Below are 173,568 nucleotides of genomic sequence, written 5' to 3'. Positions count from 1 at the left end.
CAATTGCAACAAAAATCGCAACACAGATCATTTGCTGTGACGTATCGCCAGGTAGATGCGGGTGGCTGCTCTAGTTTCCGTCGTACGCCAACGTACGCCCGGGTATGTCCCGGTCAAGGGTTACTTACCGCGAACCGCCCTCGCCACGATCGCCACCAGGCCCGCGAACGCCAGCCCCACCACCATCACGGGCAGCAGGACCAGCGAATCCGTGATCGAACCCGTCAGCACCAGGATGCCGAGCACCACGAACAGCGACCCGCTCAGCAGCGCCATCCAGTCGGTCCGGTGCAGCCTGCGCGGCCTGTCGAGATCACGCGCCACGGCGCACCTCCAGGTCTCCCACGCCGCCCTTCAGGTTCAGTACGATCGTCGGCGCCTTGCCCTCCGGCTCCACCTCGGGCTCCAGCACCTTGTCGAACTGGACGTCCACGCCGCCACGCAGCGACTGGTCCACCTTGATGTCACCGATCCGGTTGAACGCGTGCACCTCGACCCGCGCCGTCGGCGGCACGACCACCGCCAGCTCGCCCACCGCGATCGACGCGTCGAACGTCACCTTCGCCCCCGGCTCCAGCCGCAGCTCCGACAGGTCCAGCTTGCCGTCGCCCACTCCCGCGTCGTACACCCGGTTCGACTCCGCCGGGTTCGTCACATGCCATACGGACTCGCCGACCTTGGCCGGCAGGCCGCCGAACATCATGCCCACCCCGATCAGCAGCGTCACCAGGGTGCCCGCCGCCACCAGGCCCGCGCCCCGGCCCCACCAGGCCGCGATCAGCAGGCCGGCGCCGATGGTCACCAGCACCGCGCCCGCGACCAGCGTGGGCTGCACTCCCGAGGGTGATGCGGCCTGCACCGCCACGAGGATCCCTCCAATGATCGTTGCCAGCGCCATGGTGATGGCGCCGATGTACGACTTCGGCCGCCGCTCCCGCGGCACCGGCCGGCGGTACAGCGCCGGGTCGTAGGGCGAGTAGCCGCCGCCGCGCCGCGCCGGGTCGAGCGGCTGGTAGGAGCCGTAGCGCGACTCGTACGGGCCGTGCGGGGCGAACGGCTCCCCGTACGCGGGGTGCGCCGCCGTCCGCCGCCCCGGGTCGGTCGTGGGGTGCTCGGCTCTGGGGCGCGCCGCCGTCGGCACCGCGTACGCCGCCGTCTTGGCGAACGGCGCCTCGTCCTCCAGCAGCCGCCGCGCCTCCGGATCCCGCCGGGCCCGCCGCTCCTCGGTGTTCGCCGCGGGCTCCTCCCGAGCCTCCTCGGCGGGCGCGCTCTCCGGAGCGGGGGCGACCGGCGCGGCCGTCTCCTCGGGGAGGTCGGCCCGTACCGTCTCGGCGGCGGGCGACTCCTGCTCGGACGGGACGTCCTCCTCGGCCCGAGCCGCCTCGGCGGCGGGCGCGCTCTTCACGGAGGGAGCGTCCGCCGGGGGAGCGGCGGCGGCCGGGCGGGGGAAGTCGTCGGACGTGGCGAGGCCGTCCGGGCGGGGACGGCGGTTGAGGCGCTCGGGCATGGAGCGGGCCAGCGCCAGCAGGTCGACGCCGCTCGTGTGCGCGGCCAGCAGGGCGATGGCCAGGAACAGCCCGACGACGAGCGTCCCGGCGCCGAGCCAGACGGTGGAGAGGTTGAGCACGAGCCCGAGCGCGAGCACGGCCGTCAGCAGCGCCAGCACCGTGTCGGCGTCGAAGTCGCGGCGGGTCCACTGCTCGATGATCGCCGGCTTCCCGTTGGGCTCCTTCATCAGCATGAACGCCGCGATGTACAGGATGAACCCGATCCCGGATCCGAACATCAGCACCGCGAAGCCGACCCGGAACACGACCGGGTCGACGCCGGTGTGCCGGCCCAGGCCGGCGCACACTCCCATGAGGAATCGTCCCTCGTTGCTGCGGCGCAGCGTGGCAGGGGGAGCGGCCGGTTCCCTGGACGGTGCTTCTGTCATGCCACCATCGTCGCTCACCTGCGAAGGCGGTCGCATCGGGGAGACCCCTGACCCGACCCGGGGGTTGTTCCCTGATGCCCGCGATGCCCGCGACGTGTGACTATGGCGATGTTATGGCTGACCAGAAGACTCTCGCCGAGCCGGGCCCGGGCGCCGACGCGCCGTATCGCAGGATGACACGTCCCTTGGAGGGCCGTCTCGTCAGCGGTGTCGCCCACGGGCTCGCCACGCAGCTCAAGCTCGATCCCGTGGTGATCAGGCTGATGTTCGTGCTGCTCAGCGTCGTGGAGGGGGTCGGGGTGGTCGCGTACGCGGTGCTCTGGATGCTCACGCCGCAGCAGCCGAACGAGGGCCGCCCGGTGCCGGCCCGTGACTGGAGCCAGCTTGCCGCGTTCGCCGCGATCGGGGTGGCGTTGCTGGCGTTCGGCTGGCTGACGGGCGCGTCGCAGGGCGGCATCGGCATGCTGCCGTTCGCGGTGGGCGGCATCGGCACGATCATCCTGTGGCAGCAGGCCGATCCGGAGCGCCGTAAGCACTGGGTGAGCGGGGCGACCCAGAGCATCAGGAAGAACCGGGTGCGTACGCTGCTGGGCGTGCTGCTGGTGATCGTCGGCGCGATCGGGTTCCTGCTGGTGGAGGGGCAGTTCCAGCAGGCGCGGCCGGGGCTGATGTTCACGGCGGTGGTGGTCGGCGGGCTCGCGGTGATCGCGGCCCCGTGGCTGGCCGGGCTGTGGAAGGAGCTGCAGCTCGAACGGCGCGAGCGCATCCGGCAGGAGGAGCGCGCCGAGGTGGCGGCGATGGTGCACGACTCGGTGCTGCACACGCTCACGCTCATCCAGCGGGTCGCGCACGATCCGCGCGAGGTGGCCAGGCTGGCCCGTTCGCAGGAGCGCGAGCTGCGCAACTGGCTCTACCAGCCGGCCCAGGACGCGGACGCGACGCTGGCGGCGGCGGTGCGCCGGATCGCGGCCGAGGAGGAGGACGCGCACGGCGTGCCGATCGAGGTGGTGTGCGTGGGCGACATCGACCTCGACGCGCAGGGCAGGCTGGGCGCGATGCTCAAGGCGGCCAGGCAGGCGATGGTCAACGCGGCCAAATACTCTGAGAGTCCGTCCATTTCCGTCTATGCGGAGGTGGAGGGTGAAGAGACGACGATTTTCGTGAAGGATCGCGGTAAGGGGTTCGAGCTCGATGCGGTGCCGCTGGACCGGATGGGCATCAGGGAGTCCATCATCGGCAGAATGGAACGCCACGGCGGCACGGCGCGCGTTCGGACCGAGCCGGGTGAGGGCACGGAAGTGATGTTGACCATGAAGGTGGAAAAGCCATGACGCGCGTGCTGATCGTCGACGACCATCGGCTGTTCCGCTCGGGGGTGCGCGCCGAGCTGGGCGACTCGATCGAGGTCGTGGGCGAGGCCGAGGACGTCGACACGGCGGTCAAGGCGATCGCCGACCTGCAGCCGGACGTGGTGCTCCTGGACGTGCACATGCCCGGCGGGGGCGGCCAGGAGGTGCTGCGCCGGGTGCTGGGCGCGGGCTCCCAGGTACGTTTCCTCGCCCTCTCGGTCTCCGACGCGGCCGAGGACGTGATCGGCGTGATCCGGGGCGGCGCCCGCGGTTACGTCACCAAGAACATCAGCGGCAGGGAGCTCACCGACGCGATTCGGCGGGTGGCCGACGGCGACGCGGTGTTCTCGCCGAGGCTGGCGGGCTTCGTGCTGGACGCCTTCGCCTCGTCGGAGGCGCCGTCCATCGACCCGGAGCTCGACTCGCTCACCCAGCGGGAGCGGGAGGTGCTGCGGCTCATCGCGCGCGGCTACGCGTACAAGGAGATCGCCAAGGAGCTGTTCATCTCCGTGAAGACGGTCGAGACGCACGTGTCGTCGGTGCTGCGCAAGCTGCAGCTGTCCAACCGTCACGAGCTCTCCCGCTGGGCGACGGCGCGCCGCCTGGTGTGACAGCCCGCCGCGACGCTGGTGTCGCGGCCCGCCGCGTGCGACATTGCCAAGTATGGGCAGGGACGTGCCGGTGGTGGTGTTCAGCCGGGAGGACCGGCGGGCGTACCGGGAGAAGGTGCGCCGATGCCTCGACGTGTTCGCGCAGCTGCTGCGCGAGTCGCGCTTCGAGGACGACCGGCCGCTGGCCGGGCTGGAGATCGAGCTCAACATCGTGGACGCCGACGGCGAGGCGGCCATGCGCAACGCCGAGGTGCTGGCGGCGATCGAGCGGCCCGACTGGGCCACGGAGCTGGGCCAGTTCAACGTCGAGATCAACGTCGAGCCGCAGGACCTGGGCGGCGACGGGGCGCGGCGGCTGGAGGACGACGTGCGCGCCCGGCTCAACCACGCCGAGGAGCGCGCCAGGTCGCGGGGCGGGCACCTGGTGCTGATCGGCATCCTGCCGACGCTGCGCGAGCAGGACATCGGCGAGGGCACGCTGTCGGCCAACCCGCGCTACCGGCTGCTGAACGAGCAGATCTTCGCCGCCCGGGGTGAGGATCTGCACCTGTGCATCGAGGGCGTCGAGCGGCTCGACACCCACGCCGACAGCCTGGCGCCCGAGGCGGCCTGCACGAGCGTGCAACTGCACCTCCAGGTGAGCCCGGCGGAGTTCGCGGCGCACTGGAACGCGGCCCAGGCGATCGCGGGCCCGCAGGTGGCGGTGGCGGCGAACGCGCCCTACCTGTTCGGCAGGGAGCTGCACCGCGAGACCAGGATCGCGCTGTTCGAGCAGGCCACCGACACCCGGCCGGACGAGCTGAAGGCGCAGGGGGTGCGGCCGCGCGTGTGGTTCGGCGAACGCTGGATCACGAGCGTGTTCGACCTGTTCGAGGAGAACGTCCGCTACTACCCGGCGCTGCTGCCGCTGTGCGAGGAGGAGGACCCGCGCGCGGAGCTGGCGGCGGGCCGCGTCCCGGCGCTGCACGAGCTGACCCTGCACAACGGCACCGTCTACCGGTGGAACCGGCCGGTGTACGCGGTGGTGGACGGCACGCCGCACCTGCGGGTGGAGAACCGGGTGCTGCCCGCCGGGCCGACGGTGCTCGACATCGCGGCCAACGCCGCCTTCTACTACGGCCTGATGCGCGTCCTGCCGCACGCCGAGCGGCCGATCTGGAGCCGGATGTCGTTCGCCGCCGCCGAGGACAACCTGACCGCCGCCGCCCGCCACGGCCTGGACGCCCGCCTCTACTGGCCCGGCGTGGGGGAGGTCCCGGCGGCCGAGCTGATCCTGCGCAGGCTGCTGCCGATGGCCCGCGAGGGGCTGGCCCGGCGCGGCGTGGACGAGGCGGTGGCCGGCCGGCTGCTGGACGTCATCGAGGGCCGCTGCCTCACCGGCCGCACGGGCGCGACCTGGCAGGTGGACAAGGTGCGGGCGCTCGGCGGCGACCGGCACGAGGCGCTGCGCAGGATGACGCTGGAGTACATCGAGCGCATGCACACGAATGATCCGGTGCACACCTGGGCAGTCTGAGCGTCGTGACCTCCTCCCGCCGGCTGCTGCCCCTGGCGCTGATCGCCGTCCTGCTCACCGCCTGCGGCGTCCTCGACGTGCCCTCCCGTGACACGCGCGGCGCCGACTCCTTCGCCGACGACGTGCTCGGGGCCAGGACGCTGACCGAGGAGTTCTGGAAGCAGCAGTTCGCCGCCGCCGGGCGCACCTACAGGCCGGTGACCGGCTTCGTCCCCTATTCGGCGGGCGGCGGCCCGAGCTGCGGCGGCGAGCCCGCCGTGCCCGCCAACGCCTTCTACTGCCCGATCGGCCACTTCATCGCCTTCGACCAGGACTGGATGGCGGGCCTGTGGAGCGAGATGGGCGACGGCTCGGTCTACCTGATCATCCCGCACGAGTTCGGCCACGCCGTGCAGGCGCAGCTCCGCACCGAGTTCCAGCTCAACATCCAGGCCGAGCTGCAGGCCGACTGCTACGCGGGCGGCACGCTGAAGGCGCTGATCGACTCCGGCGCGCTGACGGCCGAGCCGGGCGACGAGGACGAACTGCTGCTCAACCTGGCCGCCGCCGGCGACCCCACCGACGACTGGCTCGACCCGGCCGCCCACGGCACCGCAGAACAGCGCCAGCGCTCCTTCGCCACGGGTTACACGCGCGGCGTGGGGGCCTGCTGAGGTTGTACGCGCGTGTCAACCCAGAGGATGATGCGACCGATCATGCGCGCGGCATAGCGTTGGCCCATGCCATTGGAGGAGATCGGCTGGCTGCGCAGGGGCGCCTGCAAGTCCAGCGACCCCGAGCTGTTCTTCCCGCTCGCGCCCTCACCCGTCCAGGAGGCGCGGGCCAAGGCCGTCTGCGCGTCCTGCAAGGTCCTGGCCGAGTGCCGCTCCTATGCGCTGAAGGCCGGCGAGGCCGACGGCATCTGGGGCGGCATGACCCCGGAGGAGCGCCGCCGCACCCGCTTCCCGGCGGGCTGGCGCAACTCCGCGGCCTCCTGACGCCACGTAGCCTCTAAGGGTGCTGCTTCGCTCGATCGCCGTGCTCGCTGCGGCCAACGTCCTCAACAACAAGGTCGCGCCACGGCTGGGGCCGCTCACCTCGGCCGCCGCGACGGCCGCGTTAGTCGCGATGGCCCGCAGCTCCGGCGTGTCGTGGCGGGAGCTCGGCTTCGAGCGCGGCCGTCGCGGCGCGCTCGTCGGCGGCGCGCTCGCGGCCTCCGTCGTGGCGGTCTACTCGGCCGGCATCAGCATGCGCCGCACCCGCCCGTTCTTCCACGATGAGCGGGCGCTCTCGCTCTCCCGCGCCCGCGTCCTGGAGGAGGCGCTGGTCCAGGTGCCGTTCGGCACGGTCCTGCTGGAGGAGGTCGGCTTCCGCGGCGCCCTCTACGGGATGCTGCGCCGCTCCCACGGCACCGCCACGGCCACCGCGGTGTCGTCGGCGCTGTTCGGGCTCTGGCACATCCTGCCCGCGATCGACATGGCCCGCGCCAACCCGGCGCTCGGCGCGCTCGCCGCAGGGGAGTCGCCCGCCCACCTCGACACCGCCCGGGTGGTGGCGGGCAGCGTGCTGTCGACGGCCGTGGCCGGGGTGCTGTTCAGCGAGCTGCGGCGGCACAACGGCCTGCTCGCCCCCGCCATGCTGCACCTGGCGACCAACTCGCTGGGCTACCTGTTCGCCCGCCTCGCGGCCCACCGCACAGGTTACGGAGATCAGGGCTCGCTACCCTTCGCTCATGGTGACGCATGAGCGGGAGATCACGGCTCCCATCGACCTGTGCCTGCCGGACGGTCGGCTCGACCCGGCGGCGGTCGGCTGGACCCGGCGGCCGCTCCACCGGGCCAACCTGCGCGGCTGGGGGCGCACCAAACGCTGGGAATACTGGGGGATCGTCACTCCCACTCACGTGATCGGCGTGGTCGCCTCCTCGCTCGACTACGCGGGCGTGCACGGCCTGTACGTGCTCGACCGGGCCACCGGCCAGGAGACGGCCAGGGACGTGGTGGTGCCGCTGGCCCGCAACACCGCCATGCCGGAGCGCAGCGGCGAGGGCGCCGCGTCGGCGCGGGCGGCGGCGCTGCGGATCGACATCCGCCAGCGGCCCGACGGCACCTCGCTGCGCGGCGTGGCCCCGGGCATCGAGGTCGACCTGGAGATCCCGCTGCCCGACGGGCACGAGGCGCTGGGCGTGGTGGTGCCGTGGAGCCCCACGCGGTTCCAGTACACGCTCAAGGACGTGGGCAGGCCGGTGCGGGGGCGGCTGCGGCTGGTCTCCGGCGAGTACGAGGTGCGCGAGCAGGACTCGTTCGCGGTGCTCGACCACGGCCGGGGGCGCTGGCCGTACTCGGTGGTGTGGAACTGGGCGGCGGGCAGCGCGCCCGGGCGGGCGATCCAGCTCGGCGGCAAGTGGACCGACGGCACCGGCATGACGGAGAACGCGCTGTTCGTCGACGGCCGGCTGCACAAGATCGGCGAAGAGCTGGCCTGGCGCTACGACCGCGACGACTGGATGCGGCCGTGGCGGATCACCGGGGCGCGGGTGGAGGCGGAGTTCACGCCGTTCCACGAGAAGGTCGCCCGCACCGAGCTGGGCGTCGTCGGGTCGGAGACGCACCAGTGCTTCGGCCACTTCAGCGGCCGGGCGCAGGCCGACGACGGCGCGTGGATCGAGCTCGACGGCCTGACCGGGTGGGCCGAGGAGGCCCGGCAGCGGTGGTGAGGCTCAGCGCGGCAGGCGCAGCGCCGCGTTGACCGCCCGCACCAGGTCCTCGGGCAGCACTCACAGTAAGCCCCGATTTCCGGGGCTGACCTGCGGCTACGGCGTCACGCCGTCGGCACCACCTGGAAGCCCTCCGCGTAGTGCCCCTCGGGGAACCCCGCCTCCTTCCCCCAGGCGGCGAAGCGGCTCTTCACGAAGTCGGCGAACCCCTCGACGTGCGCCACCTGGCTCACGTGCGACTGCAGCGCCGCCAGCTTGCGCTCGACGGTGGCCGTGATGTCCACGTAGTGGTTGGGCGTGGAGCCGCCCGTCAGCCACACCTCGCGCACCGTCCACGCCTCCAGGCCCTCCTCGGTGAACAGCTCGGGGAAGGCGTACGGGTTGCGGGCGTCGGGGTAGACGGCGTCCAGCGTGGCGCCGCCGACCGCGCGATGGTCGGGGTGGCTCGGCGCGACGAACTGGTAGTTGCGGTCGGGGTGATGCGTGATGACCAGGTCGGGCCGCACCTGCCTGATGACGCGGGCGATGTCGCGGCGCAGCTCCAGCGACGGCACCACGGTGCCGTCGGCATAACCGAGAAAGCGCAGGTCCGTGACGCCGACGCACTTGGCCGCCGCCGTCTGCTCCGTGCGGCGGAGCTCGGCCATGCCCGAGTTGTCCAGCGTGCGCTCGTTGCCGCCCGCGTCACCGTCGGTGACCAGCAGGTACGTGACCTCCACCCCGGCGTCGGCGAACAGCGCCACGGTCCCGGCGGCCCCGAAGTCGGCGTCGTCCGGATGCGCGGACACGACGAGGATCCGGTCGATCTCGTTCTCGGCCAGCATGCGGTCCCCTTTCTGATCGTCGTACGGGACAACCGAAGCCCGGCTACCCGCATTCCGTGCGCCGATTGTCGGTGGCGCGTCTTAACCTAGGTGGGTGCCGACCCACGTCTCTGTTGACCACCCCTTGCTCGATGGCCTCAACCCGCAGCAGCGCGAGGCCGTGATCCACCATGGCAGCCCCCTGCTGATCGTGGCGGGGGCGGGATCGGGAAAGACGCGGGTGCTCACCCACCGCATCGCCTACCTGCTGGCCGAGCGCGACGTCCATCCAGGCGAGATCCTGGCGATCACCTTCACCAACAAGGCCGCCAAGGAGATGAAGGAGCGCATCGACAAGCTCGTCGGGCCGCGCTCGCGGGCGATGTGGGTGATGACCTTCCACAGCGCGTGCATGCGCATCCTGCGGCGCGAGGCCAAGCGGCTCGGCTTCCCCTCCAGCTTCTCCATCTACGACCAGGCCGACTCCCAGCGCCTCATGGCCATGGTCTGCCGCGAGATGGAGCTCGACCCCAAGCGCTATCCGCCCCGCTCGTTCTCCGCCCAGGTCAGCAACTTCAAGAACGAGCTGATCGACTACGAGACCGCGATCGAGCGCGCCGGCTCCCACCTGGAGAAGACGCTCGCCCAGGCCTACAAGAGCTACCAGCTCAAGCTCACCGAGGCCGGCGCGATGGACTTCGACGACATCATCATGAACACGGTGACGCTCTTCCAGCTCTTCCCCGAGGTGGCCGAGCACTACCGGATGCGCTTCCGCCACGTGCTCGTCGACGAGTACCAGGACACCAACCACGCCCAGTACATCCTGATCAGGGAGCTGGTCGGCCACCCCGAGGTGCGCACGGCCGACGGCGACGTGGTGCGGGCCGGGGCCGACATGTCCGAGCTGTGCGTGGTCGGCGACGCCGACCAGTCGATCTACGCCTTCCGCGGCGCGACGATCCGCAACATCCTGGAGTTCGAGCGCGACTATCCGAACGCGCGCACCATCCTGCTGGAGCAGAACTACCGCTCCACCCAGAACATCCTGGCCGCCGCCAACGCGGTCATCTCGCGCAACGAGTCGCGCAAGCCCAAGAACCTCTGGTCCGACCAGGGCGACGGCCCCAAGATCGTCGGTTACGTGGCCGACAACGAGCACGACGAGGCCGTCTTCGTCGCCCAGGAGGTCGACCGGCTCAGCGACGAGGAGGGCGTCAAGGCCGGTGACGTCGCGGTCTTCTACCGCACCAACGCCGCCTCCCGCGTGTTCGAGGAGATCTTCATCCGCACCGGCCTGCCCTACAAGGTCGTCGGCGGCGTGCGCTTCTACGAGCGCAAGGAGGTCAAGGACCTGCTGGCCTACCTGCGGCTGCTGGCCAACCCGCTCGACGTGGTGTCGCTGCGGCGCATCCTCAACGTGCCCAAGCGCGGCATCGGCGATCGGGCCGAGGCCATGGTCGAGGCGTTCGCGGCCCGCGAGCGGATCCCGTTCTGGGACGCGCTGCGGCGGGCCGACGAGGCGCCGGGCATGGCGACCCGCTCACTCAACGCGATCAGGGAGTTCGTCGCGCTCGTCGAGGAGCTGATCGTCAAGGGCGAGGGCATGCCGCCGTCGGCGCTGGCCGAGGAGGTGCTGGTGGCCACCGGCTACCGCGCCGAGCTGGAGGCGTCCGAAGACCCGCAGGACGAGTCGCGGCTGGAGAACCTCAACGAGCTCATCTCCGTGGCCTCCGAGTTCGAGGAGGCCAACCCGGAGGGCACGCTGGTGGAGTTCCTGGAGCAGGTGTCGCTGGTGGCCGACGCCGACCAGATCCCCGACGCCGACGGCGGGCAGGGCGTCGTGACGCTCATGACCCTGCACACGGCCAAGGGCCTGGAGTTCCCCGTGGTGTTCCTGACGGCGATGGAGGACGGCGTCTTCCCGCACATCCGCTCACTCGGCGAGCCGAAGGAGCTGGAGGAGGAGCGCCGCCTGGCCTACGTCGGCATCACCCGGGCCCAGCAGCGCCTTTACATCACCCGCGCCGCCGTGCGCAGCTCGTGGGGGGCGCCGTCGTTCAACCCGGCCTCCCGCTTCGTCAGCGAGGTGCCGGGCACGCTCATCGAGTGGCGTACGGATCCGAGCAAGTCGGCGTGGAGCGCGGCCACGCGCCGTGAGCCCACGCCCGCCGCCGCGCCGAAGAAGAGCGGCGGGCGCGCGGTCCCGACGCTCAACCCCGGCGACCGGGTCACGCACGACGCCTTCGGGCTCGGCACGGTGGTGACGGTCGACGGGGTGGGCGACAAGACCAAGGTCAAGATCGACTTCGGCTCCGGCGGCGAGAAGACGCTGCTGCTGGCCTACGCGCCGCTGGAGAAGCTCTAGCCGAGACGGTCAGAGGGCGCTGCCCTGCTTCCACTGGGTCCAGTTGAGCTGCCAGTAGCTCCAGCCGTTGCGCCAGTCGAGCTTGCGCTTGGTGCCGGTGATCTTCACGACGTCACCGCGCTGGGCGATGTCGTAGAACCACTTGGCCCCGGCCGGGGTGGCGCGCACGCAGCCGTGGCTCTGGTTGGAGCGGCCGAGGAACTGGTAGTCGCCGTAGCTCTGGTGGACGTACTCGCCGCTGTCGGAGATGCGGACCGCCCACGGGATCTGCTCCTTGTAGTAGCGCGGGTCCTTGGGGTCGGTCACGCCCATCCACGACGAGGTCATGGTCTCCACGGCCTTCTTGCCCATGGTCAGGTGGACGCCGCTGGTGGTCAGGTAGATGTCGACGCCGTTCCTGATCAGCCCGCCCCGGCCGGCGCTGATCGGGATCTTCTTGGCCAGCCTGCCGTTGCGGTAGACCTTCATCACGTGCTTGCGGGTGTCGACGACGGAGATGTTCTGCGCGCCGACGGCGAAGCGGCGGCTGACGTTCCTGGCCGCCTGGTTGCCCGGGATCTCGCTGAGCAGGGCCTTGAAGAGCACCTTCTGGTTGGGCTTCCAGTAGGTCTTGGTGCGGTAGACGACCTTGTTGTCGGCGATCCACCGCCAGGCGCCCTCGACGGGCTTGTCGGCCTCGACCCGCAGCACCGACTCGGCCGCCGCGCGGTCGCGCACCTTGCGGTCGAAGGTCACGATGATGGGGAAGCCGACGCCCACCTTCTCCGACTTCTCGCCGAGCGGGGTGATGTCGGCGATGCCGAGCTTGACCTTCTTCGGCGCGGCGGCCTGGGCGGGCACCGTCGGCGCCACGCAGAGGGCCGCGGCGACCAGGGCGGTCACGGCCGGCATCCGGGGGAAGAGCTTCACAGGTCGTACTCCTGGACTATGTGCTTGACGCGTTCGCTACGTGTGACAGCTGAGGCTCGTGTTTCGCCGTCCAGGAAGGCGTCACGATGTCATAACGGTTCAATTTTGTACATTCCGGTGGCCGGCCGTGGCGGCGCCACGGCCGGCCTCAGGACCTACTTGGTGGCGATGCCGTTGAGCTTGCCGAACTCCTCGACGGTCTCCTCGCCGCCCTCCTCCAGGTCGGTGGTGACCTGGTCGGCCGTCGGCGCCTTGATCGTCAGCTTGCCGCCCCAGCCGGTGAAGCGGGTGTCGACGCTCAGGCTCCCGCTGTCCATGGCCAGCGCGACCGCCGAGAACGTCGTCACCAGGCGCGTGGGCAGGCCCTTGGCGTCCACGGTGAGCCGCCAGTTGATCGGCGTCTTCAGCGTCTTGGCCGTGTCCTTCGCCCCCATCCTGGAAGCGCGGAACCACGCCGACGCCTTGCGCAGCTCACCGACGGTGATCTTGCCGGTGTAGCCGCCCGAGGTCGCCTTGGCGTTCTTGAACAGCGCCTTGAGCGTGGCCGGCTCCGCGATGTTCACGGGCTGGCCCAGCACGCCCAGAATGCCCGCGGGCGGGCCGTTCGGGGCCTTGTACCAGGTCTCGCCCTCCGGCAGCACGGTCGACCAGATGCCGCCCGACAGGTAGGACGTGGTGCCGATCCTGATCGTGCGCTCCGACTTGGTCATCGCCGCGATCAGCGAGTCCTCCTCGGCGTCCAGGTCACTGGCGTTGATGGCCAGCTTGCCGGTGATGTCGGACGCGGCGATGCCCGACCGGCCGAACGCGAAGCTGCCGTGACGCCTGAGGAAGACGGCGCGCTGGCCGTCCTCGATCACGGTGGTGCGCTCGGTGAACTTCACGCCCTTGCCCGGGGCGACGTGCTTCTTGACCGCCGTCACCGGGTTCTTGGGCGCAGCGGCCTGGGCGGGCGTCGCCGTCACGAGGGCGGCGGCCGACGCCAATGCCAGGCCGGTGATGATGCGCTTCATGCAGATTCCTCTCGATTCCTGTAATCGTTCGTGCAGGGCCCGGCGGGTCTCAGTCCTTGGACTTGGGAGCGACCTTGCCGGCGGGCGGCGCCTTGATCGTCACCTTCGCGCCCCAGCCCCTGTAGGTGGTGTCGTTCTTGACCGTGACCCCCTGCCAGCCGATGAGCCCCTCGGCGTCGTAGGAGGAGACCAGCCGCTGCGGAACGCCGCTACGGCTGACCGTGAGCCGCCAGTCGACCTCGGTCTTGGGCTCCATGTAGAGCGGGACGCTCATGCGGAACCACGGCGACACCTTCTTCAGCTGGTCGAACGTGATCGTGCCCTGGTAGCCGTTCGACGTGCGCTCGGCCTTGGCCAGCAGCTTCTTCAGCGTGGCGGGCTCGACCGGGTTGATCGGCTGGGAGAACCAGCTGCTCGACCCGGTGTGGTCGGACTTGCGCCAGGTCTTGCCCTTCGGCAGGTTCTCGCGGTAGATCCCGCCCGACACGTACGCCGTCTTGCCGACGATGATCGTGCGGTCGTTCTTGAAGACGGACTCGCCTTCCTTGACCTGGTACGTCGCCGCCAGGTCGGCTGCCGCGATCTTGCCCTTGCCGAACATGAACCGGCCCTTGCGCTTCATGAACGGCTCGGAGCCGTCCTCGCGTACGAGCGTGGTGGTGTCGGTGAAGCTGACGCCCTTGCCCGCGACGAGCTGCTTCTTGACCGCCGCGAGGGGGTCCTTGGGCGCCGCCTGCGCGGGGGCGGCCACGGCGAGCGCGGCGGCCGAGGCCAGCACGACGCCGGTGATGAGGGTTCTCATGAGGGTGCCATTTCTGGTGAGGGGTACGGGCGGGCCCTCTCGGGAAGGGCCCGCCGGACGTCACTCCGCCGCGACCGTGCCGGCGGGCGGAGCCTTGATCGACACCTTGGCGCCCCAGCCTCGGTACGTGGTGTCCATCCTGAGCGTGCCGAGCATGCCCCTGACCATCCCGCCGGCCGGGTAGGACGTGACGAGCCGCTTCGGCAGGCCGTCAGGGCCGACGGTGAGCTTCCAGGTCACCTCGGTCGCGCCCGCGCGCCACAGCGGGACGCTCTGGTTGAACCAGGGCGAGACCTTGCCCAGCTCGTCGAACGTGATCGTGCCCTGGTAGCCGCCCGCCGTGCGCTTGGCCTTGGCCAGCAGCTTCTTCAGCGTGGCGGGCTCGGCCGGGTTGATCGGCTGGGCCCAGTTGTTGCTCAGCGCCGCGCTGTCGGTCTTGAGCCACTTCTTCCCCCTCCGGCAGCTGCTTGTCGTAGTAGCGGCCGGACAGGTAGGCGGACTTGCCGATCAGGATCGTCCGATCGTTCTGGAAGGAGTCCAGCCCTCGCTGGAGGGTCTCCTTCGGATACGTGGACGCCATGTCGGTCGCGGCCACCTTGCCCTTGCCGAACATGAAGCGGCCCGTGCGCTTCAGGTACGGCTCGGGGCCGTCGTCGCGCACGTACGTGGTGGCTTCGGTGAAGCTGACGCCCTTGCCCGCGACGAGCTGCTTCTTGACCGCCGCGAGGGGGTCCTTGGGCGCCGCCTGCGCGGGGGCGGCCACGGCGAGCGCGGCGGCCGAGGCCAGCGCGACGCCGGTGATGAGGCCCTTCACGCGGTTTACCGCTGGTCCAGCGAGTGGAGGCCCTTGCCGGGCAGCTCCGACGGCAGCTCGGTGTCCTTGCCCAGGTCGAGGAGGTCGACCCACTGCGACTCCGGCGGCGCGACGACCTTGACCTTGCCGCCCCAGCCCGTGTAGCGGCTCTCGGTGACGGCCCTGGTCTTGCCGAGCAGGCCGAAGTCCAGCGTGTAGTCGCTGACCACGCGCTTGATCAGGCCCTTGGCGTCGACGTCCAGCAGGTAGGAGATCTTGATCTTGCCGACGTTGCCGGTGATCTTGGCGCCGGTGAGCTTGCCCAGCTCCTTGGCCGTCAGCGAGCCGGCGTAGTCGCCCTTGACGACCTTGGCCTTGGCGACCAGGGCCTTGAGCAGCTTGGCGTCGAAGACGTCGATGACCTGCTCGGTGCCCATGGCCTGGACGCCCTCGTAGCGCACCCACTTCTTGCCCTCGGGCAGCTCCTCGCTGAAGAGCCCGCCCTGCATGTAGGTGTCGCCGCCGACGCTGATGGCGCGCGAGTTGGAGATGCCGCGCAGCATCTCGGCCATCTCCGCCGAGGCGCCCTTCGGGATCTTGACGCGGGTCGTGAGGTCGGAGGCGACCACTCCGGACTTGCCGAATTCGAGCACGCCGGTGGTCTTGCCGCTTCTGGTCTCTTTACCGTCGGTGAACGTCCGGTTCGTTTCTGAAACCCGAACGCCGTGGCCCGGCTTGAGCTGCTTCTGCAGCGCCTTGACCGGGTTGACGGGCGCGGCCTGCGCTGGTGCCGCCGTGACCAGCGTCGACATGGCGGCCACGGCCAGCCCGGCAATGATTCGCTTCATTGCGATCCTTTGACGTCGAGTTATTGAGGGGTATGGATCATGTCAATTGAAGATCACAGGTATATCTCGGCGAAACTGGTTATTAACGTCGAATCGGTGCACTTTCCGTGCAGCGTGCGCATCGGGGAAGTGAGATCACCGTCACATCGCGGGATATCTGCTACCCGATGACCTGGTCAGGTCAAGGTTGGGGCTAGGCTTCACTGGCGGAAAACGCCCGGCACGCACGGGGTGGACCGGGCCGTCGAACATCAGTCGGAAATGAGCAAGGACGGACCCTCGTGGACCTGTTCGAACATCAGGCGAAGGAGCTCTTCGCGGACTACGGCATCCCGGTGCCTCGCGGCATCGTCGCCCACACCGTGGAGGAAGTGCGGGCGGCAGCGGAGCAGCTGACCGGCCGTGTCGTCGTCAAGGCCCAGGTAAAGACCGGCGGGCGCGGTAAGGCCGGCGGCGTGAAGGTGGCCGACGACGCCGCCGACGCCGTCGAGAAGGCCGGCGCGATCCTCGGCATGGACATCAAGGGCCACACGGTCCACAAGGTGCTCGTGGAGGAGGCCAGCGCGATCGCGGAGGAGTACTACTTCTCGTTCCTGCTCGACCGCGCCAACCGCACCTTCCTCGCGATCTGCTCGGCCGCGGGTGGCATGGACATCGAGGAGGTCGCCCACAGCACGCCCGAGAAGGTCGCCAAGGTGCCCGTCTCGGCGCTGACCGGTGTCGACCGGGCCAAGGCCCGCGACATCGCGATCGCCGGCGGCCTGCCGGAGAAGGCCCTCGACGGCGCCGCCGAGCTCATCGAGAAGCTCTGGTGCGCGTTCGTCGACGAGGACGCCACGCTGGTCGAGGTCAACCCGATGATCCTCGCGGCCGACGGGCAGGTGAAGGCGCTCGACGGCAAGGTCACGCTCGACGACAACGCCACCTTCCGCCAGGCCGACCACGAGGCCTTCGCCGACAAGGCGGCCGAGGACCCCCTGGAGGCCAAGGCCAAGGAGAAGGACCTCAACTACGTCAAGCTCGACGGCGACGTCGGCATCATCGGCAACGGCGCCGGCCTGGTCATGTCCACGCTCGACGTGGTCGCCTACGCCGGTGAGGCGTTCCCGGGCAAGCCGTCCCCGGCCAACTTCCTCGACATCGGCGGCGGCGCGTCCGCCGAGGTCATGGCGGCCGGCCTGGAGATCATCATGTCCGACCCGTCGGTCAAGTCGATCTTCGTGAACGTCTTCGGCGGCATCACCGCCTGCGACGCCGTCGCCAACGGCATCGTGTCGGCGTTCAAGCTCCTCGAAAGCCGCGGCGAGGCCGTCACGCACCCGCTGGTGGTCCGACTCGACGGCAACAACGCCCAGCTCGGGCGGCAGATCCTGGCCGACGCCGCACTCCCGCGCGTCGAGCTGGTAGACACGATGGACGACGCGGCCAAGCGGGCCGCCGAGCTCGCTGCGGCAGGTGTGTGACACATGGCTATCTGGCTGACCGAGAACAGCAAGATCATCGTTCAGGGCATGACCGGCGGCGAGGGCACCAAGCACACCCGCCGCATGCTCGCCTCCGGCGCCCGCGTCGTGGGCGGCGTCAACGCCCGCAAGGCCGGCACCACGCACGAGGGCCTGCCAGTGTTCGGCACGGTCAAGGAGGCCATCGAGAAGACCCGCGCCGACGTGTCGGTCGTCTTCGTGCCCCCGGCGTTCACCAAGGACGCCGTCAAGGAGGCCATCGACGCCGAGATCCCGCTCTGCGTCGTCATCACCGAGGGCGTGCCGGTCCACGACTCCACCGAGTTCTGGGCGTACGCGGTCGCCAAGGGCAACAAGACCCGCATCATCGGCCCCAACTGCCCCGGCATCGCCTCGCCCGGCGCCTCCAACGCCGGCATCATCCCGGCCGACATCACCACCTCGGGCCGCATCGGACTGGTGTCCAAGTCCGGCACGCTGACCTACCAGCTCATGTACGAGCTGCGTGACTTCGGCTTCTCCACGGCCGTGGGCATCGGCGGCGACCCGGTCATCGGGACCACCCACATCGACGCCCTCCAGGCGTTCCAGGAGGACCCGGGCACCGACGCGATCGTCATGATCGGCGAGATCGGCGGCGACGCCGAGGAGCGCGCGGCGGCCTACATCGAGGAGCATGTCACCAAGCCGGTCGTCGCCTACGTCGCGGGCTTCACCGCCCCCGAGGGCAAGACCATGGGCCACGCGGGCGCCATCGTGTCCGGCTCCGCGGGCACCGCCCAGGCCAAGAAGGAGGCCCTGGAGAAGGTCGGCGTCCGCGTCGGCAAGACCCCCTCCGAGACCGCTCGGCTGATGCGGGAGATCATGCAGTCCCGCTGAACTGCTTTCACGGCCGAAGCCCCGCGCGGTTGAGCGCGGGGCTTCCGCTTTTCCTGGGCGCCGCCCGGGAGCGCTCACGGCCGGTCGGTGACACGCCGGCCGGTTGGGCCCGCGAGTGCGCCCCGGCCGCCCTGTCCGGGGCTTTGGGGTCTCTTGATCTTGCCCTCGACGACTATTGATCTTGAAACGGCGCACAAACTGGGCGGGGGCGGCGCGTCAACCAAGCGCTGGTCGGGAAAGATTGAGAAAATCGCTTGTTGTGACGGCGATACTCGACCAGCTGCGGACCGCCCCCCGGTCGGTTCTCGGCAAGCTCCCCGGGGTCTCGAGTGACGATGACGAGACGCGCCGGCCACTGCCTGTGTCCGGGATGCTGGCCGCCGCGTGCACGCTGGGCGTCGGGCTGGCCGTGCTCACGACGCTCACGCTGGTCGGCTGGATCGCCGCGCCACGCGGCACGCTGGGCGACGGGCTGCCCGGGGTGTTCCGCACGGCGGCGCAGATCTGGCTGGCGGCCCACCATGCCGGGTTCGCCATCCCGGGAGGCCGGGTGGGGCTGCTGCCGATCGGCCTGATGGTGCTGCCCGCCGTGCTGCTGTACAAGGCGGGCCGGTGGATGGCCCGCGACGCCGACCTGCGGCTGCGGCTGCCGGCGCGGCTGCCGAAGAACAGCCCGCGCGAGAAGGCCGCGGCCCGGCGCCGCGCCCAGCTGCTGCTGGTGGCGCAGGCCGGTGTGTCGCTGGCGGCCCCGTACGCGCTGCTGGCGGGTCTGATCGCGCTCGTCACCAGCAACGAGATCACCCAGCCGTTCATCGGCGAGGCGCTGCTGAGCCACTTCCTGCTGGCGTTCGTGGTGGGCGCGGTGGCGACGGCGCGGACGATCGGGCCGTGGCGGGCGATGCTGCGGTTGCTGCCGGAGCGGGTGCGGGCGCTGACGGTCGGCACGGCGGTGGCCACGGCGCTGCTCGTGCTGTTCGGGCTGGGCCTGGTGCTGGTCGCCGTGGCGCTCAACTTCGACCAGGTGCGCGAGCTGTCGAACGTGCTGTCGCCGGGGGTCGTGGGCGGGCTGCTGCTCCTGCTGGTGCAGGCGCTCTACCTGTTCAACGTGGTCATCTGGGCGTCGTCGTACATCGCCGGGCCGGGCTTCGCGATCGGCGCCGACACGCTGGTGGCGCCCACGGGCGTGCAGCTCGGCACGGTGCCGAGCCTGCCGCTGCTGGGCGCGCTGCCGGAGAGCGGGCCGGTGCCCGCGTGGATGATGGCGGTGATCGCGCTGCCGTTCGCGGCGGGCGCGGTGGCGGGCGTGGTCGTGGCCAGGATGTCGCCTTCTCCCGCGTACGAGGCCGCGCCGCTGTGGGGTTTCCTGACGGGCGTCACGTCCGGGCTGGTGGCGGGGCTGCTGGCGGCGCTGTCCGGGGGCCCGATCGGCGGCGGCCGGCTGACGGCCGTCGGGCCGTCGCCGTGGGAGGTGGCGCTGTCGGTCGCGCTGGAGGTCGGCGTGGCGGCGGGCATCTCCGCCGGGGTGACGAACCTGCTGCTGCTCAACCGCAAGGCCCGCGCGCCGCTGGACAAGGCGGCGGCGCCGGTGCGCAAGGCGGGGGCGGCGATCGCCCGGGCGGCGAGCAAGGTGGGGCTGGCCGAGGCCGACGTCCGCCCGCTGCCCGGTCACTGGATGGACGCCACGGAGGCCGACACCCAGCCGATCCCGGTCATCCGTGACGACTGGCAGGACGAGCACGCCTCGGCCGCGGCCGAGACGCTCTCGCAGGCGCGCCCGCGCCCGCCGATGGACCAGGCGGCGCCGGCGCGTCAGGACATCGTGGACGAGTCGGACGACCGGGGCGGCCACGTCATCTACGTCGACCCCTACGCCTGGGACCGCGACTAGGGCGTCGTGCCCAGGATCTCCAGCACGTCGGAGGGCAGCTTCTTCTCCGCCGCCTCCCTGAACTGCACGTAGCACTCTCCCTGGGAGGACACGGTGCCCGCGCCCTTCAGGCATTCCTGGTAGGCGGAGTGCTCGTCCATCAGATAGAGCTGCATGGCCGTGGCTCCGGCCGACAGCAGCAGTGCGACGGTCGAGACGGCGATGCCGCCCGCTGCCGCGCCTGTGGGCTTGCCCGCGTTTCGCAGCAGCGGGAGTGCGCGAATCCCCGCCACGAGCGCGAACACCGCCAGAACCAGGCCCGCCGCGGGCAGCATGATCGTCATCGCCAGCGCGGCGATGGACAACCAGATCGCCCGGCGTCCCGCGGACTCCGCGGGCTGCTGACCGGCTGGTGCTTGCACCGGTGTCGACACCTGACCTCCTCTGCGTCACCGTGACCGGGAACAGATACGCTGGCAGCCCCAACCCGGAATCCTCATGGGAGTGTGCGTGTCCAAGGCTGCGCGGCTCGTCGTCCTCGTCTCCGGCTCTGGAACAAACCTACAGGCCCTCCTGGACGCTTCCGCCGATCCGTCTTACGGAGCCCGGGTCGTGGCCGTCGGTGCGGACCGGGATGGCATCGAAGGACTGGCTAGAGCATCTCGCGCAGGTATACCCACTTTTGTCCGAAAGTTGGGCGATTACCCGTCCCGGGCCGCGTGGGATGCCGCGCTCGCGGCGGAGATCGCCGCCCACAAGCCGGACCTGGTCGTCTCGGCCGGCTTCATGAAGATCGTCGGAGCTCCGACCCTGGAGGAGTTCCCGCTGCTCAACACCCACCCCGCGCTGCTGCCGGCCTTCCCCGGCGCCCACGGGGTGCGTGACGCGCTGGCCCACGGGGTCAAGGTGACGGGGTGCACGGTGATGCTGGCCGACGCCGGCGTCGACACCGGGCCGATCGTCGCGCAGGAGGCCGTGCCCGTGCTGCCCGCCGACGACGAGGCGACCCTGCACGAGCGCATCAAGACCGTCGAGCGCCGCCTGCTCGTCGACGTCGTCGGCCGGATGGCCCGCGAGGGCTGGACGGTCAGCGGACGCAGCGTCCGCATCGGTAACCCATCAGGAGGGGAAAGCACGTGACTCGCATCGCCATCCGGCGCGCTCTCATCGCCGTCTACGACAAGTCGGGGCTGGAGGAGCTGGCCAGAGCCCTGGACGGGGCGGGGGTGGAGATCGTCTCGACGGGCGGCACGGCGGCGGCCATCGCCTCCTACGGGATTCCGGTCACCAAGGTCGAGCAGCTCACCGGCTTCCCCGAGTGCCTCGACGGGCGGGTCAAGACCCTGCACCCGCGCGTGCACGCCGGCATGCTGGCCGACCTCAACAAGCCGCACCACGTGGCGCAGCTCGACGAGCTGGAGATCGACCCGTTCCAGCTCGTGGTGGTCAACCTCTACCCGTTCCAGCAGACGGTCGCCTCGGGCGCGTCCGACGCGGAGTGCGTGGAGCAGATCGACATCGGCGGGCCCGCGATGATCCGCGGCGCGGCCAAGAACCACAGCACCTGCGCGGTCGTGGTCGACCCCGCCGCCTACGGCGACGTGCTGGCCGCGCTCGACCACGGCGGCTTCACGCTCACCGAGCGCCGCCGGCTGGCGGGCGCCGCCTACGCCCACACCGCCGCCTACGACGTGGCCGTGGCGTCCTGGTTCGCCAACGGCTACGCCGAGCAGGAGACGTGGCCGCAGTTCATGGGCGCCACCTGGGAGCGCAAGAGCGCGCTGCGCTACGGCGAGAACCCGCACCAGGCCGCGGCCCTCTACAGCGCGGGCGGCGACGGCCTGGCCAACGCCGAGCAGCTGCACGGCAAGGAGATGTCCTACAACAACTACCTGGACGCCGACGCCGCCTGGCGCGCGGCCTGGGACTTCACCGGCCCGTGCGTCGCCATCATCAAGCACCAGAACCCGTGCGGCATCGCCGTCGGCGCCGACGTGGCCGAGGCCCACCGCAAGGCGCACGCCTGCGACCCCGTCTCCGCCTACGGCGGCGTGATCGCGGTCAACGGCGCGGTCACCGCCGAGCTGGCCAGGCAGATCGCCGAGGTGTTCACCGAGGTCGTGGTGGCGCCCTCCTACGAGCCCGAGGCGCTGGCCGTGCTCACGCAGAAGAAGAACATCCGCCTGCTGGTCTGCCCGAGCGGCCCGGTCAACCCGGCCGAGTTCCGCCGCATCGACGGCGGGCTGCTGGTGCAGCAGGTCGACCGGATCGACGCGGCCGGCGACGACCCGGCGACCTGGCAGCTCAAGGCGGGCGAGCCGGTGTCGCCGGCGCTGATGGCCGACCTGGTGTTCGCCTGGCGGGCGGCGCGTTCGGTCAAGTCCAACGCGATCCTGCTGGCCGGCGACCTGGCCACGGTGGGCGTCGGCATGGGCCAGGTCAACCGGGTCGACTCGTGCCGGCTGGCGGTGTCGCGCGCGGGGGAGCGGGCGGCGGGTTCAGTGGCCGCGTCCGACGCGTTCTTCCCGTTCGCCGACGGGCCGCAGGTGCTCATCGAGGCGGGCGTCAGGGCCATCGTCGAGCCGGGCGGCTCGGTGCGTGACCAGGAGGTCATCGAGGCCGTGGAGAAAGCGGGCGTGGCGCTCTACTTCACCGGCACGCGGCACTTCTTCCACTGATGCCGAAAGGGTGGCCTGCCGGAGCGGGTCACCCAAAAACGGGTCAAGCATCCGCATGGTGCGGTTAATCTGAGGGCTTCCGCCGCGTGATTGCTCCCCGGAGTCCCTTATGACACTGCTCGACGCATCCCTGCAGGCCCTCATCGCCGTGAACGGGTTCGCGACCAGCCCCTTCGTGCTCATCCTGCTCGCGTTCATCGGCGCCTACCTGGGCGGGCGGGTCGTCGAGCTCATCCCGTTCACCCGCCGGATCATCGAGCGGCGTGAGGCTCAGTTCGCCGAGCGCGAGTAGTCCCAGGCCAGTTTGGCGGCGCCGGCCAGCCCGGCCCGTACTCCCAGGGTGGTCGGCCGGACCCGCACCGCCCTGACGAACGCCAGCCCGCCGACGTCGTCGAGGGCCCGCGCCAGCGGCTCGAACAGCACCGGCCCGGCGCCCGACACCCCGCCGCCGACGACCACGGTGCTCACCTCGGTGGCGGCAGCCGTGGAGGCGATCATCCCGGCCAGCGCCGCGGCCCCCCGCTCGAAGGCGGCCACGGCGACCGGATCGCCGTCCGCCGCGTCGCGGGCCAGCATCCGCGCGTCCGGGCGCGCTGTCTCGGGGTGCTCCGAGCCGGGGCGCCAGCCGTTCTCCAGGGCCCAGCGGGTCATGTTGGGGCCGCTGGCGTAGCGCTCGACGCAGCCGCGCCCGCCGCACTCGCAGCGCTCGCCGTACGGGTCGATCGTCATGTGGCCGACGTGCCCGGCGTTGCCGGTGGGGCCGAGCAGCGGCCGCCCGCCGATGACGAGGCCGCCGCCGATGCCGGTGGAGACGACCACGCCCAGCAGCGCCGAGCTGCCGCGCCCGGCGCCGAGCCAGTGCTCCCCGAGCGCCATGCACTGGGCGTCGCCGGCGAGCACGGTGGGCAGCCCGGTCAGCGCCCGCACCTCGTCGCGCAGCGGGAAGCGCCGCCAGCTCGGCATGTTCACCGGGCTGACGGTGCCGCGGTCGAGCGGCCCGGCGCAGCCGATCCCCACGGCGACCGGCGCGGGCCCGTCGCCGGTCACCTCGTCGACGAGCCCGCCGAGCGCGGCCATGACCTGCTCGCGGGGCGTGGGCCGGGTGGCGGAACGCAGCACGGCGCCCTCCTCGTCCACCAGCGCGGCGGCGAGCTTGGTGCCTCCGATGTCGATGGCGAGTACGTACGTCATCGGCGTGCGGGCGGGCGGGGGTGAGCGGACATGACCACCTCTCGAGGGAGCGCGCAATTCCGGCGAAGGTCACCATATGCCGTCCAAAGTCCGATGACAACGATGTCATTCGGGTCGTGGACGCCCGGCAGCCGGAGCGTGGAAGGATTGACCGCATGAGCGCAGTGAGACTCGACGGCAAGGCGACGGCAGCGAAGATCAAGGCGGACCTGGCGGCCCGGGTGACCGCGCTCAAGGAGCGTGGCATCACGCCCGGCCTCGGCACCGTGCTGGTCGGCGACGACCCGGGCAGCCAGATCTACGTGGCGGGCAAGCACCGCGACTGCGCCGAGGTCGGCATCTCCTCCATCCGCGTCGACCTGCCCGCGACCGCCACCCAGGCCGACGTCGAGGCCGCCATCGACGAGCTCAACGCCTCGCCCTCCTGCACCGGCTACATCGTCCAGCTCCCGCTGCCCAAGCACCTCGACACGATGGCGCTGCTGGAGCGGATGGACCCGGCCAAGGACGCCGACGGCCTCCACCCGGTCAACCTGGGCCGCCTGGTCCACATGGTCGACGCGCCGCTCCCGTGCACGCCCCACGGCATCGTCCTGCTCCTGCAGCAGTACGGGGTGCCGATCAAGGGCGCCGAGGTCGCCGTGGTCGGCCGCGGCATCACCGTGGGCCGCTCGCTCGGCCTGCTGCTGACCCGCCGCAGCGAGAACGCGACCGTGACCCTCTGCCACACCGGCACCCAGGACCTGGCCGCGCACGTGCGCCGCGCCGACATCGTGGTGGCCGCGGCCGGGGTGCCCGACCTTATCACCGCCGACATGGTCAAGCCGGGCGCCGCCGTGCTCGACGTCGGCGTCTCCCGCGTCAACGGCAAGATCGCCGGTGACGTGGCGGCCGACGTGGACGACGTCGCCGGCTTCCTCACGCCCAACCCGGGCGGCGTCGGCCCGATGACCCGCGCCCTCCTGCTGTCCAACGTGGTGGAGGCCGCCGAGCGCACATCCGTCATCTGACGGACGCCACGGGCCGCCCACCGGCCCAGGATGGTCCTCAAAGCCCCTACCAGGGCATACGCCGGTAGGGAGGGAGGACCATGGAGCTCGAAGGACTGGTCGCCGCCGTCACCGGCGGCGCCGCCGGTCTCGGCGCCGCCATCGTCGACGGCCTGCGCGCACGCGGCGCCCAGGTCGTCTACGGCGACCTTCGCGACGACCGCCCGCCGTCGGCCGGCGCCCTCTACCACCCCCTGGACGTACGCGACCGCGACTCCTGGGACGCCTTCGCCGAGACCGTCCGCGCCACCCACGGCCGGCTCGACATCCTCGTCAACAACGCCGGCGTCAGCGTCCGCAGCGGCCTGCTCGACACCGCCGACGACGACTGGGACCGGGTCCTGCGCACCAACCTGTGGGCGCCGTGGACCGGCATCCGCGCCTTCGCCGCCGAGCTGACCGCCAGCCCGCACGCCAGCGTCGTCAACATCGGCTCCGTCTACGGCCAGGTGCCGCCGCCCGGCCCGCCCTCGCCGCCCTCCTCCGTGGCCTACCAGGTCAGCAAGGCCGGGCTGCACATGCTCACCAGGACCGCGGCCGTCGAGCTGGCCGGCCGCGGCATCCGCGTCAACGCCGTGCTGCCCGGCGTGTTCGTCACGCCGCTGCTGCGGCAGCTCTCCGACGACCAGCTCAGGCCCCGGATCGAACGCGCCCCGATGGCCCGCCCGGGCGACCCCGCCGACGTGGCCGAGGCGGTCGCCTACCTGGCCTCGCCCCGCGCGTCGTTCGTCACCGGCGTCCTGCTGCCGGTCGACGGCGGCTACACCGCCTCATGACCCCCCCGAGAAGTGAGAGGTCGCGATGAGCGACAACAGCACCCTGAACCGGACCGGCGGCTCCATGCGCGCCGTCGTCGCCGGCTCCTTCGGCAACATCATGGAGAACTACGACAACCTGGTGTACGGCTACACCGCCGCCACACTGGGCAAGCTGTTCTTCCCCGAATCGGACGGCCTCGTCGGCACCCTCTACACGTTCGCGGTGTTCGCCGTCGGCTTCCTCATGCGCCCGCTCGGCGCGATCACGTTCGGGCACGTCGGCGACAAGTTCGGCCGCCGGATCGCGCTGGTGGTCAGCGTGCTCCTGATGGGCGCGGCCACCACGCTGATCGGCCTGCTGCCCACGTACGAGAGCATCGGCGTGCTCGCGCCGCTGCTGCTGGTGGTCCTACGGATGGTGCAGGGCTTCTCGGTGGCGGGCGAGTGGGCGGGCTCGGCGGCCTTCCTCGTCGAGTACGCCCCGGCGCGGCGGCGCGGCTTCTTCGGCAGCTTCAACCAGGTCTCCACGGCGGCCGGCTTCCTGCTCGCCTCCGGCGTGGTGGCGCTCAACTCCACGATCTTCACCGAGGAGCAGGTGCTCGCCTGGGCGTGGCGGATCCCGTTCCTGCTGTCGGCGCTGACGGCCGTGGCCGCGCTCTGGCTCCGGTACGGCCTGGACGAGACGCCGGCGTTCGCCGAGGAGCAGGAGAAGGGCGCGACGGCCAAGAGCCCGCTCAAGGAGGGGCTGCGCACCGAGTTCCCGAGCATCCTGCGCGGGTTCGGCTTCACCATGCTGTGGACGGTCGCGTACTTCTTCTTCCTCACCTACCTGCCGACCTGGCTGGCGGACGTGGCCGGGGTGGACCCGGGCGTGGCGCGGGCCTCCAACATCGTCGGGCTGGTCGTGCTGACCGTGTGCATCGCCTCGTTCGGCGCGCTGTCGGACCGGGTCGGGCGCAAGCCGCTGCTCATCGCGGCAGCCGCCGGGTTCCTGGTGCTGAGCTGGCCGGTCATGCTGCTGCTGCAGCACGGCGGCACGTTCGGCGTGTTCGCCGGGCAGATCGTCATCGCGGTCGTCCTGGCCATGTTCTCGGGACCCGGCCCGGCGGCGCTGTCGGAGATGTTCCCGACGAAGCTGCGGTATTCGACGATGTCCATCGGCTACAACTTCGCGGTCATGGCGTTCGGCGGCACGGCGCCTTTCGTGGCCACGGGCGCGATCCAGCTCACCGGGTCCGACATGTCGCCCGTGGTGCTGCCGATCGTCTCCGCGTTCGTCACGCTCCTCGTCGTGATCGGCATGCGGGAGACCGCCCACCGGCGCCTGCACTAGGAGGGAACCGACCATGAACCCACCCGTTGTCGCGGTCCAGGGCACCTACGAGGAGATGGGCGCCGAGCTCGGCCGCCGCACCGCCGGCCTGGTCGAGCAGAGCCTCGGCACCTACCTGCGCCGCTTCCGCGACCAGGCCGGGCTCGGCGACGCCGACGTGCGCCGCTGGGGCGCCACCTACCTGGAGGTCGCCAGGGACTACGACCCCCGCATCGCGCGGATGCTCGAAGGGCTCGCCGCCGGCGCGGGCCGGCCGGTCGAGCACATCACCGCGCTCAACGCGCGCACCGAGATGCTGTACGGGACCGGCTACCGGGACGAGGGATGCACCTCGGTCGCGGCCATCGGCAAGCACACCCGCGACGGCCACACGCTGCTCGCGCAGAACTGGGACTGGCACCCGGAGCAGGGCCCGGTCACGTTCCTGCTGGCGACCCGCGACACCGACGGGTTCGCGGTGCTGACGCTGGCCGAGGCCGGGATGCTGGCCAAGTCGGGACTCAACTCGGCGGGGCTCGGCGTGTGCGCGAACCTGCTGGTCTCCGACCGCGACACCGGGGGCGCCGGGGTGCCGTACCACTATCTGCTGCGCGGCGTGCTGCAGTCGCGCACGATGAGCGAGGCGCACCGCAAGGCGCTGGACGTGACGCGGATCTCCTCCGGCAACCTGCTCATCGCCGACGCCGGAGGCGAGGCGATCGACCTGGAGGTGGCGCCGGGAGTGTTCGGCGCGCTGCTGCCGGAGGGCGGGCTGATCACGCACTCCAACCACTTCCAGTGCCCGCTGCCGCTGACCGACAGGAAGGCAGCCACCTCGGCGCTCACGCTGCTGCGGCCGGCGAGGGCGCGACACCTGCTGGAGGACGCAGCCGCCGCGCGCACGCTGGAACCGCGCGACCTCGTCGCCGCGCTGCGCGACCACTACTCCCACCCCGACAGCATCTGCCGGCACGCCGACCCGGACGTCCCCGCCGCCGAGGTGGTGACGACCGTCTACTCGGTGCTGATGGACCTGAACCGGCGGGAGCTCAGCATCGCGCCGGAGCCGCCCTGTTCGCACCCGTACGAGCGGTGGCGGCTGGACGACGTGTTCGAGCCCGGCGCCGTACCCGAGGTCTGCTTCCCTGAGGAGGGCCATGCCTGAGAACACGATCTGCCTGACGTTCGACTTCGACGCCATCTCGCTCTGGCTGGCGCGCGGGATGACGTCGCCGGGGCCGGTCTCGCGCGGCGAGTTCGGCGCGCACGCGATGCCGCGCATCCTCAAGGCGCTGGCCAGGCGCGGGATCACCGCGACGTTCTTCGTCCCCGGCCACACTGTCGACACCTATCCGGCCGAGTGCGCCGCCATCGCCGAGGCCGGGCACGAGATCGCCCTGCACGGCTACGCGCACGAGCCGGTGTCGAAGCTCGACCGGGCCGGCGAGCTCGCGGCGGCCGTGCGGGCCCGCGACTCCATCAGGAGGGTCACCGGCTACGAGCCCACCGGCAACCGGACGCCGAGCTGGGACTTCACCGCCTCGACCGTGGACGTGCTGCTGGAGCTGGGCTGCGAGTACGACTCCAGCCTGATGGGCACCGACTACACGCCCTACTACGCCAGGCGCGGCGACGTGGCCGACGCCGACGGGCCGTACCGGTTCGGGGAGCCGACGCCGCTGGTCGAGCTGCCGGTCTCCTGGTCGCTGGACGACTACCCGCAGTTCGAGTATCTGCGGACGGACACGGCGATCATGCCGGGGCTGCGCGATCCGGGCACGGTGTTCGGCAACTTCCTGGACGACGTGGACTACATGGTCCGGGAGGAGCCGGGCGGCGTGTGCGTGCTGACGTTCCACCCGCAGGTGATCGGCCGGGGGCACCGGATGATCGGGCTGGAGCGCTTCCTCGACGCCTGCCTGGAACGGCCGCTGGCCTTCCGCACCTGCCAGGAGGTCGCCCGCGCCTTCCGCGCCGGGGACGGCTCGTGAGGTTCGCCGGCCGTACGGTGCTCGTGCTGGGCGCGGCGGGCGGGATCGGCGCGGCGGCCTGCGCGGCGCTGTCGCGCGAGGGGGCGCGGGTGGTCGCCGCCGACGCGCCCGGGGCCGGCGCCGAGCTGGCCGCCGACCTGGCCGAGCCGGGCGCCGCCGCGGCCGTCGTGCGGGAGGCGTGGCGGTCCCACGGCCCGCTGGACGCGCTGCTGCACGTGGCGGGGCTGTTCCCGGCGCGGCGGGCGCTGGAGTCGACCGAGGAGCTGTTCGACCGGGTCATGGCCGTCAACACCCGCTCGGCGCTGATGGCCGCCACCACGCTGGCCGGCCTGTGCGCGGGCCGCCCGGCCGCCGTCGTGTTCACCAGCTCGGGCGGGGCGGGCCGTCCGCGCCCCGGCACCACCGTCTACGCCGCCTCCAAGGCCGCGCTGGAGGCCGTGACCCGCGGCCTCGCGCTGGAGCTGGGCCCGCTGGGCGTCCGGGTCAACGCCGTCGCCCCGGGCTTCGTCGACGTGGGCTCCGCGCTGAACCCGGTCCCGGCCGCCTACGTCGAGGCCGTCGCCGCCGGCAGCCCGGCCGGCCGCGTCGCCGGGCCCGGCGACATCGTGCCCAGCCTGCTGTGGCTCTGCTCCGGCGAGTCGGCCTGGGTCAACGGGCACGTGCTGGCCGCCGACGGCGGCGCCGGGCTCGGCTCGCCCGCCGCGCCGTCATGGCTGAGCTGAGCCGGAGCCGTGAACCGGTGCTGTCACGGCCGGGCTGAGCCGGCGCTGTCATGGCCGGGCTGGGCCGGCGCGGAAGGCGTGCTGCGCCAGCTCCACCGGCGCGATCACCCGGCTGCGGCCGTCCTGCACCTGGTGGACGAGGTGCGCGTGGGCCAGCGAGGCGTCCCACGTGTCGTCCGGGTAGGCCAGCGCCCGCTGGCCGCGCCCGCCGAAGTAGTACGGGCCCGCCGCCCCCCGGTGCACGCCCTCGCGCAGCGAGCGCACCACCGCCCCGAAGTCCCACGGCCTGCCGACCTCCGACCAGGCCCCGGCCAGCATGTGGATCATGTCGTAGTGGATGGCCGCGCTGCCGCTGCCCGGCTCGTCCCCGTAGGCGTGCCGGTAGCGGCGCATGAACCTGGCGCTCACCGGGTCCCCGTACGTGCCGATGACCGTGGACCACAGCAGGCCCTCGGCCAGCCCCTCCATCCGCTCCTCGAATCGGGGGATCGTCGGCGTCCACACCGTGTAGACCAGCGACCGGCTGCCTGACCCGCGCAGCTCCTCCAGGAACCGGCGCAGCTCGTCCTCCACGTACGTGCACACCAGCACGGCCGCCGGCTCGATCGCCTGGATGCCGGCCACCACCTCGGGCCACGGCACCCGCGTGTCGGCGATCGGCACCATCGCGGCCAGGTCCCAGCCGCGCGCCCCGGCCAGCTCGTCCAGCTCGGCGGCCCGGTGCGGGTCGTGGTCGTCCTCGCGCACCAGCGCCACCAGCCGCCGGTTGTCCGGCCGCCACTGCCCGGAGGTGTCGAGCAGATCCAACGTCCGGACGAACCCGGACAGGTACGCCGTCTCGGTGGCACACACCTGGAACGTCTGCCCGAGCATGCCGGGATTGTCGTGCACGTGCTCGGTGATCGACGGCGACACCATCGCGTGCATCAGCGGCGCCCGGTACTCGGCCGCCAGGGTGATCGCGCCCAGGTGGTAGCGCGGGCTCACGTTGCCCAGCGTGATGGCGTCCACGTCGTGCGAGCGCAGGTACTCCACCGCGCGCAGCAGGTCGCCGTCCGTGTCGCCGGACACCTCGATCGCCAGGTGGTCGATCCGCCGCCCGCCCACGCCGCCGCGCGCGTTGACCTCCTCCACCGCGATCGCCGCGCCCCGCCGCATCGCCAGCGCGTCGAACCGCCTCGGCCCGTCGAGCGGGTAGATCGCGCCCAGCCGGATCGGCCGCCTGACGGACCCGCCGCCCGGCCCCGGCCTCGGCGCCGGCTCGGCCCGGGCGCAGCCGCCGGTCACCCGGCCCACCGCCGTGACCGCGAACCCCTCCGGCCCGGAGAACGGCGCAAGCAGCGCCTCCTCGTCCACGGCCAGCGCCGCCGCCGCCGTCCGCGTCGGCGCGCCCAGCTTGACCAGGATCCGCTCGACATGCGTGGCCACGGTACGGGCCCCGCACCCGACGCGCTCGGCCGCCTCCGGGTTCGTCATGCCGGCGGCCACGCAGGTCAGCACCTCGTGCTCGCGCTCCGTCAGCCCCCACGGCGCCTCGCACCGCCGCGCCTCCAGCCCGGTCACGGTGCCGCGCCCGGTGACGGACACCTCGACGCTCACCCGGTACAGCCGCCGGTCCGCGCCCCGCCAGTAGTAGCGCAGCAGCCCCGGCCCCTCGCCGGCGGCCCGCATCGCATGCTGGACCAGAGGACGATTACGCGCGAAGAACCCGGCGGCGCCGGTCACGACCCGCTTCCCGGGTTCGACCACGAGCCTGGCCCGGAACTCCGGCTCCGCCTCCAGACGTCTCTCCATTTCGTGACGATACCGGCCATATCCCACAAACCGCCACCGCCTGGGGCGCTACGGCGACGCTGTGACAGTGCCATGATGTCGAATCACACTTGCCCGACCACACTGTGTAAGGCACACTGGACAGTGCCGCATCCCCTGGGGTGCGGAAGTGAGGCCGGGCCTCCCGATGGAATCGGGCGTCCGGCCTTTGCGTTTCCCGCTCAGCCCACGCAGATCAGGCGAGCCTTCGAGGCCAGCGTTTCGTAGCAGGCCGGCTGCCCGTCCATGACCGAGGTCTGCCAGGTGACCGCAAGCCCCTTGGGAACGACCCGAGCAAGACGCAACCCCGTCAACAGACCTCGGTCGAGATGATCCTGTTCGGGCGAACGGGCCTCGATGACCACCGCAGCACAGCCGGCTCTGTCGATCTCGGTGAGAAGGCGTGAGTATCACGTAATCATAGAGTCACAGCTTGTGAAAGTTCGGTTTTCGCGCGACCGCCTCCTCAGGGTTGGAAGTCGGGGTCGACGCTCACCTGGATGTCCAGCAGCAGAGGGTCGGGGCGGGTGCGCAGGGCCGGGATCACCTCGTCCAGCGTCGCCGTCAGCGCGGCGTGGTCGTCGATCCGCCTGGCCTCGCAGCCGAGCGCCCTGGCCAGGCCGCTCACGCTCACCTCGTCGAAGGCCGGCCAGGGGGCCTTGCCGCCCTGCTTGTCGGCCAGCCGGTCCATGATCGCGTACCGGCCGTTGGCGAGCACCACGAACAGCGCGCCCACCCGGTAGTGGGCGGCGCTCCACAGGGCCTGCACGCCGTAGAGGGCCGACCCGTCTCCGGCGACCGCCACGACCGGCCGGTCCGGCAGCGCCATCCGCAGCCCGACGGCGGCGGGCAGCGCGAACCCGAGCCCGCCCATCGCCGCCGACACGAACCCGAGCGGGTTGCGCGCCGGCATCAGCCGGTGCAGGTCGGGCCGCGACGACGGGGTCTCCTCGACGAGCACCACGTCCCGGGGCAGCCGGGCGGCGAGCTCCGCCAGCACGTGGGCGGGCCGCAACGGCCGCCCGCCCGGGGGCGGCCCGGGTGCCTCGGCGCGCAAGCGGGGGACGGCCGTCACGGGCCGGGCGGGCACCAGGCCGAGCAGGGCGGCGCAGGCGGCGGCCGGTGCGGCCAGGCAGGCCAGGTCGGCCGGGCTGCGGTGCGCCTCCTCGGGGTCGTCGGTGACGAGCGCGACCAGAGTGCCCGGCTCCACCAGAGGCCCGGGCGCGTACGGGTACTGCCGGAACACCGGCGCACCCACGGCGAGCACCACGTCGTGCCCGGCGAGCGCGGCCCGCAGGCGCGGCCGGTCGGCCGGCAGCACGCCCGCGTACTGCGGATGGTCCTGCGGGAACCCGGCCCGCGCGCCGAACGACTCCTGCCACACCGGGCACCCGAGCCGCTCCGCCAGCGCGACCAGCGGCTCCCAGGCGCGCACCCCCGCCCCTGCCACGATCGCGGGGGAGCGCGCCCCGGCCAGCATCGCGGCCAGCGGCCCCACGTCACCGGCCGCCTCCGCCCGCACCAGCCGCGCGGGCGCCGCGGGGGTCTCGCCCTCGTACGGCGCCGCCCAGTCGTCCATCGGCACCACGACCAGCGCAGGCCCCCGGTACGTGACGGCCCGGTGGCAGGCGGCGGCCACGGCCCCGGGCACGTCCTGCGCCCGGACCGGCTGGTCGACGTGCACCGGGTAGTCGCCGGCCAGCCCCGCCAGCCGCCCGGCCAGGAACGGCTCCAGCGCCAGGTGCCGCCGGTCCTGCTGCCCGACGAGAATGACGAGCGGCACCCGGTTCACCCGGGCGGTGGCGATGGCGCCGACGGCGTTGCCCAGCCCGGCCGTGGTGTGCAGCACGGCCAGCGCGGGCGCGTCGTGCCCGATGGCCCAGCCGGTGGCCATCCCGACCACCGACCCCTCGTGCAGCGCGAGCGTGAAGGTGAGGTCGTCGGGCAGCCCGGTCAGCAGCGACACCTCGGTCGAGCCCGGATTGCAGAAGATCGTCGTCGGCCCGGTGCGGCGCAGCACCTCGAACGTGGCGTCCCTGACCGTCGTCATCCCCTGGCCGCCTGGATCCGCGCGTAGACGTGCCCGCGCAGCTCGCCGAACCTGGGCAGCGACCGGGTTTTGAGCTGGTCCCGGTCAGGCGGCAGGTCGATCTTCAGGTCCTCGGTGACGACCGTCGGCGACGACGACAGCACGATCACCCGCTGTCCCAGGTAGACGGCCTCGTCGATGTCGTGCGTGACGAACAGCGTGGTCACCTCCAGGTCCCGCCACAGGCGCAGGATCAGGTCCTCCAGGTCCGCCCGGGTCTGCGCGTCGACGGCCGCGAACGGCTCGTCCATCAGCATCACCTGAGGCTCGTACGCCACCGCGCGGGCGATCGCCACCCGCTGCTGCATGCCGCCGGACAGCTGCCACGGATGCGCCTGGGCGGCGTCGGCCAGCCCCACCGACTCCAGCGACTGCGTGACCAGCTCCCGGCGCCTCGGCGCGGGCACCTTCTTCTCCTTCAACGGCAACTCCACGTTCTGCCACACGGTCATCCACGGGAACAGGCTGCGGCCGTACTCCTGGAAGACCACCGCCATGCGCGGCGGCGGCCCGGTGACGGGCACCCCGTCCAGCCGCACCTCGCCGGTGCTCGCGGGGAGCAGCCCGGCGACCATGCGCAGCAGCGTCGTCTTGCCGCACCCGGACGGCCCCACGACGCACACCAGCTCCCCGGCCGCCACCTCGAACGTCAGCGACCGGATCGCCTCGACGCTGCGTCCCGGGCTCTCGTACGTCTTTCCCAGCCGGTCGATCTCAAGCACGCGCGGCTCCGCTGCCGTAGTACCAGGACAGGACCCGCCGCTCCAGGCGGCGGAAGAGCAGCGAGAGGCCCAGCCCGAGCAGCCCGAGCAGCAGGATGCCGCTCCACATCTCGGCGATCTGGAACTGCCGCTGGAACAGCACGATCGTGAACCCGAGCCCGCTGGAGCTGGCGAACATCTCGCTGATGACCATGAGGATGATGCCGATCGACAGGGCCTGCCGCAGCCCGGCCATGATCTGCGGGCCGGCCCCGGGCAGCACGAACCTGCGTAGCCTCGACCCGCCGCGCACCCCGTACATCCGGCAGGTGTCGGCGAGCACCCCGTCCAGCGCGCGCACGCCCTCGACGGTGTTGAGCAGGACGGGCCACACGCAGCCGGAGACGATGACGAGCACCTTCATCGGCGTGTCGATGCCCGCCAGCAGCATGATCAGCGGGACCAGCACCGGCGGCGGGATCGCCCGGAAGAACTCCAGTACCGGCTCCAGCGTGGCCCGCAGCCTCGGCGACAGCCCGATCGGCACGCCCAGCCCGATCCCCAGCAGCGCCGCCAGCGCGTAGCCCGCCAGCAGCCGTCCCACGCTGGGCAGCACGTCGCCGGTCAGCCGCTCGGAGAGCCACGTCTCGGCGAACGCCACCGCGACCCGGTCCGGGCTCGGCAGGTAGAACGACCCGCCGCTGACCGCCCACCAGACCAGCACCAGCAGCGCGGGCACCCCGAGCAGCCTGACGACCCTCACCCGGCCACCTCCCCGCGCACGGCCGGATGCCAGGCCAGCACCCGGCGTTCCAGCAGCCGTACGGCGGTGTTGACGCCGATGCCGATCAGCCCGGCGACGACGACGAGCGCGTACACGGTGGAGACCGCGCCGCTGCTCTGCGCCACCTGGATCTGCGCGCCCAGCCCGGGGCTGCCGATCACCAGCTCCGCGGTGACCGCCAGGATGAACGCCACCGCCGCCGCCAGCCTGAGCCCCGTCATCACGTACGGCAGCGCGGTCGGCCACACCAGGTGCCGCACCCGCGACCAGGCCGACAGCCCGTAGGCGCGAGCGGTGTCGTCGGCGACCGCATCGACCGCCGCGACCCCGTACAGCACCTGGATGAGCACCTGCCAGAACGACGCGTACACCACCAGCAGCAACGTCGACCCGAGCGACGGCCCGAACAGCAGCGTCGCCAGCGGCACCAGCGCCACCGACGGGATCGGCCGCAGGAACTCCACGGTCGAGCTCGTCGCCGCCCGCAGCCCCGGCACGACGCCGATCACCACCCCGGCCGCCACCGCCAGCGCGAACGCCAGCGCCAGCCCGGCCGCCCAGCCGCGCATCGTCTCGCCCAGCGCCACCCACAGCCCGGCCGTGGCCAGCTCGCCGGCGAGCGTGCGCAGAATCTCCGAAGCCGGAGGCAGGAACCGCTCATCGACCAGCCCGAGCCGGGGCGCCGCCTCCAGCACGGCCAGCAGCCCGGCCGGCCCGATCAGCCCGAGCAGCCCGTGGTGCGGCCGGCTCACGGCACCAGCTCCGAGACGTCGATCTCGGCGTTCAGCACGCCGTCGGCCAGCGCCAGGTCCGCGATCGTCTGCACCGACGCGCGGTTCACCTCGGCGGGCCACTTCGGCAGGTAGATCTTCTCGATCACCTCGGGCGCGATCTTCGTGTACGTCGACAGTACCTGGCGCACCTCGTCCGGATGCGTGTCGGCGTACTCCAGCGACTTGCGCATCGCCGCGGTGAACCGCTTGGTCAGGTCAGGGTCGGTCCGGCTCGTGGTGAAGTACATGGCCACGGTCAGCGCGTCGGCGGCGTCGGCGAAGTTCCACGCCACCGGGCGGGCGCCCTGGCTGATCGCCTGGCTCACGAACGGCTCCACCACCCAGATGGCGTCCACCCTGTCGTTCTCCAGCGCGGCCGGGGCGTCGGGGAAGGGCAGCTCGACGAACTCGATGCCGTCCGGGTCGCCGCCGTCCTTGCGCACCGAGGCGCGGATCGTGGTGTCGCCGATGTTCTTCAACTGGTTGACCGAGACCTTCTTGCCCGCCAGGTCCTTGGCCGACCTGATCGGGCTGCCCGGCTTGACCAGCACCGCGCTGAAGTCCTTGCCCGGCTCGCCGGTCGAGGAGACGCCGTTGGCCACCACCCTGATGTCGAGCCCCTGCTGCTTGGCCGTCAGCAGCGAGGTGGTGTTGGCGAAGGCGAACTGGAACTGCCCGCTCACCGCGCCCGTGATGCTCGCCGCCCCGCCCTGGACCGGGGTGATCGTCAGGTCGATGTCCTGCTCGTCGAAGAACCCCTTGGCCTTGCCCAGGTGGATCGGCGCGGTGTCGACGATCGCGATGACACCGGCGTTGACCTTGTCCTTGCCCGTGCCCTCGCCCGGCGGGGCCTGGGGTCCGCCGCACGCGGCGGCCAGTAACAGGACGAGGGGGACCGCGAGAGCGAGACGCACGATGTTCTCCCGATTGTCTGTTCGCTATGCGCACATTTATTCTCTGGTCGAACACCCCCCGCTACGCGGGAACATACGCGCTCACCGCCCCATGTCAAGGGATCTCCGATGGCTGATCACGTCCAGTCGCTGGCCCGTGGGCTCGCCGTCATCCGCGCCTTCAGCGCCGTCTCGCCCGCGCTGACCTTGAGCGACGTGGCGCGGGCCACCGGGCTCACGCGGGCGGCGGCCCGGCGCTTTTTGCTGACATTGACGGATTTGGGATATGTGCGGAACGACGGCCGGCTGTTCTCCCTCACTCCCCGCGTCCTGGAGCTCGGGTACGCGTACCTCTCCAGCCTGTCGCTCCCCGAAGTCGCCGCGCCCCATCTGGAACGCCTCGCCGCCGACGTCCACGAATCGGCGTCCGTGGCCGTGCTCGACGGCGAGGACGTCGTGTACGTGGCCCGCGTCGCCACCGCCCGCATCATGCGCGTCACCATCAGCATCGGGACCCGCTTCCCCGCCTACTGCACCTCCATGGGCCGCGTCCTCCTCGCCGCCCTGCCCCCGGCCGCCCTCGACGCCTACCTCACCCGCGCCCGCCTGCGCCCCCTCACCGCCCGCACCATCACCCAGCCACCGGCCCTCCACGCCGAACTCGACCTCGTACGCGCCCAGGGCTGGGCCATGGTCGACCAGGAACTGGAGGAAGGGCTCCGCTCCCTGGCCGTCCCCATCCGCGACCGATCGGGCACGACGGTGGCGGCGGTGAACGTGTCCACGCACGCCAGCCGGATGACCCTGGCCCAGGCCCGCCGCGACCTCCTGCCCCGCCTCCAGGCCACCGCCACCCACATCGAAGCCGACCTCACCCCGTCCTGACCCCCTGACCGCAAGGTCCTCGCCCGGGAGCGCGCTTCGCGCGGGGCGGCTCGGGCTGTGTCGCCGGGGGGAGCCGAGCTCCCCCGCGCCCCCCTTGCCGGTGACCTCCGGCCCCCGGACCCCCGAGCGCGGCGCGGGGAGCACGAGGGAGGCCGAAGGCCCACCTGACAGGTACATGCGCCGGCCTAGGCATCTCGCCGGGGATCGTGGTGGGCCGCCTCCAGCATGACGGCCTCTGGCCTGCGCGGCAGGGCAACGGGTTGGAGCGAAAAGTGAGCCTGGAGAGCGACTTCTGAACACGTGACCCTGCTGACGGCGGGGGTGTCAGCTCCAGGTGGCCGTGTCCGGGTCGATGCCGCAGGCTCGCGCGTTGGCGTCGATGATGTCGCGCAGCCAGCAGGCCAGGCCCGGCTCGAGGTCGTCGTAGTAGTCCGCGAACCCCGGCTCCTCGGCCTGCTTCCTGCCCAGGCAGACCTGCATCGCGTGCGTGCAGTCGAAGTACGCGCCGATGGACGCCCGGTGCCGTTCGGCCAGGGCGTTGGCCTCGGCGCTTCCCGGCGTGACGCCGGCGCGTTTGGCGGCGGCCAGGTCGTGCTCCAGTGCCGCCTTGGAGTCGGCGACCTGTTGCCAGTCCTCGGGGGTCCTGCCGGCGGCGCGTTCGGCGTACTGGACCCATTGGGGTGTGTCGCCCCAGCGGTCGCGGGCGCCGGCGATCCAGGACGGCTCCCAGCGCCGGCCGAAGATCGCGACCTGCTCCTCAGCGGAGAGCAGGATGCCGGCGCTGGCGGCTTCGATCATGCGGTCGACCGCGTCGACCATCGTCCGGAGGCGGGAGATGCGGTCGAGGAGCTGGGCGCGCTGCTGTTTCAGCGGCACGGTCATGTCGGCCGAGGGGGCGTCGAGGAGTTCGCCGATGTCTTCGAGGGGCAGGCCGAGCTCGCGGTAGATGAGCACGCGGTGGATGCGGGCGATGTCGGCCGCCGAGTAGAGCCGGTAGCCGCCGGAGGTGCGCCCGGACGGGCTGACGAGCCCGATCGCGTCCCAGTGGTGCAGGGTGCGGACGGTGACTCCCGCGTGGGAGGCCGTGGCCCCGACGGTCAGCCCGTCGGCTCCCGCGGCTTCGTCCGTCGCGCTGCTGGTCACGCCGTCGAGTCTGCCATGCGTGCCCGGCCGGCGTGCCTCCCGGGGGCGCGCTCAGCGTTGCCCGGCGTTGCGGGCGCGCCACTGGTCCATGGCCTGCCGGTGGGCGTCGGTGACGAGGTGGAGGAAGTCGGCGGAGGCCTCGAACCGGGCGCCCGCCGGGGTCGTGGTCCCGAGGATCGCGCCGCCGCGCCGTGACGCGGCGATCAGGATCTCGTTCATCTCCAGGGCCGCCTGGATGGACCGCAGCCACATGTCCTCGTCCATGACGTAGCGCTCGCGCCGCCCGCCGGGGTCGCGTTCGCGCCTGAGCATGCCCTGCTGTTCGAGGAAGGTAACGGCGTGCGAGATCGACGCGGGGCTGACGCGCAGCCGCTGGACCAGGTCGGCGGCGGTGAGGCTGCCCGAGTCGGTGACGTACAGGCTGGCCAGCACCCTGGCCGCCATCTTCGGCAGCCCCTGCTGGGCGAGCAGGTCGGTGAAGGAGCGGGTGAAGTCCTCGACCGCCTGCGGGTCGCGTCCGTGGCCGCTTTCGGGGACGGGCGGCGGGGGAGGCTGGGTCCGCTTGCGCCGGCGGGCGCGCACCTGGGTGGCCTCCTGCGCCCGGTCGGCCCCGTAGCCGTCGGGGCCGCCGTTGCGGGTGACCTCCCGCATGACCGTCGAGGCGGGCCTCCCCAGCCGCCGGCCGATCTCCGCGTATCCGAGCCCTTCGGCCAGCCATGCGGCGATGTTCTCCCGGTCCTGGCCGGTCAGTCTGCCTCCGGGCATCGGTGCTCGGCTCCCCTCGGTCGGCGTGCGCGTGACTCTGCTGCACAGTATGCGTTCACCCGTATCTCATTGCAATATCAGCGTACCTTTCTCCTTTGCGTTCAGCGACATGCTCATTGCAAAGAAGGCTCGCTAGCTCCAAACTACCAGCGAGAAAGGTGCGATTTTGCATGTTGACGAAACTTTGAACGCAATGTACTGTCGCAGTCGTTCAGAGATTCCCGAACACAAACTGAGAGCGAGAACCATCATGGAGAACGGCACCCGAGGCTTCACCAAGACGGGGCTGAGCAGGCTGCACGACGTGCTGGCGCGGCATGTCGAGTCCGGGCGGATCCCCGGCCTCGTCGCCCTCGTCAGCCGTGGTGACGAGACGCATGTCGAGACGATCGGGACGATGCGTCACGACGGCGGCGCGCCGATGCGCCGCGACACGATCTTCCGGATGGCGTCCACGTCCAAGCCGGTCTCGATGGCGGCGGCGATGATCCTGATCGACGAGTGCAGGCTGCGTTTCGACGACCCGGTGCAGGAGTGGCTGCCCGAGCTGGCCGACCGTCAGGTGCTGAGGCGCTACGACAGCCCGCTGGACGACACCGTGCCGGCGCGGCGGCCGATCACCGTACGGGACGTGCTGACGTCCACGTTCGGGCTCGGCATGGACATGACGTCGCTGGGCACGCCGATCATGAACGAGATCTTCAGCCGGGGCCTCACGCCCAACCTGCCGGAGCCGATGCCCGAGCCCGACGAGTTCATGCGCCGCCTGGGCGAGCTGCCGCTGATGCACCAGCCCGGCGAGCGCTGGCAGTACCACATCAGCAACGACCTGATCGGCGTGCTGGTGGCCAGGGTCACCGGTCAGCCGTTCGAGACGTTCCTGCGCGAGCGCCTCTTCGGGCCGCTGGGCATGACCGACACCGGGTTCCACGTCCCCGCTGACAAGATCGACCGCCTGCCCACCCTGTACGCGCCCGATCCCCAGTCGGGCGAGTTCCTGGTGTGGGACGAGGCCGAAGGCGGGCGCTGGAGCCAGTCGCCGGCGTTCCCGAGCGGCGGCGGCGGGCTCGTCTCGACCGTCGACGACTACCACGCCTACTTCCGCATGCTGCTCAACGGCGGCACCCACCGCGGCGAGCGGATCCTGTCGCGGCCCGCCGTGGAGCTGATGACCACCAACCGCCTCACGCCCGAGCAGCAGGCCGCCCGCCACGCCATGGCGACCGACAACGTCCACATCTCCCACGGCCAGGGCCAGCACGGCGGCTGGGGCCTCGGGATGGCGGTGCGCACCTTCCGCGGCGACTACGCGCCCGTCGGCCAGTTCGGCTGGGACGGCGGCAGCGGCACCTCCAGCTACGCCGACCCCGCCAACCAGCTCACCGGCCTGCTCCTCACCCAGGTCGGCGCGTCGGTCCCCGACCCGATGCGGCTCATGCACGACTTCTGGAGCACGCTCTACCAGGCCCTCGACAACTGACCAGCGGATCGGAGACGACCACCATGTCCATCACCCTCGCCGAACAGGACCAGCTCACCCTGCGCACCGCCGCCTACGGCGCCGTCTCGCTGATGGCCGCCGCCTCCGGCAAGCCGCACAAGGCCGCCACCCAGGGCTCCGTCGCCCTGTCCTCGGCCACCGGCCTGGTCGGCCACGTGCTCGCCGACACCTCCACGGCCGTCAACCTGTACGGCAAGTCCGTGGCCGCGCTCGCCGACCACGTGCTGCCCGCCCTGACGGAGGCCATGGCCCTGCTCAAGCGGCAGGCCCCGGCCGAGGCCGGCAACTTCCGCACCACCGTCCTCCTCGCCGTCGACACGGCCGCCCGCGCCCACAACGGCGACCCCAGCCCCATCAGCGCCGACATGGCCCGCAAGATCACCGAAGCCCTCGACGCCGCGTGACCTCGCGCCGGTCCGCGCGGCATCGGCGAAAGTACTGTGGAGATCGTGGTGTCCTTTACTACCTAACCGGATATGGGGGTAAGGATGAACGATCGTCACGATTGGCTGGGCAGCACCGCGCGCTACGTGGCACCGCGCACGCCGGGGGAGCCTGACGCCTGGAGCGAAGAGCTGGCCGAGCACGGCCGGCGCGGCTCCCAGAGGCTCCGCGAAGCGGGCGAGGCCGAGCCTCCCGGCTTCGTGGCCGCCGCACTCCGCCTCGCCGACGGTGAGCGGGCGGTGGTACGGCGGCGCGTCATGCTGGAGGAGGACCGGCCGGTCGAGCTCACCGACTCCTATTACCCCCGGTCCGTCGCGGCGGGCACGGGGCTCGCGGAGCCCCGGAAGATCCGGGGCGGCGCCCCGACGCTGCTGGCCGAGCTCGGTTACGTGGCCGACGAGGTGGTCGAGGACCTTTCCGTGAGGCGGGCGGAGCCGGACGAGGCGCACGAGCTGGCGCTCCCGGCTGGCGCCCTGGTCATCCAGCTCGTCCGGGTCAGCTCGACCGCGGACGGCGTGCCGTACGAGGTCTCCGTGATGACGATGCGGCCCGAGGGGCGTCACTTCCGCTACCGGCTGAAGGCGGGCTGAGCGGTGGCGACCAAGGAGGACGGGCGTCCGAGGCACCAGCAGATCGCGGCGGAGATCCGGGCGCGGGTCATGTCAGGGGACCTGGTGCCCGGCACCCGCCTGCCGACGACGCAACAGCTCATGTCCACCTACGACGTCACGAACCAGACGGTTCAGCGGGCGTTGAGCGTGCTCAAGGACGAGGGGTTCCTGATAGGTCGTGCCGGAGTCGGGGTGTACGTGCGGGACGATTCGGTCCTCGCCCTCGAACCCGCCGCCTACCACCGGCCGCCCGCCGACGGCATGCCGTACCCCTGGACGAGCGAGGCCGAGGCGCGAGGCCGGCGTGGCGCGGTCCGGATCCTGGAGGTGGCGACCGTGCGGCCGCCGGTCGAGGTGGCCCGGCTGTGGGGCGAGCGGGTGTCGATGCGGCGCCTGCTGTTGCTGCTCGATCAGCAGCCGACCGAGCTGGCCTGGATCTACCATCCGCTGAAGATCGCCGACGGGACTCCCCTCGTCGGGCGGCGCAAGATTCCCGGGGGCACCGCACGGGTCCTCGCCGACCTGGGGCTGCCGCCGGTCGAGTGGGCGGACCGGGTCTCGGCGCGGCTGCCCACGACCGAGGAGCTGGAACTGCTGCACCTGCCCGACGACGTGCCCGTGCTGCGGACGTTCCGGACGGTGTACGCGGAGGGCGGGCGGCCGGTCGAGGTGCAGGTGCTCGTCAAGGGCGGCCACCGGTACGAGCTGACTTACCGAAATGCTTACCCCCTTAGGGAGTAAAGAAGTATGGTGGGGCTCCCCTGCGGATGATCGGAGAAGCGCCATGCGCCGTTCGTACGTCCCCTGGGGAGTGAGCCGGATGGCTCCCTTCCCAGTGATCGAGGCCGCCAAGCACGGCTCCAACGTCGAGCGGCCGACGGCCACCGCGCCGCCCATGCCCGACGGCGACGGCAGCGGCAGCGGCAGCGGCCACGGCAAGCAGGACTCCACGACCGACTGGGTGTCCGACTGATGCCGGTGCTGGTGGTGTCCTGCGTGGACGACCCCACGGCCGACCTGGTGCTGGCCGAGCTGTGCGACCGGGAGGTCCCGGTGGTGCGGTTCGACCCCGGCGCCGACTTCCCCCACGAGCTGACCCTGTCGGCCTCGGTCGGCGACACCGGCCTGGCCGGCTCGATCGAGACCGCGGCGCGCAGGCTCGACCTGCTCGGCGTGCAGGCGGTCTACTGGCGTCACCCCACGCTCTACCGGCCGCCGCGACATCTGGACGAGCACACCGGCCGGTGGGTGGCCGACCAGTCACGCTTCGGGCTGGGCGGCGTCCTCGCCGCGCTGCCGGGGGCCCGCTACCTCAACCACCCCTGGCGCAACCGGGACGCCGAGCACAAGCCGGTCCAGCTCGCCACCGCCGTGACCGCCGGGCTCAGGGTGCCGCGGACGCTGGTGACCAACAGTCTCGACAGCGTCCGGTCGTTCGCGTCCGTCGTGGGCGACGTGGTCTACAAACCGCTGTGGTCGACCCCGTACCAGAACGCGGATGGTGAGGCGCGGACCATCTGGGCGGACGTGATCGACCCTGGGACGCTCGACGAGCGGGTGGGCGGCGCCGCGCACCTGTTCCAGGAGCGGGTGCGCAAGGTCGCCGACGTCCGGGTGACGATGGTGGGCGAGAGGGCCTTCGCCGTCCGCATCGACGGTGCGCCCCGGCTCGACTGGCGCCAGGACTACCCGTCCCTGACCTACACGCCGGTGGACGCGCCGTCCACGATCGTGCGGGGGATGCGCGCCTACCTCGACGCGTTCCGGCTGGACTTCGGCGCGTTCGACTTCTCCCTGACGCCTGACGGCGACTGGGTGTTCCTGGAGTGCAATCCGAACGGCCAATGGGGCTGGTTCGGCCCGGACATCTCGCAGCCGATAGCTCACGCGATAGCCGATCAGCTCACAACAGCCGAAGCGCGGCGATGAGCTCATCCGCGGCGCGGCACAGGCAGGAGATGGCCGGACTCCTGGCCTCGGAGAAGGGCGTCACGGATCGGCGCTGGATCGAGGCGGTCGCCGCCGTGCCGCGTGAGCTGTTCCTCGGCGACGCCGTCTTCCACCCGGACGACGGCGCGCAGGGCACGCTCTGGCGTCCGGTCCGGCGCGACCGGACGGATCCCGAGACCTGGTCGCGCATGGCCTACGCGGATCGGAGCTGGGTGACGCAGGTCGACGGCGTGCTGGCCGAGGACGCCACGCGGGCGCTGCCCGGGGCACCGACCTCCTCTTCGACGCTGCCCAGCCTGGTGGTGAAGATGCTGGAACGGGCCGAGATCGCCGAGGGGGACCGGGTGCTGGAGATAGGCACCGGCACGGGCTACTCCACCGGCCTGCTGTGTGAGCGCCTCGGCGCAGGTCAGGTGACGTCGGTCGAGTTCGACCCGGCGGTGGCGGCCCGTGCCAGGGCGGCCCTCGAATCCGCCGGGCACGCGCCGGTCCTGATCGTCGGTGACGGGCTGACGGCCTACGACAAGGACGCCGAGTACGACCGGCTGATCGCCACCTGCTCGGTGCGCTACATCCCCGCGCCCTGGATCTGGCAGGTACGGGACGGCGGCACCATCACGACCCCGTTGTCCGGATGGCTGGGAGGCACGGTCCTGGCGCATCTCACGGTGGAGCCCGGCGGGGCCGGCGGGCGGTTCCTGCCTGATGAGCTGTCGTTCATGTTCGCCAGGCCGCACGACCGGCCCTCACGCGCCCACTACCTGCTCCGCCTCGGCGAGCAGCGCGAGACGCGGATCGCCCCGGCCGTGCTGGACGACCCGGCCGCCCGGTTCGTGGCCCAGCTGGGAGTTCCGTCCGCGGAGCTGCTGGGCGCCGGGGACCACGTCGTGCTCCTGGACGTGGCCACCGGCTCCCAGGCCACGACCGAGCCCGCGCCCGGAGGCGGCTGGAGGGTACGCCAGCACGGCCCCCTTCGCCTGTGGGACGCCGCCGAGGACGCGATCGAGACCTGGCGGGAGGCGGGGAGCCCGCCCGTCTCGGCGTTCGGGCTCACCGTCACCCCGCAGGGCCAGCGGGTGTGGCTCGGCGATCCGGGCGGGCCGTCGTGGAGTCTGCCGGCGTGAGCCGCCGAAAATGCCGAAACCGCTGTCCTTTACTCAGGGAGTCAGGTGAATATCAGGCGTCCGAATGGTGGGAGAGAAAGGTGCGGGCCGCCTGGCGGATGGCGGCGATGACCGGGCGGTCGCGGTCGGTCTGCAACCAGGCCAGCGCGGACGTACTCGGAGAAAGATCCACCACGTCGAGATAACGCACCCCGGGCCGTGGATAGAAATCGCGTGCGGCGGCGGGCAGAAAGCCGGCGGCCTCGCCGCGGGCGACGGCGAGAAGCAGCGCCTCCATGTCGGGGACGACGGGCCCGAAGCGCACCGGGCGGCCGTCCGGGCGCGGGTTCACCGCCCAGAAGTCGCGCCAGACGCGCGGCACCTCGGCTGGCATGTCGACGAAGGTGTGCTCGCCGAGCTGGGCGAGGGTGAGCCGGGGCTCGGCGGCCAGCGGGTCGTCGGCGGGCAGGCAGACCACGCGGGGTTCGGTGGCCAGGACCTGGAGGCCGATGCCGGGCGGCGCGGGTGGCCGGGAGAAGACGACGTCGACGTCGCCGCGGATGAGCGCGCCGAGGTGGTCGGCGAAGTTGAGGGTGGAAAGCCGCACGTCGATGCCCGGGTAGTGGTCATGGAGGCGGTCGAGGATGGCGCGGGTGTAGGGCATCGCGGCCTCCGCGCCGACGGTGCCGATGGCCAGCCGCCCGGTGACGGTCGCGGCGTGCTCGCCGGCCTCCCGGCGCAGCGCGTCCAGGGCGGTGACGGCGGCCCGGATCGCCGGCAGCAGGCTCCTCCCGGTGGTGGTGAGCTCGACGCTGCGGCTGGTGCGCTCGATCAGCCGGACTCGCAGCCGGTGTTCGAGAGCCTTGATCTGCTTGCTGAACGCGGGCTGTGTCATGAACAGTCGTGCCGCCGCCCTGCCGAAGTGCAGTTCTTCGGCGAGGACGAGCAGTAATCGCAGTTGGTGCGGGCTCGGGTCGCCGCCACTCGTTCCGGTGGACGGCTCCTTGTGCGCCTCTCTGGAACGGCCAATCCCCCGGGGCTTCCCCCGGCACGGCGAAACCGCGCTCGGTGAAGAATCCATATACCGGATGCTATCAATGAAAATTCGATGGGAATCGAATTTTCCTTTGCCGCCAGGGCCCGCCGGACGAGCATGGAACCCGGCTCGTCCGGAGCCAGTTGTCAAACGATCGGCAAGGAGCGCAATGAGGATCTGGAACAGGCTCGCCGTCGTGATCACCCTGCTGGCGGCGGGGCTCGTCGGCGCGCAGGGCGCGGCCCTGGCCACGCCCACGCCGGCCGACACGGGGAAGGCGGGGAAGACGCAGTACTGCAACATCGTCGTGGGCAAGGCGCCCAAGGGGGAGCTGTCGCCGATCCTGTCGAGGTCGTGCGGCACCGACCCGGAGGCGGCCCGGACCGACGTCAGCATCCAGGCACGCACGCTGCTGATGGAGTGGAACGAGCACGCCTTCAACGACCCGCCCACGACCGTCGGCCGCATCTACGGCGACTACGGCCCGTGTGACTCCGACGGCTACCGGGTGCGGGCGGAGGGCTTCTGGGCCAACCGCATCTCCGGGTTCGCCACCTGGAACCGGTGCAGCGTCGCCACGGGCTACGACCTGGTGAACGTCTCAGGTGACCAGCAGACCTGGAACGGCACCGCCAACGCCTGCGAGTGCGTGGACGTCGGCTTCGTCGGCTACTACATGAACGACCGCATCGAGTCGTTCTGGATCCGCCGGGGCTGACCCGACGGGCCACGGGGCGTCCGCCTGCCAGGCGGGCGCCCCTAGGAGCGGTGGCGGTAGCGGTCCGTGGCTTCGCGGGTGGCGCGGATGGCCGCGTCGGCCCGGTCGTAGGTCCGCTGGGCCAGTCCCACGAAGATGCAGTCCACGATCAGGAGCTGGCTGATGCGGCTGGCCAGGGCGCCGGGCCGGAACGCCGTCTCGCGTCCGGCCGACACCAGCGTGTGGTCGGCCACCCCGGCCAGCGAGGAGCGCGGGTTGTTGGTGATCGCGACCACCAGCGCCCCCGCGTCGGCCGCCGTGCGGGCGGGCACGAGGACGTCGGGCGTCTCCCCGCTGCAACTGATGGCCACCACCACGTCCCCGCCGCGCAGCAGCGCGGCGCTGGTCAGCGCCAGGTGCGCGTCGCTGAACGGGTGGCTGGACAGCCCGATCCGCAGCAGCTTCTGCGACATGTCGGCGGCCACCAGCCCGGACGCGGCGACGCCGTACACGTCGACGCGGCGCGCGCCGGCGATGGCCGTGACGACCTCGCCGAGGCCGTCCGGGTCGAGCTGGGCGGCGGTGTCGGCGAGCGCCTCCGACTCGGCGCGGGCGACCTTGGCGATCACGTCGGTCAGCGGGTCGTCGGGGCCGAGGTCGCCGGGGACGAGCCGTTCTGGCTCCTTGGCGACGGCGGCGGCCAGGGCGAAGCGCATCTGGGAGTAGCCGCTGAAGCCCAGGGCGCGGGCGGTCCGGACGATGGTGGCCTCGCTCGTCCCCGACACCACGCTGAACTCGGTGATCGTGCTCCTGACGACCAGGCCGGGGTCGTCGAGGATGATGCGGGCGATCGACTGGGCGGCGGGGGTGAGTGAGGGCAGCACGGCCCGTACGGCCGCGACCGGGCTGGCCGGCTCGCCGTCGACGGTGCCGGTCACGAGGTGAGCCATTCGGCCGCCGCCTGGGCCGAGACGCGGGAGATGCCGTGGGTGGCCAGGTGGACGGCGCCGGCGGGGGCGTCGGGGATGCCGGTGTCGACGACGATCACGTCGGGGCGCTCCTGGACGGCCTGGGCGATGCGGTCGCGGACCCACGGGTGGCGGGCGGCGTCGTGCACGACGAGGACGACGGGGCGCCGGTCGGCGCTGGAGCCGAGGCCGACCTTGGCGGCGAGCCCGGCGCCGAGGCGGGGGAGCGGGCCGCCGGGCTCCATCTGGACCCGGGTGGTGCCGGGGAGCAGGGCGGTCAGGGCGGCGGTGATGCCGGTGGGGGTGGCCGGGTCGACGGCCTGGTTGAAGCGCGTGTTGACCTCGACGACCAGGGGCGGGCTGGTGAGGGTGACGGTTCCGGTCGGGGTCAGCGCCGCCCGGGCGGCCTCCAGTCCGGCGTCGGTGGCCGGTTCGGCGAGCGCGGCCTGGCGGGCGGGGGCCTGGGCGGCGTACCAGCCGGACAGGGCGGCGACCCGGCCGGCGGCCTCGGCGAGCCGTTCCTCGGTCAGTTGCCCGGTCTTGACGGCCTCGACGATGGCGTCGCGGAGCTCGTACAGGCTGTCCTCGGTGACGTGGCCGGCGCAGATGGCGTCGACGCCGGCGGCGAGGGAGCGGACGGCGATCTCGCCGGGGGTGAAACGCGCGGCCACGGCCTTCATCTCGATGGCGTCGGTGACGAGCAGGCCGTCGAAGCCGAGCTCGCCCCGCAGCAGGTCGGTGAGGACGGCGCGGCTGAGCGTGGCGGGCAGGTCGGGGTCGAGCGCGGGGATCAGCAGGTGGCCGCACATGATCGAGCGCACCCCGGCGGCCACGGCGGCGCGGAACGGCGGCAGGTCGCGTTCGGCGAGCTCGTCGCGCGTGGCGTGCACGGTGGGCAGCGCCAGGTGGGAGTCGGTGGTGGTGTCGCCGTGGCCGGGGAAGTGCTTGGCGCAGGCGGCGACGCCGGCGCCCTGGACGCCGTTGACGTAGGCGACGGTGTGGCGGGCGACCAGGTCGGGGTCGGGGCCGAAGGATCGGATACCGATGACAGGATTGGCCGGGTTGGCGTTCACGTCGGCGGCGGGGGCGTAGTCGAGCGTGACGTCGGACCGGGCCAGCAGGCGGCCGATCTCGCGGCCGACCCGCTCGGTGAGCGCCACGTCGTCGGCGACGCCGAGCGCGCGGTTGCCGGGGAAGGAGCTGCCGGTGGCGACCTCGAACCGGGTCACGGCGCCGCCTTCCTCGTCGACGGCGACGACGGCGGCCGGGTTCGCGGCGCGGATCTCGGCGACGACCTGCGGTCGCGGGTCGTTGCGCGCGAACAGCACGACGCCGCCGAGGCCCTGGCCCAGCGCTCGGCGCATCCAGTCGGGAACGGTGGTTCCCTCGTAGCCGGGCTGAAGCACTGCCATGGCCAGTCGGTACAGGTCAGCGGTCATGCGGCATTTTCCTTCACAGTTGTTGATCTGAAGGTAATTTTCTGTCATCGTCGCCCCAGACACAACCACTTCCGAGAGGCCACCCCCCATGCCCAGCAGACGGACTCTCCTGAAGGGCCTCGCCCTCGCCGCCGCCGCTTCCGCCGTGCCGCTGCCCGCGTTCGCGGCCACGGACTACGTGCCACCGCTGCGCCAGATGCGCGGCATGTGGATCGCCTCCGTGGTCAACATCAACTGGCCCTCCAAGCAGGGCCTGAGCGTCGAGGAGCAGAAGGCCGAATACCTCGCCTGGCTCGACCTGGCCGTCGAGCGCAAGCTCAACTCGGTGTTCGTGCAGATCAGGCCGACCGCCGACGCGTTCTGGCCGTCGCCGTTCGAGCCGTGGTCGCACTGGCTGACCGGCACCCAGGGACAGGACCCCGGCTACGACCCGCTCGGCTTCGCCGTCGAGGAGACCCACAAGCGCGGCCTGGCCTTCCACGCCTGGTTCAACCCGTACCGGGTGTCGATGCAGGCCGACCCGGCCAAGCTGCACCCCGACCACCCCGGCCGAAAGCACCCCGACTGGATCCTGCCGTTCGGCGGCAAGCTCTACTACAACCCGGGCATGCCCGAGGTGCGCAAGTTCTGCCAGGACGCGATGCTCGACGCGCTGGCCCGCTACGACATCGACGGCCTGCACTTCGACGACTACTTCTACCCGACCAACAGCACGGCCTTCGACGACAGCGCCGCGTTCGCCCAGTACGGCGGCGGCTTCCCCGACCTGGCGAGCTGGCGCCGGCACAACGTCGACCTCATGGTCTCGGAGATGCAGCAGCGGGTCCGCGAGGTCAAGCCGGAGGTCGCCTGGGGCATCAGCCCGTCGGGCATCTGGCGCAACAAGGGCACCGACCCGCTCGGCTCGGAGACCAACGGCGGCCAGTCGTACGACAACCTGCACGCCGACACCCGCGGCTGGGTGAAGAAGGGCTGGCTCGACTACATCGCGCCGCAGCTCTACTGGTACATCGGCCAGCCCCCGGCCGACTACTCCAAGCTGGTGCCGTGGTGGTCCGACGTGGCGAGCGGGACCGGCACGCTGCTGTGGATCGGCCAGGCCGCCTACAAGGCCGGCGACCCCGCGCAGGCGCCCGAGTGGCAGGACCCGAAGGAGCTGTCCGACCACCTCACGCTCAACCGGAACCACCCCGAGATCAGCGGCGACATCTGGTACAACGCCAACGACCTGCGCGCCGACCGGGTCACCTCGATCAGCACCGCCGTGACCGACCACTACACGCGCCCCGCGCTCGCCCCGGTCCTGCCGAGGCTGGCCGACGGCGCCGCGCCGCGCCGCCCGGTGGTGGCCTACGCGCTGCGCCGCCACGGCGGGGTCGAGGTGCGGGCGGTGGCGACGGGCCGGGACGAGCCGTTCCAGTTCGCCATCTTCCGGTTCCCGGAGCGGGCCTCCGCCTCGGCGTTCGGCGACGCCCGCCACCTGGTGGCCGTCGTGCCGGGCGACCGCCAGGTGCGCTGGGTCGACCCCGAGGGCAAGCGCGGCGACCACTACTACGCGGTGGCGGTCGACCGGGCCAACCGGACCAGCGAGCCCAGCCGCGGCTTCCGGGTGGTCTGACGCCATGCGGGTTCTCGGCCTCATCTCCGGCACGTCCCACGACGGCATCGACAGCGCCCTCGTGGACTGGTCGCTGGACGGCGGCGTGCTCACCGGCGCCCTCGTCGAGCTCGGGGAGAGGCCGTACCCGCCCGAACTGCGAGCGCGCATCACGGCCGCGCTGCCGCCCGGCCGCGTCGACTTCGGCGAGGTCTGCGCGCTCGACACGCTCATCGGCCAGGCGTTCGCCGAGGTGGCCGCCGGCGCGCCGGCGGCCGACCTGGTCTGCTCGCACGGCCAGACGCTCTTCCACTGGGTGGAGGACGGCCGCGTGCGCGGCACGCTCCAGCTCGGCCAGCCGGCCTGGATCGCCGAGCGCACCGGCGTGCCGGTGGTCTCGGACGTACGGGCGCGCGACGTGGCGGCAGGCGGCCAGGGCGCGCCCCTGGTGTCGTACCTGGACCTGCTGCTCATGGCCGGGCTGCCGGGCCGCACCGGGGCGCTGAACCTGGGCGGCATCGCCAACCTGACCGTGCGCGACCCGGCCATCGCCTACGACACCGGGCCCGCCTGCGCGCTCATCGACGCCGCCGCGCCCCCGTACGACAGGGACGGGAAGCTGGGTGCGGCGGGCACCGTGGACGAGGACCTGCTGCGCGAGCTGCTCGCCGAGCCGTTCTACCGGCTGGAACCGCCCAAGTCCACCGGCAAGGAGCTGTTCACCCCCGGCTACGTCAAGGCCGCGCTGCCACAGGCGGACCTGGTGGCGACGCTGACCGCGCTGACCGCCGAGACGGTGGCGGCCGAGGTGCGCCGGCACCGGCTCGACACCGTGATCGTCTCCGGCGGCGGGGCGCGCAACCCCACGCTGATGGGCATGCTCCGCGCCCGCGCGTCGCAGGCCGAGTTCGTCACCAGCGACGAGCTCGGCGTGCCGGCCGACGGCAAGGAGGCGATCGCCTTCTCGCTGTTCGGCTGGCTCACCGCGCACGGCCTGCCCGCCACCGTGCCCAGCTGCACCGGCGCCACGGGCGCGCGGGTGCTGGGCACGATCACGCCGGGTTCCGATCCGCTGACGCTGCCGGAACCCCTCGCCGAAGCCCCGGTCGCGATCCGGTTCTCAGGAAGCCCTGCGCCCCGCCGCTGACGGCTCGGTGGCGGCGCCCGACCGCTGTGGTGGCACCACAGGGGTCGGCCGCACCAGGCCCAGCGCCACGACCTCGTTGGCGAGGCGGGTGCGCCGGTTGGTGCCTTCGGGGATCCTGAACTTCTGATACAGCCGCAGCAGGTGCTGCTTGACCGCGGCTTCGGTCACGACCAGGTCGTCGGCGATCTCCCGTGCGGTGGCCGGGGCGACGAACGCCTCGTCCGACAGCGCCGGCCGGCAGAGCGAGGTCAGCACGTCGACCTCGCGCCTGGTCAGCTCGGGCGCCGCGGCCCTGCGCAGCTCGACCTCGGGGGCGAAGTCCTCACGGGGGACTCCGCCGATGCGCCCGCGCGCCGCGCCGAAGGAGACGACGTCGCCGTCGTCGAGCACCCTCCGGGCGATCGGCCTGCCGTTCACCCGCGTGCCGTTGCGGGACAGGCCCAGGTCAACGACATACAGGTAGGGTCCTCGCCTGACGAACTCGGCATGGAGCCGAGACACGCTGGGGTCGCTGAGCCGGATGTCCACACCCCGGCCCCTCCCCACGGTCGTGATCTCGGGGCGCAACGGGACCACCTCGCCGGTGTCCTCGATGCGTATGAACGGCCCCTCCACGGCAGTTCCTCCCCAGGTAGCCCGCCGTAACTATTACTACAGCTCCGGCTTACCCATACGTGGCGATGCGGAATCTCCTTTGCCGAAAGGAGAATCGCGCGTGAAATTGGTCTGGACCTCTGCGGACGGTTTTGCCTGCTCACGGGTAGACTTCGAGCGGAGATAAGCGGAGGAAACACTCATGGCGGACAAGCCCACCAAAGGTCTTGCCGATGTCGTCGCCGCGTCCACAGCGCTCAGCGACATCGACGGGAAGGCCGGTCGCCTCTTCTATCGCGGATACGACATCCACGACCTGGCCGGCCGCGCGACGTTCGAAGAGACCGCACATCTGCTGCAACGCGGCAAGCTGCCCACCCGGGCCGAGCTCGACGCGTACACGGCGGAGCTGGTGCGGGGCCGCGAGCTGGGCGGCCTGGTCTCGGCGAACATCTCCGAGATCGCCGAGAAGCAGAAACCGATGGAGGCGCTGCGCACCCTCGTCTCGCTCGCCGGGGCCGACGACCCCGACAAGGACTCCAGCAGCCCCGAGGCGAACCTGCGCAAGGCCGCCCGCCTCACCGCGCAGCAGGGCCTGCTCATCGCCCGCTACCACGCTGCGCGCACCGGCGCCCAGGCGATCGAGGCCGATCCTTCGCTCAGCATCGCCGCGAACTTCCTGCTCCAGGTCACCGGCCGCACCCCCGACCAGCGCGCGGTCGAGATCTTCGACGAGTGCCTGGTGCTGCATGCCGACCACACCATGAACGCCTCGACGTTCGCCGCCCGGGTGTGCGCCGCGACACTGTCGGACATGCACTCCGCCATCGTCGCCGCCATCGGCACGCTCAAGGGCCCGCTGCACGGCGGCGCCAACGAGCAGGTCATGAAGACGCTGGAGTCCATCGAGCCGTCCGGCGTCGCCCAGGCCGTCCGCGACAAGCTCGCCGCCGGCGAGAAGATCATGGGCTTCGGGCACCGCGTCTACAAGACGGAGGACCCGCGGGCGACCCACCTGCGGCGGATGTCGGAAGAACTGGCCGCCTCGACCGGCGACGACACTTACTATCGGATGTCCAAGGAGATGGAAGAGGTCGTCTTCGAGTCGAAGGGGCTCTACCCCAACGTCGACTTCTACGCCGCCTCGGTCTACCACTACCTTGGGATCCCGACCGACCTGTTCACCCCCGTCTTCTCGATCAGCCGCATGTCCGGCTGGACGGCGCACGTCATCGAGCAGCATGCCGACAACCGCCTGATCCGCCCGGACAGCGAATACATCGGCGAGACGGACCAGAAATGGAAGCCGATCGACGAGCGATGAGCGACGTCAGTTGAGCGACACGAGGCGCGAGAACTGGGGGCCGTACCCGCTGATCCTGGCGGGTGCGGCCGTCGGCGTGGGGCTGGTCTTCCTCGTGGACCCGCGGTGGGGCGGGTTCGCGCTGGGCGCCGTCGTCATGGTCGGCGCCGCACTGCGGTTCGCCGGCTACGGCGGGCCGCTGGCCGTGCGCAGCAAGAAGACCGACGTGATCACGCTGGGACTGTTCGGGTTCGTCCTCGTGCTGACCTCGCTGTTGCTCTACAACAACGAGCTCAAGGCGTTGATCCTGTCCCTTTTCGCACGTTGACGAGGCCGTCCGATAGCCTCAACGCATCCATTCATTGAAGGGGAACCATTCGCATGCCCAAGATCAAGGTGGAGGGCCCCGTCGTCGAGCTTGACGGCGACGAGATGACCCGGATCATCTGGCAGTTCATCAAGGACCAGCTGATCCTTCCCTATCTCGATGTCGACCTGAAGTACTACGACCTCGGCATCGAGCACCGCGACGCCACGGACGACCAGGTCACGATCGACGCGGCCAACGCCATCAACAAGTACGGCGTCGGCGTGAAGTGCGCCACCATCACCCCCGACGAGGCTCGGGTGGAGGAGTTCGGGCTCAAGAAGATGTGGAAGTCCCCGAACGGGACCATCCGCAACATCCTCGGCGGCGTCATCTTCCGCGAGCCGATCATCATGTCCAACGTGCCGCGGCTCGTCCCCGGCTGGACCAAGCCGATCGTCGTCGGCCGTCACGCCTTCGGCGACCAGTATCGCGCCACCGACCTCAAGATCCCCGGCGAGGGCACGCTGACCCTCACCTACACGCCGAAGGACGGCTCCGAGCCGATCGAGCTCGACGTGTACGACTTCCCGGGCGGCGGCGTCGCCATGGCCATGTACAACCTGGACGAGTCGATCCGCGACTTCGCCCGCGCCTCCATGCGCTACGGCCTGGCCCGCAACTACCCGGTCTACCTGTCGACCAAGAACACCATCCTCAAGGCGTACGACGGCCGCTTCAAGGACATCTTCGCCGAGGTCTACGAGAACGAGTTCAAGGCCGACTTCGAGAAGGCCGGGCTCACCTACGAGCACCGCCTCATCGACGACATGGTCGCCGCCTCGCTCAAGTGGGAGGGCGGCTACGTCTGGGCGTGCAAGAACTACGACGGCGACGTCCAGTCCGACACCGTCGCGCAGGGCTTCGGCTCGCTCGGCCTGATGACCTCGGTCCTGATGTCCCCCGACGGCCGCACCGTCGAGGCCGAGGCCGCGCACGGCACCGTCACCCGGCACTACCGCCAGCACCAGCAGGGCAAGCCCACCTCCACGAACCCGATCGCCTCGATCTTCGCGTGGACCCGTGGCCTGGCCCACCGCGGCAAGCTGGACAACACCCCGGCGGTGACGGAGTTCGCGAACAAGCTGGAGCAGGTCTGCATCGAGACCGTCGAGGGCGGCCAGATGACCAAGGACCTCGCGCTCCTCGTCGGCGGCGACGCCAAGTGGCTGACCACCCAGGACTTCCTGGCGGCGCTGGACGAGAACCTGAAGAAGAAGATGGCCTGACCATCGCACGTGAAGGGGCCGCCTCCGGGCGGCCCTTTTCGCATGTCGAGACCATCTCTTGGCGCAGTGCAGGGTACGAGCCTCCCGTAACAGTCGTGCACGCATCGGGGGGTTCGAATGCGACTGCGTTTCATCAGTGGCGTGGGTGTGGTCGCAGTCGCTGCGATCGTGGCCGGATGCGGCTCGGAGCCCGTCGCCCAGGTCAAGGACACCAAGGCGGAGGCCGCCGCCAAGCTGCAGAAGACCAAGGCGGCCAAGGTCGCCGCCGCCGCGAAGGCCAAGGCCAACGAGCTCGGCCAGATCCCGGTCCTCATGTGGCACCGCATCGTCGACAAGCCCGCCACCACCGACGACCGCACCCCGGCGCAGTTCCGCGCCGACCTCGAACGGCTGGTCAAGGACGGGTACGTGCCCATCACCGCGGCCGAGATGGTCACCGGGAAGATCGACATCCCGGCGGGCAAGCACCCGGTGGTGCTCACGTTCGACGACTCCTCGCCCTCCCAGCTCACGCTGGACGGCACCGGCGCGCCCAAGCCCGGCACCGCGGTCGCGATCCTCCAGGAGGTCGCCGCCAAGCACCCCGGCTTCCGCCCCGTCGCCACCTTCTACGTCACCCGCGACATGTTCGGCAAGACCGGCCGCGAGGAGCAGGCCCAGATGCTCCTGTGGCTGAAGAACAACGGCTTCGACATCGGCAACCACACCCGCGACCACCACAACCTGCGCGGGCGCACGCACAAGCAGGTCGAGGAGCAGATCGGCTCCATCGGCAAGGAGATCACCGCGCTGGCGCAGGTCAAGCCGGTCACGATCGCCCTGCCGTACGGCAACCAGCCGAACAAGAAGGAGTGGGCCGCGCGCGGCGACGGCTACAAGCACGCGGGCGTCTTCCTGGCCGGCTACACGCCTTCCGCCTCGCCGTTCAGCCGCTCGTTCGAGCCGCTGGGCATCCCGCGTATCAGGGCCATGGACAAGAAGGGCGACTGCGCCCAGTTCTGCTCGACGGCCTGGCTCGACTGGCTCAAGGCGAACCCGGACATGCGTTACACCTCGGACGGCGACGTGTCGACCGTGGCGTACCCCAAGTTCAAGGCGCCGTTCCTGCGCCAGCTGTTCAAGACGTACGCCCTGCCGTACTGACGTCGCCGATCTCGACGATCAGGTTCGCCGGGTTCAGAAGCTCGTCGGTGACGCCCGGCACGGTGATGGCGAGGCGGCGGGCGTCACCGGTGGCCAGGTCGAGCACGTGGTAGGCGTCCTCGTTCCAGGGGCCGGTCGCCCGGATGACGAGGGTGTCCTCGTCCTCCCAGCGCACGATCTCCTCGGCCCGCCATCCGGCGGGCAGGCGCGGCGTCACGGTCCGGGTGGCCGCGCGCGTCGCCGGGTCGATCAGCACCACGGCGCGGGCGGCCCTGCCGTGCCGCGTCACCTCGTCCGGGACCACCGCCAGCGCGCGCCCGGACGGGGACGGCGCGGCGCCGTCCAGGTTGCCGGGCAGCTCGGCCCGCCGCACCTCCTTGCCTTCCGGCGAGTGGACGGTGTACGTGACGGCCCTGAGATGACCGGGCGCGCGGCTGCTCCTCGACGTGGCCAGCACGACGCCCTCGGCGGTCCAGCCGGCCACCCGGCCTGAGCCCTTCAGCCGGCGCGTGCTGCCGCGCTCGACGTCGACGATCAGTGAGGCGTCCCGGACGAGCAGGTGGCGGCCGTCGCGGAAGAAGGCAGGGTAGCCCTCCTTCCTGACGCGGATCCGCTTGACGGTCCCGGCGGTCAGATCCCTGAGGGTCAGGTGACGGTCCCGCAGGTACGCCAGCCGCCTGCCGTCCCGGCTGAGCGTGATCCCGTCGTCGCCGGCGCCGGCGCCGGGCACCCACCAGCGCTCGCCGGTCGTGGTCACCAGGGTCCAGTGCCGGCAGGCCGCCGTGGGCTCGTCGCAGACGGGCCGGTACGCGTACCGCACGGGCGCGGGCAGCGGGCCGCGCAGCTCCTGCACCGGACGGGCGTCCTGCCCGGACTCCGGCCGGAGGAACGTGACGGGGCCTCGGGACCACAGCGGCGTGAGGAGCCAGGCCAGGGCCAGGACGGCGGCGGCGACCACCGCGGCGAGCCTCATGCGATCCTGCCCGGGACCGAGCCGGCGGGCAGGTCCTCGACGGGTTCGCTCCTGCCGGTGTCCAGGGCCACCAGGAAGTGGCCGGCGTCGGCGAGCTCGATCAGCAGGCGCCCGTCCTCGGCCCAGCCCAGCGGGACCGGCGACTCCTCGTGCTCGGGGAGGCGCAGCGGGGCCCGGTCGCGGACCAGGCCGGTGCGCGGGTTCATGGTCAGCACCTCGTCGTCGGTCACGAGCGCCAGCCTCCGCCCGTCGGGGGAGGCCAGCGGCCGCAGCGTGGGGTCGAAAGGCGTCCGGGTGCGCACCTCGCCCCGCGGGTCGAGCGTTAGCAGCTCGGTGTCGGGGGCGACGGTGAACGCGCGGCGGCCGGTGGTGGCGATCATCCCGTAGGGGCCGAGCCCCAGCACGCGGCGGACCTCCGGCAGGTGGACCCGCTCTCCGGTGGCCGAGTCGACGACCTCCGTCCCGCCGCCGTCGGTCGTCAGGCTCACGTGGCGACCGTCGCGGGACAGCATCGGCTCCGGGAGGTCCCTCGGCGACACCGGCTCCGTGAGCGGGTCCAGCAGGTCGCCCCGCAGCCCGGCGAGCATCATCCGGCCGGTGTCGCGGTCCAGGTAGACGGCGCGGCTCCCGTCACCGCTGAGCGCGAACGGCGCCCCCTCGTCGTCGCGCGCCTCGGGCAGCAGGATGCCGTCGCCGTTCGCGTCGTACAGGTGCCAGCCGGGGGCGTCCTGCGCGGGGGTCGCGAAGACGGCATGTGCGAGCACGTCCCGGGACCCTTTACCGGTGAACGGAACCGGCGGGCCCGGGTTCCCGTACGGCAGGAGGGCGAGGCCGCCGGCCAGCAGCAGCGCCGTCGCCGCCGGCCAGGGGCGGGAGCGCGGGCGCGGCGCCGCCGCCGAGGTGTCCACCGCGGCCAGGACCACCGTCAGGAGCGGCAGGCCGTACATGATCGCGACCCGCACCACCTCCGCCGAGCTGGACAGGTAGGGAAGGCCGCTGCCCGGCGCGGTCCACAGCGCCACGACGACGCCGGACGCGGCCAGGTGACGCGCGGCGCCGGCGCGCAGCGCCGCCCCGGCCCGGTCGCCCGGCCGCGCCCGCAGCCGCGCGAGGAGCACGAGGACGGCGAGCACGACGGCGAGCGTGACGACCGCCCAGAACCGCTGCTCGATCGGCACCTCGTGCTGGAACGAGCGCAGCACGGCCGCCAGGGCGACCGCCGAGGCGATCACGGCGGCGGCCCGCCACATGAGCGTGAGCGACTCCGGCAGGACCTCCAGCTCGCCGCCGCCGTCGCGGGCCAGGAACGCGGCGGCGGCGAGCATGCCGACGAACCAGCCGGCCGCCAGCGAAGGGAGAACGCTGAGAAAGGAGTTTTCGCCGGCGAAAGCGAAGATTATGCACGCGCCGATTCCCGCCACCGTGTAACGGTCGCGTACGGCGAGGTAATGGCCGATCCGACTGAGGTCGGTCGGATTCGCCTCGATCGCGGCGTGACGTGCGAAGAATTCGGCCCGCTCCCCGGAAACGCGGGGATTCCGCATGGCCAGCGCGCCCCCGACCGCCGTCGCCAGAAGAAATGTCGTCAGCAACTGCCGTTCACCACCCGGGAAAAGTAGCAGAATGCCCATTCGGCTGACAGGGGGATCAATAATGAGAAAACGGGTCAGGTGGGCAGGAATCTGGGTGCCGCTCGCGGCGGTGGCGGTCGGCGCGATCTGGTTCAGCGGGCTGGTGACGCCGCTCCTGGTCCAGAAGGCGAGCAGCGTGAGCGAAGTGGGCACCGCCTTGTGGTCCCTCGACGACCACGGCCGGCGGTTCCGCTCCTACATCACCGCGTCGCCGGTTTTCGTCAACGAGGGCTGGCTGCCCGTCACGATCACCGGCGTCGGGTTGCGGGGCCCCGGACTGGACCTCCTCGCGATCAAGGAAGGGGAGGGCCGCCCGTTCCCGTACACCGTCCCGGGGCACGGCAGCGTGCGGCTGGATCTCAAGCTGGAGGTGACCGACTGCGCGGCCGCCGTCGCCGCCGAGGAGCCGGCCGCGATCGTGTTCCGGGTCGAGCACTGGTGGGGAAGCGTGACCACCGACGTGGTGCCGCAGGGGAACTCGCTCGGCGAGCCCTGGCAACTCAGTGCTTTGCATCTGGCCTGCTGATAACCATATGTAGCGGTATGGATACTATAGGCGACATGGAGTTGTTTCCGGCTATGCCGCTTGAGGAGTGGGCCGACACCAAGGAGACCATCCACCGCTTCGTCCAGATCGTGGGCAAGGTGCGGCTGGTCTCGGCGACCCGGCGTAACCACTGGTGGTCGATCCCGTTCCACCTGACCGGGCGGGGGCTCACCACCCGGCCGATGGGCGGGATGGGGGAGCTGCCGCTGTTCTGCATCGACTTCGACTTCGTCAGGCACCGGCTCGTCGTGGACGTGCTCGACGGGCGCAGCGCCGAGTTCAGCCTGGTGGGGCAGTCCGTGGCGTCGTTCTACGAGGAGCTGTTCGCGACGCTGGACCGGTTCGGCATCCGGCCCGACATCCTGGCGGTGCCGTTCGACCTGGGCGACAGCACGCCGTTCGCCGAGGACACCGCGCACGCCGCCTACGACCCCGCGCTCGCCAACCGCTACTGGCGCGTCCTGTCACAGGTCGCCCAGGTGCTCGACCGCTTCGCCGCCGGGTTCTGCGGCAAGACCAGCCCGGTGCACCACTTCTGGCACACCTTCGACATCGCGGTCACCCGGTTCACCGGCAAGATCGTGGGCGCCTCGCCCGACGTCGACCCCGTCACCCGGGAGGCGTACAGCTGGGAGGTCATCAGCTCCGGCTTCTGGTTCGGCGACGACGAGCGGCCCTGGCCGGCGTTCTACTCCTACACCGCGCCCGAGCCCGACGGGCTGGAACGGGAGCCGCTGCGGCCGGAGCGGGCCGAATGGCTCCCGGCGCGGGGCAGCCACCTGGCGGTGCTGCGCTACGACGACGTCCGGGCCGCCGACGACCCGGTGTCGACCGTGCTGGACTTCTTCGAGAGCGCCTACCAGGCCGGGGCGAAGCTGACCCGCCTGCCCGAGGACGAGCTGGCCAGCCCCGGCGGCGTCACCGACCCGTGCCTCGACACGCCGTGAGGATCTCCCGGCCCCGCTCCGGCGTGATCAGCGGCGCGATGCGCGGATCGGCCAGCAGGCTCACCGGGGCGACGTGGTCGTCCGTCAGCGGCCGCCACAGCGCCAGCGCCTCCTTCAGCCGGGGCCAGGCGTCGGCCGCCGACCAGTCGACGGCCCGCACCGCCGCGTCGAACTCCGGCACCCCGTAGCGGAGCGGCGCCTGGCCCGCCTCCCCGGTGCCGCGCAGCCGCCAGACGAACGGGCCGGCGTGCGTCCAGCCGTCGGTGACCAGAAGGAACTCCCGGTACGACGGCGGCAGCGTGCGCCCCAGGCGTGACGGTCCAGGAGCGGCATCCCCGCAGGAGACACCGACATTCCTGACGTCACGAAGCCTTAACAGTTCTCTGGAAACTTCCTGGGCGTCGTAAAGTTTGCGTCGTCGGGCTTTGTGCACACGTGGGGAAGACGAATGCCGCAGATGTCGCCGCTGGTCGCCGGTGATCCCACCCAGCTGGGATCGTTCCGGCTGTCCGGGCGCATCGGCGAAGGCGGCCAGGGCATCGTCTACCTGGGCGTCAACGACGCGGGGGAGCAGGCGGCGGTCAAGCTGCTGCACGTGAAGTTCAGCGGCGACACGGTCGCCCGGTCGCGCTTCGCACGGGAGCTGAAGGCGGCGCAGCGGGTGGCGTCGTTCTGCACGGCGCGGGTGATGGAGGCCGACCTCGACGGCGACACCCCGTACATCGCCAGCGAGTACATCGACGGGCGGCCGCTGCGCGAGCTCGTCGAGAGCGACGGGCCGCTGCGCGGGACCGTGCTGGACCGGCTGGCCATCGGCACCGCGACCGCGCTGGTCGCGATCCACCACGCCTCGATCGTGCACCGCGACCTCAAGCCCGACAACGTGCTGATCGCCTCCGACGGGCCGCGCGTGGTCGACTTCGGCATCGCGCGGATCATCGACTCGACGGGGACCATCACCAGCCGGGCCATCGGGACCCCCGCCTACATGGCGCCCGAGCAGATCGCCGGCGACGACGTCGGGCCTTACACGGACGTGTTCGCCTGGGGGGCGACGATCGCGTTCGCGGCCACCGGGCAGTCGGTGTTCGACGGCAACTCCATCGCGACGGTGCTCAACAAGATCCTCAACCACGAGGTGGACGTGGGGATGCTGCCCGAGCCGCTGCGCGGGGTGGTGCGGTCGGCGCTGGCCAAGTCGCCGGGCGAGCGGCCGTCGGCGGACCAGATCCTGCTGCGGCTGCTCGGGCAGCCGGAGCACGTGGGGGCGTCCACGGACGTGCTCAACCGGGGCGTCCAGGTGGCCAGCGACGACACGACGCCGTTCATGCGCGTGTCACGCACCACGGGCGTCACGGCCGCGCCCGCGAGCGCCGTGCGGACATCCGGTACGAGCCACGCCGGCGCCTCCGCGACGCCGTCGGGGGAGGTCGCCTACCGCGGGGCCGAGAGTGCCGGGGTGGCCGAGAGCCCGCCGCGCCCGGAGGGCGGGGGGACGGGCAGTGGCGCGTTCCAGCTCCCCGTGGACGGCGGGGCGCCGGTGCGGGGCGGGCGCGGGGCCCGGTGGGCGGTGCTGGCCGGTGCGCTGGTGCTGGTGGCGGCGGCCGTCGCGGCGATGGTGTGGAAGGGCTGGCCGGTGGCGCTGGGCGAGCTGGGCCCCGACCCGGCCGAGGGCAGCGGCAGGCCGCCGGAGGCGTACGCGTCGGTGATGGACAAGGTCGGCAGAACCGGCAAGATCGTGATCGGGGTGAAGGCCGACCTGCCGGGGATCGGGCTGCTGCGTGACGGCGGGTTCGAGGGGTTCGACGTGGACCTGGCCAAGGAGATCGCGGCCAAGCTCGGCGCGAAGCAGACGGAGTTCGTGGCGGTCTCGCGGGGGAGCAGGGCGCGGGAGCTGGCCGAGGGCGGTGTGGACCTGGTGGTGGCGACCTATTCGATCTCCGATGCCGACGACGTGACGTTCGCCGGACCGTACTACCTGGCCTACCAGGACGTGCTGGTGCGCAAGGGGCGGATCGCCGCCCTGTCCGACCTGAAGGGGAAGCGGGTCTGCGGGATCAACAGCCCGACGGTCGGCATGGTGCAGGACAAGGTGGAGGTCGAGTCGGTGCCGGCGGGCAACTACGCCGAGTGCATGGACCTGCTGCGCAGCGGCGCGATCGACGCGGTGCCCGGCGAGGACCTGATCCTGGCCGGGTTCGCCGCGCGCGAGAGCCAGCGCTACAAGGTGCTGGGCGCGCGGCTCGACGACCCGGAGCGTTACGCGGTCGGCCTCAGGAAGGGCGACGTCAGGACGTGCAAGGCGATCAACGGGGTGATCGCCGACATGTACCGGACCAAGGCGATCCACAAGCTGCTGGGCCGCCATTTCGGCACCGTGGACTTCGCCACGCAGTCGAAGGTGCCCGCGATGAATGACTGCGGATGACGACCGGGTAGAGTCCGAAAGTCAACGAATCGACCCGGGAGTTAGGGGAAGGCCATGGCCACGCCCGTCAAGGTGACCGTAACCGGAGCAGCCGGTCAGATCGGCTACGCGCTGCTGTTCCGCATCGCGTCGGGCCAGCTGCTGGGCCCGGACGTCCCGGTGAAGCTGAGCCTGCTGGAGATCCCGCAGGCGGTCAAGGCGGCCGAGGGCACCGCCATGGAGCTCGACGACTGCGCCTTCCCGCTGCTGTCGGACATCGAGATCAGCGACGACCCCAACGTGGCGTTCGCCGGCGCCAACGTCGCGCTGCTGGTCGGCGCCATGCCGCGTAAGGCGGGCATGGAGCGCGGCGACCTGCTCGGCGCCAACGGCGGCATCTTCGGCCCGCAGGGCAAGGCGATCAACGACCACGCCGCCGACGACATCAGGGTGCTGGTGGTCGGCAACCCGGCCAACACCAACGCGCTCATCGCCCAGCAGAACGCTCCCGACGTGCCGGCCGAGCGCTTCACGGCGATGACCCGCCTCGACCACAACCGCGCGCTGTCGCAGCTCGCGGCCAAGCTGCAGGTGCCGGTCTCCGACATCCGCAACATGACGATCTGGGGCAACCACTCCGCGACGCAGTACCCCGACCTCTTCCACGCCGAGGTGGGCGGCAAGGTCGCGGCGGAGCAGGTCGACGGCGAGTGGCTGCGCGAGACGTTCATCCCGACGGTGGCCAAGCGCGGTGCGGCGATCATCGAGGCGCGCGGCGCCTCGTCGGCGGCGTCGGCCGCCAACGCCGCGATCGACCACGTGCACGACTGGGTCAACGGCACCGAGTGGACGTCGGCGGCCGTGGTGTCCGACGGCTCCTACGGGGTGCCGGAGGGGCTCATCTCGTCGTTCCCGGTGCGTTCGGCGGGCGGGCGTTACGAGATCATCCAGGGGCTGGAGATCGACGCGTTCTCGCGTGAGCGGATCGACGCCTCGGTGCGGGAGCTGGCCGAGGAGCGCGACGCGGTGCGCGAGCTGGGCCTGATCTGAGCAGCCCGGCCTGACCAGATCTGTCGCGAAGGCGCGCGCCCCGGATGGCGGGGTGCGCGCCTTTGTCGTGCTCGTGTCGGTCGTGCTCGTGTCGGTCGTGCTCGTGCCGGTCGTGCTCGTGCCGTCAGGGTGGCGCGTGACAGGGGGATGGCGAGCCGGCCTTGACGGGCTCGGGCGTGGCGAAGACCACGCCCGCGGCGGCGGCCAGGCTGCCCAGCATGACGAGGGCGACCGCGAGCGCCTTCGTCACCCTTGGTGAAATGCTCCTCACATTTCGGTATCACAGCACATATTGCGCCGCGACAGGAGTCATTTGCCGGAAAGCGCCGCCCAGGCGTCGGCGACCATCTCGCGCAGCGTCGTGTGCTCGGGCTTCCAGCCCAGCTCGCCCTGGATCTTGTCCGACGAGGCGACCAGCACCGCGGGGTCGCCGGCCCGCCGCGGCCCGACGACGGCCGGGATCTCGTGGCCGGTGACCTCGCGGCAGACCTCGATCACCTCGTTGACCGTGAACCCGCTGCCGCTGCCCAGGTTGTAGATCTTGTGCTCGCCCTCCGCGCAGGCGTCGAGCGCCAGCAGGTGGGCCCGCGCGAGGTCGCGGACGTGCACGTAGTCGCGCACGCCGGTGCCGTCGGCCGTCGGGTAGTCGTCGCCGAACACGGTGATCGACTCGCGCTCGCCCGTCGCCACCTTGAGCACGTTGGGGATGAGGTGCGTCTCGATCGCGTGGCGCTCGCGGAAGCGGCCGTAGGCGCCGGCGACGTTGAAGTAGCGCAGGCTCACCGCGCCCAGCCCGCGCAGCGCGGCGAACGCGGTCAGCGTCGTGTCGACGGCCAGCTTGGAGGCCCCGTACGGGTTGGTGGGCCGCGTCGGGTCGCTCTCCACGATCGGCGAGCGCTCCGGCTCCCCGTAGGTCGCCGCCGTCGAGGAGAACACGATCCTGCGCACGTCGCGCTCACGCATGGCCTCCAGCAGCGCCAGCGTGCCGCCCAGGTTGTGGGCCCAGTAGAGCCCCGGCTTCTCCACCGACTCGCCGACCAGCGACTTGGCGGCGAAGTGGAGCACCGCGTCCGCCCCGTCGAGCGCGTCGCCGGCCTCGGTGATCGACGCGCGGACGAACCGCGCCCCATCGGGCACCGCGTCCTCGTGCCCGGTGGACAGGTCGTCGAGCACGGTCACCTCGTGTCCCGCCTCGACGAGCTGGGCCGCGACGACGCTGCCGACGTATCCGGCGCCTCCGGTGACCAGCAGCCTCATGTTCACTCCCGTTGAAATATGTTTGATTTTGTACGGCTTGCCGTTCAGCATACGTGGGAAAGCCGCCGAGTACGCTGCCAAACACCATGTTTGACACCGTCGCGGCGAACATCGCCCTGGTCCTGCTCTTCATCCTGGTGGGCGGGTTCTTCGCCGCAGCCGAGATGGCCATGGTCTCCCTGCGCGAGAGCCAGGTCCGCAAGCTGTCGCACAAGGGCCGCCGCGGCGAGCGCGTCGCCAAGCTCGCCCGCGACCCCAACCGCTTCCTGTCCGCCGTGCAGATCGGCGTGACCGTCGCCACCATGCTGTCAGCAGCGTTCGGCGCCGACCGGCTCGGCATGCAGCTCACCCCCGTGCTCCAGGGCTGGGGCGTGCCCGCCGCCATCGCCCCCGTGCTCGCGCTGGTGCTGGTGACACTGGCCATCTCGTACGTGTCCCTAGTGCTCGGAGAGCTGGCCCCCAAACGCCTGGCCCTGCAACGCGCAGAGGGCCTGTCGCTCGTCGTCGCGCCGTTCCTGGACCGCATCGCGGCGCTGTCGAGGCCCGTCATCTGGATGCTGTCGAAGTCCACCGACGGCGTCGTCCGGCTGCTCGGCGGCAACCCGAAGGCCGACCGGGAGGAGGTCACCACCGAGGAGCTGCGCGACATGGTGGTCGGGCACGCCGAGCTGACCCCCGACGAGCGCAAGCTGATCGCCGAGGTGTTCGCCGCGGGCAAGAGGCAGTTGCGCGAGGTCATGCTGCCGCGTACCGAGGTGGAGTTCATGGAGGCCGACACCCCGCTGGCCGAGGCCGCGGTGCTGGCCGCCGGGCTGCCGCACTCCCGCTTCCCGGTCTACCGCGAGTCCTACGACGAGGTCATCGGGTTCGTGCACGTCAGGGACCTGCTGGACCCGGTGCTCACCGGCCGCACCGAGCCGCTGAGCGAGCTGGTGCCGATCCGGCCCGCCAAGTTCGTGCCCGCCTCCAAGCGGCTGCTCACCACGCTGGGCGAGATGCGCGACGAGGGGCAGCACATGGTCATCGTCATCGACGAGTACGGCGGCACGGCGGGCATCGTCACGATGGAGGACCTGGTCGAGGAGCTGATCGGCGACATCAGGGACGAGTACGACGTCGAGGACGACACGGTCGTGCTGCCCGCCGGGGAGATCGAGATCGACGGCCTGACCAACCTGAACGACTTCGGCACCGAGACGGGCATCAGGCTGCCCGACGGCCCGTACGAGACGCTGGGCGGGTTCGTCATGGCGATGCTGGGCCACGTGCCGGAGCTGGGCGAGCGGGTCGAGGTGCACGGTTTCGAACTGACGGTCACGGAACTCGACGGCAGGCGTATCGCGCGGGTAAGGGTGAAGCGCCGCTCGCTGGTCGAGTCGCCGCCCGAACCTGATTCCTGACACAATTGCCTGCTATGGCCAGACCTCGTGTACTCTCCGGCATCCAGCCCACCGCGGACTCCTTCCACCTGGGCAACTACCTGGGTGCGGTCCGGCAGTGGGTCACCTTGCAGGAGACCCACGACGCCTTCTACTGCGTGGTTGACCTCCACGCCATCACCGTGCAGACCGAGCCCGCCGCGCTGCGCCGCCGCACCCGCGTCGCGGCCGCCCAGCTCCTCGCCGCCGGGCTCGACCCCGAGCGCGCCACGGTCTTCGTGCAGTCGCACGTCCGCGAGCACAGCGAGCTCGCCTGGATCCTCAACTGCCAGACGGGCATGGGCGAGGCCGCCCGCATGACGCAGTTCAAGGACAAGTCGGCCAAGTACGGCGAGAGCGCGGCCAGCGTCGGGCTGTTCACCTACCCGATCCTCCAGGCGGCCGACATCCTGCTCTACCAGGCCAACAGCGTGCCGGTGGGCGCCGACCAGAAGCAGCACCTGGAGCTCACCCGCGACCTGGGCCAGCGCTTCAACCACCGCTTCGGCGACACGTTCACGATCCCGGAGCCGTACATCCTCAAGGAGGTCGAGAAGATCACCGACCTCCAGGACCCGTCGGCGAAGATGTCGAAGTCCTCCTCCAGCCCGGCCGGCATCCTGGACGTGCTGGAGCAGCCGGGGCCGCTGCGCAAGAAGGTCATGCGCGCGGTCACCGACACCGGGTCGGAGGTGCTGTTCGACGAGGAGAACAAGCCGGGCATCTCCAACCTGCTGCGGATCCAGTCGGCGCTGACCGGCGTGCCGATCCCCGACCTGGTGGCCCGCTACGAGGGGCAGGGCTACGGGACGTTCAAGAAGGACGTCGCCGAGGCCGTGGTCGAGGCGTTCACCCCGATCCGCGAGCGCACCGAGAAGCTGCTGGGCGACGAGGCCGAGCTGGACAAGCTGCTGGCGGCCGGTGCCGAGCGGGCCCGCGCGGTGGCCCGGCGGACGATGGCCGAGGTCCGCGACCGGGTGGGCTTCCTGCCGACGCTCTGAGCCGACGGCCGCGCCGAGGCCGACCGCTCGCCACGCGCACCGGCTGAGCCGGGTCGCCGCGTAAGCGGGGGCCGCCTGGGCAGGAGTGCAGGGTGATCGTGAGTGAGCGGGTGGCGGCCGCCAAGGCGCGCGGGCGGCGCACGGTGGAGAGCTGGCGGGTGCGGCGGCCGTCGGTCGACCACCTGATCAGGACCGTCCAGCGCTACCAGGCCACGTTCGGCGACCGGCTGGCCGGGGCGGTGACGTACTTCGCGTTCCTGTCGTTCTTCCCGCTGATCGCGCTGGCGTTCGCGCTGCTCGGGTACGTGATGTCCGTCGACGAGGCGGTCACCCAGGCGCTGGAGGCGGCGATCGCCGAGCGGCTGCCCGGCGTGTCGGAGGAGCTCGACCTGTCGGGCATCGGGGAGGCCAGGGCGACCGCCGGGATCATCGGCCTGCTGGGCCTGCTCTACGCCGGGCTGGGGGCGGTGGACGCGCTGCGGGGGGCGCTGCGCGAGGTGACGATGGCGACCTCGCCGCCGCTGAACTTCTTCCTCGGCAAGCTGCGTGACCTGGTCTCGCTGCTCATGCTCGGGGTGACGCTGATCGTGTCGGTGCTGGCGGGCGGGCTGGCCACGCAGGCGACGCGGATCGTGGCCAACTTCCTGTTCGGCGACAGCTCGCCGGTGGTCACGGCGGCGACCGGCGTGGTGGGCGTGCTGGGCAGCGTGGGCGCCGACTGGGTGCTGTTCGTGATCGTGCTCGGCTGGGTGGCGCGGCCCGTCCAGCCGTTCCGGGTGATCGCCCGGGGTGCGCTGCTCGGCGCGATCGGGTTCGGCCTGCTCAAGCAGCTCGCCTCGCTGCTGCTCGCGCAGACGCTGAGCAACCCGCTGTACGGCGCGTTCGCGGTCATGGTCGGGCTGCTGATCTGGATCAACTTCTCGGCCCGGCTCGTCCTGTACGTGGCCGCGTGGACGGCCACGGCGGGAGGCGCCCCGCCGCCCGAGCCGACGCCGATGCCGTTCAGGACGGGCCGGACGTCACAGGCGTGAGCGCCGCCTGCGCCGGATGCCGTAGCCGAGCCAGAGCAGCCCGAACAGCAGCCCGCCGCCGATCACCAGCGAGCCGACCGTGCGCGTGGTGCCGGTCTGCTTGGCGGCGGCGTTGTCCAGCAGCGGCGGCGGAGGCACGGCGCTGGGCGTGGCGCTCGGGGTGGTCACCGGGGCGGCCTGGGCCGGCGGCTGGTCGGGCAGCGGGTCGACGAGCTGCCCCACCGGGCTGACCTTGCCCCGGGCGGCGAACCCCCAGTCGAGCAGGTCGGCCACCTCGTCCCAGAAGTAGCCCTTGTGCCGCATGACGACCACGATGATCGTGTGGCCGTCGCGGGTGGCCGCGCCGACGAAGCTGCCGTGGGCCTTGGAGGTCCAGCCGTTCTTGACGCCGATCATGCCCTTGTAGCGCCAGAGCAGCTTGTTGTGGTTGCTGATCTGGTAGGGCTTCTTCGGCGCGGGGAACGTGGCGGTCTTTGTGCTGATATATCGCCGGAAGTCGGCGTTCGCCAGCCCGGCCCGCGCGATGAGCGCCAGATCGTACGCCGAGCTGCTCTGCCCCGGCTTGTCCAGCCCACTGGGCGTCATGGCGACCGTGTCGTTCGCCTGGAGGCGCTTGGCCTCGGCGTTCATGTCGGCCATGGTCTTGGCCAGGCCGCCGTTGGTCTCGGCCAGCGCCATCGCCGCGTCGTTGCCCGAGGACATCATCAGCGCCCTGAACAGGTCCTCGACCTCGTAGATCGGCTTGGGTTGCAGGCCGACCGCGCTGCCTTCCTGGTTGACGGCGTTGCGGCTGGGCTTGACCTTGAGGTCCTTGTCCAGTTTGGGGATGAGCGTGACCGCGGTGAGGATCTTGAGCGTGCTGGCCGGCAGGAAGCGGCCGTGGGCGTTCCTGGCCGCGAGCACCTGGCCGGTCTCCTGGTCGGCGATGAGGAACGAGGTCGCCTTGGTCTTGGGCGGCGCCCGGAAATCGCCCGGCCTGACCAGCCCCTTGGCGCCCAGCGCGTCACCGCCCACCGGTGAGGTGGTCGGGTCGGCCTGGGCGGGACCTGCGAGGATGACCCCGAGACCGACCGCTGCGATGAGTGCCGTGACAGGCATCCGTTTCGTCCACATGGCGGTCTCAGCGTAGCTTCGAGTTGTATCCCATGTGCCGACACATCCCCCGAAGATCGGCCCACGACGCTAGAGAGATGGTCATGTCACGAAAGATCGCCGGATTCCTCGTCGCGCTCGCCGCGTTCATGGTCTTCGAGTGGATCAACCTGGGATTCAACCTTCAGGACGGCCACGACACCGGCTTCTACGTGGTGCACGGCATCCTGATCGCGGTCAACATCATCCTGGCGGTCGTGCTGGGGATCATCGGCCTGCGGGGGCTCGGCAAAGTGCCGTCCTGGTGGCGGCGTGCAGCTCGTCGGCCTCACGACGGGAGCCGGCGATCGTCGTGAAGCCCATCTTGCCGTGCTCGGGGATGGCGCCGAGCAGGTGGAAGACGTTCCCGGTGCCGGTCGCGGCGTCGAAGCCGAGGCCGAGCCGTTCGGCGGTGCGCAGCACCTCGCCGGGGGAGCGGCCGCGCAGGCAGTCGGCCGAGCAGTTGTCGGTGGCCGTGTAGTACGTGGGCCGGTCGCCGGCCATCAGCAGGCCGGTGCCCGGGTCGTACCGGGCTCCGGTGACGAGCTGGGCTGCCCCGTACGGATGGGTGGTGCCGCCGATCCGCAGGTTGATCTCGCACAGCAGGGCCGCGTAGCCGGCGTCGGTCTTCATGGCGAAGAAGTCCATGCCGAACAGCCCGACCGCGCCCTTGCTCGCCAGGATGGCGGCGATCCGGTCGGCCGAGGCGCCCACCTCGGCGCGGTACTCCGGCGCGGCCGGGAACGTGCAGCCCTGGTAGACGTCGTTGTTGGCGCCGCCGAGCACCTGGTCGTGGGTGGCCAGCACCTCGTGGTGCCCGCCGGGCGAGATGCGGGCCAGCGCGCTGGGGAAGTACAGCGGCCGGTGCTCGATGAACTCCTCGACCACGGCGCCGCGCTCGGCGATCTTGGCGGTGAACGTCTCCCAGGTCTCGCCCGCGGCGGAGAAGCTGGTCGCGGCGCGGTCGCCTTTGGGCAGGATGGCGTTGCCGAGTCCCGAGTAGCCGTCGTTCAGCTTGAGGATGACGCGCTCGCCGGGCAGCGACTCGATGGCGTCCTCCAGCTCGGCGAGGGTGTGCAGGTCGCCGAAGCCGCGCGCCATGGGCACGCCCGCCATCGAGCCGAGCTCGCGCGAGCCGCTCTTGGAGCCGTAGTAGGCCAGCGCCGTGGCCGGGCCGTAGAGGGGCACGTTGAGTGACGAGGCGAGCTCCTCCTCCAGCTCGCTCAGCACGAACGGCACGATGAAGGCGTCGTCGTCGATCGCGGACCGCAGCCGGTCCATGACGTCGGGACGCGACAGTAACGTCCTGGTGAGCGGTTGCGCGTGCGGCTCGTCGAGGGTGATGAGCTCCAGCCGCTTGGCGGCCTCCTCCGGGTCGGGCAGGAAGCCGAGATAGTAGGCGACGATCTCTGGGTCGATCGGCGCGGACGAGAGGTAGACCACCTTGACCCCGGGCTCGCGCAGGGTCAGCAGCAGGAAGAGCAGGCGCTCCTCGTAGCACCGCGCTCCCGTGATGCGGCGGAGCTCGTCCTGCGGCAGGGAGAGCGAGGGTACGACCACCAGGGTCCCCTCGCCCGGCTCGAAGATGCTCAACCTGGCATACTTCTCCCCGAACGGGATATTAGTGATCATATTGCGAGTGAAACACGCATTCTTCTCAAATGCAGCAATCGCCGGAGTGTCATGACCATGACAGAAGGTGACAGCATTCGTCATGGCGGAGCACGTTTGGGATGCCCGGCTCGGGGTCAGGATTTAATGATCCCTTGTGACTATTTTCGGGCCACGCCGGATGGTCACAGTCCGTGACGACCCGTGGTTACGGGCATGCAGGCGGCTAACTTTTGGTGTAGTTGTCGGCGCGAACGCTCACGAGAGCGATAAAGTCGAAGCATCGCCGGGCCCGTGGCTGATCGCCATGTTCCCGGCTGAAGCCGCCCTCTTCGGGAGACGGCGGAGAGTCGCGCCCCCGTGTCGATGAGCTGCTCGGAACGGACAGCCGCCACTGAGGGACAAATGACGAAAGACGGCGCTATTAGGCCGTGCGGCGTTGGGCAGTGGTGATCGCACGGCATGGGACGGGATGGTGACTGATGCAGGGACGTGAGCTTCGAGGGGAACTCGACGCGTTCCTGGCGGGGATCGAGCAGGACCTGGTGGCCTTCCGCCGTGATCTGCACATGCACCCCGAGCTGGCCTTCGCCGAATACCGCACGACGCAGCGGATCGCCGAGCGGCTCAGCGCCGCCGGGCTGGTCCCCTCGGTGCTGCCGCGCGGCACCGGGCTGATCTGCGACGTGGGCCGGGGCGACGGCCCGACAGTGGCACTGCGCGCCGACATCGACGCGCTCCCGCTCCAGGACGAGAAGGAGCTGCCCTACCGCTCCACCGTGCCCGGCTCCTGCCACGCGTGCGGGCACGACGTGCACACCACGGTCCTGCTCGGCACCTCGCTCTTCCTGGCCCAGCAGGCCGCCGCCGGGCTGCTGCCCGGCCGGGTGCGCCTGATCTTCCAGCCCGCCGAGGAGCTGCCCGGCGGCGCCCTGGAGGTCATGGCGCAGGGCGGCATCAGCGGCGTCGACCGCATCTTCGGCCTGCACTGCGACCCGCGCGTGGACGTCGGACAGATCGGCCTCAAGTCGGGCCCGATCACCTCGGCCTGCGACAAGCTGACGATCCGGGTCTCCGGCCCCGGCGGCCACACCGCCAGGCCGCACCTCACCGCCGACCTGGTGTTCGCGCTCGCCAAGATCCTCACCGAGCTGCCCGCCGCACTGTCGCGCCGGGTCGACCCGCGCTCCTCGCTCAGCCTCGTGTGGGGCCGCGTGTCGGCGGGCTCTGCCGCCAACGCCATCCCCGACGACGGCGTGGCCGAGGGCACCGTGCGCTGCCTCGACGAGAACGCCTGGCACGCCGCCCCCGACCTGATCAAGTCGCTGCTGGAGTCGGTCGCCGGCGCCTACGGCGTCGAGGCGACGATGGACTACACGCGCGGCGTGCCGCCCGTGGTCAACGATGACGGCTGCGTGGAGATGCTGACCGAGGCGGCCCAGCGGGCGCTCGGCCCGGGCGCGGTGGTGCCCACCCAGCAGTCGCTCGGCGGCGAGGACTTCGCCTGGTACCTGGAGTCGATCCCCGGCGCGTTCGCCAGGCTCGGCACCCGCTCCCCGGAGTCCGGCATCACCTACGACATCCACCAGGGCACGTTCGACGTGGACGAGCGGGCCATCGCCATGGGCGTGCGCCTCATGGCGACGACCGCGCTCACCGCCCTGTTCGAGGGCACCCGCCTCCCGGCCGCGGACGAGATCACCTCCGCCCTGGCCTGAGGCGGGCCGTCACGGCAGCCGGCCGAAGACCACCGGCAGCTTCACCGACGAGCGGCCCGGCGACACCGTGACCTTGGTGCCCGCCGGGTAACGCAGCGTGTAGTCGTGGTCCGTCGAGATGATCACCACGCCGATCCGGTGCCCCTTCTTGAACAGGTGGTCCTGCGGCTGGAGATCCCACGTGAAGCCGTACTCGCGGCCCGGCCTCACGGGCTCGCTGCGGTCCTCCCGGTGCCGGTTGCGCACGTCCAGCCACCCCCGCGTGACGATCCTGTACGGGGTCACCGCCGTGCCCAGCGTGCGCAGGGCGGTGCAGCCGGTGTCACCCGGGACGCCCTGGCCGTAGCAGAGCGTCTCGCCGGTCGGCACCAGCCTGCCGTCGGGCCGCGTGTCCGTCCCGTAGTCGACCAGCAGGGCGGTCAGGTACGGCGTGGCGCCGTCGCGCATCGAGGCCCGCACCGAGATCGTCGGCGTGCCGGAGATCCGCACGTCGGCGGGCAGCGGGGCCGTCAGGTAGGCCAGCCGGTTCGGGTCCGCCGCGGGCGCGGTCCCGGCCAGGTCCTCGGCCGTGCGGGTCTTCTGGTCGGTGTACGACTCGCGCGCCGACCAGGGGCGGGGCAGCAGGCCGAGCTTGCCGCCCGAGCCCATCCACAGCCGCACCGGGTGGGCGCCCGGCAGCGGCCAGGAGGCGTGCCGCCCCCACTGCCCGGCGGCGATCTCCACGTCGGCCTGCGGCTCACGCGTGACGCCGCTGTCGAGCCCGTACAGCCAGTGGTCGAACCAGCCGTGGAGCTGGCGCAGCCACTCGGCGGTGCGCAGGCTGAACGGGTTCATGTGGGTGCCCTGGTGCAGCCAGATCTTGCGCGGCACGTTCCGCTCGGCCAGGGCCTGCCACCACTGGGCGGCCTGCTTGGTCTTGACGTTCCAGTCGTTGAGCCCGTGCACCAGGAAGACGCTGGCCCGGACCTTGTCCACGTCGTTGAGGTAGTTGCGGGCGTCCCAGAACGGGCTGTAGTCGCCGCTGACGCGGTCCTGGGCCGCCGCCAGGCCGTCGATCACCGGGCCGCACACCGCCTGGCCGTCCTGCCTGGTCAGCACGAACTTGGCGAGCACGTCGGCGTCCTCGCCCTGGAAGCCGCCGGGGGCGAGCACGCCGCCGTTGGCCCGGTAGTAGTCGTACCAGGAGGAGATCGCGGCGATGGGCACGATCGTCTCCAGGCCCTCGACGCCGGTCGCGGCGACGGCGTTGGGCAGGGTGCCGTTGTAGGAGACGCCGATCATGCCGACCTTGCCGGTGGACCAGGTGGCCTCGACCGGGGCGCCGTTCGCGTCGAAGCCCTTGGCGCGGCCGTTGAGCCAGTCGATGGCGGCCTTCGGCCCGGCGGTCTCGTTGCGGTCGCCGGTGGTCGGGCAGCCGGTGGCCCGGCCGCTGCCCACGTTCTCGACCAGGGCTATGGCGTAGCCGCGGGGCAGGAAGTAGTTGTCGTAGTAGCCGGCGAACGGCTCACTGGCGAGCTTGTCCGCGTGCGAGCGCAGCGTGGGCAGCGGGTTGCCGTCCTCGTCCACGTCGACGGGGTGGTTGGGGACGTCGTTGACGCCGGAGAAGTACGGGCTGGCCTCCATGATCACGGGGACCTTGAGCCCCTGGTCGGTCTCCTTGGGACGCAGGATGTCGACGGCGACCCGGTCGGGCCGGCCGTCGTGGTCACTGTCGGTGCCTTCGACCTCGACGAAGACGGTCTGTTTGACGGCGTCCGCGCGGGAGAAGACCGGTTGGGTGGCGTTCCCCTCCACGCTGATGGCGGGGGTGTCCGCCGCGACGGGCCCGCTGGTCAGTCCCAGGACGAGGACCGCGGCCAGCGGCACGGCGATGGCCTTCCAAGGGTGCATGGCAGAGCTCCAGACGACTTTTCCGCCGGTTGGCGGGAATCCCTGCCATGATCGATCGGCGGTCACCGGCTGGCGAGGCCCAAAATTCGGCAAAGCTTGCCGGCCGCCACCTGAGCGGACGGGCCCGGAAATCAGGTCACGGACGCGCTTGATGTCGATAACGGAGCGGTTGCGACCCTGTGTGCTGGTTTGGTATGCCCTGGTCAACCAACTATCTTCCGTGCAGGGTTGCCGTACGTTTCTTCGCGCCTGCGATGAAGTTCGACGGCGGGGAAATGGAAGGGAGTCGCCTTGCTCAGCAAGCGATTCGGCAGGTTGGCGACCGGCACGCTGGCCGGTGCCATGCTCATGGCGGCCGCGGCTTGTGGTGGTGGCAGCACGGGCGGGGAGACCACGGCGAGCACGTCGCCCGGCACGGAGACCAACGCTCCGGCGGCGAGCGGCCTGAAGGTCGGCCTCGCGTTCGACATCGGCGGTCGCGGTGACAAGTCGTTCAACGACGCCGCCTACGCCGGCCTGGAGAAGGCCAAGGCCGAGCTCGGCGCCGACATCAAGGAACTGAGCCCCGCCGCCGACGGCTCCAACCGCGCCGAGCTGCTGACCCAGCTCGTCGACGCGGGCTACAACCCGATCATCGGCGTGGGCTTCGCCTACGGCGAGGACATCAAGAAGGCCGCCGAGGAGAACCCGGACGTGCAGTTCGCGGTCGTCGACTCGGCCTCGAACGCGGCCAACGTCACCGGCCTGCTGTTCGCCGAGGAGCAGGGCTCCTACCTGGCGGGCGTCGCCGCGGCGACCAAGGCCAAGAGCGGCCACGTCGGCTTCGTCGGCGGCGTCGAGAACGACCTGATCAAGAAGTTCGAGGCGGGCTTCGTGGCCGGCGTCAAGTCGGTCAAGGCCGACGCCAAGATCGACGTCAAGTACCTGACGCCCGACGGCGACTTCACCGGCTTCCGCGCCCCCGACAAGGGCAAGGTCGCGGCCGAGAAGATGTTCCAGGACGGCGCCGAGGTCGTCTACCACGCCGCCGGTGACTCCGGCCTGGGCGTGTTCCAGGCGGCTGCCGCGGCCAAGAAGAAGGCCATCGGCGTCGACTCCGACCAGCGCCAGACCGTCACCGAGCCCGAGCTGCAGGAGGTCATCATGACCTCGATGCTCAAGCGCGTGGACGTCGGCGTCTTCGAGTACATCAAGGCGTTCCAGGGCGGCGCCAAGGGCGGCAGCGACATCGTCTACGACCTCAAGGTCGACGGCGTGGGCCTGTCCACCACCGGCGGCGAGATCGACGACATCCAGGACAAGATCGACGCTGCCAAGAAGGACATCGTCGACGGCAAGATCACGGTTCCGGCCAAGCCGTAACCTGGGTAGGAACCATCGACCGAGGGCCCGAGTCCCGAGACCCGGGCCCTCGGGCATATCTGCCAGGCTCTAGGAGAAACCGAATGAGCGGCCGATGAACGCCGAGACGCCCGCCGTACAACTGGAGGGCATCACCAAGCGCTTCCCCGGCGTGGTGGCCAACCACGACATCTGCATCACCGTCCAACCCGGCACGGTGCACGCGATCGTCGGGGAGAACGGCGCCGGCAAGTCGACCCTGATGAAGATCCTGTACGGGATGCAGAAGCCGGACGAGGGCACCATCAAGGTCAACGGCCGGGAGGTGGCCTTCCGCACCCCGAGCGACGCCATCGACGCCGGCATCGGCATGGTGCACCAGCACTTCATGCTGGCCGACAACTTCACCGTGCTGGAGAACATCGTCCTGGGCGCCGAGCCGCGCAAGGCCGGCGTCATGCTCGACGCGGGCCGGGCGCGGGCGCGGATCAACCAGCTCGCCGAGAGCCACGGGCTGCGCGTCGACCCCGACCGGCTGGTCGAGGACCTCGGCGTCGGCGACCGCCAGCGCGTGGAGATCCTCAAGGTCCTCTACCGGGGCGCGCGCATCCTCATCCTCGACGAGCCGACCGCGGTCCTCGTGCCGCAGGAGGTCGAGGAGCTCTTCGAGAACCTGCGCGAGCTCACGGCCGGCGGCCTCACCGTCATCTTCATCTCCCACAAGCTCGACGAGGTGCTCAGCATCGCCGACGCGATCACCGTGATCCGGCGCGGCACCACCGTCGCCAGCGTCGACCCGGCCGACGTGACCGCCCGGCAGCTCGCCGAGCTCATGGTCGGCAGCGAGCTGCCCACGCCCGAGACGCGCGAGTCCACGGTGACCGACACGGTCGCGCTGCGCGTGTCCCACCTGACCCTGGAGGCCGACGGGCGGGCGCTCCTGGACGACGTGTCGTTCGACATCCGCAAGGGCGAGATCCTCGGCATCGCCGGGGTCGAGGGCAACGGCCAGTCCGAGCTCATCGAGGCCATCATGGGCATGCGCCCGGTGAGCGGCGCCGTCGAGCTCGCCGAGCAGGACATCTCCGCCTGGTCCACGCTCAGGCGGCGCGAGGCCGGCATCGGCTACATCCCGGAGGACCGCCACCGGCAGGGCCTGCTGCTGGAGGCGTCGCTCTGGGAGAACCGGGTGCTCGGCCACCAGACCAGGCGGCCGTCCCGCTCCGGCATCTGGATCAACCGGCGGGCCGCCAGGTCCGACACCCAGCGCATCGTCGACACGTACGACGTCCGCACGCCCGGCGTCGACACGCTGGCGCTCGCGCTGTCGGGCGGCAACCAGCAGAAGCTCATCGTCGGCCGCGAGATGAGCGGCGAGCCGAAGTTCCTCATCGCCGCCCACCCGACCCGCGGCGTCGACGTGGGCGCGCAGGCCGCCATCTGGGACCACCTGCGCGAGGCCCGCGCGGCCGGGCTGGCCGTGCTGCTCATCTCGGCGGACCTCGACGAGCTGATCGGGCTGTCCGACACGCTGCAGGTCATCTACCGGGGACGGCTCGTGGCCCGCCTCGACCCGTCCGACGTGACCCCGGAACGGCTGGGCGGATACATGACCGGCGCCATCACCGGCACGAAGGAGACGTGATGCCCGCAGGGCTCTATCGGGCATTGCTCACCGTGGCGGGCGCGATCATCGCCATCCTGGTGGCCATCGGCATCAGCAGCGTGGCGATCGTCGCGGCCGGGGCGAACCCCGGCGACGCGCTCGCCGCGTTCTTCGACTTCGGCGCGCGGGAAAGCTCGGTGTCCAACAGCATCGCCCGGATGCTGAACCGGGCCGTGCCGCTGTTCCTGGCCGGTCTGGCGGTGGCCGTCGGCTTCCGCATGAACCTCTTCAACATCGGCGTCGAGGGCCAGTACCGGATCGCGGCCGTCTGCGCCGCCTACGTCGGCTCGACGTTCGTGGCTCCCGCCCCGATCCAGATCACGGTGATCATCGTGGTGGCGGCGGCCGTCGGCGGCTTCTACGCGCTGATCCCGGCCGTGATGAAGGTGACCCGGGGGGTGAACGAGGTCATCTCCACGATCATGCTGAACTACATCGCGATCAACCTGGCGGCCTTCCTCGTCCGCGGCCCCTTCGCCGGCGAGCGCGCCAAGGGGCAGCTCACCACGACCACCCCGGTCCTGCCCGAGTCGGCCTGGTTCCCGAACATGAACTGGCTGCTGGAGGCGGTCGGCCTGCCCGCGCCACGCGGCGGCGGCGTGTGGGGCTTCCTGCTCGTGGCCGTCGTCGTCGGCGTGGCCCTCTGGGTGGTGCTGGAGCGGACCAAGTTCGGCTTCGACGTCAAGGCCAGCGGCCTGAACCCGACGGCCGCGTTCGCCTCCGGCATCGGCCCGAAGCGCATGGTCATCTCCGCCATGGTGCTCTCCGGCGGCATCGCCGGACTGATCGGCCTGCCCGAGATCCTCGGCGACCAGCACGCCTTCGGCACCAACTTCACCCCCGGCCTCGGCTACCTCGGCATCGCGGTCGCGCTGCTGGGCCGTAACAGCCCCTGGGGCATCGCGGTGGCCGCGCTCCTGTTCGCCTTCCTGGACCGGGCCCAGGGGCCGCTGCAGTTCGCCGAGGTGCCGCCCTCCGTGATCACGATCATGCAGGGCACCATCGTGCTCCTCGTGGTCATCGCCAACGAGATCACCAGCAGGATCGCGCTGCGGCGCGAGGAACGGCGCGCGGCGCGAGAGCTCGGAAAGGTGAGCGCATGACCACCCTCGCCGGATCGAGCAGGATCCGCAAATACCACCTGGCGCTGATCGGCGTCGCGCTGCTGCTCATGCTGATGTCGCTGGTCCGGATCATCGCCGGGACCGACGACATCACCTCCTCCGGCGTGATCGGGGCGGCGCTGCTGTTCTCGGTGCCGATCGGGCTGGCCGGGCTCGGCGGCCTCTGGGCCGAGCGGGCGGGCGTGGTCAACATCGGCCTCGAAGGCATGATGGTGCTCGGCACCTGGTTCGCCGGCTGGGCCGGCTACCAGTGGGGTCCGGTGGCCGCGCTGCTGGCCGGGCTGATCGCGGGCGCGCTCGGCGGCCTGCTGCACGCCATCGCGACCGTCACGTTCGGCGTCGACCACATCATCAGCGGCGTCGCCATCAACCTGCTCGGGCCGGGCGTCACCCGCTTCCTGTCGGAGGTCCTCTACAAGGAGGGCTCCCCGGCCAACCAGGCGGGCGCCGGCATCACCACCTCGCCGCCGGTCTCGGGGGAGGCGTGGGAGTTCAGCCTGCCCCTGCTGTCCGACGGGCCCGACTGGCTGGGCTCGCTGGAGAAGACGCACTGGTTCCTGCTCTCCGACGTGGCCGGCATCCTGCGCGGGCTCACCCACGACGTCAACGTGCTGGTGATCCTGGCCGTGCTGATGCTGCCGCTGACGTTCTTCGTGCTCTGGCGCACCGCGTTCGGGCTGCGGCTGCGCTCGGCGGGCGAGAACCCGTGGGCGGCCGAGTCGCTGGGCGTGAACGTCCTGCGGATCAAGTATCTGGCCGTGGTCATCTCCGGCGCGTTCGCCGGGCTGGGCGGCGTGTTCCTGGTGTTCGTCAGCGACAAGTACGTCGAGGGGCAGTCGGCGGGCCGTGGCTTCATCGGCCTGGCCGCCATGATCTTCGGCAACTGGCGGCCGGGCGGGCTGGCCACGGGCGCGGCCCTGTTCGGCTACGCCGACGCCCTCCAGCTCCGCAGCCAGGGCGCGGTCACCTCGTTCCTGCTGTTCGGCGCGATCCTGCTGCTGATCTATCTGATCGTCAGGGCCCGCCGGATGCTGACGGCCGGGCAGTCCGCCCGCGAGTACACGACGATGGCGGCCGCCGCGGCCGGCATGGTCGTGCTGATCTGGCTGTGGCTGACCGTCGACAGGCTGCCGAACGAGTTCGTGTTCATCACGCCGCACGTGCTTACCCTGCTCGTGCTCCTGGTGGCGTCGCAGCGGCTGCGCATGCCCAAGGCCGACGGCGTGATCTATCGACGGGGGGAGCAGCATTGAGCATCGACTGGGAGGCGCTGCGCGCGGAGGCCGCGGAGGCCATGCGCCACGCCTACGCGCCCTACTCCAAGTTCCCCGTGGGCGCCGCCGCCCTGGTGGACGACGGGCGGATCGTCACGGGCTGCAACGTGGAGAACGCCTCCTACGGGGTGGGCCTGTGCGCGGAGTGCGGGCTGGTGTCGGCGCTCCAGGCGTCCGGCGGGGGCAGGCTGGTGGCCTTCACCTGCGTGGACGGCCACGGCGAGCTGCTCATGCCGTGCGGGCGCTGCCGGCAGCTCCTGTACGAGTTCGGCGGTGACGACCTGCTGGTCGAGACCGTCGACGGGCCGCTGCCGATGGCGCGGATCCTGCCGTACGCGTTCGGCCCCGTCGACCTGTCCAGGATGGCGTGATGGACGCGATCGAGGTCATCGTCGCCAAGCGCGACGGCGGCGAGCTGAGCGCGGCCCAGATCGACTGGGTGATCCACGCCTACGTGCGCGGTGAGGTCGCCGACGAGCAGATGTCGGCGCTGGCCATGGCGATCCTGCTCAACGGCATGAACCGGCGCGAGATCGCCGGCTGGACGCAGGCCATGATCCGCTCCGGCGAGCGCATGGACTGGTCGGAGCTGGACCGGCCGACGGCCGACAAGCACTCCACGGGCGGCGTCGGCGACAAGATCACGCTGCCGCTGGCGCCGCTGGTCGCCGCCTGCGGCGCGTACGTCCCGCAGCTGTCGGGCCGCGGCCTCGGCCACACCGGCGGCACGCTGGACAAGCTGGAGTCGATCCCGGGCTGGCGGGCGTCGCTGTCCAACGACGAGATGCTCGGCGTGCTGCGCGCGGCCGGCGCGGTGATCTGCGCCGCCGGCTCCGGGCTGGCCCCCGCCGACAAGAAGCTGTACGCGCTGCGCGACGTCACCGGCACGGTCGAGTCCATCCCGCTCATCGCCTCGTCGATCATGTCGAAGAAGATCGCCGAGGGCACCGGGTCGCTGGTGCTCGACGTCAAGGTGGGCTCGGGCGCGTTCATGAAGACGCCGGAGCGGGCCCGCGAGCTGGCCGAGACCATGGTGGCGCTGGGCACCGACGCGGGCGTGCGCACGGTCGCGCTGCTGACCGCGATGGACCGGCCGCTGGGCCGGGCCGTGGGCAACGCCCTGGAGGTCGAGGAGTCGGTCGAGGTCCTGGCGGGCGGCGGGCCGTCCGACGTCGTGGAGCTGACCGTACGGCTGGCCAGGGAGATGCTGGAGGCCGCCGGGGTGTCGGGCAAGGACCCTGCCGACGCGCTGCGTGACGGGTCGGCCATGGACGCCTGGCGGACGATGGTCGGCGCCCAGGGCGGCGACCCGGACGCGCTGCTGCCGCGCGCGGCCGAGACGATGACGGTGGACGCCCCGGAGTCGGGGGTGCTCACCCGGCTCGACGCCTACGCGGTCGGGCTGGCGGCCTGGCGGCTCGGCGCGGGCCGGGCGCGCAAGGAGGACCCGGTGTCGGCGGGCGCGGGCATCACGCTGCACGCCAAGCCGGGCGACCTGGTCAGGGCGGGGCAGCCGCTGCTGACGCTGCACGCCGACGAGACGAGCCGCTTCGAGCGGGCGCTGGAGGCGCTGCGCGGCGGCTACGAGGTCGGACCGGCCGCGGGGGAGACCCTGCCGCTGATCATCGACCGGATCACCGCCTAGACGGACACCGCGGGCGCGTCGTCGAAGATCGAGGAGAGGACGGCGCGCTGGGTGGGGAGGGCTGCCGCGTGCCGGGCGCGGCCCTCCTCGGTGATGCACACGAACACGCCGCGCCGGTCGGAGTCGCACGCGCCGCGGCTGACGAGCGCGGACTTCTCCAGCCTGGCCACCACGCGCGAGAGCGCGCTCTGGCTCAGGTGGACCTCGTCGCACAGCTCCTGGATGCGCAGCTTTCTGTCGTGGTGGACCATCCGGTCGAGCACCTCGAACTCGCTGGGCCCCAGGCCGTGCTTGTCGCCCAGCTCCCGCTCCAGCATGCACATCGCCTTGGCGTGCTTCGCCAGGACGTAATGCCAGGTGCCGACCACGTGCGCCTCGTCCATGACGCGGAGATTACCACTAGGCGAAAAATCATGCAATGGAATTAAATGCGCTTGCATTAGATGCGAGTGCATGTAATCTTTCCGTCCATGTCCTCTTCCTCCACCCGGTGGAGCGCGCTCGCCGTGCTCTGCGCAGTGATCTTCCTTGACGCCCTGGACGTGTCGATGGTCGGCGTGGCGCTGCCCTCCATCCAGCACGAGCTGGGGCTCTCCACCTCTTCTCTGCAGTGGGTTGTCAGCGGCTACGTGCTCGGATACGGCGGTCTTCTACTGCTCGGGGGCAGGACCGCCGATCTGCTGGGGCGGCGCAGGGTGTTCCTGGTCGCACTGGCGGTCTTCGCCGTGGCGTCGCTGCTGGGTGGCCTGGTGAACGACGGGGCGCTGCTCATCGCCGCCCGCTTCATCAAGGGCGTCGGCGCGGCCTTCACCGCCCCGGCCGCGTTGTCGATCATCACCACCACGTTCCCGGAAGGACCGCTGCGCAACAAGGCACTGAGCATCTTCACCGCCTGCGGCGCCAGCGGCTACTCGCTCGGCCTGGTGTTCTCCGGACTGCTCACCCAGCTCGACTGGCGCCTCACGATGCTGATGCCGGTGCCCGTCGCCGTCATCGCGCTGATCGCCGCGATCAAGGTGCTGCCGCGCAACGCCGAGGAGCGCGCCGATGGCGGCCACGACCTCATCGGCGCTGTGCTGATCACCGCCTCGATGCTGCTGCTCGTCTTCACCGTGGTCCAGGCGCCGGAAGCCGGCTGGTCCTCCGTCCGCACGATCGGCTCGCTGGTCGCCGTCGCCGCCCTGCTCGGCCTGTTCGTGCTCACCGAGCTCAGGCTCAAGCACCCGCTCGTCCGACTCGGCATCCTCCGCTCCGGGCCGCTCGTGCGGGCCAACCTCGGGCTCGTCGTCCTCATGGGCTCGTACGTGGCCTTCCAGTTCGTCGCCATGCAGTACTTCCAGAACCTGCTCGGCTGGTCCGCGCTCGGCACCGCGCTGGCGTTCCTGCCGGCGGGCCTGCTCGTGGCGGTCACCTCGACCAAGATGGGCGACTTCGCCGACCGGTTCGGCACCGGCAAGCTCATCGTCGTCGGCGCGGCCGCGCTGGCCGGCGGCTACGCGATGTTCCTCGGCATCTCCCGCACGCCCGGCCTCTTCACCCTGGTCATCCCCGGCATGCTGCTGCTCGGCATCGCGTTCGCGCTGTCGTTCCCGGCCCTCAACATCCAGGCCACCAACGGCGTCTCCGACGACGAGCAGGGCCTCGCCTCCGGGCTGCTCAACACCTCCGGCCAGGTCGGCGGCGCGATCGTGCTCGCCGTGGTGACCGCGGTGCTCACCTCCGGCGGCGGCGAGATCTCCATCGGCTCGCTGCGCGCGGCCATCCTCGTCTCCCTGGTGCTCGCCGTCGCCGGACTGGCCCTTTCGGCCGCCGGACTGCGCGACCGCAAGCGGGCCGCCGCCGTGCCCGAGGCGAAAGCGTACGAGGTGGTGTGACCCGGACATTCGCCTGACGTCGGCCCATGCCGATCCGTTATCGGTGCGAGCTTCGCGCGGCCGTCCCCGGGAATCTTGGTGGCATGAACGCGTCACCGGGATTGAGGGCGGCCGCGGCGTGCGTGTGCGGGCTGATGCTCGTGGCGTGCGGCGCGCGGGGCACGGGCACGGGCACAGGCACGGCCACCGTGGAGCCGCCGTCGAGCCAGGGGAGCTCGGCGACGGCCACGTCCGCCGCGGCCGACCTGCCGACCAGCACCTCCGAGGTGGCCGTCGACCGCGCCGGGGCCCAGCCCGCGCTCGTCACCGGGGTGCGCGCCGGGCGCCACGACGGGTTCGACCGGGTGGTCGTCGACTTCGCCGGCTCGCTGCCCGGCTACACCGCCCAGTGGGCCGACGAACTCGTCCAGGACGGCTCCGGCACCCCCATCGACCTGGGCGGCGGGCTGGCCCTGCACCTGCTGCTCACCCCCGCCGACGCGCACACCGAGGACGGCACGCCCACCTGGACCGACGGGCCCGACGCCGGGTCGCTGGAGGCCGTCACCCGCATCGTCAAGACCGGCGACTTCGAAGGCCGCGTCGGCATCGCGCTGATCATGCCGGGGCGCACGGCGTTCCGCGTGAAGGAATACTCCGGGCCCAGCCGCCTGGTCGTGGACGTGCGACACTGACCTCGTGGTGAGAAAGATCGAAGGACCCACCCGGATCCCGGTGCCCGGCGGCAAGACCATCGACGAGCACGTCGGCCGCGTCAACAGCGGCGACGAGGCCGTCTCCATCGCGCACATGGTCGCCCCGCCCGGCTGGGACGAGCCCGCCCAGACGCCCGCCTTCACCGAATACACCGTCGTCCTGCGCGGCACCGTCCGCGTCGAGCACGACGGCGGCGTCACCGAGGTGACGGCCGGGCAGACGCTCGTGACCGAGCCGGGCGAGAAGATCCGCTACAGCACCGGCGACGAGGGCGCCGAATACATCGCGGTCTGTCTGCCCGCCTTCAGCCCCGAGTCCGTCAACCGCGACTCCTAGCCCCATATCATGGGCGGATGAGCCCCACGTACGAGGAGATCCGGCGCGCGCCCAAGGTGCTGCTGCACGACCATCTCGACGGTGGTCTCCGGGCTGAGACCATCGTGGAGCTGGCGCGCGAGAGCGGTTACGACCGGCTGCCGGCCGACGACCCTGACGAGCTGCGGCGCTGGTTCGAGGAGGCGGCCGACTCCGGGTCGCTGGAGCGCTACCTGGAGACGTTCGCCCACACCGTCGGCGTCATGCAGACCCGCGAGTCGCTGGTGCGGGTGGCCGCCGAGTGCGCGGCCGACCTGGCCGACGACGGCGTCGTCTACGCCGAGGTGCGCTTCGCGCCCGAGCAGCACACCACCCGCGGGCTGAGCCTCGACCAGGTCGTCCAGGCCGTCCTGGACGGGTTCCGGCAGGGCTCCGAAGGGCGCGGCATCCGCATCGGCACGCTGCTGACCGCGATGCGCCACCAGGCCCGCTCCATGGAGATCGCCGAGCTGGCCGTGCGCTACCGCGACGTGGGCGTGGCCGGATTCGACATCGCCGGCGCCGAGGCGGGCTACCCGCCCACGCGCCACCTCGACGCGTTCGAATACCTCCAGCGGGAGAACGCGCACTTCACCATCCACGCCGGCGAGGCGTTCGGGCTGCCGTCGATCTGGCAGGCCATCCAGTGGTGCGGCGCCGACCGGCTCGGCCACGGCGTACGCATCATCGACGACATCACCGTGGCCGGCGACGGCTCCGCCAAGCTCGGCAGGCTGGCCGCCTACGTGCGCGACAAGCGCATCCCGCTGGAGATGTGCCCCACCTCCAACCTGCAGACCGGGGCCGCCGCCTCCATCGCCGAGCACCCGATCGGGCTGCTGCGCCGGCTCCACTTCCGCGTCACGGTCAACACCGACAACCGGCTGATGAGCTCCACGACCGTCTCGCGGGAGTTCGCCAAGCTGGTCGAGGCGTTCGACTACGGGTGGGACGACCTGCAGTGGTTCACGGTCAACGCGATGAAGTCCGCGTTCCTGCCGTTCGACGAGCGGCTGGCGCTGATCAACGGCGTGATCAAGCCCGGGTTCGCGCGGCTGAAGTGGCAGCCGTGAAAGAGGTCTTCCGGTCCAAGACCGCGTTCGTGCTCGGCTGGGTGTGGGTGGCGTTCGTCGCCTTCAACGTGTGGGACCTGACCGCCCGCTACAACGGCAAGGCGTCGATGGTGGCGCTGGCCGTGCTGGGCGTGCTCACCGCGCTCGTCTACGTCGTCGCCATCCGCCCCGCCACCGTGTTCACCGAGCAGGGGCTGGTCGGGCGCAACCCGCTGCGCACGACGGTGGTGCCGTGGGCGTCGGTGCGGGAGGTCACGGTCTCCCACTCGATCAACGTCGACCACGGCGAGGGCCGCGTGCTGCGGCTGTGGACCCCGATGAGCTCGGCCCGCGAGCGCGCCAGGGCCCAGCGCCGTGGCCAGGCGGTCAAGCAGCGCGGCCGGTTCAGGACCGAGCCGACGCTGACCAAGGGCGAGCAGGCCGCCGCCCAGGCGTTCTCCGGCAAGACGCACGCCGACTGGGTGGGCGAGCAGATCAGCGACCGCGCCGACAAGGCCAGGATCCGCAACGAGGAGCCCGGCCCCGCCCGCGCCACCTGGGCCTACGACTCGCTGGCGATCGGCGTCGTGGCCCTGGTGCTGGTGGTCGCCGCCCTGCTCGTGCCCTGACCGGCCGCGCTCACCGCCTGCGCCGGTTGACGAAGCGTTCCATGCCCGCCCGGGCGATCCCGGAGTCCTCGACCTGGCGGGCTGCCCGCGTCTCGGCGGCGAAGGCGCGCTCGACCTCCTCCAGCGACGGGCGCAGCAGCCTGAGGTGCACCTCGGTGGCCGTGCCGGGCAGCGTCCAGCGGTGCACCAGGCCGATCGCCGTGTCGACCAGCGTGTCCGCCTCGACGACCTCGTCCAGCAGGCCGAGCGAGTGAGCCTCGGTGGCGCTCAGCCGCGCCGAGCCGAGCACCAGCCCCAGCGCCCGGCCGCCGACCAGGCGGCGCAGCAGATGGCTGGCGCCGTTGGAGATCGACAGCCCGATGTGGTTCTCCGGCAGGAAGAACTCGGCCGACGGCGTGCCCAGCCGGGCGTCGAAGCAGAGCGTCCACTCCGCCGCGCCGCCCACGGCCAGCCCGTTGACGGCCGCCACCACCGGCACCCTGGCCTCCAGCACGGCCCTGGTCAGGTCGTGGAAGAGCTCGACCTCGTCGATCAGCGACAGCCCGACGGCCTGGTCGATGTCCTCGCCCGCCGAGAACGCCCGCCCGGCGCCGGTGACGACGACGCCCCGGGCCGCCTTGCCATCCCCGTGCTCGCGCACCGCCGCGGCGAGCTGCCGCCGCATGCCGGCGGTCAGCGCGTTGAGCTTCCCGGGCCGCTGGAGGGTGATCACCGCCACCTCGTCCCGTACGGTCACGTCGATCATGCTCGCTCCTTGTCCGACGGCAGGGTTACGCGGAACGCGCCCGTCCGCTGGTCGGGGCGCATCAGGTGGCGCTTCTCGATCCGCGCCGAAGGGGTCAGCCGGAAGCCGTCGACGAACTCGACGAACGCCGGCACCTTGAACGGGGCCAGCCGCCGCGCGGCGTGCTCGGCCACGCTCGCCGCGGTCGGCCCGCTCGCCTCATAGCCCGGCCTGAGCTGGACGAACGCCTTGGGCAGCTCGCCGAACAGCTCGTCGGGCACCGGCACCAGGGCGACGTTCAGCACCGCCGGGTGCTCGCCCAGCACCCGCTCGACCTCGGCGCAGGAGATGTTCTCGCCGCCCCGGCGCACCATGTCCTTCAGCCGCCCGGCGTGCCGGATCTGCCCGTCGGGATTGCGTACGCCCAGGTCGCCGGTGTGGTACCAGCCGCCGCGGAAGGCGTGCGCGGTGGCCTCCGGGTGGTTCCAGTAGCCGGTCATCATCGGCTCGCCGCGCACCAGGATCTCGCCCGTCTCCTCGTCGAGCGTGACCTCCTTGCCGGGCGGCGGCAGGCCCATCGAGCCGGTGCCGACCTGGTCGCGGGCGTCCGGGGCGGACAGCAGGTCCGGGCCGCTCTCGGTGGACCCGTACAGCTCCCGCCAGGGCGCGCCCCAGCGCTCCTCGAAGGCGGCGTGCAGGCGCGGGGCGATGCCCGAGCACAGCACGAGGCGCATCCTGTTGTGCCGGTCCAGCGGGTCGGGCGGCTGCTTGTACATGAGCAGGGGCATCGTGCCCAGCACGTACGTGAGCGTCGCGCCGTGCTCGCGGGCCGAGCGCCAGAAGCCGGAGGCGGAGAAGCGGGGGAGGACGACCTGCGGGATGCCGCCCATCAGGCACAGCAGGGTCGTCCACTGGGGGTCCATGTAGGAGTACGCCTGGGCGATCAGCATCACGTCGTCGTCGCGCAGGTCCACCAGGTCGGCGACGACCCGGGCGGTGCGTAACCAGTAGGCGTGGGTGAGCATGCAGGCTTTGGGGAAGCCGGTGGTCCCCGACGTGTACTGAAAATTCGCCACATCGTTCGGGCTGGGCGATATTTCGGGGGCAGGGTGGGAGCCGGCGAGCGCGTCCAGGGTGTGCGCCACATGGCCGGCGCGCGAGACGTGCCCGGCGTGCTCCGCGCTGGTCACGGTGGCGACGGCGCCCGAGTCGCGGAGCACGTGCTCCAGGTCGGCCGCCCGGTAGCGGACGTTGACCGGGACGGTGACGGCCCCGGCCTTGAGGACGGCCAGCCAGCTCAGCGGCCAGCCCGGGACGTTGTCCAGCATGACGGCGACCCGGTCGCCGGGCCGGACGCCGGTGGCGGCCAGGGCCCCGGCCAGGCGGTCGCTCTCCGCGTGCACCTGGGCGAAGCTCAGCGAGACGTCGGGGAAGCGGAGGAACTCGCGGTCACCGAAGCGGGCGGCGGCCCACCGGACCAGGGCGGGGACGGTGTCGGGAACATCGGAGCGACGGTCAGCCATGCGGCGGCTCCCAGGGGAAGTCGGGCAGCAGGGAGAAGTCGGGCAGCAGGGACAGTCCGGGTGCGCGGACGGCGGCCAGGCCGATCGCCACGAACTCGGCGCACACCTGCTCCAGCGTGGAGTCGCCGTCGGGGCGGTACCACTCGCCGGTGCCGGTGCACATCGACATCAGGGCCAGGCGGGTCAGCTTCTGGTCGGCGACCCGGAACACGCCCGCCGCGACGCCGTCGGCCAGCGCCTGCCGCCAGAAGTCCTCGTACGCGTCGCGGAGGGCGATGATCTCGTCGTGGGCAGCGCCGCCGGGGGTGAGCGAGCGCAGTTCGCCGTCCATGACCCGGGTCGTCATGGGGTTGAGCGCGTGGATGGCGGTCAGTGAGCCGATGAGCAGCGCCAGCCGTTCGGCCGGGCCGCCGACGCCGGCCAGGAGGCGGCGGGTGGCGTCGATGAGGCCCCGGTGCCCGGCCTCCATCAGGTCGGCGAGCAGGGCTTCCTTGCTGGAAACGTGGTGGTAGACGCCGGCGTTGGTGAGGTTGACGGCCCTGGCCAGGTCCCTGACGCTCGTGGCGGCGTAGCCCTGCTCGGCGAACAGCCGCACGGCCGCCGCCCTGATCCGCAGGCCGGCATCGACATCCCGGGCAGTCTTCATGGGACCTACCGAACGTTCGGTTACGGTGATATTTCGCAGCATAACCTGTAGAGGTGGACTCTGACACCGTGTGAGGCCGTACATCTGGAGAGGTCATGTTCAGCATCGGAGACTTCGCCAGGCTCGGGCTCGTGTCGGTGCGCATGCTGCGGCACTACGACGCGATCGGGCTGCTGCGGCCCGCGCACGTGGACCCGGCCACCGGATACCGCTCCTACCAGGCCGCCCAGCTCGCGCGGCTCAACCGGCTCGTCGCGCTCAAGGACCTCGGCTTCACGCTGGAGCAGGTCAAGACGATCCTCGACGACAAGGTGAGCACCGAGGAGCTGCACGGGATGGTCCGGCTGCGCCGCGCCGAGCTGGAGGCGCGCATCAGCGCCGACCTGGCCAGGCTGCGCGGCGTCGAGTCGAGACTGCGCAGCATCGAGACCGAGGGCCGCATGGGGAGCGTCGAGGTCATCGTCAAGGAGGTGGCCCCGGTCCGGGTCGCCCAGCTCAGCGGCATGGCCGCCAGTTACGGGCCCGAGCACGTCGGGCCCGTCATCCAGCCGCTCTACCAGGAGCTCTGCGACCGGCTGGAGGCCGCCGGGCTGCCGATCGCCGGCCCGGGCATCGCCCACTACCAGGCCCGCGAGGACGGGACGGTGCTGACGCACGCCGCCTTCCCCGTCGCGGCCTGGCCCGGCACGCACGACGGGCTCCAGGTCGTGGACCTGCCCCGGCTGCCGGCCGCGGCGACGGTCATCCATCATGGTTCGATGGACCAGGTCGGCACCACCTACCAGGAGCTGGCCCACTGGATCGAGGACAACGGCCACCGCGCGCTCGACCTGGGCCGCGAGGTCTACCTGCACTGCCCGGACGACCTGGCCGAGTGGGTGACGGAACTGCAGATCGGGATCGAACCACATGGACCTGGACGGCCACCGCGCTGAGCTGACCGGCTACTGCTACCGGATGCTCGGCTCGGTGTACGAGGCCGAGGACGCGGTGCAGGAGACGCTGGCCAAGGCGTGGCGCGGCCGTGACCGGTTCGACCCGCTCCGGGGGCCGCTGCGGGCATGGCTGTTCCGCATCGCCACGAACGTCTGCCTCGACATGCTGCGCGGCAGCCGGCGCCGGGCCCTCGCCGCCGGCCTGGGCCCGGCCGCCGAGCCGGGCACGACCCTGGGGGAGCCGCTGCCGATCGAGTCATGGGTCTACCCGGTGCCCGACCGGCTGCTGGACCCGGCCGAGCTGGCGGTGTCGCGGGAGAGCGTGCGGCTGGCGTTCGTGGCGGCGTTGCAGCACCTGCCGCCCCGGCAGCGGGCCGTGCTGATCCTGCGCGACGTGCTGGGCTGGTCGGCGGCCGAAGTGGCCGGCCTGCTCGGCGCCGGCGTCGCGGCGGTCAACAGCGCCCTCCAGCGCGCCCGCGCCGCGCTGCCCGTCACCGAGCCGGGTGACGACGCCGTGGACGAGAAGCTGCTCGCCCGCTACGTCGACGCCTTCGAGCGCTACGACGTCGAGACGCTGGTCGCGCTGCTGCACGAGGACGCCACCTCGTCGATGCCGCCGTTCGCCTGGTGGCTGCGCGGGCGCGAGGACGTCCGCCGGGTGCTGGCCGCCGCCGGGGCGCCCTGCGAGGGCTCGCGCCTGGTGCGCACCGCCGCCAACGGGCGGCCCGCGTACGGGCAGTATCTGGAGGGCCGGCCGTTCGCGCTCGTGCTCGTCGAGACGGCGGGCGGCCTGATCACCGGCATCACCACGTACCTGGACCCGGGGCTGTTCCCCTTCTTCGGACTCGCCGATGAGTTCCGGGGCGCCGATTCGTAGTAATGGGTGAAGGAGGAAAACATGCCAGAGATCATCGAGTGTCCCGAGCGTCACTACCTCGGGATCCGCAAGACCATCACCATGACGACCTTCCACCTGGTCGCCGACCGGATCGGCGAGCTGTACGGCTGGCTGGCCGAGCGGGGCACGCCGCCCGCCGGCGGGCCGTTCTTCCGCTACCTGGTCATCGACCTGGACGGCGACCTGGTGGTGGAGGCCGGGGTGCCGGTGCACGAGCCGGTGGCGGGCGAGGGCGAGTTCATCGCCGGGGTGCTCCCGGCGGGCCGTTACGTCCGTACCCTCCACGTCGGCCACCCCGACGGCCTCATGGCCGTCACCGGCGAGCTGCTCGACTGGGCGCGTGAGCGGGAGCTGCGCTTCGCCATGAGCGAGGAGCCGGACGGCGAGCACTGGGACAGCCGCCTGGAGCTCTACCACACGAACCCGGAGGAGCAGCCCGACATGAACAAGTGGGAGACCGAGCTGCAGTTCAAACTGGCCTGACGGCTTCCAGACCCTAGGCCGCAAAATTCTCTTTGCAAAATTTGCTTTGCGGTCTAGGGTGACGGCATGGACGACGTGTGCCGCCGTTACGCCCTCGTCAGCTTTCTCACCTGGCTGCCCGCCGGGCTGATGATCGCGCCGCTGGTGCTGCTCATGCTGGACCGGGGCCTGACCATCGTGCAGGTCGGCGTGGTCATGACCGTCTACTCGCTGGTCATCGCCGGGCTGGAGCTGCCCACCGGCGGGCTGGCCGACGTGGTGGGGCGCCGGGTGGTGCTCGCCGCCTCCGCCGCCTGCACCGCCCTCGCGCTGGTGCTGCTCGCGGTGGCGGGCACCTGGTGGGCGTTCACGGTGGCCGGCGCGGTGCTGGGAGTGGCGCGGGCGCTGTCCAGCGGGCCCGCGGAGGCGTGGTTCGTGGACACGCTGCACGCCGTCGAGGGGCCCGGCGCCGACCTGCGGCCTGGCCTGTCTCGGGGGCACGTCATGGAGGACGTCGCGCTCGGCGTCGGCGTGCTGGCGGGCGGCTTCCTCCCGCTCGCAGCCGAAGCCGCCGGGATGGACAGCGGCATGGGGGCCGGCGTGGGGACCGGCATGGCGGGGGCCGGGTGGCTTGACCCGCTGGCGTTGCCCGCGCTGCTCGGGGCGGTCGCCGCGCTGGTGTGGCTGGTGGTCGTGCTGATCGCCATGCCGGAGCCGCCCCGGCCGCCTGCCTCGGTGGCGGTGGTGCTGCGCGGCGTGCCGGTCACGGTGGCAGCCGGGGTGCGGGTCGCGGTGCATGACGGGCCGCTGCGGCGGCTGGTGCTGGTCGCGGCGGTGGTCGGGATGGCGCTCACCTGCATCGAGCTGCTGGTGCCCGGCCACCTGGCCGAGCTCACCGGCTCGGGCGAAGGGGGAGCCACCGCCTACGCGATCGTGTCCGCCCTGGGCTTCGCCGGCAGCGCCCTGGGCAGCGCCCTCGCTCCTACCCTGGCCCGCCACCTCACCCCCACCCGCCCAGCTACGACCGCCCTCCCCCCAACGACCGCCCTCCCCCCAACGACCGCCCTCCCCGCAACGACCGCCCTCCCCGCTACGACCGCCCTCCCCGCTACGGCCCCCGACCCGGCTACGGCCCCCGATCCCACTAAGGCCCCCGACCCCGCTACGGCAGCCCACTGCCCTGCGGGCGGCCCTGCCTCTGCGACTGCCGACCCCGCTGCTGCGGTCCGGAGGGGCACGGAGGCCGGGGACGGCACGGCAGCCCAGGACAGCGCGGCCGCTCGGAGCGCCGAACTGGACGGGGACGGTGGGGCTGCTCGGGGCGGAGCGGCGGCTCCGGACGCTGGGGAAACCCGGGAGGGCGAGCCCGCCGGGAAGGGCGGCGCGGCCCCGGAGGGCGGGACTGTCCGGGGCGAGGACATGGTGCGGGGGACGGTGCAGGGGGCTGTGCGGGGGTCGGTGCGGGGGGCGGTGGGTGGGTTGCTGGTTGCGGCGGTCGCGCTGGGTGGGCTGGGTGGGGCGGCGGCCGTCGGCATGGGGGGAGTGGCGGGGGTGGTGCTGGCGGGTGTGCCCTACGTGGGGTTCTTCGTGGGGTTGGGAGCTTACGGCGTGCTCAGGGCGGAGCTGGCTCACCATCGAGTCGGCTCGGACGAGCGGGCCACCGTGGCCTCGGCCTCGTCGTTGGCCGGGTCCGGGGGCGCGGCTCTGGCGAATCTGACGCTGGCGCCGCTGGCCATGAGCCTCGGGGCCGGGGCGGCGTGGTGGGTGGTGGCGGCTGTGGTGCTGGCCGCTGCCGCGGGGTTCGCCCGGCTGCCTGAGCGGGCGCCGAAGGCGTGAGCACGGGAGCCCGGGAGGGGGCGTTCACCAGTGCCGGTGCACGGCGCACGTTCAGCCGGGAGGTCAGCTTGGTGGCGCGCCGGACCCGCTCGGCCATCGCCAGGAACTCGGGGCTGTGGACGCGTGTCAGCCGGTCACCGGGCATGGCCCACCTCCTCGTGCGTCGCAGCCGCCCAGGACGGCAGCCAGGCGGGCTCGGGCGGCCCCGGCAGGCTCGCGAGGTGGGCGATGATCCCGTGCAGTCCCGGGTGCGGATTGGCCCGGGGGAGGATGAGCGAGAGCGGATACACGAGGGCCGGGCCGGCGATGGGGATGCGGCGCAGGTCGTGGCCCGCCGGCCACACGTACCGGTCGCGCACCCCGACGAGGGTGGCCACGTCGGCGGAGTCGGCGAGGGCGTCGAGCAGCACCTCGTCGCCGAAGTGCGGGCCCGCCGCGTCGATCCGCAGGTCGAACGCGGTGGCGAGCTCGTCGTAGAACTCCGACCACTCGCTGCGGGGCGCGATGCCGGGCATCCAGATCCGGTGCTTGCGCAGTTGCGCCGGCGTGAGCCGGCGGGCGGCGGCGAGCGGGTGGCGCGGGCCGGTGAGGAGCTGCAGCGGTGAGGAGAACGCGTGGATCATGCGCAGGTCGCGCGGCAGCGCGGCCGGGTCGGTGACGGTGCGGAACGAGGCGTCCACCTCGCCGGCCTCGACGGCGGCGGCGGCCGCGCGCGGGTCGTCGACCCGGAGCGTCACCACGTCGAGGTCGGTCCCGGGGCGGGCGCGCCAGTAGTCGTGCAGGACGACGGCCTGCGCGCTGCGCCTGCCGAGGACGTCGATCCGCAGGGCGCGCGAGCCCGGCCTGACCGCGGCGACGGCGCGGTCGATCCCGGCGACGACGCCGCGCGCGTGCGGGAGGAACGCCTGGCCGTCGAGTGTCAGCTCGACCCCGCGCGGGGTGCGGGCGAACAGCCGGACCCCCAGCTCGCGCTCCAGGGCGGCGATCCGTTTGGAGACCGCCTGCTGGCTCACGCCCAGCTCGTCGGCGGCCTGCTGCACCTGCCCGAGCTCGGCCGCCCGGACGAACGATCGCCATGCCTCGGTGTCCACGCGGCCACCCTAGGGGCGCACAACCGATGGTTGTGTCCGGCTGTGCACCGGTTGTGCGCGCCCCGGGGTCAGAGGCCCAGCGCCTCCGCCACGTTGGTCTTCAGCGCGGCGAGGTCGCGGTCGGCCTCGGCGCGGGCCTCGGCGACCTCGCCGGTCACCGGGACCACCACCTCCAGGTAGCACTTGAGCTTCGGCTCGGTGCCCGACGGGCGGACCACCACGCGGGCGTCGCCCGACAGCGTGAACCGGAGCCCGTCCGTCGGCGGCAGCCCGCCGTCGCCCCGGCTCAGGTCGTCGACCCGCGTCACCGTACGGCCACCGAGCTCGGACGGGGGCGCGGCGCGCAGGCGGGACATGGCGCCGGCGATCAGCGACAGGTCGTCCACCCGGACGGAGAGCTGCGAGGTGGCGTGCAGCCCGTAGCGGCGGGCCTGGTTGTCGAGCAGGTCCAGCAGGGTACGGCCGGCGCGCTTGGCCTCGGCGGCCACGGCGGCGACGGTGAGGGCGGCGCCGATGCCGTCCTTGTCGCGCACCGGCAGCCCCTCGGCCGAGCCGACGCTGTAGCCGATCGCCTCCTCGTAGCCGAAGACCAGGCCGGGACCCGCCTTGATGATCCACTTGAAGCCCGTCAGCGTCTCGCCGTAGCGGACGCCGTGGGCGTGGGCGATCTTGGACAGCAGGGTCGAGGAGACGATCGTGGTCGCCACCATGCGGTCGCCGGTGGTGTGGGTGATGACGTGCTCGGCGAGCAGGCCGCCCACCTCGTCGCCGGTCAGCATGCGGAACGCGCCGTCGCCGAGCGGCACGGCCACGGCGCAGCGGTCGGCGTCGGGGTCGTTGGCCAGCACCAGGTCGGAGCCCAGCTTGCGGGCCAGGGCGACGGCCAGGTCCATCGCGCCCGGCTCCTCCGGGTTGGGGAACGCCACGGTGGGGAAGTCCGGGTCGGGGTTGCGCTGCTCCTCGACGGCCATCGGGGTCTCGAACCCGGCCGCGAGGAAGGCGCCGGTCAGCGTGGCGGAGCCGACGCCGTGCAGCGGCGTGTAGGCCACGCGCAGGTCGCGGGCGTCGCCGAGCGGCAGCGCGACGACCGCGTCGATGTAGTCGTCGACGATGGAGTCGCCCAGCTCCGTCAGCGAGCCGGGGCCGTGCAGCGGCAGCTCGTCCACCGGGCCCACGGCGTCGATGGCGGCGGAGATCTCGCTGTCGATCGGCGGCACGATCTGGGAGCCGTCGCCCCAGTAGACCTTGTAGCCGTTGTCGCGCGGCGGGTTGTGGCTGGCGGTGACGGTGACGCCGGCGTCGGCGTCGAGGTGGCGCACGGCGAAGGCGAGCACCGGCGTGGGCAGCGGGCCGGGCAGCAGCGAGGCGTGCAGCCCGGCGCCGGTGAGCACGGCCGCCGTGTCGCGGGCGAACACGTCGGACTTGTGGCGGGCGTCGTAGCCGATCACCACGTGCTTGCCGGGGCCGAGCACCCGGGCGAGCCCGGCGGCGGCGCGCATGACCGTGACCCGGTTCATCCGGTTGGGGCCGGCGCCGAGCTCGCCGCGCAGCCCGGCGGTGCCGAACTCCAGCTTGGCGTCGAACCGGTCGCGCAGGGCCGCGGTGTCGCCGCGCTCCAGCAGCGCCGACAGCTCGGCGCGCGTGTCGGGGTCGGGGTCCTGCGCCAGCCAGGCGCGGGCCCGGTCGGTGAGGCTCACAGCCGGTCGACCACCTTGGCCAGCAGCTCGCCCATCCGGGTGGCGGTGGCGCGGCCGACCTCCAGGACCTCCTCGTGGTCGAGCGGGTCGCCCGCCAGCCCGGCCCCGGGGTTGGTGACGAGGGAGACGCCGAGCACGTCCAGCCCGGCCTCGCGGGCCGCGATGGCCTCCAGCACGGTGGACATGCCGATCATGTCGCCGCCCAGCGTGCGCAGCATGCGGATCTCGGCGGGCGTCTCGTAGGTGGGGCCGCGGAAGGCCACGTAGACGCCCTCGTCGAGGCTCGGGTCGATCTCGCGGACCAGCTCGCGCAGCCGCTTGGAGTAGACCTCGGTCAGGTCGAGGAACGTGGTGCCGGTGATCGGGTTGACGCCGGTCAGGTTGATGTGGTCGCTGATCAGGACGGGGTCGCCGACCTTCTGCGTCTCGGGCCGCAGCCCGCCGGCCGCGTTGGTCAGCACGACCGTGCGCACCCCGGCCGCCGCGGCGGTGCGCACGCCGTGGACGACGGAGTCGACGCCGCGGCCCTCGTACAGGTGGCTGCGGCCGAGGAAGACCAGCGCGTGGCGGCCGCCGCCGGTGCGGATGACGCGGATCTTGCCGCCGTGCCCGGCCACGGCGGGCGCCGAGAAGCCGGGCAGGTCGGTGAACGGGATCTCGGCGACCGTCGCGCCGATCGCGTCGGCGGCCGGCACCCAGCCGGAGCCCATCACGAGGGCCACGTCGAAGGTGTCGAGACCAGCCGCGGCCTTCAGCGCCGCGGCGGCCTCCCCGGCCAGGGTGTACGGGTCGTTAGTCACCCTTAGTAGTTTAGGAGGAGCCTGTCCAGGACCCGCACCCCGAACTGCAGGGCCTCGACCGGGACCCGCTCGTCCACGCCGTGGAACATCGAGGCGAAGTCCATGTCCGCGGGCAGCCGCAGCGGCACGAACCCGAACCCGCGCACCCCCAGGTCGGCGAAGAAGGTCTTGTTGTCGGTGCCGCCCGACATGCAGTAGGGCACCGCGCGGGCGGTCGGGTCCTCGGCCTTGAGCGCCTCGATCATCGACTCGACCAGGGCGCCGTCGAACGTGGTCTCCAGCGCGATGTCGTGGTGCACGAACTCGCGGCGCACCTTCGGCCCGATGAGCGTGTCGATGGTCTTGAAGAAGTCGTCCTCGTGGCCCGGCAGGAAGCGCCCGTCGACCACGGCGGTGGCCTGGCCGGGGATGACGTTCGACTTGTAGCCGGCGTCGAGCTGGGTCGGGTTGGCGGTGTGGTTGAGCGTGGCGCCGACGAACCGGACGAGCGGCCCGATCTTGTCCAGGATGGGCGCCGGGTCCGTCTCGTCGAACGGCAGCCCGAACGCGTCGGCGACCTCGGTGAGGAAGCGGCGCACGGTCGGCGTGAGGGTGATCGGCCAGTCGTGGGCGCCGATCCTGGCCACGGCCTTGGCGATCTCGGTGACCGCGTTGTCGGAGTTGAGCATGGAGCCGTGGCCAGCGGTGCCGTCGGCGATCAGCTTCATCCAGGCGAGGCCCTTCTGGGCGGTCTCGATGAGGTAGAGCCGCAGCGACGGGTCGACCTCCAGCGAGTAGCCGCCGACCTCGCTGATCGCCTCGGTGACGCCCTCGAACAGCTCGGGGTGGTGCTTCGTCAGGTGCTTGGCGCCGTAGACGCCGCCGGCCTCCTCGTCGGCGACCCAGGCGAACACCAGGTCGCGGCGCGGCCTGCGGCCCTCGCGCTTGAGCTGGCGCAGCACGGCCAGCATCATCGCGTCCATGTCCTTCATGTCGACCGCGCCCCGGCCCCAGATGTAGCCGTCGCGCACCTCGCCGGCGAACGGGTCGACGGTCCAGTCGGCCGCGTTGGCGGGGACCACGTCGAGGTGGCCGTGCACGAGCAGGGCCGGGAGCGACGGGTCCGAGCCCTCGACGCGGGTGATCACGTTGCCCCGGCCGGGGGCGCTCTCGATGTAGGTGGCCTCGACGCCGACCTCGGCCAGCCTCGCCATCACCACCTCGGCCGCGGCCCGCTCGCCGGGGCCGGAGCCGTCCCCGTAGTTGCTGCTGTCGACGCGGATGAGCTCCACGCAGAGGTCGGCTACCTCGTGCTCGGCAGGGGTCATGGTGTTCTCTCCAAGGTGAGCAGGCCGGACTTGTGCAGATGCCCGCGCTTGTAGGCGCGGGTTATGAGAGTGACATTGACGTCGGTGACCTCGTCGAGCAACCCGACGACGCCCGACAGGAACCGGTACAGGTCGGCCTCGTGCGCGGTGGCGACCTGGACGATCAGCGCGTGCGTCCCGGTGGTGGCGGCGCAGTAGCGCACGTTGGGGTGCGCGGCCAGCGTCTGCCCGACCCGGTCCAGCCCGTACGGGCGGACCTTGAGCCAGAGCTGGGCCTCGACGGCCAGACCGATCAGCGCGGGCTCGACCTCGGCCCGGGGGAGCAGCACCCGCCGTTCGAGCAGGGAGGCGACGCGGCGCCTGGCGGTGGGCACGGACAGGTCGAGCCGTTCGGCGATCGTGGTGAACGCGATCCGCCCGTCGGCGGCCAGCAGTTCGGCGATCTCCTGCTCCAGCGGGGACAGGCCGTCCTCGTCGGGCAGGCACTCGGCGGGCGGCGGGGGCCGCAGCTCGGCGACCTCCTGCTCGGTGAGGTAGGGGGCGTGCCATTCGGCGACGGTGCGGAAGGTGTGCAGGACGACCTGGGTCTGCGTCTGGGCGACGCCGTCGATGGCGCTGATCTGCGCGGACAGGATGTCGTGCAGGTCCTCGCGGGAGGGGGCGACGAGCTCGCTGCCGACGTCGGTGGCGCCGGTCAGGGAGTAGACGGACCGGGTGTCGGGCCGGGCGGCGAGGGCTTCGGCGACCTTGCGCGCCATTCCGGGGCGCACCTGGGCGTGCAGGTGGACGGGACGGCCGTGACCCGAGCGCAGGTCGTCGTAGATGGCGGTGACGCGCACCACGCCCTCGGCCAGGAGCCGTTGCAGGCGGCGGGCGACGGTCCGTTCGTGCTCGCCGATCGCCCGGCCGATCTCGCCCCAGGGGGCGCGGGGGCTGACCTGGAGTGCGGCGATCAGCCGCCGGTCGAGAACATCCACAGAGAGCCTTATCTGTGTCGGGTTCGTAAATATATGGCGAGATATTTGACTGTTTCGGTCGTCCGAATGCACAGTAGGCCATCTCCGCTCTGTTCAGCAAAGGAGCCCACGTGGCGACCTCCCCCCTTGCCTCTTCGCCCATCGGCATTCCGAAGAGCCGCGTCCGCCAGTTGTTCGCCGCCAGCGTCGGCAACGTCGTCGAGTGGTACGACTGGTACGCGTACTCGTTCCTGGCGGTGTACTTCTCGCAACAGATCTTCCCCGACAGCGGCAACCCCCTGGTCCCGGTGCTCAGCGCGTTCGCCGTGTTCGCGGTCGGCTTCTTCATGCGCCCGCTGGGCGGCCTGCTGGTGGGCGCGTTCGCCGACCGGTTCGGCCGCAAGGCGGCGATGACGTTCACGATCATCCTGATGGGCGTCGGGTCGCTGATCCTCGCCGTGACGCCCACGTACGCGCAGGCCGGGGTGCTCGCGCCGATCATCCTCACGCTGGCGCGGCTGATCCAGGGCCTGTCGGTGGGCGGCGAGTTCGCCGCCGCCACCACGTTCCTCGTCGAGTCGGCGCCGCCCGGCCGCCGCGGCCTGTTCTCCAGCTTCCAGTACGTGAGCACCACCATCGGCCAGCTCCTCGCCTCCGGCCTGGCCGCGCTGCTCGCCACGCTGCTCGCCGAATCGGCCATGGACTCCTACGGCTGGCGCATCCCGTTCCTGTTCGGCGCGCTGATCAGCCTCGTCGGCCTGTGGATCCGCAAGGGCGCCGAGGAGACCAGCACCGTCGCCACCGACATCCAGGAAGGCCGGGCTGAGCGGCCCAAGCTCTTCGAGTTCCTGGTGCGCTACCCGAGCAAGGCCGCGCTCATCGTCGGCATCACGATCGCCGGCACCGTCGCCTACTACACGTGGACCACGTTCCTGCCGACCTACGCCCAGCAGAACGTGAACTTCGACAAGGCCGACTCGCTCACCGTGGGCACGATCTCGCTGGTCTTCTTCATGGTGCTGCAGCCGCTGCTCGGCATGCTGTCGGACAAGATCGGGCGCAAGCCGATGCTGATCACCTTCGGCCTCGGGTTCACGATCCTGCCGGTGCCGCTGCTCGGCCTGCTGACCGACGCGTTCGCCAGCCTGCTGGTCATCCAGCTCATCGGCATGGTCTTCCTCGGCTGCTTCACCTCGATCTCGGCCGCGGTGAACTCCGAGCTGTTCCCGACCCGGGTCCGGGCGGCCGGCGCGGGCTTCCCGTACTCGCTGACCGTGGCGATCTTCGGCGGCACGGCGCCGCTGATCGGCACCGCGATGAAGGACGCCGACGCCTCCTACCTGTTCCCCTGGTACATGTCCGCGCTCGCGCTGATCTCCACGCTGGTGTACGTGTTCGCGCTGAAGGAGACGAAGGACCAGCCGCTCAGCTAGGCGAGCTCTTGCAGGGCCGGCCGCGCAGCTCTTTGACGTAGTCGTCGGGCGCGCCGGCCCGCTCGGCGGCGTCGGCCAGCACGCCGAGGTAGCGCGCCGACGGCAGGCCGCCCTCGTAGCCGTCGAGCACGTAGACCCAGGCCACGACCTCGCCGTCGAGCGTCTGCACCCGCAGCCGCACCTTGTGGAACAGGCCCCGCGAGGCGCCCTCCCACTGGTCGAGCGAGGTCTCGTCGAACTCCGGCACGTCATAGAGGACGACGAAGACGTGGTCCTCCGGGTCCTCCACGATGGTGGCGATCGCGCCTTCCCAGCCGAAGATCTCCCCGCCGAAGGTCAGACGCCAGCCGGGCAGCCAGCCCACGCCCCGCACCGGGGAGTGAGGGGCGCGCATGGCCATCTGCTCCGGGTCCATGTTGCTGCCGTAGGCGGCGTAAACAGGCACAGCAGCCAAGAGTAGCGCGCGGTGGCCCGCCCCGTTCGTCAGCAGCTCAGGCGATGCGGGACAATGGGAACGTGACGAGGATTGCGATCATCGGTGGCGGACCAGGCGGCTACGAGGCGGCGCTGGTGGCCGCGCAACTAGGCGCGCAAGTCACGATGGTCGAGCAGGACGGCCCCGGCGGCGCCTGCGTGCTGACCGACTGCGTGCCCTCCAAGACGCTGATCGCCACCTCCGTCCGCAAGCAGGCGCTGCTCGACGCGCCGTCGCTGGGCGTCGCCTTCACCGGCGGCGCCGACGGCGACATCGGCGCGGCGCACGTCGACCTGCCGCTGGTCAACAAGCGCGTCAAGGAGCTCGCCCAGGCGCAGTCGGCCGACATCGCCACCCGCGTCCAGGCCGAGGGCGTCGAGATCATCAAGGCCCGGGGCCGGCTCGTCGACCCGCAGGTGGTCAAGGCCGGCGACCGCACCATCCGCGCCGACGTGGTCCTGATCGCCACCGGCGCGACCCCGCGCATCCTGCCGGGCGCCGAGCCCGACGGCGAGCGCATCCTCAACTGGCGCCAGCTCTACGACCTCGACAAGCTGCCCGAGCACCTGATCGTCATCGGGTCCGGCGTCACCGGGGCCGAGTTCGCCGGCGCCTACCGCTCGCTCGGGGCCGAGGTCACGCTGGTCTCCAGCCGCGACCGCATGATGCCCAACGAGGACGCCGACGGCGCCGAGGTGCTCGAAGAGGTCTACCGCCGCCGCGGCATGAACGTCATGGGCCGCACCCGCGCCTCCTCCGTCAAGCGCACCGCCGACGGCGTCGTCGTCACCCTGGAGGACGGCCGCACCGCCGAGGGCTCCCACGCGCTCATGACCGTCGGCATGGTGCCCAACACCGGCGGCATCGGCCTGGAGGAGGCCGGCGTCCAGCTCGACCGGGGCGGGTTCGTCAAGGTCGACAAGGTCTCGCGCACCTCCGCGCCCGGCGTCTACGCGGCCGGCGACTGCACCGGCGTGCTCATGCTCGCCTCCGTCGCAGCCATGCAGGGCCGCATCGCCGTGTGGCACGCGCTCGGCGAGGCCGTGCAGCCGCTCCGGCTGGCCACGGTGGCCTCCAACATCTTCACCGACCCGGAGATCGCCGCCGTCGGCGTCGCCCAGCGGGCGATCGAAGCCGGTGAGATCGAGGCGAACGTGGTCAAGCTGCCGCTGGCGACCAACGCGCGGGCCAAGATGTCGGGCTTCAACGACGGCTTCATCAAGCTGTTCTGCCGCCCGCACACCGGCATCGTGCTCGGCGGCGTCGTCGTGGCGCCCCGGGCCTCTGAGCTGATCCTGGCCGTGTCGGTGGCGGTGCAGCAGCGCCTGACGGTCGGGCAGCTCGCCCACACGTTCGCCGTCTACCCGTCGCTGTCGGGCTCGATCACCGAGGCGGCGCGCCGGCTCATGCAGCCCGAGGCGTCCATCGGCATCTGACCCCCGCCCCCGAAGCCTGGATGAATGACCCCATAGGGGGGAATGTCCAGGTCACAGTCTCTGCGCAGGCAGGGGCGGAAGACTTCGGGGGGAGTCATGACTTATCAGAGCAGGCCCGTGACGGGCTGGGTGGGCTGGGTGTGGTTCGCCGGCCTTCTGATGATCATGTCGGGGGTGTTCAACATCATCGGCGGGCTGTCGGCGGTCATCAACGACGACGTCTACGTGCGCACGCCGCTGCGGCTGCTGCTGTTCGACGTGTCCACCTGGGGATGGCTGCACCTGCTCTTCGGCATCGTGCTGTTCTTCGCCGGGCTGGCAGTGACCGTCGGGCAGACGTGGGCCCGGGTGGTCGCCGTGGTGCTGGTCATGCTGAACGCGATGACCCAGCTCACCTGGATCGGCGTGAACCCGTGGTGGTCGCTGGCCGTCATCGCGGTCGACGTGCTGGTCATCTACGCGCTGATCGTGCACGGCCGCGAGGCCAAGGAGATCTGACCTCCGGGTTCACGGCCGTCGTAAGGCGCCCTGAAGGGAAGCGTAAGCGGCGTCCGGCAGACTTCAGGTGTCACAAGGAAACGCGACACGGACCTGGAGAACAGCCATCATGCGCAAGCTCATCAGCTCGACCTACATGTCCCTCGACGGCGCCATCGAGGACCCCTCCTTCACCATGCCGTACTTCGACGAGGAGGCCGGCGCGCTCGCCGGTGAGCAGACCGCGGCGGCCGACGCGCTGCTCATGGGCCGGCGCACCTACGAGGGCTTCGCCGCGACGTGGCCCGAGCGGGACGAGAACGACCCGGAGACGGGCGCCGCCTACTTCAACAACGTCAAGAAGTACGTGGCCTCGACCACCCTCACCGACCCGGCCTGGAAGAACACCGAGGTGCTGCAGGGCGACCTGGTCGAGGCGGTCACCGCGCTGAAGGCCCAGGAGGGCGGCGACATCCTCATGTACGGCTACGGCGAGGTCACCCACGCCCTGGTCAAGGCCGGGCTGGTGGACGAGGTCCGGCTCTGGATCCACCCGGTGTTCGAGGGCGGGCCGTCGCTGTCCGCGCCGCTGAGCGACGTCCGCACGACGTTCGAGCTGATCGACGCCAAGGTGATGAAGAGCGGCGTGATCGTCGCCACCTACCGGCCGGTCGCCAAGTAGCGTTTCAGCACCCCGGCCAGCGGCCGCTCGGCCAGCACGTGGATCGCGTACGCGACCAGGCCCATCAGCGCGATCGTGCCGCCCAGCAGGACGTACGGCGGCACGCGGTCGCCGAGCCCGGTGAAGATCACGAAGCCGACGTGCGCGTGGACGAGGTAGAGCGGGTACGTCAGCGCGCCCGGCACGGCGAACCAGGGGCGGCCCAGCGGCCGGGTGACGCGCAGCGCGATCAGCGTCATCACCACGAAGATCGCGACGATGACGGTCACCACGACGACCGGCGCGATCTCCGTGCCGTAGCGTTCGCCGACCTTGCCGGCGAAGGCGACGCCCCGGTGGAGCGCGTTGCCCAGGCAGAGCCCGATGATCAGGCCGGGCTGCGGCGTCAGGCCGTCGCGGTAGACCAGGCACAGGGCCATGCCGGCGATGAAGTAGTGCGCGAACTCCGACTGCACCACCAGGTCGGCGACCGGGGGCAGCACGCCGGCCTGCACCAGGAACGTGAGCGCCAGCCAGCCCCACAGCATCGCGGTCACCCGGCCCCGCGTCACGCCGAACCAGGTCAGGGCGAGGATGAGCGCGTAGAACCTGATCTCGGCCCACAACGTCCAGTAGACGACGTCGACGTTCGGGATGTCGGGCAGGGCGTTGAACATCGTCAGGTTGGCGGCGTACTGGACGAGCGTGACGGGGAACTGCCCCTGGGAGAGGGTCGCCGAGACGACGGCGGTGATCGTGACGGCGACCCAGTAGGCGGGGTAGAGGCGGACGATCCGCGACACCAGGAACGCCCGGGGCCCGCGGTCCCAGGCGTTGAGCAGCACCACGAAGCCGCTGATCATGAAGAACAGGTCCACGCCCAGGTAGCCGTACCTGGCGACCTCGCCGGCGGCGGGGAAGGAGAGCGGGCTGTCGCCGCTCTCCGGGCCGGAGAAGACGTAGTGGTAGACGACCACCGCGACGGCCGCGCTGATGCGCAGCGCGTCGATCTCGTACAGCCGGTCACGCCTGGCCTGCTCACGGTGGAGACGGTGACGTCCGTGACCGGCGGCCGGGTGGTTCGTGAGGGACACGATGACCTCGTGGGGACGGGCGTGGGACGCCGGGTGGGCTGCCGGTGATCAAGCACACCAGCCGGCGCCCCCACGGGTCTTTCCCGCACGCGCCCGGAACCGGGGTACAGCAGGTGGTAAGGCCGCCGGGCAGCCCGCACCACCGAGGTCGTCGTGTGCCTGGTCAGGCCCCCTGCGGCGAGCAGAGCTGGGCGCGCAGCGTGCGGGTGGCCCAGCGCTCCCAGCGCTCGCGCGGCCAGCCGCGCTCGCGCACGAGCAGCAGGTAGAGCTCCGGGCTGAGCAGCGCGTAGAGCACGTCGGCGGCCTCGTCCGCGGGCACGTCCGCCCGCGCTCCCGGCTTGCCGGTCAGCGCCTCGGCCGCCTTCCGGTGGACGGCGTGGCGGGGGTTCGCCACGCCGGGCCAGAGGGCGGCGACCTCCGGGTCGCTCGCGGCCGCCCCGGCGAGGACCTTGCCGATCGGGGCGACCCGCTCCAGGATCGAGGTGGTGCCGGTGACGTAGGCGGCCAGCAGGTCATCGGCGGTGGCGGTGGCCAGCGCCTCGGTGAACCACGGCCGGTCCATCGTGGCCACGGGCTCGTCGTCGCCCGCGATCGTCACGTCGACCAGCTCTTTCAGCAGGGTGCGCTTGTTGCCGAAGACGAAGTAGATCGTCTGCACCGCGACCCCGGCCAGGGCCGCGACGTCCTGGAGGTTCGTCGCGCCGTAGCCGTCCCGCGCGAACAGCTCCAGGGCGGCCTCCAGGATGCGCCGGCGCGTCTCCTGCGCCTTCTGCGTCCGCTTGCTCACGCGCTTGACATCACTCATGGCTAGAGTTTATCTCTAGATTCAGTCACTAGAAGTCAACTCTAGAGAGAAGGTCCAGCCATGCCGGTCATAGCTGTCACCCGATTCCAGGCCGATCCCGCCGACGCCGAGCGGCTCCGGGCCCGGCACGCCGACCTCGTCGCCGCCACCCGGGCGGTCGTCCCCGGGCTCACCGAGGCACGCCTCGGCCGGCTCGACGACGGGACGTGGGTCGGCGTCTGGCGCTGGGAGTCCGCCGACAGCCTGCGGGCCGCCCGCGAGGCGGTGCCCAGCACCCCCGAGGCCGTCGCCGGCTTCGCGCTCACCCGCGACGTCACGGCGGAGGTGATCGAGATCCTGGACGAGCACTGACCCGTCCGGCCCCGCGCCCGGCGGGGGCGCGGTCAGAGGGCTGACAGGCTCGCGGCCAGGTATTCGCCCAGCTCTTCGATCCGGGTGTCAGGCAGCCGGCTGGACGGCCCGGAGATCCCGGCCGCGCCGATCAGGTTGCCCCGGATGCGGGCGGGCACCGCCACGCACCGCACTCCGTCGAAAGTCTCGTCCCGATCCACGGCGTAACCGGCCTTGCGCGACTCCTCCACGCGGCGCCGCAGCTCGGCCGGGGTCTTCGAGGCCCATTCGGTCCCGCTGGCGTACGACAGCCGGGCCAGGTGGGCGTCGAGGTTGTCGGGATCGAGCGCCGACAGGTAGGCCTTGCCGAGCGCCGAGCAGTGGATCGGCCGCGTGGTGCCCAGCTGCTCGGAGACGGCCACCATGTGCCGGGTCGGGAAGAACGACAGGTAGACCATCATGTCGTTGGCCGGGACCGCGAGCATGGTGGCGTCGCCGCACTCGTCGCGGACCGCCGCCAGGACGGGGTCGATGATCTGGCTCCAGTCGGTCTCCGGAGCCCGGACCAGGCCGTAGAACTTCGCGGGGACGGTCGCGTACCGCTTGGTCGCCGGGCTGCGCGCGATGTAGCCGGTGGCGACGAGCTCGGCGAGCAGCCGCAGCGCGGTGCTGCGGTTGACGTCCAGCTCGGCGGCGGTGAGGGGCTGGGCACCTGCCCGGAGCGCAGCGCGGTGAGCGCGTCGTTCGCGGCGGACAGCGGCCATCGGGCGATCCGGGGAAGCTGGATGCGGCCCGCCGCGGCCAGCGTGATGATCGATTCGAGGTCCTCGCGGCGGCCCGACCTGACACCGCGGATCTCGGCCTCCTTGCGGGAGACGATCGCGAAGTCCACGTCGGGCACCCGCGCGTACCCGGCGAGCACGTAGGCGCCGTGCGGCGCGAGGGCGTGCAGGCCGGCCATGAGGACCGAGGGCGCGCCGGTGCAGTCGATGACCGCGTCCACGGGCGCGACGGCGGCCTCGACCGAGTCCACGACGTCGTGGCCGATGGCCCGCAGGGCTTCGCGCCGCAACGGGTTGGGCTCGACCGCCTGCACGGGGACGCCGTGCACCCGCAGCAGCTCGGCGCAGAGGTGGCCGATCGGGCCGGCGCCGAGGACGAGCACGCGGCCCGGTTCGCGGGCGAGCGTGACGCGGACGCTGTTGGCGGCGGTCGCCCCGCCGTCGACCAGGTGGCCATCCAGCGCCGGGCCGCCGAGGCCGGGGTGCACTTCATGGTCGCCGAGAACTCCCGCTACATCGCCGCCTACCAGACCGTGCACCGGCTGCTCCAGGAAGGCGCGATCGGCGAGGTCATCCACGCCAGGACCTACCTGCGCTCCAACGAGAAGGCCCACCTGTCGATGCCCGGCTACTGGCGCACCCAGTACGCCCTCGGCGGCGGCCTCGTCATGGACACCGGCGCCCACTCGTTCTACCTGCTCAAGTGGCTGCTCGGCGAGTTCGACGAGCTGACCGGCATCTCCAAGAAGGTCTTCCCGCTCGACAACGAGATCGAGGACACCGCCGAGGTGTACGGCCGGATGCGCAGCGGCGCCCACTTCTCCTGCGGGTTCACCTCGGTGTCGGAGGTCCCCCACAGCGAGCGCCTGGAGCTGTACGGCACCGAAGGCGGCATCCTCGTCGACCAGATGTCCGAGCCCGTGGTCAAGCTCTTCCGCGGCCAGCACGACTACAAGGGCGAGGCCGTCGACGGCGTCCCGTTCGGCCCCGACGCCTGGCATCCGGGCGGCTGGCACTACGAGTCCGTCCTCACCGAGGTCACCGACTACGTGCGCTCGCTGGTGGAGCGCCGCGCCCCGCTGATCGACTCCGGCGACACCGTCTACGCCATGCGGATCGTGGAGGCCGCCTACGAGTCCATCCAGTCGGGCAAGACCGTCAGCCTCCCGGCGGGCCTGTGACCTCGCTCCCCACCCACCCCTGAATCTGGAACCCTCATGCGACTCATGCGTATCGGCGACCAGGGCGCGGAGCGTCCGGTCGTCGCCATCGACACCGACACCTACGTCGACGTGTCCGACGTCGTCACCGACTTCGACGGGACCTTCCTCGCCACCGGCACCACCGGCCTCGCCACGCTCGCGGCCACCGTCGCCGAGCGGGCCGCCGCCGGGGACGTCCGGCGGTTCGCCGGCGAGCGCGTGGGCGCGCCGATCGCCCGGCCCCACCAGATCCTCTGCGTCGGCCTCAACTACGCCGACCACGCCGCGGAGTCCGGCAAGGAGCCGCCGCAGGAGCCGATCATCTTCACCAAGGCCCCGAACACCCTCGTCGGGCTCGACGACGACGTGCGCATCCCGCGCGGCTCCACGGCCACCGACTGGGAGGTCGAGCTCGGCGTCGTCATCGGCAAGCGGGCCCGCTACCTCGACAGCGACGACGAGGCCCGCGCCTCGATCGCCGGCTACGTCCTGGTCAACGACGTCAGCGAGCGCGACTTCCAGCTCAACCGCGGCGGCCAGTGGGTCAAGGGCAAGTCCGCCGAGACGTTCAACCCGTGCGGGCCGTGGCTGCTCACGGCGGACGAGGCGGGCGACGTCAGCGGCCTGGGCATGTGGCTGGACGTCAACGGCGTCCGGCGGCAGACCGGCTCGACGGCGGACATGCTCTTCGACCCCGTCCACGTGGTCCGCTACCTGAGCCAGTTCATGGTCCTCGAACCCGGCGACCTCATCAACACGGGGACCCCGGCGGGCGTCGGTCTGGGCTTCGACCCGCCGGTCTACCTGCGGCCCGGCGACCGCATGGAGCTCGGCATCGACGGCCTCGGCCGCCAGACCCAGGCCGTCGTCGCCGCCCCCTGACCCCGTCCCCAGGAGCGGGCCTCATGTCTGCTCCTGGAGGCGGCGCCTGGTGAAGTGGGCGCGGCAGTGGGCGCAGCAGAAGCCGTACGTGGTCCCGTCGATCTCGGTGACGACGGCCTCCCCGGCCGGTACGCGGGCGCCGCAGACCGGGTCGACGAACATGCCCTCCGGCGCCTCCTCGGGGCGCCGGGACTTCGTCCGGTCGATCAGGTCCAGCACATCGGTGGAGCGGCGGACCTTCCCGGCGAATCCGTAACCGCCGTCGGGCACCCCGATCACGTGGACCAGCGCACGCGGCTCCCGGAAGAGGCGTTCCGGGTCGCCCTCCGCCTCGCCCAGCCTGCGGGTGATCTCCCGTACGAGGTGCGCGCCGATCTCCTTGGCCCAGGCGGCGACGTACACGTTGACGACGTAGCAGGGCTGATCCGCCCGCGGCGCCGGCGCCTCGTGGACGACGACGTCGCTGAGCGACTCGTACAGCCTGATCACGCCGGGATCGGCGCCGGGATCGCTGTCGTCGCCGGTGAGGATCTTGCGCGAGGTCAGCTGCCCGGCGAGGCGGCGGCGCTCGTCCGGGCCGAAGACCCCGCTGGGCACGAAGAGTTCGATGAACAGCATGGGAGCCTCGATTCCGCCGGTGCCCGGCGGTGGGTTCGGATGCGGGCGTGCCCGAGCATGCCGAGGCGTCCTGTCATCGGACGTGCAGATTCCTGTCAGCCCGGCACGCCGGTCACGCCCGCGTACGTGCCCCGGCGCGCCCGGCCGGTCGTCTCGTACTCCAGGAGCAGCAGCCCACTCGGCGTGGCCTCGTGGTGGACCAGGCGCAGTCCCGACGTGGCGTCGTCCCGGGCCCCGGGGCCGCCGGCCAGGAGGCGGCGGCCGGTCCTGAGCACGGTGGGCGCGACCACCAGGCGCAGCGCGTCGACCAGGCCCGCCGACAGCAGCGCGTCGCCCAGGCGGGCGCTGCCGTGAATCTGGAGCTCCCGGCCGGGACGGGCCTTGAGCTCGGCGACCGTCCGTACGGGATCGCCCCTGAGCACGGTCGTGGGGTGCCAGGCGCCCTCGGCGAGGGTGCTGGACACGACGTACTTCGGCAGCGTGTTCATGCGCTCGGCGAACGGGTCGCCCGGGTCGGTGATCTTCGGCCAGTCGCGGGCGAACGCCTCGTACGTACGCCGTCCGAGCAGCAGCCCGTCGGCCAGATCGAGCCGGTCGGAGGTGTAGCGGACGAACGCCGCGTCGAGATGGGGCACCAGCCAGCCGCCGAGGGCGAAACCGTCGCTGGTGTCCTCGTCGGGGGAGCCTGGCCCCTGGCTGACGCCGTCGAGCGTGACGAACTCCGTCAGGACGAGCCTCATCGCGGCCCCCCTGCCTCGGCGAAGCCCGCAAGCTGGGCCGTGACCGTGCCCCAGCCGTCGGCGAAGCCGAGCTTCTCGTGCAGGGCGCGGGCCTCGGGGTCGCGGTGGCGGACGAGCAGCCGGTAGGCCGTGCCCTCGGGATGGTCGCCGAACGTGATCGTGGCCGTCATCGGGATCGGGTCGGGGTTCGCCGGGCGCCAGGTGCTGTCGATCGCGTTGGTGAACACGATCCGCTCGAACTCGTCCACGGCGAGGAAGCAGGCGTCGAGATGCGGGACGAACTCGGCCCCGTCCTCGCTCAGCCGCGTCACGAACGCCCCTCCGGGCCGCACGTCCAGCCGGTGCACCCGGCAGCGGGCCGGAGTCGGGACCCACCACTGCTCAAGCTGGGACGGGTCGGTCCACGCCCGCCACACGGTCGCGCGCGGGGCGCGGATGACCCGCTCCAGGGCGAGGTCGAGATCGGGGTCGAGCTTCATCGGAGGTCCTCCTCTTGGTCGGTCTGGTCTGCTTGGTCCCGCACGAACCGTTCGAGGCGGTCGGTGTGCTCCTCCCAGATCCGGCGCTGCTCGGCGAGCCAGTCGTCGAGGAGGGAGAGCTGCCCGCGATTGAGCACGCAGGTGCGCACCCGGCCGGACTTGACCGTGCTGATCAGGCCGTTCGCCTCGAGTGTGCGGATGTGCTTCATGAACGAGGGGAGGGTCATCGGGAACGCGGCGGCGAGGTCGCCGACGCTCGCGGGCCCGCGCCCCAGCCGCCGGACGACGGCGCGCCGGGTCGGGTCGGCGAGCGCTACGAGCACCCCGTCCAACTGGGCCGAATACTGTGCCACACGGCTAAGTATTGTCCTGGTTCAATGGTTAGCGCAAGGGCTAAGTGTTGTGGCCGTCGTCCGGTTTGCCGGGTCACGCCGGAGAGTGGTCAGGGCGTTCTGGCCGCGGGGGCTCCGTGGCGGAACCTGGCCTTCTTCATCTGGTTGCCGCAGTAGTTCATCGAGCACCAGCGCCGGCTGCGGCCCTGGCTCGTGTCGACATACAGGCCGCCGCAGTCCGGGTTCTCGCAGGTCTTGACCCGGCCGCGTTCCTCGCCGCCGAGGATGACGACCGCGTCGGCGGCGACCAGGCCGAGGCTCGCCTCGACGTGGTTGTCGGCGTCGCTGAGCCAGCGCATCCCCGTGCGCGTGAGCGCCGGGTAGGCCCGTGCCTCGCGGGCGAGGGTGTTGAGCAGGGTCAGGTCGGCCCGCTGGATCGTGGCTCCCCGGGCGACGTCGGTGCCGGCGCGGTGGATGGCCTCGCGCAGCCGCCGGGCCAGGGCCAGGTCCGACGGGGTGGCCCGGTGGCTGCTCAGCCGCAGGTCGTTCGCGGCGAGCCAGTCGTCCAGGCGCCCGGGGTCGGGAAGGCGCTCGACCGGCACGCCGCCGCGGTCGCTGAGCGTGGCGGTGAACCGGAACGCCAGGCGCTCGTTGTCCAGCCGGAACGCGGGCTCGCGCTTCCCCGTCGACGTGCTCATGGAACCACCTTAGCCGGTTCGCGCTCCTGTCGTCGGCGTGCTCCTGGAACTACCTGAGCCGGTTCGCGATTTGCCCCGCCGGCGTGCTTTTGGAACTGCCTGAGCCAGTTCCACAAACGGCCGGAACCTGTAGTGTGGAACCGGTTGAAATGGTTCTATTCGGGAAGGTGATGGAGATGGCCGATGTGACAGTGGTGGGCACGGGAGGCATGGGCGCGGCGATCGCCCGCAACCTCATCGGGGCCGGGCACCGGGTGGCGGTGTGGAACCGCGACCGGCGCAGGACGGCCCCGCTGGTCGAGGCGGGCGCCGTCGAGGTGGGACATCCGGGGGAGCTGTTCCTCTCCTCGCCCGTGGTGTTCTCGGTGCTCGCCGACGACGCGGCCGTACGCGAGGTGTTCCTCGACAGCGGCGCGCTGGAGGCGGCACCGGCGGGCGCGGTCCACGTGAACCTCGCCACGATCAGCCCCGCCCTCGCCGAGGACGCCGCCGGGCGGCACGCCGAGCACGGCGTCGGGTACGTGGCGGCGCCGATGTTCGGCGGGGTCGCGGTCGCCGAGGCCGCCAGGCTCAACGTCGTCACCGCGGGCGACCCCGCCCTGATCGACCGGGTGCGGCCGCTGCTGGACGCGATCAGCGCCCGCGTGTGGCAGGTCGGGACCGAGCCGAGGCAGGCGAACGTGGTCAAGGTCGCCGGCCAGGTGCTGATCGCCTCGGCGATCCAGTCGCTGTCCGAGGCGGTGGCGATCGCCGAACGGGGCGGGGTGGACGCCGCGACCGTGGTGGACCTGTTCACCGCCACGATCACGCCCGGTCCCGTCTACACCAATTACGGGCGGCTCATCGCCGCCGGGGCGTTCCAGCCCGCCGGGTTCACCCCGGTGCTCGGCCGCAAGGACGTCGACCTCGCCCGCGCCCAGGCCGCCGCCACGGGGTTGCGCCTGCCGGTCGGCGACCTGCTCTCGGCGCTCCTGACCGAGGCGATCTTGGCCGGGCACGAGCGGGACGACTGGGCCTCGCTGGCCGACGTGCAACGCCACCGCGACCTGCCCGAAGCCGCCTCCGCCCGCTGACCACACGGCCGGGCCGGGGTCCTTCGGGTCCTTTGGGGTCCTTGGGGTTTCCTGGCCCTTCGGGTCCACCCGGTCCACCCGGTCCTTCCGGTCCTCCCAGTCCTCCCGGTCTTCCCGGCCCTTCGGGTCTTTCCGGCCTTCCCGGCCCTTTGGGTCTTTCGGGTCCTTCGGTCGCCGGGCACTTGACCGGCGACCTCCCTTTGAGGCCCGCGGAGGGACCCCGCCCGCGCCGGAGGGCTGACGATGACGCGGGCCGGAGCCTGCCACCACCAGGACCGAGACTCCCGGCTGGGGCCTGCGGCTTGGGTGTCTACGGCCGGGGCTCTACGGCTGGAGGTCGCGCTGGTACCAGGTGCCGGTCTTGCCGCTGAGGTCGCTCGGTCCGGCCGGGCCGACCGGGACGAACCCGGCCTTGGTCAACACCCTCTGGGACGCGACGTTGTCGTGCGAGCTGGCAGCCCGAAGCGTGCGCAGCCCGTGCCGCACTGCGGCGATCCGGCACAGCTCCCGGACGGTCGCGGTCGCCACGCCGCGACCGGCGACCTGCTGCGCGACCCGATAGCCGAGTGTGGCGGTGCCGTCCTCGAAGTCGTACAGATTGAACCGGCCCAGCACCGGGCCGTCATCGGCGACGAGCACGTAGAAGGCGCTGATGCCGGCCTCCTGCTCGGCCAGCAAGGCGCTGTGCCGGTCGGCGAACCGGTCGAAGTACTCGTCGCCGCGATCCGGGACCGACAGGGCGAACCAGGCGCGGTTCGCCAGCTCGAAGGCCAGGACCGCCGAGGCGTGATCGGCATGCAACTGCTCCAGCTCGGGCACCGCCCAACCCTACCCAGACCGTGCGCTACCAGCCCTGGTCCCCGCATGTGCCAGTACGCTCGGGACGCGGCTCACACCGCAGGCAGGGACGGGTCGGGGGTCCAGGGGGTCGGTGCGGTGATGGACCACCGTTCGTGGTCGCGCCAGGCGCCGTCGATGTAGAGGTATTCGGGGGACAGCCCTTCATAACGGAAGCCCAGGCGCTGGGCGAGGGCCAGGGACGCCTTGTTGCCCGGCTGGATGTTGGCCTCCAGCCGGTGCAGCCGCAGCTCGGTGAAGGCGTACCGCAGCGCCGCCTTGATCCCTTCGGTCATGTACCCCTTCCCGGCGTACGGAACAAAGGCCGCATACCCGAGGGACGCGCCCTGGTAGCGGCCCCGGATGATCGAGTTGATGTTGACCATGCCGGCCGTCTCCCCGTTCTCCCGGACGCGGATCAGGAGGCCCAGGTTCGTGCCGTCATCGAAGCGGCGCATCCACGCCTGGAAGTCCTCGGGGGTGGCGGGCAACTGCATGTAGGGCCCGTGCAGCTCAGCGCTGCCCTGCACGAGGGAGCAGAACTCGTCCTGGTCGGAGAGGGTGAGCGGGCGCAGTTCCACCCGTGATGGCATTTCGGACATGTGGCAACGTTAGGGCGTGCCCGGGGGTTTCCGCTCCCGGTTGCGCACCCCTTCTGGCCATCCCCCCTCGCCCTGGTGACCGGACCTCGCGCTTCCGGTGCTGCGCTTCGGCCGCGCGCTCCCTGCGCGGTGCCTTCCACCCTGGCCCCCCGGCCCTCGGTCCCCAGCCTCCGGTGTCGGGCCTCCGGTTCCCGGCCCTCAGCTTCCCGTCCCCGGTTCGGCCCTTAGTCTGGCCGTGGTCCGGCCCCTACCCGCCTTACGCCCTGGTCCCGCGTCTTCCGGCCGAGTGCCGCGACCTCCCGGCCCGCCCCCGCCTCCGACCGTGTCCCGGGCCCGGCCCCCAGCCCGCCTGCCTCTAGCCCGCCCCGCCTCCAGCTCGCACCTGCGGCTTGCGTCTCCACGGTCAAGCGCCCTCCGCCCGGTACTCCCTACCGCCCAACTTCCCGCCCCGCGCAACCCCCGGGGGTGCAGGGGGCCGGGAGGCCCCTTGCCAGGGGGTGTGGGGGGCTGGGCCCCCCACTGAGAGGAGTCCGAGCAGGCGAACGCGCGGAGCGCGCCACGGGCGAGGCCCTTGCCCTACGCCCACGGGCGAAGCCCCCCCCCGCCAAGGGCCCGGACCCTTGTCCTGAGCCGAGTTGGGATGGGGAGTAAACGAATTACCCGTTGACCTTTGTTGGTATGGACAGCAAACTAATTCAGGAGTTTCGCACCCCTTGAAGGAGCATCCATGCCCTATCGCCCGCCCCTGGTCGCGCATGAGTACTTCGTGGCCGACCCGCCCGAGCTGCCGGTCCGCGCGCACGGCGAGGGAGGGCTGTCCGCGTTGACCGCCGCCGAGCTGGTGGCCGCCGACGGCGCGGGGGTGATGCTGAAGGCGGTCACCACGGCCGAGGAGACGCTGGTCGTGCAGGTGGGCGTGGCCGGTGAGGGCGTGATCCGGGTACGGCTGAGCGAGGACGCCGATGCCCGGCCCCGGTCGGAGCGGGCGATCGCGCTGGTGCGGCCGGGCACGTTCGCGGGGGCGCGGGCGGAGAGCACGGCCGACGGGCGGATCGTGGTGGACGCGGGGTCGCTGCGGGCGGAGATCCGGTTGGCGCCGTGGGAGCTGCGGTTCACGGATGCCGCCGGGGTCACGCTGGTCGAGCAGGACCGGGGGCATGTGGACATCAGCGGACGGATGCGGACGCTGCCGTTCGGGCGGTCGTCGGCGGGCGGCGGGCCGGTGGCCTATCACGAGAGTTTCGTCGCCGCGCCCGATGAGGCGTTCGCCGGGTTCGGGGAGTCGTTCGCGCGGCTGGACAAGCGCGGGCAGCGGCCGGTGATGTGGAACTTCGACGCGTTCGGCGCCGAGTCGCAGCGCGCCTACAAGAACGTGCCGCTCTATCTGTCGAGCCGGGGCTACGGGGTGCTGGTGGACAGCGGCGCGCCGACGGAGTTCGACGTGTGCCAGTCGACGCACAGCGCCGTGCAGATCGTGGTGCCGGACGACGTGCTGGACTACTACGTGATCGCCGGGCCGACGCCGCCGGAGGTGCTGGAGCGCTACGACCGGCTGACGTGCCGGCCGGAGCTGCCGCCGAAGTGGGCGTTCGGCACCTGGATCTCCTCGGGCTTCTGCGTCGACAGCCAGGAGCGGGTGCTGGCCAGGGCGCGGACGATCCGGGAGCGCGGGATCCCGTGTGATGTGCTGCATCTGGACACCTACTGGCAGGCCGACGGGCACTGGTCGGATCTGCGCTGGGACCCGGTGAACTTCCCGGATCCGGCGGCGATGCTGGCGGAGCTGGACGGGATGGGGTTCAAGGTCTGTCTGTGGATGAACCCGTACATCTCCCACCTGAGCCCCGCGTTCGCAGAAGCCGCTAACGCGGGATATTTCCTGAAAAATGGGGCGGGGGAGGCGTACGTCGCCGACACCTGGCACGGATCGTTCCCCGCCTGCGGCATCCTCGACCTGACCCGCCCCGCCGCGAAACGCTGGTTCCAGGACCGGCTCCGGGCGCTGCTGCGCCAGGGCGTGCAGGCGTTCAAGACGGACTTCGCCGAGGGCGTGCCCGCCGACGCCGTCGCCTACAACGGCATGACCGGCACCGACCTGCACAACGTCTACACGCTGCTGTTCAACGACGCGGTCGCCGAGGTGACCCGGGAGGTGCACGGGCACGGCCTGGTGTGGGCGCGCTCGTCGTTCCTGGGCGGGCAGCGGCACAGCGCCCAGTGGAGCGGCGACACGTACACGAGCTATGCCGCGATGGGCAGCACGATCCGGGGCGGGCTGGCGCACGGGCTGTCCGGGGTGCCGTTCTGGAGTCATGACGCGGGCGGGTTCACCGGGAGGCCGAGCGACGACCTGTTCGTGCGGTGGACGCAGTTCGGCGCGCTGTCGCCGCTGGTGCGGCTGCACGGCACGACGACGCGGGAGCCGTGGGAGTTCCCGGCCGTCGAGGAGCAGGCGGTCGACGCGCTGAGGCTGCGCTACCGGCTGATGCCGTACCTCTACTCGGCGGCCGTCGAGGCGGCGCGGACGGGAGCGCCGATGATGCGCGCGCTCTGCGTGGACCACCCGGAGGACCCGGTCGCCTGGCAGGCCGATCTGGAGTACCTGCTGGGGCGGGACCTGCTGGTCGCGCCGATGACCTCGCCCGGCGGCACGCGGGACGTCTACCTGCCGGATGGCGAGTGGGTGGACTACTGGACCGGCGAGACGCACGGCGGCAGGCGGTACGTGCGCGTGACGAAGCCGCTGGAGCAGATCCCGCTGTACGTGCGGCGCGGCGCGCTCGTCCCGGTCGCCGAACCGGGCGAGACCGTGACGACGCCGGACACGATCACGCTGGTCGCCTTCGGGGGCGGCGACTGCCGGATGCGGATCCACGACACCGACGGCGAGACCGCCGTCGTGGCCACCCGGGACGGCGACACGCTGCGCGTGACCGTCACCGGGCCGAAACGGGTCGCCGCCGTCGAGTTCGCCCCGGTGGCGGGCGCTCCCGGCAGGGCCGTCATCACCCAGGAGGGACCATGATCAGGAAGACTGGCGTGGCGGCGCTGGTGGCCGTGACGCTCGCGCTGTCGGCGTGCGGTGGTGGCGGCGGTGAGCCGGCGGCCGACCCGGGTCAGCCGCGCGTGCTCAAGCTCTGGCACTACGAGGCCGCCGAGAGCGCGATGGGCAAGGCGTGGGCCGAGGCGATCAAGAAGTTCGAGGCCACGCACCCGGGCGTCAAGGTGCGGTTCGAGGAGAAGAGCTTCGAGCAGATCCAGAAGACGGCGAGCATGGTGCTCAACTCCGACGAGGCGCCCGACCTCATGGAGTACAACAAGGGCAACGCCACCGCCGGCCTGCTGTCCAAGCAGGGCCTCATCGCCGACATGAGCGAGGAGGTGACCAAGCGCGGCTGGGACAAGCTGCTGCCGGGCGGCCTGGCGACCACGGCCCGCTACGACGACCGGGGCGTGATGGGCTCCGGCAACTGGTACGGGCTGCCCAACTACGGCGAGTTCGTGATGGTCTACTACAACAAGGACCTGTTCGAGAAGCACAAGGTCGAGGTCCCGGCGACGTACGAGGAGTTCACGGCCGCGCTGGACGCCTTCGTCAAGGCCGGCGTGACCCCGGTGTCGCTGGCGGGCGCCGAGTACCCGGCCCAGCAGATCGTCTACCAGCTCGCCCTCAGCAAGGCGGACCGCGCCTGGGTCGACGCGTACCAGTCCTACAAGGGCAAGGTGGACTTCCAGGGCCCGGAGCTCACGTACGGGGCGACGACGTTCGCCGACTGGGTGAAGAAGGGGTACGTCGACGAGAAGGCGTCCGGGCTGAAGGCCGAGGACATGGGCGTGGCGTTCATGAAGGGCGACTTCCCCGTCATGATCAGCGGGAGCTGGTGGTACGGCCGGGTCGCCGAGGAGGCCAAGGGGTTCGAGTGGGGCCACTTCCTGTTCCCCGGCTCGACGATGGCGCCCGGCTCCAGCGGCAACCTGTGGGTGGTGCCGGAGAAGTCGGCGAACAAGGACCTGGCCTACGACTTCATCGACATCACGATGAGCAAGGAGATCCAGAACCTGCTCGGCAACTCGGGCGGCGTCCCGGTCGCGGCCGACCCGGCGGCGATCACCGACCCGAAGAGCAAGGAGCTCATCGAGACGTTCAACAAGCTGACGGCGGCCGACGGGCTGGCCTTCTACCCCGACTGGCCCGCGCCCGGCTACTACGACGTCCTGGTCGCCGGCACGCAGCAGCTCATCAACGGCGCCAAGTCGCCGGCCGAGGTGCTGACCGAGATCGCCGGGCCGTACGAGGACAACCTCGCCGACCTCGGCAACTGAATGAGAAGGAGAGGCTACTGGCCCTACCTGGCGCCCAGCCTGCTGCTGTTCCTGGGCGTCATCGTGGTGCCGTTCCTGATGAACCTGGGCGTGAGCTTCACCCGCTGGTCGGGGGTGGGCACGCCCAGGTGGGTCGGCCTGGACAACTACGCCAGGCTGCTGGAGGACGAGCGCTTCTGGCTCTCGTTCCAGAACAACGTCGCGCTCATCGTGGCCATGGCGATCGTGCCCACGGTGATCGGCCTGGTGCTGGCCGCCGCGCTGTTCGACTACGTCGGCAAGCGGTTCGGGACGCGGACGGCGGCGGCGCTGCGGGCCATGTACTACCTGCCGCAGGTGCTGCCGGTCGCGGTGGCGGGCGTGGTGTGGGGCTGGATGCTGCACCCGTCGTACGGGGCGGTCAACCGGGCGTTCGGGCTGGAGCTGGACTGGCTGGGCGATCCCGATCTGGCGCTGGCGACGGTGATGGCGGTCATGGTCTGGTTCCAGCTCGGCTACCCCGTGGTGATCTTCATGGCGGGGTTGCAGCGCGTGGACCCGGCCTACTACGAGGCGGCCGAGCTCGACGGGGCGTCCTGGTGGCGCCGGGTGTGGCACATCACGGTGCCGCAGATCCGGCCGGAGATCTTCGTGGTGCTGCTGACGTGCACGATCGCCGCGCTGAAGGTGTTCGGGCCGATCTTCGTGCTCACGCGCGGCGGGCCGGGCAACGCCACGATGGTGCCGTCGTACTTCTCGTACCTGAACTTCTTCCAGAAGAGCAATGTCGGATACGGGTCGGCCATCGCCACGGTGCTGGCGCTGATCATCGTCGTGGTGACGTTCCTGTTCCTGCGCGTGCAGGAGCGTGAGCGATGAGGGGGCCGGGGCGCTGGGCGGTGCTCGCGGCGCTGGTCGTGCTGGCCGTGGTCATGGTGTTCCCGTTCCTGGTCGTGGCGCTCAACGCGGTCAAGTCGCCGGAGGAGTACAGCTCGGAGGGGCCGCTGAGCCTGCCCGGCGGCCTCCACCTCCAGGGCGTCGTGGACTTCTGGGAGCGGGTGGACTTCGGCGAGAAGCTCGTCAACAGCCTGCTGATCAGCGGCTCGGTGGCGGTGCTGGCGGTGGTGCTGTCGGTGCTCAACGCGTACGCGCTCGGCATCGGGCGGGTGCGCGGCCGGCTGTCGATCCTGGTGCTGTTCCTGGTGGCGAACACGCTGCCGCAGGAGGCGCTCGCTTACCCGCTCTACTACCTGGCCAAGGAGCTCGGGCTTTACGACACCCGGCTGTCGATGATCATCATCTTCACCGTGATCCAGGCGGCCTTCGGGACGTACCTGCTCAGCGCGGTGCTGGGCCAGTTCCCGAAGGAGATCCTGGAGGCGGCGGAGATCGACGGCGCGGGGCGGTTCCGGGCGCTGACCCGGATCGTGGTGCCGATCAGCCGGCCGACGCTGAGCGTGCTGATGATCTTCTTCTTCATCTGGACGTGGAACGAGTTCTTCCTCCCGCTGATCTTCCTGATCTCCAACGACAACCAGACGGTGCCGGTGGCGCTCGGCGTGCTGCAGGGGGAGCGGTACATGGACGCGACCATGTCCAGCGCCTCCGCCCTGCTGGGCATCGTCCCGGCCGTCGCGTTCTTCCTGATCTTCCAGCGCACGCTCACCCGAGGCATCACGGTCGGCGCCGTGAAGTGAGCCTCCCTTTCCCGAGGAGACACCCCCCATGTCCTTACGGTTACTCACCGCGGCCGTGCTGGCCGCCTCGCTGCTCACCGCGCCGGCCGCGCACGCGACGGCCGAGCCCGCCTTCCGCGACCCGGGGCTGCCGCTGGAGCAGCGGGTGGCCGACCTGCTTGGCCGGCTCACGCTCCCGGAGAAGCTCGGCATGCTGCACCAGTCGCAGCCGGCCATCCCCAGGCTGGGCATCCCGTACCACAAGAACGGGACCGAGGCGCTGCACGGCGTCGCCTGGTCCAACCACCGCGACGACAACTGGAACATGAAGCTCGCGAGCGGGACCGTGTTCCCGCAGGCCGTGGGCCTGGCCAGCACCTGGGACCCGGCGCTGGTCAAGCGGGTCGGCGACGCCGTGGGCGACGAGGCGCGCGGCCACAACGCGCTCGACCCGGTCCTGTGGGGGCTGCAACTGTGGGCGCCCGTCGTGGACCCGCTGCGCGACCCGCGCGCCGGCCGCAACGAGGAGGGCTATTCGGAGGACCCGCTGCTCAGCGGCACGATGGCCACCGCCTACGGCAAGGGCCTCCAGGGTGACGACCCGTTCTACCTCAAGACCGCGCCCGTGCTGAAGCACTATCTGGGCTACAACAACGAGACCGACCGCAGCCTGACCTCGTCCAACCTGACGCCCCGGCTCAAGCGCGAATACTACGAGCAGCCGTTCAGGCAGGCGATCTCGGCCGACGCCGCGACCGGCGTGATGGCCTCCTACAACCTGGTCAACGGCCGCCCCAACCACGTCAACCGGGACCTGGACGAGGTCGTCCGCTCCTGGACGGACCGGACGCTCTACAACGTGAGCGACGCATGGGGGCCGCACGCGCTCACCGACCCGGAGAAGTACTTCGACGACAAGCCGGAGGCGTTCGCCGCCGTGCTCAAGTCGGGCCAGGACAGCTTCACCATCGACGGCGCCGACTCCGGGCCGCTGGTCGAGAACCTGACGATCGCGCTGGAGCGGGGCCTCATCACCGAGGCCGACGTGGACCGGGCGGTGGGGCACGCGCTGTCGGTGCGGTTCCGGCTCGGCCACTTCGACCCGGACGGCGGCCCGTACCGGGACATCGGTCCCGAGGTGATCGACAGTGCCGAGCACCGGCGGCTGAACCGGGAGGCCGCGGGCAAGGCGGCGGTGCTCCTGCGCAACTCCGGCGTGCTGCCGCTGCGCGACCCCGGCTCGGCGGCCGTGGTGGGCCCGCTGGCCGGCAAGCTGTACGGCGACTGGTACGCGGGCAGCATGCCGTACCAGGTGACGCCGCTCGACGGGATCAAGGAGCGCGTCAAGGACGTGACCACCGCCCAGGGCCTGGAGCGGATCGCCCTCAAGCACCTCGGCTCCGGCAAGTACGTCACCGCGACGGCGGGCAACACCGCGCTGGCCGACACCACGCCCACGGCCGCCTCGCAGTGGGACCTCACCGACTGGGTGAGCGGCGTCTCCACGCTGCGCAACGCCGGCAACGGCAAGCTGCTCGGCGGCAACTGGCGCTCGCTCGACACCGACGACGACGAGCCCAACGGCTGGTACGTCCAGCAGCAGTTCGCGCTGGAGAAGCAGGCCGACGGCAGCCATCTCGTCCGTTACGCCGGGTTCGAGAGCGTGGAGAGCTGGTACGGGCTGCGCGACCCGTACGTGACCGTCAACGCCGACGGGACGCTCGGCCTGGCCCCCAAGGCGCAGGCGGCGCGCTTCGCCAAGGAGATCGTCTCCGACGGCGTCGCCGAGGCCGCCGAGCGGGCCCGCAAGGCCGACGTGGCCGTGGTGGTCGTCGGCAGCCACCCGTGGGTGCACGGCCGCGAGTTCCACGACCGCGACGACCTCCGGCTCGGCGAGGGGCAGCTCCGGCTCGTCAAGGCCGTGCGCGCGGCCAACCCGAGGACGGTCGTGGTGCTGGAGACCAGCTACCCGGTGATCGTGGACGCCCCGACGCTGCTGTGGACCACGCACGCCGGCGCCGAGACCGGGCACGCCGTGGCCGACGTGCTCTTCGGCGACGTCAACCCGGCCGGGCGGCTCACCCAGACCTGGTACGCCACCGACGACCTGCCGAGCATCCTGGACTACGACCTGGCCAAGACCGGCATGACGTACCTGTATCACCGGAGCGGCGAGCTCTACCCGTTCGGCCACGGCCTCAGCTACACCACGTTCGGCTACCAGGGGCTGCGGGTGCGCGGTGACGAGGTGAGCGTCAAGGTCACCAACACCGGCGACGTGGCGGGCGAGGAGGTCGTCCAGCTCTACACCCGCCAGCGCGCGTCGCGGTTCGACCAGCCGGTCAAGCGGCTGCGCGGCTTCGAGCGGATCGCGCTGGCGCCGGGCGAGTCGCGTACCGTCACCTTCCGGCTCGCGCGGGCGGACCTGGCCGTGTGGGATCACACGCGGGAGCGGTGGGCCGTCGAGTCCGCCACCCACGACGTGCTGGTCGGCTCCTCGTCCGACCGGATCCGCCAGCGGGCCACGCTGCGTGTCAAGGGGGAGACGATCCCGCCGAGGGATTTGTCGCGGACGACCCGGGCGATGAACTTCGACGACTACTCGGGCGTCGCGTTCGCCGACGAGAACAAGGTCGCCGGTGACGTCGTCGCGGGCTCCTCCGGCGACTGGATCTCCTTCACCGACGCCGTGTACGGGGGCGCGCTGACGGCCGGCGTCGCGTCGGTCGCGGGCGGCTCGATCGAGGTGCGGCGCGGCTCCCCGGCCGGCGCCCTGCTCGCCACCGTCACGGTCCCGGCGACGGGCGGCGTGTACGCGTGGGGCACGGCCACGGCGTCGCTCAAGGCGGGGAAGGGCGATCTGTACCTGGTGTTCCAGGGTGACGTCCGATTGCGAGACGTGGCATTTAAGTTCGTTGATTAACCAAACTATTGACCTCGATCGCCGCCTGTGTGAGCCTCTGTGGTAGCTCATGCGCGCGAGGCGCGGCGACGGTCAGGGTCCTGCAACCTGGTTCGTGCATGGCGCTCTGTCTGTTCGTCCTCGGGTGCGCTTCCGGCGTGCCCGGAAAGGGAGAGCCGCTCATGCGAAAGGCATTGCTCAGCCTGATCGCGATCACCGCCGTGCTGATGGTCACGGCGGTGGTCCGGATGGCGCCGGTCTCCGCCGTGTCGGCGGACCCGTACACCTACAAGAACGTCAGGATCGACGGCGGCGGGTTCGTGCCCGGCGTCCTGTTCAACCCCGGCGAACGCGACCTGATCTACGCCCGCACCGACATCGGCGGCGCCTACCGCTGGAACCAGTCCACCAGGTCGTGGAAGCCGCTGCTCGACTGGGTCGGCTGGGACAGGTGGGGCTGGAACGGCGTGGTCAGCATGGCCGCCGACCCGGTCGACACCGACCGGGTCTACGCCGCCGTCGGCATGTACACCAACGACTGGGACCCCAACAATGGGGCCGTCCTCCGCTCCACCGACAAGGGCGACTCCTGGCAGGCCGCCGAGCTGCCGTTCAAGCTCGGCGGCAACATGCCCGGGCGCGGCATGGGCGAGGCGCTGGCCGTCGACCCGAACAAGAACAGCGTCCTGTACCTCGGCACGCCCAACGGCAACGGCCTGTGGCGCAGCACCGACCACGGCGCGACCTGGGCGAAGGTGGCGAGCTTCCCCAACCCCGGCGACTACGCCCAGGACCCGGACGACCCCAACGGCTACCTCAGCCACCGGCCCGGCGTCGTCTGGGTGACCTACGACCCGCGCTCCTCGTCGCCGGGCAGCGCCACCCGGACGATCTACGTGGGCGTCGCCGACAAGGACAACACCGTCTACCGCACCACCGACGCCGGGGCCACCTGGGAGCGGCTGGCCGGGCAGCCGACCGGCTACATCGCGCACAAGGGCGTGCTCGACACCGAGAACGGCCACCTGTTCATCGCCACCAGCGACACCGGCGGCCCGTACGACGGCGCCAAGGGCGACGTGTGGCGGTACGCGACCGCGACCGGCACGTGGACGCAGGTCAGCCCGGTGCCGTCGGCGAGCGCCGACGACTACTTCGGCTACAGCGGCCTCACCCTCGACCGGCAGGACCCGGGCACGCTCATGGTCGCCACGCAGATCTCCTGGTGGCCCGACGTGATCTTCTTCAGGAGCACCGACTCGGGCGCCACCTGGACCCGCGTGTGGGACTGGACCTCGTACCCGAACCGCAGTTTCCGCTACAAGATGGACATCGCCGAGGTGCCGTGGCTGACGTTCGGCACCAACCCGCAGCCGCCGGAGGTCACGCCCAAGCTCGGCTGGATGACCGAATCGCTGGAGATCGACCCGTTCGACTCCGACAGGATGATGTACGGCACCGGCGCGACCATCTACGGCACCGAGGACCTCACCCGGTGGGACTCCGGCGGCCAGTTCACGATCAGGCCGATGGTCCGGGGCCTGGAGGAGACCGCGGTCCTCGACCTGGTCAGCCCGCCGACCGGCGCGCCGCTGGTCAGCGCGCTGGGCGACATCGGCGGCTTCCGCCACACGGACCTGGACGCGGTGCCGCCGATGATGTTCACCTCGCCCGGGTTCACCTCGACCACCAGCCTCGACTACGCCGAGAAGAACCCGGCCGTCATGGTCAGGGCCGGCAACTTCACCGACGCCGACCGGCCGAACGACAGCCACGTCGCCTTCTCCACCGACGGCGGCGCGAACTGGTTCCAGGGCGGCGAGCCGGGCGGGATCAACGAGGGCGGCACGGTCGCGGCGGCGGCCGACGGCTCCCGGTTCGTGTGGGCGCCCAAGGGCGTCGCCCCGCACTACTCCGTCGGCTACGGCACCTCCTGGCAGCAGGCGCGGGGCCTGCCCACGGGCGCGATCGTCGAGTCGGACCGGGTGAACCCGATGAAGTTCTACGGCTTCGCCGCCGGCCGCTTCTACGTCAGCACCGACGGCGGCGCGAGCTTCACCGCCACGGCCGCGACCGGGCTGCCCGCCGAGGGCAACACCCATTTCAAGGCGCTGCCGGGCAGGGAGGGCGACGTCTGGCTGGCCGGCGGGACGGGCCTGTTCCACTCGACCGACAGCGGCGCCTCCTTCACCAAGCTGCCCGGCATCACGTCGGCGGTGAACGTCGGCTTCGGCAAGGCCGCGCCCGGCGCCACCTACCAGGCCCTGTACGCGGTGGCGACCGTCGGCGGCGTCACGGGCCTCTACCGGTCCGACGACGCGGGCTCGTCCTGGGTGCGCATCAACGACGACGAGCACCAGTGGGGCAACATGGGCGAGGCCCTGACAGGCGACCCGCGCGTGTACGGGCGCGTCTACCTGGGCACCAACGGCCGGGGCATCATCTACGGCGACCGCACCGGCCCCGAGCCGACGATCACCCCCACGGCCACGGTCACCCCGACGGCCACGGTCACGCCCACGGCGACGGTCACCCCGACCACCGACAAGGCGTGCACCGCCACCTACCAGCCCGGCAACCAGTGGCCGGGCGGCTTCCAGGCGGGCGTGACGGTCAAGAACACCGGCGCCTCGGCCGTCTCCGGCTGGAAGGTCACCTGGACCTTCCCCGGCGACCAGCGCATCACCCAGCTCTGGAACGGCTCCCACACCCAGACGGGCGCCGCGGTGAGCGTGACCGACGCCGGTTACAACGGCGCCGTCCAGCCGGGCGCGAGCACGTCGTTCGGCTTCACCGGCGGCCACTCCGGGAGCAACACCCCGCCCGCCACGCTCACCTGCGCGGCGAGCTGACCTGACGCGAGGGGGCGGCGTGCGGGCCGCCCCCTCGCGCTCAGCCCTTGATCGCCCCCACGATCACGCCCTTGGTGAAGTGGCGCTGCACGAACGGGTAGATGATCAGCGCCGGGACCACCGCGATCACCACGATCGCCATCTTGATCGCCAGCGTCGGGGGAGCGTCGTGCCCCATGCCGCTCACGCCCAGCGTCGCGGTGGGCAGCGGGTTGGAGTCGACCACGTACTGCCGCAGGATGAGCGCCAGCGGCCACTTGCGCGTGTCGTCGATGTAGAGCATCGCGTTGAACCACGCGTTCCAGTAGCCGACCGCGTAGAACAGGCCGACGACCGCCGTGACCGCCTTGGACATGGGCAGCACGATCCGCCACAGGATGCGGAACTCGCCGGCCCCGTCGATCCGCGCGCTGTCCATGATCTCGCCGGGGATGTTCATGAAGAACGCCCGCAGCACCACGACGTTGAACGCGGACACGGCCGTCGGCAGGATGAGCGACCAGTAGCTGTCCTTCAGCCCGAGCCCGCTGACCATCAGGTAGACGGGGATGATGCCGGGGAAGAACACGAACATCAGCAGCACGCTGAACAGCAGCGGCCGGTGCGCGAACGAGCCGGGCCGCGACAGCGAGTACGCGCCCAGCACGCTGACGCCCAGGCTGATGGCGGTGCCGCCGACGGTCACGAGCGTGCTCACCAGGACGGCCCGGCTGACCACCGAATCCGAAAATATTTGGATATAGGCGTCGAAATGGATGCCTTCGGGCACCAGGACCAGCCCGCCCCCCCGGTTCACGGTCGCCGCCGAGCTCAGGCTCGTCAGCACGATCGTGTAGAGCGGGAACAGCACGGCCAGCACGATCAGCGTGAGCAGCGTTCCCTTGCCGACCCGGCCCGCGGGGGAGGGCGCCTCCTCCCACGCCGCCAGCCCGGCGGGCTTCCTGCCCCGCCTCGTCGCCAAGAGCGTCATGACTTCGAATACACCCCTCGCTCGCCGAACGCGTGGGCCACCCGGTTCGCCGCCAGGATCAGCAGCAGTCCGACCAGCCCCTTGAACAACCCGGCGGCCGCGCCGTACCCGAGGTCGCCGGTGCGCAGGCCGGACCAGTAGACGAAGGTGTCGAACACCTCCGACGCCTCGCTCCCGACGGCGCTGCGCTGCAGCATGAACTGCTCGAACCCGACGTTCAGCGCGTCGCCCAGGCGCAGGATCAGCAGCAGGATGATGACCGGGCGCAGCCCGGGCAGCGTGATGTGCCACATCCGGCGCCACCGCTTGGCGCCGTCGACCGCCGCGGCCTCGTACAGGCTCGGGCTGATCGTGCTGAGCGCGGCCAGGAAGATGATCGCGCCCCAGCCCGCGTCCTTCCAGATCGTCTGGGACGTCAGCAGCAGGATGAACGTGTCGGAGTTCGTCATCCAGTCGACGCCCTCGTGGCCCCGCTCGCGCAGGAGTTGCGACAGCAGCCCGGCCCCGCCGAACATCTGCTGGAAGATGGCCACGACCAGCACCCAGGAGAAGAAGTACGGCATGTAGACGACGCCCTGCACGAACGCCCGCAGCCGGGCCGAGACCACGCTGTTGAGCAGCAGCGCCAGCATGATCGGCACCGGGAAGTAGAACACGAGCTGGAACGCGGTGATCGCCAGCGTGTTCACCATCGCGCGCAGGAACTGCGGATCCTCGAAGAGCAGCGCGAAGTTCGTGAACCCGATGACCGGGCTGCCCAGGATGCCGTCGGTGTAGGGGTTGTAGTCCTGGAAGGCGATGACGTTGCCGAGCGCCGGGATCCACCAGAAGGCCAGGACGACCAGCAGCATCGGCAGGTTCATCAGGACCAGTGGCCAGTCCCTGCGCAGCTTGGCCCGCCAGGTCAGCTCCTTGCCGGGCCTGGCGGCCCGCCTCCGGCGTGGTGTGGCGGCGGTCGCGGAGATCACAGCCTGCCGTTCTCCCGGGCGACCTTGCTGTAGAAGTCCCTGGCCTCGTTGCCGCCCTGGTCCTGCCATTCCTTCACGATCTGCTTCCACTCGGAGACCGGCCGCTTGCCTCGGTAGATCTCGTTGAGCTTGTCCTCGGTCGGCTGCGCGAGTGCGGCCATCTTCGACGGCACCTCCACGCGGAGGCCGACGAACGGGTCGTTCTCCAGGTGCTTGGAGGCGGCGGTCTGCCACTCCCACATCGCCTGGACGTAGCCGGGGTACTGGCTCTGCGAGGTGGCGCCGGGCCGGCCCGACAGGAACAGGTAGGTGGGCGCGACCTCCTTGCGCCCGAGCGCGGTGGGCGTGACCTTGCCGTCCTTGACGTCGTAGTGCTTGCCCTCGACGCCGTTGTTGACCAGCTCGTACTCCTGGGTGCCGAACGGGGCCGAACACCAGTTGGCCAGCCCGAGCAGCTCGCGGGTGCGCGCGTCGCCGAGGCCCTTCTTGATGAAGGTGAACATGCCGGCGGGCTCGTTGCGCCACACCATGATCTTGCCGCCCGGCTTGGCCGGGTAGGGGGCGACCGCCCGCATGTCGAACTTGGGGTTGTCCGGCAGGAAGCGGCCCAGCGCCTCGTGCCAGGAGCCGGGGCCGTCCTTGTAGATGACGAGCTGGCCGCTGCCGAAGGGCGCCTTCTGGTCGGCGTCCTTGTTGGCCACGACGTCCGGGTGCACCCAGCCGCTCTCGAAGAGCTTGGTGACGAACTCGACGGAGGCGGCGAACTCGTCGGTCTCGTACTTGTACACCAGCTTGCCGCCGACGTTGCGCCACTCGCGCGGGGAGTCGAAGGCGCGCTGGATCTCCTGGTCGACGGCGCCGAACGCCCAGCGCTTCTTCTTCGGGTCGGTCAGCTCCTTGCCGAGCACGAGCAGGTCGTCGGCGCTCTTGGGCTGCGCCAGGCCGAGCTCGTCGAGGATGTCCTGGCGGACGAACGTGGCGAGCGCGTACGGGTCGTTCTGCCACGGGATGCCCTGGAGGACGCCGCCGAACACGCCGTAGTGCCAGGCGGCGGTGTCGTAGTTGGCCAGCAGCGGGAACTCCTTGGCCTTGTCCCCGGCCAGGTAGGGCGACAGGTCGGCGAAGAGCTTGTTGGCGGCCTCGGTGAAGTGCGCGATCGTGATGAGGTTCCAGCCGGGGATCTGCATCATGTCGGGGACGTCGCCGCTGGCCAGGAGGGTGTTCAATTTCTGTACGTACGTGTTGCCGTCGGAGATGTTGAACCGGACGGTGCCGCCGAGCCGTTCGTTGACGGTCTCGTAGTAGGAGTTGTCGCCGAGCCCCGGAGGGACCGTGCCCCACAGCGGCGTCATCGCCGTCACCTCCTTGCCGCTGGTCAGCGGCGTGGCCGTGACCGCCCGCACCATCTGGGCCGGCCGGGTGACGAAGCCTGGGTAGACGAACTCGGAGCCCGGCAGGTCGGGCGTGAGGCCGGGGATCTCGAACGGGATCCGGTTCGGCACCAGGCTCTTGAGCTTGTCCGCGGCCACGGCCGTGCCTTTGGACAGCTCGCGCTTCTCCGCGCAGCCGGTGGTCGCCGCCAGGACGCCCGCACCTACCAGGCCGAGAAACCCGCGACGGGTCGTCTGAGGTGACATGGCTCGGTCCCTTCTCTGAGTGGGGGATGGCCTCGAGAAAATTAGTTGGTATTTCGACCAAACAAATTAGTAGACTGTGACCGTACCCACAAGGGAGCGTCACGGTCACAGGTTGGTGAAGGGAGCCCGCGATGCGGCATGCTGGGGTCACTTCTCGGCGGGAACGGGGCTGATATTGATCACATCCACGACCGGCCCGCAGCCGGCCGACTTCGCGGACGTCCGGGCCACCAACCTCGCGGTCGTGCTGCGCTTCGTGCGCGAGCACGCGCCGTGCTCCCGGGCCGACATCGCGGCGTCGACGGGGCTGAACAAGGCCACCGTGTCCAGCCTGGTCGCCGACCTCATCGACCGGCGGCTGGTGCGCGAGACCGGCCTGACGGAGAACCGCGTGGGCAGGCCCGCCACGATGCTCGTGCTCGACGGCTCGCCCTACGCCGCGATCGGCGTCGAGATCAACGTCGACTACGTCACCGCTGTGGCCACCGGGCTGGCCGGGGAGCGGCTGCTCACCTGGCGGCGCTCGTTCGGCGCCGGTGACTCGGTCAACCAGGGCGTGGCCGCCGTCGCCGCGATCGTCCGGCGGGTGATCAACCGGATGGCCAAGGAGGAGCGGCAGGTCCTCGGGCTCGCCGTCGGCCTGCCCGGCCTCGTCGACGTGCAGGGCACCGTGCGCATCGCGCCCAACCTCGGCTGGTACGACGCCGACATCGGCGGCGACCTGGCCAAGGCGCTGCGCGATCCCGGGTTCGCCATCCAGGTCGACAACGACGCCAACCTGGCGGCCCTGGCCGAGCAGCGGTTCGGCGCCCACGCCGGGGCCGCCGACCTGATCTACCTGACCGGCGAGATCGGCGTCGGCGCGGGCGTCATCCTCGACGGGCGGCTGCGGCGCGGCGCGCTCGGCTACAGCGGCGAGCTCGGCCACGTCCAGCTCGACCCGGACGGCCCGGAGTGCCGCTGCGGGCGGCGCGGCTGCCTGGAGGCGGTGGCCGGCATCGGCGCCGTGCTGCGCCGGCTGGACCCCTCACCGGCCGAGATCGAGGTGGAGATCGAGGAGGTCGTGCGCTCGGCCCGCGCGGGCGACGACAGCACGCTGACCCTGCTCGCCTCCGTCGGCGCCGGGCTCGGCCGGGGCGTGTCGATCATCGCCAACCTGCTCAACCCGGAGGTCGTCATCCTCGGCGGCTACTACGTGCCGCTCGCGCCGTGGCTGCTGCCCGCCGTGCACGCCGAGGTCGCCGACCGGGCCATCGCGCCGCAGGCCGGCGGCGTGCGGGTGGTGGCCTCGACGCTCGGGCACGACGCCGCCGCGCTGGGCGGCGCCGCCCGCGTGCTCGACTCGGTGGATTCGGGAAGATTGCCCGGAGGAATCTCGCGAAACTCTTGACCCGGGTTCGCGGCGACGTGCACCCTTCATGAAACTCCACGAAACATCCCCGAAACGCCCCCGGCCGGTCATCGAAGCGCTTCGACACCCCCTCAGAGGATGGCCATGCACGAACCCTTCCGCGACCCCGAGCTCCCCCTTCCCGACCGGATCGCCGACCTGTCGAGCAGGCTCACTCTGGCCGAGAAGGTGGGCCTGCTGCACCAGTACCAGGCGCCCGTCGAGCGGCTGGGCGTCGGCCCGTTCCGCACCGGCACCGAGGCGCTGCACGGCCTGGCCTGGCTCGGGCCCGCCACCGTGTTCCCGCAGGCGATCGGGCTGGCCTCGACCTGGGACCCGGAGCTGGTCCGCCGGGTCGGCGAGGCGACCGGCGACGAGGTGCTGGCCTTCCACCACAAGGACCCGACCGGCGCCGGGCGCAACGTGTGGGCCCCGGTCGTCAACCCGCTGCGCGACCCGCGCTGGGGGCGCAATGAGGAGGGCTACTCCGAGGACCCCTGGCTGACCGGTCTCATGGGCGCGGCGTACGCCCACGGCCTTCGTGGGAGCGCTCCCGTACTGAAGACGGCGCCCACGCTCAAGCACTTCCTCGCCTACAACAACGAGACCGACCGCTGCGAGACCTCCAGCAACCTCCCGCCGCGCGTGCTGCACGAGTACGAGCTGCCCGCCTTCCGCCCCGCGCTCGAACAGGGCGCCGCCGTCGCCGTCATGCCCTCCTACAACCTCGTCAACGGCCGCCCCGCCCACCTCAGCCCGCTGATCAACGAACTGCTGCGCGCCTGGGCGCCCGACGACCTGCTCGTCGTCAGCGACGCCTACGCCCCCGGCAACCTATACGGCCTCCAGGGCTACCACGACACCCCCGCCGAGGCGTACGCGCACGCCGTCCGCGCCGGGCTCGACAGCTTCACCCAGGACGACGACCGCGCCGAGGCCACCCTCGGCCACCTGCGCGACGCCCTCGACCAAGGGCTGCTCACCGAGGACGACATCGACACCGCCGTGCGGCACGCCCTGTCGATCCGGTTCCGGCTCGGCGAGTTCGACCCCGCGACCCCGTACGACGACATCACCGAAGAGGTCGTCAACTGCCCGGCGCACCAGGAGCTCGCCCGCGAGGCGGCCCGGCGCTCGATCGTGCTGCTCGACAACGACGGGCTGCTGCCGCTGCGCGACGTCACCACTGTCGCCGTCATCGGGCAGCTCGGCGACACCGTCCTGGAGGACTGGTACAGCGGCACCCTCCCGTACGCCGTCACCGCCCGAGGCGGGATCGCCGAACGGTGCACGACCGTGTTCTGCGAAGGCGTCGACCGGGTCACGCTCACTGCCGAGGCCGGGCCCGTGACCGCCGACCCCGCCGGAGGGCCGCTCAGCCTCGGCAGCGCGGAGGCCGACACGTTCGACGTGTTCGACTGGGGCGGCGGCGCCTACGCCCTGCGCGCCGTGGCCACCGGCCGGTTCGTGTCCGTGGCCGACGGCGTGCTCGTCAACGACCAGCCGGGGCCCAACGGGTGGGAGGTGCGCCAGACGTTCCGCATGGAGGAACGCCCGCGCGGCTCGCTCGCCCTGCGCCACATCTCCACCGGCTGCTACGTCGGCGCGGCAGCCGACGGCACCCTGCGCCTCGTCGACGACGCCGACCAGGCCGTCTGGCTCGTCATGGACGTCATCAGGGACGGCGCCCGGCAGGCCGCCGACCTGGCCGCCGCCGCCGACGTGGCCGTCGTCGTCGTGGGCGACCACCCCCTCGTCAACGGCCGCGAGACCGAGGACCGCACCACCCTCGCCCTCGCCCCAGCCCAGGACGCCGTCGTCCGCGCCGTGCGCGCCGCCAACCCGCGCACCGTCATGGTCGTCACCAGCGGCTACCCGCTCACCTGGACCGCCACCGGGCTGCCCGCCGTCCTCTGGTCCGCCCACGGCGGCCAGGAGTACGGCCGCGCCCTCGCCGACGTGCTCTTCGGCGACGCCGACCCCGAAGGCCGGCTCACCCAGACCTGGTACCGCTCCGAACAGGAGCTCCCCGACCTGCTCGACTACGACATCATCACCGCCGACGCCACCTACCTCTACTTCCGCGGCACCCCCCGCTACCCCTTCGGCCACGGCCTCAGCTACGCCGCCTTCGACTACAGCGGCCTGCGCGTGACTCTGACGGGAGACACGGTCACCGGCGAGGTCACCGTCACCAACACCGGCGACCGGCCCGGCGCCGAAGTCGTCCAGTTCTACACCCACCAGCAGCGCTCCCGCGTCAAGCAGCCGCTGCGCCGCCTGCGCGGCTTCGAGCGCGTCCGCCTCGCCCCCGGCGAGAGCCGCACCGTCCGCCTCACCCTGCCCGTGACCGAGCTCGCCTTCTGGGACGTCACCCGTAGCCGCTTCGTCGTCGAGACCGCCCCGCACCAGCTCATGGTCGGCCGCAGCGCCACCGATTTGCGGCTCAGCGCCCGCTTCGAGGTCACCGGCGAGAACGTCCCGCCCCGCCGCGGCCTCCTGCGCGCCGTCGACCACGACTCCTACGACGCCGTCACCTTCACCGACGCCGCCCGCGAGAACGGCGAAGCCGTACGCGCCGAGACCGAAGGCGCCTGGATCCTCTTCCGCCAGGTCGACCTCACCGGCGCCGCCTCCTGCCTCGCCGTCGCCGGCAGCACCGAAGGCGGCGTCATCACCCTGCGCCTCGGCGACCCCCTCTACGGCAAGTCCCTCGCCACCTTCCCCGTGCCCCGCACCGGCCGCCACGACCAGCACGCCATCGCCGCCTCCCTTGCGGGCGTGCGCGGCGTGCACGATCTTTATGTCGTGTTCGAGAACGACGGCATCACGCTGGCCCAGCTCGACCTCGGAGCCGGCGCTTGAGCGGGCGCACGGTCACGATCGCCGAAGTCGCCCGGCACGCCGGCGTGGCCGTCAGCACCGTCTCCTACGTGCTCAGCGGCAAACGCACCATCTCCGCCGACACCCGGCGCCGCGTCCTCGACAGCATCAACGCCCTCGGCTACCACCCCCACGCCGGCGCCCGCGCCCTCGCCAGCAAACGCGCCAACGTCATCGCCCTCGTCCTGCCGCTGCGCGCCGGCATGCACGTGCCCGTCCTCATGCGCTTCGCCAGCGCCGTCGTCACCGCCGCCCGCGGCTACGACCACGACGTGCTCCTCCTCACCGCCGACGAAGGCACCGACGGCATCCGCCGCGTCGCCGCCAGCGCCCTCGTCGACGCCTTCGTCCTCATGGACGTCGAACTCGACGACCGCCGCGTCCCCCTCCTGCGCGACCTCGCCGAACCCAGCGTCCTCATCGGCTTCCCCGCCTCACCCGCCGGCCTTACCTGCGTCGACCTCGACTTCGCCGCCGCCGGCGAACGCTGCGTCGCCCACCTCGCCGAACGCGGCCACACCCAGATCGCCCTGCTCGGCGCCCCCGCCGTCGTCTACGAACGCGGCACCGGCTTCGCCCGCCGCACCCGCGAAGGCTTCCTCGCCGCCCTCACCGTCCACCACGTCACCGGCGTCGCCCTGCCCTGCGAGGAGACCTTCGACGAGGTGTACGAGACCGTCCGCACGCTCCTGACCGACCGGCCTGGCCTCTCCGGCCTCGTCGTCCACAACGAAGCCGCCGTCGGCCACGTCCTCAGCGCCCTGCGCCAGCTCGGCAAACGCGTCCCCCACGACGTCGCCGTGGTCGCCATCTGCCCCGACGACGTCGCCGAACGCGCCAGCCCGCCGCTCACCTCCGTCCTCATCCCCGCCGAGGAGGTCGGCCGCGAAGCGGTGCGCCTCGTCATGGACAAACTCGCCGGCAAGCCCGCCCCCCAGGCCACCCTCCTCCCCCCACACCTGGCCCTCCGCGCCAGCACCTGACCCCCAGCCCTCCTCCCTTTGACGACGCCCGCCGTAGCGGGCGCGGCCTTTCCGGGGAGGGCGGCGGCTGCCCCGAGCCGCCGCGCGCCGCCCCCTCCCAGAGAGCCGCCCGCCGCAGCGGGGCCTCGCCTTGTCGCAGGGGCGTGGGCTCCGGGGAGGCGGTGGGACTGTCTCACCAGGACGCGCCGTCGTCGGGCCCGCCCGTGGCCCCCGGGGGCTCGCGACCTCACCAGGCCCGCCGTCCCCTCCTCGGAGAGGTCCCGCCTCCCTCCCCGAAGAGACGCCCGCCGTAGCGGGACCTCGCCTTCTCAGGGGCGTGGGTTTCGGGGAGGCGGTGGGGGCGCTTCCTGCGAAGGCGTGCGCCGTCGTCGGGCTTGCCGGCTCGTCGGGGGGCCGTCAAAGAATCAAGAAAGCCCCGAAAGCTCCCAGCAACACGGCGGGCACCGCTGGGGACAGCCAGGTGTGCCAGGCGGGGGGCCGGGAGGCGAGGGGCAGGGTGGGCCAGCGAGTGAGGGTGGCGGCCGTGGCGGCGGCGAGGGTGGCGGCGCCGAGGGCCCAGGTGAACGGGGGGACGGGACCCCAGGCGCCGGCGCGGTGGCCGAGCCAGAGGAACAGGGCCGCCCAGAGGATGCGGCTGACGGCGGAGACCCGGTCGAGGGCGGGGTTGCGGAAGGCGGAGTAGAGCAGCCCAAGCCCGATGAAGGGGAAGGTGAGGGCGAAGAGGAGCTCGCGGATCGGGGGTCCGTCGCCGTCGGGCGGGGTGACGCCGAGGAGGCGCCGGCCGAGGTCGTCGACGTCCTTGCTGGTGTTGCCGAGGACGACCACGCCGCGCCCGCTCGCGGGGTCGAAGCCCGCGTAGGTGCTGTGCCCGCCGGTGGCGCCGTTGTGCCAGGTGATCTGGCGGTCGCCGTAGGCGGTGGTGAACCAGCCGTAGCCGATGCGCCGGTGCTCGCCTGCGGGGAAGCGGGGCTTGGCGGCGTCGGCGCCGGGGGCGGTGCCCGCCATGACGGCCTGGACGAGGCGGGCGATGTCGTGGGAGGTGGACCAGACGGCTCCGCCCGCGCCGGCGTGACCGTGGTCGCGCCAGGGGTCCATCGGCTGGCCGTACTGGCTCCGGCCGTGCGCGTGTCCGGCGGGGAGTGGTTCGCCGGGCTGGAGGACGACGGTGGAGGTCATGCCGAGCGGCCGGAGGAGCCGGTCGCGCAGCAGGGTCTCGTAGTCGGTGCGGGCGTGTTCGGCGAGGGCGAGGCCGAGGAGTGAGACGCCGAGGTTGGAGTAGGACACCTTGCCCCGGCCGGAGGCGGAGACGGCGGCGGCGTCGGCGAGTGCTTGCTGGGGCCCGGCGGCCGCGTAGGGGTCGGCGCCGCCGAAGACGTACAGGTAGGAGCGGAGGAAACCGGCCGGGGTGGTGCGCACGCTGGGCACTCCGGCGCGGTGGGAGGACAGTTCGGCGAGGGTGGCGGAGCCGACGGCGGGGTCGGAGAACGGGACGGCGGGCAGCAGGTCGCGGACAGGGGTGTCGGGGGAGAGGCCGAGGTCGGCGAGCAGCATCCCGGTCATGGTCTTGGTGATGGAGCCCAGCTCGTAGGCGGTGCCGGGGCCGACGGGGCGGGGGTCGGGGCCGCCGGTGTCGCCGACTCCGGCGTGGCGGACGCGGCCGTTCTCGATGAGGGCCACCGACAGGCCCTGGTGTCCGGCGTCGCCGGCGGCACGGCGTACCTGCTGGGCGAGGGCGGGGTCGCCGGTCGTGGCGGGGCTCAGGGCGGGCGGGCGGGGGGCGATGAGCAGGGCGAGCGCGGCCACGACCAGGGCGGAGAGGACAGCTACTCGCTTCATATTTCCGATAATACGTAATTCCGAAGTTCGGTGCGAAGGCGCCGGAAACGCGAAGGGCGCGCCCCCCCGAAGGGGACGCGCCCGGAAAGGGTCGTGCGGGCTGTTACCAGTCGCCTCCGCCGAAGTCTCCGCCACCGAAGTCTCCGCCGAAGTCGCCCCAGCCGCCACCGCCCATGTCGCCGCCGAAGTCGCCGCCACCCGCGTCGGACATGCCCTCGGCATAGCCGGCGCCGTAGCCGCCCATGCCCCAGCCGCCCATCATGCTGCCCATCATGGTGCCGATGAACATGCCGGTCATGATGTCGCCGAAGCCGCCGTAGTAGCCGTAGGCGTAGGGCTGGTAGGCCGGGCCCGCGTCGTAGTAGGGGCGGCGCTGGCCGTTGACCATGACCTCGCGCATCTGCGGGTCGAAGCCGCGCTCGACGGCCTCGGCGTCGGCGGCGCAGGCGGGCACGTCACGCGCCACCCCGCCCTGCGGCGCCCAGCGCACGTCGCGCACCGACGGGCCGTGCTGCGGGTTGAAGAAGCAGGGCGCCCGGCGCTCGGGCACCGGCTGGTTGTTGACCCGGGCCTTCACCACGGCCAGCGCGTAGCGGCCGTCCTCCAGCGTCTGGGTCACGTCGCGCACCTGGTCGGGCCGCTCCACCGCGTTGAGCTGCGTCTTGGCCTTCTCGTAGGAGTCGAGAGCCTGCTGCCACTCCTGGATGTGGCTGCCGCCCTGGCCGGCGAGCGTGACGTCGGTGTCGAGCGCGGCGATCTCCTCGCCGAGCTTGGTGACGTCCTCCTCGACGGTCTGCTTGACCGCGGCCAGGTCCTTGGCGTTCTGGATGGCCTGCTTCTTCTTCCTGTTACGCGAGTAGAGGAAGTAGCCGCCGCCGCCCGCGAGCGCGAGCACGCCCAGCGTGGCGAGCACGCCGGTGCCGCCGCCGCTGCCGCCGACCGGGCCGGAGGTGAGCGCGGAGGAGCGCTTGTTGGTGGCCAGCAGGTTGACCCGCTCGACGAAGTCCTTCATGCCGTCGGACAGGTTGTCGTGGTTGCGGGTGGACAGGTTGGCGGCCTGCCCGGTGTAGCGGCTGAAGTTGGACGCGGCGAACAGCGACTTGCCGTCGAGCACCGCGATCGTCACCTCGCCGCTCTTGGCCGCGGACACGGCCTCGCCGAGCTGCTTCAGGTAAGGGCCGGCGGCGGCGTTGGAGGCCAGCGTGCCGTCGGGCAGGGCGGCCACGTAGATGCTGCTCTTGGAGTCCTTCAGCGCCTCGCGGATCGCCGACTGCTCGTCGGAGGTCAGCGGTGAGCCGGACTGCACGAAGAGCGGATCTTTCTGGTCCTTCCAGTGGGCCAGCACCGATTGGGCGTCAGGGGGCGCGGCGGCCGCGTTGGCGGCAGGGGACAGCGCGAGAACAACGAGTAGACCGGCGATCAGAGCCGCGATCGCGGCCCCTGCACGGCGCAGCGAATGGGTCATTGGCAGCAAGCCTCCTTCGCCCATGAGGACGAACGGGCGGTCGGCAAAGTTCCTCACTGCGCACGTTACCCGCCCGGCGCGCTCCGGGCGCGCCCCGGTGCGGGCATCCTGGCGGGTCCGGACGCCCGCGCCGCGAATCTTTGCCCTCGATCTCGGCGCCGGTGACGCTCAGGCGTCCTTGATCTCGCAGATCACGGCCCCCGAGGTGATCGTCTGGCCGACCGCCGCGGAGAGCCCGGTGATGACGCCGGATTTGTGCGCGGTCAGCGGCTGCTCCATCTTCATGGCCTCCAGCACCACCACGGTGTCGCCCTCGGCCACGGTGTCGCCGTCGGCGGCCACGACCTTGACGATCGTGCCCTGCATCGGCGTGACGAGGGAGTCGCCGCCGGTGGCGGCCGTGCGGGCGCCGCCCCCGGACCGCCTGGGCTTCTTGTTCGCCGAGGGCGTAGCGACGCCCGCGCCGAGCCCGGCAGGCAGCACGACCTCCAGGCGCTTGCCGCCGACCTCGACCGTCACCGTCTCCCGCGACACCGGCTCGGCCGTCTCGGGGGCGCCGGCGTAGGGCGGGATCGTGTTGTCGAACTCGGTCTCGATCCACCGGGTGTGGACGGCGAACGGCTCGCCCGTGAAGGCCGGGTCGGTCACGACCGCCCGGTGGAACGGCAGCACGGTCGGCATCCCGTCGATCTCGAACTCGGCCAGCGCCCGGCGCGCGCGCTCCAGCGCCTCCCGGCGGGTGCGGCCGGTCACGATCAGCTTGGCCACCAGCGAGTCGAACGTCTGGGGCACGGTCATCCCGGCCTCGTAACCGGAGTCGAGCCGTACGCCGGGACCCGACGGCGCGCGCATCGCGGTGAGCGTGCCGGGCGTCGGCAGGAAGTTGCGGCCCGCGTCCTCGGCGTTGACGCGGAACTCGATGGAGTGGCCGCGCAGCTCAGGGTCGCCGTAGCCGATCGGCTCGCCGTCGGCGATGCGGAACATCTCGCGCACCAGGTCGACGCCCGCGACCTCCTCCGACACCGGGTGCTCGACCTGGAGCCTGGTGTTGACCTCCAGGAACGAGATCGTGCCGTCCTCGCCGACGAGGAACTCACAGGTGCCGGCCCCGACGTAGCCGGCCTCCTTGAGGATGGCCTTGGAACTGGAGTAGAGGATGTCGACCTGCTCCTGGGTGAGGAACGGCGCGGGGGCCTCCTCCACCAGCTTCTGGTGGCGGCGCTGCAGGGAGCAGTCGCGGGTGCTGATCACGACCACGTTGCCCTCGCGGTCGGCCAGGCACTGGGTCTCGACGTGGCGCGGCCGGTCGAGGTAGCGCTCGACGAAGCACTCGCCCCGGCCGAAGGACGCCACGGCCTCGCGGACGGCCGACTCGTACAGCTCGGCCACCTCCTCCAGGCGGCGGGCGACCTTGATGCCGCGTCCGCCGCCGCCGTAGGCGGCCTTGATGGCGATCGGCAGCCCGTGCTCCTCGGCGAACGCGACGACCTCGGCGGCCCCCGAGACCGGGTCCTTGGTGCCGGCGACGAGCGGCGCGCCGACCTTCTGGGCGATGTGCCTGGCCTGCACCTTGTCGCCGAGCGCGGCGATGGCGGCGGGCGGCGGCCCGATCCAGGTGAGCCCGGCGTCGATGACCGCCTGGGCGAAGTCGGCGTTCTCGGCCAGGAAGCCGTAGCCGGGGTGCACGGCGTCGGCGCCGGAGCGCTCGGCGACCGCCAGCAGCTTGCCGATGTCGAGGTAGGTCTCGGCGGGGGACGCGCTGCCCAGGGAGTAGGCCTCGTCGGCGACCCTGACGTGCAGGGAGTCGAGGTCCTGGTCGGCGTAGACGGCCACGCTCCCGATGCCGGAGTCCTTGCATGCCCGTGCCACTCGTACGGCGATCTCGCCGCGGTTGGCGATCAGAACCTTGTGCACCGACGTCCGTCCTTCCTGGCTCGTACTCATCGGAGTTTAAAGCGCCCATCCCGGACGGACCCCCGCTGCCCCGGACGGGCCGAACAATCCTCCGGACGACCATAGCCGCTCGGCATAACCGGGGCGATCAGCGATTCACGCGTCTATGGTGAGGGCGCTTTCATGTCGATCCAGGAGGTACGCATGAGCCAGAGCATGCTCGGGGGCGATCCTGCGGAAATGCAGGCCATGGCCACCCAGTTCACGCAGCAGGCGGAGGCCGTCCGCGCCACGATGACGGCGCTGGACCGCGAGGCGTCCAAGGTCGGCACCGCCTGGACCGGCCCCGGCGCCCAGCGGTTCCAGGGCGCCTGGCAGAACTACCGTGCCGCCTTCCAGCGCATGTCCGAAGAGCTCAACGAGGCGTCCCGGGTCATCAACACCTACCGGGGCAACATCGAGTCGGCGACCCGCTGACGGGGGGAGCCCCGGTTCGGGCCGGGGCTTCTGCCTGATCGACAGGGCAGGCTACTCTTTTCGGACATGATTGCCCGCGCCTTTCTGGCCTGCCTGCTGGCCCTTCAGCTCGGCGTGGCGCCCGCGGCGGCGGCGACCGCCGACGAGTGCCGGCCGAAGCGGGGCACCCAGCAGCTTCCCGGCGCCGAGCCCTGGGCGCAGAAGCGGCTCGACCCCAAGCGCGTGTGGCCGCTGTCGACCGGCGCGGGCGTCCGGGTGGCGATCATCGACAGCGGCGTCGAGCTGAACCATCCGCAGCTCCGCCTGGCGGGCCGGGCCGACCTCACCAACACCGGCATCCGCGACTGCATCGGGCACGGCACCGCGGTCGCGGGCATCATCGGCGCCGTCTACGTCGAGGGCGTGCCCTTCCACGGCATGGCGCCGGCCGCGCAACTGCTGTCGTACAAGCAGACCAACACCGAGCGCGACGGCGACCCCGGCCTGATGGTCAAGGCGATCAGGTCGGCCGCCGACGAGGGCGCCGACGTCATCAACATCTCCTCGGCCACCACCGACTTCCCCGCGCTGCGGGACGCGGTGGCGTACGCGCTGGCCAAGGACGTGGTGATCGTGGCGGCGGCCGGCAACAAGCGGGCCGAGGACGGCACCCCGATCCCGGCCTATCCGGCGTCGTACGAGGGCGTGCTGGCCGTCGGGGCGGCCGGGCAGTCGGGGGCGCTGTCGGAGTTCTCCAACGACAAGACGCCGGTCTCCGTGCTGGGCCCGGGCGAGAGCATCACCTCCACCTGGCCGGGCAAGGCCTACAACCTGGAGCTGGAGGGCACCAGCTACGCGGTGCCGTACGTGGCGGGGGTGGTGGCGCTGGTGCGGGCCAGGTTCCCGACGCTCGACCAGGACCAGGTGCGGCGGCGCGTCATCGCCACGGCCGACCTGGGCACGGGCACCACGACGGCGGGGATGGTCAACCCCATGCAGGCGGTCAGCGCCGTGCTGCCGTTCGAGCCGGCCAACGCGCCCGTGGTGGCGCCGCCGCCGCCCGCGCCGCTCCCGCCGGGCGCGGTGGCCGCGGTGCCGCCCGTCGACCACGCGGCGCGGAGCCTCGGGCTGATCGTCGCGGCGTCGGCGCTGGGTCTCGTGCTGCTCGTCGCGGTCGCGCGGGCGCTGGTCCCGATGGGCCGCCGCCGGGGCTGGCGCCCCGGCCGCACCGACTGACGCAGGCCCCGCCGCGGCTCCTGCTGCGTCAGCAAGGAAACAAGACCATGAATTGTTGGGTACGGCCCGAAACCTATGTGGCGTATGTGACCAATCTGGTTGAATATAACTAGATCTTGCTTTTTGCCGTGGAAAGGTTTGGGCATGCACCCATTGCGCCCTGGTGATCCCGAGCGGATCGGTGATTACAGCATCCTCGGGCTGCTGGGAGAGGGGCCGCGCGGGGAGACCTTCCTCGGGCGGGAATCCGATGACGCCCCCATCCGGGTCATCAAGCTGCTCCCCGGCGTGCCCGAACCGGCACCCGACGCCCTCGCGCCCTACCTGGCCGCCCAGCGGGTCTCCAGCTCGTACGTGGCGCGGGTGCTCGATGCCGGTTACCTGGCGGACCGCCCGTACGTCGTCCGGGAGCACGTCGAGGGCAAGAGCCTGGCCGAAACCGTCGAGGCCGACGGGCCGCTGACCGGCGACGCGCTGGAGCGGGTGGCCGTCGGCGTGCTGACCGCGCTGTCGGCCGTGCACCTGGCGGGCCTGACCCACCGCTCGCTCACGCCGCACAACGTGATCCTGGCCGCCGAAGGGCCGAGGGTGACCGACGTGACCGTCGGCGACCCTGTGGGCGAGCCCGGCTACCAGGCCCCCGAGCAGCTCACCGGCCTGCAGTACGGGCCGTACGCCGACGTGTTCGCCTGGGCCGCGACGATGACGTTCGCGGCCACCGGCAAGCCGCCGTTCGCCGACCGCGACGCCGTGCTGACCGGCGAGCCCGAGGTGGGCGTCGGGGACGAGGCGCTGCGCCGCGTCCTGCTGTCGGCGCTGGCCAAGGACGTCAGCCAGCGGCCGACCACGTACAGCGCGCTCATGCAGGTGCTTGGCGACCCCGGCGCGGGCCGCCAGCAGGCGCCGGACCAGACCGCCATCGAGGGCGTGCCCGTCCCCGGGGTGGCGCTCCAGGGCGTCCCGATCCCGGCCGTGCCGCTCCCGGGCATGCAGCCGATGGTGCCCCCGCAGGGTGGCCCCGGCCAGCCGATGCAGGGCCCGCCCATGCAGCACCCGACCATGCAGGGGCCCCCGATGCAGGGCTCGCCCGTGCCGGGCGTCCCGCAGCAGGCGGAGCCGATGTGGGGCCCGCCCGAGCCGGGCGGTCAGCCGCAGCAGCCGCCTCAGCCGCAGCAGATCCGGCTGGAGGCCGTGCAGCCCAGGGGCTCGCAGGGGCCGCGCAGGAAGTTCCCGATGGGCCTGGTCGCCGGGGTGGGCGCGGTCGCGCTCGTCTCCGCGATCGGCCTGTGGGGCGCCAACCGGTACGTCGAGTACCAGCAGGTCGGCACCACCGTGGCCGCCCAGGCGAGCGCCGACGGCATCCCGGTGCCCAACAGCGCGTCCGCGGCCCCGGTTCCGCAGGGCACCGCGCCTGACGGCGGCCCGGTCCCGCAGCAGCCGCAGCCGACGGTCACCGTGCCGTGGGGCGCCACGCCCGACGTGGACGAGGCCGGGGTGGCCCCGCTGGTGCTGCCGACCGAGTGGCCGACGACCACCGCGGGCGTGCCCGAGCTGACCTCGGTGCCGACGACGCCGACGGCGATGCCGACGCAGCCGGTCGTGGTGCCCACGGTCACGCAGCAGCCGACGGCGGCCCCGACCGCCGAGGCCGAGCCGACGCCGACCAAGAGGAAGAAGAAGCCGCAGCCGACGGCGACCGTCACCAAGACGGAGAAGCCGACGGAGCAGCCCTCCGAGCAGCCGACGGAGAAGCCGTCCGAGAAGCCGACCGAGCAGCCCTCGGAGCAGCCGACCGAGAAGCCTTCCGAGAAGCCGACGGAGAAGCCCTCCGAGAAGCCCTCCGAGAAGCCCACGGAGAAGCCGACGCAGGCCCCGGAGCCGAAGCCCACGCCGACCAAGCCGAAGCCGACGCCCACCCAGCCGAAGCCCACCCCGACGCAGCCCAAGCCCACGCCGACGCAGCCCAAGGCGACGGCCAAGCAGGCGGCCCCGGTGAAGAACCCGTACACGCCCACCCAGGTGTGCGGCTCGGGCTTCGTCGTCCAGCGCTCCAGCTCCTTCTCCGGCGGCGCCACGTACCAGCTCTGGAACAACAGCACCGGCCAGAACTGCGTGGTCACCATGAAGACGGTGGACGTGGGCAAGGCCACCCCGGTGAGAGCCACCCTGGAGGTCCAGAACGGCCCCAGCAAGACCGACTCGGGCAACTTCGAGTACTACGCGGGACCGGTGAAGCTGCCGGCCGCCGGGAAGTGCGTGCGCTACTCCGGCAGCGTGGGCTCCGGCTCGACGAGCGCGGGCTGGGCCAACTGCGGCTGACGACGCCTTGACGAAAGGGCCCGGACGATCACGTCCGGGCCCTTTTCGCTGTCCGTTCCCTAGTAGCCGACGTACCCGCTGCCGTTCTTGGTGCCGACGACGCCGGGCACGTTCGACACCGACCCGTAGCGCGAGATCGCGTAGCGGACGCCCGCGATGATGTTGTCCACCGGGTCGTAGATGTTGCCGTGCCCCGGCAGCTTGTGGGCGTTGAACGTCGGGTCGATGGTCTGCATCAGGCCCTTGGACGGGGTGCCCTTGTCCGCGTTCGAGTCCCAGTTGTTGATCGCGTGCGGGTTGCCGCCGGACTCGTGCCGGATGATCATCCAGATGTCGCTGGCGTTCATCTTCGACACCGGCACGCCGTGCTGCTTGAGGATGGCGATGGCCTCCTCGATCCACTGCTTGACCTGGCCCGTCGGGGCCGGTCCGCCGCCGGGGGGAGGCGGGCCGCTCGGTCCGTAGCCGCCGAAGCCGCCGCCCCCGCCCCCGCCGCCACCGTTGCCGCTGCCGCCGCCCTGCAGGGCCGTGCGGTCCTGCCGCGGGTTGTAGCCGGGCTCGGGCTGCCAGTCGATCTTCCTGCCGTCCTGCGGCGTGAACTCCTGGGTGACGATCTCGGGGATGCCGCGGAAGGTCTGGGCGCGGTCGCCCAGGAAGGCGTCGATGTCGGTCTTCGCCTTGGTCAGCGCCGTGTTGGCCGAGGTCACGTGCGGCCGCGCGTCGGTGATCGCCTGGTTCACCAGCCCGCGCAGCGCCGTGTCCTTGGCCTGCTGGGTGGCGTCCGGGTTCTCCTTCGTGTACGTGGACGCGCTGGCCGACAGGTCGCGGATGATGGCGGCGATCTCCGTACGCGCCTCGCGCAGTGCCGTGGCGGCCGCGTCCAGCGACCCGGCGGCGTTGGCCAGGGCCGTCTGCAGCTCGTGGGCCGCCCGGCCGTACTTGCGCATGTAGGTGTCGAACTGGTCGGCCGAGCGGCCCCGCCAGGCGTTGTCGACGACCTGGACGGCGCCGCCGAGCGCCCCGCCGAACTCGTTGATGTCGCCGGCCAGGGCCCGCCACTTCTCGGCCACCTTGTTGATCGCCGCGGGGTCGCCGGTGACCTTGGTGAGCATGGCGTCGAGCTGCTCGCCGCCCGGCAGGTGGGAGACGCTCATGAGGTGGCCCGGTGTGCCTTGGTGATGTTGGTCTCCACGTTGCTCAGCCCGGCCTCGGTGTCGCGCAGCTTCCTGCGGGCCTGGTCCATCTCGTCGAGCAGCGTGGACCAGACGCCGTTGGCGCAGCCGGCCAGCGCGGCGGAGCCCTCCAGGTCGCCGAAGGCGCTCGCGCTGATCGGCGTGCGGTTGTTGCGGACCCGGCCGTCCTCCTCGTAGGTGACCTCGCCGGGATTGTTCTCGGTCAAGGTCTCCCGGTAGTGGCTGGTGGCCTTGCTGATGGCTGTGCGGCAGCGGTCGAGCGCGGAGAAGTGCATCTCCAGGTCGGTCATGATCCCCCTTCTCGGATGGCCTGCTCGTCGCCCAGGAACGCGGTCTGCATCAGGCGCGCGCCCAGGCGGCGGTCCACGAAATGGCCGCGGCCGGGCGGGAGCGTCTGCGGCCGGACGTTGCCGAACAGGTAGCCCTCGTCCTTGTTGCCCGACAGCAGCAGCGCCGGCGTGGCCATGTCCTTCATGCGCTGGATGACCGGGTCGAACATGGCCCGGCCGGCGCCGCCCATCTGGCGCGACAGCACCAGGTGCAGGCCGATGTCGCGGGCCTGGGGCAGCAGGTCGACCAGGGGCGCCAGCGGGTTGGCCGAGGTGGCGACCAGGTCGTAGTCGTCGACGAACACGTACAGGTCGGAGCCCTGCCACCAGCTGCGGTCGCGCAGTTGCTGCGGCGTCAGGTCGGCCGGGGGCAGGCGGCTCATCAGCGCTTCCCTGGCGTCCTTGATGAGGTCGGCGGCGGCGGCGCTGGATGCGGCGTAGCCGATGCGGTGCGGGGTCGCCGCCGAGTCCAGCAGGGCCCTGCGGTAGTCGATGACGATCATCATGGCCTGGCTGGGCTGCTTCCTGCTCACCAGTCCTTCGGCGATGAGGCGCAGCAGGTTCGACTTGCCGCTCTCGTTCTCGCCGAACACGACGAAGTGCGGGTCGGCGTCGAAGTCGAGCGTGACCGGCATGAGCGTGGCCTCGTCGATGCCGATGGGGATGCGCTCCTCGTCGGCGGGCAGCGCGGCCAGCGGCAGCACGGCGGGCAGCAGCCGCACCCGGGGCGCCACCGGGCCCTTCCAGGAGTCGCGCACGGCCTGGACGAGCCCGCGCGCGCCGTCGGCGAGCGACCCGGGGTCCTGCACGGCGTCGATCCTGGGCAGCGCCGACAGGAAGTGGAAGCCGTCCTTGGTCAGGCCGCGTCCCGGCGCGCCCTCGGGCACGGCGAGCGCCTTCTTCCTGCTGACCTCCGACTCGTACGCGTCGCCGAGGCGGAGCTCGACCTTGGTGCCGAACAGGTCGCGGATGCCGGGCCGGAACTCCGACCACTTGTTGGAGGCGGCGATCACGTGGATGCCGTAGCCGAGCCCGCGCGCCGCGATGTCGGTGATGACCGGTTCGAGCGAGTCGAACTCCTGGCGGAGCGTCAGCCAGCCGTCGACGACGAGGAAGACGTCGCCCCAGCCGTCGCCCTCGATCGTGCCTTCGGCGCACAGCTGGCGGTAGGCGGCGATGGACTCGATGCCGTGCTCGCCGAAGTCGCGCTCGCGCTGTTCCAGGATGGAGCCGATCTCCGCCACGGTGCGGCGCACCCGGTCGCCGTCGAGGCGGGCGGCGACGCCGCCGACGTGCGGCAGGCCCTCCAGCGACGACAGCGAGCCGCCGCCGAAGTCCAGGCAGTAGAACTGCACCTCGCGCGGCGTGTGCATGAGCGCCATGCTCGACACCAGGGTGCGCAGCACGGTGCTCTTGCCGCTGCGGGTGCCGCCGGCGACGCCGACGTGTCCGGCGCCGCCGGACAGGTCCAGCCAGAACGGGTCGCGGCGCTGCTCGAACGGCTTGTCCACGATGCCGACGACGGCGTGCAGCTTGCCTCGGCCCTGCCAGCCGGCCGTGGTCAGGCCGTGGTCGGCGGTGACGGACAGCGGCGGCAGCAGGTGGGCCAGCGTGGGCGGCTCCGACAGCGGCGGCAGCCAGATGCGGTGGGCGGCGGGCCCGTGGCCGGTGAGCCGGCCGACCACGACGTCGAGCAGGCTGCGCTGGTTGCCGGCGGCCGGTTCGTCGTCCGGCTCCGGCTCGCCCGTCTGGACGGGCGTGGTGACCTCGGGCAGCGGGATGTGGGCGGGGCCGTACTCGACGACCTCGCGCACCGGCACCTGGCCGTCGGCGGTGGCCGCCTGGACGGGGTCGGCGTGGTGCGCGCCCGACACGTACGCGGCCTTGAACCTGGTCATGCCGGTGGTGTCGTACTTGAGGTAGCCGTTGCCCGGCGCGGACGGCAGCTCGTAGGCGTCGGCGACGCCCAGCACGACGCGGCTCTCCATGGCCGAGAACGTGCGCAGGCCGATCCGGTACGACAGGTGGGTGTCGAGGCCGCGCAGCCGTCCCTCCTCCAGCCGCTGGGAGGCCAGGAGCAGGTGCACGCCGAGCGAGCGGCCGAGCCGGCCGATCATCACGAACAGGTCGATGAACTCGGGCTTGGCGGCCAGCAGCTCGCTGAACTCGTCGAGCACGATGAACAGCGTCGGCATCGGCCGCAGGTCGGCGCCCTGTTCGCGGGCGCGCTCGTAGTCGCGCAGCGAGGCGTAGTTGCCGGCCGCGCGCAGCAGCTCCTGGCGGCGCACCATCTCGCCGTGGAGCGCGTCGTACATGCGGTCGACCAGCGGGAGCTCGTCCTCCAGGTTGGTGATGACGGCCGAGACGTGCGAGAGCGTGTCGAGGCCGAGGAACGTGGCGCCGCCCTTGAAGTCGACGAGCACGAAGTTGAGGATCTCCGACGAGTGCGTGATCGCCAGGCCGAGCACCATGGTGCGGAGCAGCTCCGACTTGCCGGAGCCGGTCGCGCCGATGACCAGGCCGTGCGGGCCCATGCCGCCCTGCGCCGACTCCTTGATGTCGAGCTCGACCACGCGGCCGTCGACGCCGAGGCCGATCGGCACCCGCAGCCGGTTGCGGCCCGCCCTGGGCTGCCAGGTGACGGCCGGCTGCAGATGGGCGGGGTCGCCGACGCCGAGCAGGTCGGTCAGCGTGGTGTTGGTGCTCAGCAGGTCCTGCGTCTCGCCGCCGGAGGCCGTCGAGGCGCGCAGCGGCGCGAGTTGCCTGGCCAGGCCCTCGGCGCGGGCGTAGTCGAGGCTGTCGGGGTCGCCGAGCCGGTTCGTGGACCGCTTGCCCGCGTGGTCGATCTTGACCATGTGGAAGCCGTCGGGCTGGACGTCCAGGCGCAGCGTGTTGCTCTCGCCCGCCGGGCCCGCCGACTCGGACAGGTCGATGACCGTGACGCCCTGGATGGCGTCGACGCCGAGCTGGGAGTCGTGCGGTACGTGCCCGCCGTCGACGATCACCACGTGGTACGGCAGCGCGTCCGAGGCGGCGCCGGGCCGGAACCGGGCGCGCTCCTTCAGCTCGTCGCCGACGAGCTGGTCCAGCCGTTCCATGCTCTCGGCCATCAGCCGGACGTGCCCGGCGGCGTCCACCTCCTCCGGGTGCAGCGCGTGCGGCAGCCACTTCACCCAGTCCCAGTGCGGCATCCACTCCCGGCTGGCGCACACCATCACCCGCATGTCGTCGGGGGAGTGGAAGGTGGCGAGCTGGGCGATCACCGCCCGGACCATGGCGCGCACGGCCCTGGGGTCGCCGGTGAGGTTGATCCTGGCGAACGAGTGGAGGGCGACGGCGACCGGGAGTCCCGACACCGTGGAGTGGGCGCGGACGAAGCGGCGCAGCGCGCCCGCCGTCAGCGCGTCGAGGTCCTCGACCGGCTTGGAGTCGGGCGGCACGAGCTGGACGGCGAGCTTCTGCACGCCGGTGCCGAGCCGGACCGTGCCGAAGTCGTCGTCGCGCGGCCTGCGCTCCCACAGGCGCGGCCCCATCGCCACCCACCACAGCGTGTCGGGGGCCGGGCCGCTCCACTCCAGCGCCTCGCGCTGTTGCAGCGCGGCCTTGCGGACCTTCTTGCGGACCTGGGCGAGGTAGCGGAAGTAGTCGCGGCGCAGGCCGTTGAGCCGGTTCTTGCGCTCTCCGGCGTTGCGGCCGAACTGGCCGAGCGTCATGCCCAGCATCGAGACGGCGAACAGGCCGCTGGCCACGTACATGAGGGGGCTGGAGTTGCCTCCTGCGGTGAACATCAGGGCCATGGCCGCGCCGCCGGCGAGCATGGGGACGTACATGAGCACGCCCATCAGCCCCGCAGGCTGCACCTCGGGGATCTCCGGCGGCGACTCCAGCAGGATCTCCCCGCGGGGTGGCTGGGGAGTGGGGCGGCGCTCAGGACGCCTGACAACGACGATGCTCATTGACGGCTCACTCGCGAGACAACCCTCCTGTCACCTGAAACACTTTCTTACCAGAAGCATTGTCCCTATATGTTCGGCATGTCAGGACTTGCCGGTTAAACCCTGGAGTACGGCCTGTGACATCGCTCGCCCCTCAGCCGGCCTCGCACGCGCCGCGGCAGCAGCACCAGCCCATGCCGCACGCGCCACTGCCGCCGCTGTGCCATGTGACGATCATCGCGCCGCGCCGCCGGGTCGACCTGGCGCTGCCCGCCGACATCCCGCTGCCGCACGTGCTGCCTGGGCTGCTCCGCGCGGTCGGCGAGGGCGGCGGCGAGGTGGTCGGCGGCCCCGGCTGGGTGCTCCAGCGGCTCGGTGGCACCCCGTTCGACCTCGGGCAGACGCTCGCCGCTCTCGGCGTGCTCAACGGCGAGGTGCTCTACCTGCGGCCCCGCGAGTCGACGCTGCCGCCCGCGCTGTACGACGACGTGGCCGACGTGGTCGCCACCGGCGTCAAGGGCAGCAGCGGCCGGTGGGAGGCGAGCCACACCCGGGCCATGGGCGCGGGCGCGGCGGCCGTCCTGCTCGCGCTCGGCGCGCCCGCGCTCGTCCTGGCCGGCGGGCCGCCGCTCGGCCTGACCGTGGTCGCGGGCATGCTCGCGGTGCTCCTGATCGGCGTCAGCGCGGCCCTGTCGCGCGCTGTCGGCGACTCCGGCGCCGGCGCGTGGATCGGCTACGCCGCCCTGCCGTACGCCTTCCTCGCGGGCCTGTACGGCCTCGCGAGCGGCTCCACGCTGGCCGGGCTCGGCGCACCGCACCTGCTGGCCGCGTTCGCCTGCACCGCGCTCGTGGCCACGATCGGCGGCGCCGTCGTGTCGGACGGCGTGGCGGGCTTCCTCGGCACGGCCGTGGCGGCGGTCGCGGGCACGGCCGCCGCGGCGGTGGTCATGGTGTTCGAGCTGCCCGCGGCGGGCGTCGCGGCGATGACCGTGACGATCCTGATGTCGCTCAGCCCGCTCATCCCCACCCTGTCGTTCCGCATCGCCCGGGTGCCGCTGCCCGCCCTGCCGACGAACTCCGAGGAGCTGCGCGCCGACAACCAGCGGCTCGACAGCGACGGCGTGCTCGCCCGCACCGCCCAGGCGGGCCGGTACGCCACCGGCATGGTCATCGGCATCACCATGACCGCCATCGGCGCGCTGATCCCGCTGGCGGCCACGCCGGGCTGGCTGGCCACCTCGATGGCCGCCGTGCTCTGCCTGGTGCTGCTGCTGCGCGCCCGCGTCTTCCACGGCCTCGGCCAGCGGCTCTGGCTGCTGGGCGCCGGGCTCGGCGGGCTGGTGCTGGGCGCCGTCTCGCTGAGCGCCGGGGCCGGCACGGTGGCCGCCGCCGCGGTGGTGATGGGGCTGCTCTGGCTCGCCCTGCTCGTCGTCGGGCTCGGCGTGTGGCTGCCGTCCGGGCAGCTCTCGCCGTTCTGGGCCCGGGCCGGGGACGTGGTGGACGTCATCCTGCTGATCGCGATGTTCCCGCTGTCGCTCGGCGTGCTGGACGTCTACACATGGATTCGCGGCCTGGCCGGTTAGTAGTCTTTCGCCGTTAAGTGGGGCTCTTGTGACGTATGGGGTGCACGGATGAGCGAGCTGAACTTCGACAGCCTGGACGTCGACCAGGTCATCAGGAACGCGGACCTGCAGATGGGCCGCGTGGCCGAGCTCCAGCAGGAGATGGCCAAGGTGGTCGGCCGCGCCGAGGACGAGGATGGCCTGGTCAAGGTGGAGATCGGCGGCCCCGGCCTGCAGGAGCTGCACCTGCACCCGAAGGCCATGCGCCTCACGTCGGGCGAGCTCGCCGAGCGCATCAAGGAGACCATCGCCGCGGCCACCGCCGACCACCGGCGCCAGATGACCGAGGCGATGGAGGCGCTCTTCGGCGCGGAGAACCCCCTGCGCTTCGCCGACGACCCCGAAGGCGCCCTGGAGCAGGCTCGGCAGGCCGAAGCCGTCTACAACAAGACCTTCGAGGACGTCATGGGCGAGCTCGCCAGGATCCACCAGCGCGTCGAGGAATGACCCCCGGGCGAGAGGGTCAGCCCAGTCTCTCCGGCCCCGCCTCCTGGGCGGGGGCGAAGACGTGGCCCTCGGGCTCGTAGAACTCCCGGTTGCGCTCCTGGCCCTCGTTGCCGCCCGCTCCGGCCATCCCGCCGGGCGGGAAGCCCATGAAGCCGTGACCCGTGGCCGCCGGGCCGCCGCGCAGCACGGCAGGGCTCGCCGTCGCCGCCGAACCGCCCGTGCCGTACCACATGCCGGGGCCCTGCTGGCTGCCGATGGGGTTGACGGTGGCGGTCGGCGTCGGCGTGGTGGGCGTGTGCGTGAGCAGGTTCGGCGTGGTGGTGCCGTGCGGGGACGGCGTGGTGGGGGTCTCGGCCAGCTCGGTCCGGGGCTCGCCGCCGATCACCGGGGGAGCGGGCTCCTGCTCGCCCTCCTGGCCCTGGGGAGCGGTGGGCTGCTGCTGTTCCGGCTGCTGCTGCCCAGGGGTGTCGCCGGGGCCCGGCTGCTGGCCGTCGGGGCCGCCCGAGCCCTGGTCGCCGTCCGGGCCCGGGCCCTTGCCCGGGTCGGTGGGCCCGGCGCCGTCGCCGGGGCCGGTCGTGTCCCGCGGGGACGTGGGGGAGCCGCCCGGCTGGTCGCCGCCCTGCGGGCCGCCGCCGGACGAGGACCCCTGGCCGCTCCCGGAGCCCGAACCGAAACCGCCGCCGCCACCGTCGTTGCCGCCGCCGCCGTTCCAGTGCACGGTCGTGCCGGACGGGGTACGGGTCCCGCTGCCGGGGTCCAGAGGCGCCTGCTTGGTGAGGTTCACCTCCAGCGGGGTGATCTCCGGAAGCTCGAAGGCCAGGCCCTCGGCGATGCGGGAGTTGACCTCGGTGATCTTCCGGTTGAGCTCGGCGAGCTGCCTTCTGGCTTCCTCGTCCGGGTCGAAGTTGTTGCGGTTCTGCGACGGGTCGCCGGTCATCCCGCCGCCGGCGCCCTCGTTGAACGACGAGCCGCCGGTTCCGCCGCTGCTGCCACCGCCGTCGCCGGTTCCGCCGCTCGATCCGCCGCTGCTGCCGCCGCTCGACCCGCCGGTGCTGGAGCCGCCCGTCCCGGCGTTCTGCTCGGCGGTGGCCGGCAGCGCGGTGACGCTGGCCTGATACTCCCTGATGTGCTGGGCGTACGTGCGCATCGGGCCGCCGGTGTCGTTCATGGCCTTGCCCAGCGCGCCCGCGCTCGCGTGCAGCAGGCGCAGCGCGCCCAGGACGGTCTGGCTGGCGTTGTCGCCGTGCCACACCTCGTTCAGCTCCTCGGCGGCCTTCAGGATGGCGCTCTGCACGCCGGCCTCGCCCAGCAGGAGCTTGCCCGCCTCGATGTAGCTCTCCCCGGCCCGGTCGACAGCCTCGGGGTCGGCCTTGCTCAGCCAGCCCGCGACCGTGTCCCTGCTGACCTCGGAGCCGGGCTCGACCGGACCGAGGTCAGCCTTGACCCGGATCGGCTTCCACGCATCGCCCATCGATCATCCCTGCCGATTCTCACGCACTGCTGTCGAGGTGACCGCGTTCGTAGTTGTCAATGGCCTTCTCGACGGCCAACGCCCACTCCTCGATGCAGTCGAGGAACTCGGAATAGCTGCCGCTGAAGACCTCGTACGCCTTGGCGGTGTTGACGCCGAAGCCGGAGGCCACCTCCCACGGGCCGGTCTCGGCGGACCCGACGTTGCTCAGCCCGGCCACGTTGCCGACCGTGCCCGGCCCGCTCCAGGTGGCGCTCATCGAGGCCGGCGCGTTGCCGCGCAGCGTCTCCAGCTCCCTGCGCAGCCGCGAGAGCACGGACCTGACCTCGTCGTGCTTGATGTCCGGACCCCGCCCGTCGGGCTCCATGCCGGGGAAGTTGGGGGCGAGCTCCAGCGACGGCGACTGCCCGCCATCCGGATCACTCATGCCTTCGCCTTGCCTTTCCCGTCGATGAGGTGGTTCGTCGTCGGCACGTCACTGCGGAAGTCGTCCTCGTCCCCGAGCAGGTACGTGGTCCGTTCGCGCTCCTGGCGGTCCTGGCCAGCGGCGGCGCCGCCGGGCGGGATCATCGGGAACATCGGGGAGCCGTTGCCGAGGCCGCGCATCCCCGCCGTGCTCGCGGCGCCGGCCGGGCCGGCGCCGCCTCCGTAGGCGGAGCCGATGCCGCCGTTCTGGCCGGACGGGTAGCCGGTGCCGGGCAGACCGTTGGCGTTGTTCGGGTAGCCGGGCAGGTTCCGGTCGCCGATGCCGGCCAGCGAGGTGTTCGCGTCGTTCGCGCCCAGGCCGTTGCCGTCGCCGACGCCGACGTCCGCGCCGGGGATCTGGGGGCCGTTCGGGAGCCCGGCGTTCACGGTCGAGGACCCGGAGTTCACGCCGCTGCCGGGCAGGCCGGGGCCGCCGGGCAGGCCGGAGCCGTCGCCGGGGAAGCCGGGAGCGCCGGGCACGGATCCGCCGGGGAAGGATTCACCCGGCAGGTTGTCGCCGATCCCGGGGATCTGGTGCTGCCCGGGGTCGAACAGGCCGTCCTGGCCGGGGCCCCCCAGCCCGTCCGGGCCCAGCCCCGACGGGTCGAAGGGCTGGTTCATCCCGTTGGGCAGGCCGCCGCCCGGCAGCCTGGCCTGGTTGAACGGGACGACCGGCGCGTCAGTGGTCAGATTGTCGAACTGCGGGATCTCGGTCCGCAGGTGTGCCGGGAAGACGTTGTTGTTGATCGCGGTGGCCTCGGTCAGCTCGCGCAGATGCTTCTTGGCCCGCTTCATGTTCTTCTCCGCCTCGGACTCGCCGAACAGCTTCTCGCCGAGGCCGTAGACCAGTCCGCCGCCGGTGCCGATGATGCCGCCTTGGGGGCCGCCGAACTTCAGGCCGATCTGGCCGCCCTGGACACCCCGTTCGAGGACCGACGGGTTGTCGGCGTTGTCCGGGATGGCCTCGCCCCTGAACCGCTCCAGCGTGGCCGCGTGCATGTTCAGCGCGGGCGCGATGCCGGACGGGTTGACGGGGCAGAGCTGTTGCGGGTGCTCGCTGATCGTGCGCGACACGTCGGCGGCGGACTCGCGCAGCCGGCGCAGCGCCGTGCGCACCACCTTGGAGTCCTCGCTGTCGGTCCAGCTCGTCTCCAGCGTGCGCATGTGCTTGTCGAGCACGCCGACCAGGTTGTCCAGCCGATCCTTGGCCGTGTAGAACTCGGTGGCCGCCTCGCGCAGCAGTTCCGGCTTGTTGCCGTTGAGCGCCTCGCGCAGCGCCTCCAGCGTGGTGATCTCCTCCTCGGAGGGCACGAACTGGTACTGGATCTCGCTCTGGTAGTCGACCATCAGGCCTCGGCCGTCCGCTTCGCGCCCTCACCGGCCTGTTCGGCGTTGTCGTAGCCGCGCAACGCCTGGGTGAGCAGCTCGATCATGCTCTCCACCTGCGTCGTGATGTTGTCGTACGACAGCTTGACGGCGCCGATGCCCCGGGTCGTGCTGTTCTGGAATGCCATGGCCGCCGTCCACGGTCCGGTGAGGGCCTTGTCGTCGGAACTGAGCCTGACGACCGCCCCGCCCTCGGCCAGCACGGGCTGGACCTCGCCTTTTCCGCGTTCGGGACGCAACAGTGCGAGGGCTTCGATCAGGTCGGTCCTGGCGGCCTTGATCGCACTTCTACTCAGGTTCACGCCACCGCGGTCGGTGCCCATGCTTTCCCTCCGGTGTCAGCCAGCGGCCGTCGGCTCCTACCTGCCGTCGAAGATCTTGGAGTTGATCATGTCGACCTCGTGCATGTTCATCTTCGTGATGTCGATGTTGCTCTTCAGCAGGTCCACGAACTGCGACATGTCGTTCGCCTCGCGGTTCCACACCTGCCGGACCTCGTCGAACACGGTCTTGGCCGCACCCTGCCAGATCGCGCTCTTCTGCAGCAGCGCGGTCTCCAGCTCGTCGAGCACGGTGACCATCTCGTTGTGCGCCTTGGCGAAGGCCTCCTCGCCGCGGCCGAGGCCCGCGTAGTTGACAAGGGTCCTGTCGAAAGCGTCTTCTGCGGCCATCGCGGCCTCCAGTTCTGTGAGTAGGGGGTCAGCGGGGCGGCTGAGCGCTGATGAGGTTCGCGATGTGGTTCATCGCCTGCTGGCGCTCTTCGTTGAAGGCGGCGACGTTCTTGTTGGTCGTCCCGATGTTCGCGGCCAGCCGCTGCAGGCTCTGGAGGACGACGTCCATCCGCTCGTGCCACTTGATGAGGACGGCGGAAAAGGCGGCCTCCGACTGTCCGGCCCAGGAGACCTTGAGCTCGGCGCCCGCCGTGTCGAGGTTCCGCTGGACGGTGCGCAGCCGGGTGGCGGCCTCCTCGATGAGGTTGACGGCCGCGATGAGGTCGGACGCGCTTACTTGGGTCTGCGGCTCGGCGCCCACAGTGTCCCTCCCTTACCAGTTCGGCTGACTTGGGGCGTCAATCTGGTGTCGGCCCCTTGGTCACATTAGAGAACTATCGTCCCTAGAGTCGCACATGATCAAGTGAAAATCCCATATCCGTCAGGTGGATTCGTGGTGTATTCGCAGGACGTGCACGTTTGGGGCCATGACTGGGGAGATGGGGCTCTTGCCCGAAAAGCTGTACGGACCTGCGGGGCTGGCGTAGCGTATGGGGGCGATGTGACAAGGGGGGCTTGTGGCTGAACCGGATTCCTTCTCGGAGACTCTGCAAGGGCTGGGTGGCGCGGGGCTCCACCCCAGGACCAATGACCCCAAGTTCGTCATGCAGTACACCCGTGTCCGGGACATGGGCACCAACGTGGCGAGCTTCGGTCAGGACCTGACCGAGATGAGCAGCAAGACGCGGGCCATCGACATCACGGAGTTCTCCTTCGGGGTCATCGGCGGCGGGCTCAACGTCGCCCACCGCGCGGTTCGCGACCACGCCGCGGACGCCCTCAAGCAGGGCAAAGAGGTCCTGGAGTCGTGGCGGACCGCGATCAACACCGCCGCCGACAACGGCGAGACGGCCGACAAGGCCAGCAAGCCGCCCAAGCCGAAGGACGACGAGTTCAAGCTGCCCGGCGGGGGCATGAAGCCCATGGGCGGGGCCGGCGACCTGCCGTCGGGCCTCGGCCCCGGCGGCATGGATCCCCTGGACGGCCTGAAGAAGCCGGACGACCTGAACAAGGACGCCCTCGACGGCCTGGACAAGGACGCTCTCGACGACCTGAACAAGGATGCTCTCGACGGCCTGGACAAGGACGGCCTCGATGACATCAAGAAGCCGGACGACGGCCTGAAGCCCGACGACCTGGACGACCTCGAACGGCCGGGCCCCGACATGCCGGACCGGCCCGACATGAACCTCCCGCAGCAGCCCGACCCCGGCGGCGGGAACCCGCCCGACCTGAACGGGCTGAACCAGCCCACGGGCACCGACCTGGCCGGCGCCGACCCGCGCGTGCCCGGCCTGCCCAACTCCGGCCTCCCCAACGCCGGCCTGCCGAACCTGTCCGGCGGCCCCGACCCGCGCGCCGCGATGCCCCGCACGGGCTCCGGCTTTCCGGAGGGCTTCAGCTCGGGCATGTCCTCGGGCGGCTCGGGCGGGCTCCCGGGCGGGCCGGGCAGCATCGCCCGCGCGCTCAACACCGGGATGCCCCTCTACCCGCCGCCCATGGGAGGCGGCGCCGCGCCGTCCCGCGACGAGCAGGACCGCGAGAAGGGCCCGCTGCTTCCCGAGGACGAGGGCGTCTGGGGAGACGACGAGGACATCGCGCCGGCAGTGATCGGTGGAGAAGGGTAGCTGAGCTGATGGCCTACGAAAACGATCACAGGCTCATGATCTCGGCCGTGGCCGCCGTGGGCGCCGCCTCGGTGATCCTGCCGTACGCCCGCCCGATCGGGATGTTGATGTCCCTGCTCATCTCCGATCCCGCCGAGCAGGATCGGGGGGGCGACCAGTGGCTCGACAAGACCCCTGTGGACGTGGGGCCGGCGGTGGTGGGGCCCGTGGCAGCCGGCAGCAAGCAGGTCCCCGACGGGCGGAGCGCGCACGCGAACGGGGTCACCGACCTGGCCTACGTGCGGGCCGAGCTGAAGCGGCTGGGCAAGGAGATCGGCGAGAACGAGGGCTGGGAGGGCCGGGCGTACACGTCGTTCACCGAGAAGATCAACGTGCTCGACGGGCACCTGGCCAAGCTGGACCAGAACCGGGTGTCCGCCGGCAACGCGCTCAAGTGCTCAGCCGCGTGCTACCACGTCCTGACGCTGGTCTGTGACGCCATCGGGGTGATCCTGCTGGCGCTGGCGGGCTATGTGGCGATCATGCGGCCGACGCCGCCCCCGGCCAACGCGACGGCGGAGGCGACCGCGATCAGCATCGTCGCGCGGTTGCACTTCATGCTGCAGGGGATCATGACCAAGCACCGGAAGCTCATCTACAAGGCCACGCTCATCTTCGGCGCCCTGGCCGTCGGCTACAACCAGTTCTCCCAGGACCTGCCCGGCCTGCAGGCCCTTCCCTCGGAGAAGCCGAACCTGATGGAGGCCAGCGTCCTCTGGGACGCCGCCAAGTCCGACCTGACCGACAACCCGCAGGCGGAGCTCGACCCGGGCAAGATCGAGTCCCCCATGCCGGACTTCGGCTTCTGATCAGCCCGCGGCCGCGCCCACGGGCGTGAGCGCGGCCGCCGGGTCCAGCGGCGGTCCCTGGGGGATGCCGTGCATGAGGCTCGCCGGCACCGGCGCCACGTCGGCCGCGTCGTAGCCGAGCCTGCCGAGCACCTCGGCCGACGGCACCGGGTAGCGGATGCCCTGGTCGGTGATCAGCGACAGCGAGGCGTTCACCGCGCCGAGCTGCCCCTCGCCGGGCAGCAGCCCGGCGACCACCGCGCTCCCCGGCGGGAGCAGAACCTGGTCGAAGCGGTCCTGGTTGCCGGGGGTCGGCGGCGCCGGGATCGTCATCGTGCTGCCGACCGTCACCTTCGCCTTCACCGAGCCGGCCTGCGTGTCGGCGTGGACGAGGCAGAGCGGCACGGTGGCGGGCACGTTGATCGCGCGCGGCATGGTCGCGGGCAGGGTCGGGTCGAGCACGGTCTTCTTCGACGGTGACGCGTTGGCCGACGCGGCGTCGATGGGGATCTCCCTGGCGGCCCTGTTCCCGTACGCCTTCTTGCTGGCCGGGTCCTCCAGCAGGAGCCTGGCCTGCACGGCGGAGATCTGCGCCAGCCCGTCGGGGTACAGCACGTACCAGCGGGCGGCCGTGCCCTGCGCGGCCGGGACCGTGAACACCTGGCCGACCGCGGCGGTGACCTTGCCGCCCGAGCGCACCTTCCGGCCGCGGTAGGGCACGTCGGGGCCGTCGAAGTCGCGGCCGACGGGCAGCGCGTTGAGCCAGGCCGGGGGCACCTTCCTGGGCTGGGCGTCGAGCGCGCGCACGCCGTGCGCGGCCACCCGCATGCGGCGGTTGTTCCAGATCACCCAGTTCTGCCGGCCGTCGGTGACGACCAGGGCGTCGCCGCCGACCGGCCGCCCGCCGACGTCCTTGCCGCCCACGAGCGTCGTGTACGACTTCTGCCCGCCCGAGCCGGCGGGGCCGTCGACCACGCACACCGACCAGGGCGCCTTGACGAGCTTCTCCCGCACCGGCAGCGAGTCGGGGGCGCCCGAGATGCCGACCATCGGCCCGCGCGCGAAGTCGGCCAGCGAGGCCGAGGTCACGCTGCGGGTGGTGACCTCGCCGGAGCCGAGGATGAGCCGGGCCGAGGCGTAGTTCGCCACCGGCAGCAGCCGCCGCTGCTGCTGGCTGTAGACGTACGCGGCGCCGCTCTCCTCCTCGATGAGGAGCTGCCCCGGGTCGGTGAGCTTGGTGGCGTTGCCCGGGCTCACCAGCCCCCAGATGCCGAACACGGCCAGCACCAGCACGCCCACGAGGATGCCGCTGAACGTGGCCACGTTCTGGCGGCGCATGGGGGACTCCGGAACGTCAGGCTCGCCCTGCAGCAGCGCCATGCCGAGCCGCTGCTGCATCAGCCGGTGAGCTTGGTGGAGATCCTTGTTGGTCTGCATGCTGGGCCCGCGTATCCCCTCATCGGTACCTTTGGTCTCCAATATCCCAGCTTGCACACAGGCGTCGCACCTCACTCCCGCCGATTACTGTGACCTCCGTGGAACCAGCCAGCCCTTTCGAGGAACAGCTCTGGGCGGCGCACGAGGCCGGCCGGATCGACCTGTGCCTGAGCCTCCTGCGCGACGCCGACTTCGCGCTGCCGATCTCCGCCGCCGCGGCGGCCGGCGCCGAACCGCCCCGGTGGGCCACCTACACCGGCCCCGACCGCGTGTGGATGCTCGCCTACACCTCCGTCGAGGCCATGCGGGCGGCCGGCGTCGCCACCGAGCACTGGCGGGTCAGCTCGCTCCCCGAGATGGCCGCCGCCTGGCCCGACCCGCGCTGGGGGCTGGCGGTCAACGCGGGCCTGCCGGTGTGGTTCCCGCTGGAGTCGGGCACCGTGGCCCGGCTGGCCGTGCCCACGCTCGCCCAGGACCTCCTGATCGCGCCGGGGTCGGGCGTGCCCGTCATGCAGAAGGTGCTCGGCCCGGGCGACCTGGACGACCTGCTGACCGGCAACAGCTCGCGGGTGTCGGGCTACTGCCACCACGCCCTGGACGTCTCGCACATCGCCACGCCCACCGTGCTCGCCGAAGCGCTCGGCGCGACGGACAAGCTGACGCCCGAGGGCTCGCTCAACCTGCTGCGCTGGCGTCCGGCCGGCCTCAACCTCTACCGCACCCCGTACGGCGGCCTCGACGAGGAGGGACGTGACGCGGTGGCGGGCTGGGTCGTCGAGGAGCCGCCGTTCGCCGGGATGGGCCTGGTGCCCAACCCCGAGCTGCTCGTGCGCGAGTACAAGATCTACGGCGTCGGGCTGCCGCACGGCGCGGAGATCTGGGAGCTGACCGACGCCGGCACCGAGCACCGGCGCGCGCTCTACCACGGCGACCTGCGGCGCTGGCTGCTGACGGTGGCGGTGACGCCGTGAGCTGGCACCACTACCGCGCGCGCTGGCAGGGCGAGGACTTCGAGGCCAGCCCGGAGCCGCACTCGCTCGAACTGTGGATCAGGCTGCGCAGCGCCGAGCCGCGAGAGGGGTTCGAGGAGGTGGAGCCCGGCTGCCACGTGCTGCCGGTGCCGGCGGAGGAGTGCGAGGCGCTGCACTTCGTCATCACCGTGTGCGAGTGGCGCGGCGAGCCGTTCCACGTGCACGCCGAACGCGACGGCGAGCTGCTGCTGGAGTACGCGGGCGCGTCCGCGCCCCGGGCCGTCGAGCTGGGGCTGGACCGGATCGAACGGGGCGTCTACCGCCGCTGGGTGCCGCGCGCCGAGGCGGCCGATCTTCGTGAGGAGGCCGTGCCCCTCGACGAGATTGTCTAGCCGGGCTCTTGTTACTTGGTATTCATGTGACAGAAACTATCCATACAGTGCGATGTGTCGCATGTGGCGCTATTGGGTGGGAGTGTCATGGAGGCAGCGAGCCGCTCGGCTGCGGGGATGCAGGCATACGCCGACGAACTCAGGACGATGTTCATGCGCTTGCAGGACGAGGGCATGGAGCTGCACACGCGGGCCAAGGAGCTGCGCGTGACCGAGAAGTCGCCCGACGGCCTCGTCAGCGTGACCGTCGGCTCCCGGGGTGAGCTCGTCGGCCTCGACCTCGACCCCCGCGTCTACCGCCGCCCCGACGCCCGCCACCTGGCCGACACCATCGTGGAGACCACCCGCCGGGCCGAGGCGCGGCTGCGCGAGAGCATCGTGGAGATCTTCGCGCCCGTCGTGCCGCCCGAGCAGATGCGGGCCCACATCGACGGCGACGTCGAGGCGATCTTCCAGGTGTTCGCGGGTGAGGAGGGAGAGGCCCGATGAACATGTGGGACGAGTCCTCCGTCGTCAAGTCCGTCGTCGACCGCGGCATCACCGAGTGGAAGACGATGGCCGGCGACCAGGAGCGCGAGTGCGCCGACCTGATCGCCGAGGTGCAGAAGTGCCTGGACGCCCAGCCGTGGGGCACCGGCACCGAAGGCAAGGCCTTCCTCACCTCTCACGTGGGCGTCAACGGCGGACCCGAGACGATCACCAAGTGCAAGAAGCTCCTCAAGGAGATCGCCGACGCCGGTGACGCCGTCCGCATCGTCGTCGACAACACCCTCCAGGCGCACGCCGACATGGCGGCCGACCTGCGCCGCCAAAAAGCGATGATCGCGGAGGTGTGAGGGCGACGGACTGAACGGGAACATCCGTGACGACTGGTGGCAACGTCCACGTCCAGGGGCCCAGCGGCCTGCCCGCCCAGCACATCGCGGTGCGGATCGACCGGGACACCCAGCCCGTGTGGGAGACCGAGGTCTTCCCCGACTGGCTGAACTACTTCCTGCTGCCCATGCTGTCGGCCGGCCAGATGTGGCCGAGGGCCAGCGAGAAGGGCATGTCGGCGCTGGCCGTCGCGTACGAGAAGCTGGCCGAGGGCACCGACAAGCACGCCGTCGCCGCCGGCACCGCCGCGCGCACCATCGTCGACGGCATGTACGCGCCGCCGACCGCCGAGTTCGTCAACCGGGCCAAGTTCCTGTACGGCGAGAGCGCCGGGCTGGCCGGCGTGCACAAGAACTGCTGCGGCCACGCCTCCCACGCGAGCGACTTCGCTGTCGAGACCCAGTACTCCAAGATCTCGATCAACGTCGCCTTCTGGATCACGGTCGTCGCCATCGCCATCGCGGTCTACGTCTCGTTCTTCACCGCCGGGTCCGGCGCCCGGCTGATCGGGCCGTACTCGGCGGCCTGCCGCGCGGCCGTCAGCCGCATCCTGGCCCGCCTGGCCGCCGTCGGCGGGCGCAAGGCCGCCGCCGGACAGCTCGGCCGGGTCACGACGCTCAGCGGGGCCACCGGCAAGATCGTGCTCGCCCGGCTGCTGGCCAGCCCCCTCGGCCGCGAGCTCACCGAGGAGATGGGCGAAGAGGGCTTCATCGACTGGTTCACCCAGCGGATCCAGATCGACAAGGGCACCCGCAAGTTCTTCGACTGGGCGCGGTTCAAGGCCTCGCTGATCGGCGCCGGAGCCGGCGCGTGGATCGGCACGAAGGTCGCCGGGCCCCTCTCCCGCGTCACCCGGCGCGTGGGCGGCTTCGCCGGGAGGGCGCTCAACACCGGCCTCAACAACATGATCGCCTCGCCGCTCGGCAGCTTCGTCGCCAACGCCGCCGTCTACGGGCGGATGGAGAACCCGTTCACCGCCGAGGCGATGATGGGCGGGTTCCTCGGCGGCGTCGGCCGCACCGGCACCATCAGCCCGTTCAACCCGGACGTCCTGTCCGCACTGACCCACCCGACCAGCGCCCTGGCGTCCGCGCAGGACGCCGCCGCCCGCTCCGACGCGGCCCGCTCCGGCGGCACCCCGCCCGGGGGCGACCCCGGCAGCAACACCACGTCGTCCAACGGGCCCGCCAACGGCCCCGCCGGCCCCGCCCCGGCCGGGCCCGCGCCCTCAGCGCCGAACTCCACCACCACGCGGGGCGGCGCCCCGGCCGGGTCGTCCGCCTCGGACGGCGCCCGCTCCTCCGGCTCCGACACCGACACGCGGACCAACCGCTCGCAGGACGACAACGCGGCGGGCCGCCGCGGGCCCGCCACGCCCGACGCCGACTCCCGTACCCGCTCCTCGCAGCCCGCCCCCGACGAGGACCGGGAGGAGGAGCGGCAGCAGGAGCCCGCCGCGAACGCGGCCCCGGCGCCCACCGCGACCCCGGCCCCGACCGCCTCGACCAACTCCGCTGCGGCTCCGGCGTCCACCGACGACACGACCCCCGCCCCTGACGCGGCCCCCGCCCCAGACGAAGCCCTCGCTCCCGACGCGGCGCCCACTCCCGACGAGGCCCCCGCCCCGGACCCCGCCTCCACCCCGGAGGCCGCGCCCGCCGCCGAGGAGCGGGTGCCGGTCAAGGACGCGATTCCGGCCCCCGCCAACGCGCCCGCGCACGTCACCGGCGCGCACACCGCCCTGCTGGACGCGGCCGAGACGAGCTTCCCCACCATGCTCGCCACCCGAGGCGGCGACCTGGTCCTCAGCAAGGACGACAGCGAGCTGGTGATCCCCGCCTCCACGGTGAACGCCGTGCGGACCGCCCTGGAGGAGCGCGCCGCGCAGGGCGTCGACCAGGCCCGCCTGCGCATGGACGCGACCCTGCTCCTGGTCCAGGCCGCGAGCAGGCCCAGCATCGACACCGCCCCGCAAGCCCGTACGAACGAGGACGGGCCCCAGGCGGCACGCCCCACCCGGAGCAAGCCCGGCACCGTCACCTCGCGCGCCCTGCCCGGCACCCGCTTCGTCCCGGACGGCCGCACGGACGGCACCACGCTGACCGACGCCGAGGTGAAGGCGGGCGTGGACGCGCTGCGCCCCCACCACTTCCGCACCGAGGGCGTCACGGGCTGGAGCTGGTCCGCCGACGGCTCCACGCTGCTCGTGCGCACCCGCCAGGGCATCCACCACTTCCGCACGGTGATCGGCCGCCTCGACGCGTCCCTCATGGGCCGCACCGAGGTCAACGCCGGAACCAGCAGCGCCGAGGCGCACGTCGTCCACCTCGCCCGAGGCATGGCCGCCGACCAGGTGGCGCGCACCATGCTGCACGAGATCACCGACACCCTGCACCACCTGCATGCTCCGGAGAAGCAGGGGGTGGTGCGCCGGATGCTGTCACGCGGCAGGATGCGCGAGACGCAGGACCTGTGCGTGGCCGCCCGGATGAACGAGCTCGGCTACCTCGTCGAGCAGTGGCAGCAGGCCACCAACTCCCGAGAGCAGCGGAGGCTCGTCGCCGACATCGACGGGGTGATGGCCGACCTGGCCACGCGCGGCCACGCCGCGCCCCCGCTGCCCTTCACGCCCACCCCGGCCGAGCAGCCGCCGCGCGTGCCCGGCGTCCCCGACGGCACCCCCGACCTCCTGGAGATCCGCCGCCTGGTCGACTTCTTCCACCAGGCGGAGGACAACCTGACGCAGCAGGTCGCGTCCAAGAAGAAGACCGCCCAGGAGGCGCGGAACAAGGCCAAGGAGTCCGCCGAGGCGGCGAAGAAGGCCCGTAAGCAGCGCGACCAGGGCAAGCAGGTGCGCGTGCGCAAGGCCCTGGCCGAGGCGCAGAGCCACCGGGCCAAGGAGGCCAGGCACCTGCGGATGGCCGAGCGTTACGAGAGGACGCGGACCGCCGCCCAGGCGGCCGAGCGCGCGTACCGGACGCTGCGGGTGGATCCCAGCCAGGAGAACCTGGCGAAGGCCAGGCAGGCCCACCGGGCCTACCTGGTCGCCCGCGCCGCCGCCCAGCCGGCCGCCGTCAGCCGGACCACCGCGATGCCCACGTCCCGGATCGCCCACCTGACCAAGCTCACCGAGGCGGTCAACGAGCTGCTGGAGGGCAAGGGCGTCAGCCACCGCTACACCATCAACGAGCTCGAGACCGCGATCCGGCAGAACTTCCACAAGGTGCTGAGCGAGGACGGCCTCGTGCTGCGGCCCGGTGTCGGCAAGGACGCGGCCGAGGTGCGGCTCAAGCTCACGCTCGGCGACCTCGTCGAGGTGTTCGAGCCGTCCGTGATCGCCTCGGAGATCATGGTCGGCATGTTCGTCCTGGGCGGCCGGACGGTCAACGGCACCGCGGCCAACAGCGGCGGCCTGGCGCCGAACTTCGACACCGGCATCCTGACGCCGATGCTGCCCGAGGACTCGTTCCTGCAGATGGCCAACCAGTTCCTCGGTGCGGGATTCGGCGTCAACGCCGGCCGCAGCACGAGCGTCACCGGCGGCGCCGGCCCCGCCTTCCAGTCGGGCTCCGTCGTCGACAACCGCAGCGAGTCGATGCTGTACGAGGGCACGGCCACCTGGACGGCGGAGATCCGCGTGCCCGGCTCGCGCACCTGGGAGGGCCGCGTCACCGTGAGCTCCGGCGCTCCCGCCGACGCCGCCGGCCAGCGGGTGTGGTTCACGCACCCGCACGTCGAGCCGCCGCCCCGGAACGTCACCAGGATCGACCCCGACAAGCGCGACCCCGAGCTCCGGAACGTCACCGTCACCGGCATGACCGGTCTCGAAGGCGCCCTCGACATGGTCGCCGACCACCTCGGCGGCGACTACGCCACGGTCGGCTCCATCGCGCACCACAACCTGCGCACGACCCTCGTCGACGAGCTGCCGATGGCGCTGCGCGAGGCGGTCAACGGCGGGTTCAGGCGGCCTCTCACCGTCGGCGGACGCACCGACGTGCGCATCAGGGTCGACACCAGGATCGTCCAGGTCCCTGACAGCCCGCTGGTGGGCCAGCCCAGCTCGGACGAGTGGGAGGAGGAGGTGCTCATCGACTTCGCCAACGTCCCCGGCGGGGCGTCGGCGGGCGGCTCCACCGGCCTCAGTGCCTCAGCCAAGCTCAAGATCCACCGGCTTGAGGACCTCGACGTCCTGGGGCCCCTGGGCGAGTTCGAGCCTTCCATCAACCCCAAGGCCGAAACCGGAAGATCGGCCTCGCACTCCCACTCGTCGACCGCCAACCAGCAGGCCATCCACCCGAGCGTGCACCGCAAGAAGGGCCCGCGGCAGTCGTACAAGCTCATGCTGGTCCACTCGATCACCGTCGAGCGCCCCGGCCAGGCCCCCGTCACCCTCCCGGACGTCGACAGCACCGCGCTGGTCGCCATGCAGGAGTCGGCCGCCTACCGGTTCGGCCTGCCCGTCGACGAGGGCGCGCTCCTCCGCAAGGACGGCAAGGTGGTGATCGGGGCCGACGGCATCCCGGTGCTGCGCGGCGACCCCATCCCCGAGGTGCCCGAAGGCCGCACGGCCGGGCTGCCCCCCACGATGGGCGACCAGCCCGGCCAGCTCCGCGGCGCCGGCCCGGCCCTCGTTCAGGAGGTCCTCGGGATGGACGAGGTCGCCCAGGACGTCCTGAGCGACCTCGGCGAGCGCGGCGTGGTGCCGAAGATCGTGAACGGCGAGTTCGTGTTCTCGGACAACGAGCTGGAGCTCGCGAGCCAGATCCACAACCTGCGCGAGGTCCTCACCCAGCTGTCGGCCCGGCGCATGCAGGCCGGCTACGACCAGGCGGCGCAGGACGGCCTGCACTTCGACCTGGTACGGCACCGCCCCAACCGCACCTCCGAGCACTACACCGTGCACATCCAGCTCAAGCAGGACTTCAAGGACTTCACCTACATCGGCTACACCGACGCGGAGGCGGTGGTCTACCTCGACATCGGCTCCGACACCTCCGGGCGCGGCTTCACCCGGTCCAGGACGTACCCCGGCAAGGTCGGGCTCGCCGAGAGCGACGCACCCGGGGAGGGCCAGAACGGCTTCGGCCACGAGGTCAACGGCAGCTACAGCCGTGGATACAACCGGAACGTCGGCTCCAGCCACGGCGGCACGCAGAACATCGTGACGCTGGGCGAGAGCGGCGACATCGTCGGCGTGTACACCATGCGGCACCGCGTGATCGTCGAGCTGGAGCACAACGGCAAGCGCGAGCAGATCTCCTCCCGCAAGGGCGAGGCCAAGCTCGTCATCGCCGCCGACCTCATGCCCGCGAAGAACGCGAAGAAGGCGCCGGTGGGCAAGCTGTCCGCCAAGGTGCTGGCGCGGACCAAGATGCTGCACCTCGACCCCGGCAACGCGCTGGCCGCCGCCCGGGAGGTGCTGCCGAGGGCCATGCGCAGCGACTCGCCCGCCTTCCACCACTTCGCGGGCCTGGTCAACATGCGCAACCTCGCCGGGCACCGCGAGTGGGAGGACGACGCGTACGGCAGCGAAACCGGCATCCGCACCCGCGGCACCACCACCCGCTCCTCCCTGTCCGTGAAGGGCGAGTACGGCGCCGCCGAGGTGGTCGGCGTCGTCGACCACGTCAGCGGCGACATCAAGTTCGGCATGGGCAGCGCGGGCGTCAGCTACGGCGGGTCCGTGAGCCGGAACACGAGCCTGTCCGCGAGCGGGACCGACCACGACGACGGCGGCACCACCAACGACGGCGGCAAGCTGTCGCTCCCCTCCGTCTCCAAGTCGACGTCCACCTCGATCTCGCAGCTCGACATCTGGGGCACCGAGGAACTCACGATCGAGACCGGCCGGCACTACGTCATCCGCGCCGACGTCGGCTTCACGTACACCGGCAACGAGACCGTCCCCGACGGGGTCACGCCCAGGGCCGCCCGCCCGGCCCACAGCCGCGGCGCCGCCCTGCTGACGATCCCCGAGTACGACGCCCTGCTCCTGTACTCCGACGACGACCTCGACCTGCCGCTGCACCTCGTGGCCGACGCGGTCGAGCGGTTCATCAACGGCAGCCTCACCCTGGACCGGACCCTCGCCACCGCGCTCCTCACGCGCTACACCAAGGCCCTGGCCGACGCCCGCGCCGCCGGGGAGGACCTCGGCCTGGCCGAACAGCACACCCCGCACGCCCTCCTCACCGCGCTCAGGAAGGTCGTCGAACCGCAGCAGCCAGCCAAGCAGCGGCGCAAGGGCAAGGGGCAGACGGCGCAGAGCGGGCCCAGCGGGCACCAGTCCACGCAGAACCAGAGCACGCCGCAGCGTGAGCGGCGCATGCCCATGCACAAGCAGCTCGCCCGCCTGCTGTCGCGAGCCAGGGACCTCATCCAGCAGAGCCGCGAAGTCGTGCTGGCCCGGCCCTACCAGAACGGGATGGGACTCAGCCTCATGGAGTCCCTCACCGCCAAGGACAAGAGCGGCAAACGCGTACAGCTCCGCGACGAAGTCCTCAACATGCTCGAAGAGGTCGCGCCCGAGGTGCTGAAGGCCGCCCCCACCCTGCGCAGGGAAGTGGCGGTCGACTTCGCCCGCACCCGCACCGAGATCCGCGTCAACGACATGTGGAGCCGGAACGGCTACAGCAAGACCTACAACGCGCTCGGCGACCTGGCCAGCGGGGTCGCCGAGGAGGTCACGGTCAGGGTGCGGATGGTGCCCAAGCACGGCGCCGACCGCGCCGAGCTGATCGGCCACACCGACGCCGCCGGCGCCATCAAGCAGTTCTACCGCTACACCGACGTCACCGAGTCCGAAGGGTTCAACGGCTCCCACGCCTTCGGCGTCGACTTCAGCGGCAAAGAGGAGACCGACACCGGCGGCGTCAGCGCCTCGACCGACCTCACGCAATCCTTCGGCGGGACGCGCAGCCGGCAGATCGTGCGGCTCCAGCGCATCTCCCTGTTCCGCGGCCTCGACCGGGTGCGGCAGGAGATGGACCTCGTCGTCGAGATCGAACGGAGACCGCTGCCCGGTGGCAAGGTCCGCTCGGTCGCCCAGAAGGCGAGCGGCGCCGTCAGCCGCAAGACCCGCGAGGTACGGCGCACGTACGACGCGGTCGTGGTGCGCCGCATCCCCACCGGCATGATCCGGCCCGCCGACGCGAACGTGACGGAGGCCCCGCCGGTCATCGACCCCCGCCGCGCCGAACTGCCCCGCGGGTACTTCCCGGAGTCGCTGTTCACCGACGCCGGCAAGCCGACGCTGCTGGAGGTCGTCAGCGGCCAACTGGAGAAGATGGTCGGCCGCGCCACCGTGGCCGCGCGCATGGGCGAACTGACCAGCCGCCTGTCCGTGGACGCGCTGATCAGCGTGTTCGAGCGCATGTCCAGGCCCGGCGGCGAGGTGGTCGTGCCCCTGGGCCGGCAGGGCGCCCGCAACCAGGGCGTCGACGTGACCATCGAGGCGCACACCTCCGACATGCAGGTCTACAGCGGCCCGTTCACGGGCGAGAAGGGCGAGGTCGACCGCGAGGCGACCAGCATGAGCGTGACCGTGGGCCGCGGCCGCTTCGCCCCTATGAGCGGAGGCGCCAACGGCGGCATGATCCCCGAGGCGGGGATCGGCCTCGGCGCGTCCCTGGGCGAGCAGTCCGCGGAAAGCGTCACCGAAACCAGCGGCGGCCGCGTCGAACGCAGCGAGTTCCGCAACGGGGCGCTCTACACCGTCCGCCTCCGCGTCGACTACGACCTCACCTTCCAGCACGTACGCCGCCTGCCCGGCGGCCCGCCCACCCCCATCGGCGACGCCGTCACCATGCGGCACGCCACCGGCGGCGAGATCTTCGTGACCCTCTTCGGCGAGGAGATCAACGAGATGCGGGCGCGCATGGAGGCGGGCATCCGCGTCGCCCCGCCGTCCTCCGTCCGCGAGACGTTCCGCGCCACGGGCACCCGCCAAGGGCTGATCCCGCAGCTCACCGACGCCCGCCTGGAAGCGCGCGACCGCGGCGCCGTCGCCGTCGTCACCGTGACCGAGAACGGGGTCCCGCGCCGCTACTACGCCCACCCCGACGGCTCCGTACGCAGCGAGACCTTCGACGGCGGGTTCGCCGAGGCGTTCGCCACCCTGCCCCCCGACGTGCTCACCCTGGCCGAGAGCACCGGCCTCGACCTGCGCGCCGTCTTCGACACCTCGCAGGACCCGGGCACGTTCACCGACCAGGTGCTCAAGGCCCTGGAGAACAACGGGCACAACCGCCCCGCCGAGCCCAAGCCCGTCTACCCCTACAAGGCAGCCGCCGCGGAGAACCCGGCCGCCGCGGCCGGCACGCCCGGCGGCGGCTCCGCCACCTCACCCTCGTCCGGCCCCGGCACCTCTGTGACCTCGCCCGAGCTCCCCGCCACACCCCTCGACGCCGCCGCCCGGCCCGACGGGACCGAGGACCTCTCCCTGACCGAGATCCAGGCCCAGAACGTGTCGCTGACCGACTTCGGCGGCGCCGTCCGCAGCCTCACCTGGTCCGGCGACACGCTCCAGGTCGAACTGCCGTCCGGCGCCGTCCACCACGTGCGCGTGACCGTCGGCGACCCCGGCCGGGGCCTGACCGGCCGTACGCACCTCCGCACCGGCACCACCGCCGACGAAGCGCACGTCATGGTCCTCGCCCCGCGCCTCCACCCGGACGTCGTGTCGTCCGTCCTGGTGCACGAGATCACCCACCTCGCCCAGGACGGCGCCGCCCGCGCCGCCGGCCGGCCCCAGGGCGTCGTCCGCTCCTTCCTCGCCGCCCTCTCCTCTCGTGGCGAGCCGGTCGTCGACCACTGCCTGACGCCGCGCCTCAACGAGCACGCCCACCTGTCCCGCAAGTGGCACGCCGCCACCGACACGCCGACCCGAGACCGCCTCGCCCAGGCGATCGACGCCGTCGCCGCCGACCTCACCCGCCGCGGCCACACCCCGCCCCCGGCGCCCTGGGCCGGCGCCCCCCAACCCCGCAGCCGGATAGCGAGCCTCCTCAACTGGGGCGCCACCACCGCACCCGCCCCCGCCCCCGTCAGCCTGGCGACGCTTCCGCTGACGGCCGTCGTCCGCGCGGTCGAACGAGGCGCGGCGATCGCCGGCGCCCGCGCCCACCACCACGGCGACGGCCGGATCACCCTGGAGATCCCCGGCCGCCCCCCGACCGACCTCCAGATCCGCCCCGCGACCCCAACCCCCCGCATCCCCGGCGCCCCCACCCCGAACGGCACCCAGGACCCCGCAGCCTCCCCGAACGACACCCGGGCCTCAGGAGCCTCCGCGAACGGCACCCAAGCCCCCGGAGTCGGTACGAACGGCACCCAGGCCGCCGGAGTCGGTACGAACGGCTCCCAAGCCCCCGCAACCGCCCCGAACGGCTCCCGGACCCCCGGGGACATGCCGAGCAACCCCCTGGTCATCGAGCTCGACCCGTACGCCACGGTGGACGTCAGCGAGCGCGCCGCGGCAGCCATCGCGGCCGGGGCGGCGGCCCGGGCGGCCGGCGACCCCCGGATGGCCGCCCACTTCCAGGCCGTCGCCCAGCTTGCCGAAGCCGCACGCCAGGTCCGCACCTCCATCCCCGCCGAGCGCTCGGCCCGCATCGACACCCTGCTCACCCTCGCCGCGCGCGCCGACATCAGCTACGCGATCCCGCCCAGCCTCGCCGCCGAGCTGATCGCCCTCATGAAGGACACGCCCAAACGCCACCGCAGCGAGAAGTGGCGCCCCTACCGCAAGCTCACGAACGTCACCGGCTGGTACCCGGACTGGGAGGAATGCGACTGCCGCGACGACGAGCCGTGCCAGTGTGCTCCGACCCCCGTGGCGACGGCATGATGGGACCCCGGGACCTCCGGGACCGGGACCCCCGGGATCGGGACTTCCGGGATCGGGACTTCCGGGATCGGGACTTCCGGGATCGGGACTTCCGGGACCGGGACCTCCGAGACCGGGACCTCCGAGATCGGGACCCCCGAGATCGGGACCCCCGGGACCGAGACCCCCGGGACCCCCGGGACCGGGACCCGCGGGACGAAAGGACGGCGATGGCATTCGCGGTGGCACGCACCAGGGACGAGGCGCACCTCTACCTCGACCTGCACCCGTGCGAGACGTGCGGTTCTGCGGAAACCACCTGGGACAGCGGCCTGACCACGGTCGACGGCACGCTGGTCAGCCGCTACGCCGGCGACTGCGGCGAGTGCGGCACGAGCCGCGAGTTCCTCTTCGGCCTGCCGGAACGCCCGATCCCGCCCGACGGCTATCCGACGTTCGGCGCCGCCGAGCCCTCCGAACTCCTCGACGCCGGCGAATGGCTCTGGGTCGCCGACCTCACGGCCGGCCACGTGCCCGCCGACGACCGGGCCGAAGCCCACCGCGCCCTGTCCATCGCGGCCGCCGCCGTCGGCGAGGCCATCAAGTTCGTCCCGCCCGGCCAGGACGAGGTGCCCGACGACGCGTTCTGGTCCGAGCGCGGCCTGGAGATGCGCGCCGCCGAACCCGGCCGCTTCCACCTCGACCGCCTCCTCATCGTCCGCGACACCTACCGCGACCTGGCGGCCCAGCATGCCTGACTACGCCCGCTCCCTGGTTGAGGCGTACGTCTACCTCGACATCACCAGCCCCGGAGCCGAACGCGTCGTCACCGAGCAGGACGACGACTGGCTCGTCCGCGCGGGCGACGCCGAGATCGTCGTCCCCTTCGTCTCGGAAGAAGAGGCCCGCCTCGAGGACGCCACCTTCGGCCTGGGCCTCTCCGAGCTGATCGACCTGGGCCAATGGGTCCTCATCGCCGCCACGTACGCGGACCGCGCCCTGGAAGGCGGCCTCCTCTACTCCGCCGACACCACCGTCGACGAGCGCTACCACGACGTCGTCGCCGACTGGCGCTTCGCCGCCGACGCCGTCGCCGAGGCGCTCAAGTTCGTCCGCTCCGACGGCACCCCGCCCCCGCCGGAGGCGTTCTGGACCGACATGGGCAGAGCGGCGTACGAGGACAACCCCGAACGCTTCACGTACGAGGCTCTGGTGGACGACCTCGCCTACTACCGCGACAGCCTCACCAACTTCCAACGCCTCCACCAACCCCCCGACCAGTAACCCGCCTCCCACCCTCCCCACCGCCCGCCCTCCGCCTCGGGCCTCCGCCTCGGGCCTCCGCCTCGGGCCTCCGCCTCGGGTCTCCGCCTCGCGCCCGCTACGGGTCCTTCGCCACGGCCCTTTGCCCCTGCCCCCTGCCACGGGCCCCGCCGCCGGACACGCTGTCACTGGACGCCCTGCCACCGGGTGTGGCTTTCTGGCGGGAGGCTGCCATTGGCAGAGCTTCCCGTGCGCGCTGCCAGCGCCCCGGCCCCTTGACCGACGCCCCGTCAGTGGACGGGCCTGCGCCGGCACGCTGTCCACGGGGTGGGCC

158 protein-coding genes and 1 pseudogene are annotated in these 173,568 nt (G+C 71.7%); 90 read left to right on the top strand and 69 right to left on the bottom strand.

Annotation, left to right across the window (positions count from 1 at the left end; translation table 11 throughout):
- Positions 1-120: 120 nt before the first annotated feature.
- A complete protein-coding gene (locus AB0G11_RS06280) occupies positions 121-324 on the bottom strand; it encodes a hypothetical protein (RefSeq protein ID WP_219500607.1) in 204 nt (67 codons plus the stop codon).
- Positions 314-1,936, bottom strand: a complete 1,623-nt coding sequence (locus tag AB0G11_RS06275; protein WP_357584316.1) for a PspC domain-containing protein — start codon at positions 1,934-1,936, stop codon at positions 314-316. The genes AB0G11_RS06280 and AB0G11_RS06275 overlap by 11 nt, the downstream gene beginning before the upstream one ends.
- 113 nt (positions 1,937-2,049) lie before the next feature.
- On the opposite strand from AB0G11_RS06275, the gene AB0G11_RS06270 reads away from it, so the two are divergent.
- From AB0G11_RS06270 to AB0G11_RS06240, 7 genes are all read left to right on the top strand, one after another.
- Complete coding sequence (locus AB0G11_RS06270) at positions 2,050-3,267, top strand: PspC domain-containing protein (protein WP_357584314.1); 1,218 nt, start codon at positions 2,050-2,052, stop codon at positions 3,265-3,267.
- Entirely contained in the window at positions 3,264-3,896 is a 633-nt protein-coding gene (locus tag AB0G11_RS06265) for a response regulator transcription factor (protein WP_357584312.1), read from the top strand. Before AB0G11_RS06270 ends, AB0G11_RS06265 begins: the two co-directional genes overlap by 4 nt.
- A 52-nt stretch (positions 3,897-3,948) precedes the next feature.
- Positions 3,949-5,412 (top strand): glutamate--cysteine ligase, encoded by a 1,464-nt coding sequence (locus tag AB0G11_RS06260; protein ID WP_357584310.1) that lies wholly within the window; start codon positions 3,949-3,951, stop codon positions 5,410-5,412.
- A gap of 5 nt (positions 5,413-5,417) precedes the next feature.
- Positions 5,418-6,065, top strand: coding sequence for a neutral zinc metallopeptidase (locus tag AB0G11_RS06255; protein WP_219500611.1), 648 nt, complete (start codon positions 5,418-5,420; stop codon positions 6,063-6,065).
- 66 nt (positions 6,066-6,131) lie between these two features.
- Positions 6,132-6,389 (top strand): WhiB family transcriptional regulator, encoded by a 258-nt coding sequence (locus AB0G11_RS06250; RefSeq protein ID WP_219500612.1) that lies wholly within the window; start codon positions 6,132-6,134, stop codon positions 6,387-6,389.
- Between the two features lie 19 nt (positions 6,390-6,408).
- Positions 6,409-7,137, top strand: coding sequence for a CPBP family intramembrane glutamic endopeptidase (locus AB0G11_RS06245; RefSeq protein WP_357584308.1), 729 nt, complete (start codon positions 6,409-6,411; stop codon positions 7,135-7,137).
- Positions 7,124-8,107: a DUF2804 domain-containing protein gene (locus AB0G11_RS06240; RefSeq protein ID WP_357584306.1), complete on the top strand. Its 984-nt coding sequence runs from the start codon at positions 7,124-7,126 to the stop codon at positions 8,105-8,107. Before AB0G11_RS06245 ends, AB0G11_RS06240 begins: the two co-directional genes overlap by 14 nt.
- A gap of 104 nt (positions 8,108-8,211) precedes the next feature.
- Here the strand turns inward: AB0G11_RS06240 and AB0G11_RS06235 are convergent, their stop codons facing one another.
- Positions 8,212-8,931 carry a PIG-L deacetylase family protein gene (locus AB0G11_RS06235; RefSeq protein WP_219500616.1) on the bottom strand — a complete coding sequence of 240 codons (720 nt, stop codon included), beginning with the start codon at positions 8,929-8,931 and terminating at the stop codon, positions 8,212-8,214.
- 124 nt (positions 8,932-9,055) lie between these two features.
- Between AB0G11_RS06235 and pcrA the strand changes: the two genes are divergently transcribed.
- The gene (gene pcrA, locus AB0G11_RS06230; RefSeq protein ID WP_219500789.1) at positions 9,056-11,278 is read left to right on the top strand and encodes a DNA helicase PcrA; all 2,223 of its coding nucleotides are present in this window, start codon (positions 9,056-9,058) and stop codon (positions 11,276-11,278) included.
- 9 nt (positions 11,279-11,287) lie between these two features.
- Here the strand turns inward: pcrA and AB0G11_RS06225 are convergent, their stop codons facing one another.
- The 6 genes from AB0G11_RS06225 to AB0G11_RS06200 form a co-directional block, all read right to left on the bottom strand.
- Entirely contained in the window at positions 11,288-12,187 is a 900-nt protein-coding gene (locus AB0G11_RS06225; RefSeq protein ID WP_357584304.1) for a L,D-transpeptidase, read from the bottom strand.
- Positions 12,188-12,342: 155 nt separating this feature from the next.
- Positions 12,343-13,200, bottom strand: a complete 858-nt coding sequence (locus AB0G11_RS06220) for a hypothetical protein (RefSeq protein ID WP_219500621.1) — start codon at positions 13,198-13,200, stop codon at positions 12,343-12,345.
- A gap of 49 nt (positions 13,201-13,249) precedes the next feature.
- Positions 13,250-14,002 carry a hypothetical protein gene (locus AB0G11_RS06215; protein WP_357584302.1) on the bottom strand — a complete coding sequence of 251 codons (753 nt, stop codon included), beginning with the start codon at positions 14,000-14,002 and terminating at the stop codon, positions 13,250-13,252.
- Positions 14,003-14,062: 60 nt separating this feature from the next.
- Positions 14,063-14,242 carry a hypothetical protein gene (locus AB0G11_RS06210; RefSeq protein ID WP_357584300.1) on the bottom strand — a complete coding sequence of 60 codons (180 nt, stop codon included), beginning with the start codon at positions 14,240-14,242 and terminating at the stop codon, positions 14,063-14,065.
- Positions 14,214-14,816 (bottom strand): hypothetical protein, encoded by a 603-nt coding sequence (locus tag AB0G11_RS06205; protein WP_357584298.1) that lies wholly within the window; start codon positions 14,814-14,816, stop codon positions 14,214-14,216. Before AB0G11_RS06205 ends, AB0G11_RS06210 begins: the two co-directional genes overlap by 29 nt.
- A gap of 5 nt (positions 14,817-14,821) precedes the next feature.
- On the bottom strand, positions 14,822-15,643 hold the full coding sequence (locus tag AB0G11_RS06200) for a hypothetical protein (protein WP_219500627.1): 822 nt from the start codon (positions 15,641-15,643) through the stop codon (positions 14,822-14,824).
- A gap of 281 nt (positions 15,644-15,924) precedes the next feature.
- Here AB0G11_RS06200 and sucC point away from each other — a divergent pair, with 281 nt between their 5' ends.
- The 3 genes from sucC (at position 15,925) to AB0G11_RS06185 (ending at position 19,873) form a co-directional block, all read left to right on the top strand.
- The gene (sucC, locus tag AB0G11_RS06195) at positions 15,925-17,106 is read left to right on the top strand and encodes an ADP-forming succinate--CoA ligase subunit beta (protein WP_219500628.1); all 1,182 of its coding nucleotides are present in this window, start codon (positions 15,925-15,927) and stop codon (positions 17,104-17,106) included.
- Positions 17,107-17,109: 3 nt separating this feature from the next.
- Positions 17,110-17,985: a succinate--CoA ligase subunit alpha gene (gene sucD / locus AB0G11_RS06190; protein WP_357584297.1), complete on the top strand. Its 876-nt coding sequence runs from the start codon at positions 17,110-17,112 to the stop codon at positions 17,983-17,985.
- 370 nt (positions 17,986-18,355) lie between these two features.
- Complete coding sequence (locus tag AB0G11_RS06185; RefSeq protein WP_357584330.1) at positions 18,356-19,873, top strand: DUF6350 family protein; 1,518 nt, start codon at positions 18,356-18,358, stop codon at positions 19,871-19,873.
- On the opposite strand, the gene AB0G11_RS06180 is transcribed toward AB0G11_RS06185, so the two are convergent.
- A complete protein-coding gene (locus AB0G11_RS06180; RefSeq protein ID WP_308125616.1) occupies positions 19,870-20,286 on the bottom strand; it encodes a hypothetical protein in 417 nt (138 codons plus the stop codon). The two genes, AB0G11_RS06185 and AB0G11_RS06180, sit on opposite strands and share 4 nt — an antisense overlap.
- A 64-nt stretch (positions 20,287-20,350) precedes the next feature.
- Here AB0G11_RS06180 and purN point away from each other — a divergent pair, with 64 nt between their 5' ends.
- From purN to AB0G11_RS06165, 3 genes are all read left to right on the top strand, one after another.
- Positions 20,351-20,992: a phosphoribosylglycinamide formyltransferase gene (purN, locus tag AB0G11_RS06175; RefSeq protein WP_219500630.1), complete on the top strand. Its 642-nt coding sequence runs from the start codon at positions 20,351-20,353 to the stop codon at positions 20,990-20,992.
- A complete protein-coding gene (gene purH / locus AB0G11_RS06170; RefSeq protein WP_357584295.1) occupies positions 20,989-22,530 on the top strand; it encodes a bifunctional phosphoribosylaminoimidazolecarboxamide formyltransferase/IMP cyclohydrolase in 1,542 nt (513 codons plus the stop codon). Before purN ends, purH begins: the two co-directional genes overlap by 4 nt.
- 109 nt (positions 22,531-22,639) lie before the next feature.
- Entirely contained in the window at positions 22,640-22,822 is a 183-nt protein-coding gene (locus AB0G11_RS06165) for a hypothetical protein (RefSeq protein WP_219500799.1), read from the top strand.
- Here the strand turns inward: AB0G11_RS06165 and AB0G11_RS06160 are convergent.
- Positions 22,801-23,721, bottom strand: a complete 921-nt coding sequence (locus AB0G11_RS06160) for an ROK family protein (RefSeq protein ID WP_219500632.1) — start codon at positions 23,719-23,721, stop codon at positions 22,801-22,803. The two genes, AB0G11_RS06165 and AB0G11_RS06160, sit on opposite strands and share 22 nt — an antisense overlap.
- A 155-nt stretch (positions 23,722-23,876) precedes the next feature.
- Here AB0G11_RS06160 and AB0G11_RS06155 point away from each other — a divergent pair, with 155 nt between their 5' ends.
- From AB0G11_RS06155 to AB0G11_RS06130, 6 genes are all read left to right on the top strand, one after another.
- Entirely contained in the window at positions 23,877-24,731 is an 855-nt protein-coding gene (locus AB0G11_RS06155; RefSeq protein WP_357584293.1) for a bifunctional methylenetetrahydrofolate dehydrogenase/methenyltetrahydrofolate cyclohydrolase, read from the top strand.
- An 80-nt stretch (positions 24,732-24,811) separates the two neighbouring features.
- Positions 24,812-25,546 carry an SDR family oxidoreductase gene (locus AB0G11_RS06150; RefSeq protein WP_357584291.1) on the top strand — a complete coding sequence of 245 codons (735 nt, stop codon included), beginning with the start codon at positions 24,812-24,814 and terminating at the stop codon, positions 25,544-25,546.
- A 25-nt stretch (positions 25,547-25,571) separates the two neighbouring features.
- The gene (locus AB0G11_RS06145; RefSeq protein WP_219500636.1) at positions 25,572-26,861 is read left to right on the top strand and encodes an MFS transporter; all 1,290 of its coding nucleotides are present in this window, start codon (positions 25,572-25,574) and stop codon (positions 26,859-26,861) included.
- A gap of 13 nt (positions 26,862-26,874) precedes the next feature.
- Positions 26,875-28,005: a C45 family peptidase gene (locus AB0G11_RS06140; protein ID WP_357584289.1), complete on the top strand. Its 1,131-nt coding sequence runs from the start codon at positions 26,875-26,877 to the stop codon at positions 28,003-28,005.
- On the top strand, positions 27,998-28,831 hold the full coding sequence (locus AB0G11_RS06135) for a polysaccharide deacetylase (protein ID WP_357584287.1): 834 nt from the start codon (positions 27,998-28,000) through the stop codon (positions 28,829-28,831). The genes AB0G11_RS06140 and AB0G11_RS06135 overlap by 8 nt, the downstream gene beginning before the upstream one ends.
- Positions 28,828-29,553 (top strand): SDR family oxidoreductase, encoded by a 726-nt coding sequence (locus AB0G11_RS06130; protein WP_219500641.1) that lies wholly within the window; start codon positions 28,828-28,830, stop codon positions 29,551-29,553. The genes AB0G11_RS06135 and AB0G11_RS06130 overlap by 4 nt, the downstream gene beginning before the upstream one ends.
- 48 nt (positions 29,554-29,601) lie before the next feature.
- Here the strand turns inward: AB0G11_RS06130 and AB0G11_RS06125 are convergent, their stop codons facing one another.
- The 7 genes from AB0G11_RS06125 to AB0G11_RS06095 all read right to left on the bottom strand — a co-directional run bounded on the left by AB0G11_RS06125 (position 29,602) and on the right by AB0G11_RS06095 (position 36,626).
- On the bottom strand, positions 29,602-31,347 hold the full coding sequence (locus AB0G11_RS06125; protein ID WP_357584285.1) for an ABC transporter substrate-binding protein: 1,746 nt from the start codon (positions 31,345-31,347) through the stop codon (positions 29,602-29,604).
- Positions 31,348-31,547: 200 nt separating this feature from the next.
- A complete protein-coding gene (locus AB0G11_RS06120; protein WP_357584283.1) occupies positions 31,548-31,730 on the bottom strand; it encodes a hypothetical protein in 183 nt (60 codons plus the stop codon).
- Positions 31,731-31,831: 101 nt separating this feature from the next.
- Positions 31,832-33,415, bottom strand: coding sequence for a thiamine pyrophosphate-dependent enzyme (locus AB0G11_RS06115; RefSeq protein WP_357584281.1), 1,584 nt, complete (start codon positions 33,413-33,415; stop codon positions 31,832-31,834).
- On the bottom strand, positions 33,412-34,176 hold the full coding sequence (locus AB0G11_RS06110; RefSeq protein WP_357584279.1) for an ABC transporter ATP-binding protein: 765 nt from the start codon (positions 34,174-34,176) through the stop codon (positions 33,412-33,414). The genes AB0G11_RS06115 and AB0G11_RS06110 overlap by 4 nt, the downstream gene beginning before the upstream one ends.
- On the bottom strand, positions 34,169-34,918 hold the full coding sequence (locus AB0G11_RS06105; protein ID WP_357584277.1) for an ABC transporter permease: 750 nt from the start codon (positions 34,916-34,918) through the stop codon (positions 34,169-34,171). Before AB0G11_RS06105 ends, AB0G11_RS06110 begins: the two co-directional genes overlap by 8 nt.
- Positions 34,915-35,691: an ABC transporter permease subunit gene (locus AB0G11_RS06100; RefSeq protein WP_219500650.1), complete on the bottom strand. Its 777-nt coding sequence runs from the start codon at positions 35,689-35,691 to the stop codon at positions 34,915-34,917. Before AB0G11_RS06100 ends, AB0G11_RS06105 begins: the two co-directional genes overlap by 4 nt.
- Positions 35,688-36,626: an ABC transporter substrate-binding protein gene (locus AB0G11_RS06095; RefSeq protein WP_308125618.1), complete on the bottom strand. Its 939-nt coding sequence runs from the start codon at positions 36,624-36,626 to the stop codon at positions 35,688-35,690. The genes AB0G11_RS06100 and AB0G11_RS06095 overlap by 4 nt, the downstream gene beginning before the upstream one ends.
- 108 nt (positions 36,627-36,734) lie before the next feature.
- Here AB0G11_RS06095 and AB0G11_RS06090 point away from each other — a divergent pair, with 108 nt between their 5' ends.
- Positions 36,735-37,490: an IclR family transcriptional regulator C-terminal domain-containing protein gene (locus AB0G11_RS06090; protein WP_357584275.1), complete on the top strand. Its 756-nt coding sequence runs from the start codon at positions 36,735-36,737 to the stop codon at positions 37,488-37,490.
- Between the two features lie 324 nt (positions 37,491-37,814).
- Here the strand turns inward: AB0G11_RS06090 and AB0G11_RS06085 are convergent, their stop codons facing one another.
- Positions 37,815-38,633, bottom strand: a complete 819-nt coding sequence (locus tag AB0G11_RS06085; RefSeq protein ID WP_357584273.1) for a MerR family transcriptional regulator — start codon at positions 38,631-38,633, stop codon at positions 37,815-37,817.
- 51 nt (positions 38,634-38,684) lie between these two features.
- Positions 38,685-39,398: a helix-turn-helix domain-containing protein gene (locus tag AB0G11_RS06080; RefSeq protein WP_357584271.1), complete on the bottom strand. Its 714-nt coding sequence runs from the start codon at positions 39,396-39,398 to the stop codon at positions 38,685-38,687.
- 250 nt (positions 39,399-39,648) lie between these two features.
- On the opposite strand from AB0G11_RS06080, the gene AB0G11_RS06075 reads away from it, so the two are divergent.
- The 7 genes from AB0G11_RS06075 (at position 39,649) to tgmC (ending at position 45,028) form a co-directional block, all read left to right on the top strand.
- Positions 39,649-40,878 (top strand): serine hydrolase domain-containing protein, encoded by a 1,230-nt coding sequence (locus AB0G11_RS06075; protein ID WP_357584269.1) that lies wholly within the window; start codon positions 39,649-39,651, stop codon positions 40,876-40,878.
- Between the two features lie 23 nt (positions 40,879-40,901).
- Entirely contained in the window at positions 40,902-41,303 is a 402-nt protein-coding gene (locus tag AB0G11_RS06070) for a hypothetical protein (RefSeq protein ID WP_357584267.1), read from the top strand.
- An 84-nt stretch (positions 41,304-41,387) separates the two neighbouring features.
- Entirely contained in the window at positions 41,388-41,933 is a 546-nt protein-coding gene (locus AB0G11_RS06065; RefSeq protein WP_357584265.1) for a UTRA domain-containing protein, read from the top strand.
- A gap of 3 nt (positions 41,934-41,936) precedes the next feature.
- Positions 41,937-42,695 (top strand): GntR family transcriptional regulator, encoded by a 759-nt coding sequence (locus tag AB0G11_RS06060; RefSeq protein ID WP_357584263.1) that lies wholly within the window; start codon positions 41,937-41,939, stop codon positions 42,693-42,695.
- Between the two features lie 79 nt (positions 42,696-42,774).
- Positions 42,775-42,927, top strand: coding sequence for a hypothetical protein (locus AB0G11_RS06055; protein ID WP_357584261.1), 153 nt, complete (start codon positions 42,775-42,777; stop codon positions 42,925-42,927).
- Positions 42,927-43,883 (top strand): ATP-grasp ribosomal peptide maturase, encoded by a 957-nt coding sequence (gene tgmB / locus AB0G11_RS06050; RefSeq protein ID WP_357584259.1) that lies wholly within the window; start codon positions 42,927-42,929, stop codon positions 43,881-43,883. The genes AB0G11_RS06055 and tgmB overlap by 1 nt, the downstream gene beginning before the upstream one ends.
- Entirely contained in the window at positions 43,880-45,028 is a 1,149-nt protein-coding gene (tgmC, locus tag AB0G11_RS06045) for an ATP-grasp peptide maturase system methyltransferase (protein WP_357584257.1), read from the top strand. Before tgmB ends, tgmC begins: the two co-directional genes overlap by 4 nt.
- A 52-nt stretch (positions 45,029-45,080) precedes the next feature.
- Here the strand turns inward: tgmC and AB0G11_RS06040 are convergent, their stop codons facing one another.
- Positions 45,081-46,088: a LysR family transcriptional regulator gene (locus AB0G11_RS06040; protein WP_357584255.1), complete on the bottom strand. Its 1,008-nt coding sequence runs from the start codon at positions 46,086-46,088 to the stop codon at positions 45,081-45,083.
- A 124-nt stretch (positions 46,089-46,212) separates the two neighbouring features.
- Between AB0G11_RS06040 and AB0G11_RS06035 the strand changes: the two genes are divergently transcribed.
- Positions 46,213-46,761, top strand: a complete 549-nt coding sequence (locus AB0G11_RS06035; protein WP_357584253.1) for a hypothetical protein — start codon at positions 46,213-46,215, stop codon at positions 46,759-46,761.
- Positions 46,762-46,802: 41 nt separating this feature from the next.
- Here AB0G11_RS06035 and AB0G11_RS06030 read toward each other — a convergent pair whose 3' ends face one another.
- Together AB0G11_RS06030 and AB0G11_RS06025 are read right to left on the bottom strand one after the other, a co-directional pair.
- Positions 46,803-47,690 carry a MurR/RpiR family transcriptional regulator gene (locus AB0G11_RS06030; protein ID WP_357584251.1) on the bottom strand — a complete coding sequence of 296 codons (888 nt, stop codon included), beginning with the start codon at positions 47,688-47,690 and terminating at the stop codon, positions 46,803-46,805.
- Positions 47,675-49,147 carry a glycoside hydrolase family 3 protein gene (locus AB0G11_RS06025; protein WP_357584249.1) on the bottom strand — a complete coding sequence of 491 codons (1,473 nt, stop codon included), beginning with the start codon at positions 49,145-49,147 and terminating at the stop codon, positions 47,675-47,677. Before AB0G11_RS06025 ends, AB0G11_RS06030 begins: the two co-directional genes overlap by 16 nt.
- Positions 49,148-49,235: 88 nt before the next feature.
- Between AB0G11_RS06025 and AB0G11_RS06020 the strand changes: the two genes are divergently transcribed.
- Together AB0G11_RS06020 and AB0G11_RS06015 are read left to right on the top strand one after the other, a co-directional pair.
- Complete coding sequence (locus tag AB0G11_RS06020) at positions 49,236-50,765, top strand: family 10 glycosylhydrolase (protein ID WP_219500682.1); 1,530 nt, start codon at positions 49,236-49,238, stop codon at positions 50,763-50,765.
- 4 nt (positions 50,766-50,769) lie between these two features.
- Entirely contained in the window at positions 50,770-51,891 is a 1,122-nt protein-coding gene (locus tag AB0G11_RS06015; protein WP_357584247.1) for an anhydro-N-acetylmuramic acid kinase, read from the top strand.
- Here AB0G11_RS06015 and AB0G11_RS06010 read toward each other — a convergent pair.
- Entirely contained in the window at positions 51,865-52,506 is a 642-nt protein-coding gene (locus AB0G11_RS06010; protein WP_219500688.1) for an FHA domain-containing protein, read from the bottom strand. The genes AB0G11_RS06015 and AB0G11_RS06010 overlap by 27 nt on opposite strands.
- A 181-nt stretch (positions 52,507-52,687) precedes the next feature.
- Here AB0G11_RS06010 and AB0G11_RS06005 point away from each other — a divergent pair, with 181 nt between their 5' ends.
- From AB0G11_RS06005 to AB0G11_RS05990, 4 genes are all read left to right on the top strand, one after another.
- Positions 52,688-53,809 (top strand): citrate/2-methylcitrate synthase, encoded by a 1,122-nt coding sequence (locus tag AB0G11_RS06005; protein ID WP_357584245.1) that lies wholly within the window; start codon positions 52,688-52,690, stop codon positions 53,807-53,809.
- Between the two features lie 10 nt (positions 53,810-53,819).
- Positions 53,820-54,116, top strand: a complete 297-nt coding sequence (locus AB0G11_RS06000) for a DUF3017 domain-containing protein (RefSeq protein ID WP_219500691.1) — start codon at positions 53,820-53,822, stop codon at positions 54,114-54,116.
- Positions 54,117-54,169: 53 nt separating this feature from the next.
- Positions 54,170-55,384, top strand: a complete 1,215-nt coding sequence (locus AB0G11_RS05995) for an NADP-dependent isocitrate dehydrogenase (protein ID WP_219500694.1) — start codon at positions 54,170-54,172, stop codon at positions 55,382-55,384.
- Between the two features lie 141 nt (positions 55,385-55,525).
- Positions 55,526-56,527, top strand: coding sequence for a polysaccharide deacetylase family protein (locus AB0G11_RS05990; RefSeq protein ID WP_357584243.1), 1,002 nt, complete (start codon positions 55,526-55,528; stop codon positions 56,525-56,527).
- Here AB0G11_RS05990 and AB0G11_RS05985 read toward each other — a convergent pair.
- Positions 56,502-57,500, bottom strand: coding sequence for a hypothetical protein (locus AB0G11_RS05985; RefSeq protein WP_357584241.1), 999 nt, complete (start codon positions 57,498-57,500; stop codon positions 56,502-56,504). The genes AB0G11_RS05990 and AB0G11_RS05985 overlap by 26 nt on opposite strands.
- Positions 57,497-58,825, bottom strand: a complete 1,329-nt coding sequence (locus tag AB0G11_RS05980) for a hypothetical protein (RefSeq protein ID WP_357584239.1) — start codon at positions 58,823-58,825, stop codon at positions 57,497-57,499. Before AB0G11_RS05980 ends, AB0G11_RS05985 begins: the two co-directional genes overlap by 4 nt.
- 328 nt (positions 58,826-59,153) lie before the next feature.
- Here AB0G11_RS05980 and AB0G11_RS05975 point away from each other — a divergent pair, with 328 nt between their 5' ends.
- On the top strand, positions 59,154-59,657 hold the full coding sequence (locus AB0G11_RS05975) for a hypothetical protein (protein WP_357584237.1): 504 nt from the start codon (positions 59,154-59,156) through the stop codon (positions 59,655-59,657).
- 35 nt (positions 59,658-59,692) lie between these two features.
- A complete protein-coding gene (locus AB0G11_RS05970; RefSeq protein WP_357584235.1) occupies positions 59,693-60,625 on the top strand; it encodes a DUF5996 family protein in 933 nt (310 codons plus the stop codon).
- Here the strand turns inward: AB0G11_RS05970 and AB0G11_RS05965 are convergent.
- Entirely contained in the window at positions 60,597-61,058 is a 462-nt protein-coding gene (locus tag AB0G11_RS05965; RefSeq protein WP_357584233.1) for an SMI1/KNR4 family protein, read from the bottom strand. The genes AB0G11_RS05970 and AB0G11_RS05965 overlap by 29 nt on opposite strands.
- A 15-nt stretch (positions 61,059-61,073) precedes the next feature.
- On the opposite strand from AB0G11_RS05965, the gene AB0G11_RS05960 reads away from it, so the two are divergent.
- Positions 61,074-63,053, top strand: a complete 1,980-nt coding sequence (locus AB0G11_RS05960) for a serine/threonine-protein kinase (protein WP_219500705.1) — start codon at positions 61,074-61,076, stop codon at positions 63,051-63,053.
- 54 nt (positions 63,054-63,107) lie between these two features.
- Positions 63,108-64,082: a malate dehydrogenase gene (locus tag AB0G11_RS05955; RefSeq protein WP_357584232.1), complete on the top strand. Its 975-nt coding sequence runs from the start codon at positions 63,108-63,110 to the stop codon at positions 64,080-64,082.
- Positions 64,083-64,206: 124 nt separating this feature from the next.
- Here the strand turns inward: AB0G11_RS05955 and AB0G11_RS05950 are convergent, their stop codons facing one another.
- Complete coding sequence (locus AB0G11_RS05950; RefSeq protein ID WP_357584230.1) at positions 64,207-64,332, bottom strand: hypothetical protein; 126 nt, start codon at positions 64,330-64,332, stop codon at positions 64,207-64,209.
- 59 nt (positions 64,333-64,391) lie between these two features.
- The gene (gene galE / locus AB0G11_RS05945) at positions 64,392-65,339 is read right to left on the bottom strand and encodes a UDP-glucose 4-epimerase GalE (RefSeq protein ID WP_357584228.1); all 948 of its coding nucleotides are present in this window, start codon (positions 65,337-65,339) and stop codon (positions 64,392-64,394) included.
- Positions 65,340-65,425: 86 nt separating this feature from the next.
- On the opposite strand from galE, the gene AB0G11_RS05940 reads away from it, so the two are divergent.
- From AB0G11_RS05940 to AB0G11_RS05930, 3 genes are all read left to right on the top strand, one after another.
- A complete protein-coding gene (locus AB0G11_RS05940) occupies positions 65,426-66,739 on the top strand; it encodes a hemolysin family protein (RefSeq protein WP_357584226.1) in 1,314 nt (437 codons plus the stop codon).
- 14 nt (positions 66,740-66,753) lie between these two features.
- Complete coding sequence (gene trpS / locus AB0G11_RS05935) at positions 66,754-67,758, top strand: tryptophan--tRNA ligase (protein ID WP_357584224.1); 1,005 nt, start codon at positions 66,754-66,756, stop codon at positions 67,756-67,758.
- Positions 67,759-67,850: 92 nt separating this feature from the next.
- The gene (locus tag AB0G11_RS05930; protein WP_357584222.1) at positions 67,851-68,789 is read left to right on the top strand and encodes a YihY/virulence factor BrkB family protein; all 939 of its coding nucleotides are present in this window, start codon (positions 67,851-67,853) and stop codon (positions 68,787-68,789) included.
- Here the strand turns inward: AB0G11_RS05930 and AB0G11_RS05925 are convergent.
- Positions 68,778-69,887, bottom strand: a complete 1,110-nt coding sequence (locus tag AB0G11_RS05925; protein WP_357584220.1) for a D-alanyl-D-alanine carboxypeptidase — start codon at positions 69,885-69,887, stop codon at positions 68,778-68,780. The two genes, AB0G11_RS05930 and AB0G11_RS05925, sit on opposite strands and share 12 nt — an antisense overlap.
- A gap of 98 nt (positions 69,888-69,985) precedes the next feature.
- Here AB0G11_RS05925 and AB0G11_RS05920 point away from each other — a divergent pair, with 98 nt between their 5' ends.
- Positions 69,986-70,237 (top strand): SCO4848 family membrane protein, encoded by a 252-nt coding sequence (locus AB0G11_RS05920; RefSeq protein ID WP_246644007.1) that lies wholly within the window; start codon positions 69,986-69,988, stop codon positions 70,235-70,237.
- On the opposite strand, the gene AB0G11_RS05915 is transcribed toward AB0G11_RS05920, so the two are convergent.
- Positions 70,149-71,552 carry a peptide ligase PGM1-related protein gene (locus AB0G11_RS05915; protein ID WP_219500711.1) on the bottom strand — a complete coding sequence of 468 codons (1,404 nt, stop codon included), beginning with the start codon at positions 71,550-71,552 and terminating at the stop codon, positions 70,149-70,151. The two genes, AB0G11_RS05920 and AB0G11_RS05915, sit on opposite strands and share 89 nt — an antisense overlap.
- Before the next feature lie 461 nt (positions 71,553-72,013).
- Here AB0G11_RS05915 and AB0G11_RS05910 point away from each other — a divergent pair, with 461 nt between their 5' ends.
- Positions 72,014-73,249 carry a M20 family metallopeptidase gene (locus AB0G11_RS05910; RefSeq protein ID WP_219500713.1) on the top strand — a complete coding sequence of 412 codons (1,236 nt, stop codon included), beginning with the start codon at positions 72,014-72,016 and terminating at the stop codon, positions 73,247-73,249.
- Positions 73,250-73,258: 9 nt separating this feature from the next.
- Here the strand turns inward: AB0G11_RS05910 and AB0G11_RS05905 are convergent, their stop codons facing one another.
- Positions 73,259-75,139, bottom strand: a complete 1,881-nt coding sequence (locus AB0G11_RS05905) for a Xaa-Pro dipeptidyl-peptidase (protein ID WP_357584218.1) — start codon at positions 75,137-75,139, stop codon at positions 73,259-73,261.
- A gap of 291 nt (positions 75,140-75,430) precedes the next feature.
- On the opposite strand from AB0G11_RS05905, the gene AB0G11_RS05900 reads away from it, so the two are divergent.
- The 6 genes from AB0G11_RS05900 (at position 75,431) to AB0G11_RS05875 (ending at position 82,189) form a co-directional block, all read left to right on the top strand.
- On the top strand, positions 75,431-76,501 hold the full coding sequence (locus AB0G11_RS05900) for a BMP family ABC transporter substrate-binding protein (protein ID WP_219500718.1): 1,071 nt from the start codon (positions 75,431-75,433) through the stop codon (positions 76,499-76,501).
- A gap of 94 nt (positions 76,502-76,595) precedes the next feature.
- Complete coding sequence (locus tag AB0G11_RS05895; RefSeq protein WP_219500721.1) at positions 76,596-78,125, top strand: ABC transporter ATP-binding protein; 1,530 nt, start codon at positions 76,596-76,598, stop codon at positions 78,123-78,125.
- Positions 78,125-79,249, top strand: coding sequence for an ABC transporter permease (locus AB0G11_RS05890; RefSeq protein WP_219500724.1), 1,125 nt, complete (start codon positions 78,125-78,127; stop codon positions 79,247-79,249). The genes AB0G11_RS05895 and AB0G11_RS05890 overlap by 1 nt, the downstream gene beginning before the upstream one ends.
- Positions 79,246-80,523 (top strand): ABC transporter permease, encoded by a 1,278-nt coding sequence (locus AB0G11_RS05885; protein WP_219500726.1) that lies wholly within the window; start codon positions 79,246-79,248, stop codon positions 80,521-80,523. Before AB0G11_RS05890 ends, AB0G11_RS05885 begins: the two co-directional genes overlap by 4 nt.
- Positions 80,520-80,915, top strand: a complete 396-nt coding sequence (locus AB0G11_RS05880) for a cytidine deaminase (RefSeq protein WP_219500729.1) — start codon at positions 80,520-80,522, stop codon at positions 80,913-80,915. Before AB0G11_RS05885 ends, AB0G11_RS05880 begins: the two co-directional genes overlap by 4 nt.
- Positions 80,915-82,189, top strand: coding sequence for a thymidine phosphorylase (locus AB0G11_RS05875; protein ID WP_357584217.1), 1,275 nt, complete (start codon positions 80,915-80,917; stop codon positions 82,187-82,189). Before AB0G11_RS05880 ends, AB0G11_RS05875 begins: the two co-directional genes overlap by 1 nt.
- Here AB0G11_RS05875 and AB0G11_RS05870 read toward each other — a convergent pair.
- A complete protein-coding gene (locus tag AB0G11_RS05870; protein ID WP_219500732.1) occupies positions 82,186-82,572 on the bottom strand; it encodes a MarR family transcriptional regulator in 387 nt (128 codons plus the stop codon). The two genes, AB0G11_RS05875 and AB0G11_RS05870, sit on opposite strands and share 4 nt — an antisense overlap.
- Before the next feature lie 87 nt (positions 82,573-82,659).
- Between AB0G11_RS05870 and AB0G11_RS05865 the strand changes: the two genes are divergently transcribed.
- The 5 genes from AB0G11_RS05865 to AB0G11_RS05845 all read left to right on the top strand — a co-directional run bounded on the left by AB0G11_RS05865 (position 82,660) and on the right by AB0G11_RS05845 (position 86,794).
- Positions 82,660-84,063: an MFS transporter gene (locus AB0G11_RS05865; RefSeq protein ID WP_357584215.1), complete on the top strand. Its 1,404-nt coding sequence runs from the start codon at positions 82,660-82,662 to the stop codon at positions 84,061-84,063.
- Between the two features lie 83 nt (positions 84,064-84,146).
- Positions 84,147-84,737, top strand: a complete 591-nt coding sequence (locus tag AB0G11_RS05860) for a hypothetical protein (protein WP_357584213.1) — start codon at positions 84,147-84,149, stop codon at positions 84,735-84,737.
- A gap of 4 nt (positions 84,738-84,741) precedes the next feature.
- The gene (locus AB0G11_RS05855; RefSeq protein WP_219500738.1) at positions 84,742-85,095 is read left to right on the top strand and encodes a cupin domain-containing protein; all 354 of its coding nucleotides are present in this window, start codon (positions 84,742-84,744) and stop codon (positions 85,093-85,095) included.
- Between the two features lie 17 nt (positions 85,096-85,112).
- On the top strand, positions 85,113-86,186 hold the full coding sequence (locus tag AB0G11_RS05850) for an adenosine deaminase (RefSeq protein ID WP_357584211.1): 1,074 nt from the start codon (positions 85,113-85,115) through the stop codon (positions 86,184-86,186).
- Positions 86,183-86,794, top strand: coding sequence for a PH domain-containing protein (locus AB0G11_RS05845; protein ID WP_219500750.1), 612 nt, complete (start codon positions 86,183-86,185; stop codon positions 86,792-86,794). The genes AB0G11_RS05850 and AB0G11_RS05845 overlap by 4 nt, the downstream gene beginning before the upstream one ends.
- A 10-nt stretch (positions 86,795-86,804) precedes the next feature.
- Here AB0G11_RS05845 and AB0G11_RS05840 read toward each other — a convergent pair whose 3' ends face one another.
- The 3 genes from AB0G11_RS05840 to AB0G11_RS05830 are packed head-to-tail and all read right to left on the bottom strand — an operon-like array spanning position 86,805 to position 89,687.
- Positions 86,805-87,539 (bottom strand): enoyl-CoA hydratase/isomerase family protein, encoded by a 735-nt coding sequence (locus AB0G11_RS05840; RefSeq protein ID WP_357584209.1) that lies wholly within the window; start codon positions 87,537-87,539, stop codon positions 86,805-86,807.
- Entirely contained in the window at positions 87,536-89,041 is a 1,506-nt protein-coding gene (locus tag AB0G11_RS05835; RefSeq protein WP_357584207.1) for an AMP-binding protein, read from the bottom strand. The genes AB0G11_RS05840 and AB0G11_RS05835 overlap by 4 nt, the downstream gene beginning before the upstream one ends.
- Entirely contained in the window at positions 89,034-89,687 is a 654-nt protein-coding gene (locus tag AB0G11_RS05830) for a TetR/AcrR family transcriptional regulator (RefSeq protein WP_357584205.1), read from the bottom strand. The genes AB0G11_RS05835 and AB0G11_RS05830 overlap by 8 nt, the downstream gene beginning before the upstream one ends.
- 95 nt (positions 89,688-89,782) lie before the next feature.
- Between AB0G11_RS05830 and AB0G11_RS05825 the strand changes: the two genes are divergently transcribed.
- The 4 genes from AB0G11_RS05825 (at position 89,783) to AB0G11_RS05810 (ending at position 93,818) form a co-directional block, all read left to right on the top strand.
- Complete coding sequence (locus AB0G11_RS05825; RefSeq protein WP_357584203.1) at positions 89,783-90,622, top strand: MerR family transcriptional regulator; 840 nt, start codon at positions 89,783-89,785, stop codon at positions 90,620-90,622.
- The gene (locus AB0G11_RS05820) at positions 90,597-91,499 is read left to right on the top strand and encodes a sigma-70 family RNA polymerase sigma factor (RefSeq protein ID WP_357584201.1); all 903 of its coding nucleotides are present in this window, start codon (positions 90,597-90,599) and stop codon (positions 91,497-91,499) included. The genes AB0G11_RS05825 and AB0G11_RS05820 overlap by 26 nt, the downstream gene beginning before the upstream one ends.
- A 21-nt stretch (positions 91,500-91,520) precedes the next feature.
- Positions 91,521-92,003 (top strand): GyrI-like domain-containing protein, encoded by a 483-nt coding sequence (locus AB0G11_RS05815; RefSeq protein WP_357584199.1) that lies wholly within the window; start codon positions 91,521-91,523, stop codon positions 92,001-92,003.
- 66 nt (positions 92,004-92,069) lie between these two features.
- Positions 92,070-93,818 (top strand): MFS transporter, encoded by a 1,749-nt coding sequence (locus AB0G11_RS05810; RefSeq protein WP_357584197.1) that lies wholly within the window; start codon positions 92,070-92,072, stop codon positions 93,816-93,818.
- Positions 93,819-93,952: 134 nt separating this feature from the next.
- On the opposite strand, the gene AB0G11_RS05805 is transcribed toward AB0G11_RS05810, so the two are convergent.
- The 5 genes from AB0G11_RS05805 to AB0G11_RS05785 form a co-directional block, all read right to left on the bottom strand.
- On the bottom strand, positions 93,953-94,909 hold the full coding sequence (locus AB0G11_RS05805) for a LysR family transcriptional regulator (RefSeq protein WP_219499930.1): 957 nt from the start codon (positions 94,907-94,909) through the stop codon (positions 93,953-93,955).
- A gap of 68 nt (positions 94,910-94,977) precedes the next feature.
- Positions 94,978-96,606, bottom strand: coding sequence for a phospho-sugar mutase (locus AB0G11_RS05800; protein WP_357584195.1), 1,629 nt, complete (start codon positions 96,604-96,606; stop codon positions 94,978-94,980).
- Positions 96,603-97,406 (bottom strand): purine-nucleoside phosphorylase, encoded by an 804-nt coding sequence (locus AB0G11_RS05795; protein ID WP_357584193.1) that lies wholly within the window; start codon positions 97,404-97,406, stop codon positions 96,603-96,605. Before AB0G11_RS05795 ends, AB0G11_RS05800 begins: the two co-directional genes overlap by 4 nt.
- 2 nt (positions 97,407-97,408) lie before the next feature.
- Positions 97,409-98,713, bottom strand: a complete 1,305-nt coding sequence (locus AB0G11_RS05790; protein WP_219499925.1) for a M20/M25/M40 family metallo-hydrolase — start codon at positions 98,711-98,713, stop codon at positions 97,409-97,411.
- Complete coding sequence (locus AB0G11_RS05785; RefSeq protein ID WP_357584191.1) at positions 98,710-99,690, bottom strand: Lrp/AsnC family transcriptional regulator; 981 nt, start codon at positions 99,688-99,690, stop codon at positions 98,710-98,712. Before AB0G11_RS05785 ends, AB0G11_RS05790 begins: the two co-directional genes overlap by 4 nt.
- 110 nt (positions 99,691-99,800) lie before the next feature.
- On the opposite strand from AB0G11_RS05785, the gene AB0G11_RS05780 reads away from it, so the two are divergent.
- Positions 99,801-101,102, top strand: coding sequence for an MFS transporter (locus AB0G11_RS05780; RefSeq protein WP_219499923.1), 1,302 nt, complete (start codon positions 99,801-99,803; stop codon positions 101,100-101,102).
- Here the strand turns inward: AB0G11_RS05780 and AB0G11_RS05775 are convergent.
- On the bottom strand, positions 101,095-101,547 hold the full coding sequence (locus AB0G11_RS05775; RefSeq protein WP_219499922.1) for a gamma-glutamylcyclotransferase: 453 nt from the start codon (positions 101,545-101,547) through the stop codon (positions 101,095-101,097). The two genes, AB0G11_RS05780 and AB0G11_RS05775, sit on opposite strands and share 8 nt — an antisense overlap.
- Before the next feature lie 71 nt (positions 101,548-101,618).
- Between AB0G11_RS05775 and AB0G11_RS05770 the strand changes: the two genes are divergently transcribed.
- From AB0G11_RS05770 to AB0G11_RS05760, 3 genes are all read left to right on the top strand, one after another.
- The gene (locus AB0G11_RS05770; RefSeq protein WP_219499921.1) at positions 101,619-103,013 is read left to right on the top strand and encodes an NAD(P)H-quinone dehydrogenase; all 1,395 of its coding nucleotides are present in this window, start codon (positions 101,619-101,621) and stop codon (positions 103,011-103,013) included.
- A 96-nt stretch (positions 103,014-103,109) separates the two neighbouring features.
- Entirely contained in the window at positions 103,110-103,511 is a 402-nt protein-coding gene (locus tag AB0G11_RS05765) for a hypothetical protein (protein ID WP_246643787.1), read from the top strand.
- A gap of 109 nt (positions 103,512-103,620) precedes the next feature.
- The gene (locus tag AB0G11_RS05760; RefSeq protein ID WP_357584189.1) at positions 103,621-104,172 is read left to right on the top strand and encodes a dihydrofolate reductase family protein; all 552 of its coding nucleotides are present in this window, start codon (positions 103,621-103,623) and stop codon (positions 104,170-104,172) included.
- Here the strand turns inward: AB0G11_RS05760 and AB0G11_RS05755 are convergent.
- Both AB0G11_RS05755 and AB0G11_RS05750 read right to left on the bottom strand, forming a co-directional pair.
- Positions 104,151-105,245, bottom strand: a complete 1,095-nt coding sequence (locus AB0G11_RS05755; RefSeq protein ID WP_357584187.1) for an acyltransferase — start codon at positions 105,243-105,245, stop codon at positions 104,151-104,153. The genes AB0G11_RS05760 and AB0G11_RS05755 overlap by 22 nt on opposite strands.
- 163 nt (positions 105,246-105,408) lie before the next feature.
- Complete coding sequence (locus tag AB0G11_RS05750; RefSeq protein ID WP_357584185.1) at positions 105,409-106,050, bottom strand: TetR family transcriptional regulator; 642 nt, start codon at positions 106,048-106,050, stop codon at positions 105,409-105,411.
- A 60-nt stretch (positions 106,051-106,110) separates the two neighbouring features.
- On the opposite strand from AB0G11_RS05750, the gene AB0G11_RS05745 reads away from it, so the two are divergent.
- Positions 106,111-106,401: an antibiotic biosynthesis monooxygenase gene (locus AB0G11_RS05745; RefSeq protein WP_219499911.1), complete on the top strand. Its 291-nt coding sequence runs from the start codon at positions 106,111-106,113 to the stop codon at positions 106,399-106,401.
- Between the two features lie 32 nt (positions 106,402-106,433).
- Here AB0G11_RS05745 and AB0G11_RS05740 read toward each other — a convergent pair whose 3' ends face one another.
- Positions 106,434-107,144 (bottom strand): IclR family transcriptional regulator, encoded by a 711-nt coding sequence (locus AB0G11_RS05740; protein WP_357584183.1) that lies wholly within the window; start codon positions 107,142-107,144, stop codon positions 106,434-106,436.
- A gap of 8 nt (positions 107,145-107,152) precedes the next feature.
- Positions 107,153-107,545 (bottom strand): annotated as a pseudogene (locus AB0G11_RS05735) (zinc-binding dehydrogenase); the annotation flags it as partial.
- A 108-nt stretch (positions 107,546-107,653) separates the two neighbouring features.
- On the opposite strand from AB0G11_RS05735, the gene AB0G11_RS05730 reads away from it, so the two are divergent.
- The gene (locus tag AB0G11_RS05730) at positions 107,654-108,343 is read left to right on the top strand and encodes a Gfo/Idh/MocA family oxidoreductase (protein ID WP_357584328.1); all 690 of its coding nucleotides are present in this window, start codon (positions 107,654-107,656) and stop codon (positions 108,341-108,343) included.
- 36 nt (positions 108,344-108,379) lie between these two features.
- A complete protein-coding gene (locus tag AB0G11_RS05725) occupies positions 108,380-109,246 on the top strand; it encodes a fumarylacetoacetate hydrolase family protein (protein WP_357584181.1) in 867 nt (288 codons plus the stop codon).
- A gap of 21 nt (positions 109,247-109,267) precedes the next feature.
- Here AB0G11_RS05725 and AB0G11_RS05720 read toward each other — a convergent pair whose 3' ends face one another.
- The 5 genes from AB0G11_RS05720 to AB0G11_RS05700 all read right to left on the bottom strand — a co-directional run bounded on the left by AB0G11_RS05720 (position 109,268) and on the right by AB0G11_RS05700 (position 112,113).
- Complete coding sequence (locus AB0G11_RS05720; RefSeq protein ID WP_357584179.1) at positions 109,268-109,864, bottom strand: hypothetical protein; 597 nt, start codon at positions 109,862-109,864, stop codon at positions 109,268-109,270.
- Between the two features lie 95 nt (positions 109,865-109,959).
- Positions 109,960-110,604: a dihydrofolate reductase family protein gene (locus AB0G11_RS05715; protein WP_357584177.1), complete on the bottom strand. Its 645-nt coding sequence runs from the start codon at positions 110,602-110,604 to the stop codon at positions 109,960-109,962.
- On the bottom strand, positions 110,601-111,083 hold the full coding sequence (locus tag AB0G11_RS05710) for an SRPBCC domain-containing protein (RefSeq protein ID WP_357584175.1): 483 nt from the start codon (positions 111,081-111,083) through the stop codon (positions 110,601-110,603). The genes AB0G11_RS05715 and AB0G11_RS05710 overlap by 4 nt, the downstream gene beginning before the upstream one ends.
- Positions 111,080-111,436, bottom strand: a complete 357-nt coding sequence (locus AB0G11_RS05705; RefSeq protein WP_308125593.1) for a metalloregulator ArsR/SmtB family transcription factor — start codon at positions 111,434-111,436, stop codon at positions 111,080-111,082. The genes AB0G11_RS05710 and AB0G11_RS05705 overlap by 4 nt, the downstream gene beginning before the upstream one ends.
- 89 nt (positions 111,437-111,525) lie before the next feature.
- Positions 111,526-112,113 (bottom strand): CGNR zinc finger domain-containing protein, encoded by a 588-nt coding sequence (locus tag AB0G11_RS05700; RefSeq protein ID WP_357584173.1) that lies wholly within the window; start codon positions 112,111-112,113, stop codon positions 111,526-111,528.
- A gap of 149 nt (positions 112,114-112,262) precedes the next feature.
- Between AB0G11_RS05700 and AB0G11_RS05695 the strand changes: the two genes are divergently transcribed.
- Positions 112,263-113,186, top strand: a complete 924-nt coding sequence (locus tag AB0G11_RS05695) for an NAD(P)-dependent oxidoreductase (RefSeq protein ID WP_357584171.1) — start codon at positions 112,263-112,265, stop codon at positions 113,184-113,186.
- A 324-nt stretch (positions 113,187-113,510) separates the two neighbouring features.
- On the opposite strand, the gene AB0G11_RS05690 is transcribed toward AB0G11_RS05695, so the two are convergent.
- Together AB0G11_RS05690 and AB0G11_RS05685 are read right to left on the bottom strand one after the other, a co-directional pair.
- Positions 113,511-114,005, bottom strand: a complete 495-nt coding sequence (locus AB0G11_RS05690) for a GNAT family N-acetyltransferase (RefSeq protein WP_357584169.1) — start codon at positions 114,003-114,005, stop codon at positions 113,511-113,513.
- A 71-nt stretch (positions 114,006-114,076) separates the two neighbouring features.
- Positions 114,077-114,625, bottom strand: coding sequence for a GNAT family N-acetyltransferase (locus tag AB0G11_RS05685; protein ID WP_357584167.1), 549 nt, complete (start codon positions 114,623-114,625; stop codon positions 114,077-114,079).
- Between the two features lie 727 nt (positions 114,626-115,352).
- Between AB0G11_RS05685 and AB0G11_RS05680 the strand changes: the two genes are divergently transcribed.
- The 6 genes from AB0G11_RS05680 to AB0G11_RS05655 all read left to right on the top strand — a co-directional run bounded on the left by AB0G11_RS05680 (position 115,353) and on the right by AB0G11_RS05655 (position 126,357).
- Positions 115,353-117,650: a TIM-barrel domain-containing protein gene (locus AB0G11_RS05680; RefSeq protein ID WP_357584165.1), complete on the top strand. Its 2,298-nt coding sequence runs from the start codon at positions 115,353-115,355 to the stop codon at positions 117,648-117,650.
- Positions 117,647-118,948, top strand: a complete 1,302-nt coding sequence (locus AB0G11_RS05675; RefSeq protein ID WP_357584163.1) for an extracellular solute-binding protein — start codon at positions 117,647-117,649, stop codon at positions 118,946-118,948. The genes AB0G11_RS05680 and AB0G11_RS05675 overlap by 4 nt, the downstream gene beginning before the upstream one ends.
- On the top strand, positions 118,949-119,806 hold the full coding sequence (locus tag AB0G11_RS05670; protein WP_357584161.1) for a sugar ABC transporter permease: 858 nt from the start codon (positions 118,949-118,951) through the stop codon (positions 119,804-119,806).
- Positions 119,803-120,624: a carbohydrate ABC transporter permease gene (locus tag AB0G11_RS05665; protein ID WP_357584159.1), complete on the top strand. Its 822-nt coding sequence runs from the start codon at positions 119,803-119,805 to the stop codon at positions 120,622-120,624. Before AB0G11_RS05670 ends, AB0G11_RS05665 begins: the two co-directional genes overlap by 4 nt.
- A 28-nt stretch (positions 120,625-120,652) precedes the next feature.
- Complete coding sequence (locus tag AB0G11_RS05660) at positions 120,653-123,526, top strand: glycoside hydrolase family 3 C-terminal domain-containing protein (protein WP_357584157.1); 2,874 nt, start codon at positions 120,653-120,655, stop codon at positions 123,524-123,526.
- A gap of 161 nt (positions 123,527-123,687) precedes the next feature.
- Positions 123,688-126,357 (top strand): cellulose binding domain-containing protein, encoded by a 2,670-nt coding sequence (locus AB0G11_RS05655; RefSeq protein ID WP_357584155.1) that lies wholly within the window; start codon positions 123,688-123,690, stop codon positions 126,355-126,357.
- Between the two features lie 40 nt (positions 126,358-126,397).
- Here the strand turns inward: AB0G11_RS05655 and AB0G11_RS05650 are convergent, their stop codons facing one another.
- From AB0G11_RS05650 to AB0G11_RS05640, 3 genes are read right to left on the bottom strand one after another with little or no spacing between them, the layout of a single operon-like run.
- Positions 126,398-127,327 carry a carbohydrate ABC transporter permease gene (locus AB0G11_RS05650; protein ID WP_357584153.1) on the bottom strand — a complete coding sequence of 310 codons (930 nt, stop codon included), beginning with the start codon at positions 127,325-127,327 and terminating at the stop codon, positions 126,398-126,400.
- Entirely contained in the window at positions 127,324-128,295 is a 972-nt protein-coding gene (locus AB0G11_RS05645; protein WP_219499890.1) for an ABC transporter permease subunit, read from the bottom strand. The genes AB0G11_RS05650 and AB0G11_RS05645 overlap by 4 nt, the downstream gene beginning before the upstream one ends.
- The gene (locus AB0G11_RS05640; protein WP_357584151.1) at positions 128,292-129,932 is read right to left on the bottom strand and encodes an extracellular solute-binding protein; all 1,641 of its coding nucleotides are present in this window, start codon (positions 129,930-129,932) and stop codon (positions 128,292-128,294) included. Before AB0G11_RS05640 ends, AB0G11_RS05645 begins: the two co-directional genes overlap by 4 nt.
- 175 nt (positions 129,933-130,107) lie before the next feature.
- On the opposite strand from AB0G11_RS05640, the gene AB0G11_RS05635 reads away from it, so the two are divergent.
- The 3 genes from AB0G11_RS05635 to AB0G11_RS05625 all read left to right on the top strand — a co-directional run bounded on the left by AB0G11_RS05635 (position 130,108) and on the right by AB0G11_RS05625 (position 135,188).
- Complete coding sequence (locus tag AB0G11_RS05635) at positions 130,108-131,322, top strand: ROK family transcriptional regulator (RefSeq protein WP_357584149.1); 1,215 nt, start codon at positions 130,108-130,110, stop codon at positions 131,320-131,322.
- Between the two features lie 105 nt (positions 131,323-131,427).
- Positions 131,428-134,187, top strand: a complete 2,760-nt coding sequence (locus AB0G11_RS05630) for a glycoside hydrolase family 3 C-terminal domain-containing protein (protein WP_357584147.1) — start codon at positions 131,428-131,430, stop codon at positions 134,185-134,187.
- Entirely contained in the window at positions 134,184-135,188 is a 1,005-nt protein-coding gene (locus AB0G11_RS05625) for a LacI family DNA-binding transcriptional regulator (RefSeq protein WP_219499882.1), read from the top strand. The genes AB0G11_RS05630 and AB0G11_RS05625 overlap by 4 nt, the downstream gene beginning before the upstream one ends.
- Before the next feature lie 396 nt (positions 135,189-135,584).
- Here AB0G11_RS05625 and AB0G11_RS05620 read toward each other — a convergent pair whose 3' ends face one another.
- The 3 genes from AB0G11_RS05620 to AB0G11_RS05610 all read right to left on the bottom strand — a co-directional run bounded on the left by AB0G11_RS05620 (position 135,585) and on the right by AB0G11_RS05610 (position 140,403).
- Positions 135,585-137,024, bottom strand: a complete 1,440-nt coding sequence (locus AB0G11_RS05620; protein WP_357584145.1) for a serine hydrolase domain-containing protein — start codon at positions 137,022-137,024, stop codon at positions 135,585-135,587.
- Positions 137,025-137,127: 103 nt separating this feature from the next.
- Positions 137,128-138,489 carry a hypothetical protein gene (locus AB0G11_RS05615; protein ID WP_357584143.1) on the bottom strand — a complete coding sequence of 454 codons (1,362 nt, stop codon included), beginning with the start codon at positions 138,487-138,489 and terminating at the stop codon, positions 137,128-137,130.
- Between the two features lie 168 nt (positions 138,490-138,657).
- The gene (locus AB0G11_RS05610) at positions 138,658-140,403 is read right to left on the bottom strand and encodes a biotin carboxylase N-terminal domain-containing protein (protein WP_357584141.1); all 1,746 of its coding nucleotides are present in this window, start codon (positions 140,401-140,403) and stop codon (positions 138,658-138,660) included.
- A gap of 183 nt (positions 140,404-140,586) precedes the next feature.
- Between AB0G11_RS05610 and AB0G11_RS05605 the strand changes: the two genes are divergently transcribed.
- From AB0G11_RS05605 to AB0G11_RS05595, 3 genes are all read left to right on the top strand, one after another.
- On the top strand, positions 140,587-140,859 hold the full coding sequence (locus AB0G11_RS05605) for a WXG100 family type VII secretion target (protein WP_219499876.1): 273 nt from the start codon (positions 140,587-140,589) through the stop codon (positions 140,857-140,859).
- Positions 140,860-140,925: 66 nt separating this feature from the next.
- Positions 140,926-142,074, top strand: a complete 1,149-nt coding sequence (locus AB0G11_RS05600; RefSeq protein WP_357584139.1) for a S8 family serine peptidase — start codon at positions 140,926-140,928, stop codon at positions 142,072-142,074.
- Between the two features lie 144 nt (positions 142,075-142,218).
- Complete coding sequence (locus AB0G11_RS05595; protein ID WP_357584138.1) at positions 142,219-144,393, top strand: serine/threonine protein kinase; 2,175 nt, start codon at positions 142,219-142,221, stop codon at positions 144,391-144,393.
- Between the two features lie 59 nt (positions 144,394-144,452).
- Here AB0G11_RS05595 and AB0G11_RS05590 read toward each other — a convergent pair whose 3' ends face one another.
- From AB0G11_RS05590 to eccCa, 3 genes are read right to left on the bottom strand one after another with little or no spacing between them, the layout of a single operon-like run.
- Positions 144,453-145,547 carry a transglycosylase SLT domain-containing protein gene (locus AB0G11_RS05590; protein WP_357584136.1) on the bottom strand — a complete coding sequence of 365 codons (1,095 nt, stop codon included), beginning with the start codon at positions 145,545-145,547 and terminating at the stop codon, positions 144,453-144,455.
- Entirely contained in the window at positions 145,544-145,876 is a 333-nt protein-coding gene (locus AB0G11_RS05585; RefSeq protein ID WP_219499869.1) for a hypothetical protein, read from the bottom strand. The genes AB0G11_RS05590 and AB0G11_RS05585 overlap by 4 nt, the downstream gene beginning before the upstream one ends.
- Complete coding sequence (eccCa, locus tag AB0G11_RS05580; RefSeq protein WP_357584134.1) at positions 145,873-149,871, bottom strand: type VII secretion protein EccCa; 3,999 nt, start codon at positions 149,869-149,871, stop codon at positions 145,873-145,875. The genes AB0G11_RS05585 and eccCa overlap by 4 nt, the downstream gene beginning before the upstream one ends.
- A 173-nt stretch (positions 149,872-150,044) precedes the next feature.
- On the opposite strand from eccCa, the gene eccD reads away from it, so the two are divergent.
- Both eccD and AB0G11_RS05570 read left to right on the top strand, forming a co-directional pair.
- Positions 150,045-151,433: a type VII secretion integral membrane protein EccD gene (eccD, locus tag AB0G11_RS05575; protein WP_219499977.1), complete on the top strand. Its 1,389-nt coding sequence runs from the start codon at positions 150,045-150,047 to the stop codon at positions 151,431-151,433.
- A 48-nt stretch (positions 151,434-151,481) separates the two neighbouring features.
- Positions 151,482-151,919 (top strand): YbaB/EbfC family nucleoid-associated protein, encoded by a 438-nt coding sequence (locus tag AB0G11_RS05570; protein WP_219499866.1) that lies wholly within the window; start codon positions 151,482-151,484, stop codon positions 151,917-151,919.
- A 16-nt stretch (positions 151,920-151,935) separates the two neighbouring features.
- On the opposite strand, the gene AB0G11_RS05565 is transcribed toward AB0G11_RS05570, so the two are convergent.
- Genes AB0G11_RS05565 through AB0G11_RS05540 form a run of 6 tightly spaced genes read right to left on the bottom strand, consistent with a single transcriptional unit; the run spans position 151,936 to position 156,273 of the window.
- Complete coding sequence (locus tag AB0G11_RS05565; protein ID WP_357584132.1) at positions 151,936-153,390, bottom strand: hypothetical protein; 1,455 nt, start codon at positions 153,388-153,390, stop codon at positions 151,936-151,938.
- Positions 153,391-153,409: 19 nt separating this feature from the next.
- Positions 153,410-153,817: a hypothetical protein gene (locus AB0G11_RS05560; protein ID WP_357584130.1), complete on the bottom strand. Its 408-nt coding sequence runs from the start codon at positions 153,815-153,817 to the stop codon at positions 153,410-153,412.
- A complete protein-coding gene (locus AB0G11_RS05555) occupies positions 153,814-155,202 on the bottom strand; it encodes a hypothetical protein (RefSeq protein WP_357584128.1) in 1,389 nt (462 codons plus the stop codon). Before AB0G11_RS05555 ends, AB0G11_RS05560 begins: the two co-directional genes overlap by 4 nt.
- Positions 155,202-155,564 (bottom strand): hypothetical protein, encoded by a 363-nt coding sequence (locus tag AB0G11_RS05550; RefSeq protein WP_219499856.1) that lies wholly within the window; start codon positions 155,562-155,564, stop codon positions 155,202-155,204. Before AB0G11_RS05550 ends, AB0G11_RS05555 begins: the two co-directional genes overlap by 1 nt.
- Before the next feature lie 36 nt (positions 155,565-155,600).
- Positions 155,601-155,912 carry a WXG100 family type VII secretion target gene (locus AB0G11_RS05545; RefSeq protein ID WP_219499854.1) on the bottom strand — a complete coding sequence of 104 codons (312 nt, stop codon included), beginning with the start codon at positions 155,910-155,912 and terminating at the stop codon, positions 155,601-155,603.
- Positions 155,913-155,940: 28 nt separating this feature from the next.
- Positions 155,941-156,273 carry a WXG100 family type VII secretion target gene (locus AB0G11_RS05540; protein WP_219499852.1) on the bottom strand — a complete coding sequence of 111 codons (333 nt, stop codon included), beginning with the start codon at positions 156,271-156,273 and terminating at the stop codon, positions 155,941-155,943.
- A gap of 343 nt (positions 156,274-156,616) precedes the next feature.
- Between AB0G11_RS05540 and AB0G11_RS05535 the strand changes: the two genes are divergently transcribed.
- Positions 156,617-157,639, top strand: coding sequence for a hypothetical protein (locus AB0G11_RS05535; RefSeq protein ID WP_357584126.1), 1,023 nt, complete (start codon positions 156,617-156,619; stop codon positions 157,637-157,639).
- A gap of 35 nt (positions 157,640-157,674) precedes the next feature.
- Entirely contained in the window at positions 157,675-158,487 is an 813-nt protein-coding gene (locus AB0G11_RS05530; RefSeq protein ID WP_219499846.1) for a hypothetical protein, read from the top strand.
- On the opposite strand, the gene eccB is transcribed toward AB0G11_RS05530, so the two are convergent.
- Complete coding sequence (eccB, locus tag AB0G11_RS05525; RefSeq protein WP_357584124.1) at positions 158,488-159,903, bottom strand: type VII secretion protein EccB; 1,416 nt, start codon at positions 159,901-159,903, stop codon at positions 158,488-158,490. It lies immediately after the preceding gene.
- Positions 159,904-160,001: 98 nt separating this feature from the next.
- On the opposite strand from eccB, the gene AB0G11_RS05520 reads away from it, so the two are divergent.
- From AB0G11_RS05520 to AB0G11_RS05490, 7 genes are all read left to right on the top strand, one after another.
- Entirely contained in the window at positions 160,002-160,874 is an 873-nt protein-coding gene (locus AB0G11_RS05520) for an SseB family protein (RefSeq protein WP_246643774.1), read from the top strand.
- Positions 160,871-161,266 (top strand): hypothetical protein, encoded by a 396-nt coding sequence (locus tag AB0G11_RS05515; RefSeq protein ID WP_219499842.1) that lies wholly within the window; start codon positions 160,871-160,873, stop codon positions 161,264-161,266. Before AB0G11_RS05520 ends, AB0G11_RS05515 begins: the two co-directional genes overlap by 4 nt.
- A gap of 153 nt (positions 161,267-161,419) precedes the next feature.
- Positions 161,420-161,755: a YbaB/EbfC family nucleoid-associated protein gene (locus AB0G11_RS05510; protein ID WP_246643772.1), complete on the top strand. Its 336-nt coding sequence runs from the start codon at positions 161,420-161,422 to the stop codon at positions 161,753-161,755.
- Positions 161,752-162,102 (top strand): hypothetical protein, encoded by a 351-nt coding sequence (locus AB0G11_RS05505; protein WP_219499838.1) that lies wholly within the window; start codon positions 161,752-161,754, stop codon positions 162,100-162,102. The genes AB0G11_RS05510 and AB0G11_RS05505 overlap by 4 nt, the downstream gene beginning before the upstream one ends.
- A 26-nt stretch (positions 162,103-162,128) precedes the next feature.
- The gene (locus tag AB0G11_RS05500; RefSeq protein WP_357584122.1) at positions 162,129-171,992 is read left to right on the top strand and encodes a hypothetical protein; all 9,864 of its coding nucleotides are present in this window, start codon (positions 162,129-162,131) and stop codon (positions 171,990-171,992) included.
- Between the two features lie 209 nt (positions 171,993-172,201).
- Positions 172,202-172,729, top strand: a complete 528-nt coding sequence (locus AB0G11_RS05495) for a hypothetical protein (RefSeq protein ID WP_219499835.1) — start codon at positions 172,202-172,204, stop codon at positions 172,727-172,729.
- Entirely contained in the window at positions 172,722-173,255 is a 534-nt protein-coding gene (locus AB0G11_RS05490; protein WP_219499833.1) for a hypothetical protein, read from the top strand. Before AB0G11_RS05495 ends, AB0G11_RS05490 begins: the two co-directional genes overlap by 8 nt.
- Positions 173,256-173,568 lie beyond the last annotated feature (313 nt).

It is taken from the genome of Nonomuraea sp. NPDC023979 (genome assembly GCF_040639085.1).
Lineage (GTDB): Bacteria > Actinomycetota > Actinomycetes > Streptosporangiales > Streptosporangiaceae > Nonomuraea > Nonomuraea ceibae.
Note: the sequence above shows the minus strand (reverse complement) of the source record. Positions and strands in the feature narration are given on the sequence as shown.

Excerpts from the sequence above, each read along its gene's own strand:
- AB0G11_RS06275 (WP_357584316.1), bottom strand. The coding sequence starts at position 1,936 with ATGACAGAAGCACCGTCCAGGGAACCGGCCGCTCCCCCTGCCACGCTG.
- AB0G11_RS06270 (WP_357584314.1), top strand. The coding sequence starts at position 2,050 with ATGGCTGACCAGAAGACTCTCGCCGAGCCGGGCCCGGGCGCCGACGCG.
- AB0G11_RS06265 (WP_357584312.1), top strand. The coding sequence starts at position 3,264 with ATGACGCGCGTGCTGATCGTCGACGACCATCGGCTGTTCCGCTCGGGG.
- AB0G11_RS06260 (WP_357584310.1), top strand. The coding sequence starts at position 3,949 with ATGGGCAGGGACGTGCCGGTGGTGGTGTTCAGCCGGGAGGACCGGCGG.
- AB0G11_RS06250 (WP_219500612.1), top strand. The coding sequence starts at position 6,132 with ATGCCATTGGAGGAGATCGGCTGGCTGCGCAGGGGCGCCTGCAAGTCC.
- AB0G11_RS06240 (WP_357584306.1), top strand. The coding sequence starts at position 7,124 with ATGGTGACGCATGAGCGGGAGATCACGGCTCCCATCGACCTGTGCCTG.
- AB0G11_RS06235 (WP_219500616.1), bottom strand. The coding sequence starts at position 8,931 with ATGCTGGCCGAGAACGAGATCGACCGGATCCTCGTCGTGTCCGCGCAT.
- AB0G11_RS06220 (WP_219500621.1), bottom strand. The coding sequence starts at position 13,200 with ATGAAGCGCATCATCACCGGCCTGGCATTGGCGTCGGCCGCCGCCCTC.
- AB0G11_RS06215 (WP_357584302.1), bottom strand. The coding sequence starts at position 14,002 with ATGAGAACCCTCATCACCGGCGTCGTGCTGGCCTCGGCCGCCGCGCTC.
- AB0G11_RS06200 (WP_219500627.1), bottom strand. The coding sequence starts at position 15,643 with ATGAAGCGAATCATTGCCGGGCTGGCCGTGGCCGCCATGTCGACGCTG.
- sucD (WP_357584297.1), top strand. The coding sequence starts at position 17,110 with ATGGCTATCTGGCTGACCGAGAACAGCAAGATCATCGTTCAGGGCATG.
- AB0G11_RS06185 (WP_357584330.1), top strand. The coding sequence starts at position 18,356 with ATGCTGGCCGCCGCGTGCACGCTGGGCGTCGGGCTGGCCGTGCTCACG.
- purN (WP_219500630.1), top strand. The coding sequence starts at position 20,351 with ATGGGAGTGTGCGTGTCCAAGGCTGCGCGGCTCGTCGTCCTCGTCTCC.
- AB0G11_RS06165 (WP_219500799.1), top strand. The coding sequence starts at position 22,640 with ATGACACTGCTCGACGCATCCCTGCAGGCCCTCATCGCCGTGAACGGG.
- AB0G11_RS06160 (WP_219500632.1), bottom strand. The coding sequence starts at position 23,721 with ATGACGTACGTACTCGCCATCGACATCGGAGGCACCAAGCTCGCCGCC.
- AB0G11_RS06155 (WP_357584293.1), top strand. The coding sequence starts at position 23,877 with ATGAGCGCAGTGAGACTCGACGGCAAGGCGACGGCAGCGAAGATCAAG.
- AB0G11_RS06150 (WP_357584291.1), top strand. The coding sequence starts at position 24,812 with ATGGAGCTCGAAGGACTGGTCGCCGCCGTCACCGGCGGCGCCGCCGGT.
- AB0G11_RS06145 (WP_219500636.1), top strand. The coding sequence starts at position 25,572 with ATGAGCGACAACAGCACCCTGAACCGGACCGGCGGCTCCATGCGCGCC.
- AB0G11_RS06140 (WP_357584289.1), top strand. The coding sequence starts at position 26,875 with ATGAACCCACCCGTTGTCGCGGTCCAGGGCACCTACGAGGAGATGGGC.
- AB0G11_RS06135 (WP_357584287.1), top strand. The coding sequence starts at position 27,998 with ATGCCTGAGAACACGATCTGCCTGACGTTCGACTTCGACGCCATCTCG.
- AB0G11_RS06125 (WP_357584285.1), bottom strand. The coding sequence starts at position 31,347 with ATGGAGAGACGTCTGGAGGCGGAGCCGGAGTTCCGGGCCAGGCTCGTG.
- AB0G11_RS06115 (WP_357584281.1), bottom strand. The coding sequence starts at position 33,415 with ATGACGACGGTCAGGGACGCCACGTTCGAGGTGCTGCGCCGCACCGGG.
- AB0G11_RS06090 (WP_357584275.1), top strand. The coding sequence starts at position 36,735 with ATGGCTGATCACGTCCAGTCGCTGGCCCGTGGGCTCGCCGTCATCCGC.
- AB0G11_RS06080 (WP_357584271.1), bottom strand. The coding sequence starts at position 39,398 with ATGCCCGGAGGCAGACTGACCGGCCAGGACCGGGAGAACATCGCCGCA.
- AB0G11_RS06075 (WP_357584269.1), top strand. The coding sequence starts at position 39,649 with ATGGAGAACGGCACCCGAGGCTTCACCAAGACGGGGCTGAGCAGGCTG.
- AB0G11_RS06070 (WP_357584267.1), top strand. The coding sequence starts at position 40,902 with ATGTCCATCACCCTCGCCGAACAGGACCAGCTCACCCTGCGCACCGCC.
- AB0G11_RS06065 (WP_357584265.1), top strand. The coding sequence starts at position 41,388 with ATGAACGATCGTCACGATTGGCTGGGCAGCACCGCGCGCTACGTGGCA.
- AB0G11_RS06055 (WP_357584261.1), top strand. The coding sequence starts at position 42,775 with ATGGCTCCCTTCCCAGTGATCGAGGCCGCCAAGCACGGCTCCAACGTC.
- tgmB (WP_357584259.1), top strand. The coding sequence starts at position 42,927 with ATGCCGGTGCTGGTGGTGTCCTGCGTGGACGACCCCACGGCCGACCTG.
- tgmC (WP_357584257.1), top strand. The coding sequence starts at position 43,880 with ATGAGCTCATCCGCGGCGCGGCACAGGCAGGAGATGGCCGGACTCCTG.
- AB0G11_RS06040 (WP_357584255.1), bottom strand. The coding sequence starts at position 46,088 with ATGGATTCTTCACCGAGCGCGGTTTCGCCGTGCCGGGGGAAGCCCCGG.
- AB0G11_RS06035 (WP_357584253.1), top strand. The coding sequence starts at position 46,213 with ATGAGGATCTGGAACAGGCTCGCCGTCGTGATCACCCTGCTGGCGGCG.
- AB0G11_RS06030 (WP_357584251.1), bottom strand. The coding sequence starts at position 47,690 with ATGGCTCACCTCGTGACCGGCACCGTCGACGGCGAGCCGGCCAGCCCG.
- AB0G11_RS06025 (WP_357584249.1), bottom strand. The coding sequence starts at position 49,147 with ATGACCGCTGACCTGTACCGACTGGCCATGGCAGTGCTTCAGCCCGGC.
- AB0G11_RS06020 (WP_219500682.1), top strand. The coding sequence starts at position 49,236 with ATGCCCAGCAGACGGACTCTCCTGAAGGGCCTCGCCCTCGCCGCCGCC.
- AB0G11_RS06015 (WP_357584247.1), top strand. The coding sequence starts at position 50,770 with ATGCGGGTTCTCGGCCTCATCTCCGGCACGTCCCACGACGGCATCGAC.
- AB0G11_RS06005 (WP_357584245.1), top strand. The coding sequence starts at position 52,688 with ATGGCGGACAAGCCCACCAAAGGTCTTGCCGATGTCGTCGCCGCGTCC.
- AB0G11_RS05995 (WP_219500694.1), top strand. The coding sequence starts at position 54,170 with ATGCCCAAGATCAAGGTGGAGGGCCCCGTCGTCGAGCTTGACGGCGAC.
- AB0G11_RS05985 (WP_357584241.1), bottom strand. The coding sequence starts at position 57,500 with ATGAGGCTCGCCGCGGTGGTCGCCGCCGCCGTCCTGGCCCTGGCCTGG.
- AB0G11_RS05980 (WP_357584239.1), bottom strand. The coding sequence starts at position 58,825 with ATGCTCGCCGCCGCCGCGTTCCTGGCCCGCGACGGCGGCGGCGAGCTG.
- AB0G11_RS05975 (WP_357584237.1), top strand. The coding sequence starts at position 59,154 with ATGAGAAAACGGGTCAGGTGGGCAGGAATCTGGGTGCCGCTCGCGGCG.
- AB0G11_RS05970 (WP_357584235.1), top strand. The coding sequence starts at position 59,693 with ATGGAGTTGTTTCCGGCTATGCCGCTTGAGGAGTGGGCCGACACCAAG.
- AB0G11_RS05960 (WP_219500705.1), top strand. The coding sequence starts at position 61,074 with ATGCCGCAGATGTCGCCGCTGGTCGCCGGTGATCCCACCCAGCTGGGA.
- AB0G11_RS05955 (WP_357584232.1), top strand. The coding sequence starts at position 63,108 with ATGGCCACGCCCGTCAAGGTGACCGTAACCGGAGCAGCCGGTCAGATC.
- galE (WP_357584228.1), bottom strand. The coding sequence starts at position 65,339 with ATGAGGCTGCTGGTCACCGGAGGCGCCGGATACGTCGGCAGCGTCGTC.
- AB0G11_RS05940 (WP_357584226.1), top strand. The coding sequence starts at position 65,426 with ATGTTTGACACCGTCGCGGCGAACATCGCCCTGGTCCTGCTCTTCATC.
- trpS (WP_357584224.1), top strand. The coding sequence starts at position 66,754 with ATGGCCAGACCTCGTGTACTCTCCGGCATCCAGCCCACCGCGGACTCC.
- AB0G11_RS05925 (WP_357584220.1), bottom strand. The coding sequence starts at position 69,887 with ATGCCTGTCACGGCACTCATCGCAGCGGTCGGTCTCGGGGTCATCCTC.
- AB0G11_RS05920 (WP_246644007.1), top strand. The coding sequence starts at position 69,986 with ATGTCACGAAAGATCGCCGGATTCCTCGTCGCGCTCGCCGCGTTCATG.
- AB0G11_RS05915 (WP_219500711.1), bottom strand. The coding sequence starts at position 71,552 with ATGATCACTAATATCCCGTTCGGGGAGAAGTATGCCAGGTTGAGCATC.
- AB0G11_RS05910 (WP_219500713.1), top strand. The coding sequence starts at position 72,014 with ATGCAGGGACGTGAGCTTCGAGGGGAACTCGACGCGTTCCTGGCGGGG.
- AB0G11_RS05905 (WP_357584218.1), bottom strand. The coding sequence starts at position 75,139 with ATGCACCCTTGGAAGGCCATCGCCGTGCCGCTGGCCGCGGTCCTCGTC.
- AB0G11_RS05895 (WP_219500721.1), top strand. The coding sequence starts at position 76,596 with ATGAACGCCGAGACGCCCGCCGTACAACTGGAGGGCATCACCAAGCGC.
- AB0G11_RS05890 (WP_219500724.1), top strand. The coding sequence starts at position 78,125 with ATGCCCGCAGGGCTCTATCGGGCATTGCTCACCGTGGCGGGCGCGATC.
- AB0G11_RS05885 (WP_219500726.1), top strand. The coding sequence starts at position 79,246 with ATGACCACCCTCGCCGGATCGAGCAGGATCCGCAAATACCACCTGGCG.
- AB0G11_RS05875 (WP_357584217.1), top strand. The coding sequence starts at position 80,915 with ATGGACGCGATCGAGGTCATCGTCGCCAAGCGCGACGGCGGCGAGCTG.
- AB0G11_RS05870 (WP_219500732.1), bottom strand. The coding sequence starts at position 82,572 with ATGGACGAGGCGCACGTGGTCGGCACCTGGCATTACGTCCTGGCGAAG.
- AB0G11_RS05865 (WP_357584215.1), top strand. The coding sequence starts at position 82,660 with ATGTCCTCTTCCTCCACCCGGTGGAGCGCGCTCGCCGTGCTCTGCGCA.
- AB0G11_RS05860 (WP_357584213.1), top strand. The coding sequence starts at position 84,147 with ATGAACGCGTCACCGGGATTGAGGGCGGCCGCGGCGTGCGTGTGCGGG.
- AB0G11_RS05850 (WP_357584211.1), top strand. The coding sequence starts at position 85,113 with ATGAGCCCCACGTACGAGGAGATCCGGCGCGCGCCCAAGGTGCTGCTG.
- AB0G11_RS05840 (WP_357584209.1), bottom strand. The coding sequence starts at position 87,539 with ATGATCGACGTGACCGTACGGGACGAGGTGGCGGTGATCACCCTCCAG.
- AB0G11_RS05835 (WP_357584207.1), bottom strand. The coding sequence starts at position 89,041 with ATGGCTGACCGTCGCTCCGATGTTCCCGACACCGTCCCCGCCCTGGTC.
- AB0G11_RS05830 (WP_357584205.1), bottom strand. The coding sequence starts at position 89,687 with ATGAAGACTGCCCGGGATGTCGATGCCGGCCTGCGGATCAGGGCGGCG.
- AB0G11_RS05825 (WP_357584203.1), top strand. The coding sequence starts at position 89,783 with ATGTTCAGCATCGGAGACTTCGCCAGGCTCGGGCTCGTGTCGGTGCGC.
- AB0G11_RS05820 (WP_357584201.1), top strand. The coding sequence starts at position 90,597 with ATGGACCTGGACGGCCACCGCGCTGAGCTGACCGGCTACTGCTACCGG.
- AB0G11_RS05815 (WP_357584199.1), top strand. The coding sequence starts at position 91,521 with ATGCCAGAGATCATCGAGTGTCCCGAGCGTCACTACCTCGGGATCCGC.
- AB0G11_RS05810 (WP_357584197.1), top strand. The coding sequence starts at position 92,070 with ATGGACGACGTGTGCCGCCGTTACGCCCTCGTCAGCTTTCTCACCTGG.
- AB0G11_RS05790 (WP_219499925.1), bottom strand. The coding sequence starts at position 98,713 with ATGACCCCTGCCGAGCACGAGGTAGCCGACCTCTGCGTGGAGCTCATC.
- AB0G11_RS05765 (WP_246643787.1), top strand. The coding sequence starts at position 103,110 with ATGACTTATCAGAGCAGGCCCGTGACGGGCTGGGTGGGCTGGGTGTGG.
- AB0G11_RS05760 (WP_357584189.1), top strand. The coding sequence starts at position 103,621 with ATGCGCAAGCTCATCAGCTCGACCTACATGTCCCTCGACGGCGCCATC.
- AB0G11_RS05750 (WP_357584185.1), bottom strand. The coding sequence starts at position 106,050 with ATGAGTGATGTCAAGCGCGTGAGCAAGCGGACGCAGAAGGCGCAGGAG.
- AB0G11_RS05745 (WP_219499911.1), top strand. The coding sequence starts at position 106,111 with ATGCCGGTCATAGCTGTCACCCGATTCCAGGCCGATCCCGCCGACGCC.
- AB0G11_RS05740 (WP_357584183.1), bottom strand. The coding sequence starts at position 107,144 with ATGGCCGCTGTCCGCCGCGAACGACGCGCTCACCGCGCTGCGCTCCGG.
- AB0G11_RS05730 (WP_357584328.1), top strand. The coding sequence starts at position 107,654 with ATGGTCGCCGAGAACTCCCGCTACATCGCCGCCTACCAGACCGTGCAC.
- AB0G11_RS05725 (WP_357584181.1), top strand. The coding sequence starts at position 108,380 with ATGCGACTCATGCGTATCGGCGACCAGGGCGCGGAGCGTCCGGTCGTC.
- AB0G11_RS05720 (WP_357584179.1), bottom strand. The coding sequence starts at position 109,864 with ATGCTGTTCATCGAACTCTTCGTGCCCAGCGGGGTCTTCGGCCCGGAC.
- AB0G11_RS05715 (WP_357584177.1), bottom strand. The coding sequence starts at position 110,604 with ATGAGGCTCGTCCTGACGGAGTTCGTCACGCTCGACGGCGTCAGCCAG.
- AB0G11_RS05710 (WP_357584175.1), bottom strand. The coding sequence starts at position 111,083 with ATGAAGCTCGACCCCGATCTCGACCTCGCCCTGGAGCGGGTCATCCGC.
- AB0G11_RS05700 (WP_357584173.1), bottom strand. The coding sequence starts at position 112,113 with ATGAGCACGTCGACGGGGAAGCGCGAGCCCGCGTTCCGGCTGGACAAC.
- AB0G11_RS05695 (WP_357584171.1), top strand. The coding sequence starts at position 112,263 with ATGGTTCTATTCGGGAAGGTGATGGAGATGGCCGATGTGACAGTGGTG.
- AB0G11_RS05685 (WP_357584167.1), bottom strand. The coding sequence starts at position 114,625 with ATGTCCGAAATGCCATCACGGGTGGAACTGCGCCCGCTCACCCTCTCC.
- AB0G11_RS05680 (WP_357584165.1), top strand. The coding sequence starts at position 115,353 with ATGCCCTATCGCCCGCCCCTGGTCGCGCATGAGTACTTCGTGGCCGAC.
- AB0G11_RS05675 (WP_357584163.1), top strand. The coding sequence starts at position 117,647 with ATGATCAGGAAGACTGGCGTGGCGGCGCTGGTGGCCGTGACGCTCGCG.
- AB0G11_RS05670 (WP_357584161.1), top strand. The coding sequence starts at position 118,949 with ATGAGAAGGAGAGGCTACTGGCCCTACCTGGCGCCCAGCCTGCTGCTG.
- AB0G11_RS05665 (WP_357584159.1), top strand. The coding sequence starts at position 119,803 with ATGAGGGGGCCGGGGCGCTGGGCGGTGCTCGCGGCGCTGGTCGTGCTG.
- AB0G11_RS05660 (WP_357584157.1), top strand. The coding sequence starts at position 120,653 with ATGTCCTTACGGTTACTCACCGCGGCCGTGCTGGCCGCCTCGCTGCTC.
- AB0G11_RS05655 (WP_357584155.1), top strand. The coding sequence starts at position 123,688 with ATGCGAAAGGCATTGCTCAGCCTGATCGCGATCACCGCCGTGCTGATG.
- AB0G11_RS05650 (WP_357584153.1), bottom strand. The coding sequence starts at position 127,327 with ATGACGCTCTTGGCGACGAGGCGGGGCAGGAAGCCCGCCGGGCTGGCG.
- AB0G11_RS05640 (WP_357584151.1), bottom strand. The coding sequence starts at position 129,932 with ATGTCACCTCAGACGACCCGTCGCGGGTTTCTCGGCCTGGTAGGTGCG.
- AB0G11_RS05630 (WP_357584147.1), top strand. The coding sequence starts at position 131,428 with ATGCACGAACCCTTCCGCGACCCCGAGCTCCCCCTTCCCGACCGGATC.
- AB0G11_RS05620 (WP_357584145.1), bottom strand. The coding sequence starts at position 137,024 with ATGAAGCGAGTAGCTGTCCTCTCCGCCCTGGTCGTGGCCGCGCTCGCC.
- AB0G11_RS05615 (WP_357584143.1), bottom strand. The coding sequence starts at position 138,489 with ATGACCCATTCGCTGCGCCGTGCAGGGGCCGCGATCGCGGCTCTGATC.
- AB0G11_RS05605 (WP_219499876.1), top strand. The coding sequence starts at position 140,587 with ATGAGCCAGAGCATGCTCGGGGGCGATCCTGCGGAAATGCAGGCCATG.
- AB0G11_RS05600 (WP_357584139.1), top strand. The coding sequence starts at position 140,926 with ATGATTGCCCGCGCCTTTCTGGCCTGCCTGCTGGCCCTTCAGCTCGGC.
- AB0G11_RS05595 (WP_357584138.1), top strand. The coding sequence starts at position 142,219 with ATGCACCCATTGCGCCCTGGTGATCCCGAGCGGATCGGTGATTACAGC.
- AB0G11_RS05590 (WP_357584136.1), bottom strand. The coding sequence starts at position 145,547 with ATGAGCGTCTCCCACCTGCCGGGCGGCGAGCAGCTCGACGCCATGCTC.
- AB0G11_RS05585 (WP_219499869.1), bottom strand. The coding sequence starts at position 145,876 with ATGACCGACCTGGAGATGCACTTCTCCGCGCTCGACCGCTGCCGCACA.
- eccCa (WP_357584134.1), bottom strand. The coding sequence starts at position 149,871 with ATGAGCATCGTCGTTGTCAGGCGTCCTGAGCGCCGCCCCACTCCCCAG.
- eccD (WP_219499977.1), top strand. The coding sequence starts at position 150,045 with ATGCCGCACGCGCCACTGCCGCCGCTGTGCCATGTGACGATCATCGCG.
- AB0G11_RS05570 (WP_219499866.1), top strand. The coding sequence starts at position 151,482 with ATGAGCGAGCTGAACTTCGACAGCCTGGACGTCGACCAGGTCATCAGG.
- AB0G11_RS05565 (WP_357584132.1), bottom strand. The coding sequence starts at position 153,390 with ATGGGCGATGCGTGGAAGCCGATCCGGGTCAAGGCTGACCTCGGTCCG.
- AB0G11_RS05560 (WP_357584130.1), bottom strand. The coding sequence starts at position 153,817 with ATGAGTGATCCGGATGGCGGGCAGTCGCCGTCGCTGGAGCTCGCCCCC.
- AB0G11_RS05555 (WP_357584128.1), bottom strand. The coding sequence starts at position 155,202 with ATGGTCGACTACCAGAGCGAGATCCAGTACCAGTTCGTGCCCTCCGAG.
- AB0G11_RS05550 (WP_219499856.1), bottom strand. The coding sequence starts at position 155,564 with ATGGGCACCGACCGCGGTGGCGTGAACCTGAGTAGAAGTGCGATCAAG.
- AB0G11_RS05545 (WP_219499854.1), bottom strand. The coding sequence starts at position 155,912 with ATGGCCGCAGAAGACGCTTTCGACAGGACCCTTGTCAACTACGCGGGC.
- AB0G11_RS05535 (WP_357584126.1), top strand. The coding sequence starts at position 156,617 with ATGCAGTACACCCGTGTCCGGGACATGGGCACCAACGTGGCGAGCTTC.
- AB0G11_RS05530 (WP_219499846.1), top strand. The coding sequence starts at position 157,675 with ATGATCTCGGCCGTGGCCGCCGTGGGCGCCGCCTCGGTGATCCTGCCG.
- eccB (WP_357584124.1), bottom strand. The coding sequence starts at position 159,903 with ATGCAGACCAACAAGGATCTCCACCAAGCTCACCGGCTGATGCAGCAG.
- AB0G11_RS05510 (WP_246643772.1), top strand. The coding sequence starts at position 161,420 with ATGCGCTTGCAGGACGAGGGCATGGAGCTGCACACGCGGGCCAAGGAG.
- AB0G11_RS05505 (WP_219499838.1), top strand. The coding sequence starts at position 161,752 with ATGAACATGTGGGACGAGTCCTCCGTCGTCAAGTCCGTCGTCGACCGC.
- AB0G11_RS05495 (WP_219499835.1), top strand. The coding sequence starts at position 172,202 with ATGGCATTCGCGGTGGCACGCACCAGGGACGAGGCGCACCTCTACCTC.
- AB0G11_RS05490 (WP_219499833.1), top strand. The coding sequence starts at position 172,722 with ATGCCTGACTACGCCCGCTCCCTGGTTGAGGCGTACGTCTACCTCGAC.